Source organism: Streptomyces daliensis (assembly GCF_054782395.1).
Map to the genome: position 1 here is coordinate 21,106 of NZ_BAAGSO010000043.1, position 193,617 is coordinate 214,722.

Genomic DNA, 193,617 nt, shown 5'->3' on the forward strand with positions numbered 1-193,617 from the left:
CGAGACGGGCCTTCGGGGCTGACGAGGGTACTCCTGCGCGGTTGTGATGCTCGACCCTTGAGGAGCCTCGCGGGAGGAAATGCTCCAGGCCAGTGGCCGCTGAGGTGGCTGATGCGTCAGAGGTGCCGGTTGCCTCTTCGGCGAGTACGACCTGGTGGCTTTGGCTTCTCCTGCCGGGTTCCGGCTTATGTGCCACGGCGAACACCCCCCCCGGGCCCGCGAATCAAGTTGTGCCACCCGGCTCTCTGTACACAGTGAGCCGGAGCTGCGGGCCGGACCGGCGCCTTCACTACGGCGCCGCAGCCTGCCCCGCCCCGGGGCACCCCCGTACCGGTTACGCCCCGGCTTTGGTGGGTCGCGGGGTCATCGGTTCGTGAGTTTGGCGGTCGTCGGCCTTCGGGGTGGGGCATCCTCGGGCCTGGGCCTGGGCCTGGGCCTGAGACCGGGCGTTCGGGGGCCGGGCGTACGGCCGCCGGGGGCGGTACACGGTGATGCGGAGGACGTATGGGCTGGACGGACAGGGAGTTGGGGTCCTCGCACGAGGGCGCGCCAGTGGCGTTGTTGGCTGACGGGAGCGAGCCCAAGCCGGTCTACTTCGATGCCGGGAGCGGTGCCGGAGGCGAGGCCGTCTCCCACTGGTGGATCTACGACGGGACGCTGGGAGCGCCACTGGCTGCGTATCTGCGCGGCTCGTGCGCGTGCGGGTGGCGAGGAGAGAAGCGCTACCCGGTCGATGAAGCGGAGATGACCGACGATCCCCGTGGCATCGACACCACGGGTCCGTGCCAGGACTGGGAGCGGCACATCGAGGAGGTGCGGGGCCGCACCGTGCCGCTCCCCGAGGAGCTGGAGGATTCGCTGACGCGGGTGGAGCAGCAAGTCGCCACCCTGATGGGTGACGCGCCGCTGGCCGCGCTGAGGGCGCTGGCCGGTCTGGAGCGCATCGTCGGGAGCCTTGCTCCGGAGGCGGCGTACGCGGTGGAGGCGGACGAGCTGTCGTGGGAGACGGTCGCTGCCGCCCTGGGGCTGACCGAGGAGAAGGCCAGGAGTCGGCTGCTGCGCTACCAGCTCCAGGGCATGCGCTCCCGGGAATGGTGACGAACTGATTCAGTTCGTGGGCGAGCGAGTGGTGGTGCGTGGGGCAGCGGGAACCCTGGCGTCAGCCCGCGAACGGGCAGCCAGGGGATCTCGACCGGGTAGGTGTTGACGTGCTTCTCGTAGCCGCGGTGGGCCTTGCGCCGGGCCGGGAATGTCGGGGCGCCCGTGGTGTCGTCGAGAGCGGCCTGTACGACGACGTCGTCCAGCTCGGTGGCGCCGAGGAAGCCGACGGCCTTGCCGGGCGTATCGAGGACGAGGCCGACGACGGCCGTACGTACGCACGATGCCCCGGCTGACGACGTGTTCGCGGGCGAGGGCGCCGATGGGTCGACCCTCAGCTACGCCGTGGCACAGTGTCCGTCTTCTCTGGCCGTCCTTCGGGCCGACGCACTTACGCCAGCCGTCGTTCACGTCGCCTCCGGCGTTGTTCGAAGCGGAGAAGGTTACGGTGATGGTCATGGACTACTCGGACGCTCTGCGAGTAATCAAGGCCGGTGGGCGCGTCGCGCGGCGAAGCTGGGTCGAGCCCGGCAAGTACATCTTCTGGACCCCGGCGGCGACGGTGGAAACTCCGGACGGCAGGTGCGTTGAGCGCGTTGGGCACGCTCTGTTCTTCCGCCCGTTCAAGGGCGAGAACGGGCAGGTCGAGCCATGGCTGCCCAGTTTCGACGCGCAGGCCGGCGAGGACTGGTACGACCTGGGCACGGAGGGCTGAGTCCGTCGGCTCAGCTTTCGGTCTCCGCCTGTTCACGGGCCCGTCAGGCTTTCTGCTTGCGCAGGAGCCGTAGCGCTGACTGAAGGTCTCCGAGGTCTCGGTAGAGCTTGGCGCTGTCGTGCCGTACGCGGGCCGCGCGTTCGGCGGTGGGTACGGCGTTCGGATCGATCGCGGTCATGTGGTGGATCGCGCGGCGGGTGTTGCCCAGCAGATGCTGGATGCACAGTCCGTACCGTTCGACTTGGTCTGTCCTCATCGGCCCGGGGTGGTCGATCCAGGCGGCGACGGCGGGGCCCCGGGCCACCAGCGAACGCGCGTGCTCCCAGAGCGTGATGGCGTCTGCCTGCTGGTTGGTCTGAGCGGCCCCGTACGCGGTCTCCAGGAGCAGATGAGCGACGACGGGCCGGGCCCTTTCCTCTCCTTCGAGTTCTGCCACGGTCCGGTCCGCGAGCTGTCGGGCCCAGCGATGATGGCCACGTTGCCGGAAGACACCGACCTGTGCTCGTGCGGCCATGGCGTGTGCGAGAGGGTGCTGTGCACGTCGGGCTGCTTGGACCGCGCGGTCTGCCGTGATCCAGGACTCGTCGCGCCGCTCCTTGACGCTGACGGCTGTGCTGAGGACGTACGTGCGGGTGAGCAGTTCGAGACTGCGTCGCCCACCGTTGCGGGCAGGTCCCCTGCCCGAAACCGGCGTTACTCAGACCGCTCGGGGGAATAGCTGCTCGACTGCGGTCACCACCGCGGCACGGCGGGCGGCGGTGGTGGGGTCCACGGCGTGTGCGGCGGCGGCCTTGCTGAGTTCGGGTTGCGACGCCCAGGTCGTGGCGATCTGGTTGACCAGGGCGAGGACGTCGGCCGGGTCCCAGGCGGGGTCGAGCTGTCCAGCCTGCTGTACCTGGCGGAGCTGGTCGATTTTGCGGGCGATCACTGCCTGGTCGGGATCGTCGGCACCGGCTGTGGTGCCCTGCAGTTCGAGGCGGCCCCAGGTGATCAGGCGGTGGTGGTCCGGACGGGCGACGAAGTAGTCGAACAGGCGGCCCGCGTAGCCAGGGAGGTCGGACGGGTCCATCTGGGTGGCCTCGGCGATGACGACATACTCCCGTGCAGCAACAGCGGCATAAAGCGCGTCTTTGCTGCGGAAGTAGGCGTAGACGCGTTCTTTGCTGGTTTTGGCGAGCTTGGCGATGCGGTCCACGCGGGCGCCGGCGATGCCGTGGCCGGCGAACTCCTCCATGGCAGCGGCAAGGATGCGCTCGCGCGTGGTGTCGCCGCCGGCGGTGGGCCCGGCGGTCTGGCCGGAGTCGCGGGACTGGGGCATAGGCCCAGGATAGAGCACCGAACCGTTCGGTTTGGCAGTCGGGGTGATCGGCGCTACAGTCAAACAGAACAGTTCGGTTTGGCCTCTGCTGGTGAAACCGACGAAATACCGAGGGAGTGAACTCATGCAGCACCGCAATCTGGGCTCGCAGGGTCTGCGCGTCTCAGCGCTCGGCCTGGGGACCATGGGCATGTCCATGGCCTACGGCGCCTCGAACGACGACGAGAGCATCGCGACCATCCGCCGCGCCCACGAACTCGGCATCGACTTCTTCGACACCGCCGAGCTGTACGGCGCCGGTACCGGCAGTAACGAAATCCTCCTGGGCAAGGCAGTCCGCGACTTCCGCGACGAGGTGGTCCTCGCCACCAAGTTCGGCTTCGACATGACGACCCAGCCGCTGGGCTCCGGCTTCAACAGCCGCCCCGAGAACATCCGCAAGGTCGCCGAGAACAGCCTGCGCTACCTGCAGAGCGACCACGTCGACCTCTTCTACCAGCACATCTCCGACCCCACCATTCCGGTCGAGGAGGTCGCAGGCGTGGTCGGCGATCTGATCACCGAAGGCAAGGTGAAGTACTTCGGCCTGAGTAACGTCGGCCCCCAGTACATCCGACGCGCCCACGCCGTCACCCCGCTCTCGGTGCTCCAGTACGAGTACTCGCTCTTCGAGCGGGAGGTGGAGGAGGAGATCCTTCCCGTCCTGCGGGAGCTCGGCATCGGCTTGGTGCCCTACTCCCCGCTCGGCCGCGGCTTCCTGACCGGGGCGGTCAAGCCCGCGAGTGAATACCCCGCGGACGACATGCGCAGGTGGGACGAGCGCTGGCAGGGCGAGAACTATACTTACAACCTCCGCGCCACCGAACAGCTCAAGGAACTCGCCGCGGCCAAGGGCATCACCACCGCCCAACTCGCGCTGGCCTGGCTCCTCGCCCAGGGTCAGGACATCGTGCCCATCCCCGGCACCCGCAGTGCCAAGCGTCTCGATGAGAACGCCGGCGCGGACAGCGTCCAGCTCACTGACGCCGACATGGCCCACATCACCGAGATCCTCCCCGACGGCTCGGCGGGCAGCCGATACCCGGCCGCGACACTGTCCAGCTTCACCACCGACTGATCCCGCCGACGCCACAACGCCTCTCCACCGTTTATGTGGTGAGGCGCCGGTGACAGATGAGAGCGGTGGCTATGCCGACGAAGGCAAGGAAGTGCTCGGGCCTGCGTTCATAGTGGCGGTGTAGGCGACGGCATCCGCCAAGCCGGGAAACCGTACGTTCAACGACCCATCGATGACGGCCGAGCCGCTGCGAGGGCTCGATGCCCTTGCGGGCGATGCGGTGGGGTATGCCGCGGCTGCGGAGCCCTGCACGGATGCTGACCGAATCGATCGCGCACCGCGACCAGTCCAGCTCACCCCGAGCACCGAGCTCATCCAGGACCACGCGGTAGAGCCGGGCCCGGACCGGGTCCCGACTCCACTGTGCGAACCTCCGGTACACCGTCTGCCAGGCCGGACCGAACACCGGCGGGAGCTGCCGCCACGTACAGCCGGAGGTCGCGACGAAAGGTGATCGCGGCCAGTGCCTCGCGGTCACCGGCTCGACGCCGACCCCCGCCCTGTGGACGCTTCACCTCGGCGCCGCACTTGGCCTCACGCAAGGGGTCAGCCCCCTTACCAAGCGGGGGTTACCCCCATTACCTGCCGCGCCTCCACTGCCTAGCGTGATCGTCGTTCCCAGTTCTGATCGATTCGATGGAGGAACAGCGACAGTGAGGTACAGGCTTCGTCGGCGGGGTGGTCAGCAAGGGAAGCGCCTTGTGGCCCTGGCGACGGTCACCGCGGCGATTGTTTCGGGGATGATGGTGTCGGGAAGTGGGCCGGTCGTCGCGCACGCAGTGGAGGAGCCATCCGTTCGCAGTGCCACCGCGTCACTGCGAAGTGACCTCGAGAAATATCTGGACGCTCATGGCACTAAGGATCATTTCTCAGCGGTCTCCCTTCGGGTGACCTATGCCGATCAGCGACCTGATATCTCGGTCGATGCGGGGACGTCCCGCTACGGCGGTGGTCGACCGGTGAACAGCAAGGCGCTGTGGCAGATAGGCAGCAACACCAAGGCGTTCACGTCCGTGCTGCTGCTTCAACTGGAGGCCGAAGGAAAGCTGTCCATACGGGACAAGCTGGGGAAGTGGCTTCCCCAGTATCCGGCGTGGCGCGATGTCACCATCAAGCAACTGCTGTCGATGACCAGCGGCATCCCCAGCTACACCGAGCAGAATGCGTTCCTGAAGGATTTCGACGCTAATCCCTCCACGCGCTTCACGCTGGAGCGCCTGATGTCCTATGTGGAGGGCCTGCCACTGGGTCCCGCGAAGTACGAGTACTCGAATACGAACTACCTCCTCGCGCAGATGATTGTTGAACGAGCGTCGCACGATACTTACCATGAGCGGCTCGCCGAGCGCATCATCGAACCTCTCGGAATGAACGACACCTGCCTCCCCCCGAACTGCCCTCCGGGCACGGCTTCGCGCATGCCGACGCCGTACTCCACCCATTCCGTCCTGCCGAAGCATCTCAACAAGTCACTTCCTCGGCTCCGCCTTTCCTGGGCGCAGGGGGCGGGCGGCCTGGTGAGTTCACTGAGAGACATGACGGCTTGGGACAGGGCGCTGTACAGCGGTCGACTGCTGCCCTCAGCGCAGCAGCGCGAGCTGGAGTCCCTGATCTCGGCGAAGACGAGTAAGCCCATCAAGAGCGTCACGGCCGACGATCCCCTCGGTTTCGGGCTCGGTGTCGTGAAGTTCGCCCATCCTGTGGCCGGGACGGTCTGGGCCTATGAGGGGGCCACTTATGGAAACCGGGTGCTGCACATGTACTTCCCGAAGACTGGCATGATCATCGCAATTGCCGTCAACAGCGCCGTTGGCGAAGGGGACACGCTGCCCGACCTCGCCGGTACCGTCTACAAGACTCTTTCGGCACAGAAGGCACAGGCTCTCCCACGGCACCAGTAGCCCCGGAGTCAGCTGCGTGACTTCCAGGTGTCCGCTCACGCCTTTTGGGCTTGATCTTTGGCCTCGGGCGTCACTCGAGGCCAACGATCAGGCCCAGGAGGTGACTCCAACTCCCTTAGCCGGCACCGGATATGGGGTGGATGCTAGATGGGGAGAAGGTTGGTGACACCTTCCGTGATCACTCGGCGAATGCGGGGCGTGCGGGCGGACGGCGTCGTTATGCGGAGGTGGGGAGGGTGAAGCGGGCCAGGGAGAAGTCTTGGCGAGGGTGGTGTCCCTCGGCCTGCTTGATGAAGAGGTGATGTGCGCGTTCGCGTGCGGCGGGCTCGGCGTCCAGATAGGGCAGGTTGGCAACGCACGTGATCAGGTCGAAGCGGCCCGCGCTGAACGGGAGCCGGTGGGCGTCGGCGACCACGTAGGAGCAGTTGCCAGTCGCATGCGGAAAGGGACATCGAGACGCGGACCCTACAGGCGCCGCAGGGGGTTCCTCGTCGGGTACGGCGCGATGGTTGTCCAGTGCTGTCAAGTGAAAGTGCGGGTAAGTGGGCCAGGAAGGATGCGGGCAAGTTCGGCAAGCTGGAGCCGTGCCGTAGCCCGCGCGATGCGTGTCTGGGGCGCCGAACAGGACTGGCTGGCGCCGGAGCGATCAAGAAACGGGATTTCGTGGACCGCGTGGAACAAGCGTCATGGCCACCGCGGCTAGTGATCTGCCGTGATGGTGGCGAGGAGGGCTTGGGCCGTGGCGCGGGCGTGCAGGGCGTGGTCGGGGTCGCGGGTCATGGCGGCCAGGAGGAACGCGCCGTCCCACAGTCCTTGAAGCTGGGCGCCCATGGTGTCGGGGTCGGGGGCGTTCGCGTCCCGGGCCAGGTCCGTGAGCAGGACGCGGATGGCGGTCTTGTGGCGCAGGACGATCTCCGCGGCCGGGCTCTGGGCGCCGAGCTCGCCGTAGGCGTTGGTGAACACGCAGCCGCGGAAGTCCGGTTGCTGGAAGAACTGATGCAGCCAGGTGAAGATCCCCACGATCTTCGCGCGGGGTGTGTCGTAGGCGGTCAGGGCGTTGGTGAGGGCATCGCGGGCGGAGTGATCGCGGTGGTCCAGGTAGGCGGCAACCAGATCGTCTTTGGAGGGGAAGGTCTTGTACAGCCGGTTGAGGGGGACGTTGGAGGCGTCTCGGATGTGATGCATCGTTACCGCACGGATGCCGTGGGCGTGAAACAGCTCGTGGGCTGCGGCGAGGATCTGCTGACGGCTGGTCTCGGTGTCGACGGCGGCCACGGGCTTCGTCTCCCCTCTTGAGAATCACAGTTCTTGCCCCCCTAGTATCCTCTACTGAGAACGATGGTTCTCGCGGGGTGGTTTCTGACCCGCAGCCGCGAGCGCCGGCCGGGCCAACGGGGAGTTGCGGCCACCGGAGCGCGCCGGTCGGGCAGTACGGGGATGAGTCGGCCGCCATGTGCCGGCACCGGGGATGCGCCGCCCCGGAGGGGGACGGCGCAGGCAAGGGGCACGGTCACCGTGCGAGGAACCGTGAGGGGGCTCGGCCTGACCACGGCCGTAGCTCTGAACAGCCGGAACGACGGCGAGAAGCCACTCGTGAGCACATCCGCGCACGGGATGGGGCCGACAGGCCCCGCACGCGTCAACAAGGGGGAACCATGCTGGTGAAGAAGGCAGTAGCACGCGCGACGGCCGTCGCACTGATCGCGGCCGCAGGACTCACAGTCAGCACAGGCGCCGCCATGGCAGAGCAGGGCAGCGGTTCGCCGGGCGGCGGGCTTGCGCCGATGGGCGATGGCTCTGGTGCGCCCACTGGCGGGTTCGCGGCCCAGGGGGACAACGCTGGTTCGCCTGGCAGTGGTTGATGGGCGTGGTCGGGGAGTGTTGAGCATCCGGACGCTTGTGTCCAGTCGGTGGAAGCGTTGCACGAGCCGACGTTGAGCCATCAGCGCGAGCGCACGGCCGTCGTATTGGCGCAGAGTCATCGCGTGGAGTCGGCGGGCGGGAACGCCGGTGGCCCAGGACAGCCGCTCGGCTTCCTCGTCCGTGAGGTAGGTGGTGTAGTCCGGGGCAAGGCCGCTGCTGCTGGAGAGGGACGCGCCGGCGGCGGTGAGGATGCCGCGCAGATCGACCGCGCTGCGATGGGCCGGCGCCGCCAGCCAGGAATCGAGCGCTTCACCGGGCAGTGGTGATGAGGGCACGCCGTGCGGATCCGATCTCAGTGTCCACCGCAGACGCACTGCGAACGCTTCGGGACCTGCCTGGACGACACGGGCCGGCTCACCACCCGGCCGCTGCTGCGGCCCCCGGTCAGCGCACCCGCGCCGGGTCCCCCACCCCACCTTCCTGCCGCTGCGGGACCGTCTGGGACAGGCGTTCCACCGGCCCGCAGAAGTCCACCGTGTCGAGCTCGTCGCCCGCGAAGAAGCGCAGCAGGAGCTCTGCCGTCTCCTCGGGCCGTTCCACGACGAGCAGGTGGTCGGCGTCCCGGACGGTGGTGAACAGGGCGCCGGGGAAGGAGGCCGCGCACTCCCGGACGACGGCGGGCGGCGTGGTCCGGTCGTGTTCCCCGGTGAAGGCCAGGGCGGGCCCGGTGAACCCGGAGCCGGGCGCCCGCAGCTCCGGCATGCGGCGCTCCAGGGCGACGAGGTAGCGGGAGGCGTTGAGCGGGGCGGCCTCCCGCAGCGTCTTGTCGACGAGGAAACGGGCGGCCTCCCGGCCCCGTACGACCACGTCCGGATCGCCGCAGAGCGTCGTGGCGACGACCTGGTCCACGAACTCGTCGTAGCGCTCCTCGCGCAGCAGTTTCATCTGCGCCGCCACTTTGCCGCCGGCGTCGGGCCCGAAGGCGACGGCGGTCCCGACCAGGCCCAGGCGCCGCACACGCGCGGGGTGCCGGTGGGCGAACTCGTAGGCGACGGCGCCGCCGTAGGAGACACCGACCAGGTCCACGCGGTCGACGCCCACGTGGTCCAGGAGGTGGGCGAGGCAGTCGGCGAGGTAGGGGAAGTCCGCCTCCGTGAGGGCCTCCCCGGTACCGTCGGCCCCGGGCAGGTCGGTCATGACGACGGGTCCGCCGCCGCGCAGCAGCTGTTCGAGGCGGGGCAGGGCGTACACGTCCTGGAAGACGCCGCCGGCCACCAGGACGGGGACGGTGCCGGGGGAGAGGTCGCCGACGACGCGGTAGCTGTACCGCGCGCCGCCGTAGGTGACGTGCACGGCGTCGCCCGTGCCCCGGTCGTCGAGGAGCGCGGCGACGGAGGCGGCCGTACGGCAGCGCAGCACCCGGGCCCAGGAGATGTGCCGGCCGGTCCGCTCCTCCAGGCGGGTGTGCATCCGGGCCAGCCGCGGGGAGTCGCCGCCGAGGGCGAAGAAGTCGTCCTGGACGCCGATGTCCCGCAGCCCGAGGATCTCCCGCCACACCGCGAGGACGTCCTCCTCGGCGCCGCTGGCGGGGGCCGCGGCGGGGGACGGGCGGCCCACGGCGACCGTGCACGGCACCGGAACGCCGTGCCGGTCGGTCACGCGGACCCGTTCCAGCAGCGGGGCTGCCGTCCGCGCGTGCTCCGGGTCGGGGGTGCGGGCGACCACGCCGTGCACCGGGCGGGACGCGGCGGCGAGGTGGGAGCGGACGTACCGGCCGTCCGGGTCGACACCGGCGAGGACACAGGGCTCGGCCAGCGCGGCGCACACCCGCAGCGACGTCAGCGCCTGGGCGGTCTCCATCGGCGGATAGCCGAGGTCGGCACTCAGGCCTTCGGAGGCCGGGCCCCGGCTGATACCGCGCTCATGCCAGATGCCCCAGGCGATGCTCCGGCAGTCCAGGCCCTGTGCCCGCCGGTCGGCGGCGAAGGCGTCGAGCGCGGAGTTGGCGGCGGCGTAGGCGGCCTGTCCTGGCGCGCCGAACCTGCCGTACGCCGAGGAGAACAGCACGAGTGAAGCGCCGGGCCGCTCGCCGGTGAGCGCGGCGAGGGCGTGGGCGCCGGCCAGCTTGGCGGCGGCCGCTGCCGTGAGCCGGGCCGCGTCCACGTCGGGGAGGGCGGCCTCCTCCATGTGGCAGGCGAGGTGGAAGAAGCCGTCGGCCGGCGCCCCCCACCGCGCCTCCGCCTCCGCCACCGCCGCCCGGAGCCGCGCCGGGTCGGTGACGTCGGCCCGCGCGTACCGCACCCGCTCGGTGTCCGGGCGGGGCGCAGCCGAGCGCCCCAGCAGCAGGACGTGGGCGTCCCGGTCCGCGGCCAGGTGCTCGGCGAGGACGGCGGCGACGCCTCCGCCTCCGCCGGTCAGCACGTACCGGCCGCCGCGCACCGCGTCCGCCACCGGCACGGCCGTGCCCGGCGCAGGCGCATGCGCGGGTGCGAGCCGCGAGACCAGCCGTACCCCGCCGCGGTAGGCGGTACGGGGCTCACCGCACTCGGCGTCCAGCTCCGCCAGCACGTGACCGGTGGCCCCCGGGTCACCGGGCTCGACGTCCAGGCAGCGCACCCTCAGCCACGGCTGCTCGTGTGCGGCGCTCGCCGCCAGGCCGTGGACCCCGGCACGGGCGGCGCAGACCCGCTCCGCCGCGGTGACCTGCTCGGCGGCGGCGGTCACGACCAGCACGGAAACGGCCGGTCCGGGGGCAAGCGCGCCGGCGAGTGCGGGCAGCCAGGTCAGGCCCTCGACGTGCGCTTCCACCAGCTCCTGCCCCGTCGCGTACCGGGGGCGCGGCTTGGCCAGGCGGGCGTGCACCACCTGCGCCGGGCGCAGCCCGCGCTCCGCCAACCGCGCGGCGAGCAGCGCCACTTGGGCGGGGTCACCGGTGTCCAGGACGAACTCGTCGTCCGCCACGACAGCGAACCGGGCGCCGTGCCGCACCAGGACGACCCGCCGACCCCCTTCCCGTACCGCCGCCGCTACCTGCCCGCCGAGCCCGGGACCGGTCCGCACGGCGGGCCCGTCGCCCTCGCCCGCACCTGTACCTTCGCCGTCGCCATGGCCCTCGCTCCCGCCGATCACCAGGACGGGACCGGTGGGCGGCACCACCTCAGCGGGGGGCGGGAGCGCCGCCGGCGTCCACCGGGGCGTCAGGAACCACGCCGGCACCGTGGGACGCTCCTCGTCCAGCGTGCGCGCGAACTGTTCCGCCAGCTCCTTGCGCCGGATCTTCCCCAGCTCCGTCTTCGGCACCTCCTCGGGCCGGACGAAGACCACGAAGTCGGGGCGCAGCTCGAACGCCCGCAGCACGGTACGCGCGATCCGCTCCCTCGCCGCCGTCTCGTCAGCGCCCGGCGCCAGGACCGCGAAGAGCGCCAGCTTGTCGGAGGCGTAGTGCGGCAGCCGCAGGGGGCAGGCCGCCGTGTACGACCGTCGTACGCAGTCCAGCTCCTCCACCACGGCCTCGATCTCGTGGCCGTGGTGGGTGACGCCGTTGACGATGACGGTGTCCCGCAGCCGGCCCGTCAGGGTCAGCCGCCCGCCCCGCAGCAGAGCGCGGTCACCGGTGTCGAACCAGCCGTCGGCCGTGAACGCCGCCCGGTTCGCCGCCGCGTTCTCGAAATACCCCGAGGTGACCTGGGTGCCCCGGACCTGCAACAGGCCCTCGGTCCCCTCCGGCACGACCCGGCCCTCCCCGTCGACGACCCGCAGGCGCAGCCCGGCCACCGGCCGCCCCAGGTCGGTACCGGCGCCGTCACTGGCACTGTCACTGGCGCCGTCGCTCCCGTCGGGGGCGGCGTCCCCGGCCCCGGTGCCGCCCGGGAACCGGGCGTAGGTCACCCCCGACGAGGTCTCCGACATGCCCCACGCCGGCCACACGGCATCCCCGGCCAGGCCGTGCGGCGCGAGCAGCCGCAGGAAGGCCCGCACGGTGCGCCCCGCGACCGCCTCGCCGCCGTTGAGCAGCCCGCGCACCCGCGACAGGTCCCAGGAACGGTCCTTGCGCCGGGTCAGCTCCTCCACGACGAGGCCGAAGGCGAAGTTCGGCGCCCAGCTCACGGTGGCGCCGAACCGCTCCAGCAGGTCCAGCCAGCGCAGCGGATCGCCCAGGATCAGACGCGTCGGCGCGAACACCTCCGCGCACCCCGCCATCAGGTCCTTGAGGTGTGTCATCGCGATGCTGCCGCCGTGCTCCAGCGGCATCCAGTGCAGGGTGGTGTCGTCCGCCGTGTACGCCAGCGCGTCCAGCGTGCCGGCGGCCTCGGCGACGAGGGCACGATGGGTCAACTCGACGAGTTTGGGCGTCCCCGTGCTGCCGGAGGTGCACAGCCGCAGCGCGACCGCCTCCGGCGGCACCGCGGCCGCCCGCGCCGCGGGCAGCTCCCGGCACTCCTCGGGCGTCACCGTCCGCAGCCCCGGCCACGCCAGCTCCGTCAGCTCGCGCCGGTCGGCCTCCTCTACCAGCACCGCCGGCCGGTGCAGGGCCCGCCAGACGTCGTGCACGCGGCCGAGCCCGGGGGCGTCCGCCGCGTACGCCTCGGGCCGCGCCACCGGGGCCGCCACGAACCCGCCCAGCAGACACCCCCACAGACCGGTCAGGAACGCCCGGCTGGACGGCAGTTGCAGCAGAACGCAGTCGCCCGGCGACACCCCTGCCCGGCGCAGCCCGCCGGTCACCCGCAAGGCGTCGGACAGCAACTGCGCACAGCTCTGCACCTCCTCCGCTGTCCCGGTCAGATGCGTGATCGTCTGCTTCGGCCGCAGGGCCGCCGCCCGGCGCAGGACGTCCCCCGCTGACCCGGGCAGGCCGGGCGGCAGCGGACCGCCGTCCGCCAGCGACGGCGGAGCCGACGCGGCCGCCGCACCGTCACCCTCGGCGCGGTCCCCGGGAGCGGCCGTTCTGCCCGCCTTCTCCGGGACGGCCTGTGGCGGTACGCCGGTCACCGCATCCGGCGCGAGGGGCAGCTGCCCCAGCGGCTCGCGCACCGCGTCCCGGCCCACCGACAGCACACCGGGTCCGACCAGGCGGTCGGCCGTCCGCTGCCAGGCGCCGAGCAGATCGTCGTCCAGCACAGCGACCGGGGGACGCTCCCGTCCCCGCCCGGCCTCCAGGGCGCCGACCACGCACAGGGCGACCCGGCCCGGCTCCCCGCCCGCCAGCTCCGCCTCCAAGGCGGCCATGTCCAGCGGACCCCGCACCACGAGATGGACGACGGCGCGGACACCCCGCACCCCGGATCCGGCGAAAACCTCGCAGTCCTGCACGGAGCTGTGCTCCATCGCCCTGGCCCTGACCCCGGCCAGAAAACGCCGCTCGGCCGACAGATCGTCAGTACGTGACACGCCTACCCCCGACTCGAAGAAGGACGAGCGCCCGGCAGCCACGGTCTTCGGGCGTCTCGCGCAGACCCGATCAGGGTGGCGTCCCCCTCTTGCTCGACGCGCCGGGCGGCAACCCCTGCGGCCGGTCAAACCACCCGATGAGGTGAACGGGGGTCTGACAGGCAGGGCTCCCTTCACTTCGCCGAAGCCCTCAGCTCCGTGTCGGCCCTGTGTACGCCCCGCCCATGCCTCGAACCATGTGCCCGGCCTGCGACGCGGCACCGGTCGTTCCGCGGCCTTCGTCGTCGAAGGTCATGCGCGGCCCGGGCCGCGGTCGGCGCTCCTGCTGGTGCGGTAGCGCCGTGTCCGCACCCGCCTGGAGGTGTACCGCGCCTCACGTCGGCCCTTGGACGGTGGTGCGGCCGGAGCGAGCGGCCCCGGACCGGCCGCCGTGGCCCGCGGGTGGCCGGTCAGCATGCGCTGGAAGCCGGCCGGCAGCTCGTGTGGCGAGACGTGCTTGCGCCGTCCTGCCAGCAGGCTGCGCAACAGGGCCGCGCGCTCGCCCGTACCGGTCGGCCACGGTGATACGTCTCCGTCGCCACGTTCGGCCGCGTGCTGGTCCGCGCCGTCGGCGAGCAGCGTCTGGTGGAGCTGCCGCAGACCCGCCGCGGGGGCGATACCGAGTTCCTCGCTGAGCAGGCGCCGGCATCTCTCGTACTCCCGCAGCGCCTCGGCGGAGCGTCCGCAGCGCTGGAGGGCCAGGATGAGCTGTTCCCAGAAGTGTTCCTGCAACGGATCGCACGCCAGGGCCTGACGGAGCCGCGGCACGTAGGCGCCCGGATCGCCGCCGCAGAGCCCGTCGAGGCTGAGTGCGACGCGCCGGTGCAGCGCGCGCCGTCTCTCCTCCTCCAGCAGCGGTACCGCGCCCATCATCAGCTCCGGAGCGTCCACGTTCGCCAGCAGCGGCCCCCGCCACAGTTCCAGTGCGGAGTCCAGCGTGCGGCTCTCCCCGTGGGTGTCTCCCGCGGCGCGCAGTTCCGAGGCGTGTCCCAGCCGTGCCCGGAACTCGGTGGCGTCGACAGCCACGCGGGTACCACTCAGGGCGTAGCCTCCCCGCCCGCCCTCGATGAGGGATGTGCCGTCCCGGCCGCTTCCCTGGGCCGGGTCCAGGATCTGGCGCAGGCGTTTGATGTAACTGCGGATCGTCGCTCGTGGGGCCGTCGGCAGCTCGGTGCCCCATAAATACTCTGCGAGGTCCAGGACCGGCAGGGTCCGTCCGTGGTAAAGCGCCAAAGAGGTGAGCGCGATGCTCAGCTTTCCCGTCGGTATCTTCAGATGCCGTCCTCCGGACGTCACATCGAGTGCGCCCAGCAGGCGCACAGTGATTTCCATGTCATTTTCCCCCATCTTTTCTGGGCACGGCAGGCCAGGCTTTCCGATGGCCAATGCCTGGGCCCGGACGGCTCGCCCGGTACGCCACCACGCGGCTGCACCACACACGGGAGTGCGGGCACAGTCCCCACGTTCCCGGGGGTGCGGCGGGTTTCAAGGGGCTGAGTCTGCTGTTCTGACGTGAGCATTCCACCGTCGGACGTTGTTGTGCAGCCGTTCTTCCGCGCAACAACACACATTGCGGTGGCTGTGCGGGCCTCAACGTGTCTGCTACGGAAGTGCCACGGGCTCCCTGGAAGCTGAAGTCTCCTCGCAACAGCCGCTGTCGTACCGGCCCGCCGGTGAGTCAGGGCCCCGGACGGCAGGCGGCATGTCATTCCCGAGCGAAAAGGGGGCACTGGGATGAAGATGTCCGCGACTCGCATTGCGGTGATCGTCGACGAGCACGGGAAGACAGGTCAGAGGGCTGGTACGTCTGCCAGGTCCGGGGCCGTGACGCCGGAGACCGAGGGATCGCCTGGCGGCATCGCATGAGCGAAATGGCGCACGAGAATGCGGCCTTCTCCGGTCTCCACCGACGAAACCGGCCAGCCGTTCTTGCCGTGCCTCACGGTGCCCGAAGCGTCATCAGCGTCTTCCTGCTGGACGACCACGCGCTGTTCCGCGCGGGAGTTCGCGCAGCGGTCGAGGGAAGCCCGGACATGCGGATCGCGGGAGAGGCCGCCACGGAGAGAGAGGCGCTTGACGCATTCCGCTTCGGCCTCCGTCAGGGTCCGGACGTGATTCTCACGGATCCGGCCGCTGTGGGGATTCCCATGGCCGAATTCATCGGCAGGGCGGCAGAACTATTGGCCCCTCGCCCGGTGAGGGTGCTCATCGTCTCCACGGCCGACTCCGAAGCGGAGGTCGTCAAGGCGGTCCGATCCGGTGTGCACGGGGTCCTGGGGAAGTCCGCCGACCGCGATGAACTGATGCGCGCGATACGCACGGTGACGGGCGGGGGAGCGGTCTTCGGGCCGGCGGCAGCGGAGTGCTTGCGGCACTGCTTCACCACGACCGGCGACATCCGGGGGCCCGGGGCATTCCCGGAACTCACCCCGCGCGAGCACGAGGTGCTCGACCTGCTGGCGCGGGGCTGCCCGAACCGCGATATCGCACGTCGTCTCTTCCTCTCGGAAAAGACGGTACGCAACCATGTGTCCCACATCTTCGCCAAACTCGACGTGAAGGACCGGTCGGCCGCGACGGCCCGTGCCCGTGCGGCCGGTATGGGAGCCGGAAGCCCCGGCTGAACGCGGTCAGCTCGCTCGGACGGGCTACGAGCGGTGGTATTCCAGCAGACGGGTGTCGGTGCCCTCTACGCCGCCCGGCAGCCAAGAGGCCGCCATCCGCGCCACGACGTCTCGGGGCTGCGGCGGGTTGACCTTCCTGGTGTCGGGCTTCGCCGTCATCTGGAGACCCCAGGCGAATCCGGCCCGCTCAGCACCGTGGCCGCCATTCCTGCGGCTCCGACGACTCCGAGGGCGCCCCGCAGCAGAGCCCTCCGGCCATGCGGAACCCTGGACTCCCATACCGGTTCCTGTTTCATGGATGCCTTCCCCCTTTTTCTTGGCTCCTGCCATCAGTCATGTACGGGCAGTGCGTCATGCACTGTGCCGGTGCGGTGCTTTCCCTGTCCATGTCCCGGGACAGCTTCGGGACATTCATGGGACCGCGTGACCCATGCGTTCGGGACCGCGGGTTTCTTAGGTTTCGTGATGTCCGGTGGGATGCCCGGTGAGGGCTCCTGCCGGAGTTCAGAGATCGCCGAAAACGAAGGATGGTCATCATGACGGAAGAGACCGTGTCGTACGAGACGCCTGCCCTGGTCGAGGTCGGTAACTTCGCGGAGCTGACCCTTTCCCGCGGTACCTGGGGCTGGGACGACCTGAACCAGTGCTGGTTCCTGGGCTGCTGACCTGGCGCATCAGGCGCGGGGGCCGGACGGCACGCCACCTGGCCCCCGCACATCCACCGTGTGATGAAAGAAGAGGTGAAGACGATGGAAGCGCATCTGTCGTACGAGACGCCCGCGCTGGTCGAGGTCGGTGACTTCAGGGACCGCACGTTGGGGCAGGGCACCTGGGGTTGGGAACTGGACTTTACCTGCTGGTTCTACGAATGCTGACACTCCTCCAGGGCTGAGGTGCCGGGTGAAGCATTTCACCCGGCACCCGCATTCTTGTTCCGGGCGGCCCTCATCAAGAGCGGAGAAACCATGCAATTCTTTGTTCTGCCCGATTCCCAGGACGCCGCTGCCGTCTTGGAGGGAATCCCCTTCGCGCAGCGGGAACGGAGCCTGCACCATGCCTCGGGCCGTCCGTGGATCGTCGGTTCGTGGCACGACGACGAGGTGGTCCTCGGCGCGTACGGCAGCAGCCGCATCGCGCTGTTCGGCTCCACTCTGACGACAACCTCGGCTCTCGACCGGGCGCTTGCCCAGGCCCGTGGGCTGGAGCAGCTCGACACGCTCGCCCGGTCCGTACCGGGGAGCTTCCATCTGATCGCGTCCGTCGACGGCGTGACGCGGGTCCAGGGCTCCCTCTCGGGAACGCACGAGGTGTTCTGGACGACGGTCGGCGGTACGTCACTGGCCGCTGACCGGCCGGATGTCCTCGCTGAGCTGACGGTCGGTGCCATCGACGACATCGGCATGCTGGGCCACTTCATGTCACAGCCGCCCTGGCCGCTGAATGAACGGACGCTCTGGCAGAACGTCACATGCCTGGGGCTGGGGGAGTACGTACGTCTCGCTCCCGACGGCACGGCCCGGCCGCTCCGCTGGTGGGCCCCGCCCGCCGACGAGGTGCCGCTCACCGAGGCGGCGGAGAGGGTCAAGGCCACTCTGCTGAACGCCGCTGCCGCACGAACCGCTTCCGGAGCGCTGCTCGCGTGCGACCTCTCCGGCGGTATGGATTCCACAAGCCTTGCCTTCACCCTGCGGCACATCGATACGCACAGCCGCATCGTGACCGTCTGTCATGACGCCGAGGACGCCGCCAACGACGATGTCAAGTGGGCGGTGCGTGCGGGGGCCTGGCTGGCCAACAGCGAGCCACTGGTCATCGAAGCGACGGGGTGCCCGGCGTCGTTCGCCGATCAGCTCAGCCTGGACGACGACCTCGAAGCGCCGTACGCCTGGTCCAGGACGAAGTCCCGCATCGCCCATACGGCGGAGCAACTGGCGGAGCGTGGAGCGTCGCTCCAGCTCACCGGGCACGGCGGTGACGAACTGTTCTCCCCCGCGCCATCCGCGTACCACACGCTTCCCCGCCGCCACCCGCTCCGCTCGATCCCGCACATGAGGGCCGCCCGTAGTATGTTTCGCTGGCCCTTGGGCACGATGACCCGCAACCTTCTGCACAACCCTGACTACGGGGACTGGCTCAGGGCTGCCGCGCGAGAGCTGACCACGGAAGAAGGTGGCCCCCGTCAGCCTGTCACGGGCTGGGGTGGGTATCCCCGTCTTCCCGTCTGGGTCACGACGGACGCGGTGCACGCCTGTGCCGCGATGCTCCGTTCCGCCGCTGGGGAGACGGAGCCGTACTCGTACGACCCCACACAGCACCAAATACTGCACGGCGTCCGCCAGTGCGGCAGTCAGCTCCGGCTCACCAACCGGCGCACCCTGCGCCACGGAGTGGGCTACGACGCGCCCTACCTCGACGGCCAAGTCGTCGAAGCGGCACTCTCCGCACGGCTCATCGACCGTTTCAGCACAGCTCGCGCCAAGCCCGTCCTCGCCGAGGCCATGCGCGGCACCGTTCCCGACGCGATACTCGGCCGCACCACCAAGGGCGAGTTCAGCGCCGACGTGTACGCCGGGGTGCGGCGGCACAAGCGCGAACTCCTCGAACTCTGCGACGGCATGCTGCTCGCCGAGCGCGGACTGGTCGACGAGGCGGCGGTCCGCGCGGTGCTGACGGCGCCGCACCCGATGTCCAGGACTTTCATTCCCATGGTGTACACCCTCGCCTGCGAATCCTGGCTGCGCTCGGTGGAGGCCGCGCGCGCTGAGCGGCGGCGAAGCACGGAAGGAGCCCGAGCCTCATGACGTACGCACTCCCACCCGACGTGATCGCGACCAGGACCGAGGAGGGCATGGTGCTGCTCCAGGAGACGACGGGGCGCTTCTGGATGCTCAACGACTCCGGTGCGGCCGTGGTCGAGCTCTTGAAGGAAGGCACCACCGTCCCCGCCATCGTGGAGGAGCTGAGCACCCGCTTCGGTGAGGACCCCGAGCAGGTCGCCGCCGATGTGCGAGCGCTGCTCGACCAGCTCGGCAAGGCCAGGCTGGTGACCTCATGAGCTTCTCCGTCGTCCCCGAACAGCGCAGCGCGGACGTCCCGCTTCGGCTGCGGCTGCTCGCCCGCCTCACGGTGACGGCCGCCTGGCTGCTGATCCGACTGTCGCCGGGGCGGCAGCGCCGTGTGCTGAGCGTGATCGCCCGTGGAGCGCGTCCGGCCGGGTACGGGCAGGCGCTGGACTGCCGCCAGGCCGTGGTGACCGTCAGCAGCAAGTGCGCGGGCCTCGGGTGCCTGCAACGTTCGGTCGCGACCGTGCTGCTGTGCCGGATGCACGGTGCCTGGCCCGAGTGGTGCACCGGTGTGCGCACCGAACCGTTCCGGGCGCACGCCTGGGTCGAGGCGGAGGGCAGGCCCGTGGGAGAGGGCGAGGACATCCCGCTCTTCCGCAAGATGCTGCACGTTCCCGCACCCGCACCCGCAACCACCGGACACCGGAGGCTCTGATGCACGCACACAACGACATCAGGTTCGGGCTCCTGCTGACCACTGCCCGCAGGGAGGGCCAGGACGAGAGCGAGGTCTTCGCGCGTACGCTGCGGCTCGCCCGGCATGCGGAGGATCTCGGGCTCGACGACCTGTGGGTGACCGAGCACCACTTCAACCCCGCCGCGGTCGGCTCCTCGGCGCTCACCCTCGCCGCTCATCTGCTGGGGGCCACCTCCCGTATCCACGTGGGAACGGCCGTCACGGTCCTCTCACTGCACGAGCCGGTGCACGTGGCGGAGCAGACGAACCTGCTCGACCACCTCTCGTCGGGACGGTTCACCCTCGGGGTCGGGCGTGGTGTGCCGGGCGCCGAGCACGACGTCATGGGCCGGGGGCTGGGCTCCTGGCGCGCGGGGGTCGCCGAGCCCTTGGACCGCCTGCTGGCCGCGCTGCACGGCCAGGTGCCCCACGTCCCCGACGCATCCGGTGCCGACGGGGCGACGTTACGCGTGGTCCCCGCTGCCAGGACGCGGCCGCACCCGCCCGTGTACGTGGCGGCGGGCTCACCGGCGTCGCTTACCGTGGCTGCCGAACGCGGGCTGCCGGTGATGCTGTTCTTCGACAAGGGCCCCGACGCCAAGGCCGAGATGCGCGCGCTCTACGAGCGCGCGGCACAGGAAGCGGGCGGCCTGCCCGTACCGTCGCACGGCCACCGTCATGCCTTCGCCGTCTTCGCGCAGGTCACCGAGACGGAGCGGGAGACGGCACAACTGATGCGCGCCCAGGCGCAGTTCACGGCGTCGCTCAACAAGCGCCCGGGTGGGCCCTCCGCCACGCCGGAGGACGTGGCCCGTATCACGGACAAGCTCCTGACCACCCAGCCGGTGGGCTCTGCCGAGACATGTGTGGACCGGCTGCTCCAGCACATCTCGGCCTCGGGCTGCGGTCGTGTGATGTGTCAGGTCGAGTCGGCGGGGGACACCGCATCCGTTCTGCGGAGCCTGGAACGGCTCGCCACCGAGGTCCTCCCCGTCGTACGGCAGCGGGCCGGGACGGTTCCTGCCGGGGCCGGGGCCGATGTCTGAGCCCATGTCCCCCGCGTCCTCCGTGTCCCCCGCGGCCTCCGCGGCCTCCGCTTCCCTCTCCCTCCGGGAGACCTTCCGGGTGCTGCTGGAGCACGTGCGCCAGGTCCGTGGCCGACTGATCCTCGGCGCGCTGCTGGGGCTTGCGGGCGCGGCGGCGATGCTCGGTCAGCCGCTCGCGGCCAAGGCCCTCATCGACCGCCTCCAGCATCAGGACGGCCTCACCGGCACGCTCGCACTGCTCACCGTGCTGGTCCTGCTGGGCGCCGGGCTCAGGGCGTGGGGTCAGTATCTGCTGGCGCACACGGCGGAGTCCGTGGTCCGTGGCGCGCGACGGCAGCTCGTCGCGCGGCTGCTGCGTCTGAAGGTGTCCGAACTCGACCGCAGCGAGCCCGGCGACCTGATGGCACGGGTCACCTCGGACACCACGCTGCTGCGCCAGATCACCACGCAGTCCGTCGTCTCCGCCACCACCAGCGTGCTCGGCCTGGCCGGGGTGCTGGTGATGATGGGGATGCTCGACGTGGTGCTGCTGGGCGTCAGCGTCGGCGTCGCGGCGATGGTGAGCGGGGTGGTGGTCACGGCCTTGCCGCGTATCTCCGCCGCCACCGCGCGTGCGCAGTCCTCGGTCGGTGACATGGGAGCCGTTCTCGAACGGGCCCTGGGGGCCCTGCGCACCGTCAAGGCGTCGGGCGCTGAGGAGCGGGAGACGGCCGTCGTGCACCGTGCGGTGGACGAGGCGTGGCGTGGCGGGGTGGCGGCGGCGAAGTGGCAGTCGCTCATGGGAACGTCCGCCGGGCTGACCGTTCAGCTCTCGTTCCTCACGGTGCTGGCCGTCGGGGGAGCGCGGGTCGCCTCCGGGGCCATCGACGTGGCGACCCTGGTGGCGTTCCTGCTGTTCCTCTTCTACCTGATGGACCCGATCTCTCAACTCATCCAGGCGGTGGGCCAGTTCCATGTCTCGGCGGCGGCCGTGGCACGGCTGCGGGAGGCCGAGCGGCTGGAAGTCGACCCACTGGACGCGCCCGCCCCCGCCCTCGCACCCGCACCCGGGCGGCCGTCACACCCGTCGCGCCCGTCGGGGGAGTCGGTGCCGTCGGTGTCGGTGCTCAGGAAGCCGGGCGCCCCCGCCACCGTCGTCTTCGAAAAAGTCGTCTTCCGCTACCGTCCTGGACTCCCTGATGTCCACCGAGGCGTCGACTTCGCCGCGGCCCCCGGCGGCATGACCGCGCTGGTCGGCCCGTCGGGAGCCGGGAAGACCACGCTCTTCACGCTGCTGGAGAGGTTCTACGAGCCGGTCTCGGGCCGCATCCTCCTGGACGGTGCCGATGTCAGGGACCGTCCGCTCGCCGACCTCAGGGCCGCGCTCGGGTACATCGAGCAGGACGCCCCCGTGCTCTCCGGCACACTCCGCGACAACCTGCTGTTCGCGGCGCCCGATGCCGACGAGCGACGGCTGGAGGACGTCCTGGTACGCACGCGTCTCACCGGGCTGGTCCGTGGCCTGCCCCAGGGGCTGGACACCGCGGTCGGCCACCGAGGTGTCAGGCTGTCCGGAGGTGAGCGACAACGCGTCGCCATCGCGCGTGCCCTGCTGCGTGCCCCGCGTGTCCTGCTGCTGGACGAGGCCACGTCGCAGCTCGACGCCGCCAACGAGCACGCCCTGCGTGAGGTCATCGCGGATGTGGCCCGGGAGACGACGGTCCTGGTCGTCGCGCACCGGCTGTCCACCGTCACCATGGCCGACCGCATCGTGGTGCTGGAGTCCGGCCGCGTCCGCGCCATCGGCACCCACGAAGAACTGGTCACCACGGACCGGCTGTACGGCGAACTCGCGGCCACCCAACTGCTCACTTCCCGACCCGCGTGAGCCCCCCGATGAGCGTCCAGCCGGTTCGCCGGACGGACCGAGGCAGCTACCGAGGCAGCGTCTTTCCACTCCGGCTTCCGCATCGTCTCGGTGAAATCGTCGGGCACACCAGGGAAAACCGGTCGACAGCATGCCGGGCGCGTCCGAGGCCCGCTCGCGCCAGCCGCTGTTGCCAAGGGTGAACCGATGTGCGACGTTGGAGTGGAGCCCGGAAACAGGGCTTCCGGACGAGGGGTGCCGTACCCGGTGCGCGACAAGACGGCCCGTACGGAGGTTGTCATGTCGTGGCTCGTTCTCGCTCTCTCAGGTGTTCTGGAAGCCGTGTGGGCGACTGCCCTGGGCAAGTCCGAGGGCTTCAGCCGGCTCGTCCCGTCCCTGATCTTCGCCGTCGCTCTGGCCGGAAGCATGGGTGGCCTGGCCTACGCGATGCGGGACCTGCCCGTCGGCACCGCCTACGCGGTGTGGGTGGGCATCGGCGCTGTGCTCACCGTCCTCTACTCCATGCTCACCGGCGGTGAGTCGGTGAACACCTTGAAGATCGTCTTCCTGGTGCTGATCGTCGGCAGCGTGGTCGGCCTCAAGGCCGCTCACTGAGAGGGGCTGCCGCCGGGCTCGGACGCGTCTGCCACTGACAACGCGGACAACGCGGCAGGCTGCGGTCAGGACTGGTCCAGGGCCCGTTCGATCGCGCGGCGGGCCCGGTCCGCCGCCGTCCGGTCGTGCTGGAGCTGCATGGCCGCATTCAGCGCCAGCCCGGCGGCGACGATCTCGAACAGCGCCTGGTCGACGTCGAACCCGGCGGGCAGCTCGCCGTTGTCCACCGCCGCGGCCAGGTCGGCGCGCAACTGTTCCCGCCAGCGTGACCACACCTCGGCCACCGCGTCGCGGACCCGGCCGGGGCGGCCGTCGTACTCGGTGAGTGCCGCGGTCATCAGGCAGCCGCCGGGCAGCAGTGGTGCCTCCAGGTAGTCCACGGAGTTGGCGCACACCGCGCGCAGCCGCCGCAGTCCCGGCGGCTGGGCCAGCGCGGGTTCGACCACCCGGTGCCAGAAGTCGACGAACGCCTTGTCCAGGGTGGAGATCTGGAGTGTCTCCTTGGTACCGAAGTGCTTGTGCACCCCGGACTTGCTCATCTCCAGCTCCTCGGCGAGCCGGCCGATGGTGATGCCCTCCAGCCCCTCCTCGGAGGCGATCTCGGCGGCACGGCCGAGGATCCGGCCCCTGGTGGCCTGTGCTTCGGCCGCTGAGCGTCGTGGTGACATGCGTCGAGGATAGCGTACGGGCGTTCGCTATTGATTTAGAGAACGACCGTACGCTAACTTTCATGGCTCCCACCGGAACGAAGGAGCACGAGATGCGGGTACGACGACTGGGCTGGGCCGGAGTGGAGATCGAGGCGGGCGGCACGCGGCTGGTGATCGACTGCGTGCGGGACCTCTCGCCGCTGTTCACGGGCTGGCAGCCGGGGGAGGGGCTGGCGGCGCCGAGCGGACAGGCCACCGCCGCACTCGTCACCCATCTGCACCGGGACCACACCGACGCGTCCGCGCTCGCGGACGCGCTGGCACCGGGGGCACCGGTGCTGCGACCGGCGCCGGGGCACGGCGACGACGTGGACAACGTGACGACACTGCTCGCCGAACGCGAACTGGTCCAGCACCGGCTGGCGGCCGAGACCGTGGACGCCTGGTCCACCCGCGAGCTCGGGCCCTTCCGCGTCACCGCGGTCCCCGCCGTCGACGGTCTGGGCGACCCGCAGCTCAACTGGGTGGTCCAGGCCGACGGGCAGCGGGTCTTCCACGGCGGCGACACGATGTTCCACGGCTACTGGTGGCTCGTCGCGCGCCGGTTCAGTCCCTTCGACGCGGTGTTCCTGCCCGCCAACGGCGCGGTGGTCGACGCACCGCACCTCCAGCCCCCGAGCCCGCTGCCCGCCGCGCTGGACCCGGGACAGGCCGCGGCGGCGGCGGAGATACTCGACGCCCGGTACGCGGTGCCGATGCACTACGAGCCGGAGCAGCCCGACAAGATCGCGGGCTACGTCGAGGTCGCCGACCCGGAGAGTGAGTTCCGCGCACACGCCGGGCGGCGCGCACATGTGCTGCCCGTCGGGGCATGGCTGGACCTGGCCACGTGACGGAGAAGGGGCGGCTGGAGCCACCCGCCGCCCCGGCCCGCACACATGGGACGGCCGCACACATGGGGCGACCCGCACACATGGGGCGACCCGCACGCACGGGACGGCGGGCTCCCCGGTCAAGCACCCCCTGCGCGACGGTTTCAGTGCCACGCCCCCGACAGGCGCCGGGTGACGACCGCGCTGAGCGTGCGCACACCCCGCGTCGAGCAGGGGTCGATGCCGGTGAGTTCCCGCACCCGGCGGAGGCGGTAGTCCAGGGTGCGGGTGTGGACGTTGAGGGCGGCCGAAGCGGCGCCGCGCTGCATGTCGTGGCGGTAGTACGTGTCGAGGGTGACGAGCAGGTCGGGGCCCGAGTCCAGCCGCCGGGCCACGTCGCGCAGCCACGCGTCGACGAACGGCACGTCCGCGACGGCGAGTTCGACGAACACGTCGGCCAGGGTGTGCGGCCGGAGCCGCGCCGACGCCCGTCGCAGCGGGGCCGCCCGGCTGATCCGACGGGCCCGGTCGAGCGCTTCGGCCAGCTCGGGCGGCCGGGCGGTGGCGGTGCCGACGGCGCAGGGCCGGCCGAGGGCCTGGGCGAAGTCCCGTACGAGTTCCGGCAGGTGGTCGGGGACGAGATCGGGTAAGAGGTCAGCAGTGGCGTGGCACGGTACGTTTTCCGCTTCCGCCGTGCCGGAAATCAGGGGGACAAGGGCGATCAGCTCGCCGCTCCCTTCGCCGTCCTCCGGGCTCCACATGACAGGTGTCTGGTGGCTCTTCGCCAGTGTCTCGATCTCGTTTTCCAGGAAACGATCAACGGCGGGGCGGTCCGGAATCCGGAACACCGTCACCGCCCAGTAATCCGGCAGTTCCATGCCGACGGCCATGGCGAGTTCCCACGCTATGGGATCTCCGTTCAGCAGTGACCGGGTCAGCAGGGCGAGCTGCTCGGCATACCGCATCCGGCGGCGCAGAACCCGTACGTATCCCTGGCGGTAGGCGGCGATGCCGCGTTCGCCCTGCGGGGCGAACCAGTTCATCATGTTCATGAGTTCCTCGACGCCGCCGCCGCGCTGGGCCTCCGTCGCCTCGTTGATCTCGCGCAGCATGAGCGCGGTGTGCAGCCGCAGGACCCGCTGCCGTGCGTCGAGCGACATTCCCGCCCCGGCCCGCAGCTCTCCCATCGAGGCGATGTAGCCGAGATCCGCGCTGGTCAGGGCGCTGTTGTCCGGGGACAGTTCGACGGTCCTGTGCCGGAACCACATCGAGTGCTCCAGCGTCTCGGCCCGCGCCCTGGGGTCCTTGTCCAGGAACTCGAACTCCGGGATCTCACGCGTGTACGTCTCGACCTCCCGGCGGGCGTTGGCCGACGCCTGCCGGGTCAGTTCGGCGAAGAGGCTCCCCATGGATGCGAGCATGTCATTCCGGACGAACCGGCCGACAGGCGAGATCCGGACGGTGTTCACACTGTGCGCAAATCGGCGGCAAGCATATCGGCCGGGATTTTGTCACAGCGCGCAAATTTCCCGGAACGCGACGTTCCCATCACCCCTTCCGCTTGTGGGGGAGCCGTGAAGCAGCCTTAATGAGAATCGCGTGCGCGCCCGCAGGGGAACACCTCGGCAGTCATTCCGCACGCGACTTCCGGTCATCAGTGCGCGCGTGCGTACGGGAATTCTCAGCCGGGCGCCGCACAATGGCGCCCGCCCAAAGGGGAGGGATGTTCCGATGAAGGCAGGCAAGAGAAAGAGAATCATGGCGGCGGTCGCGGTCCTCGCCACCTCGGCGGCGCTCATGCTCGGTACGCCGGGCACCGGTTCGGCCGCACCCGCCGCCACCCCCAGCCTCCGTGCGTACGGGATCAGCGGCGACGGCACCCTGATGGCCATGTTCACCACCGACAAGCCGAACGTTCTCGACTGGGTCAGGGTCGTCACGGGCCTCAGCGGTGACACGAGTCTGGCCGGGATCGACTTCCGGCCCCAGGACGGCCTGATGTACGGCGTCGGCAACAAGGGCGGCATCTACACGATCAAGACCCCGCCGGCCACCACGGACGTCGTGGTCACCAAGGTGTCCCAGCTCCAGTACGCGCTGAACGGCACGACGTTCGGCGTCGACTTCAACCCGGCGGCCGACCGGCTCCGCGTGATCAGCGACAACGGCCAGAACCTGCGGCACAACCTCAACGACAACTCGACCATCCAGGACGTGAACCTCACCACCCCGCCGACGGAGGGCACGACCAAGGGCGTCACCGCCGCCGCGTACACGAACAACGACCTCAACCCGGCAACCGTGACCACCCTGGCCGACATCAACACGACCAGCGACCAGGTCGTCCTCCAGTCCCCGGCCAACAACGGCACGCTCGCGCCGACCGGCAGCCTCGGCATCGACGCCGGGCTCAACGCGGGCATGGACATCTACAGCACCCTGTCCGGCGGGAAGGCGGTCGACAACGCCGCCTTCGCCTCCCTCACCCCGTACGGCGCCAGCACACCGTCGCTCTACAGCGTCAACATCTTCACGGGCCAGGCCACCTCCATCGGCCAGTTCCCGCTGAACATCACGGACGTGGCCATCAGCCTCACCGGCACCTGATCCCGTCGGCCATGTCCTCGCCGCGGCCCGGCCGTCGCCGGACCGCGGCGAGACACCGCTGCGGCGCAGGGGTCAGCCGTAAGAAACAGGTCGAGATACTCACCGGATTCTCACCGGATTCCCACCTGCGCACGGCATCGTTCAGGACATGAGGTGTCACGTGCCTGTCTGTCCGCACTGCGGTCGAGTCCAGTGCATCTGCCGGTCCCGTTCGCGCCGGAAGGGTGCGGCGAGGGCGGCTGGCAGTATGGCCGCATGGTGGAGGGCACGGGCCGACGGCTGCTAGTGGTGGACGATGAACCGGCGATCGTGGACGTCCTGGCGACGTCGCTGCGCTTCCTCGGCTACGAGGTGGACGAGGCCGCAACCGGCCGCGAGGCGCTGGCCTCGGTGCGCGCACACAGACCCGATCTGGTCCTCCTGGACGTGATGCTGCCCGACTTCGACGGATTCGAGGTCGTACGGCGGCTGCGCGCGAGCGGGGCGCGGGTGCCGGTGGTGTTCCTGACGGCGCGGGAAAGCGGCGAGGACGTCGTCGGCGGGCTGGACCTGGGCGCGGACGACTACATCACCAAGCCGTTCCGGCTGGCGGAGGTCGCGGCCCGGGTGCGCGCCGTGCTGCGGCGGACGGACGGCAACGGCGGGACAGCGGACGGCACGCTGCTGCGCTGCGCGGACCTGGAGATGGACGCCGAGACGTACGAGGTGCGGCGGGCGGGACATGTGGTGGAACTGTCGCCGACGGAGTACCGGCTGCTGCGCCATCTGCTGGTCAACGCAGGGCGCGTACTGACCCGCGAGCAGTTGCTGGAACATGTGTGGGACTACGGCGAGGGCGACACCGCCGTGCTCAAGACCTACATCTCGTATCTGCGCCGGAAGGTGGACTCCCTCGGCCCGCCGCTCATCCACACCCGGCGCGGCATCGGCTACATCCTGCGCACCCCGGAGGGCTGACCGTGCCCGGCCCGGACGACCGGGGCACACGCCGACGGCCGCACTTCCCCCTGCCCCGCTCGCTGCGCGGACGGCTCCTGATCGCACTCCTGGCGCTCGCCGCGACGGTGCTGCTGGCGCTGGACACCGTCGTCTACTCGGCGCTGCGCGGCTATCTCGTCGACCGCACGGACACCGCGCTGCGCGGCGTGCGGACCCGCGTCGTCAAGCAGGTGCAGCGGGGCCTGCCGCCCGCACAGGGGCTGGGCCCGGACGCGCGGATGCTGGGCACGTCGGAGTACTTCATCGAGATCCGTCGGCCGGACGGAACCGTGACGCCGCTGGTGAAGGGCCTGCGCAACCCGGAGGACCCGCCGCCCGAACTGCCCGCACCACTGCGGCGGGCGGCGCACGCGCCGGTCACGGTCCCCGCCCTCGACGGAGGCGGCCCGGAGTACCGGCTGCTCGCACATCCCCTGCCGGGGCGGCGCGGCACCCTGGTGATCGCCGTGCCGCTGACCTCCGTCGACGGCACGCTCAGCCGGCTGCTGCTCATCGAGACGGCCGCCACGGCGGGCGGCCTGGCCCTGCTCGGCGGCGCCGGACTGTGGGTCGTGCGGCGCGGGCTCAGGCCACTGGAGTCCATGGCGCGGGACGCCGACGCCATCGCCGCCGGGCAGAGCGCGCGCCGGGTGCGGCCCGCGGACGAGGCGAGCGAGGTGGGACGTCTCGGGCTGGCCCTCAACACCATGCTCGACGGGCAGGAGGCCACCCAGCGGCGGCTGCGGCAGTTCGTCGCCGACGCCTCGCACGAACTGCGCACGCCCGTCACCGTGATCCTCGGCTACGCCGACCTGCACCATCAGGGCGCCCTCGCCGACGCGGGGCAGCGCGGCAAGGCGATGGACGGCATCACAGGAGAGGCACTGCGGATGCGCGGGCTCGTCGACGACCTGCTGCTCCTGGCCCGGCTCGACACGGCCCGTGCCCCGGAGCGCGCGCCCGTCGACCTCGGCGAGGTGGCGCGGGCCGCGGTGACGGCCGCGCGGGCCGTGGACCCGGGCCGCCCGCTCGGGCTGGAGGCGGCGCCGGGCACGGTGGCGGAGGGCGACGGCGAGCACCTGCGGCGGGTGGTGGACAACCTGCTGGCGAACGTGCGGGTGCACACACCCGCCGACACGGGTGCGCGCGTACGTGTGGGGCGGCGGGACGGCTGGGCGGTGCTGGAGGTGGCGGACGACGGCCCCGGCATCCCCGCCGAGTCGATGCCGAAGGTCTTCGACCGCTTCTACCGCGCCGACCGTTCCCGCAGCGGCGACGGCAGCGGTCTCGGCCTCGCGATCGTCGCGGCGGTGGCGGCGGCACACGGGGGCCGGGTGGCGGTGAACAGCGTTCCTGGGCAGGGCACTTCGGTCTCGGTGCGGGTGCCGCTGGGCGGCTGAGACCGCGCGGGGGACGCGGTCTGCGCGGTCGCGGTGCGCGGATATTGCCGAGTTCCCATGCCGGGCTCACCGAATTCCCACCCTTCCCTGTGAGCCTGTGCGGATGGAAACGAAGATCAGGGCGGCGGGGGAGCGCCTCCGGCGTGGTCAGGGCGGCCGGGCGAGGGCCGGGGTGGCGCTGGCCGTCGTGCTCGCGGTGGTCGCGTGCGGGCTTGCCGCCGAACGGTACGGATGGGCAGGGCTCGGGGACGACGGGAACCCGGACGCGGAGCGCAAGCCCAATGTCGTCATGGTGATGACGGACGATCAGTGGCTGGAGTCCCTGCGCGTGATGGACCGCACGCGCGAGCTGTTCGGGGAGGAGGGCGTGGAGTTCGAGCGGTACTACCCGTCGATGCCACTGTGCTGTCCCTCCCGGTCGACGTACCTCAGCGGCCAGTTCGCGCACAACAACGGTGTGCGGCACAACGGGCCGCCGCTGGGCGGGTACGCGAATCTCGACGACACGAACACGCTGCCGGTCTGGATGCAGAAGGCCGGGTATGTGACCTCGCACATCGGCAAGTACCCGAACGGCTACGGCAAGAAGGACCCCAGGGAGGTGCCGCCCGGCTGGGACGAGTGGCGCGGCTCGGTGGATCCGACGACGTACCGGATGTGGGGGTACCAGCTCAACGAGAACGGCAGGCTCAAGACGTACGGGGACCCGCACGTCGAGGACCCGGACCTCTACCAGACGGACGTGTACCGCGACAAGGCGGCCGATTTCATCAAGCGCAAGTCGGCGGAGGGCAAGCCGTTCTTCCTGGACGTGGCGTTCCTCGCGCCGCACGGAGAACTCATCGACCGTAAGAAGGACCGGAAGCAGGAGCAGCGCCAGGAGCAGCGCCAGGACCAGGGCCAGGGCGACGATGCGGGCCAGGACAAGGCGGAGGGCGTGGCCGCGGCGGACGAGGCGGACGAGGCGGACGAGGCGGACAGGCCCCAGGTGGGGCCCGCTCCCCGGCCCGCGCCGCGGCACAAGGGCGAGTTCGCCGACGAGCCGCTGCCTGATATGCCCGCGTACGGCGAGGACGACATGTCCGACAAGCCGGGGTTCCTGCGCGACTACCCGGAGCTGGACCAGGAGACCACGGAGGAGATCACCCGGAGCTACCGTGGGCGGCTGGAGGCACTGCTCGCCGTGGACGAGGCCGTCGACAAGCTCGTGTCGACGCTGCGTGAGGCGGGGCAGCTCGACAACACGTATCTGCTCTTCGCCTCGGACAACGGCTTCTTCTTCGGCCAGCACAACGTGCCCACCGGGAAGTTCCTGCCGCACGAGGCGTCGGGACATGTACCGATGATGATGCGCGGGCCCGGGATCGAGGGCGGCACACCGTCGCGCGAGATGAGCAGCAACGTCGATCTCGCCGCGACGATCGCGGACATCGGCGGGGCCAGGCCGGGGCTCGCGCTCGACGGGCGGTCCCTGCTGCCGTTCGCGCGCGATCCCCGTCGGCACACCGGCCGGCCCATCCTGCACGAGGCGGCGGAGGGCGCGCGACGCAGTGCGGTGGGCACGGACGGCGGCCCGTCGTCGGGCGACGACGCCGCGTCCGGACGGCGGGCAGCCGAGGGCGATCTGGACCAGGACGGCGAGGCTTCGCCCCGCAAGACCCGGAAGCGCAAGCCCAGGCACGGGCAGGTCTACTCCGCCGCGTACGAGTCCATCCGCACGGAGCGGTATCTGTACGTGCGCTACACCAGGGGCGGCAGGGAGCTGTACGACCTCAAGTCCGACCCGTACGAGATGAGTTCACAGCACGACGACCCCGCGTACGCGGAGGTGCGGAAGGGGCTGGAGAAGGCGCTGGGGAAGCTTCAGGGGTGTGCGGGTGACGCATGCGGCGCGGGCGTAGGGGAGTTGCCCGAACCGGGGCGAGCCGACGCGGGGAGATGACGCGGGGGCCGGGGGCCGGGGCCCGGGGTTCGCTCGGGCCGGGGTGTGTGTGAGCCGGAGAGAACGGCCCCCGGCTCACACACCCCGTGACCCGGTCTCAGTCCTGGTAGACCTTGTCGGTGCCGGGGCCGCCGGAGAGGGTGTCCTTGCCCGCGCCGCCCCGCAGCACGTCGTCGCCGCTGTTGCCCCAGAGTGTGTCGTCGCCCGCCTCGCCGTACAGGGTGTCGTTCTGCTCGCCGCCGAACAGCTCGTCGGGGCCGCCGCCTCCGCGCAGGGTGTCCTTGCCGGACTCGCCGCGCAGGATGTTCTCCTCGTCGGTGCCGGTGAGGGAGTCGTTCCCGGGGCCGCCGAGGCACTCGTACGTGCACCCGGTGAGGATGTCGTCGCCGTCGCCCCCGTAGGAGCCGAAGCCCATCACACCGCCGCCCCCGTCGAGGGTGTCGTTGCCCGCCTCGCCCTTGAGGACGTTCGACGGGCTGCCGGTGAGGGTGTCGTCACCGGCGCCGCCGAAGAGGGTGGCGTACGCGTCGCTGTCGGCGTTGACCGTCGCGCTGTCGTCGCCGTCGCCGAGAGCGACCTGATAGATGTCGGAGTCGTCGGAGTTCTGGGGTGCGAGCACCGCGCACTGGACGACGGTGTGGTCGGAGGGCGAGGGATAGACGCACTCGTCCCATTCGGCGGTTTCCGGGTCGATGGTGAGTTCGCCCTGATCGCGGAAGGTGAGGATGTGGTACTCCTCGAATTCGCCGCGCTTCTCCATCTCCGTGGAAATCTCCAGGGAGTTGTTCTGCCCGGGGGTGGCCTTGTAGGTCAGCTCGCCGTTCTCGCGGACGAAGGACGCCGCGACGGGCTCGGCTGCCGGTGCGGCGGGCGCCGCGAGCGCGAGACCGCCCAGGGCGAGCGTGAGCGCCGCGGTGGCCGTGGCGGTGATGTTCCGGTACGTGTGCGTGTGCGTGCGCATGCAGGAATGACCCTTCGTGGAAACACCGCCCGGCGAACCGGCGGAGAAAGCGCCGGTGATGTCAGTGGTGCGAAGAGCGGGCGATGTCGGGAGTTTTTCCGAACGCGACGTTAGATACCGGGACCGCTCAGGAAGTTGCGGCGGACGGCGAATTTCTCGCCGGAACGGGAAATGATGCTTTCCGTTTCTCCGTGCCCCACGGGAATTCCACGCCGCGTTTACGCGGAGTTCTCCGTGCGCGGTTTCAGGGCCCTTGGGGCGCCCTGTGCCGTCGTGCCAGGCCCTCTCCTGGCCGTCTCCGGGGCCTCTCCGGCCCGCTCGGCGGCGCGGGAAGGTGCCCGCGAGTTGAACTGTTTGCGCCCGGTGTCCGTTGCGGTGTGCGCCGGGCTGTCGTGATGCCCGGTCTGTGCCCGCCGGGGGCCCGCCGAGGCCCCGCGGGTCTGTGTGGAATCCACGCGCCGACAGCGCCGACACCGTGAGGAAGGGATACACATGAACCGGGGTGACGATGCTGATGAGCCGGCCAGGGAGTACGAACCCCTCACGCCCGCTTCCCCGGCTGATCTCGGCCGGCTGAAGTCCGCGGGGGAGGGGTCCGGGGCCTCCCCCGCGTTCTCCGTGGTCATTTCCGGTGACGGCTCCGCCGTCATCGACGGCGACCCCGTGCCCGTGGTGCCGGGCGAGGAACTGGACGTCGCGATCCTCGACACGCTGCACGGCTACGCGCGCAGCCGGAACGCGCCCGTGACGGCGGCCATCTCCGACCCTGCCGCGGAGTACGTGGCGGTCGTCGAGGTGCAGCCGGACGGGGCCAGCAAGCTGCTGGACCAGGTGTACGACGAGGCTCACGCGGACGCGGCCGCGGCCGTCGCGGGGGCCGGAGCCGGTGCCCCGGAGCCCACGGAACAGGCCGCACCGGCGCCGCCGGTGCCGGAGCAGACCGCACCGGCCCCGGCTCCGGAGCCGGTCGCGCCCGCGCCGGGCCCGGAGCAGGCCGTACAGCCACCGGCTCCTGAGCAGGCCGACGCCACCAGCGTCATGCCCGTGGTGGGCACAGGGCCCGCAGCGCCGGTGCCTCCGGTGGGTACAGGGCCCGCCGCTCCGGTGCCTCCGGCCGCCGGTCACGAGGCGGAGGGGCTGGAGCCGTCCAAGCCGTCGCGGTTCAAGCCGTCCATGCCCTCGATGCCGTCCATGCCGTCCTTCTCGATGGGCAAGGGGTCGTCTTCGAAGAGCAAGTCCTCCTCGCCGATGAGCACGCCCAGCTTCCGGGCGAAGGGTGGCCAGTCGGACGACGAGTACCAGCAGCCCGGACTGATGGAACGCCCCCTGGTCATGGGCGGGGTGGCGGTGAGCATCGTCGTGCTCGTCGTCGGCTCGCTGGTGGCGCTGGGCAGCGGCGGTTCGGAGGGGGAGGCGCAGCAGAACAAGGCCACCGGCGCGGAGAACGAGGCGGGCAAGCCGAAGAAGCCCAAGCAGTCGACCTATCCGGACCCCACCAGCCCGTCGCGCTCGGCGGAGTCGCCGTCTCCCAAGTCGGGGTTGTCCTCTCCCTCTCCGAAGAAGAAGTCGGACAAGAAGGACTCGGGGAAGGACAAGCCGAAGGACTCCCCGAAGGCCGACAAGGACGTCCCCATCCCCACAGGCGCGGTGGTGCTCAAGAACCACTTCGGCTTCTGCGCCGACCTCCCCGGCCAGGGCAAGGGACAGATAAACCAGCAGATCATCGACGAGCGCGAGTGCGGCGGGTCGGCGGCCGACAACCAGCGGTGGAAGCTGGACAAGAGCCCCGAGAACGGCCCGGGGGGCGTCGACCTGTATCTGATCCGCAACATCAAGGACGGCTTCTGCTTCGACCTTGGGGACTACGGCCCTCGGCAGGTCGGGACGAAGGTGGCCGAGTACCACTGCGACGCCAGCAACAAGGACAACCAGCTCTGGTGGTTCGACAAGCGCCCCGACGGCGCGTACTGGATCCGCAACCACAAGAGCGGCGACCTGTGCCTCACCCCGGACAGGTGGGGTACGAAAACCGAGAACGTCGACCTGCAACTGGGTGTGTGCGACAACAGCAAGCAGGAGTGGACCTTCAAGAAGGTCTGAGCGAGGTCTGAGCGTCTGAGCCGGGAGCGCCCGCCGCCCCCACCACCGTCGTCAGGGCATGGGGGGAGGCGGCGGGGCGAACGGGTCGATGGCGTCGACCGGGGGCACCTCCTTCGCCCGGTGGTTGCCGGGCTTGCATCCGGCGAAGGGTCCCATCGGGCTGCGCAGGGACTGCATGACGGGGCCCAGATAGTCACGGTGCCAGTTGGCGGGACCGCACATCCCGGACCCCGGACCCGTCAGCTCCCCCCAGGCGAGCCACAGCCCGTGCAACTGGGCGACGGCCTCCGAGTGCTCCCACCAGCGCGAGCACCAGGGCTCCGTGGAGGTGACCTCCCTGCCGTAGACCGGCAGCAGCACATGGTGGGTCCACAGGGTGAGCTGCCGCAGGATGTAGGCGTACTCCTCGCCGTCCAGGTAGAGGATGAACTGCGGAGGTGCGGGCTCCGGGGGCCTGTCGTCCGGGAACTCCGGGCGGTCCTGGGGTCCCCCCGGCTCCTGGGGTTCGTGGGGTGCCTGTGCGGCGTCCTGGACGTCGGCCGTCATCGTGTTCCTTTCCGGGTGCGGTGAGGGCAGCCTCGGGCCGTTGCCGAGCCGAGGTGGCCGTGGAGCGGCGGGACATGACGGGACATGACCCTGTACGGGCAGCACAACGCACACACGCGGCATCGGGTTCACCGCACCCGCGCACGTGCCCGGGGCGGGGGTGCGGGAGAACCGTTTCCGGCTCCCATCCGTGTCATCCGTACAACGCCATGACCACCCGTTGCCGGACCCAAGGAGGGACATCCACGATGTCCACCACCCCACGCGCAGGAAAGTTCACTCTGAGACGCCCTGTACGCCCCGTACGCGCCGCCGTGGCGACAGCCGCGGTACTGGGTGCGGCGACAGCCGGGATCCTCACCTTCGGGCCTCCTCAGATGCTGCTGGCGGCCGACGAGTCCGGCAGCCAGATCTCGGGGTTCGCGGGCAAGTGCGTCGACGTGGCGGACGGCAACAGCGCGAACGGCACCCCGGTGCAGCTCTACGACTGCAACGGCACGGAGGCCCAGCGCTGGACCATGCCGGGGGACGGCACCATCAGGGCCTTCGGCAAGTGCCTGGACGTCTGGGAGAAGGGCACCGCCGCCGGGACGTCCGTGCAGCTGTGGGACTGCCACGGCGGGCCGAACCAGCAGTGGGTCGTCAGCGAGGCGCAGGACATCGTCAACCCGGCCGCGGACAAGTGCCTGGACGTGCGCGGGTACAACAGCGCCAACCGCACACCTCTCCAGATCTGGACCTGCACGGGTGCGGCGAACGAGAAGTGGACCGTCGCCAAGAAGGAGAACCCCCCGACCACGGGCGGCGGTGACAGCGGGGGCACCACGGGCGGCACCACAGGTGGCAGCACCGGCGGGGACACCGGCGGCAGCACTGGTGGCACTACCGGTGGCAGCACCGGTGGGAACACGGGTGGCAGCACCGGTGGCAGCACCGGCGGCGGTGACGACCACCCCGGTGACACCCCAGGGAAGTTCGTCGTCAGCGAGGGCCAGTTCAACGAGATGTTCCCCGCCCGGGACTCCCTCTACAGCTACAAGGGGCTCACAGCGGCGCTGAACGCCTTCCCCGCCTTCGCCACGTCGGGCGACGACACCATGAAGAAGCGGGAGGCGGCGGCCTTCCTGGCGAACGTCAGCCACGAGACGGGCGGCCTCGCACACGTCGTCGAGCAGAACACCGCCAACTACTCCCACTACTGCGACCCCGCCCAGGCGTACGGCTGCCCGGCCGGCCAGAACGCCTACTACGGTCGCGGACCCATCCAACTGAGCTGGAACTACAACTACAAGGCCGCCGGCGACGCGCTCGGCCTGGACCTGCTGAACAACCCCGCCATGGTGGAGAAGGACTCCTCCGTGGCCTGGCAGGTCGGCCTCTGGTACTGGAACACCCAGAGCGGCCCCGGCACCATGACCCCGCACGACGCCATGGCCAACGGCAAGGGCTTCGGCAACACCATCCGCTCCATCAACGGCTCGCTGGAGTGCGACGGCAAGAACCCCGCCCAGGTGCAGAGCCGTGTGGACACCTACCAGCACTTCACCCAGATCCTCGGCATCGACCCGGGGAAGGACCTCTCCTGCTGAGGTAGGTGCGGTCGCCCGGTGACACCGGGGGCGACGCGAACGAAGAGGGGGCCGTCGGATTTCCGACGGCCCCCTCTTCGCGCGGGTGGCGGAGGACGGACGTCAGCGCAGCTTCTTCTGCCCCTGCGAGTTGCCGCGCGCTTCCTGGAGCCGCCGCTGCTGCTGGAGCAGCTGCGCCTGCCGCAGCGCGTCGGAGTACTGGGGCCGCGCGGCGGTGGGAGCGGAAGGCATCCGGGGAGAGTGGTTCTGCGCGCCGGCGGCGGCACCGTTGTGCGGCTGCCCGCCTCCTCCGGACGCCGCGCGCAGCGCTCGCGCCCTCGCCTGCTCCTGCTCCGGCGTCCCCACGCCCGTCCGCCCCCGCATAGCCGCCTGGTGGGCTCTCTCCAGTTCCCGCGCCCGTTGCTGGGCAGGTGTCAGCGACTGCTCCGGGGCGGGCTGCGTGGGCGTCGGCTGCGTACGCGTCGGCTGCCGCGGGTACGGCTGCGACTGATACGACGGCCGGCCCTGGTAGTACTCGTTCTCGTACGCGGCCCTCTCCAGCCGCTGCCACTGTTCGTACTGGGTGGGACCGTGTTGCTGCGGGCCAGAGCTGTTGCCGTAGCGATTGGGCGACAGCCCCGCGTACGAAGCCACGGACGTATTGCGGGAGATGGGGACGTCCGGCCAGTTCTGGTCCCTCGGCCCCAGGGGCGAAACGGGTTCGTCGCCTGCCATGTCGTGTCTCCTTCCGTCGAGCCGGTGTCCCGCCCCGGTGTACGGCAGCTCTGTCTTCACTACGGGGCGCGAACACGCCCGGTTCACACTGTGCCGAGGTGCCCGATTGAACCGGCTGTGCTCGATTTACGTTGGGCCCCACGACGAGCTGATCTTCGAATGCGCGGAGGGAGCAGGACACGGTGACACCGGTGGCGTCGAGACACGCCGGGCAGGTCACCCCACTCTCGAAGGCACCCGGTGTGAGGCTCGGCAACGCTCCCGCTCGCCCATATTCACCTGGAGTGACCGCGTGACCACCACTGTCGCGATCAACGGATTCGGACGCATCGGTCGCGGCTTTCTGCGCGCGATGCTGGAACGCGACAGCGCTCTGGAGATCGTCGCCGTCAACGACGTCGGCGATCCCGAACTGATGGCCCATCTGCTCCGCTACGACAGTTGCTTCGGACGGCTCGACTGGGACGTCCGCTGCGACAGGGACACACTCCGGGTCGACGGCCGCGACTTCAGGTTCCTCAACGAGCGCGACGTCCGCGACCTGCCCTGGAAGGAGCTGGGCGTCGACATCGTCGTCGAGGCCACCGGGCTGCTCACCGACGCCGACGTCGCCCGCGGGCACCTGGAGGCGGGCGCGCGCAAGGTGCTGATCGCCGCGCCCGCCGAGGGCGAGGACCTCACGGTGGCCTACGGCGTCAACCACGACCGCTACGACGACCTGTGCCACAACGTCGTCTCCCTCGGCTCCTGCGTCACGAACGCCCTCGCCCCCCTGGCCCATGTGCTCGACGAGCTCTTCGGCATCGAGCACGGGCTCATGACCACCGTCCAGGCGTGCGCCGACGAGAGGCTGTCCGACGGCCTGCGCCACGACGTCAGAAGAGGCGGTGGCGGGGGAGAGGGCATCACTCCATCCACCACCGGGGCAGCCCGCGACATCGGTCGCGTGCTGCCCCGTCTCGACGGCAGGCTCGACGGCTACGCGCTGTGTGTGCCCGTGCAGACCGGGGCGCTCCTCGACCTCAACGTCACACCGCGCCGTCCGACCACCGCGAGCGAGGTCGAGGCGGCACTCCGCGACGCCGCGCAGGGGCACCTGCTCAACGTGCTGGCCTGCACCGAAGAGCCCGTCGTGTCGAGCGACATCATCGCCAACCCGTCTTCCTGCGTCGTGGACCTCGCGCTGACCCATGTCACCCCGACCCAGGTGCGGACCGTGGCCTGGTTCGACGACGAGTGCGGGCTCACCAACCGGCTCCTGGACACGGCCGAACTCATCGGCCGGGCCTGGGCCGTGGGGCACGGGAAGCCCATGGCCCGGGCCAGATGACGGGACGGACGCAGCGGGAGCGGTTGCCCGCCGGGTGAACCGCCGGGTGAACCGTCGGGTGAACCGTCCGGTGTGCGCATACGTCGTGCGTGCGCAGACGTTTCACCATCCGAGAGGCGTGTTCTATGCGTGTGAGACCACTACCGCCACTGCGATCACTACGAACATTCAGACCCCTGCTGTTCGCCTTTCTGCTCGTTGTCGTCGGTGTGTCGGCCGTGGCCTCGACGCAGTTCTGGTCCGACGGGGGGAAGGAGGACATGGCCTCCGCCTCGGCAGCGGCCGAGAACGGCGAGCACACCGTCACCCTGCGCAACGAGACGGGCAGCCGTGTGTGGGTCGGTGCCACCGTCAACGCGGACGGTTCGAAGCCGCTGACGGGGCTGCCGGTGCTGGACCCGGGCAAGTCGGCCACCGTCACCATTCCCGAGAACTCGGACCCGGGGCACTGGCGGGGCAAGTTCTTCGCCCGCCAGGGGTGCAGCGGGGAGGAGGGCACCACCTTCTACTGCGAGGTGGGCGACTGCGGGCCCTACGCGGACCACTGCACCACGGGCGAGCAGCCCGCCAGCCTCGCCGAGTTCAACTTCGACAAGGCCGACAACCTGGCGCCCTGGTACAACGTCAGCTATGTGAACGCGGTCTCCACCTCGGTCACCATCACACCCGACGGGGCGAAGCCGCCGGAGAACGGCGGGGAGTGCGCCTCGGTGGGCTGCCCCACGAATCTGCTCTCCGCCTGTCCGCCGGAGAACCTGACCAAGGCCAAGGGCACCGGCAGACCGCTGGTGTGCGTCAACCCGAACCGCGACGCGAAGACCCCCTACAGCGAGGCGCTGGCCAAGCAGTGCCCCACCGCCTACTCGTGGTCCAAGCACGACACCGAGCCGGGCAACCAGGTGGTGCGCCAGTGCAAGGAATGCAGCGGCATGACCGTCACCTTCCACGGCAACGGCGGCCCCGCCGACAAGCCCGGCCCCAAGCCGGAGCCGACGCCGGAACCCACCCCCGGCGACGACCAGCCCGGCAACCCCGGCGACTCGCCCTCGAACGGCAGGGGCGTCGCCGTCAACCCCGTCGACGGTGCGACGGAGGCGCTGAAGGACTCCGGCGCCACCTGGTACCACAACTGGGCCGCCTCCAGCGAGGGTCTCACCCCGCCGGAGGGTGTGGAGTTCGTGCCCACCATCTGGGGCAGGGGTTCGGTCAATGACGCCGAGCTGAACAAGGCGAAGCAGTCGGGCAAAAACCTGCTGGCCTTCAACGAGCCCGACCTGCCCCAGCAGGCCAACATGACACCCGAAGAGGCCCTGGACCTGTGGCCCCAACTGGAGAAGACGGGCATGCGGCTGGGCGCACCCGCCGTCGCCTACGACGCGGCCAAGGACGGCAGCTGGCTGGACCGCTTCATGAAGGGTGCCAAGGAGCGCAACCTGCGCGTCGACTTCATCCCGGTGCACTGGTACGGCTCGGACTTCGGCCCCGGCGCCAGCGAGCAACTGGCCTCCTACCTGAAGGGCATCCACGAGCGCTACAACAAGCCGGTGTGGCTGACCGAGTACGCGCTCATCGACTTCCCCGAGAAGAAGGAAGAGCAGACGCGCTACCCCAGCGAGCAGGAGCAGACCGCCTTCATCAAGGCATCGACCGAAACACTGGACAAGCTGGACTTCCTGGAGCGTTACGCGTGGTTCGCGCTCTCCAAGCAGACCAGCCCGACGGGCCTCTACGACGGTGCCACCGCGAACCCGAGCGGCAACACCTTCCGCGCGACGGACTGACCCACTGTCTGTCGTGACGTCACGGCCACGGCTTCACCGCGCCCTTCGGGGTACGGTGAAGCCGTGGCCGGAAGTGTTCTACGGGCGCGTTTCCGCTGTGTCCGCGGTGGTGTGCCCACAGCGGACGAGTGCGGGCATGCGCGTACGGCTTGTGCGGCACGTACGGCAGGCCGTACGGCAGGCGTCGCGCTGGCCCGTGACACCAGTAGGCTGACAGTCCGTCGCGACGGGGGGCGATCGCGGTTGGTCAGGGCAGGGCTCTTGAGCCGTGTCCTGCACACAATTCACCGTCAATTTTCCTGAACAGGCCCACATGTCAGCACGAGCCCCCCATACATCAGCACAAGCTCCACTCATATCTGTCATCGGTACCGGTGCCACATGGCACTCCCGTCCGCGTCACCGCGCCGGGAGTCTGGAGCGCATGAACGTCCTCGTCGTGAACACCCCTGCCGTGCATGTCCCCGCCATGAATGCCCTGGTGGCCCCGTGAGTGCGGGCTACGAGGAGTCCCTGCGCTTCGCGGTGCTGGGACGGGTCAGGGCGTGGCACGGTGACACCGAACTGGACCTGGGCTCACCGCAGCAGCGGGTGGTGCTGGCCGCCCTGTTACTGCGTCGGGGACGCCCCGTCACGGTCGCCGAACTCGTCGACGCCGTGTGGGGAGACGAACCACCGACCGCCGCCGTGTCCGTGCTGCGGACATACGTGTCACGGCTGCGCAAGGTGCTCAAACCCGAACGCCAGGCCGCGGAAGCCCCACAGGTGGTGGTCTCGGTCGCGGACGGATATCTCGTCCGGGTGCCCGAGAACTCCCTGGATCTGCGGGTCTTCGAGCGGCGCGTCGCCGAGGCGAAGAAGCTGCGCACCGCGGGCGAGCTGCACGCTGCCGCGAAGCTGCTGCACGCCGCGCTCGACGGGTGGGAGGGGACACCCCTGGCCGGACTCCCGGGCCCGCTGGCCGAGGCGGAGCGCTCCCGGCTCGTCGAGGAGCGGCTGACGACGCTGGAGACCTGCCTGGAGGTGGACGTCCAGCTCGGGCGGCACAACGAGGTGATCGCCACGCTGACGGCGCTCACCGGCGAGCACCCGCTGCGGGAGCGGCTGTGCCAGCTCCTCATGCTCGCGCTGTACCGCTCGGGACGGCAGGCGGAGGCGCTGGCCGCCTACCGCAGGACGCGGGGCACGCTGGTGGCCGAGCTGGGCATCGAGCCCGGCACGTCGCTGCGCGAGCTGCACGACCGCATCCTGGCCGCCGACGCGTCGCTGGAGCCGTCGGCGCCGGAGAAGGAGTCCTACCGCCTGGCCCCGGCCACCCGGCAGGCCGCCCGCCCCGCACAGCTCCCCGCCGACCTCCACACGTTCACGGGGCGGCAGGCCGAGCTGAAGCAGGTCGAGGAGCTGTCGTCAGGCGGCGGTACGGGACCGGCACCCATGGTGATCGGCGCGATCGGCGGCATGGCGGGCATCGGCAAGACGACGCTGGCCGTGCACTGGGCACACCGGGTCGCCGACCGCTACCCCGACGGGCAGCTCTACATCAACCTGCGGGGCTTCGACCCGACGGGTTCGACGGTCACGCCCGCGGAGGCCATCCGCAACTTCCTCGACGCGTTCGGCGTCCCGCCGCAGCGCATACCCGCTTCCCTCGACGCGCAGGCGGCCCTGTACCGCAGCATGCTCGCCGAGCGGCGCGTCCTGATCCTGCTGGACAACGCCCGCGACACCGAGCAGGTCCGGCCCCTGCTGCCCGGGACACCGAGCTGCCTGGTCATCGTCACCAGCCGCAGTCAGCTCACCGGGCTGATAGCCAACGACGGGGCCTATCCGCTGACACTGAGTCCGCTGAAGCACTCCGAGGCGCACGGCTTCCTGGTGCGCCGCGTCGGCGCCGCACGGCTGGCCGCCGAACCCCAGGCGGCCAAGGAGATCATCGCGCGGTGCGCGCGGCTGCCGCTGGCCCTCGCCGTCGTCGCGGCGCGTGCCGCCACGCACCCCGGCTTCCCGCTCCACGCGGTGGCCAAGGAACTGCGCGACAGCCAGGACAGTCTCGACGCGCTCGCGGGCGGCGACCCCACGACGGACGTGCGGACCGTCTTCTCCTGGTCCTACGAGGCACTGTCCGTCCCCGCGGCCAGGCTGTTCCGCCTGCTGGGCCTCCACTCTGGGCCCGACATCTCGGCGCACGCCGCCGCGGCCCTCGCCGGGCTGCCGCTCCGCGAGACCAGGAGCCTGCTCGTCGAGATCACCCGCGTCCATCTGCTCACCGAGCACGCGCCGGGCCGCTACTCCCTGCACGACCTCCTGCGTGTCTACGCCGCCGAACGCGTCGAGACCGAGGAGACACCGCAGGAGCGGGCCCGTGCCGTGGAGCGGCTGCTGTGCTGGTACCAGCACACCGTGGACGCCGCCTACCCCCATCTCACCCCGCGCCGCCGCCGGATACCCCTGCAACCCCTGCCAGAGGGCTGCAACCCTTTGGCGTTCACCATGCGCGACCAGGCGCTGACGTGGTGCGAGACGGAACGCGCCAACCTCGTCGCAGCCGTGCATCAGGCAGCCGCGTATCAGCGGCCGGACATCGCGTGGCGGCTCACCGCCGCCATGTGGGGGTTCTTCTACCTGCGCAGCCACCTGCACGACTGGTTCGAGACCGCCCGGGTGTCCCTCGCCGGTGCCCGCGAGGCCGACGACCGCACGGGTGAGTCGTGGAGCCTGAGCGACATGGCCGCCGCGCTGACGGCGATGCGCAGGTTCGACGAGGCCATCGTCCATCTGCGGCAGGCGATGATGCTGTGCCAGCGGCTCGGGGACACCACCGGCAGGTCCCAGGCCGTGGGCAACCTGGGCAACCTGCACATGCAGGTCGGACGCCTCGACAAGGCCGTCGAGTACACGCGCCGTTCGCTGGCCCTCGACCGCGCTTCCGGCAACGCCTGGGGCGAGGGCATAGCCCTGGCCAACCTGGGGGACGCCTGTCAGCGGCTCGGCAGGTTCGACGAGGCCAACGACTACCTGGAGCAGGGCCTGGGCGTCCTGCACGCCACCGGCAACCGCTGGGTCGAGGGTGTCACCCTCGACATCCTCGGCACCGTCCAGCACCGGCTGGGCCGCCACGACGACGCGATCCAGCGCTACCACCAGGCGCTGGAGACACACCGGGACGTCGGCAACCGCTGGGGCGAGGGACACACCCTCGGCCACCTCGGCGACATCCACCTGGCGACGGGCAGACCGGCGGAGGCCCGCGCCCGGTGGCGCGAAGCGCTCGCCGTCTTCGAGGAGTTCGACCACCCCGACGCCAAGGAGATCCGGGAGAAGCTGCGCCGCCTTGAGGAGGGTGCGCGGGGCACGGAGCACACGAGGCCGGGGGCCGACCCCGCCGACGTGGGGGTGCGCCCGGCGGACACCAGCACGACGTGAGCATGACCACGGTCGGCCGCGGGGGTGAACCACCGGCTCCGCGGGACCGTGGTTGCTCACGCGAAGGTCGCACGGGGCCAGAAAGTCTCGGCCCGCGCGCGATGGTTGTGCGGGCCGGGGGCCACCGGAGAGCACAAGGGAAGAGGAACACCGCAGATGTACGAGGAGTCCCACGGGGAACCGCACCTGACCGTCGACCAGGTGGCCGTGGCCGAGATGAACAGCCTGCTCAGCGCGGAGGAGTTCATGTGGGAGCGGCTCAGGGAGGCCCGGGACGCGTACGCGAGGGCCGAGGCGGCGGACAAGGACGCCACGGGCCTCTTCAAGCGGGGCATGATGGGCCGGGACCAGCAGCAGGAGTACCACCACGCCGCCGTCGCGGCCCTGGAGCGACAACAGGACGCCGCCAGGCACTTCGCGGAGGCCCGTGACCGGCTCGCGAGCAGGACCGGTGCTTCGACGGAGCGGGGGACACGGGAGCAGTCCTCGCCGCTCCCGCGCCCCGAAGGGCAGTTCACCCCCCGGCTCCAGTCCCAGCCCGCGTCGCAGGCGCACGGCTCGGCCGCCCGGGAGACCCAGCCACCCGCGCCCACGGTGACGGTGGTGGCTCCGGCCCCGGCGCCCGCACCCGCGCCGGTGTCCTCCGGCTCCCCCTACGGGAAGAGCAGCGGCCGCGGCCGTAAGCGCCGCAGGAAGTGAGCGGTGCTGAGCGGCGAGCGGTGAGCTGACTGAACCGTTCCCCTCCGGGGCCCGTTGTTCCCGGCGTCAGCACCCCCGACCATGAAGGAGGGGCTCCATGGCCGACACTGACCCGCCTCGGCAGGCCGGAACCGGACCGAGCACGCCCGCCCCGGACGCGGTGAACAACGAGGCCAGGCGGCTGGCGCTGAACCTGATCAGGGAGGAGCTGCGGGAGACCTCCCGCAGGCAGGCGCTCCTGAACCTGGTGAGGCGCGCGGCACAGTGGATCGGGCGACGCCTGAACCCGGGCCGCTCGACGCCGCAGGACTTCGCCGCTCAGTACGCGCCAGCGGCCTCCCCCTCGGGGCCCGACTACGGCGGCCCGCAGCAGTGGCCCGGGGCCGGGGGGTGGGAGCAGGAACGCTCCATGCAGTCCTTCCAGCCCGGGCCCGGGGCGTACGGTCCCGGGCCCGGGACCGGCGGGTTCGCGCAGGGGCCGCCGGCGCAGCAGTTCGGCCAGCAATTCGGGCAACAGCCCGGACAGGGCGGGTTTCCCGCACCGGGCCAGGAAATGCCGGACCCGCGGCAACGGGAGCTGGAGCAAGCCGTCAGGGCTCAGTTGGCCGAGCTGCTCAGGACCGATTACAAGGCGGCGGCCGACAAGGGGCGGTTGCCGCGCGCACAGGCGCTGGTCGCCACCCCGATGAGCGAGGTGCCCGTTCACTCGCCTCAGCGGGAAAATCTCCAGGAGGCCCTGCTGGGAGTGCGGCAGGGAACGATGGCCGACGCCCGTGACCGTGCCAGCCGTCCGGCCACGCCCGTCGCCGTGCCCGACGCCACGGCGTCGCTCTCGACCGGTGAGCGCCAGCAGACCCCGCTCGCCCCCACAGCCCAGCAACAGGCCCCGCCCGCCCCCACGCAGCAGCGGGCCGATGCGGTCTCCTCGGTCTCGTACCCGTCGATTCCCCGGCAAGAGGCACCGAGCGGGCCACAACCGAGCGGCGCGGTGCCCCCGCCGCAGAACGCGACGACCGAGCAGGCGGAGAACTGGTACCGGACGGCCCCCTCCGAGCCGTCGCGCTTCGAGCGCCCGGCGCAGCAGTCGGCCACGTACACGGGCAATGACCAGCACTTGAGCGCCGCCACGGCGTCGAACCAGGCGCGCGAGGCATACCAGACGACGGCGGAGCGGACCAGCGTCACGTCGGCCCAGCCGATGGGTCCTCGCCCGGAAGTGAGCGATGCCTTGGCGGCGGAGAGCGCGCGGCAGCAGCAGAGGTCGGCGTTGGAGACGCCCGCTGTGTCCCCGAACACGGCGAACCCCGTGAACCCCGCGGCGCCCCGGTCCGCGTCCCCGCCGCCCCAGTCCCTGCTCAGCCACGAGGGGCAGCGGCTCCTCGCCACGACGACGCCTGTCGCGCCCACCCACGCGGCGAACTCGTCCTCCACGCCGCCGCCCACGACGGTGCAGGTGCGGGTTGCCGCCAAGACGGCGGGCAGGGGGCCTGGCGGTCCCGGTAAGTAGCGACAGCCACTCACAGCAATGGGCCCGCGGCTTCCCGCCGCGGGCCCGTCCTCTGTGCGCGTCGTGTCCGCCGCCTACTTGTTCCACCTCTTGTTGGTGTTGTTGACCCGCGTCTCCGCCGCCGTCAGATCCACGCGCAGCGGGATGCCGGGGCGGCTGCCGACCTTGATGAGGAAGTTGCCGAGCCCTGGCGGGTCGGCGCGGCGGCCGTTGGCGGCGTCCCAGGCCGGCGGGGTGGACCAGTCCGTCAGCAGCCGCTTCTCTGCCTCCGTCAGCTCCACGACCTGGCTGAGCTGGGGCATCTCGGCGGGCGGCAGGCCCGCGCAGACGACCATGCCCGCGCGTTCCACGAAGCCCTTCGCCTTGGTGCGGTCCTCCTCGGCAGGGAGCGCCATGAGGTCGTCGATGCTGTGGGTGATCATGGCGAGGCCGACGCCGCGCTGACGGTCCAGACGGGTCAGCGCGTTGACGCGGTCCACCAGACCACGGCCCGCCTGGAGGACGCGCCACAGCTCGTCCATGACGAGGAAGTAGTTGCGCTGCGGCTCCAGCCCCGCGTCCGCGAGCGCGTGCGCCGCTGAGACCGCGCCGAAGCCGTACGACCAGCACGACAGCAGCGCCGCCGCCTGGAGCAGGACCTCGCTGTCGTCGATGCCGCTGACGTCGAAGCAGACCGGACGGTCCAGCTTCATCGGCTCCGTCGTCGGGCTGGCGAAGGTGCCGCCGAGGCGGCCGTCGCCGAGCAGCGCGGTCAGCGACGCCTCCAGGTTCTCCGTGACGTCGCGGTAGCGGTTGATGTCGCCCCGGTCCAGGGCCACGGCGCGTACGCTCTCCGGGGCGTCCTTGATGACCTGCACCAGGTCGCCGAGCACCGGTACGCGGTTCTGGCCCGAAGTACCCGAGGAGTGGCGGTCGTCCAGGACGTTCAGGGCCGCCGACAGGATTGTCTCCTCGCGGTCCGTCGGCGGTCCCGAGCGCAGGATCGTCACCAGTGCCGAGACCATGTGCAGGCGGCGGCCGTGTATCTCCGCGAGGAGCCTGTTGCGGGCCTCGCCGGTGAGCCGCGACGCGGCGTGGAGCGACTCGCCCGGGTCCAGGACGTTGAGGTTGCCGCGGCCCCGGCCCAGGCTGATGACCTGGCCGCCGATGGCCCTGATCAGGTCCACGTAGTCGGGCTTGAGGTCGCCGAAGATCAGCGGGTGGACGCCGTAGCCGGAGAGGCCGAGTGCCATGCGCCGGACGACCGTCGACTTGCCGAGCCCTGGGCGGCCGAGCACGAACATCGACGGGTTGGCGAGCAGGCCCGTGCGCATGAACCACGAGACCGGGTCGCAGCAGACCGTCGCCCCTGACTCCAGGTCACGGCCGAGCGGCACCCCGACCATCGGGGTGCCGGACCCGGCGCCGAACGGCCACAGGCCGCACACCTGGACGGAGGTGCCGCGCCACTCGGGCGCGGGGTCGACGTAGCCGACCATGCCGCCGCCGGGACCCGGCCAGCCACGGGACGTGGGGCGGGGCTGGCGGGGCTGCCTGGGCTGTTTCGTCTTCGTCTTCGTCGAGCGTGCCATCAGGTTCTGGTTCTCCTCTTTCCTCGTGCGCGGGCAGCCGACGCCGTCACATCACGTCGCGCACGGTCTGCGGCAGGGCGGTGTGCAGCGGCAGCACCAGGCCCAGCGGCAGCGCCGCGGCGAACGCCGCCGCCTGGGAGCCGTAGACGGGCCGCACCGCGATGCGCGCTGCGGGCGCGAGGTTGTCCACGGCGGCTGCGGCCTCCGGCAGCTCCGCCTGGGAGTTGACGGTCGCGGTGATCAGCAGGCCGAACCGGATCACGCCGTGGCCCTGTGCCTGCTCCTCGGTGGTCCTGCGCGCTGCGGTGACCTCCGCGTCGTCGCGTGCCTGGCCGATCTGCGACTGCTGGGCGCTGAACAGCGCGTTCTTGTAGTCCTGCTGGACGACCCTGGCGCCCTCGGCCGGGGTGTGCGGGCGGTACAGGAGCGTGACGCGCTTGCGCGCGATGTCGCGGTTGGGCTGCACCAGGTTGGTCAGGACGTTGGAGAACACCTCGCCCTGCGGGGCCTCCGTCATGGCCCACGTCATGCTGAACGCGCCGTCGTGCCGGTAGTGGTCCCACGCCTCGCGCGCCGCCATCGGCCCGGCCTGGTTCCACGTCAGCCCGGTGCCGCCGGTGGCACGGGCCTCCTCGACCAGGGGCGCGACGGTGGGGTCGTAGGCGACACGTATCGCCTCGGTGAGTTCGGTCGCCGTCATCGGCACGGCCGTGCCCGCACCCGTCATGGACAGCCCGGCGGTCAGTCCTGGCAGCCGGGTGCCGATGTGCAGCGCCATGTCCTCCGCGCTGCGGCGGGAGGCGCCGGGGCGGGCGGCGCCGGAGTACGTCAGCGCGATCCGGGTGGCGATCTGCGCCGAGCCCGAGGGGTAGGAGGCCAGCACCTCGTCCAGCATCGCCGTGGCCAGTTCGGGCGCGTCGGGCGCCGAGTTGGCCGAGACCTCGTGCTGGAGCCGCACCCCGGTGTCGGGCGCGGTCTCCACCGTCACGCTCGCGGCGACGAGGTCGGGCTCGGCGCCCAGCGCCGACAGCCACTGGCCCCAGTGCGCCACCCAGCTGTCGACCTGCCGCTCCTCGACGAGCGCCGCGCCGTCCGCGTCGCAGGAGATGACCACGGTGTGGTGGCCCGTCGACGGGATCGTGATCATGGCGAACGGGCGGGAGTAGCCGTCCTGCGCCTCCGTGAGCGTCGACCCGGCCGCCAGGCCCGGCAGTTCGCAGGTGCCGCGTCCGCTCCTGCCCATCGGCCCCGAGCGGTACTCGTGGCTGCCGGAAGCGGTGGTGCGCCGCCACGCCAGACGGACCGCGCCGCGCTGCATCAGCGTCCGCCCGTGCCGGTCCTTGAGCGCCAGCGGGCCCATGATCACGGCGAGCCCTACGGCGATGCCCAGCGCGGCCCAGAGGGAGATCAGCGTGGCCAGGACCACGGCGATCAGCCCGGCGAACAGCAGGAGCGTCACGCCCAGGGACAGGCCGCGCAGCCCCGAGGTGCGGGGCCTGCGGAAGTTGCCGTACGTGCGGGGGGAGAGGGTTTCAGTAGCCACGGGGCTTCTCCTGCTGATGGTCGTCGGGGTACTGACGGTCCGGCACCGTTACCGGGGCCTGGCCCGTCGTCGCGTCCCGTTCCTCTGACTGTGTCTCGGCGCCGTTGTCCTGCGCCTCGGGCCGGGCTGTGGTCGGGGCCGTGGCGGGCCCGGCCGGTTTTCCGTGCGCCCTGTCGCTGCCCTTGGCGGTTCGCGCGGCGCCCGTCTGCAACCCGCTGGGGTCCGGCACCACGGCGGCGCCCGCCACCGAGCGGCCGGTGCCGAGGCTGCGCAGGTGCGGGACGGGCAGTGCTCCGGTGGCCGCGCCCGACGATCCGTCGGAGCCGCCGGAGGAGCGCCCCGAGCGGCCTCCGCCGGACACCGCCGCCTGGACGACGGGCGCGGCGAACCGCATCAGCGCGGGCAGCGTCGCGCAGGCCAGGACGATCAGGACGACCCCGGAGACCATAGAGACGACCTCGTTGTCCTGCTTCTGCCCGCTGATCGAGAACGCGGCGGCGTACACGACGGCCGCCGCCGGTTTGTAGAGCACGAAGGCGAGCAGCCAGCCCACGGACCTGCGGAACCAGATCCGGCCAGCGGGGGCCGAACTCGCCGCCGCGGCGAGGGGGAGTGTGCCGGTGAGGATCACCAGCATGGCCATCCGCACGATCATCAGGGCGATCTGCGCCACGGTGCCGATGACCACCAGCATGGCCATGATCAGGACGAGGAACGAGGAGTCCGTGCCGCCCAGGGCCAGCATGGCCGAGGTGCGCTTCTCGAACTCGTCCACGCACTGCGCGACGGGTTCCCCGGCCGCGCTGATCTGCTGGCAGCCGGTGGACCTGTCGATGATCCACACGCTGAACTTGTCCCCGGCCGAGGTCAGCAGGCCGACCGTGGCGACCCCGGCGGAGGAGACCACCACCAGGTTGAGCAGCCCCTGGAGGGCCTGCTTGGCCGAGTCGCCGCGGCGCTGCCAGGCCAGATGCCCGGCGGCGAACAGCAGGCACAGCACGGCGGTGAACGAGGTGACCCACAGCGTGGAGTCCTGGAGGAACGCCACGGGGCCGCCGTTGTCGGCCAGTTCGGGGCGGCCCAGGCTCATCCAGGAGCTGCCCAGCGCCTTGACGGTCGTGGCCGCCGCTTCAGCGGCGCTCTCGGCGATGTCGTCGAACCCGCTGTCGCCGAGGTCCTTCGGGGACGCGCCGGAGCCGTCCCCGACGCAGTATCCGCCGACGGAGGGGGCGACCCATCCGAAGTCACAGCCCGCCATCAGACACCTCCCCATTCGGTGTATCCGGCCAGCGAACCGACCTGGGTGGGCGCGGCGGGGTCAGCCGGATACTCCAGCTTCCAGTCGCCGTTCTGCCACAGCATCGTGGTGGTGGCGGCCTGCATGCGGCCGTCGGGGAACCGCCACACGGTCTGGATCACCGCGGTGCTGGAGTTGTACGTGACGAACTTGAACCCGGCGATCTGCCCGTGGGCACCACCGCCCTGCTCCGTGGTCGCGCTCTTCCGCTCCGACTTGGTCCGCTCCGCGATGTAGGCGTCGCGGCCCGCGCCGACGGTCTGCGCCGTGGCCACCTTCCGCCAGTCGTCGGCGGCGAGATAGCGCACGCTGATCTGGCTGCTGGCCAGCAGGGCGCCGACGGGGGTGTGCGCGTAGCAGCGTGCGACGTTACGGCCGGCCAGCGCCGGTCCCGACGCCTTGGAGGAGGGGAGCGCCACCGCGTCGTACAGCGACCAGGTGACGCGGCGGGGCGCCGAGGTGGGCACGTCCTGCTGCTTGTCGGCCAGTTCGGGGCACGTCCCGCCACCGCTTCCGCCGCTGCCGGACGAGGACCGGTCCGGGTCCGCCGCGGGGTCGGCGGACGACCGGGCCGACGTGGCGCCCTCGTCCTTCGCCGGCGCGGTGGGCGGGTCGGAGGTGAGGACGACCGCTCCTCCGATGACGGTCACGAAGCCGATGAACGCGGCGGCGAGTACGAAGCCGGAGCGCAGCCACGGGCTGCGCGGCTCGTCGGCCGCCGCGCGGGTGCCGGGGTCTGCCATGTTCTTTCCCCATCCTCACGGGTGGTCGGGTGCTGGTGGGCCGGAGTGCTGATCGGTCTGCTCCGTGTTCCTGTACGGGCGTTCCTGGACGTTCTGTGGGGGCGGTCTTTCTAGACGAGCGCGGCGACGATGCCCGAGGCGGAGCCGACGAGCAGGCACGCGCCGAGGACGAAGCCGAGCCCTCTCGCGTGTTCCCGGCCGCCGCCGCGGGAGTGGTCGACCGCCATGCGGGCCGCGACGGCGAAGATGCCCGCGACGCACAGGGCGGTGACGGTCCACGCCACCCACTTGAGGACCTTCAGCAGGTCCTCGGCTCCGGGCGGCGCCTCCCCTCCGCCGACGTCGGGTACGCCCGAGGGCTGCGGGGCTGCCACGACCATGTGGGCCGCGTTCGGTGTGACGTCCATGACGGCCGCCAGCAGACTGGACAACTCGTTTCCTTTCCAGGCGGTGAGCCGGATCGCGGGTGGGGCGTATCTACAGGGGGCGGGTGAGCCGGGTCAGGTCACGTGCCAGGGCCGTGCACTCCTTGGGCAGATGCGGCTCGCCGAGCCGCCACTGCTCCACCCAGGGGACCTCCCACAGCCGGGGCACGGCGCCCGAGACCAGCCGCACCCGGTCGCGCAGGAGCCGAGGGCGCTTGCCCGGAGCGTCCGCGACGACGACCAGGCCCAGCAGCTCGACCCCGGTGACCATGCGCGAGGCCCACTGCTGCGCGGCGTGCTGCGCTGCTTCGAGACCGTGTGCCGTGGAGCGGGCGACCAGGACGACCGACTGGGACGTCGCGGCCATGGGCCAGGCGCGGTTGGCGTCCCGGCCGCCGGACACGGCGCGCTCCAGCGAGCTGACGCCCGCGCCTCCGTGCACGCCCAGCCACCACCAGCCGTGCGCTTCGCCCGCGTGGGGCTGTGCGACGGGCAGGGCCTGCTCGGGCCGCGGGACTCCGGCACCCTGGGGCGCCGCCGGTCCTGTGAGTCCTTCCGGCGCACTCTGAACCGATCCGTGAGGTTTCCCGTTGGTGCCCCCCGGAGGGTCCGACTGCGGCAACCAGGGATTCACAACCGGCACATCCCCCGCCAAGACATCTCCTTCGACCGCTGATACGACGAGCCGATAGTACACATAAACCCGCAACAGGCAATAAATTGCCTGTTCTTCGATTACTTCGCATAAAGGCCAATTCACCCATGCCAATTCACAGAGTTTTTTTGGGGTGTTCAGATGACATGGGGCGTTCCGGATGAACGGCCGTCCCGGTCGGGCGGGATCGACGGCGCTGATCGTGGGAGGCGTCGGCCTGGGGCTGCTCGCCTCCGTGGTCGGGCTGTCGGTGGTGGGGGCCGTCGAGGAACAGGACGACACGGCCTCGGTGGGTTTCGCCAAGGACCTCAAGGCGGGACACGTACCCGCTGACTACGCGGCGTGGATCCAGCGTGCCGGTGAACTCTGCGACGAGGTGAGCGCGCCGCTGGTCGCGGCGCAGATCGCCGCCGAGTCCGGCTGGAATCCCGAAGCGGAGAGCCCCGTCGGCGCCCAGGGCCTGAGCCAGTTCATGCCCGGAACCTGGAAGACCTGGGGCGTGGACGCGGCGGGCAAGGACGGCAGCGACGAACCGGACGGCGAGGCCGACCCGTTCACACCCGGCGACGCGATCATGACCCAGGCCCGCTACGACTGCTGGCTCGCGGACAAGATCGGACGCATGGGCGTGGAGGGGGACATCACCCGCCTGCTGCTCGCCGCCTACAACGCGGGCCCCGGAGCGGTCCAGGAGTACGGGGGCGTGCCTCCGTACCCCGAGACGCAGGGCTATGTGACGCGGATCGTCGGCTCGATGCCCAAGTACACCGAGGGCGACCCGGTCGACGCCGACAGCCCGTTCGGCGACCGCGTCGTGGCCGGTGCCCGCAAGTGGCTCGGCACCCCCTACTCGTGGGGCGGCGGCGGACCCGAGGGCCCGGGGCGCGGGTTCGCGCAGGGCGCGAACACGGTGGGGTTCGACTGCTCCAGCCTCGTCCAGTACGCGGTGTACTACGCCAGCGGCGGCGACGTCCTGCCGCCGCGCGTCACCCAGCTCCAGGCCAACGCGGGAGAGGCGGTTTCCCGCGACGACATGCGGCCTGGCGACGCGATCCTGTTCAAGCTCAATGGAGGCAGTTACGACCACGTCGGCATTTACATCGGTGACGGGCAGTTCATCCACGCGCCCAAGACCGGTGACGTCGTCAAGATCGCTGATCTCGACGAATCGTATTACGCGAGCAAGCCCCAGAAAGTGAGGCGCTTCGGATGACTTCCTCCTCCGCGCGCAGCGGCGCCGTGGTGGCGGCGACGGTGCTCACCGTCCTGCTCACCGTGAGCGGCTGCGGTTCCGGCGAGGGCGGGGAGGACGCGCGCACGGCGCCGTCGTCCCCCGCCACCTCCCCGTCCGCCACCGGCACAGGGCCTTACCCGACACCGGCCGAGGCTGAGGCCGACGCGTCGGCCTCAGCCTCCGCTTCCGACTCGGCCCCGGCGTCCCCGGGTGCCGGGGCCACGGGTGAGCCCAAGGGAGGAACGGTCCGCCCCGAGGACGTGAAGGGAACCGACGCCGACGCGGTGAGCCGCGGCGCCCTCAAGTCGCTGTGGACGTTCGACACGGCCATCGACAGCGGGCCCAGGGACGCCGAGCTGCGGACGGCCGAGGCGGGCTGGCTGACGGACAAGTACGCGGACAAGCTGCGCGCTGACCGGCCGCAGTCGGTGCCCGGAGCGCAGTGGCAGGAGTGGGACAAGCACCGCGCCTACACCAAGGTCGGTCTGGAGCAGACGGAGGACGCGGCGAAGCCCGCCGACGCCGACGGCGAGGCATGGCGCCAGTGGACCGTCACCACCACGCCGACGGGGCGCGACCAGTGGTCGGGCGACCCCCTTGTCGTCACGGCGTACGTACAGCTCACCCGCACCGCGGACGGCAAGCCCTGGCGGGTCGCCGACGTCACCGTCGCCTAGGCGTCACCATCGCTCAGGCGGCGTCCGGTGACCGGTGTCCCGCTTCGGCAGGCGACACTTGTCGTACGGACACGACCGACCGCACCCGTCCCACAGCCCGGAGAACTCCTTCATGCCTTCGAACGCCGAATCCATGGATGTCCCCACCTGGCCGGTCTACGACCTCATCGTGCACGAGGACGGACGGATCGTCGCGTCGGGCCCGCAGATGCCCACGACCGGGCACTCCACCCGCGCCGACGCGCTGAACGCGGTGGCCGGGACCGCGGTCAGGCTCGGCCGCCCCGTGCGGGCCAGGGCCACCGAGCCGGACGGCGCGGTGTGGCCGCTGATCATCGCGCCGGACGGCTCGGTGCGCGAGGCACCGGACGGAGCGACGCCCGCCCCGGCGCAGAAGGCCCAGAAGGCACGCAAGGCACGGCAAGTCCAGGAGGCGCCGACGACGCCGAAGAAGCGGTCGTTCGGGCTGCGCCGCCAGGCGAAGGAGAAGCGCGGGGCGGGAACGGCCGCGCCGGGCCCGGTGGCCCCCGCCTCCGCGACGGGACAGCCCGGGCAGCCCGGACAGCCGGGCCAGGGCGGGCAGTTGGTGGGATCGGACTACGCGGGGCCGCTGGCGCAGGTGACGGAACATCTGCGCGTCGGCCAGTACGCCGAGGCCGTCAAACTCGCCACCGAACTGGACGACAGGGCGGCGGGCGTCCTCGGGGTCTCGCACCCCGACGTGCTGCACATCCGCGAGAAGCGGGCCGAGGCGGCGGCCCGCACCGGGGACGCGTTCGGCAGCATCCAGCTGTACCGCGACGTGGCCGAGCGCTGGCACTACCGGGGCGAGGGCGCGATGGCAGAGGATGTGGCGAGGCGCGCGGAAGAGCTGTGGAGGCAGATGCCGCAGGGGGACGAGGCGCTGTCCGCCGGGCTCGTCGTCGTCAGGATGCGCAATCAGATGCCGGGGCAGTCGGGCGACGCGCTCACCGCCGTACTGGCAGACCGTGTGCGGCTGCTCCAGGCACACGCGGGGGCGTCCGAGAACATGCAGATGGCGCCCCAACAGCCCGTGGCCGCCGCCCCCTCGCACTCGCACCCCGTGGCCCAGCAGCCGGTCGCGGCCGAAGTCCCCGCGCAGCAGCCTGTGGTGGCCGCTCCGGTGCAGTATGCGGCGCCCGCTCTCGCACGGCCGGTCGCGGCTGAGGTTGCTGCGCAGCCGGTGGCGGCAGAGGTTGCCGCACAGCCCGTTGCTGCCGAGATTCCCGTACAGCCGGTATCGGCGGCCGAGGTTCCCGTGCGGCCTGTGGTGGCTGAGGCCCACGCGCGGCCGGTGATGGCCGCTCCCGTGCAGTATGCGGTGCCCGTCCTCGCGCAGCCGGCCGGGGCCGAGATCGCCGCGCGGCTCCTGGCGGCCGAAGTCCCCGCGCGCACGGCGGCGGAACACACGCCCGAGCCGCGGTCAGTGGCGGGTGCCGGTGCCCCCGAACAGCCTGTGGCTGTCAGTTACCCGCACCCGGTAGCGGCCGGTGCCGCGGTACGACCCGCGGCGGAACACACTCCCGCGGCACACCCGGTGACGGACACGTCCGCACCTGCCGCGGCCAACAATGTCGCGCACTCCGCGGGGGAGCACGCGCCCGCACAGCCCGCGACGCCCAACGGCACCGCACAGCCTGTGGCGGACACCACCGCTCCCCAGCAACCCCGTCCCGCGATGAGGCACCGGGCCTGGGAACGGGCCGCTTCACCCGTCCGGAGCGCGGGCTGAGCCCGGCCGGTCTGCGGCGGTGTGTCACGCGGCGGAGGTGTACCACCACGCGGGCTTCCTGCGCACCTCGTCGTCGGCGCTCTCGACGACACCCATGGCCAGCCGCAGCGCGCGCACCGCGTGGTGCACGCGCGACTTGACGGTTCCCGACGGTATGCCGAGCACCTGGCCCGCCTCGCGCATCGACCTACCGGAGTAGTAGGTCTCGTACAGCACCTCGCGGTGGTTGGACGAGAGATGCTGGAAGGCTTCCTTGAGGAGCATCGAGGACAGCAGCCAGTCCACGTCGTCGGACTTCGTCAGCAGATCCTCCAGCCAGACGTTGCCGTCGACCTCCTGGGGACGGGTCATGCGCAGCCGGTAGTCGTCGATGACCAGGTTGCGAGCCACTCTGAACAGCCACGGGCGGAGTGGCTGACCACTCGTCAGGTCCTGCGTGCGCCAGCAGCGCAGCAGCGTCTCCTGCACCACGTCCTCGGCGCGATACCGGTCACCTCCCAGCAACCGCACCACGTAGGCGTAGAGAGCACCCGCTTGTTCGTCGTAGAGCGTGCGCATCGCGCGTTCCTTGGCGCTCATCGACGCCGAGGAACCCATTATGGTCCAGCTCACGTTCGCGTTCCCTTGTTCCATGACCTTGTGAAGGACAGGGCCCAGGCCCGAGTGGCCTCGACCCGGGGGGAGTGTCGCGAGCGGAGTTCTATATCGCATTGACGTGCGATTGACGACCGGAGCGGCGACTTCCGTCGCCGGAGGAGGCCGCGCGGCGCGGCGGCGGAAGCGCGTCCTCCGTACCGTCCCTAGCGCTGACCTGCGCTTTCCCTCTCCAGCGGCGCGCTCTGCTGCGCGGCGCCGACGGAGGTGAGGGCATGTATACGGCGATTGACGCTGCTCAACAACTCGGCATCTTCCGCACTACCCCCGCCGTGCTGCGACCACACATCGAGCAGGGCACGACCGTGACCGACCGCGGCGGAGACGTCGTCGATGAGCCACCAAGCGGCGACCGCGCGCCGCAGTTCCTCCTGCGCTCCGGGGAGGTCACCCTGCCGTTGGCGGATCCGGGAGAGCTCGACACACATGGCCGTCGCGCCGGTGTAGTTACCGCATTGATACGCGGTGAACGCCTCCAGCGCGTGTGCCTCGACCCAGAAGGGGTGCGCGATGTCGAAGGCGCGCGCGGTGTGTTCCCGCAGCCGGAAGGCGAGCGCGGCGGCGCGTTCCAGCGAACCGGAGTCGAGTGCCCGCCCGATGTCCTCGACGAGCCCCGTGAGTTGCTCGGGTACCGGCACGGGTGACGCCGCGCTCGCCGGTGACTCCGGGGCGGGTGCGGGCGCGGGTTGGGGTGCGGGTTCCGGAGCGGGCGCGGCGGTGGGCACGGGTGCTTCCGGGGCGACGGGCGCGGGTGCGGGCGCAGGCGCAGGCGCAGGGGCGGGTGCCGGAACGGGTGCGGGTGCGGGTGCGGCGGCGACGGTGGGTTCGGGGACGGGCGCCGGTGCCGGTGCGGGTGCTGGGGGCGGTGCTGGGGCCGGTGCGGCCTCGGCCGGTGGTGCGACGGCGGGCTCCGCGCGCGGTTCGTCGGGCTGTCCCAGGCCCTCGGTGTGTCCCAGGACGCTGCTCGACCCGTCGGGGGCGACCTCGATGCGTGTGGTGGAGACCGCGCCCTCGTCGACGATCAGTGACTGGACCGGCCGGCCCTGTGCCTGGGCGTGCCGGTGCAGCGCGTCGAGCACGACGACGTGCACGGGTTCGCCCTCGGGTACGGGGTACGGCCTCCCGTTGATCATCGCGGTGCCGTCGGAGCCGATCAGCACCTCCCAGGGGTCGTGCTGGCTGTGCTGGGTGTGCTCACTGGTCATCTGAGGGTTCCTTAGTCGTCCTGGCTGCTGCTCGGCTTGGGCATCGGCGAGATCGTCGGGTAGGACTCGCCCTCGGGCGGCGCGATGGCGCCCGAGTACATGGCGAACGATGTCCTGACTCCGAAAACGTAACTCTGCGCGCCGCCGCTCTGCGGTACGCCCTTCGCCTGCTTCACCGCGTCGAGACCCACGGAGTACGCGGCCAGGGTCAGATCGAGCTTGGCGCCCTTCACCTCGTTGTTCGCGACGAGTGCGTCGATGTCCTTGGCCAGCGAGCACATGTACTTGGCCTGCGCCATGATCGAGTCCTCCGCGTCCAGCGCCGACGTCTCGTCGTTGTCGTCCTCGTCCTCGCCGAACTCGTCGAACTTGTCCGGAGGAAGCTGGGAGATGCCCTCTTTCCCGTCCAGCCCTTTGAGCTTCGGGTCCCAGGCCGACTCCTGGGTGATCTGCGCGGCGATGACGATCGCCCCGATCTGATCGCACTCCTGACCGGCCTTCTTGACCACCTCGCGGTACTCCGGGGGCACGGCCTCCTCCGCCAGCTCCCCCTTCCCGTCACTCTCGAACGCCACCTTGACCTGGTCCTCGTCCACCGAGGGCCCGTCACCGCCCCCGCCGCCTCCGCCGCAGCCGAAGATCTGACAGATGATCACGAGAGGCCAGAAGACCACCCCGATGGCGCAGATGACGATCACGCCGACGAGGAGGAGCAGCAGGATCATCGGACTGAACAGGCACCCGAAGACGCCCGCTCCCGCACCGGCGACCGCCAGCGCGGTGGTGGTGTCCGACTGCTGCTTCTGCTGGGAGGACTGCCCTCCCTTGCCTTCACCCACGATCAGTCGCTCCCCTTGCGTTTGCCTGCTTCACATGGGCCCTGAACAGCGATGAACCAGGTCACCCAATTTTCCGTAGTGGCTGCCCGACGGACCACAGCGGACTCGCACGCCGTAACGGACACGGCGCCCGGTCAGTTCAATGTGACTTCTGTCGACGTATCCGGAACGAGAGAAAGGGTGGACGCGCATGGCTGTCCCACCGGCGGCGTCCGCCGGACCGCAGATGTGGGTTCGCGGGCCCTCCGCACCGCAGCAACCCGCCGCGGCGCCTGCTGCTCCAGCGCCTGAAGCTCCGGCGCCCGCCGCACCGGCACCGGCTCCTGCGGCACCCGCGCAGACCGCTCCCGCGCCCGCGGCACCCGCACCCGCACCCGCGCAACCCACGCCTGCATCGGCACCGGCCGCCCCCGCGCCTGCCGCACCCGCACAGGTCGCCCCGGCCCCGGCACCCGCGCAGACCGCTCCTGCGCCCGCCGCGCCCGCCCCTGCGCAAGCTGCCCCGGCACCCGCGCCCGCGCCTGCGGCACCCGCACAGGCGGCACCCGCTCAGGCCGCGCCCGCGCCCGCGCAACCCGCGCCCGCGCAGCACCCGCACCCCGTGGCGCAGCCCGCACCCGCGCAGACGCCTGCCGCACCCGTGGCTGACACACCGTCACCGCACCGTGGCCAGCCCGTCGCCTGGGTCAACGCACACGGCGGCGGTGGCGCGGGCACCCTCGCACGGGTGCTGGGCGGCGCCGACCTGGGCCAGCGGTGGCCCGAGCCCGCGCGTGGCGAGCCCGGCGGTGTGCTGCTCGTGGCCCGCACCCACGCGGGCGGCATGCGCGCCGCGTCACAGAAGCTGAACGAACTGCGGCTGGAGGACCACCCCGCCGGGGTGCACCTCCTCGCCGTCGTGCTCGTCGCCGACGCGCCGGGACGCCTGCCGCGCCCGCTCGGCCAGCGGGTGCGTGTGCTGCGTTCGGCGGCGAAGGTCCACCGGGTGCCGTGGATTCCCGCCTGGCGTCTGGGAGAAGAGGTCGAATCGCTGCCGCGAGAGGTGCGTGCGCTGGCTGGTATCGTCACCGCTCCGCCCGCGAGGGCGGTGGCTTCGTGATGACTGTCCACGATCTCATCCAGCTTGCCGCTCTGGACGCGTCCCCCACCTCGAATTACGACCCCGATCTCAACAAGGACGCTTACGAGCCAGGTGCCAAGGCGGGGGAGATCCTCCAGTACCTGGCCTGGATCGTGTCGGCCTGCGCCGTGGGCGGAGTCATCACCGTCGGCACGCAGATGGCCTTGCAGTTGCGGCGGGGCGAGCCCGGAGAAGGAGCGGGCTATTTCCGCGGCCTCGTCATCGTATTCGGGGCATGCATCCTCGGCGCCACGGCGGGGCCCCTCGTGCAGTTCGTCATCCGGCCTTACCTCATCTGATACCGCACATCCCTACTGACGCACCATGACAACGGAGAACCCAATGAAGGACACCCTGAACTCCCTCTACAGCGGTGGGCTGAACTACCTGGCCACGGGTGACGTGCCCGACCCGGAGCGGAAGGCTCCCAGCGAGCTGTCCGACGCGGTCAACACCGTGCTGGGCATCGCCGGCTGGGCCGGAACAGCCGCTGGTGTGGCCGGTGTTCTGGTCACCGGCATGATGATGGCCATATCCGTGAAGCGCGGTGAGGGCTCGGAGCACCTCAGCCGTCTCGGCATGGTGCTCGGCGGCTGTGTCCTCGTCGCCACGGCGGGCCCGATCATCCAGTTCTTCTTCCAGGACTAGGAGCAGCCGTCCCCGGAAGAGGCCATTGCCATGTTCGGCTTGAGAAAGAAAAGGGCTCCGGTCGAGGGGCCCTTCTACAAACAGCGCGGCTGGGTGAACGCGGTCCTGTTCCTCGCCGTTCTCCTGGTCCTCTCAGCAGTGGGCCTGGTGACCGGTGAGGACGTCAAGGATTCCTCGGCGTACAGCCGCGAGGCGTTTTCCGGGGTCAGCGGACCGCTGTCGCCCGGCGATCCGCTGAAGGTGCGGAGCGGCTCCGACGGCCGGCCCGAGAAGTGCCGCACCGACGACAAGAAGCAGCAGCGGCCGAAGAAGGCCCCGTCCGACGTGGAGTGGCGGCAGCGTGTCGCCGTCATGGTGCCCGTCTCCGCGTCGGCCGGGCCGCTCCGCACCGAGGACAACGTCATGTGGTGGTGCTTCGCACACACACCCACGGGTGCTGTGCTGGCGGCCCACCTCATACCCGTCCAGTTGAGCGGAGCGGAGTGGCACAGCGTCGCGGAGCAGCAGATCGTGCCGGGTGAGCGGCGGGACACCTTCGTCGCGAACAAGGTCCAGGCGGAGGAGAAGAAGGATTCACAGAGCCCGGAGCCGGGCGCCGTCGGGCGGTTCGTGGGCTTTTCCCTGGACTCCTACTCAAGCGACGAGGCGACTGTGCGGTTGCTCCTCACCCATCCCATCGGAGGCTACCTGTCGACCTCTGTGTCCCTGCGCTGGCGGGACGGGGACTGGAAGCTGGCCCTTCGGACGGACGGTTCCCTCACCTCAAGGGCCGAGACGGCCATGACTGACGGGTTCACCATGTGGGGAGCGATACATGAACCTAGCCGCTAAGTGCTCGACCACCATCGACTTCTTCGGAATGTTCGGCGATCCCATCGGCGAGATGATCGGTGTGGTCGCGAAGCTCATCATCAACGCGGCCTACGGCATCTTCGGTGAGGCGGCCAACAAGCAGTCCTACGACGAGGACGTGTCCACCGCCATCAGCGGGCAGACACGTTGGGTCGTCATCTACCTCGCCGTCGGGTCGGTTCTCTTCGCGGCGGCCAAGATGGCGCTGGACCGGCGTGCCGAATCGGGCCAGACCGCACTGAAGGGTGTCCTGCGCGTCCTGCTGGTCAGCACGATGATGAGCACCGCGGTCATCGCTGTCGCCCAGGTGGTGGACGACTACTCCCAGTACCTCTACCAGGACAGCATGCAGAAGCTCCAGGAGACCCTGGACTGCGACGACGGCTTCGGGAACATGCTGTTGCTGGTCGTCGGGTGTCTGCTGCTCCTCTCCGCGATCATCCACATACTCCTGATGTGGATCAGGCTCGGCGTGATGATCCTCCTGATGGGCACGCTGCCCGTGGCCGCCGCCGCTTCGATGACCGACTGGGGCGGCACCTGGTGGCGCAAGCACCTCGGCTGGATGATCGCCTGGCTGTTGTACAAGCCCACGGTCGCTCTCGTGATCTGGTCCGGTTCCGCGATGGTCAGCGCGACGGGTGAGAACGGCTCGGTCGATACCCAGATCGCGGGTATGGGCATGCTGCTGCTCTCGGCCATCGCCCTGCCCGCGCTGATGAGAATCATCGTCCCGGCGACGGAGGCGCTCGGCGCCGACAACAGCGGCGGGGCCACCATGGCGATGGCGGGCGGTATCGCCTCCGGGGCGAAGGCGCTCGCCAGCGGCGGCGTCGGCGCCGCGGCCGGCGCGCTCGGCAAGTCCGCCGCCGGTGCCGCGGCCAAGGGGCCCTCCGGGGCCGCCAGCGCCGCGGGTTCCTCGGGCGGTGGTTCCGGTTCGTCGGGCGATTCCGGCGCGTCGGGCTCTTCGGGCTCGTCGGGCGGCTCGGGTTCCTCCGGTTCCTCCGGTTCCTCGGGTCCCTCCGGGGCAGCGGGGAGCCAGGGCGAGAACGGCAGCGGGGGTCAGAGCGACCAGGGCGCGAGCGGCGGCGGGCCCTCGGGCTCCGGCGCTCCGTCTGGCGGCGGTGGCGGCGGGCCCTCGGCCTCCGGTTTCCCCTCCGGCGGTGGCGGCGGTGGCGGTGGTGGTGGCGCCAGCGGTGCCTCGGCCGGTGCCACCCGTGCGGCCATGGCCGGAGCGCTTCCCGTCGCCGGTGCCGTGCTCGGCGCTGCGGCCAGCATGGCGGCCAAGACCGGCAAGGCCACGGCGAATGTCGCCGCGAGCGCTCTGCCCGACCCCAACAAGCCGTCGGGCAACGGCTAACGCCATACCGGGACCGCGCACAGCGCCGTGCGCGGTCCCGGTCCGTCCCCCGGCTGCGCACGGCTCGCGCCCCGGCCCCCGTCACAGCGGGGCCGGGGCCGCGACCCGCCTCCCGTAGCCCCACGATCTGTCAAACGGAAGAAAACCAGGTTTCCCCATGGCTACCGAAGCTCTCGCCGCCGATCCCACCTACGGGAACTGGCGCAGGCCCCGGCGTCCAGGACTGGGGCCGCTCGGCCTCATCGGCACCGTCGTGGTGTTCGGGGGGATCGTCTTGGATCTCCTCGTGTCGATGGCCTCGTTGCAGGCCACCATCGTCCTGGTCGTGCTTCAAGCGTTCTTCCTCATGCCGCTGGCCGCGCGCACGCAGGACGGACGCAACGTCTACCAGCTCATGGCCCTGCGCATCGGCTGGCTCCGCCGCAAGGGCAAGGGCTCGACCACCTACGTGTCAGGGCCGCTCGGCCGCCGCTCGGGTGGCAGGTTCCGTCCGCCGGGGCTGCTCAGCCGGGTCAAGGTCGAGGAGGGCAGGGACGCCTACGACCAGCCGTTCGGCGTGCTGCACCACCGCGGCCGCAACCTCTTCACCATCGTCCTCGGCTGCGAGCCCGACGGCGGCTCCCTCGTCGACCCCGACCAGGTGGACACCTGGGTGGCCTCCTGGGGCCACTGGCTGGCCCGGCTCTCCAACGAGCCGGGTCTGCGCGGTGCCACCGTCGTCGTGGAGACCGCGCCCGACACGGGCAGCCGTCTCGCCAACGAGGTGCTGCCCCGCATCCACCCCGACGCGCCGCCCGCGGCGCGCGCGGTGATGGAGGAGGTCGTCGAGAAGTACCCGGCGGCCTCCTCCGAGATGCACACCTACATCGCGCTGACCTACGGCATCCCCGGCGGTCAGAAGCGCAAGCCCGAGGACATCATCAACGACCTCGCCATCCGTATCCCCGGTCTCCTGGAGGGTCTTCAGGGCGCGGGCGGCGGCCCGGCGGCTCCGCTGTCGGCCGAGCGCATCGCCGAGGTCGTCCGGGTCGCCTACGACCCGGCCGTCTCCGGCGATGTCCTGGACGCCCGCGCCCAGCACGGCGGCACGGGCCTCGAATGGGACGACGCCGGTCCCGCCGCGACGGTGGAGACGCCCAGCGCCTACCAGCACGACTCCGGGGTGTCCCGCACCTGGATGCTGACCATCGCGCCGCGCGGCACCGTCCGCGCCAACGTGCTGCGCGGCCTGTTGGAGGCCGCGCCCGGCACCCGTCGCAAGCGGGTGGCGCTGCTGTACCGCCCCATCGACCCGGCCACCTCGGCGCGCATCGTCGAGGCCGACCGGCGTGCCGCGCAGTTCATGGCCACCTCGAAGCGCGGCATGGTGCAGGCGCGCGCCGCCAACGAGATGCGGGCCACCGAGCAGACGGCCGTCGAGGAGGCCACCGGCGCGGGCCTGGTGGAGTTCTCCCTGATGGTGACGGTCACCGTCGACACCGACGCCGAACTGCACGACGCCAACGCGACGGTGCGCAATCTGATGGCCGGGGCACGGCTCCAGATGCGCCCCGCCGACCGCATGCAGGCCGCGGCGTTCAGTTGCACGCTGCCGACCGGCATCCTGCCGTGGGAGTACACGCTGGTGCCGCGTGAGCTGAAGGAAGCACTGTGAGCAAGAAGAAGAGCGCCGCGAACACCAAGAAGCAGCCGCCCCCCAGGGAGGCACTGGGCCACTCGCGCGGCCTGCCGGGTCCCGGTGGCGGCCAGGTCGCCAACTTGGACCCGCCGTCGATGTGGCGCGCCACCACCGTCCAGGCGTGCGGGCTGTGGCCTTTCGCGGCGGGCTCGGGCGCCCCCATGAGCGGTGTGCCGCTGGGACGGCACCTCTACACCGGTGCCACCGTGTGCGGCGACCCGCTGTCGTGGTTCACCCGCGCCCACTACATCTCCAACCCCTCCCTGTTCATGCTCGGCATGCCGGGTCTGGGGAAGTCCACCCTCGTCAACCGCATGCTCATCGGGCTGTCGGCGACGGGTGTGGTGCCGATGGTGCTGGGCGACCTCAAGCCCGACTACGCGGACACCGTGCGCGCCCTGGGCGGCCAGGTCCTCTCCATCGGGCGCGGGGTGGGCGGTATCAACGTCCTCGACCCCGGGGCCATGGGCGCCGCCGCAGAACGCATCGGCGGCGAGGCGGGGCGGATGCTGGTCGCCGAGACCCACGGACGTGTCCTCAACATGGTCGCCGCGCTCGTCACCATCGTGCGCGACCGCGCCATGGACGACCACGAGCAGTCGGTGCTCTCGGCCGCGCTGCACCATCTGCGCGAGCGCACCCCCAAGGGCAAGCAGCCGCTGCTGCCCGACCTGCTGAAGGTGCTCGCCGAGGGCCCCGACCGGGTGCGCGCCGTGACCCTGGACCGCGGCGACGAGCACCGCTACCGTGACGCGGTCGACCCGCTGCACCGGTCCCTGCTCGGTGTGCTGGACGGCCCGCTGGGCGACACCTTCTCCTCCGAGACCGTCACCCGCATCGACCTCAACGCACCGGCGGTGTGCGTGGACATCTCCCGCATCGGTGAGGCGGACACCCAGCTCACCGCCGCGGCGATGCTGGCCGCATGGTCCGACGGACTGGGCACCGTCGCCGCCTCGCACGCCCTGGCGGACGCCGGACTCCAGCCGCGCCGCTGGTTCTTCACCGTCCTCGACGAGCTGTGGCGCCCGCTGCGCGCGGCCTCCGGCATCGTGGACCGCATCGACGCGCTGACCCGACTCAACCGTACGCTCGGCCTCGGCGACGCCAAGATCACGCACACCCTCAAGGACGCCGAGGCACTGGGCAGTTCGTCCGACCGGGTCAAGGCGCGCGGCTTCGTCGAGCGTGCGGGCATGGTGGTGTGCGCCGGGCTGCCGCGCGCGGAGATGGAGGAGCTGGGCCAGGTCGTCGGCCTGTCCCGCAGAGAGGTCGAACTGGTCTCCTCCTGGTCCTCGCCCCCCGGCTGGGCCGGGACGGGGGACCGCGAGGAGCCGCCGGGCCGGGGCCGGTTCCTCATCAAGGTCGGTGGCCGTCCCGGTATCCCGATCCAGGTGTCCATCACCGACACCGAGCGCCATCTGCACGACACCAACAAGCGCTGGCAGCAGAACGAAGAAGCGGTCGAGATGGTCAAGCAGTACGGCCCCGACTTCTCGAAGCACCCGCAGACGAACGAGAGGAGAGCCGGATGAGCAAGAATCCGGCCGCCGGGCGAAGTGTGGGCAACGAGCTCGCCCCGTGGGCGATCGTCCTGGTGGCCGCTCTGGCGCTGGTGCTGTTCGGCGCCGCCTGGATCGGGGGCACTCTGGGCGCCCTGCTGACGGGCGGGGGCTGGAGCCCGCCGCCGTTCGGCCTGGCGACGTTCGGCACCCTGCTCACCCGGGGCCCGGGGACGCTGTGGCCCGGCACGTCGCCGATCGCCGTCGTCGTGGGCATCGTCCTCGTCTTCGTCGTGGCCATCGGGCTCTGCGTGCTGGTCGTACGGCGGGTGCTGCGGATGCTCGGCAGGACCAAGGGGCTGGCGGGCAAGAAGGAACTGGCGAGCATGGCGCCGGAGGGCATCGCGGCACGCGCCCGTGACCTGCGCCCCTCGATCAAGGGCAAGCAGCACCTCCACCCCGACGAGACGGGCAACCTCCTCGGCGACCTCGACCCCGACGGGCCCGAACTGCGCTCCTCCTTCGAGGACGTGGAACTGGACCTGATGGCACCCCGCGCGGGCAAGTCCACGGGTATCGCCGTCCCGCGCGTGCTGCGCGCGCAGGGCCCTGTGCTGCTCACGTCGAACAAGTCCGACGTCTACGCCGTCACCCGCGCCGCACGCGAGCAGGCCGGGAAGGTGTGGACGTTCGACCCGCAGGGCATCGCGCACACCCCCCGCGAGATGTGGTGGGACATCCTCTCCGACTGCCACACCATCGAGGGCGCGCGGCGCCTCGCAGGGCACTTCGTCGCGTCCGTCAACGACGACGCGTCGAAGAAGGACTTCTGGATCTCCGCTGCCCAGAACACCATCACGTGTCTCTTCCTCGCGGCGGCGCGCGGCGGTGCGTCCGTGACCGAACTGCTGGGCTGGCTCGCCGACCCCGCCGACCGCACACCGGTCGACCTGCTGCGCGACGTCGAACTGCACGCCATGGCAGAGCAGTTGCAGGGCACGGTGCGGGGTGCGGTGGAGACCCGCGACGGCATCTACGAGACCGCCAGGCAGTGCGTGGCCTGTCTGCTCGACCCGGAGATCGTGGCCTGGGTGACGCCCGACCCGAACCGTCCTGAGTTCAAGCCGCACGAGCACGTGCTGGGCAAGGACACGCTCTACCTGCTGTCGAAGGACGGTGGCGGCTCGGCCGCCGGTGTGATCGCGGGCCTCGCCGACTCGACGATGCGCGCGGGCGTGATCGCGGCCGAGCGCATGGGCGGCAGGCTCGACCCGCCGATGACGGCGGTGCTCGACGAGGCCGCCAACGTCTGCCGCATCTCCGACCTGCCCGACCTCTACAGCCACTTCGGCTCGCGGGGCATCAACGTCGTCACCCTGTTGCAGAGCTACCGGCAGGGCAGCCGCGTGTGGGGCGAGGCGGGCATGGACGCGCTGTGGAGCGCGGCCACGATCAAGCTGCTCGGCGCTGGTCTGGACGACGCCGACTTCGTGGAGAAGGTGTCCAAGCTCGTCGGCAACCAGGACGTGCGCACACCGTCGATCTCCAAGAGCAAGGACGGCACATCGCGCTCCTACTCCTACCGGCTGGACCCGGTGCTGCCCGCCGACCGCATCAGGGCGCTGCCCAAGGGCACGGCGCTGCTGCTCGCCACCGGTGTGCGGCCCGCGCTGATCCGGCTGCGGCCCTGGTACAAGGAGCCCAACGCGGGTGCCATCTCTGCCGCGGCCAAGGCGGAGACGGCGGCCATCACGGACCGCGCGGCACGCGCCTGGGCGGGCCTCCACCCCGACGCGGCTGTCGAAGCCGACCCGGGCGTTCCCCCTGAGCCGGGCGGCTATCCCGGCCCGGGCGGTCAGCCCGGTGCGGGTGGTTACCCCGACGGTGCGGGTGGTTACCCCGACGGTGCGGGTGGTTACCCCGGGCCGGGCGCTTACCCCGAGCCGGGTGCCCACCCCGGCGCGGGAAGCCATCCCGAGGGGGCGGGCGTCGAGGCCGACGCCGGCGTGAACAAGTGGCAGCGGGGCGCGGTGTCCTTCGGCAAGACGAGTTAGCAGGGGCCGGCAGAGGCCGGACAAGCACGGCGCGGACCGCCTGACCGGGGTGACCGGTCAGGCGGTCCGCTGGTTTCTCAGGATCTCTCAGGGGTCAGGGCCTGCGCGCGAGTGTCGCCGCGCGCAGCAGCCACTCGACGGGCCCGTACCGGAAGCGGCGCGACATCCAGGTGCCGAGGGCGAGCTGTGCCCCGTACAGCACGAAGCACCCCGCCACCACCACCGCAGCGCCGTACCGTCCGTACAGCCCCAGTCCGTAACCGGTGAAGACCAGCGCCATCACCAGGGACTGGGAGAGGTAGTGGGTGAGCGCCAGGCGTCCTGACCCGGACAGCACGTCCGCGACGCGTGTGCCGGGCCCGGTGTGCACCAGGAGCAGCAGGCCGCAGACGTACGCGGCCGTCAGCGCGGGTGCGGTGAGCACACCGACCGCAGAGCCGACGTCGTACCAGCGCGCGTCCAGCGGTCCCTTGCGGCACACCGCCATGACCACGCCGCCCACGAGGCCGACGGGCAGGGTGACGGCGAGAATCCGCACCATCCGCGCGCGGTGCGCTCCGGTGCCGGTGAGCAGTCCCCGCCGTCCCGCGGCGAGTCCCGCCAGGAACGCGGCCAGCATGTCGACGCCGTACAGCGCGTTCCAGCTCAGCGTGGAGTGCAACTGCCGCAGGTTGGCCGCCACGACCGAGCCGGGGTCGCCCCGGTAGGCCGACACCAGGTCGCGCAGCGCGGCCGAGGCGGCTCCCGGGCGCGGGGGCTCAGCGAGTGTGACCATGAGCAGGCCCCAGACCAGCAGACACACAGCGACGCCGACGACGAGACAGGCCGCGATCCGGACCGCGGTGCGCGGGGTGATGTCCCGGAGCGCGAAGAGGACGAGGCTCAGCACCGCGTAGATGGTCAGCACGTCGCCGGGGTACAGGAGGACGGCGTGTGCGAGGCCCAGCAGGAACAGACAGCCCAGCCGCCGCAGATGCCGGGGCGCGAACGAAGCGCCCGCGCGTTCCGCAGAGGCCCGCTGGAGGGTGAAGCTGTAGCCGAACAGGAACGAGAAGAGCAGATAGAACTTGCCGCTGGCCAGCGCCGTGACCAGCCAGGCGACGGTGTCGTCCGCCCATGACGCCACAGGCGCACCGCCCTCGCCCATGTGGGGCCCCGCCATGTTCTGCGCGTTGACCAGCAGGATGCCCAGCAGCGCGAAGCCGCGCAGGACGTCCACGTCCTGTACCCGGCCCGGCCCCGGTCCCGGTGCCGTTCCTGGTGCCGGAGCGGTGCCGGGGCCAGGCCGGATACGGGACGGGATGCGCACTGCGCGGCCTCCGGGAGGGGAGCGACGACGGGACGGAACAGCGGGGGTGCGACCGGCACCCCGGCGTAGGACGGACACCGTGGCACCGGTCGCGGCTCAGCAGGTCACGACGGGAAACACCCGCTGACGGTTCAGTCGGCCGGTTCGGCCGGTTCGGCCGGGGTCAGGTCACCAGGCCCCGGCGGTAGGCGTAGATGACCGCCTGGACGCGGTCGCGGAGCCCCAGCTTGCTGAGGATGCGCGAAACGAAGGTCTTGACGGTCTCCGGGCTGATCAGCAGTGCCGTGGCGATCTCACTGTTGGAGAGCCCGTCGGCGATGAGGCGCAGTACCTCCAGTTCCCTGGGCGTCAGCGGGATGTCCTCCGCCGTGCCCTCGTCGGGCCGGATCCGCGCCGCGTAGGTGCCCACGAGCCGACGTGTCACCTCGGGGTCCAGCAGCGCGGCACCCATGGCCACGGTCCGGATGCCGTGCAGCAACTGCGCGGGCGGCGCGTCCTTGAGGAGGAATCCGCTCGCCCCGGCGCGCAGCGCCTCGTAGACATATGTGTCCAGGTTGAACGTGGTCACCACGAGCACCTTGACGGGGTGCGGTACCCCGGCACCGGCCAGCAGCCGGGTGGCCTCGATGCCGTCGAGTACGGGCATGCGGACGTCCATCACCACGACGTCCGGGCGCAGCCGCGCGGCGAGATCGACGGCGGCCCGGCCGTTCTCGCACGCGCCCGCCACTTCGAGATCGGGCTGTGCGTCGATGATCGTCACCAGTCCGGTGCGGACCAGTACCTGGTCGTCGCAGACCAGCACCCGGATCGGCTCGGTCACGACGGGCTCCCCGAGGGGATGTGTGCCCGCACGAGCCAGCCGCCGTCGTCCGTGGGGCCCGCGCTGAACTCGCCGCCCAGGACGTCGACGCGCTCGCGGACACCGGCGAGACCACGGCCGCTGCCCGCGAGGAACCCGGCCCGTGCGCGGGGGCCGACCGAGCCGGGGCCGTCGGCGTCGCGAGTGCGATGTGCGCCGGTGCCGGGCGCCTCCGTGCCGACCTCCACGGAGATCTCCTTCGCGCCATGGCGCACCCGGACCGAAGTGCGGCTGCCGTGCGCGTGCTTGAGTGCGTTCGTCAGCGCCTCCTGAACCAGCCGGTAGGCCACCAGGTCGGCGCTGCCCGTCGACTCGGCGGGGGTGCCTTCCTCGGTGAACTCCACCGGTTGCCCCGCCCGTCGTGTCTGCTCCACGAGGGTGAGCAGCCTGCCGACGGGCGGCACGGTGGCCCCGCCGACCCCAGCCCCGGCCCCGGCACCGGCGGGGGTGCCGTGCCCTGGATCGAGCAGATCGAGCAGGTGGCGGAGGTCGGTGATGGCCCGGCGGCCCGTGTCGGTGACGGCGGTCAGTGCCTGGTCCAGCCGGCCCGGCGCCGCCGTCAGATAGCGTGCCGCCTCCGCCTGCACGACCATCGCCGTCACATGGTGGGTCACCACGTCGTGCAACTCGCTCGCGATGCGGGTGCGTTCGGCGACGAGGGTGTCCTCGGCGACCCGCCGCCGACGCTCCGCCTCTGCGGCCCGGTTGGCGCGCATCCATGCGCCGATGCCCCACGGGAGCGCCAGGACCAGGTAGAAGGTGACGATCTCGCTCAACACCTCGCCCCCGCCGAGCAGGTGGAAAGCGACCGACAGTGGCACGTAGGCGGCGGAGAGCACGAGCACGGTGGCACGCCGGTACCGCTCCAGCCAGGACCCCGCACCCACCAGCGCGACGGCCAGCCCGGTGCCGGCGAAGGTGTGGTAGCCGCGCAGTTGGTCGAGGACGAACCCGGCCGACACCAGGGTGAGACACACCAGGGGCCACCGTCGGCACACGGCGAGCGGCAGGCACTGGAGGGCGACGGCCACGATGGCCAGCGCGTCGAAGGGGCGGGCCGGAAGGCCGCCGAGCTGCGTCCCGTGGCTGTGCAGCGCCGGTACGAGCGATCCGGCGAAGAGCAGCAGTCCGAGGGCGAGATACCCGGCGGAGAGGTACCCGTGCGAGAGACGCGGGACGGTGGCCTCCAGCCTGCGCCACAGCTCAGGGACGCGCCGAGGACTGATCACCGGGGCAGTGTAGCCGTGGCCGCGATCCGCTCGGTGCGTTGGCGCCGGGGCTTCAGGTTTCCGCGACGGCGGGCCACCCAGAGGAACACGAGGGTCGCCAGCACGCAGAACAGCACCGAGAACACGCTTCCCTCGGGGCCGAAGTCACCTCCGGTGACGAGCGTCGGGCCCGTCGCCGTGGTCTCCAGCAGTCCTTGTGTGTCACCGTTGCCGGAGACGACGCTGCTGAAGATGCCCGCAGCGGCGAAGTTCCAGCCGAAGTGCACACCGATCGGCACCCACAGGTTGCGGGTGGCGATGTACGCGGCGGTGAGCATGCCCCCGGCCTCGATCGCGATGGCGAAGGCGCCCCACAGCGTCGCGTCCGGGTTGGCCAGGTGGTACGCGCCGAACAGCAGGCCCGTGGAGGCCATCGCCAGCCAGGTGCCGGTGCGTTCCTCGATGACGCGGAACAGGACGCCGCGGAAGAGCAGTTCCTCTGTGACGGCGGCAGCGGCCATGTAGCCGACGATGCCGATTGCTCCCGTGGCCGAGCCCCGCCCGTCGATCTCGTACCACCCGTTGGTGGCCAGTTGCAGGACGACGAGCCCGAACACCGCGATGCCGATCAGCGTGCCCACGCCGAGCCCTGCGGCGGCACCCTCCCGAGCCAGCTCCGTGACCGTGCGGCGCTCGGTCCTGCGCACCACCCACCCGTAGGCGAGCAGCGCGAGCACGGCCGTCACCAGGCCGATCACGAGCGTGAGCCACGGGTTGCTCCCGTGCGCGGCGGCGACCCCCTGGCCACCGATGAGGGCGACCGCCGCGACGGCCACCAACTGCCACACCACTCTCATGAGGACACTTCCTTGTCGTTCCGCGCGGCCGGAGTGCCACGACCGCCGGGAACGCTACGGAGCGGGGGCGCCGGAATCGTCACCGCACGGTGGACACTCGCGCGTAGCTCGCTCGGGGGACGGACACCGTGCGAAGGGGCACGCGCGTCAGTTCACCCGCCAATTCAGAAACTGACGCCCATTCAGGGATGAACCGGTGATCAACACCACACGTAGAACCGCACGTAGAGGGGGCAGGATGTGTGCCCCGCATCCTGCCGAAGAGAAGCGAAGCGAGCCCCGATGCCGACGATCACCGTTCTGACCCCCGTGCGCGAGGACGGGTACCACTACCTTCCCGAGCTGCACGAGTGTCTCTCCGCGCAGCGGCTCCCCGTCGGCTGGCGGCTCGAATGGGTGCTCCAGGAGGACGGGCAGACGGGCAGGGCGCTGGAGTCCGTCCCGGACGCGCCCTGGATCTCCAAGGGCGGCGGGCGGCGCGGGGGAGCGGCCCAGGCCCGCACGATGGGGCTGTCACGTGCGACGGGGGGGCTGCTGCGCTGTGTGGACGCGGACGATCTGCTGCCCGGCCAGGACACCCTCGCCGACGCCATCCGCGTCCTGGAGGCCAACCCCTCCTACGGCTGGACCGTCGCGCCGTGCCTGGACCTCCACGTCGACGGCCGCCTGGTGCCGGGCCCCTATGACCCCAGCCCCGGACCACTGCCCGAGCGTGCCCTGCTGGACGGTGCGAAGCGCGGCGCGTTCCCGGTCGTGGGCACGACGCTGACGGCCCGCACGGACCTGGTGCGGCTGGTGGGCGGGTGGCCCGCCGTGCCCGCCTTCGAGGACGGGGCGCTGGTGCTGTGCTGCGAGGCGGTCAGCCGCGGGTGGATGCTGGCCGCCCCCGGCGCGGTCTACCGCAAGCACCCGGACCAGCACACGGCCACCGCGGCCTTCCTCGACGCGGAGGAGACACGCCTGCGCCAGGAGGTCGCCATCGACCGGGCCGAGGCGCTGCACGCCGCCGCGTGGCGGTGGGTGCCGGGGGCGGGGGTGTCGCCAGGGGTGGGAGAGGCCGAGTGCGTCGGGACCCCTCGCTGACACACCCGATGGACCGTCGGTGCAGGTGAACCGCTACGCCTCGTTGTACGTGGTGACGTCAGGTGTCTGGATTCCAGCGGAAAGGGCATATCGGCATGGACACAACGCGCAATATCTGGTCACTGCGCGACGCGCCAGAACCTCCTCCCGGACGCACTCCCCGTCGGGACGCGGAGTCGTACCTCATGAACATGATCAAGGAAAATGGTAGAGAGCATGGCGAGCCGACCGTAGCCCACTGCGTCGCGGCTTCCATCTTCGCCATTCGTAACACGCCCGGAGTCGGGGAGAAGGGTGCCCACGACGTCGACCAATTGTTCAAGCGGCCTGATTTGGCGCCGTACCTTATGCGGCCCGCCTCCGATCAGAGGGCGCAGACGTACGTCGCCCAGGTGGAAGACAGTCACTGGAACGCGCTGAACAGCAACCCCAGGACAGCGTCTGTGGGTACCGCGGCCGGTGCCTCGATCGGCGTGTCAATGCGTGTCCGCTTGCTGAATCTCGCCGCCACGTCGTCGCAGTTCCAGGCGTATTTCCAGCGTGAGTTGAATCCGGCGGGGCGCAACGTTGGTAGCTTCAACTACGCTGGGCGATCGGCTGGTCCGTCCGCGAGCACGCCGCGTACGGACCATTCCAGTGGCCAGGGCCGGTCCAACAGGCGTGGCGGGCCCGCGAGGTAGTAAAGGCACTGTCGTGTTCGCGTGCATGTGCCTCGCAGGGCGTGCGCGAACCCCTGCAACGCTCCCGCCTGCGGGAGTTCCGCGGGACCGGCCGCGCGGCATGGATTCGGGGGGCTGGCACCCGCCCCCCGAATCCTCGCGCGCCGAGGCGCTGCGCGCCGCCGTGTGGCGGTGGGTGCCGGGGGCGGGGGTAGGGGCGTCACCGGGGCGGAAGAGGTCGGGTGTGTCGGGGCCCCTGGCTGACACACCCGACGCACCGGCGGTGCAGTGTGAACCGCTACGCCTCGTTGTACGTAGTGATGTCCGATACCTGGATTCCAGCGGAAAGGGCACATCGCATGGACACAATCAACAAGATCTGGTCACTGCGCGACGCGCCAGAGCCTCCTCCCGGACGCACTCCCCGTCGGGACGCGGAGTCGTACCTCATGAACATGATTAGAGCCAATGGTAAAGAACATGGCGAGCCGACCGTAGCTCACTGCGTCGCGGCTTCCATTTCCGCCATTCGTCACACGCCCGGAGTCGGGGAGAAGGGTGCCCACGACATCGACCAATTGTTCAAGCGGCCTGATTTGGCGCCGTACCTTATGCGGCCCGCCTCTGATCAGAGGGCGCAGACGTACGTCGCCCAGGTGGAAGACAGTCACTGGAACGCGCTGAACAACGACCCCAGGACACGGTCTGTGGGTACCGCAGCCGGAGCCTCGGTCGGCGTGCCAACGCGTCTCCAGTTGCAGAATGCCGCCGCCGCGCCGTCGACGCTCCAGGCGTACCTCCAGCGTGAGATGAACCCGGTGGGGCACAACGCCGGTAGCTTCAACCACGCCAGCCGACCGTCTGCTCCCTCCGCGACCACACCGCGCACGGACCTTTCTGGTGGTAACAACCAGGCTCAGAAGCGCAGTGGGCCTGGCAAGTAGCAAAGGTACTGTCGTGTTCGCGTGTATTACCTCGTGGTCTGTGCGTGAATCCTTGGATCGCTCCCGCCCGCGGGAGTTCCGGGGGACCGGCCGCGCGGCATGGATTCGGGGGGCTGGTACCCGCCCCCCGAATCCTCTTGCTGTCGCCGAACCCGTCAAGGCTGTGGGGCGCGAACAGATGGCTCGCGCAGGCGGGCCGCCGTCCGTGGCCCGTCTCCAGGGCGCGGCTGGGTTTTCTCTCAGGGCATCTGAGGGCTACGCGTCACCCATAGATGCCTGAGCCTTCGCGGGGTGGCCGTTGGCCGGCTCCGCCGCTGCCGCCGCTACTTCCGGCGACTGCCGCTGCTGCCGTGGTGGTGGCTGCTGCGGTGGTGGCTGCTGTGGCTGCTGTGGTGACCCGACCCGTACGCCGGCTGGGTGGCCGAGTTGCCGTTGCCGTACGACTGGCCCTGCGAGCCGTATGACTGGCCCTGCGGCGGAGGGTTGTACGTTTGGCCGTAGGTGGCTGTCTGGTGGCGCCCATGCGGGTCGAGCTCGTTGCGGTAGTGCACGTTGAACTGCTGAGGCAGGGCGGTGGCCGTCTGAATGTAGGTCCGCGTGACCGGGTCGTACGCGACGGCGGCCCGGCTGCCCGGTGTGCTGTGCGCCGCGTTCTGGTCGGTCCAGTAGCCGTGGTCCTGCGTGGCGACATCGAGATTCGCGTCCCATGCGGCCGAGCTGTTCGAGGGTGTGTTGTAGGCCTGAGTCAAGCGCGGGTCCATGAACGCCCTGTCGACGTCGCGGGCGCCGCGTTCCCCGTAGCCGGCCTGGATGACACCGGTGGCAAACCCCGCGCCGTGCGCCACGGTCGCGTTGTGGGTGTTGCCGGACGCGTCGATCTGCTGCTGAAGGTACCGCTGGGTTTCCGCGCGCGGACGGCGACCACCCTCCGGCACCGGGTCCTGGTTCAGGTCATTCAAAGGCATGTTTCTGATTCCTCCTTTTGCCCATGACCATTGATTCAGACGGCACTACGCGGACCAGGGTGTGACGGTTCATGTCGCCGGGTCCGCCGTTCGGGCGGGGGAGGGCGGTGGTTCGGGTGATGTTCACCCGACTGCCCTGTGAGCTGAGGAAACGGCATCTCGCGTGAGCGGTGCACGGTGACATGTGACGTGTATCACCCCGCCCCGAGAACCCGCGTGCCGGTCGCGCCGTCTGGCAGGTGTGAGATCACGAAGCAGCGCGGCGCCGCACGAGTTGCGCGAGCTGGACGAGGAGCGTCTTCTCCGGCTCGTCGCCAAGGGCGATCGTGGCGCGTTCGACGAGTTCTACCGGCGCACCTCGCCGTGGATGGCGGTGCGGCTGCGCCGCCGTTGTGCCGACGAGCAGATCGTCGCCGAGGTCATGCAGGAGACGTATCTGGCGGTGTGGCGCGCGGCGGGCGCGTTCGCCGGGAGTGCGGTGGGCGGGACCGCCGTCGGGTGGCTGTGGACGATCGCGGCGCGCCGCCTCGTCGACGCGTTCCGGCGCCGCGCCCACCACGCCGAACCGCCGCCAGCGGCCGCCGAGAAGACAGTGGTGCCAGCGGCGGAGGAAGAGGCGTTGGCCGGGACCGTGGGCGGCGATGTCGGGGACGCGCTGCGGCGTCTCGCGCCCGAACTGCGGCAGGTACTCCAGGCCATGGTGCTCGACGGGCTCTCCGTGCGGGAGACCGCCGTCCTGCTCGGGCTGCCCGAAGGCACGGTCAAGACCCGCGCCCGCCGGGCCCGGATCGCGATGCGGAAGGCACTGACATGAGCGGTATGAAGGACAGGAGTGACAGGGGCGGGGAACACGTGTCGACGTGGCTCCTCCACCGGTACGCGCGCGGTGACACCGGCATCCCGGCCGACGAGGTGTGGGCACTGGAAGCACACATGGAGACATGTGCGGTGTGCCGCGAACGACTGGCCGCCGCGCTCCCCGGCGAGGCACCCACCGTCGCAGCCCTCCTCGACACCGTGCGCTCCGGGCTCGGACCCCGGCTGGACGCGATCGCGCCGACACCGTGGCGTCGCCACCGCTGGACGAGGCTGTCGGCATGGGTGACACCGGCGATGGCCCCGTGGCTGGCGATGACCGTCGGACTGACCCTGATCGCGCTGCTGCTGGACATGGCCGACCCGGACCTCGCGGACCTCGGCACTGTGTCTCCGGTGCTGCTGCTGGCACCCGTGCTGCCGCTGGCCGGGGTCGCCGCGTCCTGGTCGCGGGCGCTGGACCCCGCGTACGAGCTGACGGTCTGCGCGCCACGTGCGGGGCTGCACCTGCTGCTGCGCCGTACCGCGTCCGTCCTCGCCGTCCTCGTCCCCACGCTGCTGGTGGGCGGATGGCTGACGGGCGTGTCGGTGGCGCAGTGGCTGCTGCCCGCCGCCGCCTTCACCGCCGCCGCTCTGGCGCTGGGCGGTGTCATCGGCGTGAGCCGTGCCGTCGTCGCGCTGGGCGTCGTATGGGTGGCCGTGATCCTGGCGCCAGCGCTGGCCACGCGACGTGTCCCCCTCGCATTGGAGTCGGACCAACTGCCCGTGTGGGGGCTGCTGTTGGCGCTCGGCGTCGGCGTCGTGACCGTCCGCAGGAACGCGTACTCGGCGCTGGGGCACCCCCGTTGACCGCCTCACCGATCCCTGACAGCACACACCGCACCGCAGGAAAGGACCACCGTATGAAGCGCGCGACGAGCGCGGCCGATCTCGCGCCGAAGACCTACGCCTGGGAGGTGCGGGCCACCGGGCTGAGAGTGCGCGCGGGCCGCAAGAGGATGGCCGTCGACGGGCTCACCCTCTCGCTGGGCACCGGCACCCACGGCCTCCTCGGGCCCAATGGCGCCGGCAAGACCACCCTGATCAGGGCCCTGGCCACCGTGCTGCCCCCGGCCGGAGGCGAGCTGGAGCTGTTCGGTGTCTCCGTGCGCGGGACGCGCGAGCACCGGGACCTGCGCCGCCGCATCGGCTACCTGCCGCAGGAGTTCGGCTACTACAAGCGGTTCACGGTGCGCGAGTTCGTCGAGTACATGGCCTGGCTCAAGGAGGTGCCGAAGCCGGACATCCCCGGGGCCGTCCAGCGGGCCGTGGAACGTGTGGGGCTGGCGGACCGCGCCGACGAGCGGATGAAGGCACTGTCCGGGGGCATGGTGCGACGGGCCGGTATCGCCCAGGCCATCGTCAACGACCCCGCCGTGCTGCTGCTGGACGAGCCGACCGTCGGCCTCGATCCGGCGCAACGCATGCGGTTCCGCGAGCTGTTGCAGGAGCTGGGCCGCGACTCGTGTGTGATCGTCTCCACCCACCTCGTCGAGGACGTCGCGGCGGCCTGCTCCGACGTGGTGCTCTTCGCCGAAGGACGCCTCCTCTTCCAGGGCACACCACAGGACCTGGCCGCCGCGGGCGGCCCCGAGCACCCAGGCGACAGCCCACTGGAGCGCGGCTACTCGGCGCTCCTCAGCGGCTCACCCGACGGCGACTCGCCGCACGGTGCCGCGTCGTCCGTCAACACCCCGCAGGATAGGGGGACTTGGTGAACGCCCGTGTGCTGCGCACAGAACTGAAGCGCTCAGCGGCGCCGTGGGCCGGACTCGCCGTACTGGGCGGCGCCCTGGCGTTCCTGTATCTGATCGACGGGCCGTGGTGGCGGGGCACCGCGGGGTGGACGGCCCAGTGGACGTCCATGGCACTGTGGACACGCACGCTGCTGGCCTATCTGTGGCCGGTCGCGGTGGGCATCGGCGCGTTGCAGGGGCTGCGCGACTCCCGCTCGGGCATGACCGAGCTGCTGACGACCACCCCGCGGCCCGCCTGGCGACGCGCGGCGCTGCCCGCGAGCGCGACGGCGCTCACACTGGTGGGCGGCTTCGGCCTCCTCGTCCTCTGCGGCGGGGCGCAGGTGGCCTTGGGCACCACCACCTACACCCACCTCGGATGGCTGCCGATCTCGCTGGTGGGCGCCCTGGCCCTGGTCGCGGGCGCGCTGTTCGGCATGGGGACCGCGCGGGCGCTGCCCTCCGTGCTCACCCCGCCGGTGCTGGCGTTGCTCGCGCTGGTGGCCGGCGTCCTCCTGCGCCAGAACGTGGACGGGCGGCTGCCGTCGGGCATGGCGCCGAACCAACTGTCCCTGCTCTCGCCCGTGACGGCGGAGGCGCGGGACTCGGTGCTGACCCTCGCCGGTTCCGTACACGTCGGCCAGACACTGTGGCTGCTGGGTCTGCTCGGCACCGGTTTCGCGCTGCTGGTTGCCGCCACCGCGCGGGCCCGGCTGCTCGCCGTCGCCCCCGTCGTGGCCGGTGCGGTGCTCGCCCTGCTCGTCCTCCCCACCGCCCCGCGCGACACCTACGTCACCGACAAGGCCGCCGCGACCCTGGTGTGCGAAGGACCGGTGTGTGTGACGGAGGCACACGAGGACCGTCTGTCCGCACTCGCGCCGCGCGGCGAGAAGGCACTGCGCCTGCTGCGCGCGGCCCTGGGCGACAAGGCACCGGACACGGTGCGGGAGGAGAGCGCGCCGCGCGGAATCATGGAGGAGCGGGACCTGTCCGAGGGCGTGCTGATGGTCGACTTCGACGACCCGGTGATCGCCCGCGCGCGGGGCACGGAACTCACCCGCGCCCTGCTCGGCGAGGGGCTGGCGCCGCACTGCGCCGGGCGCAGCGACAGCGAGAGCGGCGGACTGGACGAACTCGCCGCGCAGAGCGTCGCCGCGAGCTGGGCCCTCGGCGAGCGCGACCTCACCCTGCTGGAAGGCGCGGTGTTCGGCGAGCGCGACCACCGCGCCGCCGCCGAACCGGTCTGGAAGAAGCTGACGGCGCTGTCACCGGCCGAGCAGCGCGCGCGGGTCGCCGCGGCACATGCCGCCGCGCTCTCCTGCTCGCGGGAGCAGCTCGAAACGCTGGAGGGGAGCACGTCGTCGTGAGATGGCTGGCGCTGTACGCGCGTTCACGGCAGGTGCCCGCTTCGGCCGCCGCGATCGTCCTCGTCGCACTGGGGGTGTGGGCCTTCGGCGGGCATGGCGCAGACGGTGGAGACGGAGGGGGCCCGACGGGCCCGGCGGACCCCCGGCTCGTGGCCCTGGTCCTCACCACCGGGGTGACGATCGCCTCCGTCGGGTTCGGCGGGCAGGACGTGGCGCTGGACAGGACGGCCGCCATCCGGTGGGTGCCCCGTCGGGCGGCACACGTACTGCTGGCCGGTGCGGTCGTCGGCGCGCTGCTGCTGGCGCTGCGGGCGGTGGGCCCTGCGCTCGCGCCCGTCGCGTTCGTCGTACGGGACAGTGCGGGACTGGCCGGTCTGGCCGCGCTCGGGGCGACGGTGTGCGGGGCGCCGTACGCGTGGACCCTGCCGGCCGGCTGGCTCGCGTTCACCCTCTTCGCCCCGCAGCAGACCGGCGTCCCAGGGCCTGGCCAGGTGGCGGGGTGGCTGCTGCTGCCGCCCGGCACGGCGGTGGCCACCTGGACCGCGCTGACCCTGCTCGTGGGCGGTACCGCGCTGTACGCGGTGGCGGGGCCCGCACGCGGCGGTGTCGCGCGCCGGTGACATCTGCGGGGCACCCGTGCCTCACCGTGTCCCGGTGCCGGTCCCGGTTCCGGCCCCGGTGTGGGTGTGGGTGTCGGCGCACGCTGCGGCGAGTACGGCGCCCATCTCCGGGACGAGCCCGGCGGACGGGATCGTGGGTGAGTTCCGTCATCCGGAGCCGACCGCCGACGGTGACGACGCCGAGGACGTGCTCGCCCCGCAGTTGAGTGATCTGCGCGGGACCCCACAGCGCGGAGAGTGCGCCCAGGTTCCGCTGCGACGGGTCGACGGCGCCGAGGTTGGTGATCTGGATGTCGGCCGCCGTGGCGGCGGTCATCATCGCCTCGGCGTCCTGCGGGCCGGAAGGTGGGTGCGTCCCCGTTGTCCGGCGTCGCACCGAGACGGGCGAGGAGGTCTTCCTGCGCCTCCGGCACGTCACCCGGCGCCAACTCCGCACCGCCCAGGGCCGCTACCAGGTCCAGCAGGGCCCGCAGCCCGCCGACACCGTTGGCGAATCTGGTGGGCGAAGGTGAGGACGACGGCGCACCCCGGCTCCGGTGCGGAGGTGCGGGGGTGTGCCGTGCTGGCTCCGGGCGTCACTTAATGTCAATATGACACTTGACGTGGCAGTGGGAGCGGGGGAAACGGAGGTGGGTGACGGCATGGCAGCGGCCAGGAGCGCCGGGGGCGGCATGAGCGACCAGCGGCGCCATCGCGTGCGACTGGAGATCTCACGGGAGGCGGCCCGCCTGTTCTGGGAGCAGGGCGTGGACGCCACCAGTGGCGACCAGATCGCCGAGGCCGTCGGCCTGTCGACGCGCACGATCTGGCGCCACTTCCGCAGCAAGGAGAGCTGCGCCGAGCCCGTCGTCATGCAAGGCGTCGAATGGGAGATGGCCACGTTGCGGAGCTGGCCCCCGGAGCTCTCCCTCGAAGAGCACTTCTCGGCGGAGACCGTCAGGTTCGGCCGTGAGGCCAGCACCGTCGAGCACCTCGACCAGAAGCTCGCGCTCCAGATGATCCACCTGGCCGACCAGGAACCGGCCCTCCGCACCGCGTGGTTGATGGCCTGTGACCAGGTGGAACGTGAGATGGCCGGGATCTTCGGGAAGCGGCTGAACCTCCCGGCCGACGACCTCCAGGTGCGGCTGCACGCCGGAGCCGCAGCGGCTGCCCTGCGGATCATCAGCGAGGACATCGGCAACGCGCTCCTGGGGGGTGCCGAAGCGCGCGAACTTGCGGACGCCCCGGAACGTGTCGCGCGCGCCGTCCGCAGGGCGACGGGCGGAGCCGTGGGCGACGCGCTCACGTGACACGTTCACGCGATGCCGCCACGTGACACGGCCGCGCGATGCCGCCACGTGACACGGCCACGCGACACACTCACCCCACCCCGCCGTCCAGCAGCCAGTTGTAGCGCAGTCGCAGCGCCCGCTCCGTGCTGGCCACCCCCGTGCAGAGACCGAGCACGGTGTTGCCCCACGCCGGCAGGTCGACGGGCGAGGTGAAGGTCCCGATGTACTGGGCGACGCCCTCCGGACTCCGGGTGACCTGTTCGGCGAGCTGAAGCACCAGCACAACCAGGCCGATGGTCAGCACGGCCAGCGAGACGAAACCGATCCAGCGGCTCAGCGCGGGGTGTGCGCGGTCGAGGCGCGCGCGGTGCCCCGCGGCGGAGGCGGGGTCCGGAACGAGCTGGTACTCAGCCCCGTCGGCGGTGACGTAGTGGCAGCGCTTGAGGCCGAAGCCGCTCGCCCTCACTTCGACGGTACCGCCTGGGACGGGGAAGGCGGCGGGGACTTTGGACTCGGCGTGATGCCTGCCGTCGAGGTACAGATGGGCCCTGACGTGCCCTGACGAATCCCCCTGGTGCTTGACGTCGACGGCGTAGACCGTCTGCCGTCCGTCTTCGCTCGTCAGCCGAAGATGGAACAGTGCGCGGGAAAACGACTGCCACCAGCGGAAACGCTTCAACTCTCGGCCGTCCCCCGGCTTGACCCGCTGCACGGCCCGACGGTGCTGCCACTCCTTCAACATGTCTCCGTCCTCCCCCTCCGGCTACTTGCCCGGCTCGGCCGCGCAGGCGCGGTCCTGCGACGGGCGCTGACCGGTGGTCAGATATGTCGTCACCGCGTCCTTCGCGCATGTGTTGCCGCCGAACGGGTAGACACCGTGCCCGCCCTGATCGGCCGTCACCATCGTGGCCCGCTTCCCGAGCGCCTTCCGCAGCTTCCGGGCACCGGACAGCGGCGTCCCCGGGTCGCGGGTGTTCTGCACCATGAGCACGTTCGACGGGCCACGGTCACCGATGCGCACCGGCGGCTCGACCCGCTCCTCCGGCCAGAACGCGCACGGTCCTATGCTGGCCGTGGCCCCGCCCAGCATCGGGTACCTCTGCCGGTCGACCGCGACGTTCCGCTGATACTCCCGGACCGTCTCCGGCCAGCGTGAATCACCGCAGATCACGGCGAAGCGCGCGGCCATCATGTTCTCCATGTTCGGTATCGGCGGGTTGGGCGGCGGCTTCTGACCCGTGTCGAGGGCCTGCCACATCTCGGCCAGCACGGTCATGTTCGCGTCGCTGTAGAGGCGATCGAACGTGATCCCGCGGAACAGCGTTCCGTTCATGCCATGGACCGGTTTCGTCTCCAGCCGCTTCGCCAGCTCGAAGTACTTCGCCCTCACCTGCCCGGGCGTGCTGCCCAGCCCGTACTCGGGGTGCGCGGCGGCGAACGCGGCGAAGTCGGGGAACCGGTCCTCCAGGCCACGGGCGAGCGCCCGCATGGCCGTGTAGTCGTAGCCGCCGGGGCCGAGGTTGCTGTCGATCACGATCCGGTCGCCGCGCCCCGGGAACAGCGTCGCGTACACCGAGCCGAGGTAGGAACCGTAGGAGGCACCGAGGTATGAGAGCTTCGGTTCGCCCAGCGCCGCACGTATCCGGTCCATGTCGCGCGCGATGTTCGCCGTGGTGGTGTGCGGCAGCATCGACGCCGTCTTCGAGGTGGCGCACTGCTCGGCGACGGCCCGTGCGTTCTTCGCCTCCTTGGCGACGTCGGCCGCGGTGTGCGCGTACGGCGCGACGTTGCCGCGTGCCTGCTGCTCCGGCGTCAGATCGCAGGTCACGGGCGCGCTGCGGCCGACACCGCGCGTGTCGAAGCCGATCACGTCGTAGGAGTCCTGGACCTTCTTCGGCAGCCCCGACGCGGCGAGGACAGCCGGGTAGCCGAGTCCCGAGACGCCGGGCCCTCCCGGGTTGGTCAGCAGCACACCACGGCGCTGCGACGACGGTTCCTCGCGCACCAGCCGGGAGATCGCGATCTCGATTTGACGCCCTTCCGGCTTGCGGTAGTCCAGCGGGACGTCGAGCGTCGCGCACTCAAGTTGGGGCAAGTCGGGTGCGTCGTCCGAGGCGTCCGAGGTGGCCTTCTTCGAGCACGGGCCCCACTGCACGGTGTCCGGTGTCGCCGCCGCCGACGCTCCGGGAAGCGTGGTCGACGCCACGGCGGTGGCGACGAGGGGAAGGGCGAGGGCCAGGGGCAGGGTTCTGCGCATCTGATGTCCTTCAGGGAGCTGTGGGGGGCGAACTCCCGACGAGTCTGTCCACTCGGCGCCACCCGCACATCGGCCGCGCGGCCCGCCCCGCCTTCGACCAGAGTCGAAGCGCCGCTCCGACCTCGGTCGGGGGCACCATCCCCCCTGGGACCACTGCCGGGGAGGCACCGTCCCGGCGATAATGGCCCGATGAACACGGACGTCGCGCCATGCCCGCCACGACTCGGAGGGTGGCAGCAGACCTGGCGGCTGTTGGCGGCCGTGGCAGTGGGCATACCTCTCTGGCTCTCCACCGGTGTCGTGCTGGCGCAGGAACACGAGGTCGACAGATGGTCCTGGTTCTTCACCGGCGATCCGCTGGTGGCCCTCGTCTGCCTGGCGGCGCTGCTGTGGCGACGCCGCCTCCCGCTCACCGTCGCCACGACCGTCGCGGTCGCCTCGACCGTGTCGACGCTCGCCACTGGCGTGGCGCTGCTGGCCCTGTGCTCGCTCGCCACCCGTCGCCGTCCGGTGGAGATCGGGATCGTCGTCCTGGTCTACGTGATCGCGGCACAGCTCGGCCTCGGGCTCTACCCGCTCCCGAGCCAGCCCACCCCGCTGTGGGTCCAGCTCGCCCTCCCGGCGCTGAGCGCGGGCATCGCGGTGGCCATGGGCATGGCCATCGGTGCGCGACGCGTCGAAGTGCGGTCCCTGCGGGAGCGGGCGGAGAGCGCGGAACGGGAACAGGCCGCACGTGCGGCGCAGGCACGGGCACTGGAGCGGAACCGGATCGCGCGCGAGATGCACGACGTGCTCGCGCACCGCATCTCGCTGGTCGCCATGCAGGCGGGAGTGCTCGACCACCGCGGCAACCTCACGGCCGACGAGAACCGTGTGCTGGTCCGCGGCATCGTCGACGGCTCGCACCAGGCGCTGGAGGAACTGCGCGACGTCCTCGGTGTGCTCCGCGCCGACCAGAGCCGCCCGGAGGCACCACCACCCTCCCTCGACCGCCTCCCCGAGCTGGTGGCCGATGCCCGCGCCTCCGGGCTGGACGTCGCGCTCACCACCACCGTGACGGGCACACCCTCCGACGCCCTCGGACGCACCTGCTACCGGATCGTCCAAGAGGGGCTGACCAACGCCGCCAAGCACGCGCCGGGCGCACACGTACACATCACCCTCGAAGGAGCGGCCGGGGACCAACTGCGCATCAGCGTCCGCAACTCCCCGGCCGTGGCCACCGCACGGACGCCCGCATCGGGATACGGCCTGCTCGGCCTCGCCGAACGCCTCGCCCTCACCGGCGGCAGGCTGGACCACCACCCGACACCCGACAACGGATACCTCCTCACCGCGCGACTACCCTGGCCGGACGACCAGCACCACCAGCACCATGAAAAGAGCGCATGAGTGGACAGTGAGCGGGAGCCGGTACGTGTCGTCATCGTCGACGACGAACAACTGGTGCGGATGGCGCTGCGGCTCGTCATCGACGGCGAACCGGACCTGACCATCGTCGCGGAGGCGGCCGACGGTGACACCGCGCTCACCGTGGTGGACGAGCAGCGCCCCGACGTCGTGCTGATGGACGTACGGATGCCGGGCCGGGACGGCCTCAGCACGACACGGGAACTCCTCGCCCGCGCGTCGCCGCCACGGGTGCTCATGCTGACCACGTTCGACTCCGACGACCTAGTGCTCGGCGCACTGCGCGCCGGAGCACTCGGGTTCGTCCTCAAGGACACCCCGCCGTCGCGGATCATCGACGCGGTGCGGACCGTCGCGGACGGGAACCCCGTGCTGTCCCCGGCGGCCACGGCACGGGTGATCGCCGCGGCGACCGGTCCGCAGTCCTCGGCGGTGCGCGACTCGTCCCGCGAGGCCGCGCGTCGACAACTGGCCACGCTGAGTGAACGGGAACTCGACACCGCCCGGGCCATCGCGGACGGGCTGGGCAACCCGGAGATCGCCGAGCGGCTGCGCATCAGCGTCGCGACGGTCAAGGCGCACACGAGCAACCTGTTCGCCAAGCTGGCGGCCGAGAACCGGGTGCAGATCGCGCTCCTGGTGCGCGACGCGGAGGACTGAGGGCCCCCGGGGGCCCCGGGGGAGGGGGCACGTCGCGGTAGCGCGCTGTGGTCCGGCTGGTCAGTCGCTGATGGTCCAGGGCATGACGAGGCCGAACTTCCACAGGTACACCGACAGCAGCACGGCGCAGATCACGACGCCGACCGAGGTCAGGATGATGTTGCGACGGCGCACCTTCGGATCGAGGGCGCGCTGCGCGGCCTCCGTGACCTTGCGCTTCGTCCACCGCAGCACCAACTGGGCCCAGACGAACTCGGTGCCCCAGATCGCCATCCCGGCGAAGATCACCAGCCATCCTGGGCCGGGCAGCGGCAGCATGATCACGCCGGTCACGACGACCGCCAGACCGATCACGAACACACCGACCTGCCAGCTCAGGTGCAGGGTGCGGTTGCTCTTCACGAACGCGGGGGCGCGGGAGCCCAGTGGTTTCTCGTCCGTGGCGGGGGCGGGGTCGGGGCTGGAGACGGGGTCGGGGCCCTGCGCGGACGTTGCGGCCGGCACGGCCGTCGCGACGCCGTGGTCCGTCCCCGCTCCGTCCAGGGAAGGCCCAGGACTGAGATCGTGGCTCTGCGTGTCCGAGTGGTTCATCGGATGCGGTCCTCCCCCTTGGTGGCGGCTGGCGCTGTCACCTCGGGAACAGCGTGTGTCGGCACAACGGATGGGAACCTCGCCCAGTTCACTGACGCCGGTGCTCCCAGAACACGGTACCCAGGCCGCCCCCGACGGCGCTTCCCGGGCCGGGTGCACCCTCGCCACCGCGACCCTCACAAGAGCCGCACCGCCCTGTGTCCCGCCCCCTAACTGACGCTGGTGACGGCGACGGCGGTTCCCGCGGAGACCGCCGCCATGGTGCGCAGCACAGCGGTGTTCACCGCCGCCGCGGCCCAGCTCTCCCGCTCCAGCGCCTTCGCCCGCTTGTAGACCTCGCCCGACCACGGAACGGAGCGGTACAGGCTCGGCAGGGTGCCGCTCGCGAGGAGCAGGCCGATCAGCGCCGCTGTACGGTCGTCCGGCTCCTCGCCGTCGATCAGCACGGCGCGCACCCTGGCCACGAGGGCTTTCTTGTGGCTGGTGTCCGCCGCCGTCGTCGCGGTGGAACGGAAGACACCCAGCGTCTTCCTGCTCTCCCGGCGCAGCATGCCCCGCTCGACGAGGCGGTCGAGCACCGTCTCGCGCAGTCCGGTGCCGATCTGGATGAGGAGGGTCTGGACACCCCGTACACGCTCGGCGACCTTGTCCTGCGCCGCCCGGAGCACGGGATCCGGCAGCGGGTCGCCCTCGACGGAGCGCACCTTCACACCGTTCAGCCCGGAGTCGTTCTCGTCGACCGTGACATGTCCGCCAAGGCCCAGCTCGACGAGCACGGCCCCGCCCAGGGTGTAGTACAGCGTCCCCTCGCCCGCGATCGCTCCCGACTTGTCGTCCATCATCAGCAGCGTCAGATCCTCGACGATGAGTGTCTCGTCGCGCATGGTCTGCATGGTCTCGTTTCCCACCGTCGGTACCGGAATCGGAAGGGGCCGTCAGGAGCGCGCGGCCCGCCGTTCACGCTAGTCCGGTGAGGGCACCGGAAGCAGGGCGATCTGTCACCGCTGTTCATGACAGACGTCATACGGGCGTCATGCGAGCGTCGTACGAGCCTCGTACGGGCTCCTCGACGTGGGGCTCACCGGGACTCACGCGCACCCGTGCGGACATGTGAGGCACCCTTGCGCGTGGCGTCCGCGTGTAGTCCGCTGACACCCATGGGGAAGAGAAGCGTTGCCGCACTGCTCGCCGCGCTGGTCGCGGGGTCCCTTCTGACGGGCGCGCCGGGCCCGCGCGCGCAAGCCGCCGAGCCAGGTCCTGGCGATGGCCCGTCCAGGGACCTGGGCCGGGGCATCGACCTCGACACGGTGACGATCCCGCGATTGCAGAAACACATGGCGAACCGCACCCTCACCTCCGCCGAGCTGACCACCGCCTATCTGCGGCGCATCAAGGCAATCGATCCCAGGATCAACGCCGTGCTGCGCACCGACCCGACCGCTCTGCGCCAGGCCGCCGCCAGCGACGCCCGGCACCGGAGCGGCCACACCCGTGGCCCGCTCGACGGCATACCCGTCCTGCTCAAGGACAACGTGAACACCCGCGACATGCCGACCACGGCCGGTTCGCTGGCGCTGGCCGGGAGCCCGCCGGACACCGACGCCGCGCTGGTGACCCGGCTGCGGGACGCGGGCGCGGTGATCCTCGGCAAGACCAACCTCTCCGAGTGGGCGAACTTCCGCGCGGCGAAGCCGACGTCGGGCTGGTCGGCGGTGGGCGGCCAGACCCGTAACCCGTACGTACTGGACCGGAACCCGTGCGGGTCCTCCTCGGGATCCGGCGCCGCGCTCGCCGCCTCGCTCGCGCAGGTGGCGATCGGCACCGAGACGGACGGCTCCATCGTGTGCCCGGCCGGGATGAACGGGGTGGTCGGCGCCAAGCCCACCCTCGGGCTCGTCAGCCAGGAAGGTGTGGTGCCGATCTCCGCCGAGCAGGACACCGCGGGGCCCATGGCACGCAACGTGACCGACGCCGCGCTCACCCTCGCGGTCCTCAGCGGCGGCGACACCCCGCGCCCCGCCGCGTCCCCGGCACCCACCGGGTCCGGCAGCGTGCCCGGCGGCTCGCCCGACGACCGGCACGGGGAGCCGCGCGGGGACCTGCGGGGCAAGCGCATCGGCCTGTGGCGGCTGCCCTCGCTCGGCCCCGACGTGGACGCCGTCATGACCCGTACGGCGAAGAAGCTGCGCGCCGCGGGGGCCGAGGTCGTCGAGGTGACACCCCCGTACCAGGACCGGCTGGCCGAGCTGGAATTCCCGGCGCTGCTCAGCGAGTTCCACCGGGACATCGACGCCTACCTCGCCACCCGCGAGGGCCCCAGGGACCTCGCCGGGCTGATCGAGTTCAACCGCGCCCACCCCGAGGAGCGGACGTGCTTCGCGGGGCAGGAACTGTTCGAGCAGGCGCTGGCAGCGCCGCCGACCACAGACCCCGAGTACAAGGCCATGCGCGCCGAGCTGAAGGACCTCTCCCGGCGCTCCCTCGACGAGACCATGGCCGCGCACCGGCTCGACGCCATCGCCTCGCCGACGAACCCGCCCGCCTGGACGACCGACTGCGCGCGGGGCGACAACGACGTGATCCCGTCCTCCACGCCAGCGGCCGTGGCGGGCTACCCGTCGCTCTCGGTGCCCGCCGGGTCCGTGGGCGAACTGCCCGTCGGCGTACTGCTGATGGCGGGCGCGGGGCAGGACGCGAAGCTGCTGTCGCTGGGCGCCGCCGTCGAACACCGGCTGGACGCCTGGCGGGCGCCGCGCTACCTCCCGTCGACGGGCTCAGGGTCCGGCTCAGGCCGTGCCGGTTCCGCCCGTTGAGCGCGACGGCGGGGGTCAGGCGTTCCTGACGTTCGCCACCGCCGTCGTCATGCAGTACCCGATCGGGCCCGAGGTGTCGTGCAGGGTGACGTGGCCGACGGCTATGCCCTCGTCGCTGGAGTGGGCCGCCGACTCAAGGCCGATCGCCTCGCTGAGGGGGAGCCTGCTGAGGCACACCGTGTAGTCGGCGTTGATGAACTGGAGCCCGGCGTCTCCCGCGTGCGAGAGGGGGCTCGCCGCGTCCGCAGCGAGTGCCGTGCGGATGAGGGGCGAGAGCGGTTCGTCCGCCACCAGTTCGCACCCGTCGCGCAGCCAGGCGCGGCGCCTGCCGACGCCCTCCTCCCACCGCCGGATCGGCCGGTTCTCCTCGTCGAACATCCAGATCGTCCACGGCTCGTCGCGCGCTGCGGTGAACGCCTCGGGAGCGGGCGCGTCCCAGGCGGGGGTCGCCGGGACGTTGCCCGAGGGCTGTTCGGCGCGGCGCAGCAGGACCGCGCTCGCGCGGGCGACGGGCCCGCCCTCGCCGTGGACGACGGCGTCGGCGACCCTGATGCGCCGCCCGTCCCGCACCCGCGTGGTCTCCACCCGGACCGGGGCCATCGGCGCGTTGCGGAAGAGGTCGACGGTCAGCCGCGACAGGTGCAGCCCGTCGTCCCCGTGGTCGCGGTCCAGGGCCCGTGCCGCGAGGCCGCCGAGCAGTCTGCCGTGCAGCATGCCGGGCGCCCACCAGCTTCGCGCGTGGGGAGCGGGCAGGAACTCCTCTCCCGCCGCGGATTCCGCCACGGTGAAGAACGCCTCCCGCTGGTCCGTCGTCCCGGCCACGGACTCTCCCTTCGTCTCCGGTGTCACGCTCGTCAGCTCGTCAGCTCGTCAAGGTGTGTCGCCGTCCTGCGCCGGTCCCGGCGAGGCCGGGTCCAGGCGCTGGATCAGGACGAGGGCCGCCTCGGTGATCTCGTCGGCCTGCCGCCGTGTCGCGCACATCGCGATCTCGCGTCCGGCCTCGCCCATGACGGCGGTCAGCGCCGCTGCCGTGAGCCGGTCGACGGAGTCGGTGCCGATGCCCAGCAGCACGGCGTTCTGCCGTATCCACTCCCGGTTGCGGGTGCGCCGCACCAGCTCGAAACCGGGCGGGCCGTCGCCGTCCATGAACAGCCGGACCAGATCGCGCCGTTGCCAGGAGCAGTCCAGGAAGGCGCGGGCGCCGACGGTGAAGAGGCCGAGCGGCGTGTGGACGCCCGACTCCCTGGCCTTGGCGACCGCGCTCGCCGCCGAGCGCTCGTGGGTGGTCTGGTGGTCCTCCCACAGGGCGAGGAAGAGTTCGGACTTGCCGCCGAAGTGGTGGTAGAGGCTGCCGACGCTGGATCCGGCCCGCTTGACGACGGCCGCGACGCTCGCCTCGGCGAAGCCCTGTTCGCCGAAGACCTCGCGTGCGGCGGTGAGCAGGGTCCGCCGGGTCTCGGCCGTACGGCTCCACTGCCAGGCGCTGCCGCCCGACGCGGGCCGTGCCGTCCTGCGTGCCATCGGTTCCCCTCCCCGTCGTCGCCGCCCACCGTACCGAACCGGATCCTGGAATCACCCGCCCGTAGCACCCTTGACGGGCCCGCACCCACGGGATCAGGCTGCTTCTATTCCTAGAGTTCTGTTCTAGAAAATCGTGTGAGTGAACCCGGCGCGGCCGGACCGTCTCGCGAGCCTGAGAGCCTGGACAGAAAGGAAAGCCGCCCATGGTGGACTTCTCCCTCAGCACCGAGGAAAGGCAGATCCGCGACACCGTCCGCGCGTTCATCACCAAAGAGGTGATGCCGCTTGAGGCGGAGGTCCTGCGCAACGAGCGGGCCGGGGCGCCCGCCATCGATCGCGATGTGCTCGCCGAACTGCGCGCCAAGGCACGCAAGTCGGGCTTCTGGGGAGTCAGCACCCCCGAGGAGTACGGCGGGATGAACCTCGGCGCCGTGATGACCGCGATCCTGACGATGGAGACCGGCCGCACCTTCGTGCCCTTCACCTTCGGCGGCGCTGCGGACAACATCCTCTACCACTGCGACGAGGAGCAGAAGCGGGAGTACCTCGTCCCCACCATCGAGGGCCGCCGCCGCTCCTGCTTCGCCATCACCGAGCCGGGTGCCGGATCCGACGCGCGCAACATCCGCACCCGCGCCGTACGGGACGGCGACGACTGGGTCATCAACGGCGAGAAGACCTTCATCACCGGCGGCAACGAGGCCGACTTCGTCATGGTCTTCGCCGTCACCGACCCGGAGAAGGGCGCCGACGGTGGTGTCACCTGCTTCCTCGCCGACCGCGACATGGGCTGGAAGTCCGAACCCATCCCGACGATGGGCCAGTGGGGGCCCGCCTCGCTGGTCTTCGACGACGTACGGGTGCCCGCGCGCAACGTACTGGGCGAGGTGGGGCAGGGCTATCCGCTCGCGATGCGCTGGATCGGCCGGGGCCGCTATCTGATCCCGGCCGGTGCGCTGGGGGCCGCCGAGCGGATGCTTCAGATGGCGGTGGACTACGCGGGGATCCGCCGGTCCATGGGCCATCTGATCGGCGAGTACCAGGCGATCCAGTGGCAGATCGCCGACTCCCAGGTGGAGATCGAGGCCAGCAAGTGGCTGACGCTGTACGCCGCGTGGCGCGTCCAGCAGGGCATGGACGCGCGGCACGCCTCCTCCATCGCCAAGCTGAACGGCGCCCTGATGGCCAATCAGGTCGTGGACCGCGTGCTCCAGATACACGGCGGCATGGGCTACACCAAGGAACTGCCCATCGAGCGCTGGTACCGCGAGCTGCGGTTGCTGCGCATCTTCGAGGGGACGGACGAGATCCAGCGCCGCACCATCGCGCGCAACCTCCTCAAGGGGCACGTACGGCTCGGTGGTATCGGCGAGTGAGCGGCACCCCGGGCAGCGACCCCCACACCCACCACGGCCCCAGCACCCCCGACCGCGACACCCCCGACCCCGCCCGCGCCGAGGCCATGCGCGCGCTGTTCGCGCCCCGGTCCGTCGCGCTCGTCGGCGCCACCGACAAGTCCGGCTGGTCCCGCGCCACCTACGAGAACCTGCGCGACAACGGCTTCCCGGGCCCCGTCCACCTCGTCAACCCGCACACCGACGTGGTGCACGGCCGGCGCGCACACCGCAGTCTCGCCGACATCGGCGAGCCGGTGGACATGGCCTACGTCATGGTGCCGACCAACGCCGTCGCATCGGTCCTGCGCGAGGGCGCCGCGCAGGGCATCCGCAGCTACGTGGTGCTCAGCTCCGGCTTCGGCGAGACGGGGCCCGAGGGGCGGCGCAGGGAGGAGGAACTGCTCGCCCTCGCCCGCGAGGAGGGCCTCACCGTCCTCGGCCCCAACGGCAACGGCTACATCAACGCCGCCGCCTCCACCACCCCGTACGGCCTGCCCATCCCGGGACCGCCGCGCGGCGGCCCCGTCGGCGTCGTCCTCCAGAGCGGCGCGCTGGCCAGCTCGGTGCTCGCCTTCGCGCAGTCGCGCGACGTGGGCCTGAGCCTGCTCACCGCGATGGGCAACGAGATGATGGTGTCGGTCACCGATGTCATCGAGTACCTGGTGGACGACCCGGACACCAAGGTGATCGCGCTGTTCCTGGAGTCGGTGCGGCGGCCGGACGAGTTCGCGCGCGTCGCGCGCCGCGCCGCCGTGGTGGGCAAGCCCATCGTCGCGCTGAAGATCGGCTCCAGCGACCTGGCCTCGCGCACCGCGCGGGCCCACACGGGTGCGCTGGTGGGCGACGACGACGTCGTGGACGCGGCGTTCCGGCAGCTCGGGGTGGTCCGGGTGCGCTCGCTGGAGGACCTGATCATCACCGCCGGGCTGCTGGCGCGCACCGGAGGCATCGGCGGACCGCGCGTCGGCGTCGTCACACCCTCCGGCGGTGCCTGCGAACTCATCGCCGACCGCGCCGAGCACGAGGGCGTCCAACTGCCCCCGTTCGCACCGGAGACGGTGGCCAGGCTGAAGAAGGACCTGCCCGAGTTCGCCACGGTGAGCAACCCGCTGGACGTCACCGGCTATGTCGTCGTGGACCGCACCCTGCTCGGCCGTGCGCTGGAGGCGGTGGCCGCCGACCCCGGCATCGACGCGGTCCTGCTGCTGTGCGACCTGCCCCAACGTTACGTGGCCGAGCCGGAGTTGGTGCACATGCACTTCGCCTCCCTCGCGCAGCGCATCGACGAGGCACCCGTCCCCGTGGTGGTCTCGGGGAACGTGCTCACCGATGTCACCGAGGTCGGCCGCGAGGTGCGCGAGAACACCGGCTTCCCCAGTCCCTCGGGCGGCATCGACCACGCGATGTCGGCGCTGGGCGCGGCCGTACGGTGGTCGAGCGCCCGTGCCGCCGCTGCCGCACGCCCCGAGCGGCGCGTACGCCGCGCACCCGACACGTCCCCGGCGGACGATCCGGTGCCGGCGGAGCAGCGTGCGGGGGTGTGGACCGAACACCGGGCAGCGCGGCTGCTCGACGACCACGGCATACCCGTCGTGCCCTCGGCCCGCGCCCTGACGGAGGACGAGGCGGTGGCCGCCGCAGAGCGGTTCGGGTACCCCGTCGTGCTCAAGGCGACGGCCGACGGGCTCGGGCACAAGAGCGACATCGGCGGGGTGCGCCTCGGACTGTACGCGGCGGATGCGGTGCGCCGCGCGCACCGCGAGATCGCCGCCGAACTGCGCTCCCGTGCGCTGCCCGGCGCGGGCACGCTCGTGCAGCCGCAGCGCGAGGGCGGTGTGGAACTGCTCGTCGGCGTCCTGCGTGACCCGTCGTGGGGGCCCGTACTGGACATCGGCCTCGGCGGTGTGTGGGTGGAGGTGCTGGGGGACTCGGTGCTGCGGCTGCTGCCCGCCGACGCCGCCGAGGTCCGCGACGCGCTGGGCGAACTGCGCGGCGCCGGGCTGCTCGCGGGGGCACGCGGTACGGAGCCCGCCGACCTCGACAGGCTCAGCGAGGTGATCGCGCGCATCGGGGACATGGCGGTATCGCTGGGCACGGGGCTCGGGGAGCTGGAGGTGAATCCGCTGCTGGTGCGGGGGTCGCGCGTCGAGGCGCTCGACGCGCTCGTCGTCTGGCACTGACGGCCGCGCGGCCGAGGGGGCGGCCGAGGGGCTACTGGCGCTTCGCCGGGCGCGCCAGGCCGTCAGCCGTCGTCCCCGCTTCTGTCGTGCAGCAGGGCGAGCTGGTACTCGACGGCCTCCGTGAGCCGCTTCTCGTCGTCGGTGGCGAGGAGGTCGAGCAGGGCGCCCCGCAGTACGGCCAGGGCGAGGGTGCGGCGGACGGCGCCGTCCTCGCTGTCGCGTTCGGACGGCGGCTGGCAGCCGGCCAGCACGCCGAGCCAGTCCTCCACCGTCGCACGGGCGAACCCGGCCCAGGCCCCGTCGGGCTGGACGAGGGAGCGCGCGTACGCCTCGGCCCACAGCCGCAGCAGCGGCCGGTGCTCCTTCGCGGCGAGCCATGTCCAGACCCGTTCGGCGGCCGGGACCAGCCCGGCGGGGCGGCCGGACAGCCTGGCCCGGTCCAGGAGCGCCAGCTCGTCGGCGCGGGCGCGCGCCAGCAGCGCCCGCAGCAGGCCGTCCTTGCTGCCGAAGAGGAAGAGCAGGACGCGCGGGCTGGACCCGATGGCCTCGGCCAACGGGCGCAGCGACAGGTCGGTGAGGCCGTGGGCGAGCGCGTACTGGTAGGCCGCCTCCAGCAGTTCGTGCTGCCGGGCTGAGGGGGATGGCGCCTCCTGGGACATGCCGCTAGCCTAACTGAAACGACTGTTTCAGTGGTGTGGACGGAACGGCCACGGGGCCAGGAGAGCAGCTCATGTCGCAGCAGGAGCAGGAGCAGGAGCAGGAGCAGGAGCAGGAGCGCGTCGTCGTACGCCGCGCCGACCGTCCCGGTGACCTGGGATGGGTGGTGATGGCCCACGGCGAGGCGTACGAGCGGGAGTTCGGCTGGAACACGGACTTCGAGGTCCTGGTCGCCAAGATCGTCGCCGACTACGGCGGCAAGCACGATCCGGCCCGTGAGGCGGGCTGGATCGCCGAGGCCGACGGGCGGCGCGTGGGCTGTGTCTTCCTCGTCGCGGGTGACCAGCCGCAGGTGGCCAAGCTGCGCATCCTGCTCGTCACCCCGGAGGGCAGGGGCCTTCGTCTCGGGACGCGCCTGGTCCGGGAGTGCCTCGCCTTCGCCCGCGAGGCGGGCTACGAGCAGGTGACGCTGTGGACCAACGACGTGCTGGCTGCGGCGCGCAAGATCTACCAGAGCTTCGGCTTCACCCTCGCCGACGAGGAGCGCCATCACAGCTACGGCCATGATCTCGTCGGCCAGAACTGGACCCTCGACCTGCACGCGGGCGCGGCGGACGGCGGCGGCCGAGCGACGCGGTCGCCGGTCCGGCGACCGCGAACAGCCGGACCGGCGAGTGGTTGACGGTACGTCAGCCGCGCTTGAAGAACTCGACCTCTCCCAGGGCGAGATGGCGCCCCGTACCCTCCCCGGCGGCGACGCGCGGCACGAGCCGGACCTTGACCACGTCGCTGAGCCTCGTGGTCACGGTCTGCGGCCCCGGCTTGTCGTTGAGGGTCACCTTCTGCCGGTGCGTCTTTCCGTCCGCGTCGGTGGCCACAAGGTCCAGCTCCGTGGGCCGCGCCTGCTTCCTGAAGTCCTGCGCCGACTTCGAGGCGCCGGTGTGCACGACGAGGTTCACGAGCCGGAACGGGGCACGGAAGGTGAACGTCACCGACTCACCGGTGCGGGGCGCGCCCCAGTACCTGTTGGTGAGGCCGTCCGTGGCGGCGGACGCGGGGTGGCCCTTCACGGCCGCGCTCGCCGAGACGTCCGTCGGGCTGATCGCGGACGCGCCGCTGAGCTTGTCGCGTACGTCCTCGACGGCGGTACGGCCGAACGGCAGAAGATAGAAACCGGCGGCCAGCAGTGCCACCACCAGGAGCAGCAGGAGGGTGCGGCGCAGCGCGTCGCCAGAGCCGGCCCGCACCCGGCGCCGGAACGGCCACCTCTTGCGCCACCACGGCAGCTCCTCCACCGTCGCCGCCGGGTCCAGCGGTGCGGCGCAGCGGCGGCAGAAGCGCCTGCCGGGCGGGTTCGGCGTGCCGCACTTGGGGCACGGGGGCCCGTCCAGCGCCTCCTCGTCCGCCGAACGCCGCACGACGGGCCTCGCGGTGACGGGCTTCGCGGGCCGTACGGGGGCGATGGGCGCCGGGTCCGGCCGGGCCGGTGTGCTCGCGGGCTGCACCGGTGCGGGGCGGCGCGGGCCCGTGGCCGAGACCGGGGGGCCGCCTGGCGCCGGTGCGGTGGTGTGCGGTGTGCCGGTGTCCCGCGTGGGCGCGCCGGGGTCCGTGTCCGGGGCCGAGTCCGGTGCGGTGCCGTTCCGGCCCGCGCCGTGCGTGCCGTCCGTGCCGTGCGTGCTGTCCGTGCGGCCCGCACCGCTCGTCTCCGGCGCGGCCTCGGACGGTGCCGTGGCGGGGGAGGGTGCGCGCCCCTCCGCACCGTGCGCCGTGGACGGGCCGGGCGCACCGGAACCGTCAGCCGCCCCGGACGGGCTGGACGCACCGGCCCCAGGAACGGGAACCGTACCCGAGCCCGTGCCCGTGCCCGGACTCGCTCCCACCCCCGGCGCGGGCGCAGGCGCCGTTGGCTTCGGCTCCCGCGACCAGCCCAGATACGTACCGCAGTTCCCACAGAAGTCGTCCGCGTCGCCGTTGGCCGTTCCGCACTCGGGACATGCGCGCATGGCGTTCAGCTCCCCTCTCCGCCGGACGAGCCGGACGGGCCTGACAGGATCTCCACCCGGCAGGTGAGATGCACCGGGCACACCGCCTCGACGAGCGCCCGCACGCGGGCCTCGTCCACGCCTCCGCCGTCGGGCGCCCGCACGCGCACCAGCACATCCGTCGCGGGCGCTGGCGGCAGCTCCGAGCGGGTCTCCGACGACCAGGACACTCCGCCGCCGTCCTCGATCTCCGTCTCCACGCCCAGACTCAGCCGCAGCAGCTCCACCAGCCCCCTGCGCGTGCCGCGCCAGCGGTGCAGTTCCACGGCGTGCGCGACCGCCTCGCGGCTCAGCCCACCGGCCCGTCCGGAAGGGCCCACCCCTCCTCCGGCCACGGCGGAGCCGTCAGGGCGCTCCGGACCCTCGGCCCGGATGCCCACCCAACTCGCCACCCACGTAAGGAAGTCCTCGGGCGCGAGCCGGGGATCGAAGTAGGCGGGCAGGTTGTCCAGCGTCGAGAACACGGGCGCGAGGAGCGTGTCGAGGCCCCCGGTGAAGCGCTGCGCGAAGTCGTCCTCGGCGTAGAGCGCGGGCAGCAGCGCGCCGATCGGGTGCCGCGACGGCAGCCCAGGCACCGCGCCCCGGCTCACGTCGGCTCCCCGGAGGGCGCGGGGCTGACGACGACCTGGTGCTGGTACGAGAAGACCAGCGCGTCGGGTGCCACGTCGATGCGGTCGGCCGGTGCCCCCCTGCGCCCGGTGATGGGGTCGGCGGGGAACAGCCGCACCTCCTCCACCAGCGTGGCCCCTGAGATGCGCTGGAGCACGGCGAAGACCTCCCCGTACTGCACCGGTCTGCCGAACCCCCAGCCCGTGCCGTCGGCGCCGCCCCGCAGGGGGTTGAGGTGCCGGAACAGCGCGGCGAGCGCGTCCTCGCGCACCCGGTCGGCCTCGGCGGCCGGTGCCTGGAGCCTGGCGACGACCGTCACACCCTGGTAGGCGGGTGGTTCCACGACGAGCCGGGTGCCGATCAGCCGCCGTTCGTCGAGGCGCCCCGCGATGGCGGCCAGCATCGTGTCCGGCGGGATGAGCTGCTCGAACCGCAGCCGGTCGCCCTCGTCGGCCACCGCGTCCGGCACCACCAGCACCCGCACGGCGCCCGGTTCACCGGCCACCGCGGGCAGGCACTTCACCCGCGCCGCCGACGGCGCCGCCTGCCGGGCCACCACCTCGTGGTCCCCGGCCGTGACCGCGCGCTCCTGGAGGCGCAGCAGGTGTGGCGCGCGCACCTTCGCGTTCTCGACGGTCTCGCCGTCCACCCCGCCCCGCGCCGCCTCCCTGTTGTGCACGGCGGCGATGTACGGCACCGAACTCTGGAGCACCGACACCGCGCCGCGCGCGACGTTGCCCGCCGTGCCGCCACCTGTGCGGTATCGCGGCACCCGCAGACGGGCGCCCTTGGGCGGTACGCCGCCGTACACGCGCAGTGTCCCGTCGGGTTCGCGCACGGCGGGAGGGAACGCGAACTCCCCGGCCGTCGCGTCGATGAGGACGTGCTGGTCGCCGGGCGACGAGTCGCCGAAGTGCTCGACCGCCGTCCATGTCTCCCAGCCCTCACCGGAGGACACCTCGACGACCGGGGGTTCCCCGTCGAGCAGGATCGGCGCCCTGCCCACCGTGAACCGCTGGCCCGCCACACCCTCGGACACACCCAGCGGCACATCGAGCACCGCCTCCGCGTGCTCGGCCACGGCGGTGCCGCCGATGGTGAACACCTCCGCCTCGCGGACGGTCGGCGACTCGGAGTAGAAGGGCTGCCCCGGCTCCGCCTCGGTGACCCGGCAGCGCAGCCACCCCGCGCGGGTGCCCGCGACCACGGAGGCGGTGTGTCCCGGCGGCACGTACACGACGATCTCGCCGGGACGGTTGAGGCCGCCCGTGGTGTCGGAAGCGGTCTCGCACGTCACCCACCGCGAGCCGTCCCACGCCTCCCACACCAGCGGTGGCTGTCGGGGGTCCACGCCGACACCCTCCACGCGGCTGTCCAGCCGCACGGCGACGATGCAGCGCGGCACGGCCACCGGCAGCCCGAACAGCAGCGCGTCGCCGGGGGCCGGTCTGGTCTGGAAGCACGGCACGTCGGCCCCGTCGGCGAGCCGCCCCGTCACATCGGTCTGGGTGCCTCCGACCGGTGCCGTCACCAGCTTCTCCAGCGAACTGGGCACGATGGGCAGGTCCTCGGTGGTGGCGAACACCACCGCCTCCTCGGTGTCGCTGCGCGGCGTGGCCACCTGGGTGCCAGCGCGCAGCAGAACCGTCTCCGGCTGCGGCGCCGAGAGCCGGAAGTCGACCTCGGTGGTGGCGGCTGCCGGGGGGAAGAGGCGGATGCCCAGCAGGTCGAGGAAGGCCGCGTAGTTCTTGTCGGGCACACGGTTCAGCCGGTACAGCAACTGGTCGACCATGTAGGCGAACGTCTCGATGAGCGTGACCCCGGGGTCGGACACGTTGTGATCCGTCCACTCCGGGGCCTTCTGCTGCACGTACCGCTTGGCCTCGTCCACCAGTTGCTGGAAGCGCCGGTCGTCGAGATGCGGTGAGGGAAGCGCCATCAGCTCACTCCTTCTTCGGCGGCGCCCTCGGCCGACGGGATCGTGTAGAAGGGGAAGACCAGGTTGCGGCGGTCGTTGGTTGACCTGACGGTGTAGTGCACGTCGATGTAGAGGACGCCCTCGTCCACGGTGTCGAAGGCGATCACCACGTCGTCCACCTCGATGCGCGGCTCCCAGCGCTCCAGCGAGCCGCGGACCTCGTGCGCGATGCGTCCGGCCGTGGCGCCGTCGCCCGGCGCGAACACGTAGTCGTGGATGCCGCAGCCGAACTCGGGACGCATCGGGCGTTCGCCCGGAGCCGTGCCGAGTACCAGCCGGATGGCCTCCTCGATCTCCCGGTCGCGCTCGACCATGCCGATGCCGCCCGTGGCGCTCACCCGCAGCGGGAAGGCCCAGCCGCGGCCGATGAACTGCTCGGTCACAGCGGGCCCCCGATCAGCACGTTCGGCGCACCCGTGAGGATCACGGCACCGCAGGCCGTCTTGTCGCCCACTCGCGCGGCGGGCAGTCCGCCGATGAGGACCTGCCCCGAGACGGCGCCCGCCGGGTTGGGCAGCACGACGTTCGCCGGGCCGAGCAGCGCGTGCGGGGGTATGACGCACACGTGCAGGCTCCCGACGACGGCCGCGGGCTTGCCGCCGATCAGCACGGTGGCCACCTTGGCGGCGGCAGCGGGCGGCGGGGTGGTGAGGGCGCCGCCGTGGACGGTGCTGTCGCCCGTACGGGCTGCGGGGGGCATCGCGTTCTCTCCTCGTTCGGGAATCCGGAAATCCTTGGTGGCGCCGTCGGGTGGTGCGTCGGATGGTGCCGTCAGTTGATGCGGACGAACCTGCCCTTCAGCACCGCGAGCAGACCGCCGTCGATGCTCACGTCAGCGGTGCCGTTGACGCTCACCGAGCGTCCGCGCAGGTCGATCTTCCCGGTGCCCGCGTCGAGCGTGATGCCGGTGCGGGAGAGCGACACGGTGCTGAGCGCCCGTCGCCCGCCGGGCGCGAACACGGTCAGCTCGATGAGCCCGGCGCGCTCGTCCAGTTTCACCTCCAGTTGCTTGTCGCCGCTGGCCAGCCGCACGCCCGAGGGGCCCCTGGGCGCGTCGAGCAGCTCCATCCGGTTGCCCGAACGGGACACCAGGGAACGGCGGTTGACCTTGCCGCTGGTCGGATCGACGAGGGGTACGTCGTGCGGTGAGGGCTTGTCCACGCCGTTGTAGAGGCCGCCCAGCACATACGGGCTGTCCAGTGAACCCTGCTCGAAGCCGACGAGCACCTCGTCGTTGACCTCCGGGCTGAACACCCCGCCCCCGCCCTGGCCGCCCCACTGGACGGTGCGGACCCAGTCGGACACGTAGGTGTCGTCCAGCCACGGGAACTTCAGCCGCACCCAGCCGCGCTGCGCGCCGCCCTGCTCGCGGATGTCGGTCACCACGCCGATGGCCAGGCCCGGCATGCGCGGGCCGCGCGGCGGCGCGTTGCCGCCGGTGACGAGCCCGGCCAGCGAGCGGTCCGGGGCCGCGCTCACCGACACATGTGTCCGGTAGCCACCCTGCGGCTCCAGCACATGCCGCACCGAGGTGGTGGTGTAGCGCCCAGAGAACGCCTGGCCGACGTTCCCGAGTGCCACGGGCACACCCGCGCGCAGCTTCGGGCTCCCCTCGGCGACGGCCTCCAGCTCCCCGAATCCCGAACTCACCGAGTCGGCAACGGAGTCGGCGACGGCCTTCGTCGCCGCCTGGGTGCGGTACGGGGTGTCCGCGACGGTCATCCGCGCCGACGCGCCGAACTTGGCGGCCACCGAGGGGCTGAGCCCCGGCAGCACGGTGGTGCTGCGCACCGACGGCTTCCGCGCGATCAGGGGCTTCTTGGTGGTGACGTTCCAGCCCCGCACCTCCACCGTCCCGGCCCCGTCCGCGCCCGTCAGCACGGCGCGCAGCGCCAGCAGGTTGCGGCCGTACTCCAGGACCAGCGGGTTGCGGGTGGCGGGGGTGCTGGGGGGAGGCGCCGAGGACGCCGGTTTGGGGCGTACGAACTGGAGCATTCCGTTGTCGTCGACGCTGAGCTGGGCGCCGCTCTCCTGGGCCAGATACTGGAGGAACTCCCAGTCGGAGACGTTGGCCTGCGACAGATGCTGGTGGGTGACGGGCACGGGGTCGATACGTCCGCAGGTCAGGCCCGCGCCCCTGGCCACCTTGCGGACGATGTCGGCCGTCGTCATGTTGCGGAAGGCGGCCACCTTGCGCCCGCGCATCAGCCGGTGCGTCTTCGCGGCGGCACGCACCACCGTGAAGGCGCCGGTGGTGTCCGTGTCCAGCTCCAGCGCCGTCACCTCGCCGGTGAACAGCCGCTGCTTCGCGCGGCCCTGCACGGTGACCACCGAGATCTTCAGCGGGGTGCCGATGGTGATGCCCGTCTTGGCGAGGAACTCGTGGTGCGGGTCGCGGTAGCTCAGCACGGCCGAGTCGGGCAGGCCGACGCTCTCGTCCACCTCGCAGCCCACGAGCTGCGTCGCCCAGACGGGGGCCAGCTCGCCCGGCGCCTCCACGATGGGGTCGGCGGCGAACGAGCGTCCGCCCTGCGGTTCCGATGTACTCATGTGTCCTCACCGCTACCGTTCCGCGCCGGCCCGTTCGGTCTCGGGCCGCCCTGTGCCAGGCCGTTCAGTGATGCGCCGTTCGGTGATGCGCCGTTCAGCAGTGGGTCCTCCCGTGCCGGTCCGCTGGCCGCCGACGCGTCGGCGGCCGGCAGGACCAGTTCCGTGCCGGGTGCGAGGACCATGGGGTCGTCGATGCCGTTGGCCTCCGCGATGGTGCGCCACACCGTGGGGTCCCCGTACTCCCGCCAGGCCAGCAGGGGCAGGCTGTCGCCCGCGACGACCCGGTGTGTGCTGTGGGCCTCCCGTGCGCCCGACGTGGGGTTCTGGCCCGGCGGGTCGGTGCTCGCCTCCTCGATGGAGAGCGAGCACGTGGCGCGCAGCGGCTTCCCGTCGACGTCGAAGAGCGTGTACGACACCGAGAGGCTGGAGAGCACCCCGTCGAACGACGTCGTGCGCGAGGTGCCCCAGTCGAAGCGCACCCACGGGCTGGCCGGGGTCTTCTTGGCGATGCTGCTCGGGGTGGGGACACACGCCTGCATCAGCTTCTCCACCGCCTTCTCGACGGAGTTGTCGTGGGTGGCCGTCGCGTCGAGGAACACGTCCAGGGAGAGCGAGCGTGGTCCGCTGCCCACGAACTCAGGCAGCGCGGACTGCCCCGCCATACGGGACGGGGTGCGGCGCCACTCGGTGGTCTTGCTCAGCGACAGTTGCGCCGGATTGAACTGGAGCGGAAGGCGGGCGAGGGTGCCGCCGGGCTTGGCGCCGACGGACGAGGGCGGCTCCATGATCGTCAACTGTGCGCGGGCACGGCTCGTGCGGGAAGCGGATGACACCCTGTTCCTCCTCTCCGTGGATGGCGGCTGTGGTGTGCGGGCGGGCGGACGGGCGGGGTCACGACGGGCGCAGGCCCTCGTGCGCGATCTCCAGCGTCTCCGTGGCGGCCTGGGAGTTCGCCGGATCGAACGAGGGACCCTGCCACCGCACCGGCACGATGCCGAGCACCTGCCAGCTCACGATGGGGCTCAGGTCCGGCTTCAGGGCGACGATCTCGCCGTCCTTGGGCTCCACACGCCGGACGATCTCGTCCAGCCACTGCGCGATCTTGGTGGTGTCCGAGGTGACGGGGCGGGACAGGGTGATGTTCGACCACGTGATACGACCGGGAAGCTGCCAGGCGAAGCCGTTGTTGCCGCCCTCGGCGTACTGCTCGATCTCCACCTGAGCGCCCAGGCCCGTGCAGGTGTGGAACGCGCCGAGGTCGTTGCCGCCGATCGTGAGCTTGAAGAACACGCTCGTCGCGAAGATGTCGTCCGTCATTCCCTTGTCTCCCCGTCTCTCCCTGCCGTGTGCGTGTGCCTGTGTCTGTGCGGGGCGGTTGATCCGTGCGTGGTCACCGGCGGCCGTCGTACAGTCGGCCCGCGCGTTCCCTGCCGCGGCGCAGATCGGCGCGCAGCAGCCGTCCGACGGGTTCGATCAGCCGCCGGGCCAGTTCTTCGATGTCGAGGTTGCCGATACCGCTGGTGTCGCCGCCCTTGTGGTCGGGGGGTTCGGCGGCACGGCTGCCGGTTCCTGTGGTGGTGCCGGTGGCGGTGTCCGGTGCGCCGGGTGGTGCGGGCTGCGGGGAACGGCCGGTGGCCGACGGTGTCTCCGCGCCGCCGCCCGTGTGCGGACGCCGGTACGTCTGGACCGGGGTGGTCACCGCGGTCACCGGCACGCCGGACAGGCCCGCGTGGTCGAGCGCGCGCTGCACGGCGGCCGACGACGGGCGCGTGCCGTGGTGCGCCGTCCCGCGCGGTGCGTGGCCCGGCGTGGGCCCTGACCCGGGTGCGGGCTGGGCCACGCGCACGGGCAGCACGGGGAGGTTGCCCTGGGGCGGCGCGGAGGGCGTGGACGGCGCGGATGCTGTGGAGGGCAGGGGCGGGGCGGACGGCGCGGGGGAGACCTCGGGCGTCAGACGTTGCACCGTGGGTGTCCCGGCCTCCGGCCAGGCAGACGCGGGACGGCTCGGCCGCACGGCGGGCACGGTGGGCCTGGCGGGTGCGGGGGACGCGGTGGGGGTGGCGCGGGTCTCGGGTGCGTGGCCGTCGGCCCGGCCCACCGTGCGCGCGTGGGTGTCCGACGCGGCCGAGGGTGCGGTGGTGTTCCCTTGCCGTACACCGGGCAGCGCTGCCGCCGCTATGTGTGACGGGGCGCGCTGCACGGGTGGGCGGCCCGTGGTGTGTCCGGAGCCCGTACGGGGAGGGCTCGATGAGGGGGATGAGCGGGGCGAGTGGGGTGAGTGGGGTGCTGTGGTCGAGGGTGCCGACGGGTCCGGCGCCGACGTGGCCGCGTCGCGGGGCCACACGGCCCGGACGACGGGCTTCGACGCCCCGGCCGTCCCTGTCGCCCCCGCCTTCTGTACCGGTGCGGAGAAGCCCTCGCGTGCGCCGGTCCGCACCGGGAGCTGGCGCTCGGCGAGCAGGGCCCGTGTCCGCCGCACGACTCCTGCCTGCGGTGCGGGTGCGGGTGCGGATGCGGGTGCGGATGCGGTGGCGGGGGTGGGTGTGGGTGTGTGCGCCGTGGTGACCGCATGGGTGCCGGTGCGGGTGCCGGTGGCCCCTGTGTCGCTCGGTCCGGCAATGGCTCGCTGGACGGGTGCGGGGCGCGCCGTGTCACCTGTCGTTCCGCTGTGCGGCGCTGGCTGATGCGTCGTCAGGGTGCGTTGTACGTGCGGGGCTTCTCCGGTGGGGGCGGGCTGCGGCGCTTCGGTGCCGGGGTGCGACGTCGCGGCCTCGCCGCTCGTGCGCACGGGGAGGGGCTGCGATCCGGTGACGGGGGGCGTTGCCGGTGTCTGTGCCGGGTCGCGCCGGTCGGGCTCCGGTGCCCGCAGCACCGGGCGCATCCCGCCCGTCAACGGTGCGGTCTCCGGCGTCGCCGCCGCCGTGCCCGGCAGTGCGGGGAGGGGTGCGCCCAGCCCCGTACGCGGGCGGGAGACGGCACGCGGTGCTTCCCCTGACGACGGTACGGCGTCGCTGGGGCGGCCCGTTCCTTCCTCGCGGGCCGGGCGTGACGGAGTGGTCCCGGACCGTACAACTCGCCCCGTAGCAGGCGGAGTTGGTGCACTCGGGGTGCCCGCTCCCGTACCCGTACCCATGGCCTCGTGCTGGGCCGTCGTGTCGTGCGGGGTGTCCGTCTGGCGCTGTACCACGGGGAGCGGGGCGGAGTCGGTGGCAGGGTGCGTCGTCGGGGAGCCCGGCGACGTGGTGGGCCCGTCAGCAGTGGTCAGCGGTACCGCGCTCGCGGGGAGGGCGTGCAGGGCTTCCCCGAGCGTCGGACGTGACGGGGTCGAGGGCGCGGACGTGCCGGCCCCCGGCGCACCGGTCGCCCTCGACGGCGACGGCGCATCCTCCCCGCCCCCGTTCCCGTCCCCGCCCTCCGCACGGCGCTGGACCTCCACGCCATGCGCACCCCGTCCACCGCGCGGACCAGACGTGACCCCGTGCCGCTCCGCACCCTTCTCCGGTGCACCGCCTCTGCCGGGGTCCGCCTCGTGCGTGGGCCCCGCGCCCTCTGAAGCGGAACCCGCACCGGGGGCACCGGTCCCCCCGCTGCTGCGGGCAGGTGAGGCGCCCGGCGCCGCACGGGTCGCCCCGGGGGCGGGGCGTGCCGTGGAGGGGACCGCCGTCACAGGGCGCGCGGGCAGCACGGTGCGCCGGGCCACCGTCAGTGGCGGCCCGGCCGGACGCGCCCTTACGCGTTCCGGAGGCGTGGCCCGTACGACGTCCGGCGCCGTACCGCTGGACCGCACGGGCGCCCCGCTCCCGGAGGACGCGGCAGGCACCGGAGAAGCGGAGGACGCAGGGGAAGGCACGGACTTGGCCGTGGCTGTGGGCATGGCTGTGGACGTGGACTTGGCCGTGGCAGCGGACGGGCGCACCGTCACGGGGCCCGCCTCCGCCTCCCGGGACGCCTCGCCCTCCCCGTCGGGACCGGGCTGCGCCTCCGGCGCGGCGACGCGCAGCAGCAGCGGCGCACCGCTCGCGCGGGTCGTCGGAGTGGCCGCGCGGGCCACCCCGCGCACGAGCCCCGCTGGGGCGCTCGGCAGCACCGCGTGACCGAGCCCGGTACCGAAGGAGGGGTTCTGCCACGCGGCGAGCCGCGAGCGGAACCGCAGCCCGTCGCTGACGCCGATCGAAGCGCGCGCCACGGTCACCGTCGGAGGTGCGACGGCGCGCCACCCGCCGTCCCACGACGCGTCGGCCCCACCGCCCGCACTCGAACCCACACCCGCACCCGCGCCCGAAACAGCACCCGCGCCCGAAACAGCCCCGGACTCCGTACCGGAACCGGTACCGGAACCCGCACCCGCACCCGTGTCCGCCCCGGAACGAACCTGTTCACGGGATCCGGCACGGGGCACGCGCCGTACCCCCTCGCGAACCCTCTCCAGGAATCCCATGCGCTCACCCGCCTTCGTTCACGCGGGTGTTGATCCGCGCTATCTCCCGCACCCACTGCTGCCGTTCGCCGTGGGTGAGGTCGAGAATGTCGTCCCGTTGCCAGTGGAAGTGATAGGCGACGTACGCGATCTCCTCCCGTAGCCGGGGGAGCGCGTACGTCACGATTCCCCCAGGCGCCCCCCGGAGAGGTCGACCTCGAACGACCCGTTGCACATCGGGCAGGTCACCGAGGCGTGTGTGTGACCCTCGCTGTTGATGCGCTGGTAGAAGTCCTGGAGGAAGGCGACGTCGGTGGCGTACATCCGCTCGACGACACCCGCGTGCACGTCCGTGATGCTGCCGAGCTGGGTGATCACCTGGCTCAGCAGCACCACGCTCAGATACGCCGGGTTCTCCTTGACGCGCAGATCGATCTGCGGACGCAGCTCGTCGCGCGCCGTCGCCAGCCGCATCGACCCGCGGCGGTGCACCGTGCCCTCGTCGTCCACGTATCCGCGCGGCAGCTCGAACTCGAACTCGGTACGCAGCTCCCGCGTATCGCGTCCCCCGTCCCGCGCCACGGTCTGTGGCGCGGGAGCCGAAGCCGGAGCCGGAGCCGGTGCCGCCGTGGCCCCGGCGGCACCAGGCCCTGGCTTGTCGAGGAGTTCCCCGACGTCGATGCCGGTGGTGACCGTACGGCGTCTCATTCGACGACGATCTCCTCGAACGTGATGGTCACCGACTCGGTCGCCGCGCTCGACTCGCCCGCCTTCAGGGAGGGACCCTCCCACTTGCTGGCCCAGCCCTGCATGAGCTGGATGCGGCGGACCGTCTCGCCCGTCGAGTCCTTGATCTCGATGGTGAGGTTCTGCCGCGCGGTGTCGACGGCGCCGTTGTTCAGCGTCTCCTTGATCCAGGTCGTGAACTCGCTGCTCTGGTCCAGGCCCCGAGTGATCGTCACCTCGCCCGCCTGGCGCGCGCCGGGCTGCTTGCGGATGATCTGCTTGCCCTCGGCGGTCACCTGGCGGACCTCGACCACTTCCTCCTCGACGGTCAGGCCGCTGATCTCCTGGATGGACTCCACGAGATAGCCGCCGAGTTGCACGCCGAAGACGTGTGTGGAGAGAGCGTCGCCTTCTGCCATGACTGCTGGTCACCTTCCGGTAATGAACGCGTGGCGCGTGGAGTGGGAGAGTCGGCTGGGGGGCCGGGGGGAGGGGGAGGAGCGGTGGTCACTCGTCGACGAGGCTGGTGCTGTCCGAGAACTGCGACAGCCGGAAGACCACGAACTCGGCGGGCTTGACGGGCGCGACCCCGATCTCGCACACCACCTGCCCGAGGTCGATGGACTCCTGCGGGTTGTTCTCCCGGTCGCACTTCACGTAGAACGCCTCGGCCGCCGTCCGCCCGAACAGCGCGCCCCTGCGCCACTCCTCGGTGAGGAACGCGGTGACGTTGCGGCGGATGCTCGACCACAGCCGGTCGTCGTTCGGCTCGAACACCACCCACTGGGTGCCCAGGAGGATGGACTCCTCCAGGTAGTTGAACAGGCGGCGCACGTTCAGATAGCGCCAGGCCGGGTCGGAGGAGAGGGTGCGCGCTCCCCAGATGCGGACGCCGCGTCCAGGGAAGGCGCGGATGCAGTTCAGCCCGATCGGGTTGAGCAGGTCCTGCTCGCCACGGCTGAGGCGGATCTCCAGGTCGACGGCGCCGCGCAGCACCTCGTTCGCCGGGGCCTTGTGCACACCGCGCTCACCGTCGCTGCGCGCCCACACGCCCGCTACGTGGCCGCTCGGCGGGACCATGGAGTTGCGGCCCGTCGCCGGGTCGAACACCTTGATCCACGGGTAGTAGGCGGTGCCGTAGCGGGAGTCGAACCCGGCCTCCTCGTTGCGCCACGTCCTGGCCTGCTGCGCGTTCAGGCCGGGCGGGGCGTCGAGGACGGCGACCCGGTCGCCCATCTGCTCGCAGTGCGAGAGCACGGCGAGCTGCACCGTCTTCACACCCTCGGCGTCGATGTCGCCGCGCTGGTAGGCGCTCATCAGGTCGGGCACCGCGACCATCGTGACCTCGTCGATGGCCTCCAGCCCCGCGAACCCGGTACGGGCCGACGCGTCGCCGACGTACTCGGCGGGAGTGGCCGCGGGACGCCCTGGCACCGCGACCTGCGCGGGCGCGGCGGCGAGGGTGAGGGTCTGGTTCTCCGGGCGGCGCTGGGCGGTGCCGGGCTGCTCGGTCACCTCGACGAGCGTCGACTCCCGCGCCTGGGTGACCAGATACCCCTTCGCGTTCTTACGGGTCGTCACATCGAGGGTCTCGACCACCTTGGTGCCCTTGCGGATGAGCACCCGGAAGCGGTCGTCCGGCGCGTTCTCCCCCTCGGGGTCGGTGATCTCGACGGAGAGGTCCTGCCCGGCGCCGGGCAGCGCGGAGAACAGGAAGCCGCCCGTCGCCACCGGCGGGGGCAACTGCTCGGCTGCCGGGGCCTCGCTCGCGGCCGGGCCGCCGACGCGCACCACGTACGCGCTGCCACCGCCGTTCGCGAAGTAGCCGTAGACGGCGTGCGCGAGGAAGGTGCCCTCGGTGAAGCCACCGAAGCCCTGCACGTACTGGTCCCAGTTGGTCACCAGAGTGGGCTGGTGGAAGGGGCCAGTCTCGGCGAAGCCGACGAACGCGGCGACGGCGGTGCCCACACCCTCGATCGGCCGGGCTCCGGACTGCACCTCCTCCACGTAGACGCCCGGGGTGAGGTACGTCGGCATGCTGGCTCCTTCGGGTGGACGGTCGGTCGGCGACGACGAGTGTCGCGCGGGGACCCCACCCGGCAGCAGGTCTGTTCGCCCCGGGACAGGGGCAACGAAGCTGCCTTCCCGGGCACACGCGTGCGCCGCGCGGACCCGTCCGGATCCTGGCCGGGTCCCGTCCGGGCCCCGCCGTCCGCCCGTCACGCCGAGGGCGGGGGCGCCGCGAGGAGCCCGCCGCCGCGCCGTCGCGTCCCGGCCTGCGGTTTCGCGCTCCGCAGCGCCTGCCCTCCCGGGCCCGTACGGGCGTGCGCGCGTGCAGCGCGCTTCGGCGCCCCGGGCACGGGGTGCGGCACGGACGGGCCGTCCGCGAACCAGCGGCGCCGCCTCCGCACGGCGGCTACGTCCGCGTCTACGGCCGCATTCGGCACGTCTACGTCCGGTGCGCCCGCGCCTACGCGGACATACCCGATCCCGGTCCGTCGTTCAGCGCCGACTGGAGCCAGGGCCCGAACTCGCCCGCCAGCGCCAGGCGCCCGAGCTTGCGGTACTCCTGGAGGATCGCCGAGACGAGCTGCTCCATGCGCAGCGGCGTGCCCGCCTCCGCCGCCAGATACGCGGCCGTCACCGCGCAGGCCCGGATCGACCCGCCCGCCAGCTCGAAGCGTTCGGCGCAGAACTCCAGGTCGAGGTCGTCGGCGCGCGGCAGCCCGCCGCCGAGGCACCGGTCCCACAGCGCGAGCCGCTGACGCGCGTCGGGCACGGGGAACTCCGCGATGACGTCGAGCCGACGCGTGAACGCCTCGTCCAGGTTGGCGCGCAGGTTGGTGGTGAGGATGGCGATCCCGTCGAAGGACTCCATGCGCTGGAGCAGATAGGCCGACTCGACGTTCGCGTGCCGGTCGTGCGCGTCCTTCACCTCGGAGCGCTTGCCGAAGATCGCGTCCGCCTCGTCGAAGAGCAGCACCCCGTTCACCTCCGACGCCTCGGTGAAGATGCGCTCCAGGTTCTTCTCCGTCTCGCCGATGTACTTGTCGACGACGGTGGACAGCTCCACCACGTACAGCTCCATGCCCAGCTCGGCGGCGACCACCTCGGCCGACATCGTCTTGCCGGTGCCCGACTCGCCGGCGAACAGCGCGATCACGCCGCGCCCGCGCCCGCCGCCGGGGCGCATCCCCCACTGGCCCAGCACCTGGTCACGGTGCTTGGCGCGCAGCGCGAGTTCGCCGAGCTGACGCCGGGTCTCCGGAGGGAGCACGAGGTCGTCCCAGGTGACGGCGGGTTCGAAGCGCCGCGCCAGCCTGGCCAGTCCGGCGCCGTTCTGCGCCCGTACGGCGGCCCGCAGGTCGGCGCCGTCCACAGGGCGACGCTCGCTCGCCGCCGTACGCACGGCGACGGTGGCCGCTCGGCGCACCTGCGACGCGTCGAGCCGGTACGAGGCGACGGCGGCGGCCAGTTCACGGGCCGCTCCGGTATCGGTACCGGTGCCCTCGTGGCCGGGGACGCCGTTGCGCCGTGCGGCGGCGACGAGTTCCCGCTCCCAGCGCGCGGTGCGTTGGACCGCGTCCAGCGGCGGAACGGCGAACGCCACCGGGCTCTCCGCCGCCCACCACGGGTCCCACACCTTCGCCCCGTACGTGACGAGCGGGACACCGGCGAGCGCCGCGCACAGCTCGCGCAGCAGCCGCGCGTGCTCGGGGCGCTCCGGCGCGCAGCGCTCCAGCGGCCCCAGGACGACGCCGCCGCCGCTCAGCCGGGCCTCCAGTGCCAGGGCGCGGGCCGAGCGGAGCGGCGAGTGGTCGGCGGTGAACGCCGTCGGATCGAGCACGAGGGGGCGACGGCCGGCCGCCACCAGCGCTGTCACGGCGAGCCGTTCCGCGTCGCCGCCGCCGTCGAGCAGGTGGACGGTGCCGCTGCCGGTCGTCGCCGCCGCGCCGATGCGGTGGGCGAGCGCGGTGCGGGGGTCCGTGCCGGAGCGGGCGGTGCCGTCGTCGGGGGCGGCCAGGGTGGCGAGCCCGCGCAGCCTGCCGTCGGGCGCGTCGTCGCCGAGCAGATGCGCGGTCACCCGGTCGGGCACCCGCAACCCCCTGGACAGGAGCGGCCGTTCCGGCTCCGTGACCTCCAGGAGCCCGCCCGCGACCAGCGGCGCGTCCGTGCCGAACCGGAACCGTCCTGCGGAGGCGCCGTGCAGCCCGCACAGCTCCAGGGCCAGCCCGATGGTCGGCCTGCGCCGGGTCAGGTCGTCGTTGAGATAGCCGTAGAGCTGCTCGAACCGTGCGTCGATGTCCGGGGCCAGCGCGACGAACAGCAGGTCGAGGTCGAGCGGCGGCAGCGCGAAGGCATCGGCCAGCCGCCCGGTCCTGGTGCCCGGCGACGGTCGTTCCGCCGCGCCGGGTGCGACGGACTCGGCGGGGGCGGCGGGCGCTGCCGGTGCCGCCGTGGGGGTGCGCAGGATGCGCTCGACGGCCTCCGCGCTCAGATACTGGCCACGGTACGGGTCGTCCGGGTCCGGGTCACCCTCCCTGCGCATGGCCACCGCGTCCCGCACCCGCTGCTCGACGCGCCGCAGCAGCGCCCAGAACGGGTCCGACACGGATCCGGGTCCGGAGGCGACGGGACCTGTCGAGGCCGCCGGGGCTGTGCGGGCGGCACCCGGCGCGGGCGCCGTGCCGTTAGTGCCCGGTGTGTGTGCCGTTCCGTTCGTCGTGGGTTCGGTGTGCGCTGGGTCCGGTATGTGCGCCGTGCCGTGCGTCGGTGTGCCGCGCGCGCCCCTGCCGGTGCCTGCCGAGGCTGCGGGCGCTGAGTCCGTCGGGCCCGGCGTGCCGTTCGAGGGCGCGCCGCCCTGGGGCCCCGTCACCTCGTCCGTACCGTCCGTACCGTTCGTACCGTCCGTCGCCGCCGTGACGTCGAGGCTCACCGGCGGGCACCGCCCCGTCGCCGTCGGCCAGAGGGGAGCGGGCGTTCGCGGGGGGCCGCGAAGCCGTCGGAGCCCGGGTCCGTCGCGCCGTCGTAGCGCAGCCGTCGGCCGGGAGCCTCCACCGGGCCCCCGCCACCGTCCGGACCGTTCCCGCCGCTTTCTTCCGACCCCCCGTGGGGACCGGTCCGCACCACCATGCCCTCGGTGACCGGCGGCCCCGCCGGTATGCGCGGGCCGGAGAGCGGCGCCAGGACGCGCACGTCCAGCGACGGCTTCAGCTCGCCCCCGAGCGCCGACCACACATCCGGCACCGAAGGCCCGCGTTCGCTCTGGCCACCCGCGTCCAGGGAGACGGCGAGGCCCAGCTCGGCGAGCGTGCCGGTCAGCAGCCGCTGGGGCAGCACGTCGACGGCGACCAGGCAGCGCAGAGTCTCGGACAGCAGCCGGTGCTCGTCCTGCGGGCGGCTGGTCCACGTCGTGACGAGGTAGGCGAGCTCGAACCAGCGCGGCGGGGTGCGCCATCCGGTGACGGTGCCGTCCTCGTCGTACTCCTCGGCCGTGCCCGTCTGACGCCGCGCCACGTCTTCGCGGATGCCGTGCAGGAAGACGCTGATCGTGGGCGCGTTGCGGCGCGCAGCCCAGTCCGACGTGGGCGCGTCGAAGGCCAACTCCACGCCGCCGCCCGTCAGTCCGCCCTCCGTCAGGAGCAGCCGCAGTGCCTCGTCCACCTCGTGGATCATCGGCGGGCCACCTCGTCCGGCGGCTGGACGCTGCCGTTGACGACGAGGAAGTCCGTCTTCACCGCGCTGAAGCCGGGGCCCCTCGCGGTGATGGTGCGCGGACCCGTCTGGTCCTTGGCGAGGATCAGCAACTGCGCCGTGAACTTCCCGCTCCCGGCAGGGCGGGTGGGAGCCGCCGAGGCGGTGATGCCCGGCTTCCAGCGCAGCTTCACCGGCGCGCCCGGCGGGAAGTCCTTGCCGCGTACGGAGGTGACGAAGCCCGGCTTGCCGATGTCAGGCACGGCCACGATGCGCGGCTGGAGGATGCGCAGCGGCTCCTTCGCGGTGTTGTCCGAGCGGTCCGCGTCCGTGCCGGTGGTCGTCAGGCGTCCGGTGACCGTGGTCTTCAGCGCCTTCTTCGGCGCCAGTACGACCCGTATCACCGACGAGGCACCCGGCTTCAGATCGCCCAGCTCGCACGCGGTACGGGTGCAGCCGCCGGGAAGCCGCTCCGTGGGCACACCCTCGGGCAGCCCGAGCCGCAGCCGCAGCCCGGTGGCCAGCGCGTCGCCACGGTTGCGCACGGTGTAGCTGAGGGTCACCCGGCCGCCGACGTAGCCCGGGTTGGGCTGCGCGTTCAGCGACACTCCAGGACCGGCCTCGGTGGCGTCCGGCGGGGGTGGTGTCGGGGAGGGTTCGCCAGGTCCCGGGGTGGGTGTGGGCGTGGGTGTCGGCTCGTCGGTCGGTGTGGGGGTGGGTGTCGGCGTCGGTTCGTCGGTGGGCGTGGGCGTCGGAGTGGGTGTGGGCTCCTCGGCCTCGACGGGCACGACCGTCTCCCCGGCGTTGTCGCTCGGGTTGGGATCGAGCACGGTGCCCGTGACCGACCACCCGACGCGGTGTTCGCCCTCCGTCACACCGACGATCCGCGCGGTGACCTGGACCGAAGCGCCGGGCGCGAGTGTGCCCAGGTCGCACTGGAGGGTCTCCGCCTCGCACTGTCCCGTGGACGTGGTCAGCTCGTCGAGGCGTACCCCGGCGGGCGGTGCCACCGTGAAGGTGGTGCCGGGCGAGGGCGAGGGGCCGTTGTTGGTCACGGTGACGGTGACCGAGGTGCTGCCACCTGTCCGCACCGTGTCCGAGGTGCCCGGCGCGGTGAGCGCCAGATCGACCGACTGCTGGAAGGCGGGCTCCTTCTGACGGCCCGGCATATAGCCGGTGATACGCGTCAGTTCGCCGCTCCCGAGGTTCAGCACCGACAGTGCCTCAGGCGAGTTCGGCGCGGCCGAGCGGCGCGAGGACAGCACCAGTTGCGAAGCGTCGGGCGACCAGGCCACGTCGCGGGGCTGGAAGGGCCCGGACGCCGAGGTGTCGGGCAGGTCCTGTGCGCACGCGTTCGGCGTGTCGCGCAGTCCCTCGGGCAGGACGACCTGGCAGGTGCCGCCGCCGAGCTGGGCGAGCAGCACACCGTTGCGCTCGTTGACCCGGCCGCCGCCGTCCTTGCGGTTGAAGGCGAGGGAGTTGCCGTCGGGCGAGAACGCGGGGCTGTCGTCGATGACTTCGCAGGCACCGGGACACATCTTCGCGCTCAGGTCGGTCTGTTCGCCGAGCGCGTCGGCGGGCGCGGTCCAGATGTGCTTGTTGCCGCCGTTGCCGTTGATGACCGCCGTCCTGGTGAACGCGAGCAGCTTGCCGTCCGAGGACCAGGTGGGCTGCGCGTCGCTGGCGTCGCCCTGCCCCTCGGGCGGTTCGACGGTGCCGACGATCTCACCCGTCGCCACCTCGGCGACGAGGATGCGCCCCGGACCCGATGCCCCGCCGACACCGCCGGGCGAGGTCCTGGTGAAGGCGAGGTACTTGCCGTCGGGTGAGAAGGCGGGGTCGGTGTCCCAGTCGCCGGGTTCGCGGTCGGCCAGCTCCATGGGGCGGGGGTTCGAGCCGTCGGCGCCGGTGAGCCAGATCCGCTCGACACGTCCGGCCGCCGAGTCCTCGAACCGGGTCACCACGATCTCCCGGCCGTCCGGTGTGTAGCTCTGCCGCTCGGTCCACGGGTCGTAGCCCTCGGCCGGGTTGAACAGGGGATCCGCGGCCGGGTCGGTGTTGGTGAGCGCCGACGGGTCCTCCTCCAGGACGGTGACCCCGAGGTCCCGCGGGTCGGCGCCGTCCGGCCTGACGTCCTGGAGCGTGGCGATGTTGGGTGCCGCCGCGCTCGTACGAGAGACGAGCACGTCCCCGCCGGAGCCCGGGTCCGAGCCGGAGGTCAGCAGGGTCGGGTCGTTGACGTTGCGGTCCTCGTCGAGCAGCAACTGGGGTTCGGCGGACGAGCCCGCGGCGGACCGGTAGGCGCGCTCGTGGTTCCCCTCGCCGACGTACCCGCTCTCGCCGAGGAAGAGCAGGCCGTCCCCGTCCGGGAGCCAGTCCGCCGCGCTGGTGCGCCAGTCGGCCTGGGCGCCGGCGAGCAGCGGCCCCTCCTCTCCGGCCGGGGTGGTGACGCGCAGCCGTGGGCCGGTGTCGCCGCCCGCGTCGAGGGTGTAGGCGATCAGATCGCGGTGTTCTGCGTCGTTCACCGGGTTCCATACGGGGTCGAGGGCGTCGCCCCTGCCCACCTGGGTGACCTGGGTGGCCTCGCCGCCCGCCAGATCGCGGACGTAGACCTGGCCGCAGGCGCACACGTCGTCGCTGACGTAGGCGATCCGGGTGCCGTCGGGCGAGACCGTCGGCCACTGTTCGTCGTCGGGGGAGTCCGTCAGCTTGCGCATGCCCGTGCCGTCGGTGCCCACGATCCACAGGTCGCGCTGGCTCTGCCCGTCGGGGCCACCCGGCTCGGACGAGTCGAAGACCACGGACCGTCCGTCCGGGGTCAGTTGCGGGTGCGCCGCGTTGCGTCCGTCCGTGAGCTTGCGGATCTCGCCCGACGCGGTGCGCAGGTACACCTGTGGCTGTCTGCTGTCGCGCAGGCTGATGAAGACGGTGGCGCCGTTGCGGGAGAACGGATGCTTGTCGAAGTGGGCGGGCCCGGGGCCGAAGAAGGGCTCGCTGGTGGCGGTGCCGGTGACCCGGCCCAGGCTGCGGTGGTCGGTGCCCGCGTACGTGATCCGTACGGAGTCGGCCGCCGCGGTCACCGCCGGGGCCTCCTGGCTGCCCCGCCCGGTGGCCGGTTGCGCCGAAGCGGCCGTCATCGAGGCCAGCAGCACCACCCCGGCGACGGCGCTCCTCGCCCACCGGGCATGCCCGGTGGGGGCGTTGGTGCCGTTGGTGCCGCGCGCTCTCCACTTCACAGTGCGGCCACTCCAGTTGCTTCGGCCATCCCCGCCACGTCCGCCAACTCCCCTGTTCCGAAGGGTTTTCCGGGCCGTGCGCCACGTGCCGGCGCGCCTGCGTGCACGGGCGCCCACGTTCGCGTTTCCGTACGTTCACGTCTTCGCACGGTTCCCCGCCGCAGTCTCGGGGCTGCGGGGGCGCGGGCACAGGGCCGGAGTACCCGTGCCGGGGGTAAAGGGCGGTGACCCCGAGGGCAACCGCCCCCGGGCCGCCCGGCCCCCGGCCCGTACCCGAGCCGCACGCGCATACGTGCTCACCTATGTGCGCGCGTCGGCGCACACGTCGGCGCACAGGCCGTCGCGTCGGTCGGTCAGATCAGCCCGTGCCGCATGGCGTAGCCCACCGCGTGCGCCCGGTTGCGCAGCCCGAGCCTGCTGGCGACCTCGTGCAGCACGTTCTTGACGGTCCGCTCCGAGTACGAGGTCTTCGCCGCGATCTCGGCCGTGTCGTACCCCTCGGCGACCAGCCGCAGCATGTCCGCCTCGCGGGCCGTCAGGGGCGAGAGGGTGAGGCCGCGCGGGTCGAGCACGGTGCGCTGGAGGCTGCCGACGTGGTCGAGGAGCTGGCCGAGCAGGTCGCCGGGCAGCACACCCTCGCCGCGTGCCAGCGCGGTGATCAGGTGCACGAGCCGCTCCTCGTCGGCCTCGGAGCGGCGCAGCACGGCCGCGGCACCGCACTCGATCATCGTCTGGAGCGCCCCCGTCTCGAACCGCCCGACGACCAGGCCCGTGCGGGTCCCGGTGTTGCGCTGAAGACGGCGCAATAACTGCACCGTCTGATCGTCCAGTTGATCCACGACCACCAGGGATATCTGTGCGCGGTCGGTCTCCGCGTCCCGGAGCAGCTCCACCTCGGGCCGCTGCCGCAGCAGATGGGTGATCCCGGAGTGCAGGACGTGGTCCTCGGCGTACACGGCGACCGACGAGCGCGTGGCAACGGCGGCCCCGCCCTCGCGCACGGCCACCCAGCGGTGCCGTGCCTCGCGGTACTGCCCGGACTGGCCTGCCTGCCCGGCGATCTCGCGCCGTCCCGTGTGCTCCGTCCGGTGGGCGCTGTCGACCTGGTGCTTCTCAACCGACGTCATGAGCCGATCCGTTCCTCTTCGAGGTGCCTGGTCTGCCTGGTCTGCGGGTGGGGGAGTCCGCGCGGGCGACGCTGACCACGCGGTGCGGAGTGTGGGGTGCGGTGTGTGGGGGTGTGGGGGTGTGGGGGCGGTGTCCCTGCGGGACGGGGGCTAGGCGCGGGGTGTGCGGTGCGGTGTGCGGTGCCCCCGCGGGGCGCGGCGGACCTACGGGAGGCGACTGCCGCACGCGGACCCCGTGGCCCGCACGGACCGCTCGGGCCGCGCGGGCAGGGGAACATGGGGGCGTGGACAGGAACGGGGTGCGCGTGGGGGAGCGGGACGGGACTGCTCCACCGGGTCCGTCTCGTGATGTGCCGTCAGGGCAGCGCCCGTGCCCGCGCGTTGCCCTCGTACCTCTCTCGCGGGGGTGGCCCGGCGTCCTACCGTCCCGTTGTGACCACATCTGCCGAACTCGAGATCCCGACGGTTACGGTGTCGCCGGGCGGTGAAGCGACGACGACCCTCACCGTGCGCAACGACACCGACATCGTCGAGGCTTACACCTTCGAGGTGGTCGGTGACTGCGCCCCATGGAGCACCGTCGAGCCCGCCCGCGTCTCCCTGTACCCCGGCACGTCCGAGACGGTGACGATCCGGCTCGCACCCCCGAGGTCCTCCGACGTGCGCGCGGGCGAGGTCCCGCTCGGGGTACGTGTGCTGCCTGCGGAGCGCCCCGAGGCGGTGCGGGTCCCGGAGACCACCGTTACCGTGACGCCGTTCCACGAGCTGCGGGCCGAGCTGACGCCCCGGCGCCGCCGGGGACTGCTGCGCGCCCGCTACCGCACCTCGGTGCAGAATCTGGGCAACACACCCGTCGGCATCGTGTTCGCCGCCGACCAGGCGGGCGAGGACCTGACCTTCGACTTCGCCCCGAGCAACCCGCACCTCGCCCCCGGCGAGTCCACGGAGGTGCGGCTCCGGGCACGTGCGGGCAAGCCCGTGTGGTTCGGGCAGCCCGTGACATGGCCCTTCGAGGTCGCCGTCGACCGGGGCGAGGAGAGCGTTCTCGCCGACCGGAAGCAGACGGAGCAACGCACCACGCTGGAAGGCGAGTTCGTTCAGCTCGTCATCTTCCCGAAGTGGCTGCTCATCGTGCTCGCGGCACTCCTCGCGCTGCTGCTCGCGTGGTTCGCGCTGGTGCGGCCCGCGGTGCGGAGCGCGGCCAAGGAGGCCGCCGACGACCGGGCGAAGGAGAACGCCGCCGCCGCGCGGGAGGCGGGCGACTCCGACGGCGACGGTGTGCCGGACGCGCAGGAGAAGGGCGGCGGCCAGGGGCAGCAGGGGCAGGAGGGCGCGGGCCAGAACGGCGGCGGTGGCGGCGGATCGGGCAACGCCGCGACCAGCTCCGGCGTCCCCGGCACCGGCAGCCAGACCTCCGAGACCATCGACATCCGCACCGGCGGCGGCGCCGAGAACGACGGCACCTACCGTGTCCCAGAGGGCAAGGTCTTCGGCGTGACCGACATGGTGGTCGCCAACTACCAGGGCGACGAGGGGCTGTTGACCGTCACCTTCGGCGAGCGGAAGATCACCACCATCGCCCTGGAGACGTTCCGCAACCAGGACTACCACTGGGTGACCCCGATCGAGGTCACCGAGGGCCAGACCGTCAGGGCGAGCGTGACCTGTGAGAAGACCGGCACACCCGCGTCCGGTGACCGCGCCTCCGAGTGCAACGAGGTGGTCAACGTGACGGGCATCCTGAGCGACATCCGCCGATAAGGCCGACGGTGCGCGGGGCGGCGGAGCGGCGGACCGCGCGGCGGATGGCGGAGCGGGCGGCGCGACGGCGGACGACGGGGCCATGGCGGCGGGCGCAGCGGGCAACGTACCTCCCCCCAGAGGAACGGCGGCGGGGCGAAGCTCCGCATCAACGCATGAAACGTATAAGGCGTTCTGAGGCGCGGCTGATTTCTGATGCGGGGGAGTATCTCCCGTTTTCCCCTTTTCGGTTGTGTGTTCAAGTAACGCTTGGTCGTGCGGTACGGGTGGTGACTGTCGGCGTCCGAGTGAGTGCGCAGGGCATCTGAACTGCGTGTACGGGCGTCGGCGGAGCGCGTGGGAGCGGTACCGCGCGTGTTCGCCGTCGGGGGATACGGCTATATAGGTCGTGAAGGGAAATGACCGAAAACTTATCGTGGAAGGCTGTTTTCGCCACCTTCCAGCCCTCGCGTCGGCACCGGAACCGGCACCGGCGTACGCACCGGCGCCTCATCCCTCCCGCAGGGTGACGGTGAAGGTGCGCCCGTAGGCGTGGCGGGTGGGGAAGCGCAGCAGCGTGCCGCCGCGCACCGCGCTCGCGCGCACACCAGGGTCGCCGGACACCACGCGCAGCGGGCGCCCGCGCACCAGCACGGTGAGTGTGTCACGGCGCATGGTCGGGTCGCTCGCGGCGACCGTGACCTCTCCGCGGGTGCGGCCTCGCTCACGGTCACGGTCTCGGCCCTGGTCACGGCCGTCCGCGCGGCGGACGAGGACGCTGGCCTGACCGTCGAGCCGCAGCAGTCCGCCGGCCTCGTGACGGCCGTCCGCGAAGGAGTTGGCCGCGGTCAGTCCGAGGCCGGTGTGGCGGACGGCCTGGAGCCGTGTGGTGTTGGCGAGGACGGCGAGCGGCCCGCCCCCGTCTTCGCCGCCCCCGCCGTACGCACGCAGTGCCCGCTCGCTCGCGTGCGGGACGAGCGCGTAGGCGAGGGCCAGCGGCTCCGCGCCGGGTGCCTGCCGGAACGCGGCGTCGAACACCTGACGCGTCACGGGGGTGTCGGGGTTCGCCGTGCGTACGGCGCGACGGCTGCGCGTCACCTTCTCCAGGCCGACCGTGACCGGGTGCCGGGCGTCGAGGAAGACATAGCCGACGGCCGTGCCCTCGGTGACGTTCGCGTAGCGCAGCCACCGCAGTCGGGCGGTGCGGTCCCCGTTGCCGGGCCCTGCCCAGGGGGTGCCATCGGTGTGTGCCCCGGTGAGGGCGAGCCGGTCGTCCGGTGCGGCGATGCGTGCGTCGACGGTGGTGGTCACCGCGCGGCCCGCCTGGTCGCCCACCCCGGCGGCGAGCACCACGATCTCGTCGTCCAGCAGGAACCACGACTTCGTCGCCGTCGCGTTGCGGTAGACGGTGAAGTCCTCGGGGAGCAGGTCGCGTTGGGCGTACGCCACATCGTCGGACTGCGTCATCCCCGCCACACCGTAGGCGTCGAGCACGGCGCCGCCCGAGTGCCTGTTGGTGCCGCGCGGGAAGTACACATAGGTGTTCTGCGACTCCGACGACGCGGTGAAGTGCAGCGGGTGGTCCGGGTTGTCGTAGTACGGGGTGCCGTACAGCTCGGGCACCGTCCGGCGCCGCTCCACGGGCGCCGTGACACCGGCGAGCCCGTATGGCGAGACGGTGGTGTAGTAGTCGACACCGTACGCGTGGCTCTGGTCCTGCCCCGCCAGGTACAGGTGGTGCGCGCCGTCGCCCTGGAACCAGGGCATCAGGTTCTCGCCGCTCATGTACTCGTACTTGCTGATCCGCTCCGAGCTGCGCGCGAGCGAGAAGGCGTAGCCGGGGCGGCGGTGCACCGTCCGGTCCATGGCGTTGAACGCGGTGCTGCGCGCCGCCGGGTTGAGGTCGGCGGCCGGTACGGAGGTGTCGGCGAGCACGTCGGCGTAGCGCACGACTGTCAGCGGGGAGGCGAAGCGGGCCGGGTCCGGCTTGGTGCGCGAGGCGGTGTGCAGGTGTTTCACATAGCTCTTGAGCGCGGTGGCACGCTCGCCCGTCGCGTAGCCGGACAGATCGGTGACGGCCTCGGCGACCACGGCGGTGTCCGCGTACCCCGTGCCCGTACGGGAGACCGCGCGGCCTTTGACGGACTCCATCATCCAGCCCTCGAAGATCAGCGGCGCGAAGCCGTCGGCCACCCAGCGGTGGACGACGGGGACGAGCGCCGAGGTGTCGGCGTAACCCGTGCCGTCGAGGAGCTTGAGCGTCTGCGTGACGCGCGTGAGCAGCGCCTTTCCGTACGACCCCGTGTAGGCCACCGAGTGGTGCTGGACGAAGGAGCCGTCCGCGTAGTACCCGTCCGTGACCCCGTGCCGCAGCGCGTACGGGTCGATGGTGGCGTAGACGGTGAGCTGGTCCTCCAGCGCCTTGCGGATGCGGGCCTCGCCGGAGTCGCCGCCGATCAGGGCGCCCTGGAGCAGGCGGTTGGTGGTGATGTCGGCGAGGTTGGCGCCGGTGTGGAAGCGCGAGTCGAGGTCGACGTCACCGTCCTTGCCGTTGCGCAGGTACGCGTCCATGGAGGCGAGGTAGGCGGACGTCAACTCGGGCCGCTGCACGGCGAGTTCGTCGGCGAGGAGGGCGAGCGTGGCGGTGACGCTGGTGGAGATGCCGATCTCCCAGTGGTACCAGTTGCCGTAATAGCCACGGTCCTGGTCGCCGTAGTAGCGCGAGTGGAGCAGCGCGAGCCCGTCGACGACGCGGCGCCGCACCGCGGCATCGCCGTCCAGCGTGCCACCGGGCGTACGGGCGGCGAGCGCGATCTCGTAGAGCTGCCGGAAGGTGGTGTTGAGGTTCCCGTCACTGGTGCCGAGCGGCAGCCCGGCGAACAGTTCGTCAGCACCCGCCGCTTCCATGGCCGCGAGGTGTGTGCGCGCTGCCTTCTCGACGGCGGCCAGCTTGGCTGCGGTCTCGGCCCGCGCGTTGGACTCGGGCGTACCGGCGAGGACGGCCAGCGCGTTGGCGAGCAGGCGCTCGGTGCCGGTGCCGGTGCCGGTGCCGGTGCCGGTGCCGGTGCTCCGGGCCGCCGGGCCCGCTCTGTCGGCGGCGCTCGCGCCGTGCGCCGGAAGCACCCCGGACAGCCCGGCCGCCGCCAGGAGGGACAGCACGTGTCTGCGCGTGATCTCCATGGGCCCTGGCCCTCCTCACCGGGAGCGAATGAACGCAGCGGAGCGAGCCTGACGGTGCGCAGTCAAACAGGTACGGGGGTGCCCGACAAGCGGGGCCGGGCCGAGCGGGGGCGGGTGGTTCCGCGCGTGGCCACGCCCTCGATCGACCTTCCGACCACGTGGGGGGTACCCTGACACGCAGCGAAGGGGAGTAGTCCCGAAACACCGGCTGGTCGACATACTGGACGTCCGCATGGCGGACGGCCCGGCCGCCGGGCCGTGGCGCCGGACCGGCGTGGCGGTGGACGAGACCTTCGGCCAGGCACTGACGTGCCCGCTCGCGCGGGCACACCCGTCGTGCCGGGCCGAGCGGTCCTCCCGTCGCCCCTCTGCGGCGCCTCGCGAAGACCCGGGCCCGGCCCTTACAGAAAGCCCCCGGAATGCACCTCGACCTCCTGGCGATCCTCACCGCCTTCGGCCTGATCTTCCTCGCGGAACTGCCCGACAAGACGATGTTCGCCTCCCTGGCCATGGGCACCCGCATGCGCCCCCTGTACGTGTGGCTCGGCACGTCGAGCGCCTTCGTCGTGCACGTCGCCATCGCCGTGGGCGCGGGCAGCCTGATCGGACTGCTGCCCGACTGGATCGTCAAGCTCGTCTCCGCCGCCCTCTTCGGCTTCGGCGCGTTCATGCTCCTGCGCGGCGGCGACGGCGACGACGAGTCGGACGACAGCGGCGGCAAGACCGTGACCGGCTTCCTGCCCGTCTACTCCACCGCGTTCATGGCCGTCTTCATCAGCGAGTGGGGCGACCTGACCCAGATCACCACCGCCAACCTCGCCGCCTCCAACGGCACCTGGTCCACGGCCATCGGCTCCGCCGCCGCGCTCATGTCCGTCTCCGCGCTGGCACTGCTCGCCGGGCGCTTCATCGCCAAGCGCGTGCCCCTCAAGACCGTGCAGCGCATCGGCGGAGTGTGCATGCTCGGGCTCGCCGTCTGGTCCCTCGTCGAGGCGGTCACGGCCGTCACGGGCTGAGCCGGACGAGGGCCGGGGCGGCCTCCCCGCCCCGTATACACCTCGCTCACATCACGAAGCTCAACGCCTGGACCAGCAGCAACGCGATCACCGAGGCACCGGAGACCGTGAGGGTGCAGGTCTTGAGGGTGCCGCGGGTGGTCTGGCCCATGAGGGTCTGGAGCAGCCAGAAGGTGTTGCTGGTGGCGTGGATGGCGAACAGGGACCCGGCACCCGCGGCCAGCGCGATGAGGACGGGCGGTACGTCGAGACCTGGCGCCACAGGCGCCAGGATGCCCGCCGCCGTGATCGCCGAGGTGGTCACCGAGCCGATCGCCATGTGGAGGACGGCCGCGATGACCCAGACGAGCGCCAGCGGCGCCCACGTGCTCGCGGAGAAGGAGTCCTTGACGATGTCCCCGAGCCCCGCCTTCTCCACCACGGCGGCCAGCGAGCCGCCCACGCCGGTCAGCACCAGGATCTGGCCGCTCGTACGGAACCCCTGGTTGAAGGACTCGCCCACCGCGCCCTGCGGCAGGCACTTGCGTGCGACGAGGCAGGCGCCGACGAGGCCCGTCAGCAGCCCGATCACAGGATCGCCGAGGAAGCCGACGACGGGCGAGGTCCAGCCGGCGATCTCCGCGAAGGCGCCGGTCGCGATCATCACGAGGGCGAGCAGCAGGGGAGCGAGCGACAGGGCGAGGGGAGGGGAGGCGGGGGCGGGTGGGGGAGTGCTTCCCGCTGGCGTCCCCGCCTCCGTCTTGGCCTCCGCTTCCGTCTCCGTTGCCGCCGCCTGCGTCGGCGTCCCGGCTCCCGTCGACGTCGACGCAGCGGCCGTAGCCGGGACGGGCTCGGGAACGTCGGCCACCGCCTCGTCGACCTCGTCGCGCTCGGCGTTCCACAGGCCACGCTTGCTGAGGGCGCTGAACAGGAACAACGCGAGCACTATGGTCACGGCCGCGACGGGGAACCCGTACACGAGCATCACACCCAGCGGTATGTCCAGCAGCCCGGCCAGCGCGAGCGCTCCGATGCCGGGTACGGACAGGGCGATGCCGACCTCCACGCCCAGCGCCATGGCGGCTGCCATGCGGGCTGTGCCGTAGGGCCCGATCTTCCGGCCCAGCGAGCGGGCGATCGGCGCCGTCATCACCAGCAGCACATCGGCGAAGATCGACTGGAGCACCGTCCCCATCGTCACGGCGAAGGAGTACGGCAGCCGCTTCGGACCGAGGAGCCGCAGCAGCACGGCCACGAGTTTCTCGATGGCGCCCAGGGAGGAGAGCAGCGTCCCCAGCAGCACTCCGAAGACGATGAGCAGTCCGACCTCGGCCATCAGGTCGCCGAAACCCTTGCTGATGGTGGCCACCGTGCGCTCGGGGCCGAGCCCGCCCGCCAGCCCGAGGTAGACGGCGCCGAGGACGAGGGCGAGGGCAGGATTGACCTTCGCTCTCAGAATGAGCAGGACCACTCCGGCGATCGCGATCGCCGTGTGCACCAGGGGTGCCGCGTTTCCCATCGCTTCCCTCTCCCCGTTCCGGGTCGTGCGTGCGGGCGCGGAAGGGGGTGGGGCGTCCGGCGCGGCGTGCGCGCCCTGAGCGTCGTGTGTCGCGTTACGGGGTGAGGGCGAGCACGTTACGTCGTCGCGTGGGAATCGCCAACACGGGGGTACGCGGCAGCGTCCGGGCGGGCACCAGGCGGGGACCGCACGGGTACCGCACAGGCATCACAGCGGCACGTAAACGCCGCCGACCTGCGTGGAACCTCTTGTTCCGGTGTGCGGGGGCGGGCTATCGTCCGTGCGTATTGCCACGTTGTGGAATCCGCGTCTCAGTATGTGGTGCATCGGCGTGGCGTGAACCGAGAGTGGAACCGAGTGGAGAAGTGGCATGCGGGACAGGGCCGTTGGGGCCCTGACGAGGTGGCGGCGGTCGTGTTCGCGCCGCTGCCGGGCCCGTGCGGAAGGGGCCCGGCAGCGACGGGGTGAGAGGCATGCACCGCGCACGCTCCCAAGCGGAACGGAACAGAAGGGAACGGAAGAGGGCGGAGGAGCGGAGAAGCGAGGAGAACCAGGGCCGCGTTGTCAGACCCGCTCGCTAGGGTGGCACACATGATCGGTCCGGATGACGTACGCCGTATCGCCCTCTCCCTCCCGGAGACCACAGAGGTGCTGGCCTGGGGCATGCCCACCTTCCGCGTGGCGGGGAAGATGTTCGTCACGATGCCTGACGACGAATCCTCGTTCGCCGTGCGCTGCCCCGTCCTGGAGCGGGGCGAGCTGATAGCGGCGGAGCCCGAGAAGTTCTGGGTGCCGCCGCACGAGGCCAGTTCGTCGTGGGTGCGGGCGCGGCTGGCCGCGCTGGAGGACGGGGACGAGCTGCGGGACATCATCCAGGACTCCTGGAGACAGGCGGCCCCGGGCCACCTCCTGGAGGTGTGATCCCCCGCCCGCTCGCTCCACTCCCGCTCTGATCCCGCTCCACTCCCGCACCACAGCCGCATCACGTCACAGCCCTACGGCGTCACGGTGACCGTCACCCGTGCCCCCGGCAGCGCCCGCACGCGCACGAGCGCCGAGGTGCCCGGAGCGACGGTCCGCCTGTCGCTCACTGCCCGGCCGGCCACCGAGATCCGCCAGCCGTCGGGCGAGGGCGGCAGGGAGAGTTCGGTCGTGCCCTGGCGCCAGGGTCCCGCCGTGTAGGAGAGCCGGTGCACGCGCCCGTCGGGGTCGTAGGTGTCGGCGCGTACCCTCCCCGCGACGGCCGCGGCGTACGGAGTGGCGGTCAGCTCCTTGTTCGGCCGCAGCGCGCCCGATTCGTCGGCGGCGCAGTAGCCACCGCCGTAGCACCACACGTATCCCGCCCAGCCCGCGCTGTACCGGCCGAAGGAGGCGAGCGCGTCCTCGTAGAACTCACGCATGTGCGGGAGGCCGTTGTTGAGCGGCCCCCACTCGCCGATCACCACGGGGAGGCCGTGGCGCCGGGGGTAGGCGGTGACGGCCGCCTCGTAGGACTCGATCCAGCCCGCCGAGGGGTCGTAGTCGGCGCCCGCCTCCATCGCGGTGTTGTAGAAGTGCGGCGCGTACACCACCCTCGGGTCCTCGATCCTCCCGAGCCCCGTCGGCACGCCCTCGCCCACGATGGGGGTGGGCTCGACGAACAGCCAGCCGTCGCGGTCGGCCGAGCGGATCGCGCGGGCTGCGCGGCGGTGCATCGGGGTGATCTGCTCGGCCTCGATGCGCCGGGCCGCCGTCGGCAGGTCCTCGCCCTCCCGTAGTTCGCCCATCGGCTCGTTGAGGGGGTCGTAGCCGAGCAGCGCCGGATGCCCGCCGAAGCGCTCGGCGAGCACGCGCCACATCGACGCCTGGGCGCGCCGGAGGTCGGCGTCCTCGTAGAGATGGGTGAAGGCACGCTGCACGGCGGGCTGGAAGTACTCGGAGAACCAGTCGTCGGGCTGGGGTGTGAAGGGCAGCCCGTCGGTGCGGGTCGCCCACTCCGGGATGCCGCGGTGGCCGAACGCCGGGCCGAAGACGTCCTGATGGGCGTCGAGGAGGACGTGCACGCGGTACTTCGCGGCCCAGTCCAGGATCCGCTCGATCTTACGGAGGTAGCCCGCGCTGTAGTGCCCGCGCCGGGGCTCCAGATCGTCCCAGAAGACCAGCAGCCGGGCGAAGTTGAAGCCGTGCCCGCGCATGTCGCGGAAGTGCTTCTCGGTGATGGAGGAGAGGGCGGCTTCGCCGCGGTGCGTCTTGTCCTCCACGTTCCAGCCGCGCAGTGCCAGGGCGCGCCCCCGCGAGTCCGTCACCCGGGGCGCCCGAGGCGCCCGGGGCGGCTCGCCCTCCGCGCCGGTTCCGGGGTCGGTCTCCGTACGGGCCCCCGGCAGCAGCGGCGTCGTCCCGGACGCCGGAGTGACGCCTCCCAGGACCGCGAGCATCGCGAGCACGGCGGCGCAGACGGCCGCGACGAGAACCGGTCTCCCTGAGCGCACACACACCACACCCCTCTGTCGGCTCCGGTGCCCGCAGAGACAAACAGGAGGAGCGTGTACTGACAAGAGCCGCCGCCCCTCCGGCCCCTCACCGGACGCGCCGTCAGCTCCCCGCGGGCAGGGCCTGGTCGAGATCGCGCCACTCTTCTCCCCTCCTTCTCCGCTTTCCTCCCGCGCCCCACTCCTCTTCTGCTAGGCGCGGGAGACAGGTCGAAGCGCACTCACCCATCGCCTCACCCTTGCCCAAAGCGTGACGTCCCGTGAGGCGGAAGTCTGCTTCGTTGGTATGAACGGTCGGTTAATCGAGTGGACTTGATGGGCAATTGGGAAGAATGCGTTCGCTCGCGGCTTTGCTCCGCGTACGGAGGATTTCATTCCGTGATTTGGTCAGGATTTGTCCTGTTTTCTGGTGCACGTGCCGAGGACGTGGAACCTTTGACAAACCGGGAGCGCGGTTTGTAACGTCCTGGATCACGGTCCGGATCGGATCGTGAGCTGGGTGAGCTAGGGGGAGCCTGTGAACCAGCGTTCGGCGGACGTATTGGAGCCGCACATAGCGGGACCTCGGATGATCGAGGGCAGCACGCCGGCGAGTTGGCCGGAGCGGGAAAGCGTGTGGCGCGTACTGGTGGTCGAGAGTGACGGGGTCGAGGCCGAGGATCTGGCCGGTGGACTCCGCCGGCACGGACACGAAGTGCGCTGTGTGGGTACGGGCAGCGAGGCCATCGCCAGGTGCGGTGACGCCGACGTGATCCTCCTGGGCCTCGAACTGCCGGATCTCGACGGTCTCGGGGTGTGCCGGGGTATCCGCTCGATGAGCGATGTTCCCGTGATCGCCATGACCGGTCGCGGAAGCGAACTGGACTGCGTGCTCGGCCTCCAGGCCGGCGCGGACGACTATCTGGTGAAGCCGTACGGCTTCCGGGAACTGATGGCCCGTATGGAAGCCGTGATGCGGCGCGCGCGGGCCAAGGCGCCGACGGGCGTCGTGGTGTGCCACGGCCCGCTCCGTATCGACGCGAGCACCCGTGAGGTCAGCCTGCACGGGCGTCAGGTCGAGGTGACGCGCAAGGAGTTCGATCTGCTCTTCCTGCTGGCCTCGCACCCGGACACGGTGATTCCGCGGAAACGGCTCATGCAGCAGGTGTGGGGCGACTCCTGGTCCCGGCGCACCGTCGACACGCACGTGAGCAGCCTGCGCAACAAGCTCGGCGCCAGCGGCTGGATCATCACCGTGCGCGGTGTGGGCTTCCGGCTCGGACAGGGCTGAGCCCCCCGGCGCTGAGCCCCCCGGCCCCGCGAAGGCGGGGCCGGTCCTGTCCGCCGCGGCCACCGGCGAGCGACGCACGCGACGCGCGTGACGGATGCGACGCACGCGGCCGGTGGTCCGGCCGACGGCGCGGCCGGCCCCGCCGATACCGTCGACGGGGCCGACGCGGTCGGCACGGTTGGCGCGGCGGAGGAAAGCGGAACCCGGGGGCAAGGCGGATCCGGGGCGGTCCGTGCACGGGGACATGGGGGAATCCCTTCACGAGGCAACTGCGCCCGGCGGGGTCTAGCGCGGCAGATATCCGTTCAGGAACGCGTGGACGCCGGACGTGATGAGACGGGTGACCTCGTCGGCCGGGAGCGGCAGCGCGCCGTAGTACGAGCGGTCGATGATCTCGCCCGAGATGAGCTGGATGAAGTGGCTGGCCGCCTGGCGCGGGTCGTCGGTCTGGAGCAGCCCCTCGTCGGCGAAGCTGCGGAACCGGTCGGCGAGCGCGTACTCCACACGGACGGGCCCCGCCTCCTCCCACGCGCGCAGCAGCTCGGACGGAAGGTGTCCGACCTCGGCGCGCAACTGGCGTACCAGCGCGAAGTGGTCGGGGAAGGTGCCCAGCGGCTCGACCCAGGCGCGGCCGAAGTCGATGAGATCGGCCTCCAGATCGGTCACCTTGCGCAGCCAGCGGTCGATGACGTCGAGCTGCACATCGTGGATCTGGGTGGCGCCCTCCTCCACGATGAGGCGGAACAGCTCGGCCTTGCCGCCCTCGAAGTGGTTGTAGATGGTCCGGGTGGAGACGCCCGCCTCCTTGGCGATGGCGTCGATGCTGGTCCGCGTGTATCCGTCGCGGCCGAAGACCGTACGGGCTCCCCGTGTGATGGCCTCGCGCTTCTCCGCCAGCCTGCCTCCCACGGCGCACCTCTTTCTCGTTGCTCTGTGCGACGCCGCTCAATGGGGTACGACGTGCACTGTATTGATTACAATATACATTGTAGCCTGGCGATGTGGAACCGCCCGGGACGCATGTATATCCCGTCCGGGGGGTGCGCCGTGACCGGGGTGTCGCGGGTGCCGTCCGGTGGCCTGTTCCATGGTCGTTCCGCGGGGCCGTTCCGTGGAACGTTCCGCGGGGCCGCGCGGCCTGAGGTATTCGCTTTCCGTAAAAAAGGAAACATACCGGCAGCCTGGTTTGTTTGCTGTGTCCAGGTGGCATACATCTGGCGGAAGCCGCTCCTGGGATGTCAACGTTGTCTGCCCTTCCGGTGCGGTCCAGGTAGCTGAAAGGCCCCTTGTCGGGACGAGGGGCCGCCCGTTAAAACCAGGAAGTCGGTACGGAAGCTCTCGGCTGACGCGGCATACCGCCGCCGAGCCGGCGGGGTGGGACGGAAGGGGAGGGGCCGGTCGGTGACCAGACAGGAGCGGGCCGCGCGCACACGGTGCGAGCTGGTTCACGCCGCGGCGGTGCTGTTCGAGCAGCAGGGATTCGCCCAGACAACGCTCAACGGGATCTGCCGTGAAGTGGGGGTGAGCAGCGGAGCGCTGCACTTCCACTTCGAGAACAAGGCCGCCATCGCCAACGCCATCGAGGAGAAGGCGTCCAGCACGCTGCGCCACACCGTGTCCCGTCAGCGCCCGCGCAGAGCGGGTGCGTTACAGGAGCTGATCGACACCTCGCACGTGCTGGTGGCGCAGTTGCGCGACGACCTCATCGTCCGCTCCGGAGTGCGGCTGAGCCACGACATCGCGCGCCAGGGCGGGCCCGCCTTCCGGCAGGAGTGGCAGGCGCGGGTGCGCGCGCTCCTGGAGGAGGCGAAGGAGGACGGTTCGCTCGCCCCCGGGGTCTCCGTCGCCGAGGTGGCCGCCACCGTCACCCTCGCGACCGTCGGGCTCATGGCGCTGGGCCGGAGTGACACCGAGTGGCTTTCGGGGAGTTCGGTCACCGGCTTCTGGCGGCTCGTTCTTCCCCAGCTCGCCGGGGCGGATTTCGCGGACCGGCTGGATCCGTGCGGGGCCGCGGCATGAGAGCGGCATGAGAAAGGCGTGAGAGGAAGCGCGTGTTGTCCGTGTGCCCGCGACTACAACGTTGTAAAGCGCGGGTCAAGTGGGGGGTAAGGGTGGTCAAACTCTGGTCGGTCTCATGACGGGGAGACCGAAGGGCCACTAAGGGCTTGTTACCGTAAAGGCCGAAAACCCCACCCCCCTCTCAGGCCGGCCCGGTGCGGCAGCCGGCCGAAGCACCGCGTCCACACCGGGACGGTGCGGCGCAGCCCGTGTGACTGAGGAGCGACGTTGGCTAAGCGGGATCGGGGGATCATCACCCGGCGGCGAATTCTTGAGGCCGCGGCAGAAGTTTTCGAAAAAGAAGGCTATCAGGCGGCCACCGTCACCGAGATTGTCGAGGTGGCGAATGTCACCAAAGGCGCGCTGTATTTCCACTTCCCGTCGAAGGAGGACCTGGTCCAGGGAATCTTCGACGCGCAGGATCTCGATGTGCTGGTGCGTCCCCAGCCCGTGAAGCTCCAGGAACTCGTCGACGGCACCTATATCTTCGCGCGCCGCCTCGCGACGGAATCCCTCATCCGGGCCAGCGTCCGCATCTCCCTCGACTCGCGCACCCGCCAAGGGCTGGCCGACCGGAGCCCGTTCAAGGAGTGGACGGCCTGCGTGCTGCGGTCCCTGCGCGCGGCCGAGGCGCAGGGCGAGCTGCTGCCGCACGTCAAGCCCGCTGAGACGGCGGACCTGTGCGTCAGCGCCTTCGCCGGACTCCAGCTCACCACGCGGGCGCCGCACGAGGACGAGGACCTGCCGCGACGGCTGTCCGTCCTCCTGCACCACCTCCTGCCCAGCATCGCCGTGCCCGCGATCCTCGCCGCGCTCGATCTGTCGCCCGACCGCCTGGACGCTCTCGACGGCGCGCCCGAGAAGGACTCCTGTGTCCTCGGCGAGGACGGTTCCTGCGGCCTTCCCGATGACGCCTCCGCCGTTCTGGACGACGCGGAATCCACAGCCCTGGAAGGTGCGGAGACGCCGCCGTCCACGCTTCTCGTCTGAGCCCGTCCGGTCGTCCGAGCCCGTCCGGGCCCGTTCGGGAAACGCATGCGCCCCGCCACGTTCCGTGACATTCCGCGGACGCCTCACGCGCGGCGGTCGCACTTTCACGGGGCACCGCCACACGCACCCCGTCGCGGTGAACCGCCCCGTGAACTCACCGCACAGCTTGGGTAATTGGGCCGCGCCGCGTCAACTCTCTTTGTGTGAACTCTTTCCGCACCCCGCGCCGCCCTTTCCCGCACCGGGTGCGCATCGGGTGCGCACCGGCTACGCAGCGTATGCGCAGTGACACGTTCATTCCTCGGACAAAGCGATGACCCAACTTCACCAAGGTCTGACCTGAGTTGACTTGAGGTGTGTCCGGGGAGCGAACAAGCTGTTGACCAGCTCCCGGGGCAGTGGTCAGCGAGGCGAGACGGCCGGGGGCCTGCGGTATCCGCCGCAGGTGCGTGCGGAGGAGCGTGACCGCTCCGCGCGATGTGTCTCACCGCCGTCTCCGCGCGGCCGACGGGCACATCAGGCCGCCGTACCGCCCGCGCAGTGTGTTCACGTCCGGCTTCCGGTGGCGCCGTCCGGCGCCCGCCGCGGAGCGGGCCTGCCCGCCTGCACGTGTCACTCCCGGAGCACTTCGGTCATGGAGGAGAGAGAACGCATGCACAGTACGTTGATCGTGGCCCGCATGACTCCCGCCGCCAGCGGCGATGTCGCCAAGCTGTTCACCGAGTTCGACGCCACAGAGATGCCGCACCTCATGGGCACCAGGCGCCGTCAGCTCTTCGCTTACCGGGGTCTCTACTTCCACCTTCAGGACTTCGACTCCGACAACGGCGGCGAGCTGATCGAGGAGGCGAAGACCGACCCCCGCTTCGTGCGGATCAGCGAGGACCTGAAGCCCTACATCGAGGCGTACGACCCGGCCACATGGCGCTCGCCCGCCGACGCCATGGCCACCCGGTTCTACAACTGGGAGGCGTCCGCGTGACCGCGCGTCGCGTGGCCATCACGGGCATCGAGGTGCTCGCTCCGGGCGGCGTCGGCGTCAAGAGCTTCTGGAGCCTGCTCACCGAGGGTGCGACGGCCACCAGAAGGATCTCTTTCTTCGACCCCTCGCCCTTCCGCTCGCAGGTGGCCGCCGAGATCGACTTCGACCCCGAGGAGCACGGCCTCACCCCGCAAGAGGTGCGGCGCATGGACAGGGCGGCGCAGTTCGCCGTCGTCGCGGCGCGCGGCGCGGTCGCCGACAGCGGCATCGAGCTGTCGGAGACCGACCCGTACCGCGTCGGTGTCACCGTCGGCAGCGCCGTCGGCGCCACCATGGGGCTCGACGAGGAGTACCGCGTCGTCAGCGACGGCGGGCGCCTCGACCTCGTCGACCACGCCTATGCCGTGCCGCACCTCTACAACTACCTGGTGCCCAGCTCCTTCTCGGCCGAGGTGGCCTGGGCCGTCGGCGCAGAGGGCCCCAACACCGTGGTGTCCACGGGCTGCACCTCCGGCATCGACTCCGTCGGCTACGCCGCCGACGTCATCCGCGAGGGCAGCGCCGACATCATGATCGCGGGCTCCTCCGACGCACCCATCTCGCCGATCACGATGGCGTGCTTCGACGCCATCAAGGCGACCACACCGCGCCACGACGAGCCCGAGCGCGCCTCGCGCCCGTTCGACGCGACACGCAACGGCTTCGTCCTCGGCGAGGGCTCCGCCGTCTTCGTCCTGGAGGAGCTGGAGAGCGCGAAGCGTCGCGGCGCACACATCTACGCCGAGGTCGCGGGCTACGCCACCCGCAGCAACGCGTACCACATGACCGGACTGCGCCCCGACGGTCTTGAGATGGCCGAGGCCATCGACGCCGCGCTCGGCGAGGCCCGGATGAATCCCGAGGACATCGACTACATCAACGCGCACGGCTCGGGCACCAAGCAGAACGACCGGCACGAGACGGCCGCGTTCAAGAAGAGCCTGGGCGAGCACGCACGCCGCACCCCTGTCAGCTCCATCAAGTCGATGGTCGGCCACTCGCTGGGTGCCATCGGATCCATCGAGATCGCGGCCTCCGCGCTCGCCATGGAACACCACGTGGTGCCGCCGACGGCGAACCTGCACACACCGGACCCCGAGTGCGACCTGGACTACGTGCCGCTCACCGCGCGCGACCAGATCACCGACGCCGTACTCAGCGTGGGCAGCGGGTTCGGCGGATTCCAGAGCGCCGTGGTGCTCGCCAGGCCCGAGAGGAGCAAGGCATGACCGCCTCCGTGGTGGTGACCGGCTTGGGTGTGATGTCACCCAACGGGCTCGGCGCGCGGGACTACTGGACGGCCGTTCAGGAGGGCCGTAGCGGCATCGGCCGTGTCACTCGCTTCGACCCCACCCCTTACCCCTCGCGGCTGGCGGGGGAGATTCCCGGGTTCGTCGCGGAGGACCACCTGCCCAGCAGGCTGCTGCCGCAGACCGACCGGATGACCCGGCTCGCGCTGACGGCGGCCGACTGGGCGCTGGAGGACGCGAAGGTCGTCCCCGGCGAGCTGCCCGCCTTCGACATGGGTGTGGTCACCGCGAGTTCGGCCGGCGGCTTCGAGTTCGGCCAGAACGAGCTGCGCAAGCTGTGGAGCCAGGGCAGCCAGTACGTCAGCGCGTACCAGTCCTTCGCCTGGTTCTACGCCGTCAACAGCGGTCAGATCTCCATCCGCAACGGGCTGAAGGGCCCCAGCGGCGTCGTCGTCAGCGACCAGGCGGGCGGCCTCGACGCGGTGGCTCAGGCACGCCGTCAGATCCGCAAGGGCACACCGCTGATCCTCTCCGGCGCCGTCGACGCCTCCATCTGCCCGTGGGGCTGGGTCGCGCAGATGACCGGCGGGCGGATGAGCACCAGCGACGAGCCCGAGCGCGCGTATCTGCCCTTCGACGCCGGGGCGCGCGGACATGTGCCCGGCGAGGGGGGCGCCATCCTCGTCATGGAGGACGCGACCGCGGCGCGGGAGCGCGGGGCGCGGATCTACGGCGAGATCGCGGGCTACGGTGCCACCTTCGACCCCCGCCCTGGGTCGGCGCGGGGTCCCGCGCTGCGCCGGGCCGTCGAACTCGCCCTGGAGGACGCGAAGGTGGTGCCCGGTGACGTCGACGTGGTGTTCGCCGACGCCGCCGCCGTGCCCGAGCTGGACCGTACGGAGGCCGAGGCCGTCAGCGCCGTGTTCGGGCGCCGAGGGGTCCCGGTCACCGCGCCGAAGACGATGACGGGGCGCCTCTACTCGGGCGCCGCACCGCTCGACCTCGCCACCGCCTTCCTGGCCATGGAGGAGGACGAGATCCCGCCGACGACGAACGTCGAGGCCCTGCCGGAGTACGGGCTCGACCTCGTGACGTCCCGGCCGCGCGCGGCGCGGGTGCGTACGGCCGTCGTCCTGGCCAGGGGCCAGGGCGGCTTCAACTCGGCCGTCGTCGCCCGCGCGGGGAGCGCGGCGGGCGACGCCTAGGAACGGGCCGGTGCGGACCGCACACCGCCATGCGACTCCGCGCCATGTGCCACCGCGCCATGTGTCATCGCGCACCACCTCACCGACGACGAAAGGAACTCACGTGTCCACCAAGGAATTCACCCTCGACGACCTGCGCCGCATCCTCCGCGAGGGCGCGGGCGAGACCGTGGACCTCGACGGCGACATCCTCGACACCGGCTTCGAGGAGCTGGGCTACGAGTCGCTGGCGCTCCTGGAGACCGGGGGCCGCATCGAGCGCGAGTACGGCATCACGCTCGACGACGCCGCGCTGACCGACGCCGTCACCCCGCGCGCCCTCATCGAGGTCGTCAACGCGGACCTGGCCGGGGCCGAGCGCGCCGCCTGACGTGGCGGGCCGCCGGGGCCCGCGCCGCACCCGGCGGCCCGCCACCCCCTCGCACCCCCGCACGTCGCACCACCACGCACCCGCACACCCCCACCGTCACCACCCCGTACGAAAGAGGAGCACACATGCCGCAGCAGACGCAGCAGACGCAGCTGACGCAGCAGGAGAAGCCGACCGCGCTGATCACCGGTGCCACCAGCGGGATCGGGCTCGCCACCGCCCGCCTCCTGGCCGGGCAGAACCACCGCGTCTTCATCGGCGCGCGCACGGCCGAGAGTGTGACCTCCACCGTCAAGCAGCTCCGCGAGGAGGGCTTCGAGGCCGAGGGTGCGGCGGTGGACGTGCGTTCCGACGAGGACGTGAAGGACTTCGTACGGGCCGCCGTCGACGCCTTCGGCACCATCGACGTGCTCGTCAACAACGCCGGACGCAGCGGCGGCGGTGTCACAGCCGACATCGCCGACGAGCTGTGGCACGACGTCATCGACACCAACCTCAACAGCGTCTTCCGGCTCAGCCGCGAGGTGCTGAACGCGGGCGGCATGCGCCACAAGAGCCGTGGCCGCATCATCAACATCGCCTCCACGGCGGGCAAGCAGGGTGTCGTCCTCGGCGCGCCCTACTCCGCCTCCAAGCACGGCGTCGTCGGCTTCACCAAGGCACTCGGCAACGAGCTGGCCCCGACCGGCATCACCGTCAACGCGGTGTGCCCCGGCTATGTCGAGACGCCCATGGCGCAGCGCGTCCGGCAGGGCTACGCGGCGGCCTACGACAGCACCGAGGACGCCATCCTGGAGAAGTTCCAGGCCAAGATCCCCCTCGGCCGCTACTCCACCCCGGAGGAGGTCGCGGGCCTCGTCGGTTACCTCGCCTCCGACAGCGCCGCCTCCATCACCTCGCAGGCCCTCAACGTCTGCGGCGGCCTCGGCAACTTCTGACCCGCCTCATCACCCCGCCCGCCCACCGTCCCCAGCCCCGGAACCCAAGGAGACAGAGCATGTCGCAGCAGGAAACGCGCGAGGTGGAGCACGAGATCACTGTCGAGGCACCGGCGGCAGCCGTCTACCGGCTGATCGCCGAGGTGCACAACTGGCCGCGGATCTTCCCGCCGACCATCTACGTCGACCACCTGGAGCGCGGCGAGCACGAGGAGCGGATCCGCATCTGGGCTACGGCCAACGGCGAGCCGAAGAACTGGACGTCGCGCCGCACCCTCGACCCCGAGGGCCTGTGCATCGGCTTCCGTCAGGAGGTGTCCACACCGCCGGTGGCCGCCATGGGCGGTGCCTGGATCATCGAGCCGCTCTCGGAGAGCGCGTCGCGGATCAGGCTGCTGCACGACTACCGCGCGGTGGACGACGATCCCGAGGGCCTGAAGTGGATCGACGAGGCCGTCGACCGCAACTCACGCTCCGAGCTGGCGGCGCTGAAGACGAACGTCGAACTCGCCCACGCCTCCGAGGACTTGACCTTCTCCTTCGAGGACAGCGTGGAGGTGGACGGCTCGGCGAAGGACGTCTACGACTTCGTCAACGAGGCCGACCAGTGGGCCGAGCGGCTGCCGCACGTGGCGACCGTACGGCTGGAGGAGGAGACCCCCGGGCTCCAGACGCTGGAGATGGACACCCGCGCCAAGGACGGCTCCACCCACACCACGAAGTCGTACCGCGTGTGCTTCCCGCACCAGAAGATCGCCTACAAGCAGGTCACCCTGCCCGCGCTGATGACCCTGCACACCGGCTACTGGACCTTCGCCGAGACCGACGAAGGTGTGACCGCGTCCTCGCAGCACACCGTCGTCCTCAACACGGACAACATAGCGAAGATCCTCGGGCCCGAGGCCACCGTCGCCGACGCGCGCGAGTACGTGCACACCGCGCTCAGCAACAACAGCCGCGCCACGCTCGGCCACGCCAAGGACTACGCGGAGAAGAAGCGCTGACCATGGCACCCGAAACCGCCACACCGCCGGGCACACGGCATGGCACGCAGCCGGACACGTGGGACACCCAGGTGCTCGTCGTCGGCGCGGGCCCCGTCGGGCTGATGCTCGCCGGGGAACTGCGCCTCGGCGGCGCCGACGTGGTCGTACTGGAACAGCGCGCGGCACCCGTCGAGGAGTCCCGCGCCTCCACGCTGCACGCCCGCACCATGGAGATCCTCGACAGCCGGGGACTGCTGGCGCGCTTCGGCACCCTCCCGAACCAGCGCCGGGGCCACTTCGGCGGCATCCCCATGGACCTGACGCTGCCCGGCCCGTACCCCGGCCAGTGGAAGGTGCCCCAGCCCACCACCGAGCGGCTGCTCCAGGACTGGGCGCTCTCCCTGGGCGCCGACGTGCGCCGGGGCCACACCCTCCGCGGGCTCACCGACAACGGCGACCACGTGGCGGCCGACGTGGAGGGTCCCGAGGGGCCGCTGCGGCTGCGTGCCGCGTATCTCGTGGGGTGCGACGGGGAGCGCGGTGACGTGCGGCGGCTGGCCGGTATCGGGCTGCGCGGCACCGAGGCGGGGCGCGAGCTGGTGCGGGCCGACGTGGCGGACATCGACATCCGCGACCGCAGGTTCGAGCGGCTGGAGCGCGGGCTCGCCATCGCCTCGCGCGGCGCGGGCGGCCTCACCCGGGTGATGGCGCACGCCTACGGGCGCCCGCCGCGCGACCGCGGCGGCAAGGCACCCGACTTCACCGAGGTGGCCGAGGTGTGGCACACCGTCACCGGCGAGGACATCTCGCACGGCACCCCGGTGTGGACGAACGCCTTCGGCGACGTGTGCCTCCAGGCCACCGACTACCGCAGGGGCCGCGTCCTGCTGGCGGGCGACGCCGCGCACCAGCAGTTGCCCGCCGGGGGACAGGCACTCAACCTCGGCCTCCAGGACGCCGTCAACCTGGGCTGGAAGCTCGCCAGGACCGTACTCGGCACCGCGCCCGGCACCCTGCTCGACACGTACCACGCCGAACGGCACACCGCCGGAGCGCGCATCCTGGCGAACATCCAGACCCAGGCACTGCTGCTGCTCGGCGGCCGGGAGGCCGACGGGCCGCGCGCCGTCATGACGGAACTGATCGCCTACGAGCCCGCCGTGCGCCGCAGACTGGCCGGGATGGTGTCCGGGCTCGGTGTCGCCTACGGCACGGACGAGGACGGGCACCCGCTGCTCGGTGTGCCGCTGCCCCATCTGAACCTGGTGGCCGACGGTGCGCACACCACCAGCGCCGCGCTGCTGCGCGAGGGACGCCCCGTGCTGCTCTCGCTGGGAGGTGCCGTCGAGCACGGCGGCTCCGCGCGCCTGGCGGCGGCGGTCGCGCCCTGGGCGGGGCGGGTCAGCCATGTCAGGGCCGCGCTGGCGCCCATGTCAGGGCCCGCCTCGCCGGACGCGTCCGGGGGCGGAGCCGGGACCGTCTCCGGGTCCGCCTCTGGAGCCGCCGCCCCCGTGTCCGCGTCCGACAGCGCGTGCCCCGGCTACCCCGAGCCGCGCATCGACAGCGGTGAGGCCGTGCTCCTGCGCCCGGACGGCCACGTCGCCTGGGCAGGGACCGGCGAGGAGACCGGTGCGCTGACGGAGGCGCTGAGGTACTGGTTCGGCCCGCCCGACGTCGGCTCACCTCGCACCGGCCCGCCCAACTCCGGTCCGCCCAACTCGCCCCAGGACGGCGCGCGTTCCGCCGCCGCCCCACCCTCGTGACGTCCCACTGGAGAGAGCTGTGAAGGGAATCATCCTCGCCGGAGGCCACGGCACCCGGCTGCATCCGATCACTCTCGGCATCTCGAAGCAGTTGCTGTCCGTGCACGACAAGCCGATGATCTACTACCCGCTCTCGACGCTGATGCTCGCGGGTGTCACCGACATCCAGATCATCTCCTCGCGCGAGGACCTGGGCGGCTTCCGCAGACTGCTGGGCGACGGCTCCGACCTCGGGCTGACCCTCAGCTACGCGGAGCAGGACAAGCCCCGTGGGCTCGCGGACGCGTTCCGGATCTCCGCCGATCACGTCGGCGACGACTCGGCCGCGCTGATCCTCGGCGACAACCTCTTCCACGGCCCCGGCTTCAGCAGCGTCCTCCAGGAGAGCGCCCGCGACGTGGACGGGTGTGTGCTGTTCGGCTACCCGGTGAGCGACCCGGAGCGCTACGGGGTGGGGGAGACGGACGGGCGGGGCAACCTGCTCTCCCTGGCGGAGAAGCCGGCGCAGCCGCGTTCCAACCTGGCCATCACCGGGCTCTACTTCTACGACAACGACGTGGTCCGGCTCGCCCGCGACCTCCAGCCGGGGCCGCGCGGCGAGCTGGAGATCACCGACATCAACCGCATCTACCTGGAGCGCGGCAAGGCCCGGCTCGTCGAACTGGGCCGAGGCTTCGTGTGGCTGGACACCGGCACGCACGACGCGCTGACGGAGGCGGGCCAGTATGTGCAGATCCTGGAGCACCGGCAGGGTGTGCGCATCGCCTGCATCGAGGAGATCGCCTGGCGGATGGGGTACATCGACCGGGACGCGTGCTACCGGCTCGGCAGCAGGCTCTCCAAGTCGCCCTACGGCCAGTATGTGATGGAGGTCGCCGCGGGCGCCCGTGACCTGGAGGGCGCTGCCCGCCCCTGATCCTGCGGCCCGCGAACGCGTCATTCCCTTCGCCCTGCGATAACTTGACGAAGGTCTGACACGGGCCGCCTTGAATCCGGAAGCCGCGCCGAAGATTCTCATGGGAGCCGCGTTCCTGGTGACGGAAAACGGAACGCCGGCGCAGGGCGCACTCCATGCGCGCCGCATGCTGTTCACGTATCCACCGAAGGGGATCCGTCGGTACGGGTCCCGGAATGGAAGCAACGTGCCCTTCCTCTCGACCGACGACGGATATCTGCGGGTCTTCAACATCTTCGACGCCGACAGCCAGGAGAAGCAGGACGGGCTGCTCGCCGCGATGAAGGACATCATCGACAACGCCGATTATCCGGGGTGGGTCTCCTCCACCGCGCACCGCGGAATGGACCGGTTCGGCGTCGCCAACATCGTCCAGTGGGAGTCCCGCGAGCAACTGGAGGCCCGCTATGCAGGTGAGGCGTTCCAGCACCGCACGGTGCCCGAGTTCAACGCGCTCGCCACCCGCGTGCAGTTGCTCCAGGCCGAGGTCGTCTTCTCGCAGGCCCACCCCAAGACGCCGTCCCCGGTGGAGGTCTCCCCCGAGCGGGACGACTACACCGTGCTGATCGTCCTGGAGTCGGAGCCGGAGAACCAGAAGGACCTGGTCGACACCATGGCGCAGCCCGACGAGTGGCTGCTCGACGTGCCCGGATACCGCTCGCACACCATCATGCGCGGCATCAACGGCTCCTTCCTGGTCAACTACGCGCAGTGGGACAGCAAGGAGCTGTACGACGCGTTCCACACGCTGCCCGAGGAGGAGCGCCCCGACTACGTGCGCCGCACGCGCACCCGCGCCAGGTCCCTGGCCACCTCGCGCTGGGCCAACACCTTCCGGGTGGCGCACAGCCGCTCGGCAGGCGAGGGCCAGTAGGCCGACGGCAGCTAGGGGGTGCCGTCGGCGTCCCGTACGGGCCCGGCGCCCGGGGGAGAGGAGGAAACCCGCTTTCCTTCTTTCCCCCTTCCCCTCTTCCTCCCTTCCTCCCTTTTCCTCTTTCTCCCGCAGGGAATTGACAAAGGTCTGACCCGGGAACGCTTGAGTTCGCCCCGCCTGGCGACAACCCTGGTTTCCGCACCGGAATTCCGTACGCCTCACGCATGCGCCAAAGCCGTCGGGCGGCAGGAAAGCGGAACCACCTGGAGCGGTGGGAAGAGACACGAAGAAAAAACAGAGAGACACGCGAAGAGCCGCAGCCGCACGACGAAACAAGACGAGGGTCAGTCCAGAATGCGCTATCTGTTCACCACCATCCCCGGCACCTCGCACATGCTGCCCCTGGTCCCGCTCGCCCACGCCGCGCTCGCCGCGGGCCATGAGGTGCTCGTGGCGAGCAGCGGGCCCGCGCTGCGCGTCGCCGCCTCGGCCGGGCTGCACGCCGTGCCCACGGACGACGGCCGCTCGGCCGGCCCGTACGAGGAACTGGGGCGCGTCATGGGCGGCACCAGCAAGGGCAAGGACCTCCCCGACTCCGAACTCGTCACCTACTTCGGCTCCGTGTTCGCGCGGATCGGCGAACTGATGCTGGACGGGCTCGTCGAGGCGGCGGCCGACTGGCGCGCCGACGCCGTCGTCTACCCGCCCCCGCACCCCGCCGGGCTGCTCGCCGCGCGGGCCGCGGGCGTCCCCGCCGTGCTGCACAACCTCGGCATCCGGCGCCCCACCTTCGGCCCTGCGGTGGCCGCCATGGCCGAGGCGGCCGAGCGGCGCGGCATCGGGGGCGCGCGGGAGGCGGACATCCAGGTCGACCTGAGCGCGCCGTCCCTGGAGAACTTCGTCCAGGGGCCCGTGCAGCACAACACCGTCCCGCACACCGTCGCCATGAACTACAGCCCCTACAACGGCGGTGGCGAGCTGCCCCTCGCGCTGCTGCGGCGCGGCAGCCGCCCCCGCGTCGCCGTGACCCTCGGCTCGCTGCCCGCCACCTACGGCGAGGGCACCCAGTTGCGGGACGTCGTGCTGGGCACGGCGGAACTCGGCGTCGATCTGGTCGTGGCCACCGGGGGCGCCGAACTGCCCGCGCTGCCCGACCCGTTGCCCCCGCACGTCACGCTCGTGGACTGGGTGCCGCTGCGCGCGCTGCTCGGCAGCTGCGACGCGCTCGTCCACCACGGCGGCCTGGGCACCATGTACGCCGCCTTCCACGCGGGGGTGCCCCAGCTCGCCGTCCCCGCGCCAGGCACCGACGCGGGGCCCAACGCCGCGGTGCCCGTCGCACGCGGCGCCGGGCTGCGCCTGGACCTCGCCGAGGTGACGGCGGACGCGGTCGCCGAGCGCGTCGGAAAGCTGCTGGACGAGCCCGAGTACCGGAAGGCGAGTGAGGAAGTGGCCGCGGAGATGCGGGAGATGCCCACGCCGGGCGACGCGGTGGACGCGCTGACGATGCTGTGCGGGGAGGTGTCGGCGTGAGGATCCTGGTCACCGGAGGCGCGGGCTTCATCGGCTCCCACTACACGCGCTCCCTGCTGGCGGGCGCCTACGCGGACGCCTCCGCTGGCGCGGAGCACGCGGACGTCACCGTCCTCGACAAGCTCACCTACGCGGGCAACACCGCCAGCCTCCCCATGGGACACGACCGACTCACCTTCGTGCGCGGCGACGTCTGCGACCTGCCGCTGCTCCTTGAGGTGCTGCCGGGACACGACGCGGTGGTCCACTTCGCCGCCGAGTCGCACGTGGACCGCTCGGTGGACTCGGGCGCCGACTTCGTCCGCACGAACGCGCTCGGCACCCAGACCCTGCTGGAGGCGGCGCTGCGCACCGGAGTGGAGCGTCTGGTGCACGTGTCCACGGACGAGGTGTACGGCTCCATCGAGGAGGGGTCCTGGACGGAGGAGTGGCCGCTGCTGCCCAACTCCCCGTACGCCGCGTCGAAGGCGTCGTCCGACCTCATCGCGCGCTCGTACTGGCGCACCCACGGCCTCGATGTGTCGATCACACGGTGCTCCAACAACTACGGCCCCTACCAGCACCCCGAGAAGCTCATCCCGCGCTTCGTGACCAACCTGCTGGAGGGCACCCCCGTGCCGGTCTACGGGCGCGGGCGCAACATGCGCGAGTGGCTGCACGTCGACGACCACTGCCGCGCCCTCCACCTGGTGCTCACCAAGGGGCGCGCGGGCGAGGTCTACAACGTGGGCAGCGGCAACGAGATGCCCAACATCGAACTGGTCGGGCAACTGCTGGAACTGTGCGGCGCCGACACCTCGATGATCCGCTACGTGACCGACCGCAAGGGCCACGACCTGCGCTACTCCCTCGACGACCGCAAGATCCGCGAGGAGCTGGGCTACGCGCCCCGCACCCCCTTCGAGGAGGGGCTGCGCACGACCGTCGAGTGGTACCGCGACAACCCCGGCTGGTGGAAGCCGTCCAAGCATCCCGAGGCACGCGAGGCTCCCGAGGTGCCCGGGGCACGTCCCGCGCCCGCCGTCTGACGGAGCGGGCTCCGCGGCACACCACCGCGCGCACAGCACGCACAGCGGACACGGCCGGGACCGAACCGAACCGGACCGGCCATGGACCGACCGAGACATGGACGAGGGACAAGGGACGAGGGAGAGAGTGATGGACGCGGATGTCGTCATCGTCGGAGCGGGCCCGGCCGGGCTGATGCTCGCCGGTGAACTCCGGCTGGGCGGGGCACGGGTCGTCGTCGCCGAGAAGCTGGCGCACCCCACGGGGCAGTCGCGCGGACTGGGCTTCACCACGCGCGCCATGGAGACGTTCGACCAGCGCGGGCTGCTGCCGCGCTTCGGCGCCCTGGAGACGAGCCCGATGGGCCACTTCGGCGGCGTCCAGTTCGACTACACGGTGCTGGAGGGCGCCCACTTCGGCGCACGTGGCGTCCCGCAGTCGAAGACCGAGGCCGTCCTGGAGGACTGGGCCACGGAGCTGGGCGCCGACATCCGGCGCGGCTGGGAGTTCAGATCGCTGACGGACCACGGCGACCGGGTGGAGGTCACCGCGCTCGCCGACGGCAGCGAGCAGCGGCTGACGGCCGCCTACGTGGTCGGCTGCGACGGCGGCCAGAGCGCCGTGCGCAAGGCGGCCGGCATCGGCTTCCCCGGCACACCCGCCACCCGCGACATGTACCTCGCCGACATCGAGGGCATCGACCTGGCACCCCGCTTCCTCGGCGAGCGCATGCCAGCGGGCATGGTCATGGCGGCGCCGCTCGGCGGTGGCACCCACCGCATCATCGTCTGCCCGCACGACACCGCACCCCGCGAGCGCGGTGAGGCCATCGGCTTCGACGAGGTCGCCGACGCCTGGCGGCGCATCACGGGAGAGGACATCAGCGGCGCCACCGCCACCTGGGTCAGCTCCTTCACCGACGCCACCCGGCAGGCCACCGCCTACCGCGCGGGCCGCGTGCTGCTCGCCGGTGACGCCGCGCACATCCACCTGCCCGCAGGGGGACAGGGCCTCAGCTTCGGCGTCCAGGACTCCGCCAACCTCGGCTGGAAGCTGGCCGCCGAGGTCGCGGGCTGGGCACCCGCAGGGCTGCTCGACACCTACCACGGCGAGCGGCACCCGGCAGGGCAGCGGCTGCTGGCCAACACCCGGGTGCAGGGCATGTCCTTCCTCGGCGGCGAGGAGGCCGACCCGCTGCGCGAGCTGCTCACCGAACTGCTCGCCTACGACGACGTCAAGCGCCACCTCGCGGGCCGCGTCAGCCACGTCGACGTGCGCTACGAGGTCGGCCCCGGCGACCACCCGCTGCTCGGCCGCCGCCTGCCACCGCGCACCCTGCGCACCCCGGCGGGCCCGGTCACCACGGCCGAGCTGCTGCACCCGGGCCAGGGCGTGCTGCTCGACCTCACGGGGCACCCGGCGCTGCCCGAGGAGGTCGCGGGGTGGAAGGACAGGGTCACCGCCGTCTCCGCCGTGCCGGAGCCCGTGGACGGCGCGAAGGCCGCGGCCGACCCCCTCGCGGACACGGCGGCCCTGCTCGTGCGCCCCGACGGCTACGTCGTCTGGGCCGTCTGGGCCGATGACGGAGCCCACGACGGGGCGGGCGAGGGCACCGGCGAGCTGACGGACGCGCTGCGGCGCTGGTTCGGCTCGCCCGGCACATACGGGGCCTGACCGCGCCCGTTCCGACGAGGCCCGTACGGACGAGGACCGACGAGCGCCGACGAGCAGCGTCAAGGCCCGGCCGGCACCGTCGAGGACCGACGAGGACCGACGAGCACCGACGAGCACCGACGAGGTGCGACACCACCGATGCGTACCAGGAGACACAGCGAATGACGACTCGTGTATGGGACTACCTGCCGGAGTACGAGCAGGAGAAGAGCGAGATCCTCGGCGCCGTCGAGAAGGTCTTCGGCTCGGGACAGCTCGTGCTCGGCGAGAGCGTGAGCGGCTTCGAGGACGAGTTCGCGGGCTACCACGGCGTGCCGTACTGCACCGGCGTGGACAATGGCACCAACGCGCTCAAGCTGGGCCTGGAGGCCCTGGACATCGGTCCGGGCGACGAGGTCATCACCGTGTCCAACACGGCGGCGCCCACCGTGGTCGCCATCGCGGGGACCGGGGCCGCCCCCGTCTTCGTGGACGTCCGCGAGGACGACTTCCTGATGGACACCGACCAGGTCGAGGCCGCCATCACCCCGCGCACCAAGGCGCTGCTGCCCGTCCACCTCTACGGCCAGTGCGTGGACATGGCGCCGCTGGAGCGGATCGCCGCCGAGCACGGGCTGAAGATCCTGGAGGACTGCGCCCAGTCGCACGGCGCCGTCCACCACGGCAGGAAGGCCGGGACGATGGGGGACGCCGCGGCGTTCTCCTTCTACCCCACCAAGGTGCTCGGCGCCTACGGCGACGGCGGCGCGGTCATCACTGCCGACGAGACCACACACGGCAACATGCGCCAGCTCCGCTACTACGGCATGGAGAAGGTGTACTACGTGGTCCGCTCGCCGGGCCACAACTCCCGCCTGGACGAGGTGCAGGCCGAGATCCTGCGCGGCAAGCTCACCCGGCTCGACGCCTACATCGAGGGCCGCAACCGGGTGGCCCGCCGCTACGAGGAACAGCTCGGCGACCTCACCGGGCCCGGCGGGCTGCTGCTGCCCGCCACCAACCCCGGCAACACCCACGTCTACTACGTGTACGTGGTGCGCCACCCCCGTCGCGACGAGATCATCGAGGCGCTGAAGGAGTACGGCATCTCGCTGAACATCAGCTACCCGTGGCCCGTGCACACCATGAGCGGCTTCGCCCACCTCGGCTACCCCGAGGGCTCGCTGCCCGTCACCGAGAAGCTGGCCAAGGAGATCTTCTCGCTCCCCATGTACCCCTCCCTGCCCGAGGACGTGCAGGACAAGACCGTCAGCGCCCTGCGCGAGGTGCTGGCGGCCCTGTGAGGCGGCAGCACCTACCCGAGCGACAGGACGACAGGGCCGCGCAGGCCACCACAGCCCGAGAGAAGGCGGCAGCATGCCGGAAGACATCGGTATCTACGACCTCGGTGATCTCTACGACGCCATCTACAGCGGACGCGGCAAGGACTACGGCGGCGAGGCGGCCGTCGTCGCCCGCCACGTGCGCACGGCCAAGCCCGACGCGACGACACTGCTCGACGTCGGCTCCGGCACGGGCGGCCATCTCGCCTACTTCGCCAAGGAGTTCGCGCACGCCGAGGGCATCGACCTCGCGGAGGGCATGCTGGAGGTGTCACGCAGGAACCTGCCCGACATCTCCGTACGCCAGGGCGACATGCGCTCCTTCCGGCTGGAGCGCCGCTTCGACGCGGTCGTCTCCCTCTTCAGCGCCGTCGGCAACCTGAAGGACACCGCCGAACTCGACGAGACGCTGGACACCTTCGCGAAGCACCTGGTGCCCGGCGGTGTCGTGGTCGTCGAACCCTGGTGGTTTCCGGAGAACTTCCTCCCCGATTACGTGGGCGGCAGCGTCCAGACCGTGGACGGCAGGACCGTGGCCCGTGTCTCGCACACCGTCCGCCAGGACGAGGGACACAGCCGCATGGAGGTCCACTACACCGTCGGCGACCCCGCCGACGGCATCCAGCACTTCTCCGACGTGCACGTCATGGCCCTGTTCACCCGCGAGGAGTACGAGGCCGCCTTCACCCGCGCCGGCTGCTCGGTGCACTACGTGGCGGGCGAGTACGAGGGCAACGGGCTGTTCGTCGGCGTGAAGAACGGGAGCGAGTGAACACCATGGAGACACGCGAGCTGAAGATCGAGGGCGCGTTCGCGTTCACACCGCCCGTCTTCAAGGACAGCAGGGGCCTCTTCTCGTCCCCCTATCAGGGCCACGCCTTCGAGGCGGCGCTCGGCAAGCCGCTCTTCCCCGTGCGGCAGGTCAGCCACAACCTCTCGGCGCCCGGTGTGCTGCGCGGCATCCACTACAGCGCCACCCCGCCGGGCACCGCGAAGTACGTCTACTGCCCCAAGGGCCGGGTCCAGGACTTCCTGATCGACCTGCGGGTCGGCTCGCCGACGTTCGGCACCTGGGAGACGGCCGAACTGGACGAGGACAACTGCGGCGCCTTCTACGTGCCCGTCGGCGTCGGCCACGCCTTCATGGCGATGGAGGAGGGCTCGATGGTCACCTATCTGCTCTCCGGCGAGTACGTCGCGAAGAACGAGCTGGCCGTCGACCCGCTGGATCCGGCCATCGGCCTGGCGGTGCCGACCGAGTTCGCACCCCTCCAGTCCGAGCGCGACCTGGCCGCACCCACCCTCGCCGAGGCGGAGAAGCAGGGGCTGCTGCCCGCGTACGAGGACTGCAAGGAAGCGGAGGCCCGGCTGTGGCCGTGAACCCCCCACGCGTCGTGCTGCTCGGCGCGACCGGATTCGTCGGCTCGGCCGTGCTGCGCGAACTGGCCAGGATGCCGGTGCGGCTGCGGGCCGTGGCGCGCGGCGCCGCCCAGGTGCCGGGCGACGCGCGCGCCGACATCGAGGTGCGCACCCTGGACCTGACCGAGCCCGGCGCGATGGCCACCGTCGTCGCCGACGCGGACGTCGTCGTCCACACCGTCGCCTACATCGCGGGCTCCGCCACCTGGCGGGTCAGCGACGGCGACACGGCGGCCGAACGTGTCAACGTCGGCCTCGTGCGGGACCTCGTCGAGGCGCTGCGCTCCGCGCGGCGCGACGGGCCGCCGCCCGGTGTGCTGTTCACAGGCGCGGCTTCGCAGGTCGGGCCGCTGGAGAAGGAGGTGCTCGACGGCAGCGAGGAGGACCGTCCGGCGGGCGAGTACGACCGGCAGAAGCTCGCCGCCGAACGCGTGCTCCTCGACGCCGACAAGGAAGGTGTCCTGCGCGGTGCCTCCCTGCGGCTGCCCACCGTCTTCGGCTACGGGCCCCGCTCCACGGCCAGGGACAAGGGCGTGGTCTCCACGATGGTCCGCAAGGCGCTGGCCGGAGAGCCCATCACCATGTGGCACGACGGCACCGTGCGCAGGGACCTGCTCTACGTCGAGGACGTGGCCCGCGCCGTCGCCGCTGCCGTCGGGCACACCGGTGAACTCGCGGGCCGCCACTGGCTGTTGGGCACGGGTGAGGGCAGCCCGCTGGGCGATGTCTTCCGCACCGTCGCGGCGCTCGCCGCCGAGGCGACGGACAAGGAGCCGGTGCCCGTCGTCTCCGTCGAGCCGCCGGGGCACGCCGAGGCGGGCGACTTCCGGAGCGTCACCATCGACTCCTCCGCGTTCCGCGCCGTCACCGGCTGGGCACCCGCCACACCGCTGGAGGACGCGCTGCGCGCCACCGTCGCCTTCGTGGCCGACGGCGAGGGGGGCCTCACATGACGCCCGCCACCGCCCCCGCCCCCGCCGCCGCGACCGCCACCGTCACACCGACGCGGCTGCGCCCCCGCACCGACCGCTCGCTCCCTGAGCGTCTCGCACTCTCGGCGGCCAGGAAGGACAGCGGCCACGCCATGCGCACGGCCGACTTCCCCGCCTGGCTCGAAGCGCGCGCACGCGCCCACCGCTTCGCGGTGCGGCGGGCCCCGCTCGACGGGCTGGACGGCTGGTCGTTCGCGCCGGAGACGGGCGACCTGGTGCACCGCACGGGCCGGTTCTTCAGCGTCACGGGGCTGTCGGTCACCGTGGACGAGGGCCCGTACCGCCAGTGGCAGCAGCCGATCATCCAGCAGCCGGAGTCCGGCATCCTGGGCATGCTGGCCAAGGAGTTCGACGGGGTGCTCCACTTCCTGATGCAGGCGAAGATGGAGCCGGGCAACCGCAACCTGCTCCAGCTCTCGCCCACGGTCCAGGCCACCCGCAGCAACTACTCCAAGGTCCACCAGGGCGCGGGTGTCACCTACCTGGAGCACTTCAGCGGCCCCGCGAGGGGACGCGTGCTCACCGACGTGCTCCAGTCCGAGCACGGCTCCTGGTTCTACCGCAAGGCCAACCGCAACATGCTCGTGGAGGCCGTCGGCGACGTCGACGAACACGAGGACTTCTGCTGGCTGACCCTCGGTCAGATCGGCGAGCTGCTGAAGCTGGACAACACCGTCAACATGGACGCCCGCACCGTCATCGCCTGCTTCCCCCTCGACGGCCCGGCGAGCGGCACCACGCGCGACGCGCTGCACACCGACGCGGAGTTGCAGTCCTGGTTCACCATGGAGCGCGCCCGGCACGACGTCGAGATCGAGCGCATCCCCCTGTCGCGGGTCAGCGGCTGGGAGCGCGGCGAGAGCGCCATCGCCAGGCCCGACGGGCGCTACTTCCGCGTCGTCGGCGTCGACGTGGAGGCGGCCAGCCGAGAGGTGAAGGGCTGGTCGCAGCCGCTGTTCGAGCCGACGGGCACGGGGGTGGCCGCCTTCCTGTACCGCAGCCTGGGCGGGGTGCCGCACCTGCTGGCCTCGGCCAGGGTCGAGGCGGGCTTCCTGGAGAAGACCGAGATCGGCCCCACAGTGCAGGCCACCGAGAACAACTGGGCACACCTCCGGGGCGCCGACCGGCCGCGCTTCCTGGACACCGTGCTCGGCGCGGCACCCGGACGCATCCGCTACGAAGCACTGCACTCGGAGGAGGGCGGCAGGTTCCTCAACGCCGAGAGCCGCTACCTCTTCGTAGAGGCCGACGAGTCCGAGGCACCCACCGAGGCACCACCGGGCTTCTGCTGGGTCACCCCGGAGCAGCTCAACGCCCTGACCGCGCACGGGCATTACGTCAATGTGCAGGCCAGATCGCTGCTGTCCTGCCTCACCTCCGGCGCCGTGCGCCTCACGTCCGCCGCGTAACACGCGACGGCGGCACTACGGCGGCACTGGTGTCCGCGCCACGGTGCTCCTGACGGAACCGTGGCGCGGTACGTGGCACGCGGCGGGCCTAGGGGGTGTTGCCCGGCGCGTACGGCGCGGCGGGGCCGCACGGCCCGCCGCGCCACCCACGCAACCTGATGGCCCCTGACGGTGTGTCCCACCCACAGAGGAGCAGCATGACGACGACCGAGTGGAGAGCCGCCAGAACCGCCGTCTCTCCCGGAGTACGCGCGATCTCCCTCGACGCGGGCGGCATCACCCTCTCAGCCCTGCTGAGCGAGCCCACCGACGTGCCGCCGCGCGCCACCGTCGTCGCCCTGCACGGCGGCGGCATGACGGCGGGCTACTTCGACGGGCAGGCACACCCCGGCGTCTCGCTGCTCACGCTGGGAGCGCGCCTTGGCTTCACCGTGCTCGCCGTCGACCGGCCCGGCTACGGGGAGTCGGCGGGCACCCTGCCCGAGGGGCAGACCCTCGCCGAACAGTCCGCCACCCTGCACGCGGCCCTGGACACCTTCGCCGCCGAGCGGCACACAGGCGCGGGCGTCCTGCTCCTCGCCCACTCCTACGGCGGCAAGCTGGCCCTGACGGCGGCGGCCGACGACACTCGCCGACGGCTGCTCGGCCTCGACATCTCCGGCTGCGGCCACCGCTACGCCGTCGACGCCGAGCACCTGCCCACGGCCGAGGGGCACGGAAGCCGGAGCCGCAACTGGGGTGTGCTGCGCCTCTATCCGCCCGACACCTTCCGGGCCAGCGCCGACGTGGTCGCCCCGATGCCCGCGCGCGAGCGCGCGGAGGCGGCGCGCTGGGCACACCTCTTCGAGGACGTGGCCCCGCGGGTGCGGGTGCCGCTGCGGCTGACGTTCGCCGAGCACGAGTCCTGGTGGCTCCACGACGAGGACACCGTCGCCGATCTGAAGCGGCGGCTGAGCGGTTCGCCGCGTGTGCTCGTCGAGCGGCTGCCCGGCGCGGGCCACAACATCAGCCTCGGCTGGGCAGCGCGCTCCTACCACCTGCGGGCCCTCGCGTTCCTGGAGGAGTGCCTCGCCGCGCGTGAAGTGAAGGGAGCGGTGCGCTGACCGGGCCCCGCCGTCCGCGCCACCCGGGCCCGGACGGCCCCAGCGACGACGGGACGCGCCGCCACCACGCGACGTGCCGCGACCACGCGAGGCGCCGTGACCATGCGACGTGCCGCGACCACCGCACACGTGGTGACCGCGCGCCCAGGAGCGGCCGTTCCCACGAGACCCGAGGCTGACGACGACCGATGTCCAAGCGCCCCGGACTCCTCGGAAGCACCTTCCGCTCCCTCTCCGTACGCAACTTCCGGCTCTTCGCCTCCGGCCAGATCCTCTCCGTCGCGGGCACCTGGATGATGGTCGTGGCCCAGGACTGGCTGGTGCTCTCCCTGAGCGGGGACTCCGGGACGGCCCTCGGCACGGTGACCGCGCTCCAGTTCACACCGATGCTGCTGCTGACCCTGTACGGGGGCAGGCTGGCCGACCGGCACGACAAGCGGCTGCTGCTGACGGTGACCAACCTCGTCTCCGGCGTCCTGGCCCTGCTGCTCGCGGCCCTCGCGCTGAGCGGCACGGCCCAGTTGTGGCACGTCTACCTCTTCGCGCTCGCCCTGGGCACCGTCAACGCCTTCGAGGTACCGGCGCGGATATCGTTCGTGCGCGAGCTGGTCGGCCCCGAACTGCTGCCCAACGCCTCGGCGTTGAGCGCCGCCTACTTCAACACGGCGCGCGTGGTGGGTCCCGCCGTCGCCGGTCTGGTCATCAGTGCGGCGGGCACGGGCCCCGTCATGCTGCTCAACGCCGCCAGCTACCTCGCCACGGTGGTGGGGCTGCGCATGATGCGGCCCGCCGAGCTGCGCGACCGTGCGACGGGCGCGGGCCCCGCCAAGGTCGCCGACGGGCTGCGCTATCTCGCCTCGCGGGCCGACCTGGGGCTGATGCTGGCGCTGGTCGGAGTCGTCAGCCTGTTCGGCTTCAACTTCCACCTCACGCTGCCGCTCGCCGCCAAGTCCGTGTTCGGCGCCGACGCCTCAGCGTTCGGCCTGCTGACCACCGCGCTCGCTGCGGGCTCGCTGCTCGCGGCGCTGGTCACCACCGCGCGACGGGAGCGGCCCGCGGCCCGCACGGTGCTCGTCGCGGCGCTCGCCTTCGGCGCGCTGGAGGCGGCGGCGGGCTGGGCGCCCACCTTCCCGGCCGCGCTGGTGCTGCTCTTCCTCACCGGCTACGCGATGACGTACTTCGCGCAGGCCGCCAACCACCGCATCCAGCTCGGCAGCGACCCGCGCTTCACCGGGCGCGTCATGGCGCTCTACACCCTGATCCTCCAGGGGTCCTCGCCGCTCGGCGCCCTGTTCGTCGGCTGGCTCGCCGAGCACCACAGCGTCCGCGCCGGGCTCTACCTGGGCGGCCTCGCCTCGCTGGCCGCCGCACTCGCCGCGCTGGTCGCCGAACGGTTCAGGGCGCGCGGGGCACGCGCGGCCTCCCCGTCCGACGGTCCGTACGACGGCGGCACCGACCGCCTCCCACAAGGAAAGGGCGAAGAACATGCCGACCACGACCAAGGCCAAGGCCACGACCAAGGCCAAGGCCACGAACACGACGTCTCCCGGCCCCGCCGATGACACCGTCCACGGCCGCCTCGACGAACTCCACGCGCTCAAGGACCAGGCCCGCCTGGGCCCGAGCGAGCGGGCGACCGAGGCGCAGCACGCCAAGGGCAAGCTCACGGCCCACGAACGCATCGAACTCCTCCTGGACAAGGGCAGCTTCACGGAAGTGGAGCAACTCCGTCGGCACCGTGCGACGGGGTTCGGGCTGGAGTCGAAGAAGCCTTACACGGACGGTGTGATCACCGGGTGGGGGACGGTGCACGGGCGGACGGTGTTCGTCTACGCGCACGACTTCCGCATCTTCGGCGGTGCTCTCGGTGAGGCGCATGCGACGAAGATCCACAAGATCATGGACATGGCGATCGCGGCGGGTGCGCCGCTGGTGTCGCTGAACGACGGTGCGGGTGCGCGTATCCAGGAGGGTGTGGCGGCGCTCGCCGGGTACGGGGGGATCTTCCAGCGCAACACGAGGGCGTCGGGTGTGATCCCGCAGATCTCGGTGATGCTGGGCCCGTGCGCGGGCGGCGCGGCCTACAGCCCGGCGCTGACGGACTTCGTCTTCATGGTCCGCGACATCTCCCAGATGTTCATCACGGGTCCTGATGTGGTGCAGGCGGTCACGGGTGCGGAGGTGACGCAGAACGGGCTCGGCGGCGCCGATGTGCACGCCGGGACCTCGGGCGTCTCCCACTTCGCCTACGACGACGAGGAGACATGCCTCGCCGAGGTGCGCTACCTCCTCTCCCTCCTGCCGCAGAACAACCGCGAACTGCCGCCCACCGTCCACAGCGAGGACCCGGCCGACCGCCGCTCGGACGCGCTGCTGGACCTGGTCCCGGCCGACGGGAACCGCTCGTACGACATCCACGCCGTCATCGAGGAGATCGTGGACGACGGCGACTACATGGAGGTGCACGCGGCGTGGGCCCCCAACATCGTCTGCGCGCTCGCCTCGATCGACGGCCATGTGGTGGGCATCGTCGCCAATCAGCCGGCGGCGATGGCGGGGGTGCTGGACATCGAGGCGTCCGAGAAGGGCGCGCGCTTCGTCCAGATGTGTGATGCCTTCAACATCCCCCTCGTCACGCTGATCGACGTGCCGGGCTTCCTGCCGGGCGTGGACCAGGAGCACGACGGCATCATCCGGCGCGGCGCGAAGCTCCTCTACGCCTACTGCAACGCCACCGTGCCCCGCATCTCGGTGGTCCTGCGCAAGGCGTACGGCGGCGCCTACATCGTCATGGACTCGCGCTCCATCGGCGCCGACATCGCACTGGCCTGGCCGACCAACGAGATCGCGGTGATGGGCGCGGACGGCGCGGCCAGTGTGGTCTTCCGCAGGGAGATCGCCGCGGCCGAGGACCCCGAAGCGATGCGTCAGCAGAAGATCGAGGAGTACCGGCGTGAGCTGGTGCACCCCTACTACGCGGCCGAGCGCGGCCTCGTCGACGACGTCATCGACCCACGTGACACCCGCTCCGTGCTCGCCCGTTCGCTGGCGATGCTCAGCTCCAAGGACGCGGACCTGCCGCGCCGCAAGCACGGCAACCCTCCCCAGTGACACCACGCCACCACCTCCACCACCGGCCCGCCAGGGCCGCCCGACACCTACGGAGAACCCCATGGACACGGACAAGGACATGAACAAGGGCCTGGACATGAACAGGGACCTGCGCACGGACAGGGACGAGACCTTCGGGAGCCATGTGCTCAGGGTCGAGCGCGGCCACGCAGAACCAGAGGAACTGGCCGTCCTCACCGTCCTGTTGCTCGCCCGTACGGCGGCGGGCGCGAGCTGCGCGGATGCCTCGGCGGCGTCGGTGCGGCGTCCCGTGGCCGCCTGGCGCAGGCCCGAGCGCGCGGCGGGTTTCGACGGCCCGCGTACCTGGCGACGTGCCGCCTGAGGCGGCGCCGGGAAGCGGTCGTCCGAGCAAAAGAACAACGATCGCTTTACACGTTGCCTTACATGTTTTACTGTAAATCCTATGAGCGGACAGTTGGTCGAGGAGTCGGAGACGGCGTCGGGGGCTTCGGCGTCCGACGCGGGGGAGTCCGGGTCGCGCACGGGGGCGAGCCAGGTGCTGACGCTCGTCGCGGTGCTGCTGGGCTTCCTCGTGGTGCCCATGGCCATGTCGGGGACGAGCGTCGCCCTGCCGCGCATCGCGAAGGACCTCGACGCGGGCAGCGGGGCCCTCCAATGGGTCGTCACCGGCTACTTCCTGGCCGCGTCCTGCCTCACCCTCGTCGCGGGTTCGCTCGGCGACATCTTCGGCAGGCGGCGCGTCTTCCGGCTGGGCGCCATCGTCTACGTCGGCTGCACCTTCGCCGCCGCCGGGGTGACGGACATCCTGCTGCTGGATGTGGCGCGCGCGCTCTCCGGAGTGGGCTCGGCCTGTGTGCTGGCGGGCGGCGGCGCCGTTCTGGGCAGCACGTTCTCGGGTGCGGCGCGCACCCGGGCCTTCGCTGCCGTCGGCACGACGGTGGGCGTGGGCCTCGCGTTCGGGCCCACGGTGGCGGGGTGGCTGGTCAGCGCGTTCGGCTGGCGCGAGATGTTCCTCGTCTTCGCGGGCATCGGTGTGCTGGTGCTGCTGGGTACCGCGTTCATGCGGGAGTCCAGGGCGGAGGTGCGGCCGAAGGTGGACGTGTACGGCACCATCGCCTTCGTCATCGGCATGGTCGCCCTGATGTACGGCATCAACCAGGCGTCGGAGGCGGGCTGGGGCAGCGTGAGCGTGCTCGGGTTCCTTGCCGTGGGACTGGTGGTGCTGGCCGTCTTCCTCCAGGTGGAGCGGCGCAGCGAGTTCCCGGTGCTGGATCTGGAACTCGTGCGCAACCGGCCGTTCCTGGGCTGGCTGCTGGCGGCCCTCACCATGTCCATCGGCACCGTGGGTGTGCTGGTCTATCTGCCCACCTACCTCCAGGGCGCCGGCGGCCTCACCGCGGGCGAGTCCGGGATGATCATGCTGGCCATGACCGTGCCGGTGCTCACCGTCCCTCCGATCGCGGGCAAGCTCGTCAACATGGGCATCGCGCCGCGCACGCTCATCGTGACGGCCATGCTCCTGATGGCCGGGGGCAACGCCTGGCTGACGGTGCTGCAACCCGGCTCGGGAATCGGCGATCTGGTCGGCCCCCTGGTGCTGCTCGGCGCGGGCAACGGCATGGCCACCGCACTGGTGGACCCCCAGGCGATGAACCTCGTCGGCGCCGACCGGGTGGGTATGGCCTCCGGGCTGCTGAACACGGTGCGCGGAGGGGCCAACACGCTGGCCCTCGCCCTCTTCGGCGCCTCGCTGGTCAGCATCATCCAGACCAAGGTGGGCGAGCGGGCGCTCGCCGGCCGGGTCGCCGCCGGAGACCTCTCCGGCGGGCGGCGGGCCGACCTCGCCGCGCACTACACCTACGCCTGGCACATCGTCCTCTGGGCGGTCGCCGCGGCGTGTGTCCTCGCCGCGCTGACCGTGCATCAGCTGGTGCGCAGGCGCGGCAGGCACCGGCGCACGGGCGCCGCGCCCTACGGCAGGCACCGCAGGGGCGGAGTGCCGGGCGGGGCGGCAGCACAGGGACGCACCGGCGCGGCAGCCCGCTGACACACCGGGCCACACCGGGCCGCCCTCCGCTCCAGGCAGCGGAGAACGACACGTGAGACACCGACCGAAGGCAACGGCAGGAGTACGGCACATGGGCAGGCTTACGGGTAAAACGGCGCTGGTCACCGGGTCGAGCAGGGGCATAGGGCGGGCTGTCGCCGTGCGGCTGGCGGAGCAGGGCGCGCTGGTCGCCGTGCACTACACGAGCAACGAGGAGGCCGCCCGCGAGACCGTCACCACCATCGAGAAGGACGGCGGCAGCGCGTTCGCCGTCCGCGCCGAACTGGGTGTGCCCGGTGATGTGGACGAGCTGTTCGGCGGGCTGGCGGAGGGCCTGCGCGAGCGCACCGGGACGAGCGGGCTGAGCATCCTCGTCAACAACGCGGCGGTGAAGGTGGCGGGCCCCGTCGAGGACGCCACCCCCGAGGACTTCGACCGCCTCTACGCGGTCAACGTCAAGGCACCGTTCTTCCTCATCCAGCGCGCGCTGCCGCACCTGAGCGAGGGCGGGCGCGTCATCAACATCTCCTCGGGGCTGACCCGCCTGGGCGACCCCTCCTCCGTCACGTACGCCATGACGAAGGGCGCGCTGGAGCAGTTGGCGCCGCACCTCGCGAAGCTCCTCGGGCCGCGCGGCATCACCATCAACACGGTGCTGCCCGGCGCCACCCGCACGGGTGCCGCGTTCTGGGAGGACCCCGCGCTGGTGGAGGAGATCACCGAGATGTCGGCCCTCAAGAGGGTCGGTGAAGCCGGGGACGTCGCCGACGTGGTGACGTTCCTCGCCTCCGACGAAGCGCGCTGGATCACCGGCTCGTCCGTCGACGCCACCGGTGGATCACTGGTGGCCTGAAGCCGCCGGCGGCACCCCCGACGCCGGCTGGTCCGGCCGCGGGCGGGACCCCCGACCCGTCCGCGGCCGTCGAACCACATGTGACGCGTAGTCACAGACACGGACACAGACACAGACACAGACACACGGAGCGCCCGCGCCGCGGGCGGGAGAGGACGAGGGAGGGGCCATGGACGACGCACCCGACGGCGCCCGGCAGCCGGAGCTGTGGCTGCTGCGGCTGCCCGACGAGCCGCCGCGGACCCCGCTCGACGTGCCCCCGCTCGACGTGGCCGTGCTGGACGAGACCGAGCGCGCGCGGGGCGCCGCCTTCGCCGCGCCGCGTGACGCGCGCCGCTACCTCGCCGCACATGTGCTGCTGCGCCACCTCCTCGCGGCCCGCCTCGGCGTCACCCCGCGCGAGGTGCCCCTGGAGCGCGCCGCGTGCCCCAACTGCGGGCGCGGGCACGGGCGTCCACGTGTCCCGGCGGCGGGCGCGCCGCACTTCTCGCTCTCCCACAGCGGCGGCCTGGTCCTGGTGGCCGTGGCCGACAAGCCCGTGGGCGCCGACGTCCAGCGGGCGCCGGCGTCTGCCACGGCCGACGTCTGCGCCGGTCGCCTCCACCCCGACGAGCGCGCCGAGCTGGCCCGTACACCCCATGAGCGGCGCGGCGAGCACTTCGCGCGGATCTGGGCGCGCAAGGAGGCGTATCTCAAGGGGCTCGGCACCGGCCTGTGCCGCCCTCCGCGGCTCGACTACCTCGGCGCCGACACCTCCCGCCTGCCGCGCGGCTGGGCGGTACGGGACGTGCCCCTCACACCCTCGGCGCCCCTCGTGTCCGGCTACGCGGCGGCCGTCGCGCTGGGCGGCACCCATGTGCCGCTCGCACCGCCGCACGTGCGCCATGTGCCGTATGCGGCACTCGCGGACCCCGGAAGGGCACAGGCCACGCTCGCGGCGGCCTCGCACCCCGTCGTCCCGCGCCCCACCACCTCGCACCCGCCCACTCCGTACACGGACAGGACACCCATATGACCGCTCTCCCCGACGAGATCTCCTTTCCCGGCGAGGTCGCCCTGCGCGACGAGGTCTCGATCCTGCGCGCCGAGGTCCGGGCGCTGCGCGACCGCGCCGACGTGGCCGCGCTGTGCGACCGCTACGTCCTCCACACGGACCGTGACCGTGGCGGGACCGACTGGCTGGACGACGTGTTCACCGAGGACGCCGTCCTGACGTTCCCCTTCGGTGAGTTCGCCGGGCGCGACGGTCTCGAACGCTTCCAGAAGATGACCGGAGCCACCTTCGAGCGCACCCACCACCTCAGCGGGAACTACGCCGTCGAACTGGACGGCGACACCGCGCGGGTGCGCGGCCATCTCATGGCGGTGCATGTGCGTCGGCGCGAGGAGCCGGGCACGCACTACAGCATCGGCGGCCACTACGAGGCCGGTGCCGTGCGCACGAAGGACGGCTGGCGGCTGCGCACCTTCTCCTTCGACCTGACCTGGAACGCGGGCGAGGGGCCGGGGAAGGCTCCCGATGCCGCATCCTGACGGTTCTGACGTGACGTCATGTCGCCGTAAAACCAGGGGAGTTGGTGCCTCCGTGTGACCCGTCCGCCGCTGTGCGCTGCGGGTCTGACCGTCCTCTGACATTGCTGCAACACGTCTGTTGGTATCTGACCAAAACCTGAAACAACGTCCCTTGATCGGTGCCACGCGCGGGACAAGGCTGTGGCCCTGCGGTGGGTCGTCCCGCCCGCCTCCGTGCGGGGAGGCGGGCGGGCCTCCGGCGGGCCGGTTCACCGGCCCGTACGCGCGCAGCACCAGCTCACCAAAGAGAGGTACGCATGTCGGCACCTGAACGGAAGATCATGTTCGGCTTCGGGCCGTGGGAGACCGGTGTCGGTGACGTGTCAGGGCTGCTGCGCCACGCGGCCCAGGCCGACCGCGACGGGCTCGACCTGTTCACGATCTCCGACCACCCCTACGCGGGTGGCAAGCTGGACGCGTACGCCATCCTCGGCGTCGTGCTCGGCAGCACCTCGTCGCTGACGGGCGCCGTGAACGTCACCAACCTGCCCAGCCGCCCCGCACCCCTGCTCTCGCGCACCGTCACCTCGCTCTCCGCGCTCTCCGGCGGCCGGGTGGCGCTCGGCCTCGGCGCGGGCGGCTCCTGGGACGACATCGTCCGCATGGGCGTGACCCGGCTCTCGCCCGGCGCCGCCGTACGGGCGCTGGAAGAGGCCATCGTCCTCATCAGGAAGCTGTCGGGCGGCGGCGGCCCCGTCACGTTCGAGGGCGAGTTCTACCAGGTGTACGACGCCCCTCCGGCCCCCGTGCCCGCGCCGCCCGTCTGGACGGGATCCGTAGGGCCGAAGTCCCTCGCCGTCACCGGCAGGGTCGCCGACGGCTGGTTCCCCGGGCACGCGTCGGACTGGCGGAGCACCCTCTACCGCGAGTCGCGCCCGCGCGTCGAGGAGGCCGCGGCCTCGGCGGGCCGCGACCCCTCGGAGATCTCCACCATCTTCAACCTCCCCGGGCAGATCACCGACCGCCCCCTGGACGCCACCCGCGACGCCGACGGGAGCTGGATCGGCGGCTCCGTCGACCAGTGGGTGGAGGAGCTGACGTCCGCCGTGGTCGAGCACGGCGCGGACGGCTTCGTGTACTTCGACTTCGCCGACCCGGCACCCACCGAGGTCTCCCTCGGCCGCTGGGCCCGCGAGATCGTTCCGGCGGTCCGCGAGGCGGTCGCCAAGCACTGACGGCGCGCCGTACGGCACCGGCACCGGAACCGGCCACCGGCACCGGGGGGAGCACCCCCGGGACCCGACCCGGCCCGCCCTGACCGGTACCGCACGGCCGCCCGCACCACCGGCGCCAAGAGGCACGGCGCGCCCCCGGCAGAGCACGGCCACGGGGGTGGCCGTCCGCACCACCGGAGCCGGGACCGACGGCGCACGTCAGCACCGCGAGCAACCCAGCACAGCGGCACCGCAGCACCATCGCGACCCCGCGCCGTCGCCCGTCTCCGTGCGACACCTCCCAGCACAGTCCGCGTGGCACATTTCCCAGGAGGCATCCCCCGATGAAGGCGCTCCACCGGCCCAAGGCCGTCACGCTGCTCGCCGTCTCCGCTCTGGCACTCGCGTCGTGCAGCGGCGCATCGGGCAGCGACCAGAAGAGCGAAGAGCCCGTCAAGGGCGGCAAGTTGACGTACGCCGTCAACGCCGAGCCGGTCAACCTCGACCCGCACGCGAGCGCCCAGGACGTGACCGGGCTCTTCGCCCGGCCCGTGCTGGACTCGCTCGTGTCGATGGACGCCAAGGGCACCATCCGCCCCTGGCTGGCCTCCTCCTGGAAGATCTCGGAGGACCAGAAGACGTACTCCTTCACGCTCCGCAAGGGCGTCCGCTTCACCGACGGCACCCCCTTCGACGCGGAGGCCGTCAAGGCGAACCTCGACCACATCGTCGACCCGAAGACCAAGTCCGAGATGGCCGCCGGCTACATCGAGCCCTACGAGGGCACGAAGGTGACCGGCGAGCGCACCTTAGAGGTCTCCTTCTCGCGCCCCCACTCGCCGTTCCTCAACGCGCTCTCCACCGCGTACTTCGGCATGCAGTCGCCCGAGCAACTGGAGAAGGGCGCCGACGCGCTCGCCAAGAAGCTCGTCGGCACGGGCCCCTTCGTGATGAAGGACTTCACTCCGCGCGAGGGCATCACCTACACCCGCAACGACCAGTACGCCTGGGGCCCTGCGGGTGCCCGGCACAAGGGCCCGGCTCACCTCAAGGAGCTGGAGTTCACCGTACTGACCGAGGACTCGGCCAGGCTCGGCGCGCTGACGGGTGGTCAGGCACACGCCGTCGCGAACGTGCCGCCCGCCGCCGTCGAGCAGGTGGAGGCCAGCCCCGACCTGCGGATGGAGAAGCGGCAGGCGCCCGGCGGCGCGTACACCTACTACCCCAACACCGAGAAGGGCCCCTTCAAGGACGCCAGGGTCCGGCAGGCGTTCCGGGACGGCATCGACTTCGAGACCGTCGTCGAGAAGCTCTACTTCGGTGTCTTCGCACACGCCACCAACCCCCTATCGCCCGCGACCCCCGGCTACGACAAGCGCGCGGGCACCCACTGGCGGCACAACCCCAAGAAGGCCGCCGCACTGCTGGACGAGGCGGGCTGGACCGGGCGCGACAGCGGCGGCTACCGCACCAAGGACGGCAAGCGGCTCACCGTCACCTGGCCCTTCGTGAAGGCGGCGAACAGGGAGCAGCGCTCCACCCTGGCCGAGCAGATACAGGCCGAGGCCAAGGACCTGGGCTTTGAACTGGTCCTGGACACCGGCACCCAGCACGAACTCGCCGCCGACTACGGCAAGGGCGAGTACGACGTGATGGACCTGAGCTGGCAGCGCGCCGACGGCGACGCACTGCGCAACCTCTTCTCCTCCGCCAGCATCGCCACGCCCGAGAAGTTCGGCCAGAACGCCTCACGTCTCGACGACGAGCGCGTGGACGAGTGGCTCGGCGACGCGCTGGCCACCACGGACGCGAAGAAGCGCGCCGCGCTGTACGCCAAGGTCCAGCGCCAGGTGACCAACGAGGCCGCGGCCTTCCCCGTCTACGTCGTCAGCTATCTGATGGGCGCCTCCGAGAACGCCCAGGGCATCGACTGGGACCCGCAGGCATACCCGACCTTCTACGACGCATGGGTGACCGATCAATGACCACCTCACGGCGGCGGGACAACCGCACGCTGCGCACCGTTCTCCTGCGGCTGGCCACCTCGCTCCTCGTCCTCTGGGGAGCGGTCACCGTCTCCTTCTGCGCTCTCCACCTGACCCCGGGAAAGGTGGAGGACGCGCTGATCGGCACGGACACCGTCACCCCACAGGTCCGTGCGCAGATCATCTCCGAGTACGGGCTCGACCAGCCGCTGTTCGCGCAGTACCTCGCCCACCTCGGGCGGGTGCTCAGCGGCGACCTCGGGCACTCGTACCAACTGCACGAGTCCGTCGCCTCGGCCGTCGGGTCCCAGCTCGGCGCCTCCGTCCAACTGGGCCTGACGGCCATGGCGTTGGCCCTCGTTGCCTCGACCGTCCTCGGTCTGCTCACGGCACGCAGGGCCCGCTGGCTGCGGGGGCTGTCCTCCGGCATCGAACTGGTCGGCGTCTCGGTGCCCACCTTCTGGGTGGGCATCCTGCTGCTGACCTTCTTCTCCTTCCAGCTGGGCTGGTTCCCGGCGGCGGGCGGCGACGGATTCGCGGGACTGGTCCTCCCGGCCGTCGCCGTCGCCACCCCGCTGACCGCGCTGCTCACCCAGGTGATGCGCGAGGGGCTCGAACTGGCCCTGGACGAACCCTTCGTGCTGACGGCCAGGGCCCGCGGCATGTCCGACTTCGGGGTACGGCTGCGCCACGCACTGCGCCACGCGCTGCTGCCCGTGGCCACCATCGCGGGCTGGATGCTCGGCATGCTCATCGGCGCCATGGTCGTGATCGAGCAGGTCTTCTCCCGGCAGGGCATCGGCCGCCTCGTCCTCTCCGCCGTCCAGGACAAGGACCTCCCCGTCGTGATGGGCGTCGTCCTGCTCACCGCGCTGCTCTACGTCGTCATCAACACCGTGCTCGACCTGCTCTACCGGGTCATCGACCCCCGACTGCGAGGTGCCCAGTAATGCCCGAGTTCCGCCGTGCGACCCGAGGCGGCGACCGGTGACGACGACCCTGATCGCCCGTTCCGCCACGACGTCCCGCACCCGGCTGCGCCCCGGGCTGTGGGCCGCCACGCTCTTCCTCGCGCTGATCGTGCTCGCCGCGCTCTTCCCCGGCCTGCTCACCGAAGGATCGCCCGCCGACTCCGAGGTGCTCAGCGCGCTCCAGGGGCCCGGCGCCGAACACCTCTTGGGCACCGACGCCAACGGCCGCGACATCTTCACCCGCATCGTCTACGGTGCACGCCCCTCGCTGCTGACCGGGCTCGGCGCCACCGCGCTCGCCGTCGTCTGCGGCACCCTGCTCGGGCTGCTCGCCGCGCTCGGCGGACGGATCGCCGACGAGATCGTCATGCGCCTCGTCGACGTCGTGCTGTCCCTGCCCAGCCTGCTGCTCGCGCTGCTGATCCTCAGCGTCACGGGCCCCGGCGCCGTCGGCACGCTCTACGCCATCGCGCTCTACACCATCCCCGTCTACGCGCGGCTGATCCGCGTGCAGACCATGGTGATCCGCCGCTCGGGATACGTGGAGGCGGCCAGGTCACTGGGCCTGGGCAACGCACACGTCATCGCCCGGCACATCCTGCCCAACGCCTTCGCGCCGCTGCTGGTGCTCGCCACCATCGAGGTCGGCACGGCGCTGGTCGCCGCCTCCTCGCTGAGCTTCCTCGGCTTCGGGCCGCAGCCCCCGGCACCCGAGTGGGGCGCCATGCTCGCCGGTGGCCGTGATTACTTCGGCATCGCCTGGTGGGTCGCCGTCTTCCCAGGCCTCGCGATCACGCTGACCGTCCTGTCGATCACGGTGACGGGCCGCTGGCTCCAGCGGCGCATGGAAGGGAGGGCCGCATGACGCACCCGGCACACTCGACGCGCTCGGCGCACCCGGCAGGCGACACCCCGCGCGCGGCAGACGGCGCCACGCGTGCGGCACCCGGCGCCGCACACCCGGCAGCGGAGCCGGCGCACCCGATAGCCGAAGTACGCGGCCTCACCGTCGCGTTCGGCGGCACCGAGGCCGTACGCGGTGTCTCGCTCGCCGTACACGCGGGCGAGTGCCTGGCCATCGTGGGCGAGTCGGGCTCGGGCAAGAGCGTCACGGCCCGCACCCTGATCGGACTCACCGGGCCCGACGCCGACGTCAGCGCCGAGTCCCTGCGCATCGAGGGCAAGGACGCCACCGTCTACGGCGACCGCCAGTGGCGCACCGTGCGCGGCAACCGCATCGGCCTCGTGCTCCAGGACGCGCTGGTCTCGCTCGACCCGCTGCGCCGCGTCGGCCAGGAGATCGCCGAGGCACTGCGGCTGCACCGCGCCATGCCGCGAGCGCGGGCACACGAACGTGCCGTCGAGCTGCTGCGCAGCGTCGGCATGCCCGAGCCGAAGGTACGGGCGAAGCAGTACCCGCACGAGCTGTCGGGAGGGCTGCGCCAGCGCGCCCTGATCGCCTCGGCCATCGCCTGCGAACCGGCCCTGCTCATCGCCGACGAGCCCACCACCGCGCTCGACGTCACCGTCCAGGCGCAGATCCTGCGGCTGCTGGCCGAGCGCAAGGAGGCGGGCACGGCGCTGCTGCTCATCAGCCACGACCTGGCCGTCGTCGCGCAGCTCGCCGACCGGGTGATGGTGATGAAGGACGGCGCGATGGTGGAGGAGGGCCCCACCGCGCAGGTGCTGACAGCGCCGACGCACCCGTACACCAGGGAACTGCTGGCGGCCGTCCCGGCGGCACGGCGCGAGGACGTGCGGCAGGCCCGCCCGGAGGCGCGCCCCGCCGAGAGCGCGCGCGGCCCGGCGGGCGAAACGCTCATCGAGGCGCGCGGCCTGGTCAAGTCCTACAAGGACCGCCGCGTCGTCAAGGACGTCTCCTTCGCGCTGCGCCAGGGCGAGACCCTCGGCCTCGTGGGCGAGTCCGGCTCGGGCAAGACCACCCTCGCGCGGCTCGTGCTCGGCCTGACGGACCCCGACGAGGGCGAGGTCCTCGTCGGCGGCAGATCCTGGGCCGCGCTGAGCCCGAGCGAGCGCCGGGCCGTACGCCCCGGGCTCCAGGTCGTCTACCAGGACCCGCTCAGCTCCTTCGACCCGCGCTTCAGCGTGTGGCGGGTGCTGGAGGAGGCACTGGGCGCCGGAGGTGTGCCGCGAGCGCGCCGCCGCGAGCGCGCGGGAGAGCTGCTGCGGCAGGTCGGCCTCGACGCCTCGTTGCTGGAGCGGCGCCCGCTGCGCCTGTCCGGCGGGCAGCGCCAGCGCGTGGCCATCGCCCGCGCGCTGGCCACGGAGCCGCGCGTGATCGTCTGCGACGAGCCCGTCTCCGCGCTCGACGTGACCGTCCAGGCCCAGGTGCTCGACCTGCTCGCCGGGCTCCAGGCGGAACTCGGCGTCGCCTACCTGTTCATCTCCCACGACCTCGGCGTCGTGCGCCAGGTCAGCGACCGGGTCGCCGTACTCAAGGACGGGGCCGTCGTGGAGACCGGGGAAGCGGCCGAGGTCTTCGGAGCACCGCGGCACACCTACACCCGCGAACTGCTCGCGGCCGTACCCCGGTTGCCGCGCGACGCGGCACCCCCGGGACGACACCGCGGCCCGGACCCCTCGGAGGCGCCCTCATGACCCCCTCTTCCCCCGCTTCCCCCTCGCCCCGGACCGCCGAGCCCGGCGGACCGGTGTACGCGAGTCCCGTCGACCTCGGCACCTACGGGCCCTACGGACCCGGCAGAGTGGACGTGTCGGCGGGCTGGAAGCGGCCACGCTACGCGTTCCAGGACCGTGTCACGGCCGACGGCAGCAGCGGCTTCCGCGCCGAACCCGGCCGCTACCACCTCTACATCGCGTGGAGCTGCGCCTGGGCACACCGCACCGCGCTGGTGCGTAAGCTCAGGGGGCTCACGGACGTCGTCTCGCTCTCGCACGTCGACGACGAACGCGACGGCCGGGGCTGGGCGTTCCGCGAGCGGCGCGGAGCCGACCCCGTGAACGGCTTCACGCTGCTGCTGGAGGCGTACGAGGCGACCGAGCCCGGCTACCCGGGCCACATCTCCACCCCGGTGCTGTGGGACCGGGCCACCGGACGCATCGTCAGCAACGACTTCCGGTGCATCACCATCGACCTGGGAACCGCCTTCGAGGAGTGGGGCGACCCGGAGACACAGCTCTACCCCGAGCCGCTGCGCGCGGAGATCGACGAGCTGAACGCGTTCGTCCACGAGAACGTGAACGACGGTGTCTACCAGGTCGACGGCGCCACCACGCAGGACGCATACGAGACATGGCGGCGGAAGGTGTGCGCGGCCCTGGACACCCTCGACGCCAGACTCGCGGAGCGCCGCTTCCTGTTCGGCGACCGCATCACCGAGGCCGACATCCGGCTGTGGCCGACCCTCGCCCGCTTCGACCTCGCCTACAACCCGGTGGGCGGTGTCACCGAGGAAGGGCTGCCCGGCTACCCCCACCTGTGGGCGTACGCGCGGGACCTGTACCAGCGGCCCGCCTTCCGGGAGACCACGGACTTCGACACATATCGGATGAGCCCGCCGCTCTCCCGCGAGGACGGCGTACGGCACATCGAGGTCGCCCCCATGGAGTCCGACTGGGAGGCGCCGCACGGCCGCGAACGGCTCGGCGCGGGGTGACGGGGTGAGGCAGGCCGCCTCTTCCGTTCCGGTGTCCGTTCGGGCGCCCACGGGGGCGAGGCTGCCGTACGGGTGCGTACGGCAGCCTCGCGGGCGCTCAGACGCGCTCGGCCGACACCAGCCACGCGGGCGCGTAGAGCCGCCCGTGCTCGTCGGCGCCGTCGAACTCCGAGCGCAGATATGTGTCGGGCGCGTCGTAGCCGAACGCGCGGGCGCCGCGCTCCACATGCGTGTGCGTGAACGCGGTGAGGTAGCGGGTGCGGCGCAGTGTGGTGATGCGCCATCCCGAGTCCGTGCTCAGGACGTCGCGCAGTTCGTCCTCGTCGATGTAGTGGACGGCGTCGGTGGGCTTCCCGGCCGCGTCCGAGAAGCACAGCAGGTGCAGACGGCCCCCGGCGCTGCACACGGTGTGCAGTGCCTCGACGTAGCCGCGCCGCAGGTCCGCGTCGAGGCAGTGGTACAGGGCGCTGTCCAGCACCGTGTCGAAGCCGCGCCCCGCGAGGGGGTCGCCGGGTCCGCTGAGCGCGGTGGCGTCGGCGACGGTGAACTCGATGCCGGCGCCCTCGGCCGCGGCCCGTTCGGCGGCCCGCGCCACGGCGTGCGGCGAACCGTCGAAGCCGGTGACGCGGTAGCCCGCGCGGTGCAGGAAGAACGCGTTGTCCCCGGTGCCGAACCCGGCGTCCAGCACGCTGCCCTTGATCTGCCCGGAGCGCTCCAGCGCGACCACCTCGGGCTGTGGCGCGTCGATGTCCCAGGGGGTGAGTGCCTCTCCGACGATCTCGCGCAGGGGTGACTCGCCCCGGTAGAACGCGTCGTACCTGAGCGCGCCTTCCGACACACCTTCCGACACGCTTTCTGGTGCGCTGTCCGGCGTGCCGTCCGTGGGCTCGGTGTGCTCGGGGCGCTCGGTGTGCCCGGACGTGGCCATGCTGACCTCCACTGGGATTCGGGGGAGTGGGGCGCCCCGCGATGGCGGACGGGGCCGTGCGCTCGCGGGCCCGGCGGCGGGCCCTGCCGCGCGGTCAGGCTCCGGCAGTCTCGGCTTCGGCGAGCCGCTGACGTACGCCCTTGAACGCGGCCGACCAGGCGATGAGGTCGTCCAGCAGCTCGAAGAGGGTGGGCTCCTGGTGCTCTCCGGGGGTGATCTCACCGGGGAGGGTGGGGTCGGTGATGGCGAAGTCGGTGAAGGCGTTGAGCGCGACCTGGCTGCTGACGGTGGCGACCTTCAACTCCGTCATGACGGCGCGCAGATGCTCGACGGCGCGGGTGCCGCCGTGCACACCGTGGCTGACAAAACCGGCCGCCTTGTGGAACCACTCGCCGTAGAGGTAGTCGAGGGCGTTCTTCAGGGAGCCGGGGAGGGAGTGGTTGTACTCCGGGGTGACGAAGAGGAAGCCGTCGAAGGAGTCGATGGCCCGCGACCAGCGCTTGGTGTGCTCGTGGCTGTACTGGCCGAAGGCGGCCGACACCGCTTCGTCCAGCACGGGGAGGTTGAAGTCGGCCAGGTCCAGGAGTTCGAGGGTGACGCCTCCGTCCTTGACGGCGGGGTGCCTCCCCGCTGCCTCGAAGGCCCACTGAGCGGCGACCAGGGTCCGGCGCTGGGGGCGGGTGCTTCCGACGATCACGGCGATCCGGGTCATGGGGTCCTGCTTCCGTCGACTGCTGGCTATGCTGTCAGCAGTAAAGTACAACAGGTATGGCAGCAAGTAAAACGATGGGTTTCCCTTACCTGGGAGGACGGGCGGCGATGGACAGGCGCGCGAGGCCGAACGAGAGACCTGGGGTGCCCGGACCGGGGACGTCGGGACGGGGGACGTCGGGGCGAGGGGCGTCGGGGCGGGGAATTCCCGCGCACAGCGGGCAGCCGGACAAACGCCGGGCGATTCTGGACGGCGCGCAGAACGTGTTCGCGCGGGACGGCTACACCCGCGCGAGCATCGACGCCATTTCGGCGGAAGCCGGTGTGTCCACGCGCACCGTCTACAACCACTTCCGGGACAAGCGGGCGCTTTTCCAGGCGGTCATTCAGGAAAGCGCGCGACGTGCCGCCGAGGCGCAAATCGCCGTCATCGACCGCTATCTGAGCAAGGTGACCGATCTGGAGGCCGACCTCGTGGCCTTCTGCCGCGCCTTCGCGGGACCCGAGACCTCCGCGTGTGCCCCGCACCGGGGGCTGGTGCGTCAGGTCAGCGCCGAGGCGGGGCACATCCCGCGCGAGGCGCTGGAGGCGTGGCGCGAGGCCGGGCCGCTGCGGGTCCGCCGCGAACTGGGCGCGCGGCTCCAACGGCTCGGCGAGCGCGGCCTGTTGCGGGTGCCCGACCCCGCCGGCGCCGCGTTCCACCTGATGCTGCTGACCACGGTGGCCGACCTCCCCGACCGCCCTGAGCCCTCCGTGGGTCCTGACGGGGCGGGCGCGGTGGGTGCGGTGGGCGCGGCGGACATCGTGGAAGCGGAGGGTGCGGCGCACGGGGTGATCGTGGCCGGGGTCCGCGCGTTCCTGCACGGCTACCGCCGCCCGTCTCCCGGCTCCTGAGACGGGCGCCCGGCCGTACACCCGCCCGTACGCGTCCGCTCAACTCCGTTCAATTTCCTCCTCCCCGCCGTCGAACGCCATTGCGGAATTCCGGAAAAGGGCCAGGTGGCCGCCTGTTACCCGGAGAAATGCGGGCCGGAACGGGCGGTCTTCCGGTGCGTTAGCGTGACCGGCCGGTATTCGGCGACGGGGCACGACGGGGGAGCGGGAACACGTGGACGAAAGCAAGGCTTCCGGGGCCGGGGAGAATCCCCCTGGTGTCGACAACCGCTTTACGGGCGGGGAAGCGAAGTACGTGATCATGACGGCCGCGACGGACGGGGTGACCATCCACGAGGAGACCCTGCCTCCGCCTCCGCCGCCCCCACCCTCGCCTCGGCCCGGGTCCCGCCCGAAGGCGCTGTTCGCGGCCCTCGGCGCGGCCGTCGCGGCGGTCCTCGTCGCGGGCGGGGCCGCCGCCTACCACTTCTGGCCGTCCTCCGGCGGCGCCCGTGCCGGCAGCGAGCGTGCGGCGGCCGGGGCGCCGGGCCGCATGAGCGCGTCGGCCACGCCGAGCGCCTCCCCGGCCTCGTCGGCGGCCCGGGAACCCGCCGTGGCGGAGGCGCCCGCTTCCGCTTCCGCGCCCGTACGGGAGGCGCCGCACGAGCCGTCGTCCTCCGCGCGGCCCGGCCCGCCGGACAAGGACGACGGTCCGCGCCCATCGTCCTCGCCCGACGCCCCGTTCACCGACTACGAGACGACGACACTCGGCGCCGAGATCGTCAACGGACCCGCGTGCGGCTCCTACGCCCTGTGCGCCTACCGCAGCGCGGGCCACACGGACCGCTTCGACTTCCACGCCCCGGGAAGCGACTCGGGCGGCACCTGCTACAGCTTCCCGTCCGGCGACCCCGGCTTCGTCGCCGTCGTCAACGGCCGCCGCTACTCGTACCACGTGTTCGAGAAGCCCCGCTGCGAGGGCGCCAGCAGAACCCTCGCCACGCACAACAGCTACCAGGACCTCCCGTTCCGCTTCCGCTCCTACACGAAGGCGTAGTTCCGGTCGCGAACCCGGTCCCCGGCGGCGGAGGCGGCGCCAGGGGAGAAGTCCCCGGCCCCGTCACGCACGCGAGGGCGCCGGCGAACCCGCCCCGTGAAGGGGGCTGGGCCGCCGACGCCCTCGTGGTGCGCCGGGAAGCCAGGGGTCAGGCGCTCGCGGCGGCCTGGGCCTCGCGGACCTGCTTGAGCGCACCGGACCAGAGGATCAGGTCGTCCAGCAGCTCGAAGAGGGTGGGCTCCTGGTGCTCTCCGGGGGTGATGTCGCCCGGCAGGGTGGGGTCGGTGATGGCGAAGTCGGTGAAGGCGTTGAGTGCCACCTGGCTGCTGACGGTGGCGACCTTCAGCTCCGCCATGACGGCGCGCAGGTGCTCGACGGCGCGGGTGCCGCCGTGCACGCCGTGGCTGATGAAACCGGCGGCCTTGTGGCCCCACTCCGCGTGCAGGTAGTCGATGGCGTTCTTCAGGGAACCCGCGTAGGAGTGGTTGTACTCCGGGGTGACGAAGATGAAGCCGTCGAAGGAACCGATGGCCTGCGCCCAGCGCTTGGTGTGCTCGTTGCTGTACTCGCCGAAGGCTGCGGGGGACTGCTCGTCCAGCAGGGGGAGGCCGAAGTCGGCCACGTCCACGAGCTCGACGCTCACTTCGCCGTTCTTGACGGCGCTGTGCCGTCCGGCGGCCTCAAGGGCCCACTGAGCGGCGACCAGGGTCCGGCGCTGGGGGCGGGTGCTTCCGACGATGACGGCGATCCGGGTCATGGGGGTCCTGCTTCCTTGTCCTCTGGTTGAGCTGACACAGGTAAAGTACAACAAGCATGGCAATATTTACAACGGCTATTGCGCGGGGCCCCTTCGCGGGGTACGCAAGGAAACGCAGGGTTCCCCCTTCACCGTGGTGCGCCCCTTCACGGGGTGCGGGGTGAAGGCCACACGGGGTGCGCGTTTCTTGTAGGGGTGCGCCTGGTGTGGGTGCCCCTTGGGGTTTCGTCGGCGATGCTCGGGCCGGTGGCACGGGTTGTGCCCACCCTCCCCCAGCTACCGCTGGGAGGTGCCCCCTCGCCAGCGGGACGATTGCCCACAACTTTGTGCCGCTTCACGGGGTGCGGCGGTTTTCAGGTGCGGGCCGGTGGCTTCGGCGCGGCGTGTGGTGCGGTGCTTTGCGGCTGGCGCCGCGTGATTCTTGGCTCGGACCGTGGTTGTGGGCGCGTGTTCTTGGGTGTCCGGTGCCGGGGTGGGGTGTCTCCTCGGCGTGAAGGTTTCGTTTACGGCTTTCGGCCGGTGACTTTCTCGACCTGCGGGGACACCCCACCCCGTCCCCGTCCCGCCGGTGGCCCGCTGTCCGGTTCCGGGTCGGCTGACGCCCACACCCCAGCGCGGGACCTCCGGTCCCCACTCCACGGGCCAACCCGTCCCGCGCAACTCCCCCTGTCGGGGGTGCGCAGTTCCGGGGTGCCCCTTTGGGGTTTCGTTGGCGTGCTGCGGGTCGGTGGGTGGGTTGTGCCCACCCTCCCCCAGCTACCGCTGGGAGGTGCCCCCTCGCCATGCGGAACGCCTGCCCACAACGGTGGTGCAGGTGGCCACCGGGTGGGAGGGGACGTGGTGGGGTGTCCCCGCAAGTGGTGGCGACGAGTATGTACAGGCAGCCGAAAAGCCGACCCGCACTTGTCGCCGCCCGAGGAGACACCCCGGCACGGCACCGACCCCCACCAGCAGGCAGCCGAAAAACCGACCCGCACTTGTCGCCGCCCGAGGAGACACCCCGGCACGGCACCGACCCCCACCACACACCAACCCCACACGGCCACCGGCACAAACCAAGAACCACGCGGCGCAAGCCGCAACGCACCGGTCCACACGCCGCGCCGAAGCCACCGGCCCGCACCCGAACACGGCGCCCCGCCACACGCCCACCGCCCCCGTGTAGCGGCACAAAAATCAGCGCGGGACCCTACGGCACCCACCACACCGGCCAACCGTCCCGCGCAACACCCCCGACGAACGGGCCAACCCCCCCATTTCAATCCGCACCCCGCGAAGGGGCCGTCAGGTGCCCGTCCGGGCGAGGAGGCTCACGACGTTCGGGTCACCGCCGGACACGTCCGTCCCGTCGGATGCCGCGGGCCGCGGCCGACCGCGCGTCGCGCGCGCCGGGGAGGGCGGTGACGCGGCGCCCTCGGCCGACGGATGGCCGACGGTGGCGGCCAGTGCCGAGCGGTCGGTGATGCACAACTTCCGGTAGACGCGGCTCAGATGCATCTCGACGGTGCGCCGGGTGACGTAGAGCCGGTCCGCGATCTCCTGGTTCGTCAGCCCCTCGGCCGCGAGCAGCGCCGTGCGCCGCTCGGCCTGGGTCAGTGACTCGGGCCCGGTCTCCGCGTGCCGTCGCGGCTTCGCGCCCGCGTCCGCCAGATCGCGCCGCAGCTCGGCGACGAGTCGCGCGGCGCCGGACCGTTCGGCCAGCCCTGCGGCCGTGCGCAACTGGAGGCGGGCCTCCCTGCGCTTGCCCGCACGCAGCAGATCGCTGCCCAGATCGCGGCGCGCCTGGGCCTCCTGGAAGTCCGTACCGGCCGACCGGAACAGTTCCACCGCCTCGTTCAGCAGCGCCGTGCGCTGCCTGCCGCCCGCCACCTGGGCCGCGGCCAGCAGCGCGCGGCCCACCACGTGCGGGGCACCCCAGCGGCGGGCGAGGTTCACCTCGTCGCGCGCGAGCCGCTCCGCCTCCGCGCGTTGCCCCAGCGCGAGATGGGCGAGCGCCGCCTCCGAACGCCAGGCGCACACGGCCGGGTTGAGCCAGCCGCGCGCGGTCAGCAGCCGTCCGCACTCCCACAGGTCGGCGAGCCCCGCCTCGGTGCGGCCGGCGGCCAGGTGCAGCCGTCCGCGCTGGAAGAGCAGCTTGTGGCTGAGGGTCTTGGGCACGCTCTCCTCGTCGAAGCCGTCGAGCACCGTGCGCTGCGCCGCCTCGTCCTCGCCCAGCTCCAGCAGGGTGTCGGCCGCCCACAGGCGCCCGTGCGTCGCCGAGCCCTCCCAGTCGCCGGAGGCAGGGGCGGGTGCTGAGGTGGCGGCGGAGGCCGGTGCCGGGGCCGTGTCCTCGGGGTGCGGCGGGAGCAGGGACCGCTCCGCCTCGTCGGCGCTCCCCGCGCGCAGGGCGCAGTGCCCGAGCACGTGCCGCGCGGACTCCGCGGTGGCGCGCTGCCCCGAGGCGCGTGCCTCGGCCAGCACGGCGCGGCACGCGGCCAGCGCCTCCGCGTGCTCGCCCGCGCGGGAGAGGACGGTGGCCAGCGACAGCCGCTCGACGGGGAGGACGGCGGCGCTGCCGCCCGGATCGGCCAGCCCCTGGCGGGCGAAGGCGACGGCCTCGGCGCGCCCCTCGCCGCGCCAGTGCGCGTGCAGCGCCTCGGCGACGGAGACGACGCGGCGCACCCAGGGCCGTCGCACCTCGGCAGCGCGTGGCGAGGTGAGCGCGGGCGGGACGACGCCGCCGTTGAGGGAGGCCAGCAGCCCGGACAGCGCCCGGATGCCCAGCCGTACCTCCTCGTCGGCGCCGCCGGGGTCGGCCGCCTCGGCCTGGACGGTGCGCAGACCGGCGTACGCGCGACCGCTCAGCACCTCGGCCCAGCCGTAGTCGACGAGCGCCGTCGCGCGGGTGTCGCCGCCGCGCGGCGCCAGTTCGAGGACCCGGCGGAACTTGTCGGCGGCCCCGGCCGGGTCGGTGACCAGTTCCACATGGCCGAGCCGGTGCAGCAGCCGTGGCTCGTCCTCTTCCTCGCACACCGCCAGTGCCTGCCGTAGACAGGCGCCCGCCTCGCGCAGCCTGCCCCTGCGTACATGGCTGTCGGCGGCGTCGGCGAGCAGTTCGCGCGCCCATGGCTCGTCCATCGGGTCGGCCCGCACCAGGTGTGCGACGACCTCCTCGCTCGGCGCGGCGGAGCGGTGCAGCATCTCGGCCGCCCTGGCGTGCAGCGACGACTGTTCGCTGGGGGAGAGCGCGGCGAGGAACGAGGTGCGCACGAGCGGGTGGCGGAAGCTGACGGTCCCGTCGGACTCGCGCAGCACGCCGCCGTGCACCAGCGCGTGCAGCAGGTCGGCCGTCGACTCCGGTGTCATGCCCGCGAGTTCGGCCACCGTGCAGGGGCCCGCGACCGAGCCCATCACCGCCACACTGCCGAAGACCCGGCACGCGCCGGGGAACCGGAGCCCGAAGCGTGCCGCCAGTGTCTCCGCGACCTCCACGGGGCCCATGTCCCGGATGCGCTCGGGGTCCATGTGGGCCAGGTCGGTGCCGGTGCGGCTGATCTCCCGCAGCAGTGCGTGCATCCACAGCGGGTTGCCGCCCGTCACCTCGTGGCAGACGCGGGTGAGTTCGGGCCGCACGGGCCCGCCGGCCAGCGAGCCGAGCAGATAGCCGACGCTGTCCACGTTCAGCCCGCGCAGCACCAGTTGCTGGTGGAAGCCACTTGTCAGACCGACGGCCGCGCTCTCGTTCTCGGCCTGCCGGCCCTCGGCCGGGGGCACTCCGCGTGCCAGGGAGGCGAGGAGTGCGACGGGCAGCACCTCGATGCGGGCCATGACGTGTCCCAGCCAGTACAGGGACGGTGTGTCCACCCACTGCACGTCGTCCACGACGATCAGCACCGGGCGCCGGGAGGTCAGTTCGGTCAGCAGCCCGTACAGCTCCCGCGCCATGGTCTCGGGTGCGTCGTCCCGGCTCCACGCGGTGCCGGTGCCGTTGCCGGTGCCGCCGCGGGTCGCGTTGGCGTCCGCGTCGGCGGGGGAGGGGCGCTTGAGCTGCTGGAGGAGCTGGTCACGGGCCTGGTGCGCCACCGCGTACGGGATGCCGCGCTCCTCCTTCCTGCCGCGTACGGCGACGACGCCGAAGTCGCGGGAGCGCGCGGTGCGCATGGCGCCGCGCAGCAAGGACGACTTGCCCGTGCCGATGCCCCCTTCCAGTAACAGGCTGGTGCCCATCCCGGCGGTCGCGCCGCCGAGAACCTTGTCGAGGGCGGATGTTTCGCAGTCCCTGCTGAGCATGTCGGCTCTCCTCGGATACGCGTCGTCCTTCGCCTGTCGTGCGTGCCTCCGTGGTGCTGTTCGCCGCGCTTCCGCGCCTCTCCCCGAAGGGGGGCTCAGAAGGCGGTGCCGTGCCCGTGCTCGTCCCGCCACTGCTCGGTGGCCACCCCGGCGAGGACGACGGTGACGACGTCCTCCGCGAGCGTGGGGGTGACCGGGAGGTGGGCGAAGAGGACCCGGTAGTACGTCGTCGAGGCCAGCATGTCCAGGAGCAGATCGATGTCGGCGTCGGCACGGATGTCGCCCCGGCGGATGCCGCGCCTCAGCGCCTCGGCCGTCGAGGCCCTGCGGGGGTGGAAGAAGGAGTCGAGGAACTCCCGTTCCAGCTGCGGGTCGTCGGCGAGGTCGGCCACGAGCGCGGGCAGCGCGCGGCGGCCCACGGTGGTGGTGAACGCCTGGCTGAGGGTGCCGATCCCGGCGATGAGGTCGCAGTGGGTGCAGCCCGTGTCCGGGGTCGGCGTGGTGCCCAGGGTCTCGGCCAGCGAGTCCACGACGAGGTGCTGACGCGAGCGCCACCGCCTGCGCAGCGCGGGCTTGCTGGTGCCGCCCCGTGAAGCGACCGCCTCCAGGGTGAGGCTGGCGTACCCCACCTCGTTGAGGATCTCCATCACCGCGTCCCTGACCGCCCGGTCGATGCGCTCGTCGCGTGGTCTGCCGGTCCGCTTCTGGGGCGGCGGCGCGGCGGTGCCCGCGCCGCCACCGCTCCTTGGGGTGTTCACCATGCCCTCAGTATAGGTAGCATTCCGTTCCGATCCACAACGGAACGAAATTCCTTCGAAGGAGTTGCCCCCATGTCCCAGCACATCGACGAGGCAGCCGAGAACTCCCCCGGACACGGCTCCCCGCCGACGGCCGAGTCCGCGACGACCGGATCCGCGACCACGGGATCCGCGACGGCCGGGCACGCGCCCGACACCAAGGAGAGCGTCTTCAGCGGGCCCTACCGCGCGCTCACCCTCGGCGTGCTGCTCTCCGTCGGCATGGTCGCCTTTGAATCGCTCGGCGTGGCCACGGTGCTGCCCGGGATCGCCCATGACCTGGACGGACTCGGCGCCTACGGCTGGGGCCTGTCCGCGCTGATGCTCGCCAACATCGTCGGCACGGTCCTCGCCGGGCGCTCGGCCGACCGGGGCGGGCCGCTGCGCCCGATGGCCGTCGGCATGATCGTCTTCGCTCTCGGCTGCGCGGTGGCCGGAGCCGCGGCGAACTGGCCGCTCTTCCTCGTGGGCCGCTTCGCGCAGGGCCTCGGCGTCGGCGCCGTGATGTCCATGGCGTACACCATGATCGGCCTCGCCTACCCCGAGCACCTGCGGGCGCGGATGTTCGCGCTGCTCTCCTCGGCGTGGACCATCCCCTCCCTCGTCGGCCCCGCCGTCGCGGGCACTCTGACCGACCTCAGCAGCTGGCGCGCGGTGTTCCTGCTGATGCTGCCCATCGCCGCCGTCGCCGCGCTGCTGACGCTGCCGGGGCTGCGCCGCATCCCGCGCCCCGAGGCCGCCGACGCCGACGCCGACGCGTCCGCTTCCGCGTCCGCCACGCCGTGGTGGAAGGGCCCGCTGGCCAGCGCCATCCTGCTCACCGTGGGCACCGGACTGCTGCTCCAGGCGCTGCTGCTGGAGAACCTCGCGCTGCTGGCCGTGCTCTCTGTGGTCGGCGTCCTCATCGCTGTCCCGGCCCTGCGCCGCGTCACGCCCGAGGGCACTTTGAGCGCACGCCCCGGCATCGGCGCGGGCATCGTCGTGCGCGGTCTGCTGTGCGGCGTCTACTTCGGCAGCGAGGCGTTCCTGCCGCTCGGGCTCCAGGAGGAGCGCGGCATGGGCGCGACGGCCGCCGGTATCGGCCTGTCGGCGGGAGCCATCACCTGGGTCGTCGGCTCCCTGTACCAGGCCAAGCGGGACAGCGGCGCCCCCGGCAGCCGCGTCGCCAGCACGGCGCTCGGCTTCGTCGTCCTGCTCGTCGGAGTGGTGATCATCGCGCTGACGATCGTCACCACCGCGGTGCCCGCGTGGATCGCCATCGTGGGCTGGGCGGTCGGCGGTCTCGGCATGGGTGTCGCCTTCAACGCCTCCACGACCGACACCCTCGAACAGGCACCCGCCGAGAAGCAGGGCGAGACCAGCGGTGCGCTCCAGCTCGCCCAGACCCTCGCCACCGGGCTCATCGCCGGGCTCGGCGGCGCCGCCATCGCGCTCGCGCAGCACTACGACTCCAGCACGCGCACCGCGCTCGTCAGCGTGTTCGCGCTCACCGCGCTGCTGGCACTGGCGGGCATCGTCCTCGCCCGAAGGCTGCGGCCCGCGCGCGGCGCCTGACGCACGAGCCGGGCACGAGCCGCACACCGGCCGGTGCCGCCCCCGTGGGCGGCACCGGCTCCCGCACGGCGCCTCGCGGCGGCGCGAGGTCACAGCACCAGAACGAGAGCGAAAGGAAGCGGAACCCATGCGTGAGGTGCGGATACTTGCCCTCTGCCCGCCCCGGCACACGGACCCCGTCAGCGCGCGGCTGTTACGGGCCCTCGCCCAGCCCGGACTGGCGGGCCTCCAGGTGGAGGTGTGCCACGTCCCGTACGGCTTCCGTACGTTCTCGGACGCGGCCGACTCCGCACCGTCCCCCGAAGCACGCGCGCTGCTGGCCAGGGCGGAGGAGGCGGACGCCTTCATCACCGCCAGCCGCGAACCGGAGGCCGACGGGACCGAGCACCCCGGCACCGGGCCACTGCTCGCCGCGCTGGACCGGCTGACCTGTTACGCCGACCCCGCGGGAGCGCCCCTCGCGGGCAAGCCCACCGCCGTGCTGACGACATCGGAGACGGACGTGGTCAGCCCCGTGCCCTGCACCGACATCGAACTCCTGCTGCTCGGCACCGACTGCGAGATCGTCGGCCCGCGCACCGTCTCCTCGCGCGTCCCCGAGGCCCTGTGGGAGCAGGCGGACGGCAGCCTGGCCATCTCCGACCCCTGTGTGGCCATGCGACTGCTGCTCCACCTGCGCCGCACCGAACGCGCGGTCCGCTCGGCCTCACCGGGGCGCGGTGACGGGTTCTACGGGTGACAGGTCACGCGAGGGGCGGGCGGGTGACGGGTGACGGGTGACGGGGGTTAGCGCACCCAGAGCTGGTAGTAGCTGGTCAGGCCACCGCAGGTGCAGCGGTGCTCGGTCCAGGCGACCGGCTTTCCCATCTCGCCTTGCAGCTCGCAGGTGGAGCCCCAGAAGAACTCGTCGACGTAGACCCAGCCCGTGCCGGAAGGCCGGCAACTGTTCAGTGCGGGCTGCTGCTTGCCGGAGTCGGCCTGTTGGAGCAGGGGTTTTGACCACGTGGCGGGTGTGATGTCGGCGCGTGTCGTGCCGGACGCCTTCTTGGCGGCGGAACCCTGGCATCCGCTCTTGTCGCCGTCGCCCGACCGCGCTTCCTGGCTGCTGTGGGTGCTATGACTCCCCGTGTCGCCTTGGGGGGCCGTGGTCGCCACGGCTGAGGTGGTCGTCCCGACGACAAGTGCGCCGGCCGCGATCGCCAGTTGCAATCCACGTCTGATCCGCATCTTCGACTCCTTCTGGGTCAGTTGACCAGAACCGATCACGGATACTGTGTCCGGCCGACCGTGGGAGAACCTTGAGGAAAGCTTGAACTGCCTGTTCGCGGACGGTGCCGGTGGTTCCCGGCCGGGGAAGCCGATACCGGCAGCGGCAAGGTGCGGCTACGGTGAGCCCATGCCACATGTGCCACACGTCCCCGCGCTCCTCGTCATCGACATGCAGAACGCCCTCATGGCCATCGCGCACCGGGCCGCCGAGACCGTCGCCGTGATCGGCGGGCTCCGTGCCCGTGCGCTGGCGGCCGGGGTGCCGGTGGTGACGGTGCAGCAGCAGGGGAAGGAGCTGGAGCCGGGCACGGAGGGCTGGCGGATCGTGCCCGAACTCGCGCCGGGCGACGGGGAGTTGATCGTCCCCAAGACCAGCGCCGACAGCTTCCTCGGCACCGGCCTCGACGAGATCCTCAAGGGCCTGGGGGTCACCGAGGTGGTCGTCACCGGGTTCGCGACGGAGATCTGCGTGGACACCACCGCGCGGCAGGCGCTGAGCCACGGGTACGACGTGGTGCTCGTCGCGGACGGACACACCACGTCCGCACGGCCCGAGGGCGGCGAGCTGGCCGCACCGGAGCGCTCGCTCGCGCACCACAACGAGATCTTCCGGCACCTCGACTTCCCCGGCCGGAGCATCCGGGTGCTGCCGTCGGCCGAGGTGGACTTCGCCGCGACGGGAGCTGTGAACACCGCGCTGTGAACGCTGAGTTGTGAACGCCGGGCGGGTGAGTACCGCGCCGTGAGCGCCGCCCGCCCGCACTACGGGCGGCGATCCGGGAAGGGCACCGCTGCCGCACGCACCCTCACGCGCGGCAGCGCAGCATCTCCAGCGGCGGGTTGGCCAGGAAGTCGTCCCAGAAGCCCTCGCCCATCGCACGCCTGCCCTCCTCGGGCACCGTCAGCGGCTCCCAGACCAGGTCGCGGAACCCGGCCGCGGTCAGGCACTCCTCGTACACCTCGCGCCTGGGGTAGCCCGTGACGAACTCGACGGGCGGGTCGAGCAGCGCCGTGATGCACACGCGGGGACCCATCGGGCCCTCGCCGACGCGCTCGTACAGAAACCCGTACTTGGCCATGGAGGGCCCGTCGAAGCGGTAGTCGGGTGCCTGGGTCAGGACATGGAAGCCGCCACCGGGGGCGAGAGAGCGGTGCACGCTGCGGCACATCTTCTCCATCGCGCCCACGTCCTCCGCGTAGTTGAGGAGGTAAACGGCGGTGGCCACGTCGAACGGCGCCTCGGGCACCGGCAGATCGGCCACGTCCCCCACGGCGTAGCGCACACCGAGGGGCTGCCGCTCCTCGATCGCGCGCGCCGCGGCGACCATCTCGCGCGAGATGTCCACCCCCAGCACTCGATCGGCGCCGAGCCGCTTGATCCCGCGACTGTAGAAGCCCGTGCCGCACGCGAGGTCCAGCACCGACAGGCCGCGCATGTCACCGAGCAGCCCGAGGAAGCTCGACTGTTCCGGATAGCGCGCCATCGGCAGCGACTTGAACCCCTCGTAGGTCTCACCGATGGCGTCATACTGCTGGTAGCTCATACCCGTACCTCTCCTCCTCCGGTCCCGTGGCAGGAACGCCTGCCACGGCGTGGTGCCCGGCCGACGTGCCTGCGGGCTCCTTGATGTGACGGGTTGTCAGCGGCAGCGGCCTGATACGGGCCGCCGCCATGACGGCGCGCCTGGCCTGGTGCGCGACGGCGGCGAGCGCGCCGGGGCCGGGGGACGCGCCCAGTGACAGCGGGTACGAGGTGCCGTACGGGTTGCCGCCCGCCTCGTAGACCGCGCGTGCCGTGTAGCCGGGCGGCACGACGAGCGCGCCGCCGCTGAGCAGCAGATGGTTGAGCCCCAGCAGCGCGGACTCGCTGCCCGCGTGGGTGTGCTCCACCGAGACGAAGCCGCCGCACGGCTTGTCCCGCAGCGGGGCAGGGCCCAGCCCGTCGGCCAGCGACTGGAGGAACCCCGTCAGCGTGCCCGCCACCGCGCCGAGCCGCGCGGGTGCCCCGAACAGCACCGTGTCCGCCCACGCGACGTCCTCAGGGCCTGCCGGTGCGGCGAGGGGCCCCGGCCACCGCTTCACGTCGCGGCCGTGCGCACCGCCACCACGTACGTCGCCGTGTCCGCCGTCACGCCGGCCTGGCCCGCCCGGCATGTCCGCGAGGCGCCGCAGCCGCACCCGCGCGCCCGCCGCGCGCATCGCCGCTGCGGCCTCCAGCGCCATCAGCCGCACGGCCGCGTCACCGGGCACGTGCACCACCAGCGCCTTGACGGGCCCGCCACCCGCCTCCCCGGACCCGTACCCGCCCCCGGCCGAGGGCGCGGGAAAGGAGCCCTTGCGCGCGGCGAGCGCGGCCAGCCGCGAGCCCAGCTCCCGCGCCCCCTCCCGCTCAGCGGGACCGGAGGGCCCGCGCCCGCCGACGGCCGACAGGCCGTACGGATTGCCGCCCGACAGCCCGAAGTGGGGCGCGCCCGGATCGGCGCCGGCCACCCAGCAGCCCCAGTGGTAGACGGTCTGGTGCAGCGCCAGGAGCGTCGCCTCCCGGCCGCCGTGCGTGCATGTCGAGGATGTCATCCCCGTCACCAGCCGGTCGGCGAGCAGTCCCTCGCGCCACAGCGGGGTGGCGCTCTCCAGGAAGCGCTTCAGGGACGAGGAGACGTTCCCGAAGTAGGTGGGGCCCGCCAGCAGCACCGCGTCGGCGCGCATCACGTCCTCCGGGACCGCGACGCGCTCGGGCCACCTCGGCACACGCCCGCCTGCCGCACCCGTCGCACCCGTCGCGCCCGGCCCGTCCTCGTCCGCCACCTGGAGCACCCGCACCCGTGCGCCCTCCCGCCGCGCACCCTCGGCGGCTGCGAGGGAGAGGGTGCGCAGGGTGCCGTGCCTGCTGTGGTAGATGACGGCGAGCCGTGGCCTCACGCGCCCTCCCCTGGCAGTGGCCTGGCGCGCAGCACGAGCCGTACGTCCTCGCCGAGCCTGGTCACCTCGTCCAGCCGCAGGCGCAGCCCGTCGGCGAGCGTGCCCACGCCGAAGTCGGCGAGCACGGGGTGGGCACCGGCGCCGAGCAGCAGGGGTGCCACGTAGGAGACGACGCGGTCCAGCAGCCCCCGTGCCGCGAACCCGGCGGCCAGTCCCGCGCCGCCCTCCAGCAGGACGGACCGCAGCCCGCGTGCGTACAGCGCGTCGGTGACGGCCGTCAGATCGAGGGCGCCGTCCACCACGGGGGCCCGCAACACCTCGTGCCGTTCCGGCAGTTCGGGGCGCGGGGTGTCCTCGCCGACGACGACCAGCGTCGGCGCCGCCTCGTCGAGCACCCGCGCGTCGCGGCGGATGCGGCCCATGCGGTCCAGGACCACCCGCAGCGGCTGCTGGCCGCCCGGCGCCCCGTGGCCGTGCCGCACACCGAGGTGCGGGTCGTCGGCGTGCAGGGTGCCGGAGCCGACCAGTATCGCGTCGTGTGCAGCGCGTACGGCGTGCACATCGGCGCGTGCCTCCTGGCCGGTGATCCAGCGCGAGGTGCCGTCGGGCGCGGCCGACCGGCCGTCGAGGCTGCCGCCGAACTTCCAGGTGACGCAGGGCCGGGCAAGGCGGGTCGCCGTCAGCCACAGCTCGTTGACGCGTTCGGCCTCCGCGCGACGCACGTCCCCGAGCACCTCGACGCCCGCGTCCCGCAGCCGTCGCGCCCCGCCCGAGGCGAGCGCGTTCGGGTCGGGCACCGCGTACAGCACCCGGGACACACCCGCCGCGAGCAGTGCCTCGGCGCACGGACCCGTACGGCCCTGGTGGTTGCACGGCTCCAGGGTGACGACGGCGGTGGCGCCACGGGCCCGGACACCCGCGGCGGCCAGTGCCTCGACCTCCGCGTGCATATGGCCCGCGCCCCGGTGGAAGCCCTCGCCCACGGTGTCTCCCGTGGGGCCGAGGATGACGCAGCCGACCAGCGGGTTCGGGCTGGTGCGGCCCGCCGCGCACGCGGCCAGGCCGATCGCGCGGTGCATCGCGGCGACCTCGACGGACGAGGCGGCCGGTGCCGTGATCTCGCCGCCCCTCATGGTGTCTCCGCCAGCCGGAACCCCATCGCGTAGATGTCGCGCGCGTACCAGCCGTGCCTGCGGCGGCACCTGGCCAGATCGCCGAAGCGGGTGAAGCTGCCGCCGCGCGCGATGCGGTAGCTGCCCCGGCGCACCGCGAGGTCGTCGGCCACCGCGGTGCCTCCCGGGTACGGGCTGTACGCGTCGGCCGTGTACTCCTCGACGTTGCCCGCCATGTCGTGCACCCCGAACGGCGAGCGCCCGGCGGGGTGGATGCCGATCGGGGTGGTGGTCAGCGGGCCGTGCTCGGCGGTGTTGGCGTGGCCCGGCAGGAACTCCTCGCCCCACGGGAAGTCGCGCCCGTCCCCGCCCGAGGCGGCGTACTCCCACTCGGCCTCGGTCGGCAGCCGGAACCGCCTGCCCGTACGCGCGGCCAGCCACGCGGCGTAGGCGTCGGCGGCCTCCGGCGCGACCGTCCACACCGGATGGTTGCCGCGCCCCTCCTGCCACACCCCGAACGTCCACGAGGTGGGCAGCGCGGTGCTGCCCGTCGCCTCCAGGAAGAGCCGGTACTCGGCGTTGGTGACGGGGTGGCGCGCGATACGGAACGCGGGCAGCGACACCTCGTACACGGGGCACTCCTTGGCGATCCAGTCCGCCTCCACACCCACGTGCCGCCAGCGCGCCGTGACCGCCTCAACCTCGGAGGGGTCCAGGCCCAGCCGTACGGTGGCGGCGGGCACGTCCGCCATGGGCGGGTCGTCGGGACGGATGCGCGGGTCGCCGACGAGGCCGAGCACCGTGCCCGCCGCGTACCGCCGCGCGAAGGACTGCACCGGGTCCTCGGCTACGGCGACGAGGGTGTCGGCGCGCGCCCCGAGCAGGTCGCCGTGCGCGCGCAGCGGCCACGGGGAGGCGCCGCGCGGCACGAAGGTGTCGGGCAGTCCCATCGCGGCGCGGTCGGAGAGGGTGTTGGGGTTGGCCATCACCGTCGGCGTGGTGGACGTGGTGGACGTGGTGGAGCCGGTCATCGAAGCGTTCGTCACGGATGTCACGGATGCCTCCGCTCGCTGGCGGTCACCGGGGCGCCGCTGAACGGTTCCAGGGGGACCGCTCCGGCGACGGCCCGGTAGCCGTCGTCGTTCAGATGGATGTGGTCCCCGCTGTCGAAACCGGCCCGCACCCGCTCCGGGTCCGCGGGGTCGCGCACGGCCGCGTCGAAGTCGGCGACGGCGTCGAAGTCCGCCGAGGCGTCCGGGGAGCGCAGCCGTTCGTTGACCGCCACCCGCGCGCGCTCCGCCTCCGGGGTCCACAGGGGCGAGCCCTTGAACGGGGTGAGGGTGCCGACGACGACGGGCACACCCTCGGCACGCAGCCGCGCCGCGATCGTGCGCAGCCCCGCCACCACCTCGTCGGCCGTGGCGAAGGGCTCCAGCTGGAGGTCGTTGATGCCCTCGTACAGCACGGCGCCGCGCACCCCCGACTGCCCGAGCACATCGCGCTCGAAGCGGCCGAGCGCGCTCGTGCCCCGCTGCGGCCGGTCGGTCTCCTGGCCGTCGCGCAGCACACGGTTGCCGCCGAGCCCCTTGTTGAGCACGCCGGTGCCGCGCGTCGCGGGGGTGTCGGCGAGGCGCCGCGCGAAGGCGTCCGTCCAGCGGCCGTTGCCGTCGACGGTGGAGCCGCCGCCGTCGGTCTGCGAGTCGCCGAGCGCGACGATGGTGCCGCGCGCCTCGGACCCTCGCACATCGACCCCGGTGAGGAAGAACCAGGAGGTCTCGGTGCTGGTGAAGGACTCGGCGCCGTCCTCGGCCGCGTGGTCGCCGGGTCCCGAGAGGTACGTGTGCTGGTGGGCCAGCCAGTGCCAGGTGACGGGGCCCGTGGCGCGCGGCAGATGCACGCTGACGAGGAGGTCGGACCCGGCGGGCACGTCGAACCCCAGCGGGTCGCTGTGCTTCTCGGTGCCCGCCGCCACGGTGGTGCCCTTGGCGCCCCCGTCGAAGGTGACCTCGCGCAGGCTGCCGGGCACCGCCGAGGCGGGTGAACCGGGTTGGGAGAGTGCGACGGTGGTACGGCCGAGCGTCAGCGGTGTGGTGCCGTAGGCGTGCGAGAAGCGCAGCCGCAGCGAGTCGCCGCCGACGGAGGTGTGGGCCACCATGCGCAGGGTGCGGTCCTCGAAGCCCTCGCGGGAGATGCCGTCGGGCGCGGCGGGTGCGGGCGCTGTGCCCCAAGTGCCGGTCCAGCCGGGGGTGTTCTCCCCACTCCCCGCACTCCCCGCGCTGGCCGTCGTGGGGGAGAGCAGCGCGGCGCACATGGCGGCGACGCCCCCCAGCACGACCCGGCGCCGCACCGCTTTCCCGGTGCTTCCCCCGTTGCCCCCGCTCACGTCAGCTCGTCGGCGTCGGCGTCGGTGGTGGCGGCGGGCGTGCTGCGGAACGTGCCGACGAGGTAGTGGAGCGCGTCCCTGCCCCGTGGCACGGTGCGCAGTTCCACCACGCTGAAGCCGTGCGCGGTGAGCAGCCCGGCCAGCTCCGCCTCGGTGAACTCCCGGTACAGCCGCCGCCCGCCGTTGACGAACAGGTCGCCCCGCTCGGCCGCCGAGTGGAACACGGAGACTGTCAACAGGCCGCCAGGGTGCAGCAGTTCGTGTACGCGCCGCAGATAGGCGGGGTAGCGGTCCGGGTGCTGGTGGTGAAGGCAGCCGTTGTCCAGTACGGCGTCGTACTGCCGTGCCCCGGTCAGCTCGCCCGGCTCCGTCAGCTCCGCTGCCCCGAACCTGGCCCGCCCCGGCCAGCGTGCGCGGAGCCCGGCCCACTCGTCCGAGGCGACGAGGTCGATGCCCGTCACCCGGTGGCCGCCCGCCAGCAGGATGGCCGCGTCCCGGCCGTGCCCCGTACCGATGTCGAGGATGTGCGCGTCCCGGACGTCCGCCAGCGCGGCCAGCAGGATGCGGGGTGTCTCGCGCATGGCCTCCTCGCCGGTCCAGATGTCGCGGCCGTGTGCGTAGTGGTCCGTGAAGTCGGCGCGCAGTACCGCCGCGTACTCCTCGTCGGCGAGCGGCGGCGCCGCGACGGGGACGACGGTGTACGCCTCGGCTATGTCATGTGTATCCATGCACCTATGACTCCTGTCGTGTGGGGAGTGCGGCGCGCGCTCTCGTGTGCGGAGCGCGGCGGCGGGCCGCGGGCGCGGTGGCGGCCCGCACCGGCGCACGAGGGCACCACGGCACGACCCGGCACCGCGCCCGGCGCGGCCTGGGTAGAGGAGAGGGGAAGGGGGGTGGCTCGGCGTCAGGGCACGGAGGGCCCGAGGCCGGAAGGTGAAGCGTGAGGGGAGAGTGGGGCGGGGCACCGTCGCCCCGCCGACGGGCCCTCGGCCGCCGGTTCAGCCGTGGGTTCAGCCGTCGATGGGGTGCACGCGGCCGTCGTAGGAACCGGCGACGAAGCCCTTGCGCTGTGCGTCGTAGGCGAGGCAGGAGATCCCGGCGGTGGTCGGCCGCACGTCGACGGTCCAGCTTCCCTCGGCCCGGTCGTAGAGCGCGACGCGCCCGTCGTAGCTGCCCGTCGCGACGAGGCGGCCGTCGTCGGAGGCCGCCACGCACTTGACCGAGTGGGTGTGCGGGGTGGCGACGTTCTCGGCGTGGCGCTCCGGGTCGAAGAGGCGCAGCACCAGGTCGCGGCTGACGGTGGCGAACCAGCCGTCGGCCAGGCCCACACAGCCGTTGGCGATCTTCTCGTGCGCGTCCTCCACCGTCGCCACCGGCTCCAGTGTGGAGATGCGGTACCAGGTCGCTGACGCGTCGGCTGCCACCGAGAAGAGGAAGTCTCCGCTGACGGCCACACCCTTGACGGCGTTGGCGTGCAGCGGCAGGTCCCGCACATGCTCGACGCCGCCGTCCGCGGTGAGCCGCAGCAGCAGCCCCTCGCCGGTGTAGGCGCCGACGACCGCGTACCGCTCGCCCTCGCGCTCGAAGGCGACGGCGCAGTTGAGGGGCGAGTGGTGCTGGTACAGCTCCTTGCCCGTCAGCGCGTCGAAGACCTTACCCAACTGGCCCCCGGAGAGCACCAGTTGGCCGAGCGGGGTGAGGAAGTTGCACAGGCTGCCCGTGCGTGCGACGAGTGCGCCGTCCCTGCGCACCTCGCCCGCGTCGCCGACGGTGAGGACCTCGCCCGAGTCCGTCGGCAGCACCGCGTTCACACCACCGGTGGGCGCCACCTCGGCGGTCTCCCAGGTGCGGGTGCGGTAGTCGTAGCCCCGGTAGCGGGCGCCGAACGTGGCGAAGACCAGGGTGGTGCCGCCCGCGAAGGCGCACGAGCGCGGCCACACGTCGTCGGGCAGGTCGGTGGCGTCCACCTGCGAGGGTGTGTCGCCGGAGACGTCCCACAGCCGCATCGTGCGGTCGTAGCTGAGGCTGACGAGCAGATCGCGCCCGTCGTCGAGCACCAGCCGCTTCACACCGGCACCGTGCGCGGGGACGACGGTGCGTCCGGAGCCGGCGATGACGATCAGCTCGCCGTCGTCGTTGCCCGCGAAGATGGTGCCGCCGGAGGAGATGGCGATGGTGTCGGTCTCCACACCGTTCATGTCGAGGTCGGCGATCAGTCCGCCGCTCTCCAGGGACCAGCGCTTGATGGTGCCGTCGTCGCTGGAGGAGATCAGCTCGTCGGCGCCGCGTGCCCACTCCACGGAGATGACGTCGGCGGTGTGCCCGGTGAAGGTGGCCAGCAGTTCGCCGGAGAAGTCGTAGACGCGCACCCTGTGGTCGCGCGACGCGGTGGCGATCCACTCCTTGGTGGGGTGGAACACCGACATCTCGACGTCGTCCTCCTGCTCAGCGAAGACGGCCTTCAGCCGCAGGTCGGGCACGGTCCACAGGCGGGCCGAGTAGTCGCTGGAGGAGGTGAGGAGGTAGCGCCCGTCGGGCGAGAACTGGCACTGGTTGGCCAGGTGGTCGTGCAGGGAGCGGCTGAGTGCCTTGCCGGTGGCCTGGTCCCAGCAGATGACCTGGTTGTCGTAGCCCGCCGTCGCCACGTAGGCGTCCTGCCAGGCGGCGATGCCGCTGATCGGTCCGAGGTGCTGAATCATATGGCCTCCTCCGCGAACGTGATGGTGTGCCCGCTGTGCTCGACCTTGGCGCGCAGATAGCGGTCGTTGTACGCGGTACGGAAGGTGCCGGTCGGCACCACCTCGTCCACCGCGATGCCCGCGGACTCCAACTGGGCCTGCTTGTCGGGGTTGTTGGTGAGGAGCCTGATCCGCTGCACGCCGAGCGCCTGGAGCATCTGCGCCGCCACCCGGTAGTCGCGGGAGTCGTCGGAGAAGTCGAGTTCGCGGTTGGCCGCGAAGGTGTCGAGTTGCAGCTCGTCCTGCACCCGATAGGTGTCGATCTTGTTGTAGAGGCCGATGCCCCGGCCCTCCTGGCGCAGGTAGAGCAGGATGCCGCCCGCGTCGGCGATCATGCTGACCGACTCGTCGAGCTGCGGGCCGCAGTCGCAGCGCCCGGAGCCGAACACGTCGCCGGTCAGGCACTCCGAGTGCAGCCGTACCAGGGGTACGGAGGAGAGCGGCGCGAAGGTGACCGCGATGTGCTCGCCGTCGTCGATGAGGTCGCTGAAGGTGACCATTTCAGCGGGCTTCCATGTACTCCCGGCCGACACCGGCACGGTGACGCGGGTCCTGACCATCGCCGCGGAGTACGTCCGGGCCGACTCCATCGTCGGCGTCTCGTCGCTGGACACGTTGAGCATGGTTGTCCCTCCCGTGGAAGCGGCGCCGCTACGAGGGGCGGCGCCATCTACACACGATGGGGGGTCAACGGGATTTGCACAGTACGGTGTACCCAGCAGCAGTACCGAAATCTTCTTCGCCGGGCACCGAAGCCTTTTGCGTTACGTAAGTGCCTGCTGAGGCCCCCGTGTTGCCTGTGTTTCCCAGGTGGGAGGGCCCTCGCGCCGCAGCGTTCTTCACCGGCGCAAGGTGTCGTGAGCGCCCGGCATCACCACGGCCCGGCATCACTACCGCCCGGCATCACCACCGCCCGGCATCACCACCGCATGGCGTCGAAGTCGACGGGTCCGGGCCGCAACTCCCGTGCGCGCTCGGCCAGTTGCCGCAGCCTGCGCGCCATCTCGTCGGACGGCAGCCGCCTGCGGTCGCCGTGCCCCGGCAGCAGCCACTCGAAGCGGAGGCTGCCGACGGTACGGTCCAGCGAGGCCGCCTGCTCCGTGATCGAGTACCAGGTGACGTTCGCCGCCACCTCCACGTCGCCCGTCGTCCGCGACCAGTACATGCTGTCGCCGCTGAAGCAGTACCGCTCGTCGGCCACGTACAGCACGCTGCCCCGCGTGTGCCCCGGCAGCGGGTACGCGGTCACGCCCGCCGCGATACGGACCGGGTCCGTGCCGCGCAGCACCTGGTCGGCGTCGGGCGCCGCGTCGAGGTCGCCCTCGTGGATCCACAGCCGAGCCCCGAAGCGGTCCGCGTAGCGACGGCCGTGCGCGGCGTGGTCCCGGTGCGTGAGCAGCACGTCGGTGATCCGGCCCAGCGCCTCGTAGCGGTCGGCCAGCTCCGTGCTCCAGCGCGGGGTGTCGATCATCATCCGGGTGCCGTCGGGACGGCGGAGCAGATAGGCGTTGGCGGCGGCGGTGCGGGGCGCGTTGTGGCCGCACAGGTGTACGTGGTCGTCCAGCGCGAGGGGGTAGGGGTCCCTCGCGGGGTCGAGGCGGTGGGCCGGGTGACGGATCGAGCGGGTGTGGCAGGCGAAGGCGGCGGCGTAGAGCTGCCGTTCCTCCGCCGCGTCCCGTGGCTGCCGGATCATCTCGGAGCGGCCCCGCTCCTCGCGGATCAGGTCGGGCGCGAGCTGGCGCGCCACGTCGCAGTTGGTGCACCGCGAGTCGACGTACCAGCCCCCTTCCGGGCCGGGGGCGGGGGAAGGGGAGGGCTCGGTGTCCATGGCGGGGTTCCTTCCGGGCTGCTCGACGTACGGGATCCGCGCTGGTCGGCGACGTGTGGGCCGGGTGCGCGCGCCCTTTCAGGGTTTCCGGGCGGGCGGCAAAGAGGAAGGGGGCTCGACGGTTGTGCTTCCGGGGTCCTGGACCTCTCGGGGGCGGGCGACGGGGCATCCGCAATGGTGTGAATTTCCCCTTATCTGCGCCTTGTGCGCTCTTCGGTGGCCGTGCCCCCGCACACCGAGGGCCCCGGGGAAACCGAATTCCGGGATGAGCGCGCCGGTCGCTAGGATGAGGGCGGCCCGCACTAGCGCATCGTCACGCAGAGTGCACGAATGCTGGACGTGTCGTGCGTACCAGTGTCGTGGATGGCGTTGTATGGCGTTGTTGCGTCCCGTTTGACCGCACCCGCCGCGGCGCCTCCCCAGGGGCCGCAAGATCAATTGGAGCATCCGAGGATGGCTCGACACCTCATCACCAGCGCGCTGCCGTACATCAACGGGATCAAGCACCTGGGGAACATGGTCGGGTCGATGCTCCCGGCCGACGTGTACGCGCGCTATCTGCGCCAGCGCGAGCACGAAGTCCTCTACATCTGCGCGACGGACGAGCACGGCACCCCGGCCGAGCTGGCCGCGGCGGCGGCAGGGCTCCCCGTCGACGAGTTCTGCGCCCAGCAGCACGACGCGCAGCGCGCGATCTACGAGGGCTTCGACCTCGCCTTCGACTACTTCGGCCGCAGCTCCTCGCAGCAGAACGTCGAGATCACCCAGCACTTCGCGCGCAAGCTCAACGAGCACGGCTTCATCGAGGAGCGCGCCATCCGGCAGGTCTACTCCGAGGCCGACGGGCGCTTCCTCCCCGACCGCTACATCGTCGGCACCTGCCCCTTCTGCGGCTACGAGAACGCGCGCGGCGACCAGTGCGAGAACTGCACCCGCGTCCTCGACCCCACCGACCTCATCGAGCCCCGCTCCGCGATCAGCGGCAGCACGGAGCTGGAGGTGCGCGAGACCAAACACCTCTTCCTCCTCCAGTCCAAGCTGGCCGGAGAGGTCGAGGAGTTCATCGACGCGCACGGCGAGGAGTGGCCCGTGCTGTCCTCCTCCATCGCCCGCAAGTGGCTGACGGAGGGCCTCCAGGACCGCTCCATCACCCGCGACCTGGACTGGGGCGTGCCCGTCCCGGCCGACACCTGGCCCGACCTCGCGGCCGAGGGCAAGGTCTTCTACGTCTGGTTCGACGCCCCCATCGAGTACATCGGCGCGACGAAGGAGTGGGCCGACGCCGGCCCGGAGGAGCGGGACTGGAAGTCCTGGTGGTACGAGGCCCACGACTCCGTCCGCTACACCGAGTTCATGGCCAAGGACAACGTCCCCTTCCACACCGTGATGTTCCCGGCCACCCAGCTCGGCACCCGCGAGCCGTGGAAGAAGGTCGACTTCGTCAAGTCCTTCAACTGGCTGAACTACTACGGCGGCAAGTTCTCCACCTCCCAGAACCGCGGCATCTTCACCGACGCCGCGCTGGAACTGCTCCCCGCCGACTACTGGCGCTACTTCCTGATCGCCGCGGCACCCGAGTCGGACGACGCGTCCTTCTCCTGGGAGCTGTTCGCCTCCGTCGTCAACAAGGACCTCGCCGACACCCTCGGCAACTTCGTCAACCGCGTCCTGTCCTTCTCGCGGAAGCGCTTCGGCGACGACGTGCCCGCGGGTGCCGAGCCCGGCGAGGCCGAGCAGCGGCTCGGCGAGGAGATCGCCGGACTGCTCGCGGAGTACGAGGCCCAGATGGAGGCACTCCAGTTCCGCAAGGCGGCGGCGGCGCTGCGCGCGCTGTGGAGCGCGGGCAACGTGTACCTGGAGGAGAAGGCGCCCTGGCTGGAGATCAAGACGGACAAGGACGCGGCGGCGCTGACGCTGCGGACGGCCATGAACCTGATCCACCTCTACTCCGTCGTCTCCGAGCCGATCATTCCGGCCACGGCGAAGGCCATGCGTGAGGCGTTCGCGCTCGACGGTGACACGGCGCGCTGGGTCTCCGCCGACGAGGCCAGGTCCCTGTCCTCGGTCCCGGCCGGGACGGGCTTCACGGTGCCCCCGGTCCTCTTCCAGAAGATCACCGAGGACGACCTCGCGGCCTACCGCGAGCGGTTCGGGGGCGAGCCCGAGTCCGCGTGAGCGTGTAGCGGCGCCCCGATGTGCGTGCGCCTGCCCCGGCGCGGGGTCTGGGCGCCGGGGCAGGCGGGGCCCGTCCCCTGGACCGCTGCCGACGGTTTCCCCAGGGGACGGGGGTAACGGGGGTCAGCTTGGCTGCACCGTTGCGAGTTGGAGTGTGCGTCCGCCGACGAGCGGTGCCGTGAGGATGACGGTGCGGCCCTCGTGGTGCAGGGCCTTGCCGATGCGTGTGTGGCGGGCCTGCCACCAGTGGCGGGGCGCGAGCAGGGTGCTGAGGCAGTCGCGGGTCTCCCCGTCGATGGCGATGCGTTCGCCCTTTTCGCGCAGGCGCAGGGCGTGGCATGCGTAGCCGGTGAGGAGCGTCGCCAGGTTGCCTTCCATGATCTCGATGACCTGCCCGGACGGCATCGGGCGCGGGTAACTGGTGAGGAACGCGGTGCCGTGCGGGAGTTGGTACATGAGGCGTACGGCGCGGTCTTGGATGCGGCGCATGACGAAGTGGGGTGCGTGGCCGTCGAGTACGGCGACAGGGAAACCAGATGACGTTGCCCACCCGTGGGGGTCGTAGAAGACATCGTCGGGGTCGGCGGGGATGAGGACGGTGTGGTCGCGGGGCACGGTTGCTCCAGGTCGGTGGTGGGTGGGGGTCACGGGTTGCGCACCACGTGCAGGGCGGGCGCGGCTTTGGGATCCGGCTCGGTGTCGGTGCGGCGTTTTCCGGCTCCGGTGAAGACGGTGATGGCGCGGGCGACGGTCTCCCCGGTGACGTCGGCGCGGATCGCGGCGAGGGGGAGGTAGGCGCCGTGCCAGGGGCACAGCCACACCGGGTTGTGCCAGGGGTAGCGCGCGGTGGGCAGGTAGCGCATGACGGGGCCCACGTGGTCGCCGCCGTCCACCTCGCACCGGGGGCGGGGGGTCACCGGTCCGCCTCCGGCGCCCACTGCTGGCGTACGGCGTCCAGCGCGGACCGCAGCGCCTCGGGCGAGGTGCGCGCCTCGTCGTTGCCGCTGAGCCAGTGCACACCCGGACCCGTTGTGCGTTGCGGACCGGGCATGAACAGCCACGCCCCGATGCTCAGATACTCGGTGCCCACCCCGAACCGGCCACCGCTGTCGTAGGGGACGAGGAAGATGAGGTCCCCGTCGTCGTAGTAGACCGTCGCAGTGTCGCCGAGCTGGGCGAGCGCCGGTCGGCCCAGTGTGGCGGGCATGTAGGGTCGGACCGGAGCGCCCTGTCTGTCTTGTCGGCAGGTGGGTTTCTCCGGTCCGCCCTCCGAACCGGACGTGCGAC

General features: G+C 71.8%; 171 protein-coding genes, 1 pseudogene and 1 riboswitch. Of the genes and pseudogenes, 97 read left to right on the plus strand and 75 right to left on the minus strand.

Annotation, left to right across the window (positions count from 1 at the left end):
* The first annotated feature begins 504 nt into the window (after positions 1 to 504).
* The 3 genes from ACYVOO_RS09170 (at position 505) to ACYVOO_RS09180 (ending at position 1,813) form a co-directional block, all read left to right on the plus strand.
* The gene (locus tag ACYVOO_RS09170; protein WP_461015132.1) at positions 505 to 1,098 is read left to right on the plus strand and encodes a hypothetical protein; all 594 of its coding nucleotides are present in this window, start codon (positions 505 to 507) and stop codon (positions 1,096 to 1,098) included.
* Between the two features lie 110 nt (positions 1,099 to 1,208).
* A complete protein-coding gene (locus ACYVOO_RS09175) occupies positions 1,209 to 1,394 on the plus strand; it encodes a hypothetical protein (protein WP_461015133.1) in 186 nt (61 codons plus the stop codon).
* Positions 1,395 to 1,555: 161 nt separating this feature from the next.
* The gene (locus ACYVOO_RS09180) at positions 1,556 to 1,813 is read left to right on the plus strand and encodes a Thoeris anti-defense Tad2 family protein (RefSeq protein WP_461015134.1); all 258 of its coding nucleotides are present in this window, start codon (positions 1,556 to 1,558) and stop codon (positions 1,811 to 1,813) included.
* A gap of 43 nt (positions 1,814 to 1,856) precedes the next feature.
* On the opposite strand, the gene ACYVOO_RS09185 is transcribed toward ACYVOO_RS09180, so the two are convergent.
* Both ACYVOO_RS09185 and ACYVOO_RS09190 read right to left on the minus strand, forming a co-directional pair.
* A complete protein-coding gene (locus tag ACYVOO_RS09185) occupies positions 1,857 to 2,249 on the minus strand; it encodes a hypothetical protein (RefSeq protein WP_461015135.1) in 393 nt (130 codons plus the stop codon).
* A gap of 261 nt (positions 2,250 to 2,510) precedes the next feature.
* The gene (locus ACYVOO_RS09190; protein WP_461015136.1) at positions 2,511 to 3,131 is read right to left on the minus strand and encodes a TetR family transcriptional regulator; all 621 of its coding nucleotides are present in this window, start codon (positions 3,129 to 3,131) and stop codon (positions 2,511 to 2,513) included.
* A gap of 124 nt (positions 3,132 to 3,255) precedes the next feature.
* Here ACYVOO_RS09190 and ACYVOO_RS09195 point away from each other — a divergent pair, with 124 nt between their 5' ends.
* On the plus strand, positions 3,256 to 4,248 hold the full coding sequence (locus tag ACYVOO_RS09195) for an aldo/keto reductase (protein WP_461015137.1): 993 nt from the start codon (positions 3,256 to 3,258) through the stop codon (positions 4,246 to 4,248).
* Between the two features lie 31 nt (positions 4,249 to 4,279).
* Here the strand turns inward: ACYVOO_RS09195 and ACYVOO_RS09200 are convergent.
* Positions 4,280 to 4,757 (minus strand): annotated as a pseudogene (locus ACYVOO_RS09200) (transposase); the annotation flags it as partial.
* 192 nt (positions 4,758 to 4,949) lie between these two features.
* Here ACYVOO_RS09200 and ACYVOO_RS09205 point away from each other — a divergent pair.
* Entirely contained in the window at positions 4,950 to 6,149 is a 1,200-nt protein-coding gene (locus ACYVOO_RS09205) for a serine hydrolase domain-containing protein (RefSeq protein WP_461015138.1), read from the plus strand.
* A 217-nt stretch (positions 6,150 to 6,366) separates the two neighbouring features.
* Here the strand turns inward: ACYVOO_RS09205 and ACYVOO_RS09210 are convergent, their stop codons facing one another.
* The 6 genes from ACYVOO_RS09210 to ACYVOO_RS09235 all read right to left on the minus strand — a co-directional run bounded on the left by ACYVOO_RS09210 (position 6,367) and on the right by ACYVOO_RS09235 (position 15,427).
* Positions 6,367 to 6,675: a class I SAM-dependent methyltransferase gene (locus ACYVOO_RS09210; protein WP_461015139.1), complete on the minus strand. Its 309-nt coding sequence runs from the start codon at positions 6,673 to 6,675 to the stop codon at positions 6,367 to 6,369.
* A gap of 173 nt (positions 6,676 to 6,848) precedes the next feature.
* Positions 6,849 to 7,424 (minus strand): TetR/AcrR family transcriptional regulator, encoded by a 576-nt coding sequence (locus ACYVOO_RS09215; protein WP_461015140.1) that lies wholly within the window; start codon positions 7,422 to 7,424, stop codon positions 6,849 to 6,851.
* A gap of 41 nt (positions 7,425 to 7,465) precedes the next feature.
* The gene (locus ACYVOO_RS09220) at positions 7,466 to 8,488 is read right to left on the minus strand and encodes a TniQ family protein (protein ID WP_461015141.1); all 1,023 of its coding nucleotides are present in this window, start codon (positions 8,486 to 8,488) and stop codon (positions 7,466 to 7,468) included.
* Entirely contained in the window at positions 8,457 to 13,403 is a 4,947-nt protein-coding gene (locus ACYVOO_RS09225) for an alpha/beta fold hydrolase (RefSeq protein ID WP_461015142.1), read from the minus strand. The genes ACYVOO_RS09220 and ACYVOO_RS09225 overlap by 32 nt, the downstream gene beginning before the upstream one ends.
* 291 nt (positions 13,404 to 13,694) lie before the next feature.
* Positions 13,695 to 14,774 (minus strand): AfsR/SARP family transcriptional regulator, encoded by a 1,080-nt coding sequence (locus tag ACYVOO_RS09230; RefSeq protein WP_461015143.1) that lies wholly within the window; start codon positions 14,772 to 14,774, stop codon positions 13,695 to 13,697.
* Between the two features lie 458 nt (positions 14,775 to 15,232).
* On the minus strand, positions 15,233 to 15,427 hold the full coding sequence (locus ACYVOO_RS09235; RefSeq protein ID WP_461015290.1) for a hypothetical protein: 195 nt from the start codon (positions 15,425 to 15,427) through the stop codon (positions 15,233 to 15,235).
* On the opposite strand from ACYVOO_RS09235, the gene ACYVOO_RS09240 reads away from it, so the two are divergent.
* Positions 15,377 to 16,066, plus strand: coding sequence for a LuxR C-terminal-related transcriptional regulator (locus tag ACYVOO_RS09240; protein WP_461015282.1), 690 nt, complete (start codon positions 15,377 to 15,379; stop codon positions 16,064 to 16,066). The genes ACYVOO_RS09235 and ACYVOO_RS09240 overlap by 51 nt on opposite strands.
* A gap of 24 nt (positions 16,067 to 16,090) precedes the next feature.
* Here the strand turns inward: ACYVOO_RS09240 and ACYVOO_RS09245 are convergent, their stop codons facing one another.
* Positions 16,091 to 16,225, minus strand: a complete 135-nt coding sequence (locus tag ACYVOO_RS09245) for a hypothetical protein (protein ID WP_461015144.1) — start codon at positions 16,223 to 16,225, stop codon at positions 16,091 to 16,093.
* 377 nt (positions 16,226 to 16,602) lie between these two features.
* On the opposite strand from ACYVOO_RS09245, the gene ACYVOO_RS09250 reads away from it, so the two are divergent.
* From ACYVOO_RS09250 to ACYVOO_RS09285, 8 genes are all read left to right on the plus strand, one after another.
* Positions 16,603 to 16,731: a lasso RiPP family leader peptide-containing protein gene (locus tag ACYVOO_RS09250; RefSeq protein WP_461015145.1), complete on the plus strand. Its 129-nt coding sequence runs from the start codon at positions 16,603 to 16,605 to the stop codon at positions 16,729 to 16,731.
* A gap of 63 nt (positions 16,732 to 16,794) precedes the next feature.
* On the plus strand, positions 16,795 to 16,941 hold the full coding sequence (locus ACYVOO_RS09255) for a lasso RiPP family leader peptide-containing protein (RefSeq protein ID WP_461015146.1): 147 nt from the start codon (positions 16,795 to 16,797) through the stop codon (positions 16,939 to 16,941).
* 90 nt (positions 16,942 to 17,031) lie between these two features.
* Positions 17,032 to 18,867 carry an asparagine synthase-related protein gene (locus ACYVOO_RS09260; protein ID WP_461015147.1) on the plus strand — a complete coding sequence of 612 codons (1,836 nt, stop codon included), beginning with the start codon at positions 17,032 to 17,034 and terminating at the stop codon, positions 18,865 to 18,867.
* Complete coding sequence (locus ACYVOO_RS09265; RefSeq protein ID WP_461015148.1) at positions 18,864 to 19,121, plus strand: lasso peptide biosynthesis PqqD family chaperone; 258 nt, start codon at positions 18,864 to 18,866, stop codon at positions 19,119 to 19,121. Before ACYVOO_RS09260 ends, ACYVOO_RS09265 begins: the two co-directional genes overlap by 4 nt.
* Entirely contained in the window at positions 19,118 to 19,564 is a 447-nt protein-coding gene (locus ACYVOO_RS09270) for a lasso peptide biosynthesis B2 protein (RefSeq protein ID WP_461015149.1), read from the plus strand. Before ACYVOO_RS09265 ends, ACYVOO_RS09270 begins: the two co-directional genes overlap by 4 nt.
* A complete protein-coding gene (locus tag ACYVOO_RS09275; RefSeq protein ID WP_461015150.1) occupies positions 19,564 to 20,631 on the plus strand; it encodes an LLM class flavin-dependent oxidoreductase in 1,068 nt (355 codons plus the stop codon). Before ACYVOO_RS09270 ends, ACYVOO_RS09275 begins: the two co-directional genes overlap by 1 nt.
* Positions 20,624 to 22,498, plus strand: coding sequence for an ABC transporter ATP-binding protein (locus ACYVOO_RS09280; RefSeq protein ID WP_461015151.1), 1,875 nt, complete (start codon positions 20,624 to 20,626; stop codon positions 22,496 to 22,498). The genes ACYVOO_RS09275 and ACYVOO_RS09280 overlap by 8 nt, the downstream gene beginning before the upstream one ends.
* 201 nt (positions 22,499 to 22,699) lie before the next feature.
* A riboswitch (guanidine-III (ykkC-III) riboswitch) is annotated at positions 22,700 to 22,766 on the plus strand.
* Positions 22,767 to 22,777: 11 nt separating this feature from the next.
* Positions 22,778 to 23,092, plus strand: coding sequence for a DMT family transporter (locus ACYVOO_RS09285; protein ID WP_461015152.1), 315 nt, complete (start codon positions 22,778 to 22,780; stop codon positions 23,090 to 23,092).
* Between the two features lie 65 nt (positions 23,093 to 23,157).
* Here ACYVOO_RS09285 and ACYVOO_RS09290 read toward each other — a convergent pair whose 3' ends face one another.
* Positions 23,158 to 23,760 (minus strand): TetR/AcrR family transcriptional regulator, encoded by a 603-nt coding sequence (locus tag ACYVOO_RS09290; RefSeq protein WP_461015153.1) that lies wholly within the window; start codon positions 23,758 to 23,760, stop codon positions 23,158 to 23,160.
* A 92-nt stretch (positions 23,761 to 23,852) separates the two neighbouring features.
* On the opposite strand from ACYVOO_RS09290, the gene ACYVOO_RS09295 reads away from it, so the two are divergent.
* Positions 23,853 to 24,635, plus strand: coding sequence for an MBL fold metallo-hydrolase (locus ACYVOO_RS09295; protein WP_461015283.1), 783 nt, complete (start codon positions 23,853 to 23,855; stop codon positions 24,633 to 24,635).
* Between the two features lie 143 nt (positions 24,636 to 24,778).
* Here the strand turns inward: ACYVOO_RS09295 and ACYVOO_RS09300 are convergent, their stop codons facing one another.
* The gene (locus tag ACYVOO_RS09300) at positions 24,779 to 26,023 is read right to left on the minus strand and encodes a PucR family transcriptional regulator (RefSeq protein WP_461015154.1); all 1,245 of its coding nucleotides are present in this window, start codon (positions 26,021 to 26,023) and stop codon (positions 24,779 to 24,781) included.
* Between the two features lie 349 nt (positions 26,024 to 26,372).
* On the opposite strand from ACYVOO_RS09300, the gene ACYVOO_RS09305 reads away from it, so the two are divergent.
* The 4 genes from ACYVOO_RS09305 (at position 26,373) to ACYVOO_RS09320 (ending at position 31,541) form a co-directional block, all read left to right on the plus strand.
* Positions 26,373 to 27,221, plus strand: a complete 849-nt coding sequence (locus ACYVOO_RS09305; RefSeq protein ID WP_461015155.1) for a DUF4394 domain-containing protein — start codon at positions 26,373 to 26,375, stop codon at positions 27,219 to 27,221.
* A gap of 255 nt (positions 27,222 to 27,476) precedes the next feature.
* Positions 27,477 to 28,178 carry a response regulator transcription factor gene (locus tag ACYVOO_RS09310; RefSeq protein WP_461015156.1) on the plus strand — a complete coding sequence of 234 codons (702 nt, stop codon included), beginning with the start codon at positions 27,477 to 27,479 and terminating at the stop codon, positions 28,176 to 28,178.
* Positions 28,179 to 28,180: 2 nt separating this feature from the next.
* Positions 28,181 to 29,599: a sensor histidine kinase gene (locus ACYVOO_RS09315; protein ID WP_461015157.1), complete on the plus strand. Its 1,419-nt coding sequence runs from the start codon at positions 28,181 to 28,183 to the stop codon at positions 29,597 to 29,599.
* A 103-nt stretch (positions 29,600 to 29,702) separates the two neighbouring features.
* A complete protein-coding gene (locus ACYVOO_RS09320) occupies positions 29,703 to 31,541 on the plus strand; it encodes a sulfatase family protein (RefSeq protein WP_461015158.1) in 1,839 nt (612 codons plus the stop codon).
* A gap of 97 nt (positions 31,542 to 31,638) precedes the next feature.
* On the opposite strand, the gene ACYVOO_RS09325 is transcribed toward ACYVOO_RS09320, so the two are convergent.
* A complete protein-coding gene (locus ACYVOO_RS09325) occupies positions 31,639 to 32,502 on the minus strand; it encodes a calcium-binding protein (protein WP_461015159.1) in 864 nt (287 codons plus the stop codon).
* A 492-nt stretch (positions 32,503 to 32,994) separates the two neighbouring features.
* On the opposite strand from ACYVOO_RS09325, the gene ACYVOO_RS09330 reads away from it, so the two are divergent.
* The gene (locus ACYVOO_RS09330; RefSeq protein ID WP_461015160.1) at positions 32,995 to 34,602 is read left to right on the plus strand and encodes an RICIN domain-containing protein; all 1,608 of its coding nucleotides are present in this window, start codon (positions 32,995 to 32,997) and stop codon (positions 34,600 to 34,602) included.
* Between the two features lie 51 nt (positions 34,603 to 34,653).
* Here ACYVOO_RS09330 and ACYVOO_RS09335 read toward each other — a convergent pair whose 3' ends face one another.
* Positions 34,654 to 35,148 carry a DUF4913 domain-containing protein gene (locus tag ACYVOO_RS09335; RefSeq protein ID WP_453343851.1) on the minus strand — a complete coding sequence of 165 codons (495 nt, stop codon included), beginning with the start codon at positions 35,146 to 35,148 and terminating at the stop codon, positions 34,654 to 34,656.
* Positions 35,149 to 35,396: 248 nt separating this feature from the next.
* Between ACYVOO_RS09335 and ACYVOO_RS09340 the strand changes: the two genes are divergently transcribed.
* Complete coding sequence (locus tag ACYVOO_RS09340) at positions 35,397 to 36,737, plus strand: glycoside hydrolase family 19 protein (RefSeq protein WP_461015161.1); 1,341 nt, start codon at positions 35,397 to 35,399, stop codon at positions 36,735 to 36,737.
* Positions 36,738 to 36,839: 102 nt separating this feature from the next.
* Here the strand turns inward: ACYVOO_RS09340 and ACYVOO_RS09345 are convergent, their stop codons facing one another.
* Entirely contained in the window at positions 36,840 to 37,451 is a 612-nt protein-coding gene (locus ACYVOO_RS09345) for a hypothetical protein (protein WP_461015162.1), read from the minus strand.
* 292 nt (positions 37,452 to 37,743) lie between these two features.
* Here ACYVOO_RS09345 and ACYVOO_RS09350 point away from each other — a divergent pair, with 292 nt between their 5' ends.
* The 5 genes from ACYVOO_RS09350 (at position 37,744) to ACYVOO_RS09370 (ending at position 46,191) form a co-directional block, all read left to right on the plus strand.
* On the plus strand, positions 37,744 to 38,781 hold the full coding sequence (locus ACYVOO_RS09350) for a type I glyceraldehyde-3-phosphate dehydrogenase (protein WP_453343854.1): 1,038 nt from the start codon (positions 37,744 to 37,746) through the stop codon (positions 38,779 to 38,781).
* Positions 38,782 to 38,999: 218 nt separating this feature from the next.
* Entirely contained in the window at positions 39,000 to 40,562 is a 1,563-nt protein-coding gene (locus ACYVOO_RS09355) for a glycosyl hydrolase (RefSeq protein WP_461015163.1), read from the plus strand.
* 489 nt (positions 40,563 to 41,051) lie between these two features.
* Positions 41,052 to 43,985, plus strand: a complete 2,934-nt coding sequence (locus tag ACYVOO_RS09360) for an AfsR/SARP family transcriptional regulator (protein WP_461015164.1) — start codon at positions 41,052 to 41,054, stop codon at positions 43,983 to 43,985.
* Between the two features lie 156 nt (positions 43,986 to 44,141).
* Positions 44,142 to 44,684 carry a hypothetical protein gene (locus ACYVOO_RS09365; RefSeq protein ID WP_461015165.1) on the plus strand — a complete coding sequence of 181 codons (543 nt, stop codon included), beginning with the start codon at positions 44,142 to 44,144 and terminating at the stop codon, positions 44,682 to 44,684.
* 97 nt (positions 44,685 to 44,781) lie between these two features.
* A complete protein-coding gene (locus ACYVOO_RS09370; protein ID WP_461015166.1) occupies positions 44,782 to 46,191 on the plus strand; it encodes a hypothetical protein in 1,410 nt (469 codons plus the stop codon).
* A 74-nt stretch (positions 46,192 to 46,265) separates the two neighbouring features.
* On the opposite strand, the gene ACYVOO_RS09375 is transcribed toward ACYVOO_RS09370, so the two are convergent.
* From ACYVOO_RS09375 to ACYVOO_RS09400, 6 genes are all read right to left on the minus strand, one after another.
* Positions 46,266 to 47,762 carry an ATP/GTP-binding protein gene (locus ACYVOO_RS09375; protein ID WP_461015167.1) on the minus strand — a complete coding sequence of 499 codons (1,497 nt, stop codon included), beginning with the start codon at positions 47,760 to 47,762 and terminating at the stop codon, positions 46,266 to 46,268.
* 46 nt (positions 47,763 to 47,808) lie between these two features.
* A complete protein-coding gene (locus ACYVOO_RS09380) occupies positions 47,809 to 49,305 on the minus strand; it encodes an SCO6880 family protein (protein ID WP_461015168.1) in 1,497 nt (498 codons plus the stop codon).
* Positions 49,295 to 50,563, minus strand: coding sequence for a hypothetical protein (locus ACYVOO_RS09385; protein ID WP_461015169.1), 1,269 nt, complete (start codon positions 50,561 to 50,563; stop codon positions 49,295 to 49,297). Before ACYVOO_RS09385 ends, ACYVOO_RS09380 begins: the two co-directional genes overlap by 11 nt.
* The gene (locus ACYVOO_RS09390; RefSeq protein ID WP_461015170.1) at positions 50,563 to 51,345 is read right to left on the minus strand and encodes a hypothetical protein; all 783 of its coding nucleotides are present in this window, start codon (positions 51,343 to 51,345) and stop codon (positions 50,563 to 50,565) included. The genes ACYVOO_RS09385 and ACYVOO_RS09390 overlap by 1 nt, the downstream gene beginning before the upstream one ends.
* Positions 51,346 to 51,455: 110 nt before the next feature.
* Positions 51,456 to 51,776: a hypothetical protein gene (locus ACYVOO_RS09395; RefSeq protein ID WP_461015171.1), complete on the minus strand. Its 321-nt coding sequence runs from the start codon at positions 51,774 to 51,776 to the stop codon at positions 51,456 to 51,458.
* Positions 51,777 to 51,822: 46 nt separating this feature from the next.
* Positions 51,823 to 52,212, minus strand: coding sequence for a DUF6668 family protein (locus ACYVOO_RS09400; RefSeq protein WP_461015172.1), 390 nt, complete (start codon positions 52,210 to 52,212; stop codon positions 51,823 to 51,825).
* 373 nt (positions 52,213 to 52,585) lie between these two features.
* Between ACYVOO_RS09400 and ACYVOO_RS09405 the strand changes: the two genes are divergently transcribed.
* From ACYVOO_RS09405 to ACYVOO_RS09415, 3 genes are all read left to right on the plus strand, one after another.
* The gene (locus tag ACYVOO_RS09405; RefSeq protein ID WP_461015173.1) at positions 52,586 to 53,638 is read left to right on the plus strand and encodes an NlpC/P60 family protein; all 1,053 of its coding nucleotides are present in this window, start codon (positions 52,586 to 52,588) and stop codon (positions 53,636 to 53,638) included.
* Positions 53,635 to 54,336, plus strand: coding sequence for a hypothetical protein (locus ACYVOO_RS09410; protein WP_461015174.1), 702 nt, complete (start codon positions 53,635 to 53,637; stop codon positions 54,334 to 54,336). Before ACYVOO_RS09405 ends, ACYVOO_RS09410 begins: the two co-directional genes overlap by 4 nt.
* 112 nt (positions 54,337 to 54,448) lie before the next feature.
* Positions 54,449 to 56,089 carry a hypothetical protein gene (locus ACYVOO_RS09415; protein ID WP_461015175.1) on the plus strand — a complete coding sequence of 547 codons (1,641 nt, stop codon included), beginning with the start codon at positions 54,449 to 54,451 and terminating at the stop codon, positions 56,087 to 56,089.
* 24 nt (positions 56,090 to 56,113) lie between these two features.
* Here the strand turns inward: ACYVOO_RS09415 and ACYVOO_RS09420 are convergent, their stop codons facing one another.
* From ACYVOO_RS09420 to ACYVOO_RS09430, 3 genes are all read right to left on the minus strand, one after another.
* Positions 56,114 to 56,701, minus strand: a complete 588-nt coding sequence (locus ACYVOO_RS09420; RefSeq protein WP_453343868.1) for a sigma-70 family RNA polymerase sigma factor — start codon at positions 56,699 to 56,701, stop codon at positions 56,114 to 56,116.
* Positions 56,702 to 56,889: 188 nt separating this feature from the next.
* Positions 56,890 to 57,948 carry a hypothetical protein gene (locus tag ACYVOO_RS09425; RefSeq protein ID WP_461015176.1) on the minus strand — a complete coding sequence of 353 codons (1,059 nt, stop codon included), beginning with the start codon at positions 57,946 to 57,948 and terminating at the stop codon, positions 56,890 to 56,892.
* Between the two features lie 11 nt (positions 57,949 to 57,959).
* Positions 57,960 to 58,787: a transglycosylase SLT domain-containing protein gene (locus tag ACYVOO_RS09430; RefSeq protein ID WP_461015177.1), complete on the minus strand. Its 828-nt coding sequence runs from the start codon at positions 58,785 to 58,787 to the stop codon at positions 57,960 to 57,962.
* Between the two features lie 640 nt (positions 58,788 to 59,427).
* Here ACYVOO_RS09430 and ACYVOO_RS09435 point away from each other — a divergent pair.
* The 8 genes from ACYVOO_RS09435 (at position 59,428) to ACYVOO_RS09470 (ending at position 68,001) form a co-directional block, all read left to right on the plus strand.
* The gene (locus ACYVOO_RS09435) at positions 59,428 to 59,886 is read left to right on the plus strand and encodes a DUF6668 family protein (RefSeq protein WP_461015178.1); all 459 of its coding nucleotides are present in this window, start codon (positions 59,428 to 59,430) and stop codon (positions 59,884 to 59,886) included.
* On the plus strand, positions 59,886 to 60,206 hold the full coding sequence (locus ACYVOO_RS09440) for a hypothetical protein (protein ID WP_461015179.1): 321 nt from the start codon (positions 59,886 to 59,888) through the stop codon (positions 60,204 to 60,206). Before ACYVOO_RS09435 ends, ACYVOO_RS09440 begins: the two co-directional genes overlap by 1 nt.
* Before the next feature lie 43 nt (positions 60,207 to 60,249).
* On the plus strand, positions 60,250 to 60,555 hold the full coding sequence (locus tag ACYVOO_RS09445) for a hypothetical protein (RefSeq protein ID WP_461015180.1): 306 nt from the start codon (positions 60,250 to 60,252) through the stop codon (positions 60,553 to 60,555).
* Between the two features lie 30 nt (positions 60,556 to 60,585).
* Complete coding sequence (locus tag ACYVOO_RS09450; RefSeq protein WP_461015181.1) at positions 60,586 to 61,386, plus strand: hypothetical protein; 801 nt, start codon at positions 60,586 to 60,588, stop codon at positions 61,384 to 61,386.
* Positions 61,370 to 62,767 (plus strand): hypothetical protein, encoded by a 1,398-nt coding sequence (locus ACYVOO_RS09455; RefSeq protein WP_461015182.1) that lies wholly within the window; start codon positions 61,370 to 61,372, stop codon positions 62,765 to 62,767. The genes ACYVOO_RS09450 and ACYVOO_RS09455 overlap by 17 nt, the downstream gene beginning before the upstream one ends.
* Before the next feature lie 157 nt (positions 62,768 to 62,924).
* Positions 62,925 to 64,421, plus strand: coding sequence for an SCO6880 family protein (locus ACYVOO_RS09460; RefSeq protein ID WP_461015183.1), 1,497 nt, complete (start codon positions 62,925 to 62,927; stop codon positions 64,419 to 64,421).
* Positions 64,418 to 65,980 (plus strand): ATP/GTP-binding protein, encoded by a 1,563-nt coding sequence (locus ACYVOO_RS09465; RefSeq protein WP_461015184.1) that lies wholly within the window; start codon positions 64,418 to 64,420, stop codon positions 65,978 to 65,980. The genes ACYVOO_RS09460 and ACYVOO_RS09465 overlap by 4 nt, the downstream gene beginning before the upstream one ends.
* Positions 65,977 to 68,001, plus strand: a complete 2,025-nt coding sequence (locus ACYVOO_RS09470) for a type IV secretory system conjugative DNA transfer family protein (protein WP_461015185.1) — start codon at positions 65,977 to 65,979, stop codon at positions 67,999 to 68,001. The genes ACYVOO_RS09465 and ACYVOO_RS09470 overlap by 4 nt, the downstream gene beginning before the upstream one ends.
* 94 nt (positions 68,002 to 68,095) lie before the next feature.
* Here ACYVOO_RS09470 and ACYVOO_RS09475 read toward each other — a convergent pair whose 3' ends face one another.
* From ACYVOO_RS09475 to ACYVOO_RS09490, 4 genes are all read right to left on the minus strand, one after another.
* Complete coding sequence (locus tag ACYVOO_RS09475) at positions 68,096 to 69,220, minus strand: DUF418 domain-containing protein (protein WP_461015186.1); 1,125 nt, start codon at positions 69,218 to 69,220, stop codon at positions 68,096 to 68,098.
* 253 nt (positions 69,221 to 69,473) lie between these two features.
* On the minus strand, positions 69,474 to 70,133 hold the full coding sequence (locus ACYVOO_RS09480) for a response regulator (protein WP_461015187.1): 660 nt from the start codon (positions 70,131 to 70,133) through the stop codon (positions 69,474 to 69,476).
* Positions 70,130 to 71,401 carry a sensor histidine kinase gene (locus tag ACYVOO_RS09485; RefSeq protein WP_461015188.1) on the minus strand — a complete coding sequence of 424 codons (1,272 nt, stop codon included), beginning with the start codon at positions 71,399 to 71,401 and terminating at the stop codon, positions 70,130 to 70,132. Before ACYVOO_RS09485 ends, ACYVOO_RS09480 begins: the two co-directional genes overlap by 4 nt.
* Entirely contained in the window at positions 71,398 to 72,237 is an 840-nt protein-coding gene (locus tag ACYVOO_RS09490; RefSeq protein ID WP_461015189.1) for a lysostaphin resistance A-like protein, read from the minus strand. Before ACYVOO_RS09490 ends, ACYVOO_RS09485 begins: the two co-directional genes overlap by 4 nt.
* Positions 72,238 to 72,519: 282 nt before the next feature.
* On the opposite strand from ACYVOO_RS09490, the gene ACYVOO_RS09495 reads away from it, so the two are divergent.
* From ACYVOO_RS09495 to ACYVOO_RS09505, 3 genes are all read left to right on the plus strand, one after another.
* Complete coding sequence (locus ACYVOO_RS09495) at positions 72,520 to 73,320, plus strand: GltA (protein WP_461015190.1); 801 nt, start codon at positions 72,520 to 72,522, stop codon at positions 73,318 to 73,320.
* Between the two features lie 185 nt (positions 73,321 to 73,505).
* Positions 73,506 to 74,000 (plus strand): hypothetical protein, encoded by a 495-nt coding sequence (locus ACYVOO_RS09500; protein ID WP_461015191.1) that lies wholly within the window; start codon positions 73,506 to 73,508, stop codon positions 73,998 to 74,000.
* 338 nt (positions 74,001 to 74,338) lie between these two features.
* Positions 74,339 to 74,923 carry a hypothetical protein gene (locus tag ACYVOO_RS09505; RefSeq protein ID WP_461015192.1) on the plus strand — a complete coding sequence of 195 codons (585 nt, stop codon included), beginning with the start codon at positions 74,339 to 74,341 and terminating at the stop codon, positions 74,921 to 74,923.
* Between the two features lie 323 nt (positions 74,924 to 75,246).
* Here ACYVOO_RS09505 and ACYVOO_RS09510 read toward each other — a convergent pair whose 3' ends face one another.
* Positions 75,247 to 75,888 (minus strand): hypothetical protein, encoded by a 642-nt coding sequence (locus ACYVOO_RS09510; RefSeq protein ID WP_461015193.1) that lies wholly within the window; start codon positions 75,886 to 75,888, stop codon positions 75,247 to 75,249.
* A 274-nt stretch (positions 75,889 to 76,162) separates the two neighbouring features.
* Here ACYVOO_RS09510 and ACYVOO_RS09515 point away from each other — a divergent pair, with 274 nt between their 5' ends.
* The 7 genes from ACYVOO_RS09515 to ACYVOO_RS09545 all read left to right on the plus strand — a co-directional run bounded on the left by ACYVOO_RS09515 (position 76,163) and on the right by ACYVOO_RS09545 (position 81,758).
* Positions 76,163 to 76,702: an RNA polymerase sigma factor gene (locus ACYVOO_RS09515; RefSeq protein WP_461015284.1), complete on the plus strand. Its 540-nt coding sequence runs from the start codon at positions 76,163 to 76,165 to the stop codon at positions 76,700 to 76,702.
* Positions 76,699 to 77,553 (plus strand): zf-HC2 domain-containing protein, encoded by an 855-nt coding sequence (locus ACYVOO_RS09520; RefSeq protein WP_461015194.1) that lies wholly within the window; start codon positions 76,699 to 76,701, stop codon positions 77,551 to 77,553. Before ACYVOO_RS09515 ends, ACYVOO_RS09520 begins: the two co-directional genes overlap by 4 nt.
* A 53-nt stretch (positions 77,554 to 77,606) precedes the next feature.
* Positions 77,607 to 78,461 (plus strand): ABC transporter ATP-binding protein, encoded by an 855-nt coding sequence (locus ACYVOO_RS09525; protein WP_461015195.1) that lies wholly within the window; start codon positions 77,607 to 77,609, stop codon positions 78,459 to 78,461.
* Positions 78,458 to 79,846, plus strand: a complete 1,389-nt coding sequence (locus tag ACYVOO_RS09530) for a hypothetical protein (protein ID WP_461015285.1) — start codon at positions 78,458 to 78,460, stop codon at positions 79,844 to 79,846. The genes ACYVOO_RS09525 and ACYVOO_RS09530 overlap by 4 nt, the downstream gene beginning before the upstream one ends.
* Positions 79,843 to 80,466 carry a hypothetical protein gene (locus tag ACYVOO_RS09535; protein WP_461015196.1) on the plus strand — a complete coding sequence of 208 codons (624 nt, stop codon included), beginning with the start codon at positions 79,843 to 79,845 and terminating at the stop codon, positions 80,464 to 80,466. Before ACYVOO_RS09530 ends, ACYVOO_RS09535 begins: the two co-directional genes overlap by 4 nt.
* A 290-nt stretch (positions 80,467 to 80,756) precedes the next feature.
* Positions 80,757 to 80,978 (plus strand): hypothetical protein, encoded by a 222-nt coding sequence (locus ACYVOO_RS09540; RefSeq protein ID WP_461015197.1) that lies wholly within the window; start codon positions 80,757 to 80,759, stop codon positions 80,976 to 80,978.
* 129 nt (positions 80,979 to 81,107) lie between these two features.
* On the plus strand, positions 81,108 to 81,758 hold the full coding sequence (locus ACYVOO_RS09545; RefSeq protein ID WP_461015198.1) for a TetR/AcrR family transcriptional regulator: 651 nt from the start codon (positions 81,108 to 81,110) through the stop codon (positions 81,756 to 81,758).
* 70 nt (positions 81,759 to 81,828) lie between these two features.
* On the opposite strand, the gene ACYVOO_RS09550 is transcribed toward ACYVOO_RS09545, so the two are convergent.
* Both ACYVOO_RS09550 and ACYVOO_RS09555 read right to left on the minus strand, forming a co-directional pair.
* Positions 81,829 to 82,482, minus strand: a complete 654-nt coding sequence (locus tag ACYVOO_RS09550) for a hypothetical protein (protein ID WP_461015199.1) — start codon at positions 82,480 to 82,482, stop codon at positions 81,829 to 81,831.
* A gap of 21 nt (positions 82,483 to 82,503) precedes the next feature.
* Positions 82,504 to 83,997 (minus strand): alpha/beta hydrolase, encoded by a 1,494-nt coding sequence (locus ACYVOO_RS09555; protein WP_461015200.1) that lies wholly within the window; start codon positions 83,995 to 83,997, stop codon positions 82,504 to 82,506.
* Positions 83,998 to 84,186: 189 nt separating this feature from the next.
* Here ACYVOO_RS09555 and ACYVOO_RS09560 point away from each other — a divergent pair, with 189 nt between their 5' ends.
* Both ACYVOO_RS09560 and ACYVOO_RS09565 read left to right on the plus strand, forming a co-directional pair.
* Positions 84,187 to 85,389 carry a sensor histidine kinase gene (locus ACYVOO_RS09560; RefSeq protein WP_461015201.1) on the plus strand — a complete coding sequence of 401 codons (1,203 nt, stop codon included), beginning with the start codon at positions 84,187 to 84,189 and terminating at the stop codon, positions 85,387 to 85,389.
* Entirely contained in the window at positions 85,390 to 86,067 is a 678-nt protein-coding gene (locus tag ACYVOO_RS09565; RefSeq protein WP_461015202.1) for a response regulator transcription factor, read from the plus strand.
* A 60-nt stretch (positions 86,068 to 86,127) separates the two neighbouring features.
* Here the strand turns inward: ACYVOO_RS09565 and ACYVOO_RS09570 are convergent, their stop codons facing one another.
* Together ACYVOO_RS09570 and ACYVOO_RS09575 are read right to left on the minus strand one after the other, a co-directional pair.
* A complete protein-coding gene (locus ACYVOO_RS09570; RefSeq protein WP_461015286.1) occupies positions 86,128 to 86,571 on the minus strand; it encodes a TIGR02611 family protein in 444 nt (147 codons plus the stop codon).
* A 296-nt stretch (positions 86,572 to 86,867) separates the two neighbouring features.
* Positions 86,868 to 87,542 carry a GOLPH3/VPS74 family protein gene (locus ACYVOO_RS09575; RefSeq protein WP_461015203.1) on the minus strand — a complete coding sequence of 225 codons (675 nt, stop codon included), beginning with the start codon at positions 87,540 to 87,542 and terminating at the stop codon, positions 86,868 to 86,870.
* Between the two features lie 273 nt (positions 87,543 to 87,815).
* Here ACYVOO_RS09575 and ACYVOO_RS09580 point away from each other — a divergent pair, with 273 nt between their 5' ends.
* A complete protein-coding gene (locus ACYVOO_RS09580; RefSeq protein ID WP_461015204.1) occupies positions 87,816 to 89,471 on the plus strand; it encodes an amidase in 1,656 nt (551 codons plus the stop codon).
* A 15-nt stretch (positions 89,472 to 89,486) separates the two neighbouring features.
* Here the strand turns inward: ACYVOO_RS09580 and ACYVOO_RS09585 are convergent, their stop codons facing one another.
* Positions 89,487 to 90,293, minus strand: coding sequence for a thioesterase family protein (locus ACYVOO_RS09585; RefSeq protein ID WP_461015205.1), 807 nt, complete (start codon positions 90,291 to 90,293; stop codon positions 89,487 to 89,489).
* 48 nt (positions 90,294 to 90,341) lie between these two features.
* Positions 90,342 to 90,992, minus strand: coding sequence for a TetR/AcrR family transcriptional regulator (locus ACYVOO_RS09590; RefSeq protein ID WP_461015206.1), 651 nt, complete (start codon positions 90,990 to 90,992; stop codon positions 90,342 to 90,344).
* 203 nt (positions 90,993 to 91,195) lie between these two features.
* Between ACYVOO_RS09590 and ACYVOO_RS09595 the strand changes: the two genes are divergently transcribed.
* Together ACYVOO_RS09595 and ACYVOO_RS09600 are read left to right on the plus strand one after the other, a co-directional pair.
* Positions 91,196 to 92,368: an acyl-CoA dehydrogenase family protein gene (locus ACYVOO_RS09595; RefSeq protein WP_461015207.1), complete on the plus strand. Its 1,173-nt coding sequence runs from the start codon at positions 91,196 to 91,198 to the stop codon at positions 92,366 to 92,368.
* A complete protein-coding gene (locus ACYVOO_RS09600; protein ID WP_461015208.1) occupies positions 92,365 to 94,569 on the plus strand; it encodes an acetate--CoA ligase family protein in 2,205 nt (734 codons plus the stop codon). Before ACYVOO_RS09595 ends, ACYVOO_RS09600 begins: the two co-directional genes overlap by 4 nt.
* Positions 94,570 to 94,631: 62 nt before the next feature.
* Here ACYVOO_RS09600 and ACYVOO_RS09605 read toward each other — a convergent pair whose 3' ends face one another.
* A complete protein-coding gene (locus ACYVOO_RS09605) occupies positions 94,632 to 95,228 on the minus strand; it encodes a TetR family transcriptional regulator (RefSeq protein ID WP_461015209.1) in 597 nt (198 codons plus the stop codon).
* 71 nt (positions 95,229 to 95,299) lie between these two features.
* Here ACYVOO_RS09605 and ACYVOO_RS09610 point away from each other — a divergent pair, with 71 nt between their 5' ends.
* Positions 95,300 to 95,908, plus strand: a complete 609-nt coding sequence (locus tag ACYVOO_RS09610; RefSeq protein WP_461015210.1) for a GNAT family N-acetyltransferase — start codon at positions 95,300 to 95,302, stop codon at positions 95,906 to 95,908.
* Positions 95,909 to 95,915: 7 nt separating this feature from the next.
* Here ACYVOO_RS09610 and ACYVOO_RS09615 read toward each other — a convergent pair whose 3' ends face one another.
* The 9 genes from ACYVOO_RS09615 to ACYVOO_RS09655 form a co-directional block, all read right to left on the minus strand.
* The gene (locus ACYVOO_RS09615) at positions 95,916 to 97,229 is read right to left on the minus strand and encodes a zinc ribbon domain-containing protein (protein ID WP_461015211.1); all 1,314 of its coding nucleotides are present in this window, start codon (positions 97,227 to 97,229) and stop codon (positions 95,916 to 95,918) included.
* A 5-nt stretch (positions 97,230 to 97,234) separates the two neighbouring features.
* Positions 97,235 to 97,858: a phage tail protein gene (locus tag ACYVOO_RS09620; RefSeq protein WP_461015212.1), complete on the minus strand. Its 624-nt coding sequence runs from the start codon at positions 97,856 to 97,858 to the stop codon at positions 97,235 to 97,237.
* Positions 97,855 to 99,816, minus strand: coding sequence for a putative baseplate assembly protein (locus ACYVOO_RS09625; RefSeq protein WP_461015213.1), 1,962 nt, complete (start codon positions 99,814 to 99,816; stop codon positions 97,855 to 97,857). Before ACYVOO_RS09625 ends, ACYVOO_RS09620 begins: the two co-directional genes overlap by 4 nt.
* Positions 99,816 to 100,238, minus strand: a complete 423-nt coding sequence (locus ACYVOO_RS09630; protein WP_461015214.1) for a GPW/gp25 family protein — start codon at positions 100,236 to 100,238, stop codon at positions 99,816 to 99,818. Before ACYVOO_RS09630 ends, ACYVOO_RS09625 begins: the two co-directional genes overlap by 1 nt.
* Positions 100,235 to 100,555, minus strand: coding sequence for a PAAR domain-containing protein (locus ACYVOO_RS09635; RefSeq protein ID WP_453343909.1), 321 nt, complete (start codon positions 100,553 to 100,555; stop codon positions 100,235 to 100,237). Before ACYVOO_RS09635 ends, ACYVOO_RS09630 begins: the two co-directional genes overlap by 4 nt.
* 71 nt (positions 100,556 to 100,626) lie before the next feature.
* Positions 100,627 to 102,405 (minus strand): VgrG-related protein, encoded by a 1,779-nt coding sequence (locus ACYVOO_RS09640; RefSeq protein WP_461015215.1) that lies wholly within the window; start codon positions 102,403 to 102,405, stop codon positions 100,627 to 100,629.
* On the minus strand, positions 102,402 to 103,238 hold the full coding sequence (locus ACYVOO_RS09645) for a CIS tube protein (protein ID WP_461015216.1): 837 nt from the start codon (positions 103,236 to 103,238) through the stop codon (positions 102,402 to 102,404). The genes ACYVOO_RS09640 and ACYVOO_RS09645 overlap by 4 nt, the downstream gene beginning before the upstream one ends.
* 58 nt (positions 103,239 to 103,296) lie before the next feature.
* On the minus strand, positions 103,297 to 103,722 hold the full coding sequence (locus ACYVOO_RS09650; RefSeq protein ID WP_453343911.1) for a phage tail protein: 426 nt from the start codon (positions 103,720 to 103,722) through the stop codon (positions 103,297 to 103,299).
* 73 nt (positions 103,723 to 103,795) lie between these two features.
* A complete protein-coding gene (locus ACYVOO_RS09655; protein WP_461015217.1) occupies positions 103,796 to 104,368 on the minus strand; it encodes a hypothetical protein in 573 nt (190 codons plus the stop codon).
* Between the two features lie 1,684 nt (positions 104,369 to 106,052).
* Between ACYVOO_RS09655 and ACYVOO_RS09660 the strand changes: the two genes are divergently transcribed.
* Positions 106,053 to 106,499, plus strand: a complete 447-nt coding sequence (locus ACYVOO_RS09660; protein ID WP_461015218.1) for a hypothetical protein — start codon at positions 106,053 to 106,055, stop codon at positions 106,497 to 106,499.
* Between the two features lie 348 nt (positions 106,500 to 106,847).
* On the opposite strand, the gene ACYVOO_RS09665 is transcribed toward ACYVOO_RS09660, so the two are convergent.
* The 8 genes from ACYVOO_RS09665 to ACYVOO_RS09700 all read right to left on the minus strand — a co-directional run bounded on the left by ACYVOO_RS09665 (position 106,848) and on the right by ACYVOO_RS09700 (position 117,605).
* Complete coding sequence (locus ACYVOO_RS09665) at positions 106,848 to 107,006, minus strand: DUF6760 family protein (protein ID WP_453343914.1); 159 nt, start codon at positions 107,004 to 107,006, stop codon at positions 106,848 to 106,850.
* Positions 107,003 to 107,530: a hypothetical protein gene (locus ACYVOO_RS09670; protein ID WP_461015219.1), complete on the minus strand. Its 528-nt coding sequence runs from the start codon at positions 107,528 to 107,530 to the stop codon at positions 107,003 to 107,005. Before ACYVOO_RS09670 ends, ACYVOO_RS09665 begins: the two co-directional genes overlap by 4 nt.
* Positions 107,527 to 107,967: a phage tail protein gene (locus ACYVOO_RS09675; RefSeq protein ID WP_404059337.1), complete on the minus strand. Its 441-nt coding sequence runs from the start codon at positions 107,965 to 107,967 to the stop codon at positions 107,527 to 107,529. The genes ACYVOO_RS09670 and ACYVOO_RS09675 overlap by 4 nt, the downstream gene beginning before the upstream one ends.
* A gap of 88 nt (positions 107,968 to 108,055) precedes the next feature.
* Complete coding sequence (locus tag ACYVOO_RS09680) at positions 108,056 to 109,585, minus strand: phage tail sheath family protein (RefSeq protein WP_461015220.1); 1,530 nt, start codon at positions 109,583 to 109,585, stop codon at positions 108,056 to 108,058.
* Positions 109,586 to 110,018: 433 nt separating this feature from the next.
* Positions 110,019 to 112,097, minus strand: a complete 2,079-nt coding sequence (locus ACYVOO_RS09685) for an ATP-binding protein (protein ID WP_461015287.1) — start codon at positions 112,095 to 112,097, stop codon at positions 110,019 to 110,021.
* Between the two features lie 383 nt (positions 112,098 to 112,480).
* Positions 112,481 to 113,224, minus strand: coding sequence for a Pvc16 family protein (locus ACYVOO_RS09690; RefSeq protein ID WP_461015221.1), 744 nt, complete (start codon positions 113,222 to 113,224; stop codon positions 112,481 to 112,483).
* Positions 113,221 to 116,478, minus strand: coding sequence for a hypothetical protein (locus ACYVOO_RS09695; protein ID WP_461015222.1), 3,258 nt, complete (start codon positions 116,476 to 116,478; stop codon positions 113,221 to 113,223). Before ACYVOO_RS09695 ends, ACYVOO_RS09690 begins: the two co-directional genes overlap by 4 nt.
* Positions 116,479 to 116,831: 353 nt before the next feature.
* On the minus strand, positions 116,832 to 117,605 hold the full coding sequence (locus ACYVOO_RS09700) for a helix-turn-helix transcriptional regulator (RefSeq protein WP_461015223.1): 774 nt from the start codon (positions 117,603 to 117,605) through the stop codon (positions 116,832 to 116,834).
* A gap of 432 nt (positions 117,606 to 118,037) precedes the next feature.
* Here ACYVOO_RS09700 and ACYVOO_RS09705 point away from each other — a divergent pair, with 432 nt between their 5' ends.
* Positions 118,038 to 119,366: a COG1470 family protein gene (locus ACYVOO_RS09705; protein ID WP_461015224.1), complete on the plus strand. Its 1,329-nt coding sequence runs from the start codon at positions 118,038 to 118,040 to the stop codon at positions 119,364 to 119,366.
* Positions 119,367 to 119,855: 489 nt separating this feature from the next.
* On the opposite strand, the gene ACYVOO_RS09710 is transcribed toward ACYVOO_RS09705, so the two are convergent.
* Complete coding sequence (locus ACYVOO_RS09710; protein ID WP_461015225.1) at positions 119,856 to 122,525, minus strand: polysaccharide lyase family 8 super-sandwich domain-containing protein; 2,670 nt, start codon at positions 122,523 to 122,525, stop codon at positions 119,856 to 119,858.
* A gap of 419 nt (positions 122,526 to 122,944) precedes the next feature.
* Between ACYVOO_RS09710 and ACYVOO_RS09715 the strand changes: the two genes are divergently transcribed.
* Complete coding sequence (locus ACYVOO_RS09715) at positions 122,945 to 123,541, plus strand: TMEM165/GDT1 family protein (RefSeq protein ID WP_461015226.1); 597 nt, start codon at positions 122,945 to 122,947, stop codon at positions 123,539 to 123,541.
* Between the two features lie 46 nt (positions 123,542 to 123,587).
* Here the strand turns inward: ACYVOO_RS09715 and ACYVOO_RS09720 are convergent, their stop codons facing one another.
* Positions 123,588 to 125,039 carry a GntP family permease gene (locus ACYVOO_RS09720; RefSeq protein WP_461015227.1) on the minus strand — a complete coding sequence of 484 codons (1,452 nt, stop codon included), beginning with the start codon at positions 125,037 to 125,039 and terminating at the stop codon, positions 123,588 to 123,590.
* Positions 125,040 to 125,630: 591 nt separating this feature from the next.
* Here ACYVOO_RS09720 and ACYVOO_RS09725 point away from each other — a divergent pair.
* The gene (locus ACYVOO_RS09725; RefSeq protein WP_461015228.1) at positions 125,631 to 125,960 is read left to right on the plus strand and encodes an MmcQ/YjbR family DNA-binding protein; all 330 of its coding nucleotides are present in this window, start codon (positions 125,631 to 125,633) and stop codon (positions 125,958 to 125,960) included.
* A 74-nt stretch (positions 125,961 to 126,034) separates the two neighbouring features.
* Here ACYVOO_RS09725 and ACYVOO_RS09730 read toward each other — a convergent pair whose 3' ends face one another.
* On the minus strand, positions 126,035 to 127,507 hold the full coding sequence (locus ACYVOO_RS09730) for a glycoside hydrolase family 5 protein (protein ID WP_461015229.1): 1,473 nt from the start codon (positions 127,505 to 127,507) through the stop codon (positions 126,035 to 126,037).
* Positions 127,508 to 128,075: 568 nt separating this feature from the next.
* Here ACYVOO_RS09730 and ACYVOO_RS09735 point away from each other — a divergent pair.
* Positions 128,076 to 128,777, plus strand: coding sequence for a response regulator transcription factor (locus tag ACYVOO_RS09735; protein WP_453343926.1), 702 nt, complete (start codon positions 128,076 to 128,078; stop codon positions 128,775 to 128,777).
* A gap of 285 nt (positions 128,778 to 129,062) precedes the next feature.
* Here ACYVOO_RS09735 and ACYVOO_RS09740 read toward each other — a convergent pair whose 3' ends face one another.
* Entirely contained in the window at positions 129,063 to 129,686 is a 624-nt protein-coding gene (locus ACYVOO_RS09740) for a TetR/AcrR family transcriptional regulator (RefSeq protein WP_453343927.1), read from the minus strand.
* Positions 129,687 to 130,178: 492 nt separating this feature from the next.
* Between ACYVOO_RS09740 and ACYVOO_RS09745 the strand changes: the two genes are divergently transcribed.
* From ACYVOO_RS09745 to ACYVOO_RS09905, 33 genes are all read left to right on the plus strand, one after another.
* Positions 130,179 to 130,796 carry a ScbR family autoregulator-binding transcription factor gene (locus tag ACYVOO_RS09745; RefSeq protein ID WP_461015230.1) on the plus strand — a complete coding sequence of 206 codons (618 nt, stop codon included), beginning with the start codon at positions 130,179 to 130,181 and terminating at the stop codon, positions 130,794 to 130,796.
* Between the two features lie 267 nt (positions 130,797 to 131,063).
* Positions 131,064 to 131,825, plus strand: a complete 762-nt coding sequence (locus tag ACYVOO_RS09750) for a ScbR family autoregulator-binding transcription factor (protein WP_461015231.1) — start codon at positions 131,064 to 131,066, stop codon at positions 131,823 to 131,825.
* Positions 131,826 to 132,477: 652 nt separating this feature from the next.
* Positions 132,478 to 132,807, plus strand: coding sequence for a TcmI family type II polyketide cyclase (locus ACYVOO_RS09755; protein ID WP_453343930.1), 330 nt, complete (start codon positions 132,478 to 132,480; stop codon positions 132,805 to 132,807).
* Complete coding sequence (locus ACYVOO_RS09760; protein WP_461015232.1) at positions 132,804 to 134,075, plus strand: beta-ketoacyl-[acyl-carrier-protein] synthase family protein; 1,272 nt, start codon at positions 132,804 to 132,806, stop codon at positions 134,073 to 134,075. The genes ACYVOO_RS09755 and ACYVOO_RS09760 overlap by 4 nt, the downstream gene beginning before the upstream one ends.
* Positions 134,072 to 135,301, plus strand: coding sequence for a ketosynthase chain-length factor (locus tag ACYVOO_RS09765; protein ID WP_461015233.1), 1,230 nt, complete (start codon positions 134,072 to 134,074; stop codon positions 135,299 to 135,301). The genes ACYVOO_RS09760 and ACYVOO_RS09765 overlap by 4 nt, the downstream gene beginning before the upstream one ends.
* A 103-nt stretch (positions 135,302 to 135,404) precedes the next feature.
* On the plus strand, positions 135,405 to 135,671 hold the full coding sequence (locus tag ACYVOO_RS09770; RefSeq protein ID WP_461015234.1) for an acyl carrier protein: 267 nt from the start codon (positions 135,405 to 135,407) through the stop codon (positions 135,669 to 135,671).
* 125 nt (positions 135,672 to 135,796) lie between these two features.
* The gene (gene fabG / locus ACYVOO_RS09775) at positions 135,797 to 136,609 is read left to right on the plus strand and encodes a 3-oxoacyl-ACP reductase FabG (protein WP_461015235.1); all 813 of its coding nucleotides are present in this window, start codon (positions 135,797 to 135,799) and stop codon (positions 136,607 to 136,609) included.
* A 59-nt stretch (positions 136,610 to 136,668) separates the two neighbouring features.
* Entirely contained in the window at positions 136,669 to 137,613 is a 945-nt protein-coding gene (locus ACYVOO_RS09780; RefSeq protein WP_461015236.1) for an aromatase/cyclase, read from the plus strand.
* 2 nt (positions 137,614 to 137,615) lie between these two features.
* Entirely contained in the window at positions 137,616 to 139,358 is a 1,743-nt protein-coding gene (locus ACYVOO_RS09785) for an FAD-dependent monooxygenase (RefSeq protein WP_461015237.1), read from the plus strand.
* Positions 139,359 to 139,377: 19 nt separating this feature from the next.
* On the plus strand, positions 139,378 to 140,274 hold the full coding sequence (gene rfbA, locus ACYVOO_RS09790) for a glucose-1-phosphate thymidylyltransferase RfbA (protein ID WP_461015238.1): 897 nt from the start codon (positions 139,378 to 139,380) through the stop codon (positions 140,272 to 140,274).
* A gap of 226 nt (positions 140,275 to 140,500) precedes the next feature.
* Positions 140,501 to 141,187, plus strand: a complete 687-nt coding sequence (locus ACYVOO_RS09795; RefSeq protein ID WP_461015239.1) for an antibiotic biosynthesis monooxygenase family protein — start codon at positions 140,501 to 140,503, stop codon at positions 141,185 to 141,187.
* Positions 141,188 to 141,541: 354 nt separating this feature from the next.
* Positions 141,542 to 142,720, plus strand: coding sequence for a glycosyltransferase (locus tag ACYVOO_RS09800; RefSeq protein ID WP_461015240.1), 1,179 nt, complete (start codon positions 141,542 to 141,544; stop codon positions 142,718 to 142,720).
* A complete protein-coding gene (gene rfbB / locus ACYVOO_RS09805; protein WP_461015241.1) occupies positions 142,717 to 143,748 on the plus strand; it encodes a dTDP-glucose 4,6-dehydratase in 1,032 nt (343 codons plus the stop codon). Before ACYVOO_RS09800 ends, rfbB begins: the two co-directional genes overlap by 4 nt.
* Positions 143,749 to 143,878: 130 nt before the next feature.
* Positions 143,879 to 145,402, plus strand: a complete 1,524-nt coding sequence (locus ACYVOO_RS09810) for an FAD-dependent monooxygenase (RefSeq protein WP_461015242.1) — start codon at positions 143,879 to 143,881, stop codon at positions 145,400 to 145,402.
* A gap of 161 nt (positions 145,403 to 145,563) precedes the next feature.
* On the plus strand, positions 145,564 to 146,685 hold the full coding sequence (locus ACYVOO_RS09815; RefSeq protein ID WP_461015243.1) for a DegT/DnrJ/EryC1/StrS family aminotransferase: 1,122 nt from the start codon (positions 145,564 to 145,566) through the stop codon (positions 146,683 to 146,685).
* A 73-nt stretch (positions 146,686 to 146,758) separates the two neighbouring features.
* Positions 146,759 to 147,496, plus strand: a complete 738-nt coding sequence (locus ACYVOO_RS09820; RefSeq protein WP_461015244.1) for a class I SAM-dependent methyltransferase — start codon at positions 146,759 to 146,761, stop codon at positions 147,494 to 147,496.
* Between the two features lie 5 nt (positions 147,497 to 147,501).
* A complete protein-coding gene (locus tag ACYVOO_RS09825; protein ID WP_461015245.1) occupies positions 147,502 to 148,104 on the plus strand; it encodes a dTDP-4-dehydrorhamnose 3,5-epimerase family protein in 603 nt (200 codons plus the stop codon).
* Positions 148,095 to 149,096 (plus strand): NAD-dependent epimerase/dehydratase family protein, encoded by a 1,002-nt coding sequence (locus ACYVOO_RS09830; RefSeq protein WP_461015246.1) that lies wholly within the window; start codon positions 148,095 to 148,097, stop codon positions 149,094 to 149,096. The genes ACYVOO_RS09825 and ACYVOO_RS09830 overlap by 10 nt, the downstream gene beginning before the upstream one ends.
* Positions 149,093 to 150,544 (plus strand): NDP-hexose 2,3-dehydratase family protein, encoded by a 1,452-nt coding sequence (locus tag ACYVOO_RS09835; RefSeq protein WP_461015247.1) that lies wholly within the window; start codon positions 149,093 to 149,095, stop codon positions 150,542 to 150,544. Before ACYVOO_RS09830 ends, ACYVOO_RS09835 begins: the two co-directional genes overlap by 4 nt.
* 197 nt (positions 150,545 to 150,741) lie before the next feature.
* Positions 150,742 to 151,647 carry an alpha/beta hydrolase gene (locus ACYVOO_RS09840; protein WP_461015248.1) on the plus strand — a complete coding sequence of 302 codons (906 nt, stop codon included), beginning with the start codon at positions 150,742 to 150,744 and terminating at the stop codon, positions 151,645 to 151,647.
* A gap of 188 nt (positions 151,648 to 151,835) precedes the next feature.
* On the plus strand, positions 151,836 to 153,209 hold the full coding sequence (locus tag ACYVOO_RS09845) for an MFS transporter (protein ID WP_461015249.1): 1,374 nt from the start codon (positions 151,836 to 151,838) through the stop codon (positions 153,207 to 153,209).
* The gene (locus ACYVOO_RS09850) at positions 153,133 to 154,758 is read left to right on the plus strand and encodes an acyl-CoA carboxylase subunit beta (RefSeq protein WP_461015250.1); all 1,626 of its coding nucleotides are present in this window, start codon (positions 153,133 to 153,135) and stop codon (positions 154,756 to 154,758) included. Before ACYVOO_RS09845 ends, ACYVOO_RS09850 begins: the two co-directional genes overlap by 77 nt.
* Positions 154,759 to 154,819: 61 nt before the next feature.
* Positions 154,820 to 155,101: an acyl-CoA carboxylase epsilon subunit gene (locus ACYVOO_RS09855; RefSeq protein WP_461015251.1), complete on the plus strand. Its 282-nt coding sequence runs from the start codon at positions 154,820 to 154,822 to the stop codon at positions 155,099 to 155,101.
* Positions 155,102 to 155,182: 81 nt separating this feature from the next.
* Positions 155,183 to 156,787, plus strand: coding sequence for an MFS transporter (locus ACYVOO_RS09860; RefSeq protein WP_461015252.1), 1,605 nt, complete (start codon positions 155,183 to 155,185; stop codon positions 156,785 to 156,787).
* A 91-nt stretch (positions 156,788 to 156,878) separates the two neighbouring features.
* The gene (locus ACYVOO_RS09865) at positions 156,879 to 157,640 is read left to right on the plus strand and encodes an SDR family NAD(P)-dependent oxidoreductase (protein ID WP_461015253.1); all 762 of its coding nucleotides are present in this window, start codon (positions 156,879 to 156,881) and stop codon (positions 157,638 to 157,640) included.
* Positions 157,641 to 157,809: 169 nt separating this feature from the next.
* A complete protein-coding gene (locus ACYVOO_RS09870; protein WP_461015254.1) occupies positions 157,810 to 158,655 on the plus strand; it encodes a 4'-phosphopantetheinyl transferase family protein in 846 nt (281 codons plus the stop codon).
* Positions 158,652 to 159,173, plus strand: a complete 522-nt coding sequence (locus ACYVOO_RS09875) for a nuclear transport factor 2 family protein (RefSeq protein WP_461015255.1) — start codon at positions 158,652 to 158,654, stop codon at positions 159,171 to 159,173. The genes ACYVOO_RS09870 and ACYVOO_RS09875 overlap by 4 nt, the downstream gene beginning before the upstream one ends.
* Before the next feature lie 296 nt (positions 159,174 to 159,469).
* Positions 159,470 to 160,387 (plus strand): LLM class flavin-dependent oxidoreductase, encoded by a 918-nt coding sequence (locus tag ACYVOO_RS09880; protein ID WP_453346058.1) that lies wholly within the window; start codon positions 159,470 to 159,472, stop codon positions 160,385 to 160,387.
* A gap of 323 nt (positions 160,388 to 160,710) precedes the next feature.
* On the plus strand, positions 160,711 to 162,351 hold the full coding sequence (locus tag ACYVOO_RS09885; protein ID WP_461015256.1) for an ABC transporter substrate-binding protein: 1,641 nt from the start codon (positions 160,711 to 160,713) through the stop codon (positions 162,349 to 162,351).
* A complete protein-coding gene (locus ACYVOO_RS09890; RefSeq protein ID WP_461015257.1) occupies positions 162,348 to 163,301 on the plus strand; it encodes an ABC transporter permease in 954 nt (317 codons plus the stop codon). The genes ACYVOO_RS09885 and ACYVOO_RS09890 overlap by 4 nt, the downstream gene beginning before the upstream one ends.
* 37 nt (positions 163,302 to 163,338) lie before the next feature.
* Positions 163,339 to 164,187 (plus strand): ABC transporter permease, encoded by an 849-nt coding sequence (locus tag ACYVOO_RS09895; RefSeq protein WP_461015258.1) that lies wholly within the window; start codon positions 163,339 to 163,341, stop codon positions 164,185 to 164,187.
* Positions 164,184 to 165,941: a dipeptide ABC transporter ATP-binding protein gene (locus ACYVOO_RS09900; protein WP_461015259.1), complete on the plus strand. Its 1,758-nt coding sequence runs from the start codon at positions 164,184 to 164,186 to the stop codon at positions 165,939 to 165,941. The genes ACYVOO_RS09895 and ACYVOO_RS09900 overlap by 4 nt, the downstream gene beginning before the upstream one ends.
* Complete coding sequence (locus ACYVOO_RS09905; RefSeq protein ID WP_461015260.1) at positions 165,938 to 166,960, plus strand: glutathione S-transferase C-terminal domain-containing protein; 1,023 nt, start codon at positions 165,938 to 165,940, stop codon at positions 166,958 to 166,960. The genes ACYVOO_RS09900 and ACYVOO_RS09905 overlap by 4 nt, the downstream gene beginning before the upstream one ends.
* A 97-nt stretch (positions 166,961 to 167,057) precedes the next feature.
* On the opposite strand, the gene ACYVOO_RS09910 is transcribed toward ACYVOO_RS09905, so the two are convergent.
* Together ACYVOO_RS09910 and ACYVOO_RS09915 are read right to left on the minus strand one after the other, a co-directional pair.
* Positions 167,058 to 167,888 carry a class I SAM-dependent methyltransferase gene (locus tag ACYVOO_RS09910; protein WP_461015261.1) on the minus strand — a complete coding sequence of 277 codons (831 nt, stop codon included), beginning with the start codon at positions 167,886 to 167,888 and terminating at the stop codon, positions 167,058 to 167,060.
* A gap of 94 nt (positions 167,889 to 167,982) precedes the next feature.
* Positions 167,983 to 168,600, minus strand: coding sequence for an NADPH-dependent FMN reductase (locus tag ACYVOO_RS09915; RefSeq protein ID WP_461015262.1), 618 nt, complete (start codon positions 168,598 to 168,600; stop codon positions 167,983 to 167,985).
* Between the two features lie 245 nt (positions 168,601 to 168,845).
* Here ACYVOO_RS09915 and ACYVOO_RS09920 point away from each other — a divergent pair, with 245 nt between their 5' ends.
* Positions 168,846 to 169,493 (plus strand): TetR/AcrR family transcriptional regulator, encoded by a 648-nt coding sequence (locus tag ACYVOO_RS09920; RefSeq protein WP_461015288.1) that lies wholly within the window; start codon positions 168,846 to 168,848, stop codon positions 169,491 to 169,493.
* A gap of 214 nt (positions 169,494 to 169,707) precedes the next feature.
* Positions 169,708 to 170,529 (plus strand): hypothetical protein, encoded by an 822-nt coding sequence (locus ACYVOO_RS09925; RefSeq protein ID WP_461015263.1) that lies wholly within the window; start codon positions 169,708 to 169,710, stop codon positions 170,527 to 170,529.
* A gap of 148 nt (positions 170,530 to 170,677) precedes the next feature.
* On the opposite strand, the gene ACYVOO_RS09930 is transcribed toward ACYVOO_RS09925, so the two are convergent.
* The 3 genes from ACYVOO_RS09930 to ACYVOO_RS09940 all read right to left on the minus strand — a co-directional run bounded on the left by ACYVOO_RS09930 (position 170,678) and on the right by ACYVOO_RS09940 (position 176,316).
* On the minus strand, positions 170,678 to 171,286 hold the full coding sequence (locus ACYVOO_RS09930; protein ID WP_453346068.1) for an NADPH-dependent FMN reductase: 609 nt from the start codon (positions 171,284 to 171,286) through the stop codon (positions 170,678 to 170,680).
* Between the two features lie 1,284 nt (positions 171,287 to 172,570).
* Positions 172,571 to 175,555: an AAA family ATPase gene (locus tag ACYVOO_RS09935; protein WP_461015264.1), complete on the minus strand. Its 2,985-nt coding sequence runs from the start codon at positions 175,553 to 175,555 to the stop codon at positions 172,571 to 172,573.
* Between the two features lie 95 nt (positions 175,556 to 175,650).
* A complete protein-coding gene (locus ACYVOO_RS09940; RefSeq protein ID WP_461015265.1) occupies positions 175,651 to 176,316 on the minus strand; it encodes a TetR-like C-terminal domain-containing protein in 666 nt (221 codons plus the stop codon).
* Positions 176,317 to 176,385: 69 nt separating this feature from the next.
* Between ACYVOO_RS09940 and ACYVOO_RS09945 the strand changes: the two genes are divergently transcribed.
* Complete coding sequence (locus tag ACYVOO_RS09945; protein WP_461015266.1) at positions 176,386 to 177,906, plus strand: MFS transporter; 1,521 nt, start codon at positions 176,386 to 176,388, stop codon at positions 177,904 to 177,906.
* 127 nt (positions 177,907 to 178,033) lie between these two features.
* Positions 178,034 to 178,645, plus strand: coding sequence for an NAD(P)H-dependent oxidoreductase (locus ACYVOO_RS09950; RefSeq protein ID WP_461015267.1), 612 nt, complete (start codon positions 178,034 to 178,036; stop codon positions 178,643 to 178,645).
* A 47-nt stretch (positions 178,646 to 178,692) separates the two neighbouring features.
* Here the strand turns inward: ACYVOO_RS09950 and ACYVOO_RS09955 are convergent, their stop codons facing one another.
* Positions 178,693 to 179,133 (minus strand): hypothetical protein, encoded by a 441-nt coding sequence (locus tag ACYVOO_RS09955; protein WP_461015268.1) that lies wholly within the window; start codon positions 179,131 to 179,133, stop codon positions 178,693 to 178,695.
* Positions 179,134 to 179,302: 169 nt separating this feature from the next.
* Between ACYVOO_RS09955 and ACYVOO_RS09960 the strand changes: the two genes are divergently transcribed.
* Complete coding sequence (locus ACYVOO_RS09960) at positions 179,303 to 179,878, plus strand: cysteine hydrolase family protein (RefSeq protein ID WP_461015269.1); 576 nt, start codon at positions 179,303 to 179,305, stop codon at positions 179,876 to 179,878.
* Positions 179,879 to 179,981: 103 nt separating this feature from the next.
* Here the strand turns inward: ACYVOO_RS09960 and ACYVOO_RS09965 are convergent, their stop codons facing one another.
* The 9 genes from ACYVOO_RS09965 to ACYVOO_RS10005 form a co-directional block, all read right to left on the minus strand.
* A complete protein-coding gene (locus tag ACYVOO_RS09965; protein WP_461015270.1) occupies positions 179,982 to 180,719 on the minus strand; it encodes a class I SAM-dependent methyltransferase in 738 nt (245 codons plus the stop codon).
* Entirely contained in the window at positions 180,700 to 182,094 is a 1,395-nt protein-coding gene (locus tag ACYVOO_RS09970; RefSeq protein WP_461015271.1) for a flavodoxin family protein, read from the minus strand. The genes ACYVOO_RS09965 and ACYVOO_RS09970 overlap by 20 nt, the downstream gene beginning before the upstream one ends.
* On the minus strand, positions 182,091 to 183,227 hold the full coding sequence (gene ribD, locus ACYVOO_RS09975) for a bifunctional diaminohydroxyphosphoribosylaminopyrimidine deaminase/5-amino-6-(5-phosphoribosylamino)uracil reductase RibD (RefSeq protein WP_461015272.1): 1,137 nt from the start codon (positions 183,225 to 183,227) through the stop codon (positions 182,091 to 182,093). The genes ACYVOO_RS09970 and ribD overlap by 4 nt, the downstream gene beginning before the upstream one ends.
* Positions 183,224 to 184,192, minus strand: a complete 969-nt coding sequence (locus ACYVOO_RS09980; protein ID WP_461015289.1) for a formylglycine-generating enzyme family protein — start codon at positions 184,190 to 184,192, stop codon at positions 183,224 to 183,226. The genes ribD and ACYVOO_RS09980 overlap by 4 nt, the downstream gene beginning before the upstream one ends.
* Before the next feature lie 65 nt (positions 184,193 to 184,257).
* Entirely contained in the window at positions 184,258 to 185,589 is a 1,332-nt protein-coding gene (locus ACYVOO_RS09985; RefSeq protein ID WP_461015273.1) for an SGNH/GDSL hydrolase family protein, read from the minus strand.
* On the minus strand, positions 185,586 to 186,317 hold the full coding sequence (locus tag ACYVOO_RS09990) for an SAM-dependent methyltransferase (protein WP_461015274.1): 732 nt from the start codon (positions 186,315 to 186,317) through the stop codon (positions 185,586 to 185,588). The genes ACYVOO_RS09985 and ACYVOO_RS09990 overlap by 4 nt, the downstream gene beginning before the upstream one ends.
* Before the next feature lie 282 nt (positions 186,318 to 186,599).
* On the minus strand, positions 186,600 to 188,288 hold the full coding sequence (locus ACYVOO_RS09995) for a WD40 repeat domain-containing protein (protein ID WP_461015275.1): 1,689 nt from the start codon (positions 188,286 to 188,288) through the stop codon (positions 186,600 to 186,602).
* Positions 188,285 to 188,950, minus strand: a complete 666-nt coding sequence (locus ACYVOO_RS10000) for a GTP cyclohydrolase II (protein ID WP_461015276.1) — start codon at positions 188,948 to 188,950, stop codon at positions 188,285 to 188,287. The genes ACYVOO_RS09995 and ACYVOO_RS10000 overlap by 4 nt, the downstream gene beginning before the upstream one ends.
* Before the next feature lie 296 nt (positions 188,951 to 189,246).
* The gene (locus ACYVOO_RS10005) at positions 189,247 to 190,155 is read right to left on the minus strand and encodes an MBL fold metallo-hydrolase (RefSeq protein WP_461015277.1); all 909 of its coding nucleotides are present in this window, start codon (positions 190,153 to 190,155) and stop codon (positions 189,247 to 189,249) included.
* 453 nt (positions 190,156 to 190,608) lie between these two features.
* Between ACYVOO_RS10005 and metG the strand changes: the two genes are divergently transcribed.
* On the plus strand, positions 190,609 to 192,330 hold the full coding sequence (metG, locus tag ACYVOO_RS10010) for a methionine--tRNA ligase (protein ID WP_461015278.1): 1,722 nt from the start codon (positions 190,609 to 190,611) through the stop codon (positions 192,328 to 192,330).
* Between the two features lie 123 nt (positions 192,331 to 192,453).
* Here the strand turns inward: metG and ACYVOO_RS10015 are convergent, their stop codons facing one another.
* Genes ACYVOO_RS10015 through ACYVOO_RS10025 form a run of 3 tightly spaced genes read right to left on the minus strand, consistent with a single transcriptional unit; the run spans position 192,454 to position 193,537 of the window.
* Positions 192,454 to 192,945, minus strand: coding sequence for a hypothetical protein (locus ACYVOO_RS10015; protein WP_461015279.1), 492 nt, complete (start codon positions 192,943 to 192,945; stop codon positions 192,454 to 192,456).
* Between the two features lie 29 nt (positions 192,946 to 192,974).
* Positions 192,975 to 193,247: a hypothetical protein gene (locus ACYVOO_RS10020; RefSeq protein WP_461015280.1), complete on the minus strand. Its 273-nt coding sequence runs from the start codon at positions 193,245 to 193,247 to the stop codon at positions 192,975 to 192,977.
* The gene (locus ACYVOO_RS10025) at positions 193,244 to 193,537 is read right to left on the minus strand and encodes a hypothetical protein (protein WP_461015281.1); all 294 of its coding nucleotides are present in this window, start codon (positions 193,535 to 193,537) and stop codon (positions 193,244 to 193,246) included. The genes ACYVOO_RS10020 and ACYVOO_RS10025 overlap by 4 nt, the downstream gene beginning before the upstream one ends.
* Positions 193,538 to 193,617: the final 80 nt, after the last annotated feature.

Coding starts and splice junctions, on each gene's coding strand:
- ACYVOO_RS09170 (WP_461015132.1), top strand. CDS start 505: ATGGGCTGGACGGACAGGGAGTTGGGGTCCTCGCACGAGGGCGCGCCA.
- ACYVOO_RS09180 (WP_461015134.1), top strand. CDS start 1,556: ATGGACTACTCGGACGCTCTGCGAGTAATCAAGGCCGGTGGGCGCGTC.
- ACYVOO_RS09190 (WP_461015136.1), bottom strand. CDS start 3,131: ATGCCCCAGTCCCGCGACTCCGGCCAGACCGCCGGGCCCACCGCCGGC.
- ACYVOO_RS09195 (WP_461015137.1), top strand. CDS start 3,256: ATGCAGCACCGCAATCTGGGCTCGCAGGGTCTGCGCGTCTCAGCGCTC.
- ACYVOO_RS09230 (WP_461015143.1), bottom strand. CDS start 14,774: ATGGAAATCACTGTGCGCCTGCTGGGCGCACTCGATGTGACGTCCGGA.
- ACYVOO_RS09245 (WP_461015144.1), bottom strand. CDS start 16,225: ATGACGGCGAAGCCCGACACCAGGAAGGTCAACCCGCCGCAGCCCCGA.
- ACYVOO_RS09250 (WP_461015145.1), top strand. CDS start 16,603: ATGACGGAAGAGACCGTGTCGTACGAGACGCCTGCCCTGGTCGAGGTC.
- ACYVOO_RS09255 (WP_461015146.1), top strand. CDS start 16,795: ATGAAAGAAGAGGTGAAGACGATGGAAGCGCATCTGTCGTACGAGACG.
- ACYVOO_RS09260 (WP_461015147.1), top strand. CDS start 17,032: ATGCAATTCTTTGTTCTGCCCGATTCCCAGGACGCCGCTGCCGTCTTG.
- ACYVOO_RS09265 (WP_461015148.1), top strand. CDS start 18,864: ATGACGTACGCACTCCCACCCGACGTGATCGCGACCAGGACCGAGGAG.
- ACYVOO_RS09270 (WP_461015149.1), top strand. CDS start 19,118: ATGAGCTTCTCCGTCGTCCCCGAACAGCGCAGCGCGGACGTCCCGCTT.
- ACYVOO_RS09275 (WP_461015150.1), top strand. CDS start 19,564: ATGCACGCACACAACGACATCAGGTTCGGGCTCCTGCTGACCACTGCC.
- ACYVOO_RS09280 (WP_461015151.1), top strand. CDS start 20,624: ATGTCTGAGCCCATGTCCCCCGCGTCCTCCGTGTCCCCCGCGGCCTCC.
- ACYVOO_RS09285 (WP_461015152.1), top strand. CDS start 22,778: ATGTCGTGGCTCGTTCTCGCTCTCTCAGGTGTTCTGGAAGCCGTGTGG.
- ACYVOO_RS09290 (WP_461015153.1), bottom strand. CDS start 23,760: ATGTCACCACGACGCTCAGCGGCCGAAGCACAGGCCACCAGGGGCCGG.
- ACYVOO_RS09295 (WP_461015283.1), top strand. CDS start 23,853: ATGCGGGTACGACGACTGGGCTGGGCCGGAGTGGAGATCGAGGCGGGC.
- ACYVOO_RS09300 (WP_461015154.1), bottom strand. CDS start 26,023: ATGGGGAGCCTCTTCGCCGAACTGACCCGGCAGGCGTCGGCCAACGCC.
- ACYVOO_RS09305 (WP_461015155.1), top strand. CDS start 26,373: ATGGCGGCGGTCGCGGTCCTCGCCACCTCGGCGGCGCTCATGCTCGGT.
- ACYVOO_RS09310 (WP_461015156.1), top strand. CDS start 27,477: ATGGTGGAGGGCACGGGCCGACGGCTGCTAGTGGTGGACGATGAACCG.
- ACYVOO_RS09320 (WP_461015158.1), top strand. CDS start 29,703: ATGGAAACGAAGATCAGGGCGGCGGGGGAGCGCCTCCGGCGTGGTCAG.
- ACYVOO_RS09325 (WP_461015159.1), bottom strand. CDS start 32,502: ATGCGCACGCACACGCACACGTACCGGAACATCACCGCCACGGCCACC.
- ACYVOO_RS09330 (WP_461015160.1), top strand. CDS start 32,995: ATGAACCGGGGTGACGATGCTGATGAGCCGGCCAGGGAGTACGAACCC.
- ACYVOO_RS09335 (WP_453343851.1), bottom strand. CDS start 35,148: ATGACGGCCGACGTCCAGGACGCCGCACAGGCACCCCACGAACCCCAG.
- ACYVOO_RS09340 (WP_461015161.1), top strand. CDS start 35,397: ATGTCCACCACCCCACGCGCAGGAAAGTTCACTCTGAGACGCCCTGTA.
- ACYVOO_RS09345 (WP_461015162.1), bottom strand. CDS start 37,451: ATGGCAGGCGACGAACCCGTTTCGCCCCTGGGGCCGAGGGACCAGAAC.
- ACYVOO_RS09365 (WP_461015165.1), top strand. CDS start 44,142: ATGTACGAGGAGTCCCACGGGGAACCGCACCTGACCGTCGACCAGGTG.
- ACYVOO_RS09370 (WP_461015166.1), top strand. CDS start 44,782: ATGGCCGACACTGACCCGCCTCGGCAGGCCGGAACCGGACCGAGCACG.
- ACYVOO_RS09375 (WP_461015167.1), bottom strand. CDS start 47,762: ATGGCACGCTCGACGAAGACGAAGACGAAACAGCCCAGGCAGCCCCGC.
- ACYVOO_RS09385 (WP_461015169.1), bottom strand. CDS start 50,563: ATGGCGGGCTGTGACTTCGGATGGGTCGCCCCCTCCGTCGGCGGATAC.
- ACYVOO_RS09390 (WP_461015170.1), bottom strand. CDS start 51,345: ATGGCAGACCCCGGCACCCGCGCGGCGGCCGACGAGCCGCGCAGCCCG.
- ACYVOO_RS09405 (WP_461015173.1), top strand. CDS start 52,586: ATGAACGGCCGTCCCGGTCGGGCGGGATCGACGGCGCTGATCGTGGGA.
- ACYVOO_RS09410 (WP_461015174.1), top strand. CDS start 53,635: ATGACTTCCTCCTCCGCGCGCAGCGGCGCCGTGGTGGCGGCGACGGTG.
- ACYVOO_RS09415 (WP_461015175.1), top strand. CDS start 54,449: ATGCCTTCGAACGCCGAATCCATGGATGTCCCCACCTGGCCGGTCTAC.
- ACYVOO_RS09425 (WP_461015176.1), bottom strand. CDS start 57,948: ATGACCAGTGAGCACACCCAGCACAGCCAGCACGACCCCTGGGAGGTG.
- ACYVOO_RS09440 (WP_461015179.1), top strand. CDS start 59,886: ATGACTGTCCACGATCTCATCCAGCTTGCCGCTCTGGACGCGTCCCCC.
- ACYVOO_RS09445 (WP_461015180.1), top strand. CDS start 60,250: ATGAAGGACACCCTGAACTCCCTCTACAGCGGTGGGCTGAACTACCTG.
- ACYVOO_RS09450 (WP_461015181.1), top strand. CDS start 60,586: ATGTTCGGCTTGAGAAAGAAAAGGGCTCCGGTCGAGGGGCCCTTCTAC.
- ACYVOO_RS09455 (WP_461015182.1), top strand. CDS start 61,370: ATGAACCTAGCCGCTAAGTGCTCGACCACCATCGACTTCTTCGGAATG.
- ACYVOO_RS09460 (WP_461015183.1), top strand. CDS start 62,925: ATGGCTACCGAAGCTCTCGCCGCCGATCCCACCTACGGGAACTGGCGC.
- ACYVOO_RS09470 (WP_461015185.1), top strand. CDS start 65,977: ATGAGCAAGAATCCGGCCGCCGGGCGAAGTGTGGGCAACGAGCTCGCC.
- ACYVOO_RS09490 (WP_461015189.1), bottom strand. CDS start 72,237: ATGAGAGTGGTGTGGCAGTTGGTGGCCGTCGCGGCGGTCGCCCTCATC.
- ACYVOO_RS09495 (WP_461015190.1), top strand. CDS start 72,520: ATGCCGACGATCACCGTTCTGACCCCCGTGCGCGAGGACGGGTACCAC.
- ACYVOO_RS09500 (WP_461015191.1), top strand. CDS start 73,506: ATGAACATGATCAAGGAAAATGGTAGAGAGCATGGCGAGCCGACCGTA.
- ACYVOO_RS09505 (WP_461015192.1), top strand. CDS start 74,339: ATGGACACAATCAACAAGATCTGGTCACTGCGCGACGCGCCAGAGCCT.
- ACYVOO_RS09510 (WP_461015193.1), bottom strand. CDS start 75,888: ATGCCTTTGAATGACCTGAACCAGGACCCGGTGCCGGAGGGTGGTCGC.
- ACYVOO_RS09520 (WP_461015194.1), top strand. CDS start 76,699: ATGAGCGGTATGAAGGACAGGAGTGACAGGGGCGGGGAACACGTGTCG.
- ACYVOO_RS09525 (WP_461015195.1), top strand. CDS start 77,607: ATGAAGCGCGCGACGAGCGCGGCCGATCTCGCGCCGAAGACCTACGCC.
- ACYVOO_RS09540 (WP_461015197.1), top strand. CDS start 80,757: ATGTCGGCCGCCGTGGCGGCGGTCATCATCGCCTCGGCGTCCTGCGGG.
- ACYVOO_RS09545 (WP_461015198.1), top strand. CDS start 81,108: ATGGCAGCGGCCAGGAGCGCCGGGGGCGGCATGAGCGACCAGCGGCGC.
- ACYVOO_RS09550 (WP_461015199.1), bottom strand. CDS start 82,482: ATGTTGAAGGAGTGGCAGCACCGTCGGGCCGTGCAGCGGGTCAAGCCG.
- ACYVOO_RS09555 (WP_461015200.1), bottom strand. CDS start 83,997: ATGCGCAGAACCCTGCCCCTGGCCCTCGCCCTTCCCCTCGTCGCCACC.
- ACYVOO_RS09560 (WP_461015201.1), top strand. CDS start 84,187: ATGAACACGGACGTCGCGCCATGCCCGCCACGACTCGGAGGGTGGCAG.
- ACYVOO_RS09575 (WP_461015203.1), bottom strand. CDS start 87,542: ATGCGCGACGAGACACTCATCGTCGAGGATCTGACGCTGCTGATGATG.
- ACYVOO_RS09580 (WP_461015204.1), top strand. CDS start 87,816: ATGGGGAAGAGAAGCGTTGCCGCACTGCTCGCCGCGCTGGTCGCGGGG.
- ACYVOO_RS09590 (WP_461015206.1), bottom strand. CDS start 90,992: ATGGCACGCAGGACGGCACGGCCCGCGTCGGGCGGCAGCGCCTGGCAG.
- ACYVOO_RS09595 (WP_461015207.1), top strand. CDS start 91,196: ATGGTGGACTTCTCCCTCAGCACCGAGGAAAGGCAGATCCGCGACACC.
- ACYVOO_RS09605 (WP_461015209.1), bottom strand. CDS start 95,228: ATGTCCCAGGAGGCGCCATCCCCCTCAGCCCGGCAGCACGAACTGCTG.
- ACYVOO_RS09610 (WP_461015210.1), top strand. CDS start 95,300: ATGTCGCAGCAGGAGCAGGAGCAGGAGCAGGAGCAGGAGCAGGAGCGC.
- ACYVOO_RS09615 (WP_461015211.1), bottom strand. CDS start 97,229: ATGCGCGCATGTCCCGAGTGCGGAACGGCCAACGGCGACGCGGACGAC.
- ACYVOO_RS09625 (WP_461015213.1), bottom strand. CDS start 99,816: ATGGCGCTTCCCTCACCGCATCTCGACGACCGGCGCTTCCAGCAACTG.
- ACYVOO_RS09635 (WP_453343909.1), bottom strand. CDS start 100,555: ATGCCCCCCGCAGCCCGTACGGGCGACAGCACCGTCCACGGCGGCGCC.
- ACYVOO_RS09640 (WP_461015215.1), bottom strand. CDS start 102,405: ATGAGTACATCGGAACCGCAGGGCGGACGCTCGTTCGCCGCCGACCCC.
- ACYVOO_RS09650 (WP_453343911.1), bottom strand. CDS start 103,722: ATGACGGACGACATCTTCGCGACGAGCGTGTTCTTCAAGCTCACGATC.
- ACYVOO_RS09670 (WP_461015219.1), bottom strand. CDS start 107,530: ATGAGACGCCGTACGGTCACCACCGGCATCGACGTCGGGGAACTCCTC.
- ACYVOO_RS09675 (WP_404059337.1), bottom strand. CDS start 107,967: ATGGCAGAAGGCGACGCTCTCTCCACACACGTCTTCGGCGTGCAACTC.
- ACYVOO_RS09680 (WP_461015220.1), bottom strand. CDS start 109,585: ATGCCGACGTACCTCACCCCGGGCGTCTACGTGGAGGAGGTGCAGTCC.
- ACYVOO_RS09685 (WP_461015287.1), bottom strand. CDS start 112,097: ATGCGCAGGGAGGGTGACCCGGACCCGGACGACCCGTACCGTGGCCAG.
- ACYVOO_RS09690 (WP_461015221.1), bottom strand. CDS start 113,224: ATGATCCACGAGGTGGACGAGGCACTGCGGCTGCTCCTGACGGAGGGC.
- ACYVOO_RS09700 (WP_461015223.1), bottom strand. CDS start 117,605: ATGACGTCGGTTGAGAAGCACCAGGTCGACAGCGCCCACCGGACGGAG.
- ACYVOO_RS09710 (WP_461015225.1), bottom strand. CDS start 122,525: ATGGAGATCACGCGCAGACACGTGCTGTCCCTCCTGGCGGCGGCCGGG.
- ACYVOO_RS09715 (WP_461015226.1), top strand. CDS start 122,945: ATGCACCTCGACCTCCTGGCGATCCTCACCGCCTTCGGCCTGATCTTC.
- ACYVOO_RS09720 (WP_461015227.1), bottom strand. CDS start 125,039: ATGGGAAACGCGGCACCCCTGGTGCACACGGCGATCGCGATCGCCGGA.
- ACYVOO_RS09725 (WP_461015228.1), top strand. CDS start 125,631: ATGATCGGTCCGGATGACGTACGCCGTATCGCCCTCTCCCTCCCGGAG.
- ACYVOO_RS09735 (WP_453343926.1), top strand. CDS start 128,076: ATGATCGAGGGCAGCACGCCGGCGAGTTGGCCGGAGCGGGAAAGCGTG.
- ACYVOO_RS09755 (WP_453343930.1), top strand. CDS start 132,478: ATGCACAGTACGTTGATCGTGGCCCGCATGACTCCCGCCGCCAGCGGC.
- ACYVOO_RS09765 (WP_461015233.1), top strand. CDS start 134,072: ATGACCGCCTCCGTGGTGGTGACCGGCTTGGGTGTGATGTCACCCAAC.
- fabG (WP_461015235.1), top strand. CDS start 135,797: ATGCCGCAGCAGACGCAGCAGACGCAGCTGACGCAGCAGGAGAAGCCG.
- ACYVOO_RS09780 (WP_461015236.1), top strand. CDS start 136,669: ATGTCGCAGCAGGAAACGCGCGAGGTGGAGCACGAGATCACTGTCGAG.
- ACYVOO_RS09785 (WP_461015237.1), top strand. CDS start 137,616: ATGGCACCCGAAACCGCCACACCGCCGGGCACACGGCATGGCACGCAG.
- ACYVOO_RS09800 (WP_461015240.1), top strand. CDS start 141,542: ATGCGCTATCTGTTCACCACCATCCCCGGCACCTCGCACATGCTGCCC.
- ACYVOO_RS09810 (WP_461015242.1), top strand. CDS start 143,879: ATGGACGCGGATGTCGTCATCGTCGGAGCGGGCCCGGCCGGGCTGATG.
- ACYVOO_RS09815 (WP_461015243.1), top strand. CDS start 145,564: ATGACGACTCGTGTATGGGACTACCTGCCGGAGTACGAGCAGGAGAAG.
- ACYVOO_RS09820 (WP_461015244.1), top strand. CDS start 146,759: ATGCCGGAAGACATCGGTATCTACGACCTCGGTGATCTCTACGACGCC.
- ACYVOO_RS09825 (WP_461015245.1), top strand. CDS start 147,502: ATGGAGACACGCGAGCTGAAGATCGAGGGCGCGTTCGCGTTCACACCG.
- ACYVOO_RS09835 (WP_461015247.1), top strand. CDS start 149,093: ATGACGCCCGCCACCGCCCCCGCCCCCGCCGCCGCGACCGCCACCGTC.
- ACYVOO_RS09840 (WP_461015248.1), top strand. CDS start 150,742: ATGACGACGACCGAGTGGAGAGCCGCCAGAACCGCCGTCTCTCCCGGA.
- ACYVOO_RS09845 (WP_461015249.1), top strand. CDS start 151,836: ATGTCCAAGCGCCCCGGACTCCTCGGAAGCACCTTCCGCTCCCTCTCC.
- ACYVOO_RS09850 (WP_461015250.1), top strand. CDS start 153,133: ATGCCGACCACGACCAAGGCCAAGGCCACGACCAAGGCCAAGGCCACG.
- ACYVOO_RS09855 (WP_461015251.1), top strand. CDS start 154,820: ATGGACACGGACAAGGACATGAACAAGGGCCTGGACATGAACAGGGAC.
- ACYVOO_RS09860 (WP_461015252.1), top strand. CDS start 155,183: ATGAGCGGACAGTTGGTCGAGGAGTCGGAGACGGCGTCGGGGGCTTCG.
- ACYVOO_RS09865 (WP_461015253.1), top strand. CDS start 156,879: ATGGGCAGGCTTACGGGTAAAACGGCGCTGGTCACCGGGTCGAGCAGG.
- ACYVOO_RS09870 (WP_461015254.1), top strand. CDS start 157,810: ATGGACGACGCACCCGACGGCGCCCGGCAGCCGGAGCTGTGGCTGCTG.
- ACYVOO_RS09875 (WP_461015255.1), top strand. CDS start 158,652: ATGACCGCTCTCCCCGACGAGATCTCCTTTCCCGGCGAGGTCGCCCTG.
- ACYVOO_RS09880 (WP_453346058.1), top strand. CDS start 159,470: ATGTCGGCACCTGAACGGAAGATCATGTTCGGCTTCGGGCCGTGGGAG.
- ACYVOO_RS09885 (WP_461015256.1), top strand. CDS start 160,711: ATGAAGGCGCTCCACCGGCCCAAGGCCGTCACGCTGCTCGCCGTCTCC.
- ACYVOO_RS09890 (WP_461015257.1), top strand. CDS start 162,348: ATGACCACCTCACGGCGGCGGGACAACCGCACGCTGCGCACCGTTCTC.
- ACYVOO_RS09900 (WP_461015259.1), top strand. CDS start 164,184: ATGACGCACCCGGCACACTCGACGCGCTCGGCGCACCCGGCAGGCGAC.
- ACYVOO_RS09905 (WP_461015260.1), top strand. CDS start 165,938: ATGACCCCCTCTTCCCCCGCTTCCCCCTCGCCCCGGACCGCCGAGCCC.
- ACYVOO_RS09910 (WP_461015261.1), bottom strand. CDS start 167,888: ATGGCCACGTCCGGGCACACCGAGCGCCCCGAGCACACCGAGCCCACG.
- ACYVOO_RS09915 (WP_461015262.1), bottom strand. CDS start 168,600: ATGACCCGGATCGCCGTGATCGTCGGAAGCACCCGCCCCCAGCGCCGG.
- ACYVOO_RS09930 (WP_453346068.1), bottom strand. CDS start 171,286: ATGACCCGGATCGCCGTCATCGTCGGAAGCACCCGCCCCCAGCGCCGG.
- ACYVOO_RS09935 (WP_461015264.1), bottom strand. CDS start 175,555: ATGCTCAGCAGGGACTGCGAAACATCCGCCCTCGACAAGGTTCTCGGC.
- ACYVOO_RS09940 (WP_461015265.1), bottom strand. CDS start 176,316: ATGGTGAACACCCCAAGGAGCGGTGGCGGCGCGGGCACCGCCGCGCCG.
- ACYVOO_RS09945 (WP_461015266.1), top strand. CDS start 176,386: ATGTCCCAGCACATCGACGAGGCAGCCGAGAACTCCCCCGGACACGGC.
- ACYVOO_RS09950 (WP_461015267.1), top strand. CDS start 178,034: ATGCGTGAGGTGCGGATACTTGCCCTCTGCCCGCCCCGGCACACGGAC.
- ACYVOO_RS09955 (WP_461015268.1), bottom strand. CDS start 179,133: ATGCGGATCAGACGTGGATTGCAACTGGCGATCGCGGCCGGCGCACTT.
- ACYVOO_RS09960 (WP_461015269.1), top strand. CDS start 179,303: ATGCCACATGTGCCACACGTCCCCGCGCTCCTCGTCATCGACATGCAG.
- ACYVOO_RS09965 (WP_461015270.1), bottom strand. CDS start 180,719: ATGAGCTACCAGCAGTATGACGCCATCGGTGAGACCTACGAGGGGTTC.
- ribD (WP_461015272.1), bottom strand. CDS start 183,227: ATGAGGGGCGGCGAGATCACGGCACCGGCCGCCTCGTCCGTCGAGGTC.
- ACYVOO_RS09980 (WP_461015289.1), bottom strand. CDS start 184,192: ATGGCCAACCCCAACACCCTCTCCGACCGCGCCGCGATGGGACTGCCC.
- ACYVOO_RS09990 (WP_461015274.1), bottom strand. CDS start 186,317: ATGGATACACATGACATAGCCGAGGCGTACACCGTCGTCCCCGTCGCG.
- ACYVOO_RS09995 (WP_461015275.1), bottom strand. CDS start 188,288: ATGATTCAGCACCTCGGACCGATCAGCGGCATCGCCGCCTGGCAGGAC.
- ACYVOO_RS10000 (WP_461015276.1), bottom strand. CDS start 188,950: ATGCTCAACGTGTCCAGCGACGAGACGCCGACGATGGAGTCGGCCCGG.
- ACYVOO_RS10005 (WP_461015277.1), bottom strand. CDS start 190,155: ATGGACACCGAGCCCTCCCCTTCCCCCGCCCCCGGCCCGGAAGGGGGC.
- metG (WP_461015278.1), top strand. CDS start 190,609: ATGGCTCGACACCTCATCACCAGCGCGCTGCCGTACATCAACGGGATC.
- ACYVOO_RS10025 (WP_461015281.1), bottom strand. CDS start 193,537: ATGCCCGCCACACTGGGCCGACCGGCGCTCGCCCAGCTCGGCGACACT.